The following is a 220,739-nucleotide window of genomic DNA, read 5'->3' as shown; positions in this document are numbered from 1 at the left end:
CCGGGCCGACGGGGGCCGAGGCGGTGCGCGGCGCGTTGGGCTGCGGTGTCTATCTCGCGCTGATGGCCCTGTTCGCGGCGGGACTCGCGGCCGTGCTGCGCAGTGGCGTGGCGACGCTGAGCATCCTGATCCCGTTCCTGCTGATCGTCTCCTTCGTGATCGGTGACCTGTCCGGCAACGTGGCCGACTTCCTGCCCGACCGGGCGGGCCAAGTCGTGCTCCACAGCGACTGGGACGGCACCCTGGGCCCGTGGACCGGCCTGGCGGTGACCGCGCTGTGGACGGCGGCGGCGCTGCTCGCGGGGGCGTGGAGCGTGCGCCGACGGGACGCCTGACATCCCGCGACTTTGTCAGTGGTGCACGCTTTACTGGATCACATGGACATCGCGAAGGCCCTCGCCCTGATCGACCTGCTGTGCGCACGGGAGTTCCCGGCGGCGTACAGCAGGACGGAGCACGGTGAGAGCGGGCCCGGCTACCACATAGCCGCCTTACAGACGAGCGGCGAGTTCTGGGAGGGCGACGGCACCGAGCGGGAGGAGACGGCGGCGCAGTACGAGGCGGACCGCGACGGCCTGGGCGAACGGCTCACCGAACGGTGGGGGCCGCCGCAGTACTTCAGCCTCGCCGGCGTCTTCGACCGGACGACGGAGGGCGAGGACATCGACGAGCCGTGGGCGAGGCTCAGCGGGCACGTGCCGGACCTTCAGCTGTGGTCGGAGCCCGCCTCGGGCCGGTGGGTCGCCCTCGGGGTGTCACAGTGGGACAAGGAGCTGCCCTTCCAGTTCCTCGGCGTCGTCACGGAGATCGACCCGCCGTGACCGCCTATCGCCCTGCGGTCACCCGCAGCCGGGTGAACTCCTCCGCCATCGTCGCCGCCGTCCAATGCGCGTTCAGCCCACTGGGGTTGGGCAGCACCCATACGCGCGTGTCCCCGATCACCCGCTCCTGCGGCCCCACTTGGGCCTTGCGGTCTCCGAACGCGGCCCGATAGGCGGTCACCCCGACCACGGCCAGCCAACTCGGCCGCAGTCGCGTCACCTTGGCGGCCAGCAGCCGCCCACCCTCGACGTACTCCGCGGAAGACAACTCGTCGGCCCGTGCCGTCGGCCGTGCGACCACGTTCGTGATGCCGAGCCCGTACGACAGCAACTCGCCCTGTTCCACGGGCTTCATGAGCCTCGGTGTGAACCCGGACAGATGCAGCACCGGCCAGAAGCGGTTGCCCGGCCGGGCGAAGTGATGGCCCGTCGCCGCCGTCATCAGGCCGGGGTTGATACCGCAGAACAGCACACGAAGGCCGTCCGCGATCACGTCCGGGACGAGACGGTCGCGGGCGGCCTCGAGGTCCGCCTGGGTGAAGCGGGTCAGAGGATCGCTCCCGGGGTGTAACCCGCGGCTTCCGGGTGCTGCTTGACGATGTCCTCGATCCGGCCGACGACCACGCGGACCTGGTCGGCCGCGGCGCCGGTGAAGGACAGCTTGTCGGCCATCAGCTCGGCCAGCTGCGCACGGTCGAGCGGGAGACGCTCGTCGGCGGCGAGCTTGTCGAGGAGGTCGTTGCGCTCGGCGCCCTGTTCGCGCATCGCGAGCGCGGTGGCGACGGCGTTCTCCTTGATGGCCTCGTGGGCGACCTCGCGGCCGACACCGGCCCGCACCGCGCCCATCAGCACCTTGGTCGTGGCGAGGAACGGCAGGTAGCGGTCCAGCTCGCGCGCGATGACCGCGGGGAACGCGCCGAACTCGTCGAGGACGGTCAGGAACGTCTCCAGCAGTCCGTCGAGGGCGAAGAACGCGTCGGGGAGAGCGACCCGGCGCACCACGGAGCAGGACACGTCGCCCTCGTTCCACTGGTCGCCCGCCAGCTCACCGGTCATCGAGGCGTAACCGCGCAGGATCACCATCAGGCCGTTGACGCGCTCGCAGGAGCGCGTGTTCATCTTGTGCGGCATCGCCGAGGAGCCGACCTGGCCGGGCTTGAACCCCTCGGTGACCAGCTCGTGCCCGGCCATCAGCCGGATCGTCTTGGCCAGCGAGGACGGCGCCGCCGCCAGCTGCACCAGCGCGGTCACCACCTCATAGTCCAGCGAGCGCGGGTAGACCTGGCCGACCGAGGTGAACGCCTGCGAGAAGCCGAGGTGCCGCGCGATCCGGTGCTCCAGTTCGGCGAGCTTCGCGGCGTCGCCGCCGAGCAGGTCCAGCATGTCCTGCGCCGTACCGACCGGGCCCTTGATGCCGCGCAGCGGGTAGTGGCCGAGCAGGTCCTCGAGACGGCCGTACGCCACGAGAAGCTCGTCGGCGGCGGTCGCGAAGCGCTTGCCGAGGGTGGTGGCCTGCGCGGCGACGTTGTGGGAGCGGCCGGCCATGACGAGCTCGGCGTACTCACCGGCCAGCTTGCCCAGCCGGGCCAGAACCGCCACCGTACGGTCGCGCATCAGCTCCAGCGAGAGCCGGATCTGCAGCTGCTCGACGTTCTCGGTCAGGTCGCGCGAGGTCATGCCCTTGTGCACCTGCTCATGCCCGGCGAGGGCGTTGAACTCCTCGATCCGCGCCTTCACATCGTGCCGCGTGACCTTCTCGCGTTCGGCGATGGAGGCCAGGTCGACCTGGTCGACGACACGCTCGTAATCGGCGATCGCCGCGTCCGGCACCTCGATACCGAGGTCCTTCTGGGCCCGCAGCACGGCGAGCCAGAGCTGCCGCTCCAGCTTCACCTTCTGCTCGGGCGACCAGAGCGTGGCGAGCTCGGCGGAGGCGTAGCGTCCGGCGAGGACGTTCGGGATGCGGGGCTTGGCGGGCGCAGAAGTCACGTAGACGGATTCTACTGGCGATTCGTGCAGGCCAGCGCCACGGGCGCATTCGGCGGAACCTACGAGACGTGCGTCACGCCGTCGTCGGCGGCCAGTACGGCGGCCGTGGACCGCTCGCTACGCCGCCGGGCCTTCGTAGGGCAGCAGCTCCGGGCGCTTGGACGGACGGCCGTCCCCGGACGAGCGGCCGGTCAGCCGACGTCCGATCCAGGGCAGCAGGTGCTCCTTGGCGAACCGCGCGTCCGCCACCCGCTGCGTCAGCCAGCCGGGCGGCACGGTGGCGGGCATGGGCGTGCGCCATTCCGGGTCCTCGGCCTCATAGCCGAGCGTCTGCCAGACCGCCTCGGCGACCCGGCGATGGCCCTCCGCCGTCAGGTGCAGCCGGTCCACGTCCCACAGGCGCGGGTCGCCGAGGGACGGCGCCCCGTACAGGTCGACCACGACTGCCCCGTGCCGCTCGGCCAGCTCGTCGACGCAGGTGAACAGCTCCTCCATGCGCGGCCGGAACCGCTCCAGGACCGGGCCCTGACGACCGGGGCTGCGCATCAGCACCAACTGCTTGCAGGACGGGGCCAGGCGCTCCACCGCCTCGGTGAGCAGTCCCCGTACCCGCCCCATGTCGCACTTGGGCCGCAGGGTGTCGTTCAGCCCGCCCACCAGCGTGATCACGTCGGGGTTCATGGCGGCCGCCACGTCGACCTGCTCGTCGACGATCTGCTGGATGAGCTTGCCGCGCACTGCGAGGTTGGCGTACCGGAACCCGGGCGTGCGGGCGGCCATCCGCGCCGCGAGGAGATCGGCCCAGCCCCGGTAGGAACCGTCGGGCAACAGGTCCGACATGCCTTCGGTGAAAGAGTCGCCTACCGCGACCAGGCTGGTGTGTATGGGATTCGTCTGCATGGCGACAGAGATGGTATCCCGCGTCCATACCCGCCGGTCGGTCGGCCTCTGTTGCGGAGCGAGGGGGCACCCCGGGTCGCGCCGCGGCCCGGGGTGAGGGACGTTGGCTGGTCGCGTCTGTCCTGGTGCGAGGATGCTTGGCGGGTTGCCGGCCCGCCCCGGAGCGGAGGAACACAGCCGGTCGCCCCCGCCCGGCAGCGGGCGCGGCCGGCCAGTCGCCTCACCCTCGTCGGACGCCGCTCACGCGTGCTGGCCGAACAGCTCCCGTAGTACGTCCTCCATCGTCACCACCCCGGCCAGCCGCCCGTCGGCTCCGAGAACGGCTGCCAGATGCGTGCGGCTGCCCCGCATCGCGGTGAGGACGTCGTCCAGCGGTGTGCTCTCCCGCACGCGCGCGATGGGCCGCATGTCCCGCAGCCGGAACGGCATGTCCCGGGGCGAGGCGTCCAGCGCGTCCTTGACGTGCAGATAGCCGACGATCCGGAGGGACTCGTCGACCACCGGGAAGCGGGAGAACCCCGACTCCGCCGACAGCCGCTCCAACTGCTCCGGAGTGACGCCCACGCGCGCGTACACCGCCCGTTCCAACGGGACCACCACGTCCTGCACCGGCCGGCGGCCCAGCTCCAACGCATCGTGCAGCCGCTCCTGAGCCCGGTCGTCGATCAGGCCCGCCTTGCCGGCATCCCGCACGATCTGCGCCAGCTCCGCGTCCGAGAACGTCGCCGAGACCTCGCCCCTCACCTCGACCCGTAGCAGCTTGAGCAGCGCGTTCGCGAAGGCGTTGACCGTGAAGATCACCGGGCGCAGCGCCCGGGACAGCGCGACCAGAGGCGGTCCGAGCAGCAGCGCGCTGCGCACCGGCTCGGCGAGCGTGATGTTCTTCGGCACCATCTCGCCGAGCAGCATGTGCAGATAGGTGGCCAGCGCCAGCGCGATCACGAAGGACACGGCGTGACCCGCACTCGTGGACACGCCCACCGCGTGGAACACCGGCTCCAGCAGATGCGCGATCGCGGGTTCCGCGACCACACCCAGCACCAGCGTGCACAGCGTGATGCCGAGTTGGGCGGCAGCCAGCAGCGCGGACACGTGCTTGAGACCCCACAGCACGCTCTTCGCGCGCCGGTCGCCCTCTTCGGCGTACGGCTCGATCTGGGAGCGGCGCACCGAGATCAGGGCGAACTCCGCGCCGACGAAGAAGGCGTTGACGACCAGCGTCGCCAGGCCGATCAGCAGCTGTACGGCGGTCACTTCACGTCCTCCCCATGGCCGGCGGCCTCCTCGCGGTCGAGAGGCGCGTGCAGCAGCACACGCGCCGCCCGGCGTCCGGACGCGTCCACCACGTCGAGGCGCCAGCCGGCGACCTCGACGCTGTCCCCGACCGCGGGGATCCGGCCCAGCTCGGTCGCGACCAGCCCGGCCAGCGTCTCGTACGGCCCCTCGGGCGCCCTCAGCCCCACGCGCGCGAGCTGGTCCGTGCGGGCGGCGCCGTCCGCCGAGTACAGCGCCCGGCCCTCCTCGTCGGCGCCGGCCGGGGCGAGGTCGGGCGTCTCGTGAGGGTCGTGCTCGTCCCGTACCTCACCGACGACCTCCTCGACGATGTCCTCCAGGGTCGCGACGCCCGCCGTACCGCCGTACTCGTCGATGACGACGGCCATCGTGCGCTTGCCGCCGAGCCGGTCCAGCAGCCGGTCCACGGTCAGGGACTCGGGCACCAGCAGCGGCTCGCGCATCACCTGCGCGACGTTGGTGCGGGGCCGGTCCTCGGCGTGCACGGCCAGGATGTCCTTGATGTGGGCGATCCCGGCCACCGAGTCGAGGCTGCCGCGGTAGACCGGGAACCGGGACAGCCCGGTCGCCCGGGTCGCGTTGGCCACGTCCTCGCAGGTCGCCTGGACATCCAGGGCGACAACCTGGACGCGTGGCGTCATCACGTTCTCCGCGGTGAGGTCGGCGAGGTTCAGCGTCCGTACGAACAGTTCGGCGGTGTCCGCCTCCAGGGCGCCCTCCCGGGCGGAGTGGCGGGCCAGCGCCGCCAGCTCCTGCGGGCCGCGCGCGGAGGCCAGCTCCTCGGCGGGCTCCACTCCGAACCGTCGCACCACGCGGTTCGCGGTGTTGTTGAGGTGCGTGATGAAGGGCCGGAAGGCGGCGCTGAACCAACGCTGCGGACTGCCCACCCGTTTGGCCACGGCCAGGGGCGAGGAGATCGCCCAGTTCTTGGGCACCAGCTCGCCGACGACCATCAGGAACACCGTGGACAGGGCCGTGCCGATGACGAGCGCGATCGAACTCGCCGCGGAGGACGAGAGGCCGAGCGACGTCAGCGGGCCCGCGATGAGCCGGGCGATGGACGGCTCGGAGAGCATGCCGACCACCAGGTTGGTGACGGTGATGCCGAGCTGCGCCCCGGACAGCTGGAACGTCAGGCTCCGTACGGCCTTGAGGGCACCCGGCGCGCCGCGCTCGCCGCGTGCGGCGGCCCGCTCCAGCTCGCCGCGCTCCACCGTGGTCAGCGAGAACTCGGCGGCGACGAAGGCACCGCAGGTGATGGAGAGCAGGATCGCCACGAGCAGGAGGAGCACTTCGGTCATCGGGTCACCCCCGTTCCATGATCGGGCAGGGCAGGGAGGAACGCGCGATGTCGCGGACCGGGGGGCTCGCCCATGGGCGGACGCTCACACCTTTCATCGGGAGACCGAAGGAAATCGAACGCCTCCCATAGTAAAGGACAGGCAAAAACGTCTAGTCGGTGAGTGGCTTCACCCAGCGCCGCCAGTGCTCCTCGGGAACGTACCCGGCCGCCCGCCAGGCATGCTGCGCCCGCGCGTTGCGGACCAGCACCATCGCGTCGCCGCGCCGCCCGCCGAGGCGTACGAACCGTTCCTCGGCGGCGGCCAGCAGCACCGAGGCGATGCCCTGCCGCCGCCGCTGCGGGTGCACCGCGAGCCGGTACAGATGGCAGCGCCAGCCGTCGAAGCCCGCGATCACCGTGCCGGCCAGCTCCCCGTCCAGCTCGGCCAGGATCAGCGCCTCGGGATCGCGTGTGACCAGCCGCTCCACGCCGTCCCGGTCGTCGCTGATGCTGGTGCCCTCTGCGGCGGTCTTCCAGAAGTCCAAGACGGTGTCGAGATCCTCGGGCCCGGCGGGCCGTATGCGCAGTTCAGTCATGAGCGAGAGCCCATCACGGCCGCCGTGGCCTGGCCCGGAATTCCGGCATGCGGACGGCGAATACTTCAGTGCGACTTCGTGAGTACCGGCCGCGATTGCCTCACTCGTGCGCGATCGCCGCCAGCACATTCATGCGGGACGCACGCAGCGCCGGCAGCAGCGCCGCCACGATGCCCACGACCGCCGAGCCGATCACGACCGCGACGATCGTGCCCCACGGGATCGCGAGCGCCGTCATGCCCTGCAGCGCGAGCACCTGCTGGGTGCACACGCCCCACACCAGGCCCAGCGCCAGCCCCAGGACCGCGCCGAACACCGCGATCACCACCGACTCAAGCCGGATCATCCGCCGCAGTTGCCGCCGGGCGAGCCCGATCGCGCGCAGCAGCCCGATCTCGCGCGTGCGCTCCACAACCGACAGGGCAAGCGTGTTCACCACGCCGAGTACCGCGATGACGATCGCCAGCCCGAGCAGGGCGTACACGAGATAGAGCAGCACCGCGATCTGGTCGTGGACCAGTTTCTTGTAGTCGGCCTGGTCGCGCACCTGCACCTGTGGATACGCGTCGAGGGTCTTCTCCAGGCTCGAGCGCAGCTGGTCGGCGCCGGTGCCGGACGCCCTGTTGACGTACAGCGAGGAGTCCTGGCCGCCGGGGACGTACTTCTCGACCGTCGCGATCCCGAAGAAGAGCCCACCCTGCATGCCGAACCCGTCGCCGCCGCCCTGGTCGGCGAGGGCGCCGACCGTCATCTCGGCGCTCCGGCCGCCCGGGAACTCGACCGGGACCGTGCTGCCCAGGCGCACGCCGTGGTCCTTCGCGAAGCCCGCGTCCATGCCCAGGCGGCCGTCCGCGAGCGCCGCCGACGTGTCACCGGCCTTGTAGGTGATGTGGGCGACGTCGTCGACCTGCGGGTCGTACCCGGCGGCGGTCGTCTCGATCCGCTTGCCGTCGGGCAGCCGTACGGCCACGGGCGCGAACCGCTGCCGTACCACCAGGCCCACGCCGTCCGTGGCGCGCACCTTGTCGGTGATCTCCCGGGTGAACGGCAGGAAGTTGCCGTTCTGGATCACGAAGTCGGCACCCAGTGTCTTGTCGATCTGCTGGTCGAAGGACTTGGACATGGAGGCGCTCGCCACCGACATCCCGCCGACCAGGGCCAGGCCCACCATGAGTGCGGCCGCGGTGGCGCCCGTGCGGCGCGGGTTGCGCAGGGCGTTGCGCTGGCTCATCCGGCCGATCGAGCCGAACAGCGCGGGGAAGGCTCCGCCGAGGACGCGGATGACGGGCCGGACCAGCAGCGGGCCGGCGATCACCGTGGCGATGAGTGTGAGCACGACGCCGAGGCCCAGCAGCGAGGCCGCCGAGGATGTCTTCGTCGCCAGCGCGCAGCCGGCCAGCGCGGCCGCGCCCGCCGCGCCCACGATCGATCCGACGATCGCCCGTCCCCTGAGGGGCCGCCCCACACCGGCGATCTCGGCGTCCGCGAGCGCCGCCATGGGGGAGACGGTCGCCGCGCGCCGGGCCGGGAGGTACGCCGCGACGAAGGTGACGCCCACGCCCACGACGTACGACGCGACGGGCGTCGGCCACCCGATGACCATCTCGGTGGCCTTGAGGTTCATGCCGAACGAGCTCATCAGCCGGATCAGCCCGAACGCCAGCCCGATCCCGGCCGCCAGGCCGAGCGTCGAGCCGACCACGCCGAGCAGCACGGCTTCCGTCAGCACGGATCGCCGCACCTGCCGCCGGTCCGCGCCCAGGGCGCGCAGCAGACCCAGTTCACGCGTGCGCTGCGCGATCAGCATGGAGAACGTGTTGACGATCAGGAACACACCGACCAGCACCGCGATGCCGGCGAAACCGAGCATCACGTACTTGATGACGTCGAGGAAGCCGCCGAGGTCCGCGGCGTCCGACTTGGCCTGCTCGTCGGCGGTCTTGAGGTCGTACGGGCCGGTGCCGATCGCCTCGCCGACACGGGCCTTCAGCGCCGCGTCGCTCACACCCGGCGCGGCGTCCACCGAGATGCTGGTGGCCCGGTCCGCGGAGCCGAGCAGCTTCTCGGCGGCGACGGCGGGGTCCAGGAAGACGAGGGCCGCGCCCGGGTTGGTGGTGGTGAACGTGGCGATGCCGACGATCTCCACCCGGAACGTGCCGGGCTGCGCCTGCACCGTCAGCGTGTCGCCGATCCGGATGTGCTTCTTGTCGGCGGTGTCGGCGTCCAGCAGCGCCTCGCCCGCGCCGTGCGGGGCGTGGCCGGAGGTCAGCTTCACCGGGCTGCGGTCGGTGACGTACCAGGAGGTGGCGATGGTCGGGGCGCCGGTCGTCGGGCCGACGGACTTGTTGTCGCTGTCGACGACCACGATGTTCTCGACGGACACGTCCGCGTGGGTCTCCGCGACCCCGTCGACCCGGGCGGCCTGGTCCCTGAGCGAGGCGGGGACCGTCTGGACCGCGCCCGTCGGCACGGACGACTTGAGGTCCTGCTTCGCCTCCACCGTCACATCGGCGGCGGTGGAGGCGAAGAGCCGGTCGAAGGTGCGGCTGACCGTGTCGGAGAAGATCAGGCTGCCCGCGACGAACGCCACGGACAGGACGACGGCCAGCGCGGACAGCATCAGCCGCCCCTTGTGGGCGAGGAAGCTCCGCAGAGTCGCCTTCAGCACGGGCTCACGCCTCCTCGGCGGCGCTCGCGCCGTCGGTCCCTGCCAGATCGGCGTCGAACGCCCCGCGCACCACGTCGAATCCGGGGGTCTGGGGGTTCGCCCCAGAAAAAAGGCGCATGCGCTCCAGCACGGCCTCCGCCGTCGGCCGTTCCATCCGGTCCACGATCCGCCCGTCGGCGAGGAAGAGGACCAGGTCGGAGTGGGCGGCGGCGCCCGGGTCGTGGGTCACCATGACGACGGTCTGTCCGAGTTGGTCCACCGCGTCCCGCAGGAACCCGAGCACTTCGAGCCCCGCGCGCGAGTCGAGGTTGCCCGTAGGCTCGTCGGCGAAGATCAGCTCCGGCCGGGAGGCCAGCGCACGCGCGCACGCCACGCGCTGCTGCTGGCCGCCGGACAACTGCGCCGGCCGGTGCTTCAACCGGTCCCGCAGCCCGAGCGTGTCGATGACCTGGTCCAGCCACTTCTCGTCGGGCTTCTTGCCCGCGATGTCCATGGGCAGCGTGATGTTCTCGGCCGCGTTCAGCGTCGGGATGAGGTTGAACGACTGGAACATGAAACCGATCCGGTCCCGCCGCAGCCGAGTCAGCTCACGGTCCTTCAGCCCTGTGATCTCCGTGTCGCCGAGCCACACCTGACCGGCCGAAACGGTGTCGAGCCCCGCCAGACAGTGCATCAGCGTCGACTTCCCGGAACCCGAGGGCCCCATGACCGCGGTGAAGCGGCCGCGCGCGATGTCCACGTCCACCGAGTCCAGCGCGAGCACCGCCGTCTCGCCCGCGCCGTACGCCTTGGTCAGCCCGCGCGCGCGGGCTGCGATCCCGTTGGCCTGCGCCGCCCCCGGCGCGTGCTCCGCAGCAGTTGTGGACAAGGCCCCTCCCCAGTCGGCTTCACGTCCTGACTCCCCCGTCCCGGCCGAGCGTAGTGTGACCCGCCGCACAGCTGGTATCCCCCTTGGGGCCGAGGTGGTCTCCACCGCAGGTCGGGCCCCTGATACGCGTGTAAGGGGCACGCTCCACCCATGGGCGGAGGCCTTGCCGTTGCTAGCGTCCCGGCGCTAGCTTCGAGGTATGGCGAAGACCCAGCTGAACGTGCGCGTCGACGAGGGCACGGCCAAAGCCGCCCGCGAACGCGCCCTGGCCCGCGGCATGAGCGTCAACCGCTACATAGAAGAGCTGGTCAGACAGGACACCGGAGAAGCGGGCCGCACCTTCGTGGAAGCCGCCGCCGACTTCATGAAACAGTACGAGTCCGTGTTCGCCGACGAGTTCGGCGAAGGCCGCGTGACGCCTTCGCGCGATGCCGGCGCAACGACTTCGCACGAAGCCCCGATGACGTCTTCGGACGAAGGCCGGCACTGATCCGTTGAACAACCTCAGCATCGATCTCGCCTGGCTGCTGATGCTGGCCGAGGACAAGACGCCCGGAGATCCCCAGATCGCCGACTGGGGCGCCCTGGTCGCCGCCGTGGCCCGCCATCAGGCCGAGATATTCGACGTCCCCGTGTACGACACCCCGCACGCCCGCGCTGCCTCGCTGCTCCAACTGCTGATCCACGTACCGGCGCTGGAACGCTCCAACGCCCTGTTCGCCTCCGCGGTCGCCTACGCCTATCTGGTCGCGAGCGGCGCCAAGGTCGTCACCTCGCCGGAACAGGTCCGCGATCTGGCCCGGCTCGTCAAGACCGGCCAGGCCTCGGTGCACGACATCGCGCGCGAACTGCGGCAGTGGACCACCCTGTGATCACAGCTCCGCCGCCGGATCCTCGGGCCTCGGCCGCCACGCCGTGCCCAGCACGCAGTACGAGGTGGGCAGCGCCGGGCCCTTGTCCGGCATCAACACCCGCCGGTACGGCCCGAGTTCGAAGCCGGCCTCCCGAAGCTCCTCGATCGGTTCGCGGGCCACGTGGCAGCCGCCGGTCAGGAGGGGCCAGAAGGTCCGGTCCAGGGCGCGCTGGGTGAATGCCATCGCCGGTCCGCCGCCCCGGCCGTGCTCGAAGAACCGCACCTCACCGCCGGGCCGCAGCACACGCCGTACCTCGCCGAGCGCGCGCCGCACGTCCCGGACACTGCACAGCACCAGCGACAACACGACCGCGTCGAACGCCTCGCTCTTCACCGGCAGCGCCTCGGCCGCACCGGGCGCCACATCGACCGGCACCGCCGACCTTCGTGCCGCCTCGACGGCCAACTGCCGCAGCAGTGACTCCGGTTCGATCGCGACGACCTCCGACACCGTGCCCGGATAATGGGCGAAGTTCAGCCCGTTGCCCGCGCCGATCTCGATCACCCGCCCGGACAGTCCCGCGAGCAGCCGCTCGCGTATCCCGGCCATGCCCAGCTTGGTCTCCGCGCTCACACTGAAGCGGGCGTAGTAGCGGGCGAACAGTGGGTGGTGCACGGGATCCCGAGCCACCTTGTCGGAGCGTGCGGACAGCAGCCGCATGACGAACCTCCCGGACACGACGGGCCTACGGGGATTGTCCCCCCGCGAGCGCCCTTCGCACCCCCGGCATGCCGTTCCCGCTACGGTTCCGGGCTCCGGTGCGAGGATCGGGGCATGAAATACCTGGTGCTGATGTACGCCGATCCCGCGGCGACCGAAGCCATGACGGCACAGGAGCGGGCCGAGGTGTTCCAACGACACGACGCACTTCACCAGGCCCTGGCGGACTCGGGCGAGATGCTGAACGGAGCCGGGCTGGCCCACCCGAGGGACACCACGACCCTGCGGTGGCACGGCGATGGAGTCGCCACGGCGGACGGGCCGTTCATCGAGGCGACCGAACAGCTGACCGCCTACTACGTGATCGACTGCGCGAGTCCGGAACGGGCCCGTGAGATCGCCGAACGAATCCTCGATTTCCACGTCGTGGCCGTCGAAGTGCGGCCGGTCCACGACGCGTTCGGCATGGGCGGCACCTGACCGACGCGGCGTACCGCAGGCTCCGGCCCCGCCGCTCAGTCCAGGAACTCGCTCAGGAGCGGCAGCAGCAGGGACGTCCGCCGCATGAGGGCCATGTGCGTGGTGGCCGGCAGGACGGCCAGCCGCGCCCCTGGAATCAGCCGCTGCATCTCGGCGGCGTGCTCGACGCGTACGAAGTCGGTGTCGCCGACGACCAGCAGCGTCGGCGTCCGCAGCCCCCGCAGGTCGTCCGCGGTCCAGGGCAGCGGAGCGTTTGCCGCCGCCGTGCACTTGGCGAGGAGCTCCTGGAAGCGCTCGGGATGCGGGGCCGACGCCGCGTACGCGTCCGCCATCTCCTGGAAGTCGGCCCGGCTGGGCAGCCGCGGGGAGGTGAAGTCGGGGGTACGGACGTCGTCGTGGACGCCGTCCTGGGCGTACTGGGCAGCGGCGAGCACGAGCCGCCCGACCCGCTCGGGACAGCGGACCGCGATCTCCAGCGCGGTCAGCCCACCGAGGCTGTAGCCCAGGAAGTCGGCCTGCTCGATGCCCAGTTCGTCGAGCAGCGCCACCACGTCGGAGGCCAGGTTCGGCACCGTCATGTCACGGCCGGTGTCGGCGGTGTGTCCGTGGCCCTGGAGCTCGGGTGCGACGACGCGCCGGTCGGCGGCGAGGGCGGGCAGCACGGCGCCGAAGGCCAGGCCGACGGTGAGGACGCCACCGTGCAGCAGCACCAGCGGGCGCCGGCCCTCATGACCGGCGCCGTGGACCTCGTAGTACATCTCCAGGCCGTTGACCTTGGCGTAGGCGGAGTTGATCGACACGGTCATCACGTCCGTTCTGTGCAGGTCGTATGCCGGTCAGACCCGTCGGACGCACGGTTCTCATCGGTCCGGCCGGGCCCCGCCTCAGCGAACCCGCCTCACGGCGCCTCCCGTGCCCGGAACGACTCCGCGTCCCACGTCCCGTACAGCCGCGGCGCCAGCCAACTCGGCGCCGTCGTGCGGAAATCCGCGGGCGGCAGCGCCCCGGCTCCGGCAGGCAGCGCGCCGAGCAGGGGCGCGCACGCCACCTCCGGCAGATCCGCCACATTGCACCGCGAGGCCAGATCGGGCGAGCCCGGCCAGCTGCCGATCACCACGCCCAGCAACTCCAGGCCTCGCGCACGCAGTTCACGCGCCGTCAGCTCCGTGGTGTTCAACGTGCCCAGGCCCGCTGACGCGACCACCAGCACCGGCGCGTTCAGCAGCCGGGCCGCGTCCGCCAGCGTCCCGCCCGCCGCGTCGAACCGCACGAGCAGCCCGCCCGCGCCCTCCACCAGTACCAGATCGTGCTCGGTGGCCAGCTTGGCGGCGGCCTCGGCCACCTCCTGCGGACGCACCGGAGCCAGACCCGCCCGACGGGCCGCCGTACCCGGCGCCAACGGCTCCGGGAAACGCGCCACTTCGGCAGCCGCCACCGCGCCCGCGAGCCGCGCGACCTCGTCGGCGTCCCCGCGCTCGTCCGGGCCCACACCCGTCTGCGCGGCCTTCAGCACGGCCACCGACCGGCCGGCCGCGACCGCGGCGGCGGCCACCGCCGCCGTCGTGACCGTCTTGCCGACCTCCGTGCCCGTACCCGTGATCACCAGGACCGGCATCTCAACCCTCCCGCGCCGCCGCGCACACCGCGCGCGCGATCCGGGCCACGTCCGCGTCCCCGGTGACGTACGGCGGCATCGTGTAGACGAGGTCGCGGAACGGCCTCAGCCACACGCCCTCGCGCACCGCCGCCCCGGTGGCCGCCGCCATGTCCACCTCGTGGTCGAGTTGCACGACTCCGATGGCCCCGAGGACCCGAACGTCCTTCACGCCCGGCAGGCCGGCGGCCGGGGCGAGGCCGTCCCGCAGGCCCGACTCGATCCGCTTGACCTCGGCCGGCCAGTCCTGCCCGAGCAGCAACTCGACCGACGCGCAGGCCACGGCCGCCGCCAGCGGATTGCCCATGAACGTCGGGCCGTGGGCCAGCACCGGCACCTCGCCCCGCGAGATCCCGTCGGCCACCCGCGCAGTGCACAGCGTGGCCGCCATGGTCAGATAGCCGCCGGTCAGCGCCTTGCCCACGCACATCACGTCCGGCGTGACGGCCGCGTGGTCCGCCGCGAACAGCGCGCCGGTCCGCCCGAACCCGGTCGCGATCTCGTCGAACACCAGCAGCACGTCGTGCGCGTCGCACGCCTCGCGCAGCACCCGCAGATAGGCGGGGGAGTGGAACCGCATCCCGCCCGCGCCCTGCACCACCGGTTCGACGATCACGGCGGCCAGTTCGTCCGCGTGCCGCTCGATCAGCTCACGCAGGTGCTCGGCGTACGACTCCTCGAACTCGGCCGGTGGCGCGTCCGCGAACACCTGGCGCGGGAGCACCCCGGTCCACAGCTCGTGCATCCCGCCCTCGGGGTCGCACACGGACATCGGCTGCCAGGTGTCGCCGTGATAGCCGCCCCGCCAGGTCAGCAGGCGTTGTTTGCCCGGGCGGCCGAGCGAACGCCAGTACTGCAGACACATCTTGACCGCGACCTCGACCGAAACCGAGCCGGAGTCGGCGAGGAACACATGCTCGAGACCGTCGGGCGACATGTCGACAAGGTGCTTCACCAGGCGCACGGCGGGCTCGTGCGTGAGCCCGCCGAACATCACATGGCTCATCCGTGCCAACTGCCCCTGCGCGGCCTCGTTGAGCACCGGGTGGTTGTAGCCGTGGATCGCCGACCACCACGACGACATCCCGTCGACCAGTTCGCCCGAGCCGTCCGCGAGCCGCAGCCGGACCCCGCTCGCCGACTCCACGACGAGCGGTTCCACACGCCCGGGCATCGGGCCGTACGGATGCCACACGTGCCGCCGGTCGAGCTCGAGCAGCTCCGGCACGCTCAGGTCAGGCATTGGGCGCGAGGTCCGTCCCGGCACCCCGGCGGCGCACCGCGACGAGGTCCGTACGCGGCTCCTGGACCGGCTGCGCGGCGACGGAACCGCAGACCCCGCCACCCTCGTGGGAGCCGCAGCCCGCGCCCTCGTGCGACCCGCAGCCCGTCTCGGCGTGCGACCCGCACCCGCCCCCGACAGCTGCCCGGTGCTGCGGCAGCGTCACCTGGTCGGCGCCCTCCACCTCGAACCCGGCGTCGGCGATCATCTCCAGATCGGCCCTGCCCGCCTGGCCCTCGCTGGTGAGGTAGTCACCCAGGAAGATCGAGTTGGCGAGGTGCAGCGCGAGGGGCTGCATGGTGCGCAGATGCACCTCACGTCCGCCCGCGATGCGCACCTCGACGTCCGGACAGACGAACCGGACCATCGCCAGGATGCGCAGACAGCGCTGCGGGGTGAGGTTCCACTCCTTGGCGAGCGGGGTGCCCTCGAACGGGATCAGGAAGTTCACCGGCACCGAGTCCGGGTCGAGGCCGCGCAGCGAGAAGACCACGTCCACCAGGTCCTCGTCGCTCTCGCCCATGCCGGCGATGAGACCGGAGCACGCGGACAGACCGGCCGCGTGCGCCTTCTGGACCGTGTCCACCCGATCGGCGTACGTGTGCGTCGTCGTGATGTCCGCGTACGTTCCCTCGGAGGTGTTGAGATTGTGGTTGTACGCGTCCGCGCCCGCGTCGCGCAGCCGTTCGGCCTGACCGTCGGAGAGCAGCCCCAGACAGGCGCACACCTCGACGCCCTCGTTGCCCTCCTTGATCGCCCTGATCGTGTCCGAGACCCGGTCCACGTCACGGTCCGTCGGACCCCGCCCGCTGGCGACCAGACAGACCCGCTTGGCGCCACCGGCCAGGCCCGCGGCGGCCGCCTCGGAGGCCTGGTCGGGCTTGAGCCAGGTGTACTTCAGGATGTCGGCGTTGGAGCCCAGCCGCTGGGAGCAGTAGGAGCAGTCCTCGGGGCACAAGCCGGACTTGAGGTTCACCAGGTAGTTCAGTTTCACGCGCCGGCCGAACCAGTGCCGGCGCACCTTGCCGGCCGCGGCCACCACATCGAGCACGTCGTCGTCGGAGGTGGCCAGAACGGCGAGCGCTTCGTCGCGGGTCGGCAGCTCGCGCCGAAGCCCCTTGTCCACCAGCGTGTTCAGCAGGTCCATGAGGTCCGATCCTGTCCTACGGGACCGCCCCGGGCCAAGGAGAGTTTGCACAACGGAGACGGTTCACCGTGTGGGTATTGCCACACCCTGGGCGGCTGGTCGTCCGGCTAGTGTCTGTCCACTGCCTACAAATTCCCCGGAGGAGACATGGCGTTCGGCTGGATCGACGACCAGGCGGAGCAACGCCGCCGCGCCGGACTGGTACGGACCCTGCGCCCCCGCCCCGCCGCCTGGCCGCTCCTCGACCTGGCGAGCAACGACTACCTGGGCCTGTCCCACCATCCCGACGTCACGGAGGGCGCGGCCGGGGCGGCACGGACCTGGGGCGGCGGCTCGACGGGCTCCCGGCTGGTCACCGGCACCACCGAACTCCACACCGAGCTGGAGCGCGAGCTGGCCGAATTCTGCGGCTTCGAGGCGGCCCTGGTCTTCTCCTCCGGATACGCCGCCAACCTCGCCGCCGTCACCGCGCTCGGGCCGCACGGCTCGCTGATCGTCTCCGACGCCGGCAACCACGCCTCCCTGATCGACGGCTGCCGCCTTGCTCGCGGCACCACCCAGGTGGTCGGGCACGCCGATCCGGACGCCATCCGCAAGGCGCTCGGCACGCACGAGGGACCCGCGATCGCCGTCTCCGACACGGTGTTCTCCGTCGACGGGGACGCGGCCCCGCTGGCCGCGCTCGCCGCGGCCTGCCGCGAGCACGGCGCGGGGCTGGTCGTCGACGACGCCCACGGACTCGGCGTCCTGGGCGACGGCGGCCGGGGAGCGCCGTACGCGGCCGGGCTCGCGGGCGCCGACGACGTGGTCGTCACGGTCACGCTGTCCAAGTCGCTGGGCAGCCAGGGCGGTGCGGTGCTCGGCCCGGCCCGGGTGATCGACCACCTGGTCAACGCGGCACGAACGTTCATTTTCGACACGGGACTCGCGCCCGCCGCCGCTGGCGCGGCCCTGGCGGCGCTCAGGCTGCTGCGCCGTGAGCCGGAACGGGCGGCGCGCGCCCGCGATGTGGCCGGCGAACTGCACGCACGCCTGACCGCCGCGGGTCTTCAAGCCGTACGTCCGGACGCCGCGGTGGTCTCCGTGCGGGCGCCCTCCCCGGAGGGGGCCGTGCGCTGGGCGGCCGACTGCCGTAGGGCGGGCCTGGCCGTGGGCTGCTTCCGTCCTCCTTCCGTGCCCGACGGCATCTCACGGCTCAGGCTGACCGCCCGCGCGGACCTCTCCGGGTCCGAGATCGAGCGCGCTGTACGGGTGATCGGCGAGACGCGACCATGAGTCGGCGTGACACGGCCGTGCGTCGCCTGTGCGGAAACTGATCAATAAGGGGCGGTGGGTCGGTCCGGCAGAGGATCAGCGGAGCGTGTTGAGGAATCCCGCCCAGCTCTCGGGGGAGAAGAGCAGCGCGGGTCCGGCAGGTGCCTTGGAGTCGCGCACGGCGAGCAGCCCGGTCCACGGACCGGAGTGCGGCCGAGCCGTCTCCACGCAGTTGTTCGCTCCCGTGCTGTAGCTGCTGCGCAGCCACCGCACACCGTGCAGATCGGTACTGGAAGGTACGTTCCGAGGCAGTGCAGTCATGGTGCCTCCTTACGCGCCGTCACCTATCCCGGCGATGTAATCCAACGAGTCCTCGGGTGAAAGGGCGTGGATCTGAAGGGTGTTGAAGGCCTCTGAGTAGGCCTGGAGGTCTTCTTTCCGCTCCAGATAGAGGCTACTCGTCAAGTGGTCGAGAACAACCACATCCAGATCAGATGTGCTCGGAAATGAGAAGATAACGAAAGGTCCGGTGATTCCGATATGCGCACCGGCCGCGAACGGCAGCACCTGCAGCCGCACTTGAGGCAGGCGCGCCGCCTCCATCAGCCGCTTCAGCTGCCGCGCCATGACGTCCGGACCGCCGACATCCCTTCGCAACACCGCCTCGTCCAGTACGGCGCTCAGCTCCAGCGGCGGATTCGACCGCAGCACGTCCTGCCGGGCCAGCCGCACCTCCACCAGCGTGTCCAGCCGGTCGTCCGCAGCGCTGTCCGGCTCGCCCACGGCCGCCCGGGTCACCGCCCGCGCGTACTCAGGCGTCTGCAACAGCCCCGGTACCACCAGCGTCTCAAGCGTGCGCATCCCGCTGGCCTGCGACTCCAGGCTGATGAAGTCCCGGTAGGCGGGCGGCAGCACCCCGCGATAGGCGTGCCACCAGTGGTGACGGCCGTAGCCGTTCTCCGAGCCCGCCAACGCCAGCAGCAGCTCGCGCAGTTGACCGTCCGCCACACCATAGGCGTCCAGGAGTAACCGCACATCGGCCGCTTTCGCGCCGCTCGCACCCGTCTCGATACGGCTCACTTTCGACTGGTGCCACCCCACCATCCGGGCCGCCTCACCGCTCGTGAGACCCGCACCGGTGCGCAGGGAGCGCAGTTCGGCGCCCAGCTTCCGGCGGCGCACCGCGGGACCGTGCTGCATGCGCTACTCCTTACTCGGCATTACTCCTTACGTGCCGCCCAAATACGCTCTGCCGTCGCAGAGTTCACCGCTTTGAGCGACAGATATATGCATATCTTGGTGGATCGCCACCGTGACCGACGTGGTGATGGCAGTCTGACGACGAAGCACCAGTCCGGGACCGTACTCGAACCATCCGCTCCGTGTCGGACTGCGGTCCCGTGGGAAAGGGACAACGTCGCCATGGCAGACCATCTGGAAGCATCCGTAACTCTGCCGAGCGATCCCGCCTCGGTCTCCGCGGCCCGCTCCTACGTACTCGGCACCCTCGCGGAGTGGGGCCTGCCTGCGGACACGGAAGTCGCCGACACCATCCGGCTCATCGTCTCCGAACTCACCACCAACGCCGTACAGCACACCCTCGGTCAGTCACCCACCTTCACGGTGGACATGGTGCTCATCCGTGACGAACACCTCCGCATCGGCGTCACGGACAGTCATCCCCGCTTCCCCAAGAGACTGCCCGCCGCCGTCCAGCAGGACAATGGACGCGGCATGGTCATCATCCGCTGGCTCACCGCGGAATGCGGCGGCAAACTGCGCGTCCGTCCCACGCGCGAGGGCGGCAAGACCGTCTCCATCGAACTCCCCTGGACAGTCCCGGCCCAGCCCCTCACGACGGCGACCCAGCAGGAGCCGTGAGACTCTCCGGCTCCTGCTGGGTCGGTCGCCGAGGGCGGGGCCGCACGCCTGCGGCCGTCAGCCCTCGGGCAGTTCAGCTCACGCGGCCGTACCAGACGCTCCGCGTCCAGATCTTCTGCAGCCTCACCACGTCACCGGACTTCGGCGCGTGCCAGATCCTTCCCTTCCCGGCATAGATGCCGACGTGGTAGACGCTCGAGCCATAGTGGAAGAACACCAGGTCACCGGCCTTGCGGTTCCTGGCCGAGATATGACGCGTTCTGTTGTACTGCTGGGCGGCCGTCCGCGGCAGCCTCTTGCCCGCCTTCTTGAACGAGTAGAGCGTGAGCCCGGAACAGTCGAACCTGCGCGGCCCGGTGGCACCCCACTGGTACGGGGAGCCCTTCATCGAGGCCGCGATCCGGAGTGCCTTCGTCGCCGTCGCCCTCGTCGCGGCGGCGGCGTCCGTGGCCACGCCCGGAACCACGATCGAGCCGCCCATGGCGGCGATGGTGAGCGCCGAGGCCGTACCAGCCCGGACCATCAGCGACGGGACACGATTGAGCGCAGTCATGCGCAACCCTTCGTCAGCCGCCTGTGAAGGATGACCTGTCGGATTCGGACTGGCGAAGTAGCCCGGCCGCGTTGCCGCGGCTTCACCCCAAGGGCCGGTCGGAACGAACCTTCAGACGAACGAACGTCCGTTCCGGCGACCCGTCTTGCCTGGGTCCTCCACTCCTGCCGATCCACTGCCGTCGACCGGTCATCCGGGCGGCGGCAGGACTCGGCGTCCGCCCGGACCGCCCCGCCGCTGTGGCGGGGGCTTGTCGTCAGACAGGGATCCTCACTCACGCGTGTCCGAAAATCCCAAAGGAACCGGGGATTTGTGGTGTTACTCACCATTCGCCCGTTCGGGTCCACGGTGCCTTGTTCGCACCCTCGTCCAGGAGTTGACGAGCCCTCGGACCAGCGCGGGAGCACCTCGCCGAGCCCCTCGGCGGGCGCCCCGCGCATCCCGCGCGACGCCGAAAAAAAATGCTTTTCTACGCCGAACAGGGGTACGTCGTTTGGGTCGTTTCAACTCGGGCCGGGGTGTCCGGTCGTCGAGTGTGCGGCACCCCGGTCCCGGACGCCCGCGCCGGCCCATGCGTCAGGGCGGCGGCAAAGACACCCGCGCCGTGCGGCGCTCACCGTCCAGGACCCGCAATGCCCGTGCCAGCGTGGCCGCATGCAGCTCCGTCTCGCCCCGCTGATGCATCGTCGCCAGCGCGTCCTGCAGCTCCGCCGCCTTGCGCACCAGCGCCTGGGCCGCCCGCAGCCCGCGATACGTGTCCCCGTCCGACGCCGGATTGATCCGGCCCAGCAGGTCGACCACTTCCAGGTAACGGTCGATCAACTCGCCCTCGGCGCGGGTCAGGGCGGGCAGCGGCGGGAGTTCCGGTGGCAGCATCGGCCGCTCACCCCGCGTCGGGCGTGCGGCGGGAGGCCTTGCGGCTGGGGATGATGCCGTCCACCAGTCCATACGCCAGCGCGCCCGGGGCGTCCAGGATCAGATCCCGTTCGAGGTCCTCGTGGACCTGCTCCGCGCTACGACCGGTGTGCCGAACGAGCATTCCTTCCAGCAGCACCCGGACCCGACCCAACTCCTCCGCCTGGATGACGAGATCGCTCGGCTGCCCCTGCACCGGCTCGGGCAGCGACGGCTGCTGGACCACCATCCGTGCGCCCGGCAGCGCGAACCGCTTGCCCGGCGTACCGGCCGCGACCAGCAAGGCCGCCGACGAGCCGGCCTGCCCCAGGCAGATCGTCTCCACGTCGCAGCCGACGTAGCGCATCGTGTCGTAGATCGCCGCCATGGCGCTGAACGAGCCGCCGGGGGAGTTCACGTACAGCGAGATGTCCCGGTCCGGATCGTGGTGCTCGAGGTGCATGAACTGCGCCATCACGTCGTTGGCCGCCGTGTCGTCGATCGATGTGCCGAGGAAGACGATCCTCTCCTCCAGCAGCCTCGAGTACGGGTCGAGCGTCCGCTGGCCGGCGCTCGTGCGCTCGGTGAACTCCGGCAGGACATAGCGGGCGGACGGTCGGGTCATGGCATACCCCTCCTCGCGGCAGAGCCGTCTCCGGCAGAGAGCTCTCTGTAGAAAATGTACAGGACGTACAGAGTGGGGTCCTCCGGTCGCACAAGGAGAGTCTTCGGGTGGGCCCGTAAGCTGGGGTCATGGCCTACGAGATTCCGGTGACGCAAGCCAGGGCTGAGCTCGCCGACCTGATCAACCGGGTGGTGTACGGCGGTGAGCGCGTCGTCGTGACACGCCACGGCAAGCCTCTCGTCGCCCTCGTCTCCGCCGCCGACCTCGAGCGGCTCGAGGAACTGAAGCCCGCGGAGGAGCAGGTGATCAGCTCGGTCTCCGGCGTCCACGAGGCCAAGGCCGCTCCCCGCGAACACCGGCGCTTCGGCATCGCTGCGGAACACCGGGGCGCAAGCGGTTCGTAACCGGATGACCTTCCCGGCCGGGACCGGATCCCGAACGACGACAGGGCCGTGCGCCCCCGTCCGCCACAGCGGGGGCGCACGGCCGGTCCGGTGAGCCGCGCCGGTCAGCCCACGGGGGCGAGATCCCGGTCCCGCGCGGGCTCCCCGCTCCGGGCGCGTGCCTTCAGCGCGCCTCCGAGCGGCACGGCACCCAGGCCCAGGGCCGCCCACCACGTCAGGGTGAGTGCGGGAGTGGTCGCCGCGGCGCCGTCGAAGAACGAGACCTAGCGCAGCAGCGTCGTACCGGCACCCGGCGGCAGCCACTGTCCGATCGTGCCGACCGGCTTCGGAAGCATCTGCGGGGCGGACGCAGCGCCGGAGAACGAGTTGCCGAACAGCACCACCACACCCGACGCGGCCCGATCCTGGCGGGACCCAGCAGCGCCGCCGGCCCGGCCACGGCCGTGTCCACGGCCGGCGTCGACACCCCGAGCACCGCGGCCTCCGTCCACCAGCCGCCCGACAGCACCCCGAGCCAACTGGAAGGGGATCAGGCCGGGGCTGCTGGACACCGGGGACTGGGTCTTCCCGCGGCTGATGGTCCGGGTGTGGACGGAGATCCTGCGCAACGCGGAGCTGGAGGCCAGCGCGCGCGCCGGGTACGACAGCGTGCGCGCCGCCTGGGCGCGGGTCGTGGAGAGCTACAAGTCGGTGGGGCTGATCGCCCCCGAAGCGAACGCCGACGCCCTGGCCCGGGTGATGATCGCGCTCGCGCAGGGGCACGCCGCGCAGCCGGCCGTGATCGGCGAACTGCCCAAGGAGACACTCGACGACGGGCTGCGGGCGTTGATGAGCATGCGGGACCCGCGCCCGGCCGGGTGAGGTTCACAGCTTGGTTAACGTGTCCGAAACGCGGTCCAACTAGCCTGCCCATCCACGCCACCAGGGACTTTGCCCCGTGGCTGCGGCAACCGGGCCCCGCACGGTCCGGGTGAGGACGGTGAGGTGGGACGTGCAACTGACCCCGCACGAGCAAGAACGGCTGCTGATCCACGTGGCGGCCGACGTGGCCGAGAAGCGCCGGGCCCGCGGTCTCAGGCTCAACCACCCTGAGGCGGTCGCGCTCATCACGTCGCACATCCTCGAAGGCGCGCGAGACGGCCGTACCGTCGCCGAACTCATGTCCTCCGGACGCAAGTTGCTCACCAGGGACGACGTCATGCAGGGCATCCCCGAGATGATCCACGACGTCCAGGTCGAGGCGACGTTCCCGGACGGCACCAAGCTCGTCACCGTCCACGACCCGATCGTCTGAGGGGGCCGTCGATGATTCCTGGAGAGATCCTGTTCGCCGACGGTCCGATCGTCTGCAACGAGGGCCGCGAGGTCACGCGGCTGACCGTCCTCAACGCGGCCGACCGGCCCGTCCAGGTCGGTTCCCACTACCACTTCGCCGAGGCCAATCCCGGCCTGGAGTTCGACCGCGCCTCCGCACGCGGCAAGCGGCTGAACGTCGCCGCCGGGACCGCCGTGCGCTTCGAGCCCGGGATTCCCGTCGACGTCGAACTCGTACCGCTCGCCGGTGCCCGTGTCGTGCCGGGGCTGCGCGGGGAGACCGGAGGTGCCCTCGATGCCTGAGATCTCCCGCGCCGCCTATGCCGACCTGTTCGGGCCGACCGCCGGTGACCGGATCCGGCTCGCCGACACCGACCTGCTGATCGAGATCGAGGAGGACCGCTGCGGTGGCCCCGGACTTGCCGGTGACGAGGCGGTGTTCGGCGGTGGCAAGGTTATCCGGGAGTCCATGGGCCAGGCGCGTGCTACGCGCGCAGACGGCACCCCCGACACCGTGATCACCGGTGTCGTGATCGTCGACCACTGGGGGATCGTCAAGGCCGATGTCGGCATCCGCGACGGCCGGATCACCGGGATCGGCAAGGCCGGCAACCCGGACACGATGGACGGCGTCCACCCCGATCTGATCATCGGCCCCGAGACCGAGGTGATCGCGGGCAACGGGCGGATCCTGACGGCCGGTGCGATCGACGCGCATGTCCACTTCATCTGCCCACAGATCGCCGACGAGGCGCTGTGCGCCGGCATCACCACGCTGGTCGGCGGAGGCACCGGACCGGCCGAGGGCACCAAGGCGACCACCGTGACACCCGGACCCTGGCACCTGGCCCGGATGCTGGAGGCGATGGAATCGTACCCGCTCAACATCGGGTTCCTCGGCAAGGGCAACACCGTCTCGCACGAGGCGATGCTCTCGCAGATCCGCGGCGGAGCGCTCGGTCTGAAGCTGCACGAGGACTGGGGCTCCACCCCGGCCGTCATCGACGCCTCCCTGACCGTCGCCGACCGCACCGGCATCCAGGTCGCCATCCACACAGACACCCTCAACGAGGCCGGGTTCGTGGGCGACACGCTCGCCGCGATCGGGGGGCGCGGGATCCACGCGTACCACACGGAGGGCGCCGGCGGCGGGCACGCGCCGGACATCATGACCGTGGTGTCCGAGCCGCATGTGCTGCCGAGCTCGACGAACCCGACGCGGCCGTTCACCCTGAACACCGCCGAGGAACACCTCGACATGCTGATGGTGTGCCATCACCTCAACGCGGCGGTACCGGAGGATCTGGCGTTCGCCGAGTCGCGGATCAGGCCGTCCACCATCGGCGCGGAGGACATCCTGCACGACCTCGGCGCCATCTCCATCATCTCCTCCGACTCGCAGGCCATGGGTCGGGTCGGCGAGGTCGTCATGCGCACCTGGCAGACGGCGCACGTGATGAAGCGGCGGCGGGGCGCGCTGCCGGGGGACGGGCGCGCGGACAACCACCGGGTACGTCGTTATGTCGCCAAGTACACGATCAACCCGGCCCTCGCGCAGGGTCTTGCCGCGGAGATCGGCTCCGTGGAGACCGGAAAGCTCGCGGACCTGGTGCTGTGGGAGCCCGCGTTCTTCGGCGTCAAGCCACAACTCGTCATCAAGGGCGGGCAGATCGCCTACGCGCAGATGGGCGACGCGAACGCGTCGATCCCCACTCCTCAGCCGATCCTGCCGCGTCCGATGTACGGCGCCATCGGGCGGGCGCCCGCCGCGAACTCGCTCAACTTCGTCGCCCCGCTCGCCATCGAGGACGGGCTGCCCGAGCGCCTCCAGCTCGGCAAGCGCTTCGTCGCCATCGAGTCCACACGGGGGGTGACCAAGGCGGACATGAAGGAGAACGACGCCCGGCCCCGGGTCCAGGTCGACCCGGACAGCTTCGCCGTGCACATCGACGGGGAGCTGGTCGAGGCGACACCGGCCGTGGAACTGCCCATGGCCCAGCGGTACTTCCTCTTCTGATGGGGCTTTGATGACACGGGCCGCACTCCTCGTCCTGGCCGACGGTCGCTTCCCCGCCGGAGGGCACGCGCACTCCGGCGGGGCGGAAGCGGCCGTCAAGGCCGGACGGATCACCGGTGCCGCGAGCCTGGAGGACTTCTGCCGGGGGCGGTTGCACACGGCGGGACTGGTCGCGGCCTCGCTCGCGGCGGCGGCCGTACTGGGCGCGGACCCGGGGGAGTTGGACGCGGCGGCGGACGCCCGGACACCGTCACCCGCACTGCGCGGCGCCGCGCGCAGACTCGGACGCCAGCTGATGCGGGCCGCCCGCGCGACCTGGCCGTCCGCCGAACTGGACGCACTGGCACGGGAGTTCCCCAAGGGGGCGCACCAACCGGTGGTGCTGGGTCTCGCCGCCCGGGCCGCCGGACTGGGCCCGGACGACGCGGCGTACTGCGCGACGTACGAGAGCGTGAGCGGGCCCGCGACGGCCACGGTACGGCTGCTGAGCCTGGATCCCTTCGACGCGACCGGGGTCCTCGCCCGGCTGGTACCGGAGCTGGACCGCGTCGCGGACCGGGCCGTGGAGGCGGCTCGGCAGGTCCTGGACGACGGGGTCGACGCCCTGCCCGCGGCATCGGCGCCGCTGCTGGAGATCGGCGCGGAGGCACACGCCGCATGGCCCGTGCGCCTGTTCGCGTCCTGAACACACAAGCCCGGAACTTCTCAGGCCAGTCGAAACAGGAGCCGTACATGCATCTCGACCACCCCCACCACGGCCCCGCCGCCGTCAGCGCGGACGCCCGTCGCCCCGACGGCTCGCGGCGCGCCCTGCGTATCGGGCTCGGCGGCCCCGTCGGCTCGGGCAAGACGGCCACCGTCGCCGCGCTGTGCCGGGCGCTGCGTGACGAACTGTCGCTCGCCGTCGTCACGAACGACATCTACACGCGGGAGGACGCAGAGTTCCTGTTGCGTGAGGCCGTGCTGCCGCCCGAGCGGATCACGGCCGTGGAGACCGGAGCCTGTCCGCACACGGCGATCCGGGACGACATCTCCGCCAACCTCGAGGCGGTCGAGGACCTCGAGGACGAGGTCGGGCCGCTGGACCTCGTGCTCGTCGAGTCGGGCGGGGACAACCTCACCGCCACCTTCTCCAAGGGACTCGTCGACGCGCAGATCTTCGTGATCGACGTCGCCGGCGGGGACGACATCCCGCGCAAGGGCGGGCCCGGCGTGACCACTGCCGACCTGCTGGTCGTCAACAAGACCGACCTGGCGCCGTACGTCGGCTCCGATCTCGGACGTATGGGCGCCGACGCCAAGGCGCAGCGGGCCGAGCTCCCGGTGGTGTTCCAGTCGTTGAGGAGCGAGGACGGAGTCGCGGAGGTGGCTGCCTGGGTGCGCGCGCAGCTCGCCGCGTGGTCGGCATGAGCGCCACCGGCACGACCACCACGAGCCTGACCGCCACCGGTGTGCGCGCTCTCGCGCGGATCGTCGCCCGCGACGACGGGCGCGGCGGTACCGCGCTGCCGGTGCTGGAGAGCGAGGCACCGCTCGCGCTGCGGCGCACCCGGGCGAGCGGCGCCGAGGCGCGCGTGATGCTCGTCGGGGCGATGAGCGGACCGCACGGCGGTGACCGCTTCGCCGTGGAGGCGCACGTGGACAGGGGCGCCCGGCTGGACGTCCGATCCGCGGCCGCCACCATCGCGCTGCCCGGCCAGACGAAGGACGAGGCGCGCTACGACGTACGGCTCACCGTGGCCGACCACGGTGAACTTCGCTGGCTGCCAGAGCAGTTGATCTCCGCGGCCGCCAGCGGCCTGTGCGTCACCACTCGGGTGGACCTCGGCGCCTCCGCACGATTCGTGCTGCGCGAGGAGCAGGTGCTGGGCCGGGTCGGGGAGGAACCCGGGCAGCTCACCAGCCGGCTCACCGTGCGGGTGGCCGGGCGGACCGTTCTCGACCAGGAACTGGCCTGCGGGCCTGGAGCGCCGGGCGGTTGGGACGGGCCGGCCGTGCTCGGGGGACATCGCGCGGTCGGGCAACTTGTTGTCGCACGGCCAGAGTTCGTGCAGGAGACGCCAGACGCCCGGATGCTGGGGGAGAACGCGATGCTCGTTCCGCTGGCCGGACCCGCCGTACTGGTGAGTGCTGTGGCGGCCGACGGGCTGCGGCTCAGGCGGGTGCTGGACCGGGCGCTGGAGCTGCTCGGTTAGCGTTCCGCTCAGCGGGACGCGCCGGTCCGGTTATCGGATTGGCAAAGAAGGTCAACAACCCCTGTTCTCAGGCTGCTCACAGCCGCGAGGATCCCCCGTACATTCGCAACGATGTACGTGAGGGGCCCACTTGAGGGACATCAGACCGAAGAACCGTGTGCTGGCGCTCGGTTCGGCCGGTGCGCTCGTTACGGCGACACTGATAGCCGGTGCCGTGTCGGCGCCCGCGGCCAGCGCCGACAGCCGCCACGGCCAGGACCGTGAGGCCCGGGGCGCCGCGATCGCCGCCACGCGGGCCGCGAACGCGGGCATCGACTGGCAGGACTGCCCCGCCGACTGGGGGCTCGTGAAGCCGATCCAGTGCGGCTGGGTCAGCGTGCCGCTCGACTACGCGAAGCCGTACGGCAAGCAGATCAAGCTTGCCGTCGACCGCATCGGCAACACCGGCACCCAGCAGGAGCGCCAGGGCGCGCTCGTCTACAACCCCGGCGGTCCCGGCGGCTCCGGCCTCCGCTTCCCGACCCGGGTCACCAACAAGAACCCCGTCTGGGCCAACGTGGCGAAGGCCTACGACTTCGTGGGCTTCGACCCGCGCGGCGTCGGCCACTCCGCGCCGATCTCCTGCATCGACCCGCAGGAGTTCGTCAAGGCGCCCAAGGCGGACCCGGTGCCGGACAGCGAGGCCGACAAGCGGGCGCAGCGCAAGCTGGCCCGCGAGTACGCGGACGGCTGCTACGAGCGCAGCGGCGACATGCTGCCGCAGATGACCACGCCGAACACCGCCCGCGACCTGGACGTCATCCGGGCCGCGCTCGGCGAGAAGAAGATCAACTACCTGGGTGTCTCCTACGGCACCTACCTGGGCGCCGTCTACGGCACCCTCTTCCCGGGCCACATCCGGCGCCTGATCGTCGACAGCGTGGTCAATCCCGCGCGCGACAACATCTGGTACGAGGCCAACCTCAACCAGGACATCGCGTTCGAGGGCCGCTGGAAGGACTGGGAGGACTGGGTCGCCGCGAACGACGCGACCTTCCACCTCGGCACCACCCGTGACGCCGTCCAGGCCCAATGGCTCAAGCTGCGCGCCACCGCGAAGAAGAGCCCCCTCGGCGGGGTCGTCGGCCCGGCCGAACTGATCTCCTTCTTCCAGAGCGCGCCGTACTACGACTCGTCGTGGGTGCCGGTCGCCACGGTGTTCAGCAAGTACGTCGCCGGCGACACCCAGGCGCTCGTCGACGCGGCTTCGCCGGACCTCTCGGACACCGCGGGCAACATCGCCTCGGAGAACGGCAACGCCGTCTACACGGCCGTCGAGTGCACCGACGCCAAGTGGCCGACCAGCTGGCAGACGTGGGACCGGGACAACACCCGTCTCAACAAGGACTACCCGTTCATGACCTGGGCCAACGCCTGGATGAACCTTCCGTGCGCCACCTGGCCGGTCAAGCAGCAGACGCCGGTCGACGTCCGCACCGGCAAGGGCCTGCCGCCGGTGCTCATCGTGCAGTCCACCCGTGACGCCGCCACGCCGTACCCCGGCGCCGTCGAACTGCACAAGCGTTTCAAGGGCTCCCGTCTGATCACCGAGCGGGACGCCGGCTCCCACGGTGTGACCGGCCTGGTCAACCCGTGCATCAACGAGCGGGTCGACGCCTATCTGCTGACCGGAAAGCTGGACAGTGCGGACGTGACCTGCGCCCCGCACGCCACGCCCAAGCCGTAGCGGCACACAGGCATGACACAGAGGGGCGGCCGGGTTTCCCACCCGGCCGCCCCTTCACCGTCATCGTGAGGCGCGCAGCCAGGCGTCCTCCGCCGCGTAGTCAAAGAGGTCGGGGTAGACCTGGGCCAGCAGCGGGAAGCGTTCGCGCCAGTCCCGCCCGGCCAGTCGGGCGCACAGCCAGTCGACCGTCGCGGGCAGGCTCTCGGCGTACGACACCACCGGTCGGTACCCCAACTCCCGTGCGGCCGCGGTCATGTCGAGGACGACCGGCAGCGGCACCGACCACGGAGTGCTCCCGACGGAAGGGCTCGGTGGCGGGCCGTCAAGGAGCACGGTGTCCGGCCGCGCGCCCATCACCTCGTCGATCGCCGCCCCGATCTCCGCCACCGTCGGCGCCTGCGGATCACAGGCGTTGAGCACCCGCGACCCGGGGCGGATCGCTGCCAGCCGGATCAGCTCGGCGATGTTGCAGGCGTTCGCCGGATTGAACCGGCTCTCCCCGCCGTGCGCGAGCACCCGCGTCCCCCGTCCGTCGAGGTTCCGCTTGACGAAGTACAGCTCGCGCGGCAGCGGGCTGTGGCGGCCGTGGACGGCGCCCGCGCGCAGCAGCGTCGTCGGCAACCGGTCTCCGGCGGCGAGGAGTCCACGTTCGAGGGACGCCTTGCGGGTGCTGTACGACGCCTCGCCCGGGGCCACCGTCGGCTGGGTCTCCGGGACCGGCACCGGGTACTCGGGAAAGCCGTCCGGCTCTTCCTGGGTGTCGAAGCCGCGCCCCTTGCCGTCCTTGTACACCGAGGTGCTGGAGATCACCACGGCGGAGCCGATGCGGCCGGCGAGACTCGTCAACTGCCGTGCGTGCTCGGCCCCGTAGGCCACCATGTCGACAACGAGATCACAGCCGTCACCGATCACGGCGGCCAGCGCGGAGTCGTCCGCTCGGTCCAGCCGTACGGCACGGACGTCCTCGGGCCACCCCTCGTCCCGTCCGCCGCCCCGGGACGTGGCCGTGACCTCCCAGCCGTCGCGGGCCAGCGCGTCCACCGTCGCCCGGCCCAGCTGGCCCGTCGCTCCGATCACCACAGCACGTGTCATACGACGACCGTACGGTCCCCGGCCGCCGGGAGGGCCTCCGCTCTGCCGACAGCAGAGGTCAACTCAGGGGTGCTCGGGGGAACTTGCGCGCCTTGGCGTCGTTCGCCGCGTCCTCTGCCTTGACGACGGCCGCGTACTGGTCGACGTACTCCTGCTCGGACAGCGTCAGGATGGCGTACATGATCTCGTCGGTGACGGCGCGCAGGATGGCCTTCTCGTGCTCCATGCCGGCGTAGCGGGAGAAGTCGAGGGGCTTACCGAAGCGGATGACGACGGGGTGGATGTTCGGGATGACCTTGCCGGGCGGCTGGGCCTCGAAGGTGCCGATCATCGCGCACGGCACGACCGGGACGCCGGCCTTCAGCGCCATCACGGCGACGCCGACCTTGCCCTTGTAGAGGCGGCCGTCGTGCGAGCGTGTGCCCTCCGGATAGATGCCGAGCAACTCGCCCTTGCGCAGCACCCCGAGCCCCTCGCGGATCGCCGCCTGGCCCGCGTCCTTGCCGGAGCGGTCGACCGGGATCTGCCCGGCGCTGCGGAAGAAGAACGCCGTCAGCCGACCCTTGACCCCAGGACCGGTGAAGTACTCCGCCTTGGCGAGGAAGGTGATGCGGCGCTTGAGGATCGCCGGCATCAGGAAGTGGTCCGAGAAGGACAGATGGTTCCCGGCGACGATGGCCGCGCCCGACGCCGGCACGTTGTCCAGGCCCTCGATCCGGGGCCGGAAGACCAGTCGCAGCAAGGGCCCCAACAGCACGTATTTGAGCAGGTAGTAGAACAAGAGGGGTCGCTCCTCACTGCGGCGGATCGGCTCCACCGCCGCGTTCTCGCAGCTCAACCGGCGCATGGCGGGGTGCCAGTGTATGGCCAGGCGCGGTCGCGTGGAACCTGATCCGCCACCGGCCTCCGGCGCAGCCCTGGGCCTCCCGCCGGGCCACCCGGGCGGGCCACTACTGGCTTACCCCGGCGGGCCCTGCCGTGATCACCCGCCTAGGATGAGCGCGATGATCCGAGCCGAGCAGTCAGCAGCGCCGCCGCCCCCGCGGCGGTGGTCGACGCTGCTCGTGCTCGGGCTGCTGGTCGGGCTGCTCGGCATGCATGCCCTGGCCCCCGGCGGCGCTCCGGGCGGCCACCCGGAACGCTTGACCTCGCACGCGGCTGCCAAGGTCGCGGTCGGCGACTGTCCGGACGGCCACTGTGGCGGGCACCAGCTGCGGCATGCCGACGCGACCTGTGCGTCGGGTGCCGTGAGCGGGGGACCGGACCTGCCCGCACTCGTGCCCGACCCGGTGGGCGCTGCCGTACCGGCCGACTCCGTCGGCTCGCACCCGGTGACCGAACCGGACGGTGCCCGCGCGCCACCGTCCCTGGCGGAACTCCAACTCCTGCGGATCTAGAGGCCACGCCCACCGCACCCGGCCGTGTCACGCCGGTGCGGTCCTCGACGTGCCCAAGACCATTCCGTACAGCAGGAGTTGACCCATGACCACCCGTACTCCGACGCGCCGCGCAGCCCTCGTCGTGGCCACCGCGACCGCCGCGCTCGTCCTCACCGCCTGCGGTGGCGACAACACCGCCGACGGCGGCCACACGGGGCACGGCGCCTCGCCCTCCACGAGCGCCGCCGCCACCGGTACGCACAACGCCCAGGACGTCGCCTTCGCGCAGGGCATGATCCCGCACCACCAGCAGGCCGTGGAGATGGCGCGGCTGGCCGCAGACCGCGCCTCCTCCGCCCAGGTCAAGGACCTCGCCGCCCGCATCGAGAAGGCGCAGGGTCCGGAGATCACGACGATGACCGGCTGGCTGAAGTCGTGGGGCGAGGACGTGCCCATGGCCGGTATGGACCACTCCGGTCAGTCGTCCATGCCGGGTATGGACCACTCCGGCATGCCCGGCATGGACGACGCCGGCCGGTCCGGCACGGCCGGGATGATGTCCGCCGACGACATGGACGCCCTGCGGAAGGCCTCCGGCAAGGACTTCGACACGATGTTCCTGACCATGATGGTCGACCACCACAAGGGCGCCGTCGAGATGGCCGGCACGGAGAAGGCGAAGGGCGCCTACGGTCCCGCCACCAGCACGGCCGACGCCGTCGTCACCGGGCAGAACGCCGAGATCAAGGAGATGCAGGGGCTGCTCGGCAAGGGCTGACCTCCGGGCGCGGCCTCTCGTGGAGGTGACCCTCCAGTGGGAAGCCGGGTGGCGCCGCGGGCAGTACGGCGGTCAGGTCATAGCCGCACTTCTGTGCGACGCGACACGAGGCCGTGTTGTCGATCTGGTGCATCAGGCGGAGGCGGGCCGGCCCGTCACCGGCGAAGGCGGTGAACGCCCAGTCGGTGAGGGTCCGCAGCGCCCGCGGCGCCACCCCCCGCCCGCGCGCATGCGCGGCGGTCCAGTACCCCACTTCGGCCATGCCGGAGCCGTATCCACCGCGCTTGAGCACCACGTGCCCGGCGAGCCGGGGGCCGTCCGGTCCCGCGGGGGTCTCCACCACCGCGAACGCCAGACGGTCCCCGGACTCCCAGCCGCGCACCTGCTCCCGCAGCCACCGTTCCGCGTCGGCCAGGTCGGCCACGGCGGCACTCGTCCAGCGGCGTATCGCCTCGTCCCCACCCAGCTCGGCCAGGGCGGTGGCGTCGGACGTCCGCCATGGGCGCAGCAGCAGGGCGGGAGCGGTCGCCGTGGCGTCGGCTGTCAGTTCCACGTGCGGTGGGCCTCCGTCGGTTCAGTCGGTCTCGGTCAGCACCTTCTCCAACGCCCCGAGCGCCGACCGGAGTTCCTCGCCCGTGATCGTCAGCGGCGGAGCCAGCCGGATCGTGGACCCGTGGGTGTCCTTGACCAGGACGCCCTCCCGCATGAGGCGTTCGCTGACCTCGCGGCCGGTGCCGATCGCCGGGTCGACGTCGACGCCCGCCCACAGCCCGCGCGAGCGGAAGCCGAGCACGCCCTTGCCGACCAGCGCCTCGAGCCCGCCCCGCAGGACCACGCCCAGCTCGGCCGCCCGGCGCTGGAACTCGCCCGTCTCCAGCAGCTCGACGACCGCCGTGCCGACCGCCGCCGCCAGGGGATTGCCGCCGAACGTCGAGCCGTGCTCGCCCGGCCGCAGCACGCCCAGCACGTCACGGCCGGCCACCACCGCGGACACCGGCACGATGCCGCCGCCCAGCGCCTTGCCCAACAGCAGGACGTCCGGGACGACCCCCTCGTGCTCGACCGCGAGCGTGCGCCCCGTGCGGCCCAGGCCCGACTGGATCTCGTCCGCGATGAACAGGCAGTCCTTGCGCCGGGTCAGCTCGCGCACCCCGGTGAGATAGCCCTCGTCCGGGATGATCACGCCCGCCTCGCCCTGGATCGGCTCGATCAGGACCGCCGCCGTCGTCTCGTCGACCGCCTCCTCCAGCGCGGCCAGGTCGTTGTACGGGACGATCCGGAAGCCGGGCGTGAAGGGGCCGAAGCCCGCGCGGGCGGTCTCGTCCGTGGAGAAGCTGACGATCGTCGTCGTACGGCCGTGGAAGTTCTCCGCCGCCACCACGATCGTCGCCCGGTCGGCGGGGACGCCCTTCACCTCGTACGCCCACTTGCGGGCCACCTTGATGGCGCTCTCCACCGCCTCGGCGCCGGTGTTCATCGGCAGCACCATGTCCAGGCCCGTCAGGGCGGCCAGGCGCTCGGCGAACTCGGCGAGCCTGTCGTTGTGGAAGGCGCGCGAGGTGAGCGTCAGCTGGTCCAGCTGGCGGTGGGCGGCCTCGATCAGACCGGGGTGGCGGTGGCCGAAGTTGAGGGCCGAGTAGCCGGCCAGCATGTCGAGGTAGCGGCGGCCCTCGACGTCCTCCACCCAGGTGCCCTCGGCCCGGGCGACCACCACGGGCAGCGGGTGGTAGTTGTGCGCCAGGACCGGTTCCTCCGCCGTGATCAGCTCGGCGGACGTACGGGTGCGCGCAGGTGCGGTCATCAGCGGATCTCCTGGGTGCAGCACTTGATGCCCCCGCCGGCCTTGTGGAACTCCGACAGGTCGACGGGGACGGGGACATAGCCGTGGTCGGTGAGGCGGGCGGCGAGGGCCTCGGCCTGGGGCGCGATGAAGACGTGGCGTCCGTCGGAGACGGAGTTCAGGCCCCACGCCATCGCGTCGTCGCGGGTCGCGAGCACCGCGTCCGGGTACAGCCGCGCGAGCACCTCACGGCTGCCGGGCGAGAACGCCTCGGGGTAGTACACGATGTTGTGGTCGTCGAGGACGAACAGCGCCGTGTCCAGGTGGTAGAAGTACGGGTCCACCAGGGTCAGGCTGATCACCGGGTGGCCGAAGAACTCCTGCGCCTCGCGGTGGGCCTCGCGGGTGGTGCGAAAGCCGGTGCCGGCCAGCACGTACCGGCCGGTCCAGACGAGGTCGCCCTCGCCCTCGCTGACCGACGCGGGGCGGTGGACGTCGTAGCCCGCCGTCTTGAACCACACGTCGTAGTGGTTCGACTCGGGGCGTCGTTCCGGAGCGTGGAAGAGGGAGCCGAAGACGCGGCCGGCGACGACGAAGGCCGAGTTCGCGGCGAAGACCATGTCCGGGAGGCCGGGAACCGGCTCGACGTTCTCCACGGTGTGACCATGGGCCCGGTAGGCGCTGATCAGCGCCCGCCACTGCTCCTGGGCCAGGTCGACGTCGACACAGGTGTCGGGATGCATCCAGGGATTGATCGCGTACTGCACGGCGAAGTGTCTGGGTTCGCAGACGAGGAAGCGCCGGGAGCGCGGCACACGGCTGTCGGGCACAGAGGGGTTCCTCCGCTTTCCTGCGGCGTCACTAGGGGGTGTCACCACGGTAGAAAGCGACGGATACGGCCGACAAGCGATAAAAGTTGCGCGTGTGCGCAGGAACGCTGCGTTCTCGCCCGGCGTGACGCATGAGTGCTGCGCCCCGCACTGGTTACTCCGGTGCCGCGTGCGTGGCACCCGCCTCCGGACTCTCCGGCAGCAGGTGGGACAGCACCATCACGCTGATCGTCTTCCGGATGAACGGCTCCACACGGATCCGCTCCAGCACCTCCTCGAAGTGCCCTACATCCCGCGCCCGCACATGCAGCAGCGCGTCGGCGCCGCCCGTCACCGTCATGGCCGCAGTGATCTCCGGATGGTTGCGGACCACCTCCGCGAGCCGTCGCGGCGGAGCGGCGCCCTCGCAGTACACCTCGACATACGCCTCCGTGCGCCAGCCGAGCGCCGACGGCCGTACCGTGGCCGTGAACCCGGTGATCACACCCGTCTCCCGCAGCCGGTCCACCCGCCGCTTCACGGCGGTGGCCGACAGCCCGATCGCCGCGCCGATCTCGGCGAAGCTGGTCCTGGCGTTCGCCATCAGCGCGGTGACGATCTTCCGGTCGAGTTCGTCGAACGGGGCGGTCCTGCTGTTCATGTCGGCACTGTATCCAGCGGGAACGTCCATGCCTGGCACATGTCCAGCCGTACGGATTCCACCTACACTCCACGTTCATGCTGCGCGCCCTCGCCGTCGACGACGAACGCCCCTCGCTGGAGGAACTGCTGTACCTCCTGAACGCGGACCCGCGCGTCAGCAGCGTCGAGGGAGCGGGCGACGCGACCGAGGCGCTGCGCCGGATCACGCGCGCACTGGAATCCGGCCCCGACGGGCCCGAGGCCATCGACGTCGTCTTCCTCGATGTCCAGATGCCCGGCCTCGACGGCCTGGAGATGGCCCGGCTGCTCACCGGCTTCGCCCGGCCGCCGCTCGTCGTGTTCGTCACCGCCCACGAGGACTTCGCCGTCCGCGCCTTCGACCTCAAGGCCGTCGACTACATCCTCAAGCCGGTCCGCAAGGAACGCCTCGCCGAGGCCGTGCGCCGGGCCGCCGAACAGCGCGGCGCCGCCCCCCGGATACCCGTGCACGAACCCGATCCCGACCACATCGCCGTCGAACTCGGCGGCGTCACACGCTTCGTCGCCGTCGACGACATCACCCACGTCGAGGCCCAGGGCGACTACGCCCGCCTGCACACGGACCGAGGCAGCCACCTCGTCCGCATCCCGCTGTCCACCCTGGAGGACCGCTGGCGATCCCGCGGATTCGTCCGCATCCACCGCCGGCACCTCGTCGCCCTGCGCCACATAGGCGAACTCCGCCTGGACGCGGGCACGGTGAGCGTCCTCGTCGGCAAGGAGGAACTCCAGGTCAGCCGGCGCCACGCCCGCGAACTGCGGAACCTGCTGATGCGCCGGACCGCGGGTTAGGGGAGGCCGCAGTGGAACCCGCCGAGCGCCGAGTCGTCGTCACCGGACCGCCCCGCCGCACCCGGTTGACCTCCGGCTACTACCGGCCGCGCACCGAGATCGACGAGCAGACCACCCTCGGCCACACCTACGTCCGCTCCCTCATGCGCACCCAACTACGCGCCGCCCTCGCCGTGTTCGCGGTCCTCGTGCTCCTCGTCGGCCCGCTCCCGCTGGTCTTCGCCGCCGCCCCCACCGCCCGCCGCCTCGAATGGCTTGTGCTCGGTTTCTGCCTGTACCCGCCGATGATCCTGCTCGCCCGCTGGTACGTGCGCCGCGCCGAACGCAACGAACGCGACTTCGTCCGCCTCGTCGAGGACCGCTGACCACCGTGAACTCCAGCTACGCCGTCCCCGCCGTCGCCCTCGTGGTCGTCGCCACCGTCCTCGTCGGCGCCTTCGGCCTGCGCATCTCCCGCACCACCTCCGACTTCTACGTCGCCTCCCGCACCGTCGGCCCGCGTCTCAACGCGGCTGCCATCAGCGGCGAGTACCTCTCCGCCGCCTCCTTCCTCGGCATCGCGGGACTGGTCCTCGTCCAGGGCCCGGACATGCTGTGGTATCCGGTGGGCTACACCGCCGGATACCTGGTGCTGCTCCTGTTCGTCGCCGCCCCGCTGCGTCGCTCCGGCGCCTACACGCTGCCCGACTTCGCGGAGGCCCGCCTCGCCTCACAGGCCGTACGGCGGCTCGCCGGGGCCTTCGTCGTCGGCGTCGGCTGGCTCTACCTCCTGCCCCAACTCCAGGGCGCCGGGCTCACGTTGACGGTCCTCACCGGCGCTCCCGATGCGCTCGGCGGCATCATCGTGGCCGTCGTCGTGGTCGCCACCGTCGCCGCGGGCGGCATGCGCAGCATCACCTTCGTCCAGGCCTTCCAGTACTGGCTCAAACTCACCGCCCTCCTCGTCCCCGCCCTGTTCCTGGCCCTCGCCTGGCAGGGCGACGGCGCACCCCGGCACCCCTTCGACGAACCGGCCACCTTCCGCGAGCAGCGCAGCGTCCGCGTCGAGGACACCGTCGACCTCAGACTCGCCAGGCCCCTCACCGTCACCGTCAGCGGCACCGTCGACGGCCGCCCGCATGACGCCGCACGGCTCACGCTCCCCGCCGGCACCCACCACGTCCAGCGCGGCACGCGCCTCACCTTCGCCCCCCACACCCCCGTGCCCCTGGCCGACCGGGGCAGCAACGGCGGCATGTCCACCTCGCTCGCCGAGGGCCGCGAGGAACGCCCGCTGTACGCCACGTACGGACTGATCCTCGCCACCTTCCTCGGCACCATGGGCCTGCCGCACGTCGTCGTCCGCTTCTACACCAGCCCGCACGGCGTCGCCGCCCGCCGCACCACCGTCGCCGTCCTCGCCCTGATCGGCGGCTTCTATCTGCTGCCGCCCGTGTACGGCGCGCTGGGCCGCCTCTACGCACCCGAACTCACCCTCACCGGCGACGCGGACGCCGCCGTCCTGCTGCTGCCCGACCGCGTGATCGGCGGCCTCGGCGGCGACCTGCTGGGCGCGCTCGTCGCGGGCGGCGCCTTCGCCGCGTTCCTGTCCACGGCGTCCGGGCTGACCATGGCCGTGGCGGGCGTGCTCACCCAGGACGTCCTCCCGTCGCGCGGAGTACGGCACTTCAGACTCGGGACCGTGATCGCCATGGCCGTGCCGCTGGCGGCCAGCGTGCTCGTGGGCGGCCTTCCGGTCGCCGACGCGGTGGGGCTCGCCTTCGCCGTCTCGGCCTCCTCCTTCTGCCCGCTGCTCGTGCTCGGCATCTGGTGGCGCCGGCTGACCCCGCCCGGCGCCGCCGCGGGGATGCTGGTGGGCGGCGGCTCCGCGTTCGTCGCGGTGGCGGCGACCATGGCGGGCTTTCCCGGCGGCGGGCCCCTGCACGCCCTGCTCGCCTGGCCCGCGCTGTGGTCGGTGCCGCTCGGCTTTCTGACGATGATGCTGGTGTCCCTGGCCACGGCCGCACGGGTCCCGCCCGGTACAGCGGCGATCCTGGCCAGGTTCCATCTGCCGGAGGAACTGTGGGCGGAGGCGAAGGCATGAGCGGTTTCCTCGCGGGTCTCTCCGTCGCCGTACTCCCGCTGCTGGCCGCCGGATTCTGGCTCGGCCGGCGCACCACCCGCCCCGAGAACCTCGGCGGACTCGGCACGCCCGTCGAGCACGCCACCTTCCAGACCCTGCACACCGCCTCCCTCGCCGCACCCCCGCTGCGGGCCGGACTCACCGAGGAGACCGCGCGCAAGTCGGCCCGCAGACTGCGCTCACTGCTCGGCACGGACGCCCTGTGCCTCACCGACCAGAAGGAGGTCCTGGTCTGGGACGGCGTGGGCGGACACCATCGCACCGAGATCATGGAACGGCTGGCCGGACCGCTGGAGACCGCCCGCGGCGAGGCGTTCCGGCTGACCTGCGCGACCCCCGACTGCCCGGTCCGCTGGGCCGTGGTCGCTCCCCTCACCGTCGACGACCGGGTGCACGGCGCCCTCGTGGCCTGCGCCCCGCGGGAGTCCGCCGTCCTGGTCCGTGCGGCCGGCGAGGTGGCCCGCTGGGTAAGCGTCCAGCTCGAACTGGCCGACCTCGACCAGTCGCGCACGAAGCTGATCGAGGCGGAGATCAAGGCCCTGCGCGCCCAGATCTCCCCGCACTTCATCTTCAACTCGCTCGCGGTGATCGCGTCGTTCGTCCGCACGGACCCCGAGCGCGCCCGGGAACTGCTACTGGAGTTCGCCGACTTCACCCGCTACTCGTTCCGCAGGCACGGCGATTTCACCACGCTCGCCGACGAACTCCACGCCATCGACCACTACCTGGCCCTGGTCCGCGCCCGCTTCGGCGACCGCCTCGCCGTCACCCTGCAGATCGCGCCCGAGGTGCTGCCGGTCGCCCTGCCGTTCCTCTGCCTGCAGCCCCTCGTCGAGAACGCAGTCAAGCACGGCCTCGAGGGCAAGTCCGACGCCTGCCACATCCAGATCACCGCGCAGGACGCCGGCGCCGAGGCCCTGGTCGTCATCGAGGACGACGGCGTCGGCATGGACCCCGGACAACTGCGCCGCATCCTCGCGGGTGGCACCAGTCCCTCCGGAGGCATCGGCTTGTCCAACGTCGACGACCGGCTCCGCCAGGTGTACGGCGACGACCACGGGCTCGTCATCGAGACCGCCGTCGGTGCCGGCATGAAGATCACCGCCCGGCTGCCGAAGTACCAGCCGGGCGTGCACTCGGCCGGGCGCCTCACGGCCGAGTGAGCGTCACGAGCTCTGGGTCACCACCATGGCCAGAGTGAGCAGCCCCAGCACGACCCAGCCGAACCACAGCCAGCCGTTGCTGCCGAGCGCCACCGTGTAGGCCGTCACCACGACGAGTCCGCCGACGGTGAGCACCCCCATCGCCTTCGTGGAACCGTTCGTCGAACCGGGCATCGCAACACCCTCCTCGAGCTTCGTGTCCCTCCATGGTGCACGGTTCCGGGTCAGAACGGCACGCACGCGGAAGAACAGACGGGGAGGGGTACGGCCCTCAGGGCGCCGCAGATCAGTTCCCGCGCGCGTTCAGCGAGGCCAGGTAGGCGTTGTACGCCTCGAGCTCCTTGTCGCCGTCCCGGTCGGCCGCGCGGTCCTTGCGCTTGGCCTGCCGCTGCTCGGAGCTGTACCACTGGAACAGCAGCGCGATCAGCACCAGCACGGACGGGACCTCGCTGAACGCCCAGGCGATGCCGCCGGCCGCGTTCTGGTCCGACAGCGCGTCGATGCCCAGCGACGCGGGCGGGTGCTCGAACGTCTTCACCATCGGCGCGGACGCCATCATCAACGCGATGCCGAAGAACGCGTGGAACGGCATGCCGGCGAACAGCTCCAGCATGCGCATGAGGTGGCCGGGGCGGTGCGGACCGGGGTCGACGCCGATGATCGGCCAGAAGAACACCACACCCACGGCGAGGAAGTGCACCATCATCGCGATGTGCCCGGCCTTCGACCCCATCAGGAAGTCGAACAGCGGGGTGAAGTACAGCGCGTACAGGCTCGCGATGAACATCGGGATCGTGAACGCCGGATGCGTGACGAACCGCATGTACCGGCTGTGCAGCAGCATCAGCAGCAACTCGCGGGGACCCTTCCGGCCACGCCCCGCCGTCGGCAGCGCGCGCAGCGCCAGCGTGACGGGGGCGCCCAGCAGGAGCAGGATCGGCGACAGCATGCTGATCACCATGTGCTGCACCATGTGCACGCTGAACATGACCATGCCGTAGTCGTTCAGCCCGGTGCACATCACCAGCGCGACGGTCAGCACACCGACGACGTACGACACGGTCCGCGCGACGGGCCACGCGTCACCGCGCCGCCGCAGCCGTACGACACCCCACCCGTACAGACCGAGCCCCACCAGACAGGCGACGAGGAAGAACGGGTCAGGCGACCACTGGAGCCCCCGCCCGAGCGTGAACGGCGCCAGATCCATGGTCATGCCATGCCCGCTGTGATCCATTCCGCAGGCTCCTGATTCGTGGGGGTTGTGCGCTTTCTGTCCGCAGACAGAGTAGAACCGGCACCGGTCACCCTTGCGACTGGGGTCAGCACAAGCGCCCCTGAAAAGGGCGCGGGACTGTATCGATATGCGGCCCCGCCGCGTGGGCGCGAGCAACCCCCACGGTCCCGCACTCGCCGGACGGCTAAAGCACGCACTCCGCTTCGGCGTACCGATCCGCGGGCACCGTCTTCAGCGTCTCCACGGCCTCAGCCAACGACACCATCACGATGTCAGTACCCCGCAGCGCCGTCATGTGCCCGAACTCCCCCCGATGCACAGCCTCCACGGCATGCCACCCGAACCGCGTGGCCAGCACCCGGTCGTAGGCCGTCGGCGTCCCACCCCGCTGCACATGCCCGAGAATCACCGGCCGCGCCTCCTTGCCGAGCCGCTCCTCCAGCTCGATGGACAGCTGCCGCGCGATCCCCGCGAAGCGCTCGTGGCCGTAGACGTCCTTGCCGCCCTCGTCGAACTCCATGGTGCCGGCCCTCGGCTTGGCACCCTCCGCCGCGACGACGATCGCGAACCGCTTGCCCGCCTCGAAGCGCTCCCCGACCCGTGCCGCCAACTCCTCGATGTCGAAGGGCCGTTCCGGTACGACGATGGCGTGCGCGCCGGCCGCCATGCCGGAGTGCAGCGCGATCCAGCCGGTGTGGCGGCCCATGACCTCCACGATCAGTACCCGCTGGTGGGATTCGGCGGTGGTCTTCAGCCGGTCCAGGGCCTCGGTGGCGACCCCCACGGCCGTGTCGAAGCCGAAGGTCACGTCCGTGACAGCGATGTCGTTGTCGATGGTCTTCGGCACGCCCACGATGGGCAGGCCGTTGTCCGACAGCAGTCGGGCCGCCTTGAGCGTGCCCTCGCCGCCGATCGGGATGATCGCGTCCAGGCCGAGCTCCTCGACATGGCCGCGCGCCCGCTCCACACCGTCCCGCAGATGCTCGGGGCGGACCCGGGAGGAACCGAGGATGGTGCCGCCGCGCGCCAGGATGCCGCCCACGGCGTCGAGGTCGAGCTTGAGGTAGTCGCACTCCAGGAGGCCCTTCCAGCCGTCCCGGAAACCGATGACCTCGTCGCCGTGGTCGGCGACGGCACGGTGCACGACGGACCGGATGACGGCGTTCAGGCCGGGGCAGTCGCCGCCGGACGTGAGGACACCAATGCGCATAGCCCGAATACCTTCTCAACGTGGGCCGGGGACCGGACCGCGTTGTCCGGCTGGTTCCCGGCCACCCTACCGGCGTCAGGGGGTGGCTCCGTAGCAGGCGTCCGCCTGCTGGACTGGCCCGCCCATGTGAGCGGACAGGCCGTCAGGCGGGCCCGGGAACGACCATGCCGGAGTGTGCTTGAAGGATCCTTCAGTACCTCTGGACCCCCACTGTTCACGCAGGCTGCTGTGCCGCGGCGATGCGCTCGTTGCGGAGCGCCTCGTACCAGCGGTCGTCGATCGGCGGCAGCGCGTTGACGTCGAGCGCCAGCTTCAGCAGCAGATCGGCGATCAGCGGGTTGCGGGCGAGGACGGGCCCGTGCATGTACGTACCGAACACGGTGTCGTTGTACGCGCCCTCCGTGCCGTCGCCCGTGCCGTTGCCGCGGCCCAGGCGGACCTGGGCGAGGGGGCGGGCCGTGGGGCCGAGCTGGGTGATGCCCTGGTGGTTCTCGAAGCCGGTCAGCTGGGGCAGGCCCAGGCGCGGGTCGATGTCCGCGAGGACGTCGCCGACGCACCGCTCGCCCGTACCGCGCACCGTCGTCACGTCGAGCAGACCGAGGCCGGGCTCGCGCTGCCCGAGGTCGTTGATGAACTCGTGGCCGAGGATCTGGTAGCCGGCGCACACGGAGAAGACGATCGCGCCGTTCTCCACGGCCCGGTACAGGTGTCCGTCCCGGCGCAGCCGCTCGGCCGCGAGCCGCTGCGGACGGTCCTCACCGCCGCCGATCAGATAGATGTCGCCGGAGGTCGGGATCGGCTGGTCGCTGCGCACATCGAGCCGGGCCACGTCCAGACCGCGCTGCCGCGCCCGGCGCTCCACCACGAGGGCGTTGCCCTGGTCGCCGTACGTGCTCAGCAGGTCGGGGTAGATCCACACCAGCCGCAGTTGGTTGTCGCTCATGAAGTGATCGCCCTTCGTGGTCAGTTGCCGACGCGGCGGCGCAGGTCCTGGAACGCGGTGTAGTTCGCGATGACCTCGATACGGCCCGGCGGGGCCTGCTGGACGGCCTCGTCCAGGTTCTCGCAGACCTGGAAGTGCTGGTTCGCCACCTCCAGGCGCACCGCGAGGTCCAGCTTCCGGTCACCGATGACGAAGATCGGGTGGCCGGTCAGGCGCGTGTAGTCGACGTCCCACAGCCACGAGGTGTCGGTGCCGTCGGCGCCGCGCGCGTTCACGGAGAGGATCACCGGGGCCGGCGGCGGGTCGATCAGGGAGAACGTCTCGAGCCAGCCCGCCGGGTTCTTCGCGAGCAGCAGACGCAGGTCACGGCCCTGGAACTGGACGACGTCATAGCGCCCGGCGACCGCCTGCACCTGGTACATGCGCTCCAGGGCGACCTGCGGCGGCACCCCGAAGACGGCGGCGACGGCCGCGGAGCTGGTGGCGTTGGCCTTGTTGGCGCGGCCCGGCAGCTGGAGATGGATCGGCCAGGCGGACCCGTGCGGGTCCAGCACATGGTCCCCGGACAGTGCCCAGCTCGGCGTCGGGCGGCGGAAACCGCACTCGCCGCAGAACCAGTCCTCGCCCGGGCGCTGCATCACACCGCCGCAGGACGGGCAGGACCAGGCGTCGTCCTTCCACATCTGACCGGCGGCGACCCAGATCACATTGGGGGAGGAGGAAGCGGCCCACACCACCAGCGGGTCGTCGCAGTTGGCGACGACGACGGCCTTGGACCCGGCCAGGCCCTCGCGCCAGTTCTCCGCGAGCATGCGGGTCTCGGCGGCGCGGTCGAGCTGGTCACGGGAGAGGTTGAGCAGCGCGATGCACTTCGGGGAGGTGTCGCGGGCCACACCGGCGAGGTACTTCTCGTCGACCTCGATGACACCGAACTTGGCGTCCGAGCCGCCCGCCAGCGCGGAGGTGATGCCGGCGGGCATGTTGGCGCCGAGTGCGTTGGACACGACCGGGCCCGCGGCGCGCAGGGCCTCGGCGATGAGCCGGGTGGTCGTGGTCTTGCCGTTGGTCGCCGAGACGAGGGTCACGTCCAGGTTCTGGGCGAGCCGGGCGAGGAGGTCCGGGTCGAGTTTGAGGGCCACGCGGCCACCGATCACCGAACCGCTGCCACGCCCCGCGGCGCGCGACGCCGCCGCGACCGCCTTGCCCGCGGTCACGGCGAGCTTGGCCCGCGGCGTGAGCGGGTCCGAGTTGCCTGCCATCAGTTCTCGATCCTCCTTGCGTACGCGCCGCGCCTGAGCCATCCGGCAACGTGGTGTGGACCTCAGCCTATCGAGATCCATTCGCACACCCGAATTCCGGTCCGTGCCTGCGCGGCGGGCATGTGCCGATCGAACCGTACCCTTGCGGCCATGCGACAAGGTTCCATTCCGGGCGCCCGCGGGCGGGTTCGGCCCCTCACCCTGCTCGGCGACGCACCACTGCGCGAGCAATGCCGGGAAGTCACCGACTTCGGCCCCGATCTGGCGGCCCTCGTGGAGGACTTGTTCGCGACGATGTACGCGGCGCAGGGCGTGGGCCTCGCGGCCAACCAGATCGGCGAGTCCCTGCGCGTGTTCGTATACGACTGCCCCGACGACGAGGACGAACGCCACCTCGGCCATGTGGTGAACCCGCGCCTGGTGGAGGCGGACGGTGTGGTGATCCGGGGCCCGGAGGGCTGCCTTTCCCTGCCGAGGCTGGAGGCGGGGACGGAGCGGTACGACCACGCGGTGGTCGAGGGTTTCACGGTCACGGGGGAGCCGGTCACCATTCATGGCACGGGGTTCTTCGCGCGGTGTCTGCAGCATGAGTGCGATCACTTGGAAGGCAGGGTGTACGCCGACCACCTCACAGGCTGGCGTCACCGGCGACTCATGCGGCAGGTGACGCGAGCCTCTTGGCACCGCTGAGGGAGCCAACCCCAGGGGCGCGGGACTGTATCGATTTGCGGCTCCGCCGCGTGGGCGCGACCAGCCACGAACAACCCGCACCGAAACGCAATCGTCAGAACCCGGGCCCCCCGACCCGATCCCCCGCCGCAGCAAGCCGACCCCACAAAAGGTCGGCCAAACTCTTCACCAACTCCGCACGCGAGCACGGCCGTTCCCCCAGCCACCAGTCACCCGCGGCATGCATCATTCCGACGATCCCATGCCCCCACACCCGGGCCAGCTGCTGACTCCCCGGCCCGAGATCCAACCTGTCCTCGATCACCTGAGCCAACTCCTCGCCCATCCTGCGAAGCAGAGGCGCACTGTGCTTGCCGACGTCGAAGCCCTGGTCGCTCTGGGACCCCTCCGCCGGATGCATGAGGAACCGATACACCTGAGGCCGTGCCTCGATCGCGGCGAGGTACGTGTCCAAGGTGGACTCGACACGCTCCCGCCGATCCGCCGGAGCGTCCAGCGCCGCCCGCAGCGAATTGAGGAGCGCGTCCGTGTGCCGCTTGGCCAAGGCCGCGTAAAGCCCGCCCTTGTCGCCGAAGTGCCGGTAGAGGATCGGCTTCGTAATGCCCGCTTCCGCGGCGATCGCGTTCATCGAGGCCTGCGGACCGTCACGCAGCACGACTCTGTCCGCGGCCTCCAGCAGCTCGCGCCGTCGGCGGTCGGCGGACTGCTGTTGACCGGTCCGCTGCGTGGTGTTCATGATCTCTCCCCACCCGTGCTGGTTCGGTGACGCCTGCGCAAACTAACACTGACCGCACCCCTGACATCGAACGGGATGCCGACCGTTGCTCGGGAGTTGACATTTCCTACTGGTCAGTAACAGACTCGGGTTACCGCTAGTAACATGCACGTGCCGCCGCTGGAGGGGACATGGCCGAGTTCACCATGGAGCTCAACGACGAACAGAAGGAGGTCCGGGACTGGCTCCACGGCTTCGCAGCCGATGTGATCCGCCCCGCGGCCGCCGAATGGGACGAGCGTGAGGAGACTCCCTGGCCGGTCATCCAGGAGGCCGCCAAGGTCGGTATCTACTCGCTCGACTTCTACGCCCAGCAGTACTTCGACCCTACGGGTCTCGGCATACCGATGGCCATGGAAGAGCTGTTCTGGGGCGACGCGGGCATCGCCCTCTCCATCGTCGGCACCGGTCTCGCCGCCGTCGGCGTCCTCGCCAACGGCACCGAGGAGCAGATCGGCACCTGGATCCCGCAGATGTACGGCGACACCAACGACGTCAAGGTCGCCGCGTTCTGCTCCTCCGAGCCCGACGCCGGCTCCGACGTGGCCTCGATGCGCACGCGTGCCGTGTACGACGAGGCCAAGGACGAGTGGGTGATCAACGGCACAAAGACCTGGGCGACCAACGGCGGCATCGCCAACGTCCACGTCGTCGTCGCCGTGGTCGACCCGGAGCTCGGCTCCAAGGGCCACGCCTCCTTCATCGTCCCGCCGGGCACGCCCGGGCTCGCGCAGGGCCAGAAGTTCAAGAAGCACGGCATCCGCGCCTCGCACACCGCCGAGGTCGTCCTCGACAACGTTCGCGTCCCCGGCTCCTGCCTGCTCGGCGGCAAGGAGAAGCTCGACCAGCGCCTGGCCCGTGCCCGGGAGAAGGCCAGGGCGGGCGGCGAGCGCGTGAAGAACGCGGCGATGGCGACGTTCGAGGCGAGTCGGCCCGCCGTTGGAGCGATGGCGGTCGGCACCGCCAGGGCCGCCTACGAGGTCGCCCTCGACTACGCCAAGACCCGTGAGCAGTTCGGGCGGCCGATCATCGACAACCAGGGTGTGGCCTTTCAGCTTGCCGACATGCGGACGTCCATCGACGCGGCGCGGCTGCTGGTGTGGCGGGCGTCGTGGATGGCGATCAACGGGAAGCCCTTCACTGCGGCCGAGGGGTCCATGTCCAAGCTGTTCGCCAGTGAGACCGCGAAGAAGGTGACCGCGCAGGCCGTTCAGATCCTGGGCGGGAACGGGTACACGCGGGAGTACCCCGTGGAGCGGATGCACCGGGACTCCGCGATCTACACGATCTTCGAGGGTACGAGTGAGATTCAGCGGCTGGTGATCGCCCGTACGCTCGCGGGTATGCCGATTCGGTAGCGCCGCTCGGTGGGCGCGACTTGGACCACGAGTGCGTTGTGGTTGGTCGCGCCCACGCGGCGGAGCCGCATATTGTCACAGCCCCGCGCCCCTTCCGGGGCGCGGGTCCTCACCTGTGTTTCAGAGGCGTGAGTTGCTCGATGTCGTACCGCTTGCGCAGGTCTTCGATCGCTTCGTGGTCTGGCGGGCCCCCTGTTCCCAGGATCTCCAGCAGCTCCTCGAAGTAGCGTTCGTGGTCCGGGGGCGGGGACGCCTGGAAGAAAATCTTCGCCGGGGTGTCCGTCGGGTTCGCGAAGGCGTGGGGGCAGCCGGGGGGTACGGCGATCACCGTGCCCGGTGTCGCTCTTACCACCCTGCTGCCCGAACTCGACTCCCAGCGCTGCCAGTTGTCCGATGTGCGGATGCGCGGCTCGAAGGCGAGCACGTCGAGCTCGCCCTCTAGCACGTAGAACAACTCCTCGCTGCGTGTGTGCACATGGGCGCCGACGTCGAAGCCGGGCGGGACCTCCACCTCGAAGGTGGAGGCCGTCCGCGAGTGCATGCCGGTCACCTTGAACGTCACGCGCTGGGCCGGAGTCTGGACGACCCGGCCATGGCCCGGCGGTACGAGCAGTCCCTCCGTCGTCGTCATCGTGGCCTCACCACGCCACCGGCAGGGCCTCGGGCCCCCGGATCAACGCGCCCTTGCGGAACGCCACTTGGTCCGGCGGGACGGCGAGCCGCAGGCCCGGCATCCGGTCCACGAGGGCGTCCACGAGGAGTTCCGACTCCAGCCGGGCCAGCATGCCGCCGGGGCAGTAGTGCGGGCCGAAGCCAAACGCCACATGGGCGTTGGGGTTGCGGTCGAAGTCGATCCTCTCCGGGTCGGGGAAGACGTCCGGGTCACGGTTGGCCGCCAGGTACGACACATAGACCGCGTCGCCCGCGCGGATCCGTACGCCCCCGATCTCCACGTCCTCCATGGCGATCCGGGACAGTCCGACCGCGTTGCGGTGCGGGATGTAACGCAGCAGCTCGTCGATGGCCTTCGGCCTGATCTCCGGCTCGGCACGCAGCCGCCCGACCAGGTCCGGGCGGGTCAGCAGCAGGTAGAACAGCTGCCCGCTGTTGTTGGTGACCGCCTCGCCGCCGATCTGCAGCAGCACCGCGAGTCCCACGGCCTCCTCCAGGGTCACCTCGCCGCTGCCCACGGCGGCGCCGAGCAGCGAGGTGACGTCCTCGGCCGTGCTGCCTTCGCGCAGGCCGATGAGGTCGGAGAAGTACGCGCTCATCTCGTGCTTGGCCTTCTCGCTGGCCTGTTTGCCGTGCGAGGAGGACAGGATGAGCTGGGTCCAGTTGTGCATGCCCCGCCGGTCGGCCGCCGGGACGCCCATCAGCTCGCTGATCACCGCGATGGGGAACGGGCTGAGCACGGCACTGGTGAGGTCGGCGGGCGGACCGTCCTGGAGGAGTTCGTCGACCAGTTCGTCCAGCATGCCGCGGGCCTTGTCCCGGACCCGTTCCACACCCTTTGCGGTGAACGCGGCGGCGACCGAGCGGCGCAGCCGGGTGTGGTCGGGCGGGTCCAGGAAGCCGACCGCGCCGCGTTGCGGGATGAAGTGCGGGGCGAGCCGGGTGACCGGGTGGTCCATGACCGCCTCCCGGCTGAACCGGGGGTCGTTGGCCACCATCCGCACGTCGTCGTACCGGGTGACCAACCACGCCCAGCCCTCGCCGTTCGGCAGCTGGACGCGGGTGACCGGGCCCTCGCGCATCAGCTCGGTCAGCACCGGGTCGAAGTCGACCCCGGTCGGATCGAGCACCGGCCAGTGCCGGATGGGCGGCAGGGTCTCGGTGAGCGTCTTGTCGGTCATGCCGTCCTCAGCTTCCCTGCGTCCAGCTGCCGACGGTCATCTCGGCCGTGATACCGGGACCGAACCCGGCGAGCAGGCCGCGTGCCCGGTCCTCGGCGCCGCCCTCGTCGAAGAGCCGGCGCAGCGCGTCCAGCACGACGGCGCTGGCGATGTTCCCGTACTCGGTGAGCGTCGCCCGGCTGAACCGGAAGGCGTGCGGCTCGACCTTCAGGAACTTGCTGAGGTCGTCGAGTATTCGGGGACCACCCGCGTGGATGATGTAGAAGTCCAGGTCGGAGGCGTCCCAGCCGTGGGTGCCGGCGAGGTCCTGGAGCGCCGGAGCCAGCGGCTCCATCGTGGCGGGCACCCGCTTGTCCAGCAGGAAGTGGAAGCCTGTGGCCCGGACGTCGTACATGATCCACTCTTCGGTCTTGGGGATCAGATACGACCCGTTGCGCTCCAGCTCGACGCCCCTGCCGCCCCGGCCGCGCACCACGGCTGCGGCGATGCCGTCGCCGAACAGGCCGTTGGAGAGCAGCGAGCCGACGCCGAGGTCGGTGGGCTGGTAGCACAGCGAGCAGAACTCGCAGGCCACGATGAGGGCGTTGGCATCCGGGTAGGCCGTGCAGAAGTCGTGCGCCCGGTTGATGGCCGCCCCGCCGGCCGCACAGCCCAGCTGGGCGATGGGCAGCTGCCGGGTGGTACTGGCGAAGTCCATCTCGTTGATCAGCCACGCGGTGAGCGACGGCATCATGAAGCCCGTGCACGACACGTAGATGATGACATCGATGTCGGAGGTCAGGAGCTCCGCGTCGTCGAGCGCTCGCTGGATCACCTCGGGGACCCGGGCCTTGGCCTCCGTCTCGTAGAGCTTGTTGCGCTCCTCGAAGCCGGGGTGCTTCAGGGTCTCCTCGATGGGCTGCACGATGTGCCGGGTGCGTACACCGGTGTTCTCGATCAGCCGGAGGGCGAGTGGCAGGTGCGGATTGTCCACGTGGTGCGTACGCGCCAGCTCCAGCGTCTCCTCCATCGTGATCACGTGCTCCGGTACGGACACCGAGGGTCTGCACAAAGTAGCCATGAGCCGTCCCTGCTTTCTGCCTTCCGGCAGGCCTTCGCCGCCGGTCAGAAGGTGGTCCATTCAGAGTCACCCGACAGAGCGACGACTTCGCGCTGTGTTACTCCAAACCGGGGACGGCGGGTAAGGGGCGCTCCCCGGCCAAGGGCCCTGCAACGTGCCCCAAAGGGGCGCGGGGCAGTTTCGATATGCGGCTCCGCCGCGTGGGCGCGACAAGCCACGTACGGGCCGCGCCCGGCGACACGGAGAACCTGCTACGGCGCCCCACTGCTATGAGCAATGCACGCCACATCAATACGATCGGCCAGCTTCGCCAACTCGATGGTCAAAGCTGCCACCGTGTCCTCGTCGAGCCCACCCTCCCCGGCCTCGACAAGCGTCAGCCACCGACCCCCCACCGTGCGGAGCAGCTTGCTCACATCGGCCGCGGCCACCTGCAAGGTCCCGCGGTCGTCGACGATCAGAGGCAGAGTCACTTCGCGGTTCACAGACCGGATGTTAGCCGCGCAGTGCTCACGCACCGTGCCAAACCGTCGTGATGTTGCAGAACTCCCGGATCCCATGCCCGGACAGCTCACGCCCGTACCCCGAGCGCTTGACCCCGCCGAACGGGAACCCCGGATGCGACGCGGTCATCCCGTTGACGTACACCGCGCCCGCCTCCAGGTCCCGTACGAACCGGTCGACCTCGGCCTCGTCCCGCGTCCACACGTTCGAACTGAGCCCGAACGGCGAGTCGTTGGCGATGAGCACGGCCTCGTCGAGGTCACCGGCCCGGTACAGCGTGGCCACCGGACCGAACGCCTCCTCGCGGTGGATCCGCATCTCGCGGGTGATCCCGGAGAGGACGGTCGGCGGGTAGTACCAGCCGGGCGAGTCCGGGCGCTCGCCGCCGCACAGCACGTGCGCGCCGCTGCGCGTGGCGTCGTCGACCAGCTCCTCCAGGTCGGCACGCCCCCGCTCGCTGGCCAGCGGACCGACGTCCGTGTCCGCCAGCTGCGGGTCGCCGACCTTCAGCGCCTTCATGCTCTCCACGAAACGTTCGGCGAAGGCGTCGTACACGTCCGTGTGCACGATGAACCGCTTGGCGGCGATGCAGGACTGCCCGTTGTTCTGCACCCGCGCGGTCACCGCGATCCGCGCGGCCCGGTCCAGGTCGGCGGACGGCATGACGACGTACGGGTCGCTGCCGCCCAGCTCCAGCACCGTTTTCTTGATCATCTCCCCGGCGACGGAGGCGACCGCCCGTCCCGCGGGCTCGCTGCCGGTGAGGGTCGCCGCCCTGACTCGCTCGTCGCGCAGGATCTCCTCGACCGCGCCGGAGCCGATCAGCAGGGTCTGGAAGCAGCCCTCCGGGAAGCCCGCCCGGTGGAAGAGGTCCTCCAGGTACAGGGCGGTCTGCGGCACGTTGGAGGCGTGCTTGAGCAGGCCGACGTTGCCCGCCATCAGGGCCGGGGCGGCGAAGCGGACCACCTGCCACAGCGGGAAGTTCCACGGCATCACCGCGAGCACGGGACCGAGCGGCCGGTAGCGCACCTTGACGCGGGACGCCCCGGAGTCCTTCACGTCGGACTCCGCGGGCTCCTCGTCGGCCAGCAACTCCTCGGCATGCTGCGCGTACCAGCGCATCGCCTTGGCGCACTTCGCGGCCTCGGCACGGGCCTGCTTGAGGGGCTTGCCCATCTCGGTGGTCATGACCAGGCCGATGTCGTCGAGGTCCTCGTCCAGGAGGTCGGCGGCCCGGTTCAGGAGGCGGGCACGTTCGGCGAACGGCGTCGTCCGGTAGGTGCGGAATGTCGCCTCGGCGAGCTGGAGCCGGCGCTCGATCTCCTCGTCGCCCATGGCCTCGTATGTCTTGAGCGTCTCGCCGGTCGCCGGGTTCACCGTCGCGATGGGCATGGCCGACCTCCCTGTGAGCGGGCTTGATACGACCTTCGCGCGCGGCGCCGGGGACCGCAACGCGTGGCCGCCTGTGTTCAGCCGGAGTGCTCGGCCAGCCGGTCGAGGAAGGCGGTCTGGGCCTTGACGATCACGTCCGCCGCCCGGTCCAGATCGAACCACTCCACCCGGTCCAGCTCCGGGAACTCCTGGACCTTCCCGGACCTCGGCGGCCACTCCATCCGGAAGGTGCCGGGGTCGACCGCCCCCGGGTCCAGATCCGCCTCGACCGCCCACACCGTGACGATCTTGCCGCCCGTCTGCTTCACCTCGCCCAGTGGTACGGCCTCCCCGTCCGGCGGCGGCAGGCCCAGCTCCTCGCGGAACTCGCGCCGGGCCGCGTCCCAGGCCGTCTCGTCGGGGCCGTACTCGCCCTTGGGCACGGTCCACGCCCCGGCGTTCTTCCTGGCGAAGAAGGGGCCGCCCATGTGGCCGAGCAACACCTCCAGGCCGTCCTCGGTGTGCCGGAACAGGAGCAGTCCGGCGCTCCGCTTCTCCGTCACGGCCGTACCTCCGGGTGGGCGGCCAGCAGGGTCTCGACCGTGTCCGCCTCCTGCGGTGACTTGTCCTCGCGGTAGCGGACGACGCGGGCGAAGCGAAGGGTGACGCCGGCCGGGTAGCGGGAGGACTTCTGCAGACCGTCGTACGCGATCTCGACGACGAGTTCGGGCCGTACGGTGACCACCCAGCCGTCGTCCTCGACGGCCAGCTCCTGGAGCCGCTCGGTCTGCCAGCCCAGCATCGCGTCGGTCATGCCCTTGAAGGTCTTGCCCAGCATGGCGAAGGTGCCGTCCGGGTTGCGGGCGCCGAGGTGGAGGTTGGAGAGCTTGCCGGTGCGCCGGCCGTGGCCCCATTCGGCGGCCAGCACGACCAGGTCGAGGGTGTGGACGGGCTTGACCTTCAGCCAGGAGGCGCCGCGCCGGCCCGCGCTGTACGGGGCGCCCAGGGCCTTCACGACGACGCCCTCGTGACCGCGCGCGAGAGTGGCCGCGAGGAACCCCTCGGCCTCGGCGACGTCCTGCTCCCCGGACACCAGTGTCCGGCGGACCCGCATCGGCTCGGGCACCAGCCGGGCCAGCTCCGCGTGCCGCGCGTCGAAGGGCAGGTCGAGCAGGTCGCGGCCGTCGACGAAGAGCGCGTCGAAGAAGACGGGGGAGACCGGAACCTCCTGGGCGGCCTTCGCCACGTCCACGCGGGAGCCGACGCGCCCGGCGATCTCCTGGAACGAGCGGGGCCGGCCGTCCGCGTCGAAGGACAGCACCTCACCGTCCAGGACGAACCGCTCAACGGCCAACTCCATGGCCGCGGACGTTACTTCGGGCAGCCGGTCGGAGATGTCGTCGAGCGTGCGGGTGTGGATGCGCACCGAGTCGCCGTCCCGGTGGACCTGGACGCGGATGCCGTCCAGTTTCTCCTCGACCGCGCAGGCACCCAGCTTGGCGACCGCCTCCCCGACGGAGGAGGCGGTCTGCGCCAGCATCGGCAGGACCGGGCGGCCGACGGTGAGCCGGAACCGGTCGAGGGCGCCGGGACCGTCGGCCAGCAGAGCCTGGGCGACCGCCTGCAGCGAACCGGCGAGCATCACCGCCCGGCGTACGTCCCCCGCGTCCGCTCCGGTGGCCTGTGCGAGCCCCTCCACCGCCACCGCGTCCAGGGCGCCCTGACGCACCTCGCCGGTGATCAGCCCGAACAGGAAGCGCTGCTCGCCCTCGGTGGCCGCGCCCATCAGCTCGCCGACCAGGCGGGCCCGTTCGGTCTGCGAGCCCGGCCCGGACAGCTTGCCCAGCTCGGTGAGCCGGGCGTCGACCTCGCGTACGGTGAGGGAGGGTTCCACGGCCGGCGGGACGGGCCGGCTCAGCACCTTCCAGCCGACGCCGAGCCGTCCCTGTGGCAGCCGTCCGGCCAGGTACGGGATGACGATCGGCGCGTCGTCCGCCTCCGCCTCCCGGAACAGCTCGGCGAGCAGGGCGGTCTTGCGGGAGCGCGCCGCGGTGGCGGCGACCTCCCGGGACACGTCGGCGAGCCGGCTCAGCAGCATGCAGCCATCCTGCACCTCAGGCGCCGGGGCTACACCCGGATCGCCGCGTCGAGGTCGGCGAAGAGCAGTTCGCCGTTGATCGCGGCCCCGGCCCGGTAGCCGCGGCTGGCCGCGTTGACCACCTGCTCGGCGAATCCGCTCGCGTTGCCCGCCGCCCACAGTCCGGGCACGGTCGTCAGGCCCCGCTCGTCGATCACCGGGTAGGTGCCGAAGGGGGTCTCGCGCATCTCGGCGCCCAGCCGGACCAGGAGATCCGTCCGGGGCACGGCGCGCGGCGCCACGAACAGCACCTCGCGCTCGTACGCCGCCCCTCCCCCAGAGGGGGTACCCCCAGCGAGCCGCACGCCGGTGAGCCGGTCGCCGTCGACGTCCAGGCTCGCGACCTCGCCCGGCACCACCCGGACCCCGGCCGCCGCCAGCCGGCGCAGGTCGTCGTCGGCGAGGTCCGCCTCGGCGACCTGGTGCAGGAAGAGGGTCACGTCCTTGGACCACTGGGTGACCATGAGCGCCTGGTGCACGCTCAGCGGGGTCGTGGCGAGCACCCCGAACGCCCGGTCCCGCACCTCCCAGCCGTGGCAGTACGGGCAGTGCAGCACATCCCGGCCGAAGCGCTCCGCGAGGCCCGCGACCGGCGGCAACTCGTCCTTCAGCCCGGTCGCCACGACCAGTTGCCGGGCGTGTACTGCCCCTCCGCCGGCGAGGCGGACCGTGAAACCGTCGTCCCGGGTCACGTCCACCGCCCGGTCCCGGACCAGCTCGACGCCGTACCGCGCGATCTCCTCGCGCCCGACGGCGAGGAACTCGGCGGGCGGCATGCCGTCCCGGGACAGATAGCCCTGCATGTGCGCGGCGGGCGCGTTGCGCGGCTCGCCCGCGTCGACGACCAGGGTGCGGCGCCGGGCCCGGCCCAGCACCAGCGCGGCGGACAGCCCGGCCGCCCCGCCCCCGATCACGACGACTTCGTAGTTCCCTGTGTTGTCCGTCATGGTGACCACCTCCGGATGAGACGGTCGCTCGCAGCCTGCGGGATTGACAAATGTCTTTGCCGATCCTGCAATATCGGTATGAGTACAGACGACGTTCTCGCGGAGGTCGGCCCGAGGCTGCGTCGGATCCGCAAGGAGCGGGAGGTGACGCTGGCGGGGCTGTCCGAGGCGACCGGTATCTCGGTCAGTACCCTCTCGCGGCTGGAGTCCGGACTGCGCAAGCCCAGCCTGGAGCTGCTGCTGCCGATCGCGCAGGCCCACCAGGTGCCCCTCGACGAGCTGGTCGGCGCGCCGCCGGTGGGGGATCCGCGGGTGCGGGCCAAGCCGATCGTGCGGCACGGGCGGACGTATGTGCCGCTGACCCGCCAGCCCGGCGGACTCCAGGCCTTCAAGGTGCTCGAACCGAAGCGGCGCACGGAACCGGAGCCGCGTACGCATGAGGGGTACGAGTGGCTCTATGTGCTGTCCGGGCGGCTCCGGCTGGTGCTCGGGGAGCACGACGTCGTGCTGACGGCGGGGGAGGCGGTCGAGTTCGACACCCGGGTGCCGCACTGGTTCGGGTCGACGGGGGAGGGGCCGGCGGAGTTCCTGAGCCTCTTCGGGCCGCAGGGCGAGCGGATGCACGTGCGGGCGCGGCCCAGTCGTTCGTGACGCGCGTGACTGTTCCCTGATGGGCAAGCGACCGCTTAGTATGCGATCGACCCCGGTCAGACGAAGCAGTCCCGTGGAGGCACCGCATGCAGGCATGGCAAGTGCACGAGAACGGCGAGCCGAGCGAGGTGATGCGGCTCCAGGACGTGGAGCGGCCCACGCCCGGCGAGGGCCAGGTGCTGCTGAGGGTGCGTGCCGCGAACATCAACTTCCCGGACGTGCTGATGTGCCGTGGCCACTACCAGGTCCGGCCGCCGCTGCCGTTCACGCCTGGCGTGGAAATCTGCGGGGAGACGGAGGACGGCCGCCGCGTGATCGCCAACCCGGCGCTGCCGTACGGCGGATTCGCCGAGTACGCCGTCGCCGACGCCGCCGCTCTCCTCCCGGCGCCCGACTCCCTCGACGACGCCGAGGCCGCCGCGCTGCACATCGGCTACCAGACGGGCTGGTTCGGCCTGCACCGCCGCGCCCACCTGGAATCCGGCGAGACGCTGCTCGTGCACGCCGCCGCGGGCGGGGTCGGCAGCGCGGCCGTGCAGCTCGGCAAGGCGGCCGGTGCCACGGTCATCGGTGTCGTGGGCGGCGCCGAGAAGGCCGCCGTCGCCCGGGAACTGGGCTGCGACGTGGTGATCGACCGGCGTGCCGAGGACGTCGTCACCGCCGTGAAGGCGGCCACCGGCGGCCGCGGCGCCGATGTGATCTACGACCCGGTCGGCGGCGAGGCGTACACGCAGTCCGCCAAGACCGTCGCCTTCGAGGGCCGGATCGTCGTCGTCGGCTTCGCCAGCGGCACGATCCCCAGCCCGGGGCTCAACCACGCCCTGGTCAAGAACTACTCGATCCTCGGCCTGCACTGGGGCCTGTACAACACCAAGAACCCGAAGCTGGTCCAGCACTGCCACGAGCAGCTCACCGAACTGGCCGCCCGGGGTGCGATCAAGCCGCTGGTGAGCGAGCGGGTGCCGCTGAGCGAGGCTGCCGCGGCCGTCCAGCGGGTCGGCGACGGCGCCACCACCGGCCGCGTCGCCGTCGTACCGAACGGAGCCGCCGCATGACCGACGCAGCCGAACTCACCCACCGCACGGCCGAGTTGCTGGCCGCCCACCCGCCGGCCACGACGGACCGGGCGGACTTCCTGAAGGCACGCTTCGACGCGGGGCTCGCCTGGGTGCACTACCCGGAGGGCCTCGGCGGACTCGGTGCCCCGCGCACCCTCCAGGCCGTGGTGGACGCCGAGTTGGAGGCCGCCGGCGCCCCCGACAACGACCCGCGGCGCATCGGCATCGGGCTCGGCATGGCCGCGCCGACGATCCTGCGCTACGGCACCGAGGAACAGAAGCAGCGGTTCCTGCGGCCCCTGTGGACGGGCGACGAGGTCTGGTGCCAGCTGTTCAGCGAGCCCGGCGCCGGGTCCGACCTGGCCGCGCTCGGCACCCGGGCCGTGCGGGAGGGCGAGCACTGGGTGGTGAACGGGCAGAAGGTGTGGACCTCCAGTGCCCATCTCGCCCGCTGGGCCATCCTCATCGCCCGCACCGACCCCGACGTGCCCAAGCACGCCGGCATCACCTACTTCATCTGCGACATGACCGACCCCGGCGTCGAGGTGCGGCCGCTGCGCCAGATCACCGGCGAGGCCGAGTTCAACGAGGTTTTCCTCACGGACGTCCGCACCCCCGACTCCCGCCGCCTCGGCGAGGTCGGCGACGGCTGGCGGGTCGCGCAGACCACGCTGAACAACGAACGCGTCGCCATCGGCGGCATGCGGCTGCCCCGCGAGGGCGGCATGATCGGCCCGGTCTCGAAGACCTGGCGCGAGCGTCCGGAGCTGCGCACCCACGACCTGCACCAGCGCCTGCTCAAGCTGTGGGTCGAGGCCGAGGTCGCCCGGCTCACCGGCGAACGCCTGCGCCAGCAGCTCACGGTCGGCCAGCCCGGACCCGAGGGAGCCGGCATGAAGCTCGCGTTCGCCCGCCTCAACCAGGAGATCAGTGGCCTGGAGGTCGAACTCCTCGGCGAGGCGGGGCTGTTGTACGACGAATGGACCATGCGCCGCCCCGAACTGGTCGACTTCACCGGCCGCGAGGCCGGCTACCGCTACCTCCGTGCCAAGGGCAACAGCATCGAGGGCGGGACCAGCGAGGTCCTGCTGAACATCGTCGCCGAGCGCGTCCTGGGCCTGCCCGCCGAACCGCGCACCGACAAGGACGTCGCATGGAAGGACCTGGCCCGATGACGACGCAGCCCGATCTGCTCTACTCGGAGGAGGAAGAGGCGCTCCGCGCCGCGGTTCGCGATCTGCTCACGGATCACTGCGACGCGGCGGGGGTGATCGCCCGCACCGAGTCGGACGCGCCGCACGACCTCGCCCTGTGGAAGGCGCTCACCGACCAGATGGGCCTGGCCGGGCTGCTGGTCTCCGAGGAGCGAGGCGGCCAGGGTGCCACGCACCGCGAAGCCGCCGTCGTCCTGGAGGAGTTGGGGCGCGCGGTCGCGCCCGTGCCCTATCTGACCAGTGCGGTGGTGGCCACGCAGGCCCTGCTGGCCTGCGCTGACGACGAACTGCTCGGGCGGCTCGCCTCCGGGCGGACGATCGGCGTGCTCGCTGTCGGACTGCACGTGGGTCCCGGCGCCGGCTTCAGGACCGTACGCCTGGAAAACGGCATCCTGTCCGGCGAGTTGACCGGCATCGCCGACGCGGCCGTAGCCGACGTGCTGCTCGTACCGGCCGACGACGGCGACCTGTACGCCGTGGACGCCTCCGCCGTGACCGTCACTCCGCAGGTGTCCCTCGACCTCACCCGGCCGCTCGCCACCGTCACCCTCGACGGAGCCCCGGGGCGGCGCCTCGGCCCAGCTGAGCCCGCCGTACGCCGTGCCCTGCGCGCCGGTGCCGGGCTGCTCGCCTCCGAGCAACTGGGCCTCGCGGACTGGGCGTTGACCGAGACGGTTCGGTATCTGAAGGAGCGCAAGCAGTTCAACCGTCCCATCGGCGGCTTCCAGGCCCTCAAGCACCGGCTCGCCCAGCTGTGGCTGGAGGTGGTCAACCTCCGCGCCGCGGCCCGTGCCGCCGCCGACGCCCTGGCCACCGGTGAGGACGCCGACGTGACGGTGGCCGTCGCCCAGGCCTACGCGGCGACCGTGGCCGTGCGCGCCGCGGAGGAGGCGCTGCAACTGCACGCCGGTATCGGCATGACCTGGGAGCACCCGATCCACCTCTACCTCAAGCGGGCCAAGGCCGACTCGATCGCCTACGGCACCGCGGGCACCCACCGCGAAACCCTGGCCGAACTGGTCGACCTCCAGGCCCCCTGACGTACACCTGAAGGACGACAGGAGAAGCCCGCCCCACCTGGGGCGGGCTTCTCCATGCACTGCTCGGGTGAAGTGAACACACGGCGGCTGTCCGGCCAACTCCCCGCACGCACAGGCCTCTTGAGGCCCGATCGCACGCATACTCCCTTCGGTCCCGTACGGCCCTACAAGGGAGGCAGAGCATGGCCCTCACCACCCGTCGCAGAGCCCTCACCACCCTCGGCGCCGCCCTCTCGCGGGCGCGGTCGCACTGCCCGCCACGCACGCGTGGGCGGGCGGCGGCAACCACGGCCCGCGTCCACTGTGGCGCGCCCACGCACACAACGACTACGACCACCCGCGCCCCCTTTTCGACGCCCTCGACCATCGCTTCGGCAGCGTCGAGGCCGACATCTTCCTCGTCGGCGACCAGCTCCTCATCGCCCACGACGCCACCGACCTCGACCCGACCCGTACCCTGGAGTCCCTCTACCTCGACCCGCTGGCCGCCCGCGTCCGGGCCAACCACGGTTCGGTCTACCGGGGTTGGCGCAGGCCCCTGCAGCTCCTCATCGACATCAAGACCGAGGGCTCGTCGACGTACCTGGAACTCGACCGCCATCTCCAGCGCTACAAGCACCTGTTCACGACGTACGCGAACGGCCGCATCCACCCCGGTCCGGTCACGGCCGTGATCTCCGGCGACCGGGCCGCCCGTGTTCCCATGGAGGCACAGACCGTCCGACGGGCCTTCTACGACGGCCGGCTCAGCGATCTCGGCACCTCGGCGCCCGCCTCCTTCGTCCCGCTGATCAGTGACAACTGGACGCTCAACTTCACGTGGCTGGGCGTCGGCCCGTTCCCGGACGCCGAGCGGCAGAAGCTGCGCGGCATCATCGGGGCCGCGCACGAGCGCGGGCAGCAGGTCCGGTTCTGGGCCACCCCGGACGCGGCGGGCCCGGCGCGGGACGCGCTGTGGTCGGAGCTCCTCGCCGCCGGCATCGACTACTTCAACACGGACGACCTCGCGGGCCTGGAAGCGTTCCTGGACGCCCACCCGTCGGCCTAGCCGCAACCCGACACCACTCTATCGGGGGACGTGTCAGCCGCCCGGACGAACCCTCCGCTACGCCACACTTGCGGCCGAACGCCGCGAAGTGCGCGTGGCGGAGGAGGTTCGTTCGCGATGGCCGTTTCCATCTCTGTGGTGCTGTTGCTCCTGATCATTGTGGTGATCTACATGCGCAACGGCGCGTTGAAGATCTCCCACGCCCTGATCTGCATGCTGCTCGGGTTCTACCTGGCCGGTACGAACATGGCGCCCACCATTCAGAGCGGGCTGACCGCGACCGCCGGCCTCGTGGGCGGTTTGCGGCCCTGAGTCACGGCGCCGAGAACACCCCGATGCCGTTGGGCACCGGGCGCTCCGCGCCGCCGCTCGGATGGTTGCGCACGCTCACCGCAGTCGCCCCCGGCTTCCGGGCGACGAGCGTCGTCGAGCCGCCGCCGTCCAGGCTGAACGCGTCCTGCGACCCCAACGTCCGCATCTCGTCCGCCACTTCGGCGATGGTCAGACCGGTGTTGTAGGCGGGGGCACCGTCCACGGCGAGCAGCAGCACGCGGCGTCCGCCGTTCGCGATGCCCACGGCGGTACGCACGGCCGCCGTCTTCGCGTCGAGCCCGGACAGCGGCTGCCCGCCGCGCAGTACCGGGTAGCCGCCGAGGGCGAAGCGGTACGGGATCTTCGACGAGGACGCCACCATCCGGTGCCGTACCGTCACCTGCTCGCCCGTGGCCAGCTTGCGCAGTTGCCGCGCGCCCTCCTCACGGCCCACCAGGACCGTGGTGCCGTCGGCGATGCCACCGCTGCCGGGGGTGCCGGAGGCCGAGACGACCCGGCCGTTGCGGACCGTCACCTCGTAGGTGTCCGTGCTGCACGGCGCCGCCCGGATCGTGTCCGTGCCGCAGGTCGCGCGGACCCGCGAGACGGTGCCCCACCGTGAGGTGAACGCGCCGACCGAGTTCACGGGCAGCGCGTACTGGTTGAACCCGCCGAGCGCCAACTGCCCCTCGGGCGTGCGGACGGAGCCGAGCAGGGTGAGGTGGTCCAGGCGGGCCCGCCGGTCGACGCCCATACCGAAGACCTCACGGGTGTCCGTGCCGGGCGGCAGCGAGGGACCGAACCGCTGGCCCTTCGGCACCGCGTACTTGAGCGCGACGCCGTGCGCGATCGCCGGCCCCACTGTCGCGCCGGTCGCCTGGACGCCCGGGTGCTGGGTCTCGTCGATGTTGAAGAAGTCGCCGTTGACGCCCGCGACCGCGCCGGCCGCGTCGGCCAGGTGGGAGACGGGTGCGCGGGCCGCCACCGCGCCCGGATACAGCAGGTCGAGACGGACGTGCGGATCGTTCAGGTCGACGGTCAGCAGATGGGCGTGGGTGAGGCCCTTGGCCGCCTGGATGTCGAACTCCTCGTAGCTGACGCCCGGCGCGACGGCGGTGTCGGCCTGGACGGCGCCGGCCGGTGCCGCCCCCGCCAGGGCCGCACCGGCCAGCACGCCGAGCGCCGTGAGAAACGTCATTGTCGATCTGCCCGCCGGGAACCGTGCATGGCGATGCGTCACTTCGCTCCCTGAAGTCTCGTCAAGTGTCGTAGGACTCAGGGGAAGTGCATCAGACGGGAGTGTCCGCGGCGGTGGCTAGCCGTCGACCACACGAGAACGGGTGAGGAAACGCACCCCTTCGGGTGCCTCGAGCGAGAAGCCGCTGCCGCGTCCCGGTACGACATCCACGATCAGCCGGGTGTGGCTCCAGACCTCGTACTGACTGCGCGACATCCAGAACGTCACCGGCTCCTCGACGTCCTCCACCTCAAGCTCGGCCAGCAGCACGTCCGAATCACCGGTCCGGAACTCACCAACCGGGTAGCGCATGGGCGCACTGCCGTCGCAGCACCCTCCGGACTGATGGAACATCAACGTGCCGTGTGAGTACCGCAGTTGTCGCACCAGCTCGCGGCCTTCGGGGTGAGCTCGACACGCGGAACCACCTGCTCCATGGTCACCGTCCTGGACCTCCGCATCGGGTGGAACCAGTGTCACGGGTCGTCAGGATGGCGTCGAGTGCGCGGCGTTGGTCAAGGACTCGTCCCGTCAATTGTGGCTGAGCACGTTGACGACGTGGCCGTCGGGGTCGCGGACGAAGAAGCGGCGTACTCCCCATTCCTCGTCCGTGAGCGGGTGCACGATCTCCGCGCCGCGCCGCCGCATCGCCTTGTACACCGCGTCGACGTCCTCGACCTCGATGCTCAGGTCGGGTGTGACGGGGGCCGTCCAGTCGTCGGTCATGAGGCTCAACTGCGCGGTGGGGTTCTCGGCGGCGGCCAGGGTCACGATCCAGCCGTGGTTCATGACCTCCTCGAGGCCGAGCAGCCCGTAGAACTCCGTGCTCCGGCGCAGCGCGGTCGACTGGAGGTTGGGGACGACACGGCGAACGTACATCTCGCGGCTCCGCTGGTCGGGTCGGATGCGGTGGACGGACGCGTCCAACCTAGCCTTTCGCGTGCTCCGCCACCGCGATCGTGCCCTGGGCCACCGCGCACAGCTTCTCCGTGCCGGCGGTGTCGACCGTGGACAGGTCGCAGCGGCAGACGGCGAGCGTGCGGCCCGCCCGGACGACGTGGGCGCAGGCGCACAGGACCGCGCCGCTCGCTGGGCGCAGGTAGTCGATGCTGTACCCCGCGGTGATCAGACGCGGGCCGAGGACGGACCCCGCGGCGAAGGTCAGGGTGTTGTCCGCCGCGTAGCCGAGCACACCGCCGTGCAGGAAGCCGTAGTGCTGGAGCAGTTCTTCGCGGATGTCCAGTTCGAGGGCGGCCTCGCCGTCGCCGAAGGCCGTCAGACGGGCGCCCAGCAGCACGCTGAAGGGCTGCGCCGCCAGGGTCTTCCGGGCGAGTTCCAGGTCCAGGACGTCAGTCATACGAGACCTCACTTCACTAGTGAAGCGAGGGTGGCGCCGGACCCGGCCGTCTGTCAAGATCGGCCCATGCCCGAGCCCTCCGACCAGCGCCTGTTCTTCCTGCTGCAGCGCGCTGCACACCAGCTGCGCACCTCCGCCGACCGGCGCTGCCTGGCCGCCGCGGGGGTCACCACGCCACAGCTCGGCGCGCTGTACGCGATACGCGACCGGCCCGGCCTCACCCAGGCGGAGCTGGCCGGCACCCTCGGTCTGCGTGAGTCGGCGATCACCGGGCTGGTCCGGCGGCTGACGGTGGCCGGGCTGCTCGCCAAGGCGCCACACCCCCGTGAACACCGGGCCGTGGTCCTGGAGTTGACCGACGCCGGGCAGGCCGCCCTGAACGCCGCCCAGCCCGAGGTGGACCGGTTCAACGCCGAACTGCGGGCCCTGCTCGGAGAGGACGGGTTCCTCCGCACCGCCGAGGCGATGCGACGGCTGGCCTTTTGGGAGGCGTGAGGAACGGCGGGGCGGCGGGGTGGCTCTGGGTGTGTGGCCGTCCCGGCGTGCGTACCCAGGGGTGCGTGGCCGTCCCCGCGTGCGTACCCAGGGATGCGTGCGCATTCCGGCGTGTGTGGCCACGGGTGCGTGGCCGGGCCCGGCGGAGGGACCATGGAGACACGTGCACGGCGTGCGCCGTCCGCTGCCCGCCCGATGCACGGCGTCCGGGCACCGCCCGGTCCCGGGAGCCGCCTGCAGGGCGGCGGTACCCGCCGACGGACGGAGGGAGGAGCGGCATGGCGACCGACCCCTTCCGGGCCGACGGCGTGATGCGGTACCCCGGGTCGTACGACCGGTACGGACTGCTGGACATCCTCGGCGTCGCCGCCGTGGTGCTGGACTCCGACGGCCGCATCGTGTTCTGGAGCTCGCAGGCGGAGGATCTGTTCGGCTACAGCGCGGGTGAGGCGCTCGGCAAGTACGCGGCCCGGCTCTTCGTCCACGAGGAAGACCTCGACGTGGTGCGGAACCTGTTCGCCGAGGTGATGATGAGCGGCGCGAGCTGGGCCGGCGCCTTCCCCATCCGGCACAAGGACGGCAGCACCCGGCTCCTGGAGTTCCGGAACATGCGCCTGCTGGACAACCTCGGAGAGGTCTACGCCCTCGGCATCGCCGCGGACCACGACACCCTCCAGCGGGTCGAGACCGACCTGGCGCTGTCCGAGCGCCTGGTCTCCCAGTCGCCCATCGGCCTGTCGATCAAGGACACCGAGCTGCGGTACCTCACCGTCAACCCGGCGCTGGAGCGGATCAACGGCATTCCGGCCCGTGCCTGCCTCGGGCACACCCTCCGCGAGATCCTGCCTGGTCTCGACGCCGACGCCATCGAGGGCGCCCTGCGCCGCGTCCTCGACACCGGCTGTCCCCTGCTCGACCGGTACACCGAGGGCCGTACCCCCGCCGATCCCGACCACGACCACGCCTGGTCGATGTCGTACTTCCGGCTGGAGGACGCAGGCGGACGCGTGCTCGGCGTGGCCGACTCGGTCGTGGACGTCACCGAACGCCACCGCGCGGCCCTGGAGCTGGCGCGAGCGAGCAAGCGGCTCGAGCTCATCGCCGAGGCGTCCGCCCGGGTCGGCACCACCCTGGACGTGAAGCAGACCGCCCAGGAACTCGCCGAGGTCGCCGTCCCCGAGCTCGCCGACGTAGCCGCGGTGGACGTGCTCGACACCGTGCTGTCCCTCCAGTGCGCCACACAGACCGACGGACCGGCGCTCTTCCGCGCCCTCGCCCTGGTCGCCGACCGGCCCACCGAGGCCGTCCGGGCCGCCGACCCGCCCGGTGAGCTGGCCACCTACGCCGCCGACCGGCTGGTCACTCAGTGCGTCCACACCGGGCAGCCCGTCCTGGTCCAGCACGTGACCGAGCGCGACCTGCCGCGCATCGCCCGCGCCCCCGGCGCCGCCGCCCTGCTCGCCCGGGCCGGTGTGCACTCCTATCTCGCGGTCCCCCTGATCGCGCGCGGCGAAGTGATCGGCGTGCTCGACCTCAAGCGCGCACGCAATCCGCTGCCCTTCGGACAGGACGACGTCGTGCTCGCCGGTGAGCTGGCCGCCCGGGCCGCCGTCGGCATCGACAACGCTCGCTGGTTCCAGAGCGTGCGCAACACCGCGGTCACCCTCCAGCGCAGCCTGCTGCCCGACGACCCGCCGCGGCTGACGGGCCTGGAGGTCGCCTTCCGCTACCGGCCCGCGTACGCCGCGAGCGAGGTCGGCGGCGACTGGTTCGACACCATCGCCCTCGGCGACGGCAGCACCGTCCTGGTCGTGGGGGACGTCATGGGCAGCGGCATCGACGCCGCCGCGACCATGGGACGGCTGCGCACCGCCGCCCGCACCCTCTCCGACCTGGACTTCGACCCCGCGCAGGTGCTCCAGCACCTCGACCAGACCGTCAGCGGCCTCGAGCAGTACATCGCGACCTGCCTCTACGCCGTGTACGACCCCCACCGCGGCGAGTGTCACCTGTCCAACGCCGGACATCTGCCGCCCGCCCTGGTGCGCTCCGGCCGGCCCCCGGAGCTGCTCAGCCTGCCTACCGGCGCACCGCTCGGCGTCGGCGGTGTCACGTTCCTCAGCACCACCGTCGACCTCGACCCCGGTGACCTGCTCGTCCTCTACACCGACGGTCTGATCGAAACCCGCCACGACCCGATCGACGACCGCCTCGACGCCCTCCTCGGTCTGCTCAGGTGCCCCGACCGGTCCCTGGAGGAGACCTGCGACCGGCTCCTCGGCGCGCTGCGCGCCCCCGACTGCCATGACGACGCCACCCTGCTCCTCGCCCGCACGCGCGCCACCGACTAGCCGGCCGGCCGCTCGGACCGGTCACGTCGGACGGGTGGGCGGGAAACTATTGTGGGGTACAGGATGGGTTCGATGGCTTCTGGGGCTTTTGGGCGACATGGTACCGACGCGCCTCCCACCGAGGGACCGCGCGCGCACTTCGACGCGTCCAACGACGCGGTGGCGGTGGTCCGCGCGGACGGCACGGTGATCGGCTGGACCCTCGGCGCCGAGGCGCTGCTCGGCTACACCGCCGCGGAGGTCGTCGGCAGCTCCGCCTCCCGCCTGCTGGCGATGCCCGGGGACCCCAGGCGGGTGGCCGCCATCGCGGAGCGGTGCCGTACGGGCGTGGGCTGGAACGGTGTGATCCCGGTACGGCACCGCGACGGCCGGCGCATCGAGGCCGACCTGCGCGTCTCACCGGCCTTTCGCATCGGCGAGGACGAATGCTTCCTCGGCTCCATGCGGGAACAGCGGCCGCAGTGGACCGTCGGCCAGTCCATCCTGGAGGGCTTCCTGACCCGCTCACCGGTCGGCATGGCGGTGATGGACCGCGAGCTGCGCTACGTGTGGCTGAACGACACCCTGGAGAACTTCGGCGGGGTACCCCGCGAGCAGCGGCTCGGACGCCGGATCAGCGAGCTGCTGCCCGGGCTCCAGGGGGAGACCCTCGAAGTCCTGATGCGCAAGGTCATGGCCACCGGCATCCCGGTCGTCGACCACGAGTACGCGGGCTGGAGCTGGTCCGATCCGCACCGCGAGCACGCCTACGCCGGCTCGTTCTTCCCGCTCCTGGACGGCGCCGACGCCGTCACGGGGGTCTGCTACATGGTCACCGATGTCACCGAGCGGTGGCACGCCCGGCAGCTGCTGGCACTGGTCAACGAGGCGGGGAGCTTCGTCGGCAGAACCCTGGACGTGATGCGGACGGCACAGGAACTCGCCGACTTCGCCGTGCCCCGCTTCGCGGATTTCGTGGCTGTCGACCTGCTGGAGACCGTGCTCAGCTCGGAGGGACACGGGACCTGGCTCACGGACGCCGGCCCCCCGACCGCCCGGCCCACGTTGCGCCGGGCCGGCCTGAACTCGGTGCGCGAGGGCTCCCCGGAGGCGATCGCTCAGGTCGGGGACCCGGTGGCCTTCGTTCCGCCGCCCCACGACGTGATCAGACTCACCGACGCGGACCCGATCTTCACCCCGGTGCTCGACCCGGACGATCCCGTGTGGGAGGACGAGGCGCCCCTCCGCGCCGCCAGCATCCGCGAGTTCGGGCTGCACTCCCTCATCTCCGTGCCGATGCTGGCACGGAACACCGTCCTCGGACTGACCACGTTCATCCGCTCGGTCAACCCCGTCTCCTTCCAGCAGGAGGACGTCCTCCTTGCCCGGGAACTGGTGGCCCGCGCCGCGCTCTGCGTCGACAACGCCCGCCGCTACACCCGCGAGCACGCGGCGGCGGTCACCCTGCAGCGCAGTCTGCTGCCCCACGCCCTGACGGGCGGCACGGCGCTGGAGGTGGCCTCCTCCTACCTGCCGGCGGACCCGACGGGCGGCGTCGGCGGCGACTGGTTCGACGTGATCCCGCTGTCCGCGGCCCGCGTGGGCCTGGTCGTCGGTGACGTGGTCGGACACGGCATCGCCGCCGCCGCGACCATGGGCCGGCTGCGTACGGCGGTACAGACCCTCGCCGACATGGAGATGCCGCCCGACGAACTGCTGGCCCACCTCGACGACCTCGTGCTGCGGCTGAGCGAGGGGCAGTCGGGCAACTCGGTGGCCGACGAGTCCGTCACGCCGTTCCTCGGGGCGACGTGCCTGTACGCCGTCTACGACCCGGTGACCAGACGCTGCACGATGGCCCGGGCCGGACATCCACCCCCCGTCGTCGTCGACCCCGAGGGCCGCGTCTCCTTCCCCGAACTGCCCGCCGGGCCTCCGCTGGGCCTGGGCGGCGTGCCGTTCGAGTCCGCCGAGCTCGAACTCGACGAGAACAGCTTGATCGGCCTCTACACCAACGGCCTCGTCGAGGGACCCGACCACGACGTGGACCAGGGGCTGACCCGGCTCGGCGAGGTGCTGTCCCGGCCCGCCACGGACCTGGAGGAACGGTGCGCCGACGCCGTACGGGAACTCATGCCCGTGCCGCAGCCCGACGACATCGCCCTCCTGCTGGTGCGGACGCACGCCCTGGGCGCCGACCGCGTCGTCTCGTGGGACGTGCCCGTGGACCCCGCAGCCGTCGCTGACCTGCGGGCCCGGGCAACCGACCAGGTGGCCGAGTGGGGCTGCGCGGACCTGGCGATGACGACGGAACTCATCGTGAGCGAGCTGGTCACCAACGCCATCCGCTACGCCACCCCGCCCATCCGGCTGCGGCTGATCCGTGACACCCGCCTGACCTGCGAGGTCTCCGACGCCAGCAGCACCGCTCCACGACTGCGGCACGCCCGCAGCACGGACGAGGGAGGCCGGGGCCTCTTCCTGGTGGCCCAGCTCGCCCATCGCTGGGGCGCCCGCTACGAGGGCGGCGGAAAGGTCATCTGGGCCGAACAGGAGATCCCGGAGGGGTACTGAGCCACTGGGCCCGGCGGATCAGGAGTTGAGGTCCTCGGCGGACGCGGCGAGCGCCTTGAAGGCGCTTCACTCCCCCGGGGCCGGGGCGGTCCGTGTCGCTCCAGGTAGCCGGGTGTGGCGCAGGAGCCGTATTGCGTCGCTCGGACGTCCCGAGCCCATCGGCTCCACCACCCTGGCGGGCACCAGGGCGTAGTGCATATATGGTTCAGGCGCTCGTCGTGCCGGTGCACCAGCAGCGACGCCGGACCCGGCACCGCCGCGTAGTCCCTACACGGCGTAGGACACGGCGGCCCACGTGCGGCGGCCCTGCTCCCACCCCGCCATGGACGCCCGTCGGGGCCCGCGGCGGAATTGTCCGCCGCCCGCGCCGGAAGGCGGACCTGCACGGGGTGCCGGACGTCGGCCCGCACCACGTGCGTCGGCCCTGCTCCGCCCCCGCGCGCCTTGCCCGTTCGAGGTCCGCGGAGCACCCTGGTTGTTATGGGTGCGGACGGCGGCCCCACGCTCATCGCCTCCGTGCAGCGGGCGTTCCGCCTGCTGGAGGCGGTAAGTGCGCACGTGAACGGCGCGCCGGCGAAGCAGTTGGCGCGCGAGACGGGCCTGCCCCTGGCCACCGCCTACCACCTGCTGCGCACCCTGGTGCACGACGGCTACGTACGGAAGCTGGGCGACGGCGGGTTCGTCCTCGGCGACAAGGTGCAGCTGCTGCAGACGACCGGCCGAGCGCAGGCGCTGCTCAGCCGGGTCCGGCCTACGCTCGCCGCGCTGCGGGACGAGCTCGCGACCGCGGCCTACCTGACCTTCTACGAGGATGGCGAGATCCGGGTCGCCGAGATCGTCGACGGTCCCCGGGCACCCCGGGTCGACCTCTGGGTGGGATTCGAGGACGCGGCGCACGCCACCGCGCTGGGCAAGTCCGTGCTGCGCGAAATGGATGAGGACGCCCGCAAGGACTACCTCTCCCGGCACCACCTCGCCGACCTCACCCCGCAGACCATCACCAGCCCTCCCGAGCTGCTCCGGCGGATCGACTCCTCGCCCGTGGCCCCGGCGGTGACGGACCTGGAGGAGTACACCCTCGGCACCGTCTGCGTCGCCGTGCCCGTCTACAGCGGCGACACGCTCGGCTCACTCGGCGTGTCGCTCCCGGTGGACCGGGTGTCCCGGGTCGAGGAGATACGGGCGCGGCTGATCCCGACCGCGAGCCGCGTGACCAGGAGCCTGTCGCTCACTATCTGAAATCCCCGTCCTTGTGACATCCGACTCGAACGTATTTCCTGGATAAAAGGGACATCTCGGGAGTTGTGCTCCCGTGCATGGATCCCGCGTACGAATCCGGCCCACAGATGAGGACTGCGGTAGAGACATGCGTCAGGCTCGAGACCTTCGTGGCGGCCACCGGCCGAGGCTGCCGATCAGGAACCCTGCCGACTGTCCCGGAGCGCAGGCGCACCGGCGGGCCGTCGCACAGCTCGCCACCGGCGCGCCCGTGGTGCCCGTCCTGGTCATCGCCGTGATCGCGCTCCTCGACCTTGCCGACGGGCCGGGGACGAACTGGACGCCCCTCCTCGCGGCCGGACCCGCGCTGGCGACCACCACCAACGGGCCGCGCGGAGTCCTTTGCATCGGTCTTCTCGCCGGCGTGCTGGGCGCGCTGCTCGGCATCCAGGACGGTGTGCACGGCCGCGAGCTGGCCGCGGTGCTCTCCGCCTTGCTCGCCGTCACCTTGGCCGGCGCCCTGGCGAGCGCGCTGCGCGGCCGGCGCGAACGGGTGCTGGCGGCCGTGCGCTCGGTCGCGGAGGCCGCCCAGCACGCGCTGCTCAAGCCCGTACCGGAGCGGGTCGGTCCGTTCCGGGTGGCCGTCCGCTACAGCGCCGCGGCCGCGGAGGCCCGCATCGGCGGAGATCTCTACGCCCTGGTGCCCACGCCGTACGGGATCAGGCTGATCGTCGGCGATGTGCGCGGCAAGGGCCTGGCGGCCGTGGAGACCGCCGCCCTCGTGCTGGGCGTGTTCCGTGAGGCCGCGTACGACGAACCCGATCTGCTGGCCGTCGTCGGCCGGATCGAGCGGAGCCTGGCCCGCAACCTGGGCCACGACGACTTCGTCACCGCCGTGGTCGCCGGATACCCGTGGCTTGGCCGGCTCGAAGTGGTGAACTGCGGACACGCGCCGCCGCTGCTGGTCCGTGGGTCCGGCACCGTCGCGGCGGTGGAGCCCGCCGATCCCGCCCCGCCGCTCGGACTGAGCGTGCTGTCGGGCGGCGCCCCCAGTCTGCAGGTGCTGCCCTTCGACGACGGGGACCAGCTGCTGCTGTACACCGACGGGGTCACCGAGGCCCGCAATCACGACCGCGAATTCTATCCGCTCGCCGAAGGGCTGCGCCGCCATCTGTCCGACGACCCGGGCCGTACCCTCACCGCACTCCACGACGACCTGCTGACGCACGTCGGCGGCCGGCTGCACGACGACGCGGCGCTGCTCCTGCTGCAGAAGCCGGCCGAACCGGCGTTCCCCGCGCAGGCCGCCCCCGAATCGGAGTCCGACGCCGTCCGCCCCGCCGCGTCCCTCTCCGTCGTCGAGGGCGGCGCCTGGCGCAGCGACCGCGCCGAGCACCCGTGCTTCCCTCGTGCCGCTTTCACCCCCATGGAGCCCTCCATAGGGCCCTCCGTAGGCCCCTGCACCCTCATGCCGAGACGAGATCCGCCCATCGCGTGACTCCGCCGGAGTGGACACGGATGCCGTGCTGTGTCGCCAGTGCATGCACGATCTGCTCGCCCCGGCCGTGCTCGTCCGGGTCGATCCCGGCGGGCGTCTGACCCACCGCGAGGGCGCGTCCCGCGTCGGTGACCTCGACACGCAGGATGCCGAGTCCGTCGTTGCCCTCCCAGGACAGCCGCAGCTCCGCCGGGGGCAGAGCGTGGATGATCGCGTTGGTGAGCAGCTCCGACACCACCAGAAGCGCGTCGTAGGTGATCTCCCGGCAGACGTCCCACTCGGCGAGGACCGTCCGCACGCGCCTGCGTACGGCCGAGACGGCCTCCTCGATGTGCGGCAGCGGCCAGACCTGCTCCACCGCCACCAGAGGCGTCGTATTGAGCTGTAGCGCCATCTCGTCTCCTCGGGTGAGCGCAGTCGGCCCATCGCCGCTTCGCAGGGCACGGTGCCGGGCCGTAAAGGACGGTAAGGAGCCGGGCGAATCGGGTCAATGAACCCGGGTCGGCATTACCGAACGGCGGCTCGCCACCCCGTGTGACCTGCCGACCTGCACGTACGGCGGACGTGCCGCGGCGGAACTACGCTCGTTCTATGGCCGGACCGGTCCAGTCGATCGAGCGTGCGGCGGCGATCCTGAGGCTCCTCGCCGGCGGGCCCCGCCGACTCGGGCTCGGTGAGGTGGCGGCTTCGCTCGGGCTGGCGAAGGGCACCGCCCACGGCATTCTGCGCACCCTCCAGCACGTGGACTTCGTGGAGCAGGACGCGGCGACCGGCAAGTACCAGCTGGGCGCCGCCCTGCTGCATCTCGGCACCAGCTACCTGGACGTCAACGAACTGCGCTCGCGCTCCATCAACTGGGCAGACGCCCTCGCCGCCCGCAGCGAGGAGGCCGTCCGCCTGGGCACCCCGCTGGAGGGACAGGTCCTCGTCGTGCACCACGTCTTCCGGCCGGACGACACGCTCCAGACGTTGGACGTGGGCGCACTGCTCCCGCTGCACGCCTCTTCGCTCGGCAAGGTTCTGCTCGCCTTCGGAGCCGCGCCCGTGGAAGCCGTTCCGGAAGCCGGCCTCGACGCCTACACCCGGCACACCCTGACCACCGCGGTGCAGCTCACCCGGGCGCTCGCCGAGATCAGGGAGCTGGGCTGGGGGGCCGAGGTCCAGGAGATGAGCATGGGCGAGGCCGGTATCGCCGCGCCGATCCGCGGACAGGGCGGTCTGGTGGTGGGCGCCATCTGCGTGTCGGGCCCGGTGGAGAGGATCTGCGACAGCCAGGGCCGCCCCCGGCCGAGCCTCCTCACCCTGCTCCGGGAGGCCGCGCGGGCGATCTCCAGAGACCTGGGTGCGGCCCGCTGGTGATCGCGCCGCCCAGTCGAGACATCGGAAGGCAGAATCCGATCATGGTTGAACGGTATGTACTGTCCATCGATCAGGGCACCAACTCCACCCGCTGCATCCTGTTCGACCATCAGGGGCGACTGGTGTCCGTCGCCCAGCGGGAGCACCAGCAGCACTTCCCCAAACCCGGCTGGGTCGAGCACGACGCCCTGGAGATCTGGCGCAGCCTGCGGCGCGTGGTGCCCGAGGCGCTGTCCGACGGCGATGTCGGCTCCGCCGAGGTCGCGGCCATCGGCATCGCGAACCAGCGCGAGACGACCGTGCTCTGGGACCGGCTCACCGGTACCCCGGTGAGCCGGGCGATCGTCTGGCAGGACACCCGTACGGCGACGCTCGTCGACGAGCTGAGACGGCGGCCCGGTGACGAGTACTTCCTCGAGCGGTGCGGCCTGCCTCCCTCCACCTATTTCTCCGCGCTGCGCATCCGCTGGCTGTTCGACCACGATGAGGGGATACGCCGGCGCGCCGAGGACGGCGAGGTGCTGTTCGGCACGATGGAGAGCTGGCTGATCTGGAACCTCACCGGCGGCGCGGACGGCGGTCTGCACATCACCGACCCCACCAATGCCAGCCGCACCATGCTGATGAACCTCCGCACGCTCACCTGGGACGAGGAGCTGCTGGAGTTCTTCGGGGTGCCCCGCCCGATGCTCCCCGAGATCCGCTCCTCAGCCGAGACCTACGGCGAGGCCCGCACGGTCCTGCCCGGCGTCCGCATCACGGCCGCCCTCGGCGACCAGCAGGCCGCCCTGTTCGGCCAGACCTGCTTCTCCCCGGGCGAGGCGAAGTGCACGTACGGGACGGGCAGCTTTCTCCTGCTCAACACCGGCAGCGATGTCGTGCGCTCACGGCACGGACTGCTCACCACCGTGGCCTACAAGATCGACGACCAGCCGCCGGTCTACGCCCTGGAGGGCTCGATCGCCGTCACGGGCTCGCTGGTGCAGTGGTTTCGCGACCGGCTGGGACTGATCAACAGCGCACCGGAGATCGAGACCCTCGCGCGGACGGTCGAGGACAACGGCGGCTGCTACATCGTCCCCGCGTTCTCCGGCCTGTTCGCGCCGCGCTGGCGCAGCGACGCGCGCGGCGTCATCGTCGGTCTCACCTCGTACATCACCAGTGGACACCTGGCCCGGGCCGTCCTGGAGGCCACCGGCTGGCAGACGCGGGAGGTCGTCGACGCCATGAACGCCGACTCCTCGGTGCCGCTGAAACAGCTCAAGGTGGACGGCGGCATGACGGCGGACAACCTGCTCATGCAGTTCGTGGCCGACGTGCTCGACGTACCCGTCGTACGGCCCATGGTCGCCGAGACGGTCTCCCTCGGCGCCGCCTACGCCGCCGGCCTCGCCGCGGGCTACTGGCCGGACCTGGAGGTCCTGCGCCGCAACTGGCACCGGGCCGCCCAGTGGCTGCCCGACATGGACCCCGCACACAGGGAAGCGGAGTACGACAACTGGCAGCGGGCCGTCGAGCGCTCCCTGGGCTGGATCAGACCAGCGGGATCCCCCTGAACATCGCGCAGCAGGCCCTGGTCACCGCCTGCTGGTCTCTGCTTCAGCCGGCTGGTCAACCGGGGGCGTGGCCTGGTCTCCAGGCCGTCGGTCCACCGGACTCCCGGAGGGGCCACCGGCGTCGTTCTGCTCCTGCTGGGTGTGACGGTGGCGACAGGCGTCCGACCACGACGGCGAGCGGTTGAGCCCGTCCTTGATCGGAGCGAGCGTCGGAATGCCGCCCCACTCAGGTCAGGAATGGAGAAGCGCCCGTGCCCGTGCCGCACGTACCGTGACCCTGGACCTCACCATCGGATGGAGACAGGATGAGCATGGCCACGGAGACGGACACACTGTCGCCCGCTACGCACGTCGCCGACAGTCACGAGCTGATCCGTGTGGTCGGCGCGCGCGAGAACAACCTCAAGGACGTCAGCATCGAGATCCCGAAGCGACGGCTCACGGTGTTCACCGGCGTCTCCGGCTCGGGCAAGAGCTCCCTCGTGTTCAACACCATCGCGGCGGAGTCGCAGCGGCTGATCAACGAGACCTACAGCGCCTTCGTCCAGGGCTTCATGCCGACGCTGGCGCGGCCCGAGGTCGACGTACTCGAAGGACTGACGACCGCAATCATCGTCGACCAGCAGCGGATGGGCAGCGACCCCCGCTCCACCGTCGGCACCGCCACCGACGCCAACGCGATGCTGCGCATCCTCTTCAGCCGCCTCGGGCAGCCGCACATCGGCTCGCCCAAGGCGTTCTCCTTCAACGTCGCCTCGATCAGCGGCGCGGGCGCGGTCACCCTGGAGCGCGCCGGACAGACCGTGAAGGAGCGGCGCAGCTTCAGCATCACCGGCGGGATGTGCCCGGGCTGCGAAGGCCGGGGCACCGTCACCGCCCTCGACCCCGCCCAGCTCTACGACGACTCCAAGTCGCTCTCCGAGGGCGCGCTCACCATCCCCGGCTACAAGCCGGGCGGCTGGAACTACCGCCTCTACACCGAGTCCGGCTTCTTCGACCCGGACAAACCGATCCGCGAGTACACCAAGAAGGAGCTGAACGACTTCCTCCACCGCGAGCCGACCCGGATGAAGATCGCGGGCATCAACATGACCTACGAAGGTCTGATCCCGCGTATCCAGAAGTCGATGCTCTCCAAGGACCGGGAGGGTATGCAGCCGCACATCCGGGAATTCGTGGACCGCGCGGTCACCTTCACGACCTGCCCCGAGTGCGACGGCACCCGGCTCAGCGTCGGCGCCCGCTCGTCGAAGATCGACGGGATCAGCATCGCCGACGCCTGTGCGATGCAGATCAGCGACCTGGCCGACTGGGTGCGCGGCCTCGACGAGCCGTCGGTGGCGCCGCTGCTCGCCGCGCTGCAGCACAGCCTCGACTCGTTCGTGGAGATCGGCCTCGGCTATCTCTCGCTGGACCGGCCCGCGGGCACCCTGTCGGGCGGCGAGGCGCAGCGCGTCAAGATGATCCGCCATCTCGGCTCCTCGCTCACCGACGTCACGTACGTCTTCGACGAGCCCACCACCGGTCTGCACCCCCATGACATCCAGCGGATGAACGGCCTGCTGCTGCGCCTGCGGGACAAGGGCAACACGGTGCTCGTCGTGGAGCACAAGCCCGAGGTGATCGCCATCGCCGACCATGTCGTCGACCTCGGCCCCGGCGCCGGAAGCGCGGGCGGCACCGTCTGCTTCGAGGGCACCGTCGAGGATCTGCGGGCCGGCGGCACCATCACCGGCCGCCACCTCGACGACCGGGCCGGCCTCAAGGACACGGTGCGCAAGCACACCGGCACCCTGGAGATCCGCGGCGCGACGACGCACAACCTGCAAGGCGTCGACGTCGACATCCCGCTCGGGGTGCTGGCCGTCGTCACCGGCGTCGCCGGCTCCGGCAAGAGCTCGCTCGTGCACGGGTCGGTCCCGGCCGGGGAGGGCGTCGTGTCGGTCGACCAGGGCGCGATCCGTGGCTCGCGACGCAGCAACCCGGCGACGTACACCGGACTGCTCGAACCGATCCGCAAGGCGTTCGCGAAGGCGAACGGCGTGAAGCCGGCGCTGTTCAGCGCCAACTCGGAGGGCGCCTGCCCCGCCTGCAACGGTGCCGGGGTCGTCTACACCGACCTGGCGATGATGGCCGGCGTCGCCACCACCTGCGAGGACTGTGAGGGGAAGCGGTTCGACGCCTCGGTCCTCGAGTACCACTTCGGAGGCCGCGACATCAGTGAGGTGCTCGCGATGTCGGTGACCGAGGCCGAGGAATTCTTCCGCGCCGGCGAGGCACGTACGCCGGCCGCGCACAAGATCCTGGAGCGGCTCGCCGACGTCGGGCTCGGCTACCTCAGGATCGGTCAGCCGCTCACCACGCTGTCCGGCGGCGAGCGGCAGCGCCTCAAGCTGGCGACCCACATGGCCGACAAGGGCGGCGTCTACGTCCTCGACGAGCCGACCGCCGGCCTCCACCTGGCCGACGTGGAGCAACTGCTCGGTCTGCTCGACCGGCTGGTCGACTCCGGCAAGTCGGTCATCGTCGTCGAGCACCACCAGGCGGTCATGGCGCACGCCGACTGGATCATCGACCTCGGCCCCGGCGCCGGTCACGACGGCGGCCGGATCGTCTTCGAGGGCACGCCCGCCGACCTGGTCGCCGCCCGCTCCACCCTCACCGGTGAGCACCTCGCGGAGTACGTCACCGCCTGACGGGGGCGCCCCGCGTCCTCCCGATTCGCCGGGGCCGCGCCGCGGCCCCGGCGAATCGCGTCCGGATGCCGCCTGACTCCGCGAAGACCTGGATGAAATCCATTTCAGCGGCGGGTAGGGTGGGGGCCACAACATGGTGAAAGGACGCGGATGCAGGTGGTGACGATCCAGGACGTGGCGCGAGCCGCAGGAGTTTCCCCGGCAACCGTCTCGCGTGTCTTCAACGGCGGCAACGTCACGCCGGCACGGGCCCTGTCGGTGCAACAGGCGGCGGCAGCCCTCGGCTTCGCGCCCAACCGGCTGGCGCGCTCGCTGCGCACCCGGCGGTCCAGCGTCATCGCCCTGATCATCCCGGACATCGAGAACCCGTTCTTCACCTCGCTCGCCCGCGGTGTCGAGGACGCCGCGCTGCGCACCAGCCTCTCTGTCGTCCTGTGCAACTCCGACGAGGACACCGACAAGGAGCGCCGCTATCTTGAGGTGGCGCTCGGTGAGCAGATGGCGGGCGTGATCGTGGCGGCGGCGTCCCAGGACGAGACGGACCTGAGGCCCCTGATCGCCCGCGGCGTGCCCGTGGTCGCAGTCGACCGCCGGCCGGGGGACGCCGAGGTGGACGCAGTCTCGGTCGACGACCGGCACGGCGCTGAGGTCGCCACCCGCCATCTGCTGCGGGCCGGCTACCGCAGGATCGCCTGCATCACCGGACCCGAGGGCGCCTCCACGTCGGAGGAACGCCTGGCCGGCTACCGGGCGGCGCTGAGAGCGGCACGGGACGAGGCGGCCACGACAGGCGACATGTGTGTACGGCACGCCGACTTCCGGGTCGAGGGTGGCCGGTCGGCGATGCGCGAACTCCTGGCGATGCCCGAGCCGCCCGATGCCGTCTTCGTCACCAACAACCTCATGACCATCGGTGTCCTCGACGCCCTCGAAGAGGTCGGCCGCACACCGCCCGGCGTCGGTGTGCTCTCCTTCGGCGACGTGCCCTGGGCGTCGCTCGTGCGGCCCTCGCTGACGGCTGTCGAACTGCCCTCGTACGATCTGGGACGCACCGCCGCCGAGTTGCTGCTGCAGCGCATCGACGGCACCACGTCGCCGCTGCAGACCGTGGTGCTGCGCACGCAGCTCCAAGTCCGCGAGAGCACGGCCGGGCCCACCGCGGCCTGAACCGCCGGCGACAGCGGACGACGGAAGGGGCGCCGCACTCGCGCGGCGCCCCTTCCGTCAGGGCTGTGCCACTTGATGCCGGACGTCTTGACCGACTCCACGAGCTGGCGCTGGAAGACGAAAAAGAGCACCAGCATGGGCAGCGCGGCCACGGTCGCGCCGCCAGGATGCAGTTCCAGTTGGAGGTGTACTGCGTCTGGAACGAGGCGATACCGAGCTGGATCACCGTCAGGTGCTGGTCGTTGGTGGCCACCAGCGGCCAGACGAAGGCGTTCCAGTTGGCGAGGAAGAAGAAGATCGCCAGGGCCGAGAGGATCGGCCGGGAAATCGGCAGGACGATGTTCCAGTAGACCCGCCAGTGGCCGCAGCCGTCGACGATCGCCGCCTCCGCCGGCTCCTTGAGCAGGCCCAGGTAGAACTGGCGCAGCAGGAAGATGCCGAACGCGTTGAAGATCCCCGGGATGATCAGGCCTGCGTAGCTGTCGAGCAGGCCCAGTTGGCGGGCCACCAGGAACAGCGGGATCAACACGACTGGGATGGTGACCAGGAGGGTCGCGAAGAGGTGAGGTGAAACACCTGTGAAATCCATTTCACCGGAAGCTAGGGGCGGCCGCAGGGTGTGTCAGGAGGTGAGACCGGCAGGTGCTTCCGGGGTGGTGACGCACAGGTCAGATGCGGCGATTCACTGGGAAAACGGTACCTTGTGCGCGCTCTCTTGACGCTGAAATCGATTTCTGCCAGCGTGCTCGCCATGCCTCTCAATGCAGTCATCGGTGTGGACATCGGCACCTCGAGCAGCAAGGGAGTCCTCGTCGGCCTCGACGGCGCCCTGATCCGCTCGGCCGTACGGGATCACACCCCCGCACGGCCCGGCCCCGGCCGCTTCGAGATGGACGCCTCCGTGTGGTGGCGTGAGTTCACCGAATTGGCCCGGGAGTTGACCGCCGCGGGCGACGCCGATGTCGTCGCCGTCGGAGTCAGCGGCATGGGCCCCTGCGTCCTGCTGACCGACGAGGACGACACCCCGCTGCGGCCCGCCGTCCTCTACGGCGTGGACACCCGCTCGGTCCGCCAGATCGAGCGCATCGAGGCGCGACTCGGCGCCGACGACATCATCCGCCGCGGCGGCTCCGCACTCACCACCCAGGCCGCCGGGCCGAAGATCGCCTGGATCGCGGACGAGGAACCCGAGCTCTACGCCCGCGCCCGCCGTCTCTACATGCCGAGCTCCTGGCTGGTCAGAAAGCTGACGGGAAACTACGTCCTGGACCACCACTCGGCCAGCCAGTGCACCCCGCTGTACGACAGGCTCGCCGGCTCTTGGTACGCCCCCTGGGCTGCCGAGGTGGCCCCCGGCATCGACCTGCCGCCGCTGCGGTGGTCCGGCGAGGCGGCCGGCACCCTCACCGCCGAGGCCGCCCGGGAGACCGGACTGCCCGTCGGCATCCCGGTCACCACCGGCACCATCGACGCCTGGGCCGAGGCCCTGAGCGTGGGCGCGCAGCACACCGGCGACCTGATGCTCATGTATGGCACGACCATGTTCCTGATCCACACCGTGCCCACACCGCTCACCAGCACGTCCCTGTGGGGCACGGTCGGCGCGCTGCCCGGCACCCGCAACCTGGCGGGCGGCATGGCCACCTCGGGCGCGGTCACCAACTGGCTGCGCGACCTGTTCGCCGGCGCCGACCACTCCGAACTCACCCGCCTCGCGGCCGAGTCGGGCCCCGGAGCCAACGGCCTGCTGATGCTGCCGTACTTCTCCGGCGAGCGCACCCCGATCATGGATCCCGACGCGCGCGGGGTGATCGCCGGGCTGACCCTGTCCCACACCCGCGGCGATCTCTACCGGGCCGCGCTCGAGGCCACCGGGTTCGGCGTACGGCACAACATCGAGGTCATCGAGGCGGCCGGCGGCGACATCCGCCGCGTGGTCGCCGTCGGCGGCGGCACCCAGGGCGCCCTGTGGACGCGCATCGTCTCCGACATCACCGGCCGCCCGCAGGAACTGCGCACCATCACCATCGGCGCCAGTTACGGCGGCGCGCTGCTGGCCGCGCAACTCGTCGGTGACGCGTCCGTCGACGACTGGAACCCGGTGCGTGAGACGGTACGGCCTTGCGCCGAACACACCGCACGCTACGACGAGTTGTACGCCCTCTACCGGCGGCTGTACCCGCAGACCTCCACGACCGTCCACGCCCTGGCCGCATTGCAGGAGCGCTGACGACCGTCCGCCCCGACGACAGCGCAGAAGCAGAAGAGCTGACAGCCGCCTGCCGCACAGGACGTCCTTCCCGCCGCACAAGCCATCCGTCCCGTCACGCAGGATCCTGTTCCGCCCAAAGCCGTCCGCCCCGGTGCACGTCATCGGCGCCCACGCCCGCAGCCGCCCTCGCGACCGGCGGACTCGCATTGCCGGTCATGCGCAGTTCATGGACCGCCACCGCGCCAACCACCTCAATGTGGTCTACGCCCCCGACGCGGCGACCGCCGACAAGGCGCTGCGCGCCAAGGCCGCCTTCTTCGCCGAACTGGGCGTCGAGGTGCACCTGTGCGGGGACGTGACGCTGGAGCCGTGACGGAACCGGCCGGCCCGCAGGCCGTCGACGGCGCCCGGGGCCGGCTACGGGGGCGGCGCGCACGAGTGCCGTCCCTGACGGCGTCGCCGGGGTCGGATGGCGTACGGGATCAACGGTCCGAGCGCCTGGGCGAGTTCTCCGTCCGGGCCCACCTCGATCGCCGGAGCGGCGGCTCACTCCCCCCGAGTCGTCGGCGCCGGACCGGTGGAGGCCCGTACCACCAGCGCGCACCCGAGCAGCAACGACCGTGGCGGGCCCGGCTCGGCGATGCACGTCAGCAGCATGCGCGCCGCCTCGGCGCCGATCTCCTGCTGGGGCACGTGCACGGTCGTCAGCGGCGGGGTCATCCGGGTCAGGAACGGCATGTCGTTGAACCCCGCCACGGACATGTCCTCGGGGCAGCGCAGCCCGGAGGCCGCGAGCGCGTCCAGCGCGCCGAGTGCCAGCAGGTCGTTCGCGGCGAACACGGCGGTGGGACGTTCGGGGCCGCGGTGGGTGGACAGAAGCCTGTCCATGGCCGCGGTCCCCGCGGCCTCGCTGAATCCCGTGGCGTCGACGACGGGGGTGTGCCGGGGGTCGAGACCGGCCTGCTCGCACGAGTCCAGGAACGTACGGCGCCGGATCAGGCCGGTCGACAGCTCCTGCGGGCCCGCGAGGTGGGCGATTCGCCGGTGACCGAGACCCGTGAGGTGCCGGACGACGGCGTCGACACCGGCCGCCTCGTCCGCGGTGACCGACGGCGTGAGCCCGCTGTCCAGGACCCGGTTGACGAGCACCATCGGCACGCCTTCCGCAGCAGCGCGCTCCAGCAGGGGGTGGTCGCGGCGCGCGGTCGCGACCACGAAGCCGTCGCACTGACGGCCGCGCAGCTCGGCGAAGAGCCGTGCCTCCTTGTCCTCGTCGTTGTCCGTGCTGACCAGCAGCGCCGAGTAGCCCGCGACGGCGAGCGCCTCCTCAACGCCTCGGACGATGGGCGGGAAGAGGGGGTTGGTCAGATCGGGGATGAGGATCGCGACCATCCGGGAGCGCCGGGTGCGCAGCGCACGCGCGACGGAGTTCGGCTGGTAGCCCAGGCTCTCGGCCACGGCCAGCACCCGCCGCACCGTCTCCGCCGACACCCGGTGGCGGGTCTCGGGATTCAGGGCTCTCGACGCCGTACCGGGGTGGACGCCGGCCGCTTGCGCCACGTCGCTCAACCTCGTCACGAGGCACACCGTATGCCGGGGAGCGGTCCGATGACAATGGATTGCATCAGGGCTTGCCGCAGATCTTGACACCCATGAGCGGCGAGCCTAACTTCGCGGCAACCGATTGCGGAGCGGTGCGCACGACACCGAACGGTGCCCTGCCGCATCGCCCTGAATGGCCATGAATTTTCCCCCTCTTTGAGCGTAGGGACGGCTCGCCGTGGAAGACAATCGATTGCCACTGATGGTCAGAGGACACCGAAGCCGCCGCCGTGGGGTCCTGGCGGTGCTGGCGGCCACGACCGCGGCGGCACTGGCCGCCTGCGGGCCCGCGACCGGCGGGGCCGCCCAGGGGGCCGGTGGGAGTTCCGACAAGGACACGCTGACGATCGGCGTCTCGCTCTCCCTGACGGGGGACTTCGCCGATCCCGGCAAGGCCGCCAAGCGCGGTTACGACCTGTGGGTGTCCGACGTCAACGCCCGCGGCGGTGTGCTCGGGCGCAAGGTCTCCCTCAAGCTCGTCGACGACACCTCCAACCCGAACCAGGTCACGACGAACTACACCAACCTCATCACCAAGGACAAGGTCGACCTGGTCGTCGGCCCCTACTCCAGCCTGCTGACCATCCCGGCCTCCCAGGTCGCCAAGCGCTACGGATACGCCTTCCTGGAGCCCGCCGGCGGCGGACCGAAGGTCTTCGAACAGCACATGGACAACCTGTTCTTCGTCCAGCCCGCCGCCATCGTCGAACAGGGCGACATCTTCGTCGACTACCTGCTCTCCCTGCCGGCCGCCAAGCGTCCGAAGACTGCCGCGTATGCCTCGCTTGACGACCCGTTCGCCGCCCCGCTCGCCGACAACGTCCGCAAGCGCCTGGAAGCGGCGGGCGTCAAGACCGTGTACGCCCAGACCTACCCCGACAACCTCACCGACCTGACCCCCGTGATCACCAAGGTGGCGTCGGCCAAGCCCGACCTGCTCGTCTCCGGCACGCAGTCCGAGGACGCCTACGGCCAGGTCAAGGCGATGATCCAGCTGGGCTTCAACCCCCACTGGCTGTTCGTCTCCAACGGCGCCAACAACCCGGTGGAGTTCCCCGACAAGGTCGGCAAGGACAACACCGAGGGCATCTTCACCACGGGCGACTGGTTCGCCGGCTCGGAGCAGCCCGGTGCCGCAGAGTTCGTCAAGGCGTACCTCAAGAAGTACGGGGGCGCGGAGACGGACATCGACACCACCAGCGCCGAGGCGTACTCGGTCGGCACACTGATCGAGCAGGTCGCGAAGAAGACCGGGAAGCTCGACAACAAGAGCATCATCTCGGCGCTGCACTCCGGCACTTGGCAGACACCGGTGGGCGAGCTCTCCTGGGACGCCAACGGGCAGCCGAAGGGCCACTACACCCTCGTCCAGTGGCAGAAGCAGCGGCTGACCCCGGTGTACCCGGCCGACGTTGCGGCCGCGAGTCCGGTCACCGCGAAGCCGGCCTGGGGGGAGTGAGCGGACGTGCACACCCTCCTCCAGGCGATCCTCCTCGGCATCCTCACCGGCGGCGTCTACGCCCTGATGGCCAGCGGCCAGACCCTCGTCTTCGGCATCATGCGGGTGATCAACCTGGCCCAGGGCGCGCTGGTGGTCCTCAGCGCCTATCTGTCGTACACCCTGTTCACCTGGGCCGGCATCGACCCCTTCGTCGGCATCCTGATCGTCACCCCCCTGATGTTCGCGCTCGGCGTCGCCGTGCAGTGGGTTTTCCTGAGGCCGCTCAGGAGCACGGACGGCGAGCTCAGCCTGCTCGTCATGTTCGCCGTCGCCCTGGCCGTCGAAGGCGTCCTCGCGTCGGTCTACAAGACGACCTTCCGCTCCATCAACACCGGCTACCGCGACACCGCCTGGCACCTGGGCGACTACCGACTGCCCGTGACCCGGCTGGCGGCCTTCGGGCTGTCCCTCGCGGTCCTGGGCGGACTGTGGCTGCTGCTGCACCGCACGCGCTTCGGCGCCTCGGTGCGGGCCACCGTGCAGAACCCGACCGCGGCACGGCTGCTCGGCGTCAACCCCGAACGCGTCGCTGCGCTCGGCTTCGGCCTGGGCACGGCGACCGCCGGCGCCGCGGGCGCGGTGTTCGGCCTGGTCTACCCCTTCAACTCGGGCAGCCACTACGACCTCATCGCGCGCCTGCTGGCCATCGTCGTCCTCGGCGGACTCGGCAGCCTCGGCGGAGCCGTCGTGGCCGGTGTGCTGATGGGCGTGGCCGAGGCGGTGGTGGCCGCGACCTGGTCACCGTCCTGGGCCGGATTCACCTTCTTCGCGGCGCTCCTCCTCGTCCTGCTGCTGCGCCCGCAGGGGCTGTTCGGAGCCCGGCTTCGGGGGGCGCTGTGACCTCCACCCTCTCCGCCACGCCCGTGACCGCCGCCCCCCGCCCCGGACTCGTGCGCCACCCCAGGCTGTGGCGTATCGCCGTGCCGGTCGTCGTCTTCGCCGTCCTGCTGGCCGCGCCCTGGACGGTGGGCCAGCCGTGGATCGTCAACCTGCTCATCTTCACGCTCATGTACGCCACGATGGCGAGTGCCTGGAACCTGGTCGGCGGCCTCGCCGGCTATCCCTCGCTCGGCCACGCCGCGTTCTTCGGCATCGGCGCCTACGCCGAGGCGATCTGGTTCCACCACCATCCGCCCGTCTCCGGCTGGGAACCGTTCATCGCGCTGCCGGCCGTGGCCGTCGGTACGGCGCTGGTGGGGCTGCCGGTCGCCTGGATCGCCATGCGCACCCGGGCCGCGACCTTCGCGATCGTCACGATCACCCTGGTCTTCGTCGTCCAGACCCTCGCGTTCAACGCCCGCGGACTCACCGGCGGAGCGCAGGGCATCGGGATCGGCCCGGCCCCCTTCGACGTCGCCTACTTCGCCTTCCCCTTCTACTACGTGCTGGTGGCCCTGCTCGCCGTAGCCGTCGCACTGACCGCACTCGTGATGCAGTCCCGGCTCGGCCTGGTCCTGGCGACCGTCCGCGACGACGAGGACAAGGCCCGCGGCATCGGCGCCCCCACGGGAGTCGCCAAACTCGCGGCGTTCGCACTGTCGGTCGGCCTCACCGGTGCCGTGGGCGCGGTGTGGGCGTACTACGTGTCCTTCGTCTATCCCCCGTTCGCGGTGGACCCCCTGGTGACCATCGGCATGGTGCTCATGGTGTACCTCGGCGGGCGGGGCACGCTGTGGGGTCCGGTGCTCGGCGCCTTCCTCGTCGTACCCGTGCAGCAGTACCTCGCCTACCGGCTCGGGGCCAACTCGCTGCACCTGCTGGGATACGCGGCCCTGTTCCTCGTCGTGATGCTCGTCCTGCCCCGCGGCATCCTCCCCTCGCTCGCGGACCGGCTCGGGAAGCGGGTGGGCCGACGATGACGGCACTCCTAGAAGTGCGCGGTCTCACCAAGACCTTCGGCGGCGTACGGGCGGTGGACGACTGCTCGTTCGACGTCGAGGAAGGCTCCGTGACGGCGCTCATCGGTCCCAACGGGTCCGGCAAGACGACCGCGTTCAACATGATCACCGGCTATCTGCCTGCCGACTCCGGCTCGCTCCGGTTCGCGGGCACCACCTACCGGCGGCCCGACCCGGCGGTGCTGTACCACCGCGGACTCACCCGTACCTTCCAACAGGCCAGAATCTTCGGCTCGTTGAGCGTACGGGAGAATCTGATCGCCGCCGCGGGCCACCGTTGGACCGCACTGCTCGCCCCGCGTGCCGCCCGCGCCGACCGGGCCCGCGCCGACGAACTGCTCGAGGACTTCGGGCTGTCCGCCAAGGCCAATTTGAAGGCGGCCGAACTCTCCTACGGCCAGCGTAAGTTGTGCGAGTTCGCCGCCGTGCTGATGGCGGACCCGCGGCTGGTGCTGCTCGACGAACCCACCGCCGGCGTCAACCCGGTGATGATCGAGACGATGGAGCGCCATATGCGCGCCAGGAACGAACAGGGAGTGACCTTCCTGATCGTCGAGCACGACATGCCCCTGGTGATGCGGCTGTGCGACCCCGTCGTCGTCCTCGACCGCGGCCGGCCCATCGCGGCCGGTGTACCCGCCGACATCCAGGCCGATCCCCGGGTCCTCGACGCCTATCTGGGGGAATGATGACCGACACCACCTCCGACCCCGCGAAGTCCCTGCTCACCCTGGACGGCGTCACCGCCGGATACGGCGCGGGCCTCATCCTGAAGGGCGTCGACCTGACCGTCACCGCCGGACGGGTCACCTGCCTCATCGGGCCCAACGGCTCGGGCAAGTCCACCACCCTGAAGACGATCTCGGGGCTGCTGAAGCCGGCCTCCGGCACCGTCACCTTCCAGGGCGAGGACATCTCACGCCTCAGCTCCCGGGAACGGCTCCTGCGCGGCATCGTCCACGTACCCCAGGACCGCAGCCTCTTCCCGGCGATGACCGTGCGCGAGAACGTCGAGATGGGCGGCTACGTCCTGCGCGACCGGCGCCTGATCGCCGAGCGCTGGGAGCGGATCGCCGACTCCTTCCCGCTGGTCGCCGACCGGGCGGGCGCCCACGCCGGCTCCCTGTCCGGCGGCGAGCAGAAGACCGTGGAGATCGCGCGGACCCTGATGCTCGACCCGGTCCTCATCCTCCTGGACGAGCCCTCCATCGGGCTCGACCCCAAGTCCCGCACCGCCGTCTTCCGTAACGTCGCGGACCTCGCCGCCGCCGGACGCTCCGTGCTCCTGGTCGAGCAGAACGCCCGCTCCGGCCTGGCCGTCTCGCACACCGGCGTCGTCCTCGAAGGCGGCCGGATCGCCCTGACGGGCTCCGGCGCCGATCTGCTCTCCGATCCGGAGGTCGGCCGGCTCTATCTCGGGGCCGGCGCCCGGACCGCCACACCTCTCGCCTCCTCCGTCCCGTCGCCCGCCGGCGACCGCACCCCACAGGACTGACACATGACCGAATCCACGACCCCTCCCACCATCGGCTGGGCCGGCACCGGCCGCATGGGCTACGCCATGGTGTCCCGGCTCCTGCGCGCGGGCCACGACGTCACCGTCTACAACCGCACCCGCAGCAAGTGCGAGCCGCTCACCGAACTGGGCGCCACCATCGTGGACAGCGCCGCCGAACTGGCCGACCGCGACATCGTGTTCACCATGGTCAGCGCGAGCAAGGACTTCGCCGAGGTCACCCTCGGCGAGCAGGGCATCCTGCGGCAGTCCGCCAAGCCCCGCATCCTCGTCGACTGCTCGACCGTCTCCGAGGACGTCTCGGCACAGGTACGCAAGGAAGCGGAACAGGCCGGCACCGCACTGCTGGTGGCCCCCGTCTCGGGCAACGCCAAGGTCGTCAAGGCGGGCCGGCTCTCCATGGTCGCCTCCGGCCCCCGCGAGGTCTTCGACGAGGCCGAGCCGCTGCTCACCACCGTGGCCGCCTCGGTCACCTACGCCGGAGGGGACGACGTGGCCCGGCTGGTGAAGCTCGCGCACAACATCTTCCTCGGCGTGGTCACCCAGTCGATGGCCGAGATCACCGTGCTCGCCGAGAAGGGAGGCGTGAGCCGGGCCGCGTTCCTCGACTTCCTCAACGGCTCCGTCCTCGGCTCGGTCTTCACCCGCTACAAGACCCCCGCCTTCGTAAACCTCGACTTCACGCCCACCTTCACACCCGAGCTGCTGCGCAAGGACTTCGATCTCGGCCTCGCCGCCGCCCGCGAGCTGGAGGTCCCCATGCCGGTCGCGGCGCTGACCCACCACATCGTCCAGCAGTCCCTCGGCCGCGGACACCACGACACCGACTTCGCCGTACTGCTTTCGGAGGAGGCCCGCTCGGCCGGGCTGACCCTCGTGCCCGAGGACGCGGACGTCTCCGACGGCCTGAGCGCCGCCTCGTGAACCACCCTCACACGGACAGGAGAAGAAGGTGACCACCACCCCGCTGCTCGCGGCCCCCGGACACACCGCCGTCGACTTCGAGACCCGCGTCGACTTCGACCGGCTGCGCGCCTACCGGCTCTCCCGCGCCCGAGCCGCCCTGGACGCCTCGGAGTTGGGCGCGGTCCTGCTCTTCGACGTCAACAACATCCGCTATGTCACCGGCACGATGATCGGCGAGTGGTCGCGGGACAAGATGACCCGCTACGCGCTGCTGACCCGCGACCACGAGCCGATGGTCTGGGACTTCGGCTCCGCCGCCCGCCACCACCAGTTGTACGCGCCCTGGTTGCGACCGGAGAACTCCCGCGCCGGAATGCTGGGCCTGCGCGGCGCCGTCGCACCCGAAGTCGGCCTGATGCACAGGGCGGTTGCCGAGCTCAAGGGCATCCTGGCAGACCACGGCGTCGCCGACGCGCCCGTCGGCATCGACATCGTCGAGCCGCCATTCCTGTTCGAGATGCAGCGCGCCGGACTCACGGTCGTCGACGCCCAGCAGGTCATGCTGGACGCCCGCGCTGTGAAGAACCCCGACGAGATCATGCTCCTTTCGCAGTCCGCCGCCATGGTCGACGGCGCCTACCAGCAGATCTCCGAGGCCCTCAAGCCCGGTGTGCGCGAGAACGACATCGTCGCGCTGGCCAACAAGTACCTCTACGAGCAGGGTTCGGACGACGTCGAGGCCATCAACGCCGTGTCGGGTGAGCGGTGCAACCCCCATCCGCACAATTTCACCGACCGGCTGATCCGCCCCGGCGACACCTGTTTCTTCGACATCATCCAGTCCTACCAGGGCTACCGGACCTGCTACTACCGCACCCTGAACGTCGGCTCCTCCACCCCGGCGCAGCGCGACGCGTACACCCGGGCCCGCGAGTGGATCGACGCCGCCATCGAACTGGTTCGCCCCGGACAGACCACCGACGTCATCGCCAAGGCCTGGCCCAAGGCCACCGATTTCGGATTCGCCACCGAAATGGACTGCTTCGGCCTGCAGTTCGGCCACGGACTCGGCCTCGGCCTGCACGAGCGGCCCATCATCAGCCGCCTCAACTCCCTCGAACACCCTGCCGAGATCGAGGAGGGCATGGTCTTCGCGCTGGAGACCTACTGCCCGGCCGTCGACGGCTACTCCGCCGCGCGCATCGAGGAGGAAGTCGTGGTCACCGCCGACGGCGCGCGCGTCCTCACCCTCTTCCCCGCGCAGGAACTGTTCGTCGCCAACCCCTACTAGACACAAGGGAGGTACGGATCGTGACCACACTCCAGGCCCGGCAAGTCGCGCCGGCTCTCGACGAGCCCACCCGGCTCGCGCTCTACCGGCAGATGGTGCAGATGCGCGGCATGGAGAAGCGCGCCTACGACCTGTTCCTGCAGAACCTCGTCAAGGGCACCAGCCACCTCTCCCTCGGCCAGGAGGCCGTCGCCGCCGGCTTCGGCGTCGCCATGCGCGACGACGACTACACCTTCGCCACCTACCGCGGCCACGCCCACACCCTCGCCCGCGGCGTGCCGATGACCGGCATCCTGGCCGAGCTCATGGGCCGGGCCAACGGACTGATGGCAGGCAAGGGCGGCAGCATGCATCTGACGTCCGTCGAGCACGGGATGATGGGCTCGTACGCCATCATCGGCGCCCATCTCCCGATCGCCACCGGAGCCGCCTGGTCGGCCCAGTACCGGGGCACCGAGCAGGTCGCCGTCTGCTTCTTCGGCGACGGCACCACCAACATCGGCGCCTTCCACGAGGCGCTGAACCTCGCGGCCGTATGGAAGCTGCCCGTGGTGTTCGTGTGCGAGAACAACCTGTACATGGAGTACACGCCGATCGGCTCCGTGACCGCCGTACCGAACCCGGCCGCCGACCGGGCCGCGGCGTACGGTCTCGAGCCGGTCGTCGTGGACGGCAACGACCCCGAGGCCGTCCATGAGGCCGCGCTCGCGGCCCTGACCCGCGCCCGGTCGGGCGAGGGCCCCTCCCTCATCGAGGCCAAGACCTACCGGCACGGCGGCCACTCCCGCGCCGATCCGGCCAAGTACCGCCCCGCGGCGGAGGTCGAGGAGTGGCTGAAGCGCGACCCGCTCCCCGTCTACCGGCAGCGGCTGCTCGAACTGGGCGTCGCCGAGGCCACTTTGGAGGACATCGAGACCGAATCGGCGTGCCTCGTGGACGAGGCGACCGAGGCGGCGAAGGCAGGAGTGCAGCCGGGCGAGGACCTGGTGCTCAAGGACGTATGGGCCGGCGGAGGTGCATCATGGCGCAACTGACCTATCGGGACGCGGTCGCCCGTGGTATCGCGCAGGAGATGCGGCGGGACGAGTCGATCGTCTTCCTCGGCGAGGACGTCGCCGCGGCCGGGGGCGTGTTCAAGACGACGGCCGGCCTGCTCGACGAGTTCGGCCCGGCCCGGGTGCGCGACACCCCCATCTCGGAGCAGGCCATCCTCGGTGCCGCCATGGGCGCGGCCATGACGGGCCTGCGGCCCATCGCCGAGATCATGTTCTCCGACTTCTTCGCGGTCTGCTGGGACCTCGTCGTCAACCAGATCGCCAAGTCCCGCTACATGACGAACGGTCAGATGACCTTCCCCCTCGTCATCAAGTCCGGCAACGGAGGGGGCCTGCGCTTCGGCGCGCAGCACTCCCAGGACATCGCCAACTGGGCCATGGCCGTACCCGGATTGAAGGTGGTCGCCCCCTCGAACCCCGCCGACGTCGTCGGTCTGATGGCCGCCGCCGTACGCGACCCCGATCCCGTGGTCTTCCTGGAGGCGAAGGGGCTGTACCCCACCAAGGCCGACGTGCCCGAGGGCGACATCGTCGACCAGCTCGGCACGGCGAGCGTGCTGCGCCACGGCGGCGACGTCACGCTCGTGTCGCTCGGGCTGATGGTTCCGCGCACCCTGGCTGCCGCCGAGCAACTCCAGCAGCAGTACGGCATCGACGCCACGGTCATCGATCTGCGCAGCCTCGTCCCGCTCGATGTGAGCACGGTGCTGGGCTCCCTCGCACAGACCGGCCGGCTGTTCACCGTCGAGGAGAACCCCCGACTGTGCGGCTGGGGCGCGGAGTTGGTCTCCATCGTCGCCGAGGAAGGATTCACGTCCCTCGACGGGCCGCTGGTGCGGATCACCACCCCGCATGTGCCGCTGCCGGCCGCGGACGTCCTGGAGGACGCGACGCTCCCCAGCACCGCCCGCATCGTCGAGACCGTCGCCAAGAGCGTCGACTGACCGGCCATGGGAGGCTCTGCATGATCACTGGTATGGACACGCCCACCCGGCTGTTCATCGGCGGCGGGTGGACGACGGCGGCCGACGGCGGAACCCTGGAAGTGATCGACCCGGCCCTCGCCGAGCCCCTCGCGGAGGTGGCGAACGCCACCGTCGAGGACGCGCAACGGGCCGTGGACGCCGCCCACGCCGCGCTGGACGGCTGGCGGACCACCGCACCGCGCGAGCGCGGCGAGATCCTGCGGCGGGCGTTCGAGCTGATGACGGCGCGCGCCGAGGCGTTCGCCGAGCTCATCGTCCGCGAGAACGGCAAAGCCCTGGCCGACGCGCGTGCCGAGGTCGCCTACGCCGCGGAGTTCTTCCGCTGGTACGCCGAGGAGGCGGTGCGCGCGGCCGGCTCCGTCCAGACGGCACCGGCCGGCACCAACAAGATCATGGTGCTACGACAGCCCGTGGGCGTGGCGCTCCTCATCACGCCGTGGAACTTCCCGGCCGCCATGGCGACCCGCAAGATCGGCCCTGCTTTGGCGGCGGGCTGCACCGTCGTCCTCAAGCCCGCTTCCGACACCCCGCTCACGGCGCTCGCGCTCGGGGCGCTGCTCGCGGAGGCGGGTGTGCCGGACGGCGTGGTCAACGTCGTCCCGTCACGCCGCAGCGCCCGGATCGCGGAAGTCCTGCTCGCCGACCCCCGGGTCCGCAAGGTGTCGTTCACCGGTTCCACCGAGGTCGGCCGGGAACTGCTGCGCCAGGCCGCCGGATCGGTGGTGAACGCCTCCATGGAACTCGGGGGCAACGCCCCCTTCCTCGTCCTGGCAGGCGCCGATCTCGACCGGGCGGTCGCCGGGGCGATGGTCGCCAAGATGCGCAACGGCGGAGAGGCGTGCACGGCCGCCAACCGCTTCTACGTCCACGCCTCGATCGCCGAGGAGTTCGGCCGCCGCCTGGCCTCGGCCATGACGGCGCTCACGGTCGGGCCCGGACTCGAGGCGGGTGTGGACGTGGGGCCTCTGGTCAACGAGTCGGCGCGCAAGAAGGTCGGTGAACTCGTCTCGGGGACCGTCGATGTCGGCGCCCGGCTCCTCGCCGGAGGTACGGCCCCCGACCGCGCCGGATACTTCTACCTGCCGACCGTGCTGGGCGAGGTCCCCCCAGACGCGCCCATCCTGACGGAGGAGATCTTCGGCCCGGTCGCACCCGTCGTCCCCTTCGACCACGTCGACGACGCGATTCGGCTGGCCAACGACACGGAGTACGGCCTCGTGTCGTACGTCTACACCGGCGACCTGGCCGAGGGCCTCAAGGTGTCCGAGGCGCTGGAGTCCGGCATGGTCGGCCTCAACCGCCCTGTGGTGTCGGACCCGGCGGCCCCGTTCGGCGGAGTCAAACAGTCCGGCCTTGGCCGCGAGGGCGGCCACGACGGCCTGCTGGAGTTCACGGAGAGCAAGTACATCGCCGTGGACTGGTAGGACGGCAGGGCGCCTGACCGGAAGCACGCAGGTCGGGCGCCCGCACCGTCACTCACTGACGTGGACGCGCTCCCCGGCGAACCGCGTCTCGACGGCGACGGTGGCCTTGAGGGGCTCCGCGGGGACGGCGCTGACCATGACGTCGGAGGACTTCGGCTACCTGGCCGCACACATTCCCGCGACGATGTTCTGGCTCGGCGTCGGCGGCGACGAGCCCCAGCACTCGGATCGCTTCGCCCCGGACGAGTCGGTGATCGTCCTGGCGGTGGAGCTGGTGACGGAGTTCCTGACCCGGCGTTGACCCCGAGACTCTCGGCTTGCCGGCCGGCCCGCTCACCGTGTGATCCGGTCCCGCGCGGTGGGGGCCCGGTCCGGGACGGTCCGCCTGCTCTCCCGCCGGTGGGCGTGGGCCATCAGTCCGAGCAGGACGGCCAGCAGTACGGCCGAGGAGCCCACCGTGCCGAGACCGAGGCCGCCCTTGGTGACCGGCTTCGTGAGGAAGTCGCCGGCTGTGGCGCCGAGCGGGCGGGTCAGCACGAAGGCGCTCCAGAACACCAGCACGTTCGGCACCCACGGCACGCGCGTGAGCAGGAGCAGCACCAGGAGCGCCCCGGAGACGAGGAGGGCGCCTCCGGCATAGCCGAGTCCAGAGCTGTCGGAGAGGAAGTCGCCCATGGAGGTGCCGAGCGTGTTGGACACGAGGATCGCCGACCAGAACAGGGCCTCCCCACGGAAACTGACGATGTCGCGGATCGCGAAGGTCATCCCGGTCAGCTTCCACGCGATGAAGATCGCGGTCAGGATCGAGATGAGGATCGCGGCACCGGTGGGGTAGCCGAGGCCCAGCCCCTGGGGTCCCCAGCCGAGCGAAGTGGCGCCGTCGGACAGGTACTTGGCGCCGGCGTCGCGGTTCATGAAGTCGGACATCGTCGTGCCGGCCATGCTCGTCGACAGGATGACCGTCCAGTAGAAGAAGGGGTTGTACCGCCGGGACCGCAGCTGGACGACCAGGGTCACGACGAAGACGAGGAACAGGGCGATGGTGGTGAGGAAGTAGCCGATCTTGAGGGTCTGGGCGAACAGATCGCCCGCGGTCTCACCGAGAGTGGTCGCCGCGATCTTCATGATCCAGAAGACGAGGGTGACTTCGGGCAGCTTCCGCACGACGCTTTTCCGGGCCTCGGCGGCCTCGAGGTCGGTGCGGGCTTCGGGCTTGTCCACGTTCGGACACTCCTGTAGGGCCTGGCCACAGGGCGCTCGTCCGAGGCGAGTGCCGTTGCGTGGACGGTGGGGGGACGGCCGCGCACTCACGACCGCGTCGTGGCCGAGCCTCTCAGCAGCGATCTGAACGCATCCTGAAGGCGTGACGGATCGGTCACTCAGCGTGTCGCGCGCCCCGGCCCGGTCCGGTGACGTCATGACGCCTCACCGACAGATGGATGACCAGGCCGGGGATGGCCGTGAGGAGGCGCGCGCCGGTCACCACGGCGCCCGGACCGGGGCCGCCGTCGCCGGGCGGCCGGGAGAGGTATTCACCCGTCGGGCGGCGAGCGGACGGGTGATCCGCAATGGCCGCACCGCGTGCGGGACGACCGGCCCGGGCCTTCGGAGCGCGGCGTCACGTCTCCAGCCGGTAGCCGTGGCCTCGGAGAGTGGTGATCCGGGGGAGCCGGACGGGCGCGGGCGCAGTGGTCTCGGCCTCGGTGAGGCGGCGGCGCAGGGAGGCCATGGTGACGTCGAGGGTCTTGGTGGGACCGAACCAGTTCTCGTCCCATACCTGGGCCATCAGCGTCTCCCGGCTGACCGCCGTGTCCGCGTTCCGCGCGAGCACCACGAGCAGGTCGAACTCCTTGGGGCGCAGGGTCAGTTCCCGCTCACCCAGCAGACAGCGCCGGGCGGCCGGGTCGACGGTGAGGTCGCCGAGGCGCAGGGGATTTTCCTGGGGCGAGGCGGGCGGGCGGCGGCGCAGATGCGCGCGGAGGCGGGCCAGCAGGACGGTGAGGCTGAAGGGTTTGACCAGGTAGTCGTCGGCACCCGCGTCCAGACCGGCGATCACGTCGATCTCCGCGCCGCGGGCGGTGAGGATGATGATCAGCAGCTCGGAGAAGCGGGCGCGCAACCGGCGGGCGACGTCGAGCCCGTCGGCGTCGGGCAGGCCGAGGTCGAGCAGGATCACGTCGTAACGTGTCCGCTCGGCCTCGGCCAGTGCGCCGCTCCCCGTGCGGGACCAGGTGGGTGCGTATCCGCCGCCGGTCAGGCCGGTCTCCAGATGGCGTCCGATGGTGTCGTCGTCCTCGACGACGAGCACGCGGATGCGGCCACGGTCGCGGTCGGGGCCACGGCGGGGGTGCGGCGGCGGGGAGGCGGGAGTGCGCATGGCAGGCAGCGTAGGCGGCCCGCCCGGGCCGCGGGGGGTCACAGCTCCCGCAGCTCCTCGATGGCCGGCCGGTGCGAGCGCCGTACCCCGTTGAGGGCGGCGGCCGCCACCGCGGCCAGGGCCACCAGCACGGTGGCCGTCACGTACACCCAGGGCACGGCGATGGTCTCGGGCGGTGGGTCGAAGACGCCGGTGAGCACCTTGACCAGCATCTGGGACAGAGCCCAGCCGCTGAGGGCGCCGCCTGCCAGCCCGGCCGCCGTGAGCACGGCCGCCTCGCTGAGGACCAGGCCGCGCAGTTGCCTGCGGGTGGCGCCCAGGACGGTCGCGATGGCGAAGGTACGGCGCCGCTCGGCGAGCCCGAGCGCGAGGACGATGCCGCCGGCTCCGGCGGCCAGCACGATGGCGTAGCCGAGTTCGATGCGGGTCAGTCCGGACAGATCCACGGAGGTGAGGCTGGAGCCGACCTGGGAGCGGGTCCCGGTGAGATCGGTGACCGTGGCCGTGGTGCCCAGGCGCCGGCGCAGCTGGTCGGCGACCTGCTTCTGGTGCGTGCCGCCGGTGTCCACGAGGAAGGCGCCGACGGCGTCGCTGCCGGTGGCCCGGGCGATGTAGGAGGCGTTGGCGACGAAGAAGCTGTCCTTCGGGGCGGTGGGGAACTCCTTCACGATGCCCGCGTAATGGAAGGGCACGGTGCGCGGAGCCTTGGTGCGGCTGTCCTGGATGCGCAGCCGTACGGTGTCGCCGGGGGAGAGCTGGAAGTCGTTGACGGTCTCGGCGCTGACCAGGAGGGCGTCGGGCCGCTGGGCGAGGGTGTTCATGAGCTGCGCGGCGGTGCCGCCGGCGAAGTAGGCGTCCTGCAGTGAGGTGGCGGCGGCGATGGTCCCGGGCCGTACGCCGTAGAGGTCCTGCAGGTCCGAGCCGACGTAGGCGAAGCGGTGCTGGACCGGTTCGACGTGCCGGACTCCGGCCACGGCGAGGGCGCTTGCGGCGCCCGGGCCGGTGCGTGTGCCGGGCGGTTCGGTGACCGTGACGTCGGCGCCGTTGGTGAGGCGGGCGTCGACCTCGGCCTGCTGCTTGTAGGTGGCGTTGAAGGTGGCCGTGGACAGGGCGAAGGACAGGGCGAGCGCGAGCAGCACCACGGAGCGGGCCAGAGGGCGTCGGCGTCGGGTCATGGTGGCCGCGGTCATACCGGCCAGCGAGCCGGTGAGCGGGCGGGACAGCAGGCTCAGGCCGCCGCGCCCGTGGGCGAGGGCCAGGGTGGCCAGTCGCCACAGCAGCAGGGCGCTGCCGGCCCACAGCAGGCCGGGGCCGAGGAAGGCCCAGTAGGAGACGGAGATGCTGGGCACGCCCTCAGGGGCGAGGACGAGCGCGTACTGGTTGCCGCTGGAGGCGCGGAAGACCAGCAGCGAGGCGGCGAGGAGCAGGAAGTCCAGGCCGCAGCGCATCCACCACGGCGAGCGGGTGCCGCGGCCGACCTGCCGACGGACCCGGGCGACAGTGACGACCCGCAGATCGCGCAGGGTGGGGGCGAGGACCGCTGCCGCCGCGATGGCGAGGCCGAACACGAGGGCGGCCGCGGACCACACGACGGCGGAGCCGGAACGTGCCCCGAACGAGGCCGTCCCGAAGGCGAGTCGGCCCACGAGAGCGGCCACCCCGATGCCGAGCAGCCCGCCCGCGAGACCGGTCAGGCCCGCCTCGACCCCGGCCAGCGCGGCGATCTGCCGGCCGCGCAGCCCGCGGACGCGCAGCAGGGCCTGCTCGCGACGGCGCCGCTCGGCGCCCGCTCCGGCCACGGCGGCGGTCAGCGCGGCGGCGAGCACCGCACCGGGAACACCCAGGAACAGGAAGAGGATCTGCGCGTACAGGGCGTCCTGCCGGGCGGCGTCGAGGGTGGCGCCGAGATTGTCGCCGACGAGTGCGCCGCCCGAGGTGGCCGCCTCCAGGTGGTGGGCGGCGCGGGTGACGGCGGTGAACGCGGCGGCCGGGTCGGCGGGCAGCCGGGCGTCGCGGGCCACGTGGATCTGCGTGGTGACGGCCGCGGGGTCGGCCGCGGCGACCGGTGCGGTCAGCGTCTCGAACAGCCCGGCGGGCAGCAGGATCACGTTGTCCGGCGGGGCGGTGGGCTGCGACTGGGGCGGGGCGCCCACCTTCTGGAACAGGGAGTCGGCCTGCGGCAGGTCGATGACCCCAGCCACCCGGACGTCGGCGTGCGGGGCGCCGGGCAGGGCGACGGTGACCGTGTCGCCGGGTGCGACGTGGAGGTTGGCCGCGGTCTGCTGGGCCAGCAGCACCCCGAAGGAGGCGCCGGTCAGATGGCGGATCGTGTGCGGGAACAACTCCTCGTAGCCGCTGGGGAGTCCGAGCACCACACCGGGACCGGTGGTCTGGACGCTGCCGCCGGCACGGGCCTTGAAGCCGTTGCTGCGGGCGAAGCCGACCGAGGCGGCGGCCCGTACCCCGGGCGTCGTGCGCACCGCGCCCAGGACCGAGGAGGCGTCGGCGCCCGGCTGCACCTCCACCTGCCAGTCCACGGCCACCGAGCGCACCGCCCGCTGGGTCATCGTCGACTTCGACGCGGTGAGGAAGGAGCCGAGCGCGGCCACCAGGGAGACGGCGAGCGCGATCCCGGTGACAGTGGCCAGCAGCCGGCCCGTACGGCGGCGGACGAGGCCGCGGGTCCAGAAGGCGAGGGTCCCCGACCACGCCGTGGCCGTGGCGAGCCGTGCGGTTACGGGGCGGGACTGGTGGATGGTCATGACCTCTCCTCGGCCGGGTCGAGCAGGCGTCCGTTGTGCATGGCCCGGCGCAGGGACAGGCGTTCGGCGATGGCCGGGTCGTGGGTGGTGACGACAAGTGCGGCGCCGGTCTCGTCGGCCACCGTCGTCAGGACGTCCAGGACGCGCTGTCCCGTGGCGCGGTCGAGCTGTCCGGTGGGCTCGTCGGCCAGGATCAGCCGGGGCGCGCGCGCCAGGACCCGGGCGACGGCCACACGCTGGCTCTGCCCGCCGGAGAGCTCCTCCGGCAGCCGGTCGGCCAGGTCCGCCGCGCCGACCGTGGCGAGCGCGGCGAGCGCGGTGAGGCGGACCCGCTCCTCGGGCACTCCCGCGAGCACCAGGGGCAGGGCCGTGTTCTCCACGACGTTCAGGGCCGGGATCAGGCTCGGACCCTGGAAGACCAGGCCGATCTCGCGCGGCCCGGCCAGGGCGGGCCAGAACACCTCGCCGCTGGTGGGCCGTTCGAGCCCGGCCAGCAGATGCAGCAGGGTCGATTTGCCCGACCCGGACGGACCGGTGATCGCGATCCGGTCGCCGGCCCGCACCCGGAAGGTGGTCCCGTGCACGGCCACCACGGCGGTCTCACCGCGGCCGAAGGTCCGCGCCGCGTCCCGGCAGTCGACGAGCGCGTCGTCCGAGCCCTGCCGTGGGGCGTGGTTCATGGAGGTTGCGCTCATGACGCCTCGATCCTTCCGTCGCGCAGGGCGATCACCCGGTCGGCGATCCGGACGGCCTCCGCGCTGTGCGTCACGACCAGCACCCCGTGCCCGGACTCGGCCCGCTTGCGCAGCAGTTCCAGTACGCGCTGCTCGGTGCCGCCGTCGAGTTCACCGGTCGGCTCGTCGGCGAGCAGCACCTCGGGGTCGTTGGCGAGGGCGACGGCCAGTCCCGCGCGGGCCAGTTCGCCGCCGGACAGTTCCTGCGGCAGGGCGTGGGCGCGGTGCGCGAGCCCGACCTGGTCGAGCAGCGCGGCGAGGTCCTCGCTGCGCCGGCCGTCGCCCGCCGCCGCGGCCCGGGCCAGCCGGACGTTGTCGCGGACGCTGAGGTGCGGGACGAGGTTGCCGGACTGGAGCAGGACGCCGATGCGCCGGGCCCGCAGCCGGGCCCGGTCGGCTTCCGGGCGGTGGCTGATGCGGACGCCGCCGACATGGACGGCGCCGCCGGAGGGCTCGTCGAGACCGGCCAGGCAGGCCAGCAGCGTGGACTTCCCCGAGCCGGAGGGGCCGGTGACGGCGACGGTCTCACCGCGCCGTATCCGCAGCGAGACCCCGCGCAGGGCGAGTGTCTCCTCCTCCCCGGCTCGGTAGAACCGATACAGCTCGTGCGCGTCGAGGACGACGTCGTGGACGTCGCCCCGCGGTCCGCCGCCGGCGGCCGGCCCGGCCATGTCCCGCATTTCTTCCCTGTCTTCCATGGCGCTCACTGCCAGGTGAAGGAGTCGGTGACGATGCGCCACGGGTCCACGTTGTCGGCGTTCACCGGCCCGGACAGGGTCACGTCCACCTCGTGTCCCTGGCGGTAGAAGGCGTACCGCTCGAAGGAGTCGCGTACGACCTTGCCCGTCACCGGGTCGGGGGCGGAGTCCCCCTGGTAGGTCAGCAGCACGGCCTGGCCGGCGTGCCGGGCTACGACGGAGACCTTTCCCGGCGCGAAGTTCGGCACGGTGCGCCGCAGTCGGGGAACCGTCTGCGCGGTGACCGACCCGGTGGTGGGGGCGGACGCGGCCGTCACGGGCGCGAGTTCAACGCGGTTCAGCTTGTCGGTGAAGGAGGTGACGGTGCCCTTGCCGGTGCGGGCCCAGCCCTCGGGCACCTTCACCGAGAAGCCGCCGCCGGATGGAGCGAAGGCGACGTACGCCTGGTTGTCGGGGATGTCGCCCGGGGGGTTGGACTCGGTCGCGGGCGCGGCGGGCGAGGACGGGGCCGTACGACTGCTCCCGGCCGGACCGCCGGACCCACCGGAGCCCGTTGATCCGCCGCAGGCGGTGATCGCCACCGACGCCAGGACGACGCCGGTGACAGGGAGGACGAGACGTGTTCGGTTCATCGTCATGCTGCCCTTCTGATGAGGAAGGCGCCCGGAACCTGCACCCGGGCCGGGCGCCCGCAGGCCGACGGCCATGTCCGTGACGCTAGGCAGCGCGTGGTTAACGTCCTGACCACCGAGGGTTAGACGACGGAAAAACCCGCGTCGGACCTGCTCAGGGGCGCGGATCGGTCCCGATGATGAAGGCATGAGACAACGCGTGCTCCGCGTCGCCCTGGTGGCGGTCCTGGTCGCCCTCGTCCTGCTGGCCGTGCCGCTGGCCGCGGCCCTGCAGGCGTACTTCTTCGCCAACGAGCGCGACGCGCTGGAACGCGCGGCGCTGGTGGCCGCGGTCCGGGTGGGCCCGGACTTCGCCGCCGGCGACCCGGTGGAGCTGCCGAAGGCGGGTGCGGACGTACACCTGGGCGTGTACGACACGCGGATGCGGCTGCGCGCGGGCGAAGGCCCGGCCCGTGCGGACCCGGACACCCGCCGAGCGAGCACGGGAACCGTGGTGCGCGGACACGCCGCCGGTGACCTCGTGATCGCGGTCCCCGTCTCCCAGAACGAGAAGGTCATCGGCGTCGTCCGCGCCGCGTCCCCGGCACGGGACGTATGGGGGCGCGTCCTGCTCGGATGGCTCGCCCTCCTGGGCGCGGTCCTGGTCGCGCTGGCCGTGGCCGTCCTGGTCGCCCGCCGCCAGGCCCGCGCTCTGACGGCGCCGCTGGAAGCTCTGTCCCGCCAGTCCCGGGCCGTCACCGAAGGAGACCTGGCGGCCCGGGCCGTACCCTCCGCCATCCCCGAGATCGACCAGGTCGCCCGGACGCACAACACCATGGTCGAGAGGCTGGCCCAACTGCTCCAGCGCGAGCGGGACTTCACCGCCAACGCCTCCCACCAGCTGCGCACCCCACTGACCGGCCTGCAACTGGGCCTGGAAGCCGCCCTGGCCGATCCGCACGCGGATCCGCGCACGGCCCTGCGGGAGGCGCTGGAGAGCACCGGACATCTGCACCACACCATCGACGAAGTGCTGCGTCTCGTCGCCTCCGCGCAGGCGCCCGCCGCCGTTCAGCCCCTGGGCGGCGTACTGGACTTCGCCGAGCAGCGCTGGCACGGCCTGTTCGCCGACGCGGGCCGCCGGCTCATCGTCGCCGCCGAGCCCGGAACCCGCGTGACTTCCGTACCGGGCCGGACCGTCGGCCAGATCCTCGACGTGCTCCTGGACAACGCCCGCCGGCACGGGCGGGGTACGGCAGAGGTGACGGTACGGTCCCTGGGCGACACCACCGCGCTCGACGTACGGGACGAGGGAAGCCTCCGCACCGACGCTGCCGCGCTCTTCGACCGCGGGCACACCACCGGCCCCGGCGCGGGCATCGGACTCGCCCTTGCCAGGGACCTGGCGGAAACGGCGGGCGGCCGACTGGTCCTGGCGGGTACCGGCCCGACGACCTTCACCTTGCTGCTGCCGCCCAGCAGGCCGGAGACGAACGGCTGAAAGGTCAGCCCGGGCTGCCCGGTCGGGCCAGTCCCGGGTCGTAGGAGGGGATCACGGCGTGGACCCGGTCCGTGGCGCCGATCTTCGCCAGGACCCCGTCCGACGTGGGTCTTCACCGTGGACTCGGACGGGCCGCTCGGCGATCTCGCCGTTGGTCCGGCCCCGGCAGAGGGTTGTGCTGCCGTGGTACTCGACGGCGTCGCTGGTGAGCTCCATGAACTCTTGTGCCAGGGACAGGGCCAGGGGAGTGAGCTCGAACAGGGCGATCCCGTCCCTCGTACCGACATGACGTCGTCCAGACCTGTGACGGCGAGGTCATCGAGCAAGCCGCGATGATCGCCTGGCACGGCTGGGGAACCTCGTACCACGTCTTCGGGGTGCTCTCCATGGTGATGGCAGCACCCCTGTTCCTGCTGCTGCGCAAGGAACCGGCGGCCGCAGCCGGGCGACCGCTGTCCCGGGGAGCGACGGACACGGCGGCCGGCTCCGCACCCCGACGCGCGCGCGGATGGCTCGACTTCGGTGGCATCGCCCGCAACCGCGACTACGTGCTCGTCTGTGTGACCGGCTTCTGTGCCTTCTGGGGTCTGTACGGCTTCATCACCTGGGCAAACGCACTCATGATGAAAGGCCATGACGTGTCCCCGGGCACGGCGGGGCTCGTCGTCTCGGTCTTCGCCATCAGCGCGGTTGCGGTGAAACCGGTCGTCGGCTTCATCACCGACCGGTTCTGGGGCGGCGCCCGAAAAGTACCGAGCATCGCCATCTTCGGCATCTTCGCGCTCGCCCTCATCTGGTTCGGCCACCTCCACGCCGACCGGGTTCATCCTGCTCTCGCCGCTGCTCGGCGCCGCGGCCTGCAGCTGGACACCACTGCTCGTCGCGCTGGTGCCACGGCTCGTCCCGTCATCCGTCACCGGCACAGCATCCGGACTCGCCAACGCCATCTGGCAACTCGGCAGCGTCCTGGTCCCGCTCGCGGTCGGCGCCGTCTTCTCGGCGACCGGCTCCTTCGACGCGGCCTTCATCACCCTGGCCGCCGGTCCCGTCCTCGCGATGCTGGTCACCCTCCCCGTACGCGACAACGCCAGACGCCGAAACGGTGTCCACACCCTCCCGCAGAAGAAACCGAGCCAACGTCCCCCGGTCGTCTGACAGCCGGCCAGGTGTAACCCGGGAAGGGCGCCTGCCGGCCATCAGCCCCGGTCAGGCACCCTTTCTCTCTGTCTAGTGCCCTGACCGCGAAGGTTCACCGGCTCGGAAGAGCGCGGTCTGGCGCGGGTCGGTGCTTCGCTACTCGCCGGTTGTGCCGTCGGCGAGTTCGCGGACCACGTCGAGCTGGCCGACATGTCGGGCGTACTCCTGCAGCATGTGGAACAGGATCCAGCTCAAGGCGGGGTGGTGGTCCGGGGGATTGAAGCCGCCGCCGCTGCGTGCTGATTCATGGAGTTCGGCACCGGCCACGATCGTGCGGGAGCGTGCGCATTCGTCCAGGAAGAGGGCCCTGATCTCCTCCGTCGATTCCTCAGCAGCGACGGACCATGTCCCTGTGTCAGGGTCGCTCTCGCCCCAGATGGGATCCACATGTTCGGCGGCGAACCCCCAGCGCAGCCACCGTCGCTCCACGAACGCGAGGTGTTTGAGCAGGGCGAGCGGGGTCCAGCCGGATGGGAGTCTGCTGGTGCGCAGGTCGTGCTCGGACATACCGTCGAGCTTGCGCAGCAGCGCGTCACGGTAGTAGTCGAGGTAGGCGAGCAGCAGCTCGCGGGGGTCGGTCAAAGTGTCTGGGGGCTCGGGTGAATCGACCATGGGCCGGACCGTAGTGCCGAGCGGGCACGGCGAACCACTTGATATTTCCGGTGCGGCGGGCTGCCTCCTCGCCGCGTTCGGTGCCGGGGTTGTCGGTCATACTGCCTCTTTGAGGGGCCGTCCGCCCCGGCGCATGCCCTTCTCGCTGCGGATGCGGGCGCGTTCCTTGCGTTGGGCGGCCAGGACGTCCGGGTGGCGGGCGTTGGCGTTGCGCCGGCGCAGGTAACGCTGAAGCTCACGGGTCTGGACGGTGTGATTGGGGTGCTCGGAGTTGGCGAGGGTCAACTGCCGCAGGGGCCCGACGTGCGCCTCGATAGGGTTGGCCCAGGAGGCGTTGGTCGGGGTGAAGCACAGCTCGACCCCGTGCTTCTTCGCCCAGGTTCGGATCTTGGCGCCTTTGTGGGCCGAGAGGTTGTCCAGGATGACGTAGATCGGTGCGCCGCCCGGGCGTGTGGCGCGGATCGGTTTCAGCGCGGCGAGCCGTGTGCGTCGCACACCGCGAGCAGATGCTCGCCGTCGGCCGCGAACGTGCCCATCAGCTCCCGGAACAGCGGCATCACCCGGGGCCAGTGGATGCTCCGCCCGGTAGGCGCCGAGGTCGCCGTCCGAGAGCTCCATGCTGGCCGAGCCGTCCGGACCCACGCCCGCCCGCGCGGACCGCCGCCACGAGTCCGCCCCCACCGACCGCACCGGCCGCGGCACGGTGCCGGCCGTGGTGAACGCCTCGTGCGCCCGGCGCAGGACCCGTACGCGCTCGGCAGGGTGGGCCCCTGGCTCAAGGGCCACCCACGGATCGGACAACTCGGCCTCCCCGGAAGGCGATGCGGCTGGGGACATCGTCACCCGGGGTGTTCGCGCGGACAACTTTTTCGACCGGACCTGACTCGAGCGACGGGCGGCGCCGGGCAATGACCAGCCGTGTCGGGCGACGATCAGCCGTATCGGGCAACGACCGACCGCGGAGGGCGACGACCGACGGCGTCACGCAACGAGTTGCGTCACGCGAAGTTGACGAGTCTGATGTAGCGGCCCCAGTCCCAGTTCGGCCCCGGATCGGTGTGATCGGTCCCGGGCACCTGGTAGTGCCCGAGGATGTGCGCCCGGTCCTTCGGGATGCCGTACCTGGTGCAGATCGCCGCCGTCAGCCTCGCCGACTGTTCGTACAGGGCGTCGGTGAAGTACGACGGCTGGTCCACCCAGCCTTCGTGCTCGATGCCGATGCTGCGGGTGTTGTAGTCCCAGTTCCCCGCGTGCCAGGCGACGTCGGCCTCATGCACGCACTGCGCGACGTGTCCGTCGGCGGAGCGGACCAGATAGTGCGCCGACACGTTCTTCTGCGGGTTCTGAAAGATGGACAGAGTGGTGGCGTAGGACTCCTGGGTGACGTGGATGATCACTCGGTCGACGGAATACTCCATGGGGCGGTCGGAAGCCGTGTAGTTGGAGGAACTCGCGGACTGCCACTCGGCGACGGGGTAGTCGACGGCCTGGGACTGCGCACCCGCCCGTGAGTCGGGAAGCGCGTACGGCAAGGCGGCGAGGGCCGCGCCCTTCAGGATCCGCCGCCTGCTGGGAAGCGGTCTTGCCCGGTCCATGGGGATGCCTTTCGGGAGTGGGGGAGGGGGCGAGCACCGACGTCAGGAGCGCCGCGTCTCGACGTCGGCAGCGCAGCGTCCGGACGTCAGGAGCGCAGCATCGCCGCCGTCTCGCGCAGCTGTGCGTGCAGTCCGCGATACGTCTCGCGCCGGGGCAGCCATTCCTTGCGCAGCTTGGCCACGCACGTGTAGTTGGTGTCGCACACGTTGGCCAACGGCGATTCCACCGCTTGGGTTGCGAACTGGTACGCGTCCAGCTCACCGAATCCGTAGTCGCGCACCAGCCACTGCACCAGGTCCAGCTGCGAGATCCGGAACGCGTCCTCCAAGGGGCGCGCCGAACCGGTGGAGATGATGTGCGTGTCCGACTCCAACCGGGGCCACGGTGTGGCGACCCCCTTGAGGAGTTCGACGAGCACCACGGTGTTCATCGCGCACTCGACGGCCACTCCGCAGGTCTCGCCCTCGCCCTGCCGGGCGTGCCCGTCACCGAGGCTGAGCAGCGCCCCCTCGACGTTCACCCCCAGGTAGCAGGTGACGCCGGCGCGCATCTCGGGTGTGTCCATGTTCCCGCCGTGTGCGTCCGGCACGAGGGCCGAGCGCACCTCCAGGTTGGCGGGTGCCACGCCCACGGTCCCGTGCATCGGGTCGAGGGGCAGCTCGGCCTCGAAGTCGCTGTCGTGCGCCCGGAACAGCGCGGTGCGCCGGGTCCGGTCCAGCTGCCAGATCCACACGGTCTCCGGCAGCGGGGGCTGCAGTGTGGCCGTGGTGTGCGTCGAGGTCAGCGCCCCGAACAGGGGGACGGTGGTCGACGCGGCCCAGTCCCGGGCCGGTTCGACCGACACGAAGTGCACGGCGAGCGTGTCGCCCGGCTCGGCGCCCTCGACATGGAAGGGCCCGGTCTGCGGGTTCAGGAACGGGAACTCGCACACCTCGGACACCAGGTCCTTCTCGGACCGGACCCGTCCGGCGAAGCAGTCCTCCGTGTACAGGTCGAGCACCGTGCCGGGGGCGATCCGCGCCACCGGTGGGGCTCCGCCGAACGTCCAGGCGTAGTCGTCCGGTTCCGGGCGCACCGTCAGGATTCGCGGGTCGGTCATCGCTGTACAGCTCCGTTCTGCCGAGGGCCGGCGGTGGCGGGTTCGTCGAGGTGGACACGGGCGGTGTCGGTCATGCGCTCGGGTGACGCCGTATCAGCACCGGCAGCAGCAGATGCTGTACCGGTTCGAGTGAGTCGCGTTCATTCCGTCGGGCTGCGCAGGAAGCGGTGAACAGGCATGCGACCAGCGCGATCAGTACGGACAGGGGCAGGCTGCCGCCCACGAATGCGGCGCCCGACGGAATGGACGCGGCGACCGCGGCGGCGGGCGCCATGACCGTGATGCTCTGGAACTGGACCTCACGCAGACCGATGGCGTCACGCCGCAGTCCGCCGACCGTCTCCCCCGACATGTGTGAACCTCCCCCTCGTCCAACTCGAAGCATCCACCGCCCGGACGTCCGATGGCTGCGCCTCGCGTGAATCACGGTATGGCGCCTGCGGGTTGGACAGAAGGGCGCAGCGTGGTTCCGTGGACAACATCGGAACTGTGGACAACTTCGCCACCCGATCGAGTGAAGTCGGCCCGGAACCAAGGGAATTGCAGGGTGTGGGCGAAACTGGGAACGGCACCGGTCATGGTGACACTGGAGCTGAACCCTGGCACGACGGGCGAGCTGGCGTCGGCCCGTGGAGGAGGGACACATCACCGGAGTCGCACGGGTGGTCGGCGACATCGGAGATCCGCCACCCCCCGCGCCCGGCAAACCGGTTGCCGTGCCCCAGCCCGCTTGCCAAGGTCGTCGCCATGCCCAACTTCACCGCGCACGACGGCACTCGACTGGCCTACCACGTCATCGGAGACGGCGATCCGTTGATCTGCCTGCCCGGCGGGCCGATGCAGGCCTCCGCCTACCTCGGGGACCTCGGCGGCCTGTCCCGGCACCGGCAGCTGATCAAGCTGGATCTGCGGGGGACCGGTGAGTCGGCCGTGCCGGACGATCCCGCCACGTACCGCTGCGACCGGCTCGTGGCGGACGTGGAGGCGCTGCGCGAGCATCTGGGCCTCGACCGGATAAATCTGCTCGGGCACTCGGGCGGCACGAATCTCACCGTGCGCTATGTGGAGCGCCATCCGGAGCACGTCGGCAGACTCGCGCTCATCACCCCGAGCGCCATGGCCGTCGGCATCACCGTCTCCGGAGACCTCCGGCGCGAGACGGCCCTGCTCCGCCGCGACGAGCCATGGTTCCCGGCGGCCTACGAGGCGCTGGAGTCGATCGTCGCCGGCCGCGCGACCACCGACGCGTGGCAGGCCATCGCCCCGTTCGCCTACGGCCGCTGGGACGAGGCGACGCGGCGCCACCAGGCCCTGGAGAACGTGCAGCGCAACGACGAGGCGGCGGCCGTCTACGGCTCCGAGGGCGCCTTCGACCCGGACGAAACCCGCAGGGGCCTCGCGACGTTCCGGCGGCCGGTGCTCCTGCTCGCCGGTGAGTGCGACCTGAACTCGCCTCCGCGCGCGGTGCGCGAGTTTGCCGAGCTCTTCCCGGACGTGCGGTTCGACATCCAGCCCGGCAGCGGCCACTATCCGTGGCTCCACGACGCCGAGCGCTTCGTGAAGACGGTGCGGGCCTTCCTGGGCTGAGGGCGCGGCGCGGTGGGTCAGGCGCGTTCGGCCACCGATGCCGGATCGTCCAGGACGGCGCGTATCACCGAGTGCGCCGCGCCCAGCAGCGGACCCTCGGGGCCGAGCTTCGACACCGACACCGGGCAGGCCGGCCCCGCTGTCCGGCCCGCCAACTCGCTCTTCAGCGACGGCAGAAGCCAGGGCGAGAGCCCGGCCAGCGCGCCGCCCAGTACGACGGACTCGGGGTCGAGCAGATTGACGGCCCCGGTCAGGGCGATGCCGAGCGCCGTACCGGCGTCCTGCAGTGCCCGCCGTACCTCCTCGTCGCCCTCGTCCGCGCGCCGGGCCAACAGCCCGACGAGGTCCTCGCCCGGTTCCAGGCCGGCGGCGCGCAGCACCGCCTCCTCACCGGCGTACTGCTCGAGGCAGCCGCGCCCGCCACAGGCGCACCGCGGCCCGTCCGGCCACACGGGCATGTGACCCAGCTCGCCCGCGAACCCGCGTATGCCGCGCAGCAGTTGTCCGTCGACGACGACCGCGGCACCGATGCCGATCTCGGCGGACACGTGCAGGAAGTCCTGTGGGGCGCCGTCGCCGAGCCACAGCTCCGCGAGCGCACCGAAGTTGGCCTCGTTGTCCACGGTCAGCGGCAGGCCGGAGGGCAGCAGAGCGCCCAGGTCCGTGTCGTGCCAGTCCAGGTTCGGGGCACGTACGACCGTACGCGCGTCCCGTGCGATCAGGCCGGGCACGGCGACCGCGAGCCCGGCCGGCCACAGGCCCTCGCGCTCCGCCGCCCCGACGACACGCCGGACCAGCGAGGTGAGCTCCGCCAGCACCGGCTCCGGGGCGCGGTCCCGGTTGGGTGCGTGCCGTACGGCACGCGCACGTACCTCGCCGCGCAGATCGACCGCGCACACGGCCAGGTGGTCGACGCCGACCTCCGCACCGATCCCGGCCGGTCCGCGCCCGCTGACGGCCAGCGCCGATCCCGGTCTGCCCACCCGGCCGGGTCGCTCCGGACCCAGCTCCTCCAGGAGTCCCCAGCGGATCAGATCGTCGACGAGGGTCGACACCGCCGCCCTGGTCAGGCCGATGCGGGAGGCGACCGCGGCGCGCGAGAGCGGTCCCTCGCCGCTGACGGCGTGCATCACGCGTGCGAGGTTGCGGCGGCGCATGCCCTGCTGGGTGTTGGGCAGAGCGCGGCCGGGTCCGGCCGGGCTCTCGTGCAGCGGTGCGGTCATGCCTCCGTCGATCCTCGGTCCGTGGCCCTGAAGGGCCGTCCCTCGTGGGTGTCGGTCAGCGGGCGTCCGTCCTGCGCTCCAGCAGCGGGGCCGCGTCGGAGAGTACCTCGGACATACGGGCGAATGCCGCCTCGTCCCGCTCCACGGCGTCGAGAACCGGACCCGCGGCCGTGTTCCACCTGCGGGCCACGGCGGCCGGGTCCTCGCCGGTCAGCAGCCCGGCCGCCTGCGCGGCGGCGCCGAGCGCGACCAGTTCCTTGGCCTCGGGCACCTGGACCGGCCGCCCCGACAGCCGCAGTACGGTCTGCTGCCAGGCCGCGCCGCGGGCCCCGCCGCCGATCAGCAGTAGCGGAGTTGTGCGGTCCGCGTCCTCGTCGAGCACCAGGTCCAGGGCGCCGAGCAGTGCGTGGACGGCGCCGTCGTACGCGGCCTGGAGGAGCTGCCCGCCGGTGGTGTCGTGGCGCAGCCCGTGCAGCAGGCCGGAGGCGTTCGGCAGGTTCGGGGTGCGTTCCCCGTCCAGGTACGGCAGGAAGGTCACCGCGCCGCCGGGCTCGACGGACTCGCGGTCCAGGCCCAGCAGAGCGGCGATGCGGTCGACGGCGAGGGTGCAGTTCAGCGTGCAGGCCAGCGGCAGCCAGTCGCCGTGCGCGTCGGCGAAACCGGCGACCGTGCCGGTCGGGTCGGCCGGGCGGTGCTTGGACACCGCGTAGACCGTGCCCGACGTGCCCAGACTCAGCACCGGGGTGCCCGGGCGCAGGCCCAGGCCCAGGGCGGCGGCCGCGTTGTCGCCGGTGCCCGCCGCTACCAGGGTGCCCTTGGAGAAGGGCAGGTCATGGCTGTCGCGCACGGTGCCGGCGATCTCGCCGGGGCGGACCATGCGGGGCAGGAACGCCGGGTCGAGCCCGATGTGGGCCAGGGTCTCCTCGTCGTACGCCTCGGTGCCGGCCGCCCACCAACCGGTGCCGGAGGCGTCGCCGCGGTCGGTCGTGCCCTGACCGGTGAGGCGCTCGGTGAGGTAGTCGTGAGGGAGTCGCACCGCCCTGGTCGCACGGACCGCCTCCGGCTCGTGCTCGGCCAGCCAGGCCCACTTCGTGACCGTGAAGGACGTGCTGGGCACGCTGCCGGTGCGCTCCGCCCAGGCCTTCGAACCGCCCAGTTCCTCGATCAGGCGGCGGGTCTGCGGAGCGGAACGCACGTCGTTCCACAGCAGGGCCGGACGCACCGGCTCGCCGTCGGCGTCCAGAGTGACAAGTCCGTGCTGCTGGCCGCCGATCGACACGGCGGCCGCCTCGTGGGCCGCGTCGCCGCACTGGCGCAGGGCCTCGCTCAGGGCGTCCCACCACTGGCGAGGGTCGCTCTCCCGGCCGGCGCCGGTCGTGACGGTGTGCGGCGCCTGTCCGCTCGCGACGACCTGACCGGTTGCCGCGTCGACTACCAGCGCCTTTGTGGACTGGGTGGACGTGTCCACGCCGACGACGAGCGGACCCTCGGCTGCTGACATCGTGCTCTCCCTTTTTCGCGGCTCGCGGGGTCTGACCTGGTGTTTTCTGGTGTGTCCAGGCAGTGGCGACCGGTCTGTCACCCCTTCGAGGACATCTTGTCTCTTCCCAGAGACGCGAACGCATACTAATTTGTAAACGGCCATGACGAAATAGTCGGAGCAAGCAAGGAGCCGCGGCATGAGCTACCAGCCCACCCCTGAGGACAGGTTCACCTTCGGCCTGTGGACCGTCGGCTGGCAGGGAAGGGACCCGTTCGGCGACGCCACGCGCCGCGCCCTCGACCCGGTCGAGTCGGTGCAGCGCCTGGCGGAACTCGGCGCGTACGGAGTGACCTTCCACGACGACGACCTGATCCCCTTCGGGTCCTCGGACACCGAGCGCGAATCGCACATCAAGCGCTTCCGCCAGGCCCTGGACGCCACCGGCCTGACCGTGCCGATGGCCACCACCAACCTCTTCACACACCCCGTCTTCAAGGACGGCGCGTTCACCGCCAACGACCGCGACGTGCGCCGCTACGCGCTGCGCAAGACGATCCGCAACATCGACCTGGCGGCCGAGCTGGGCGCGAAGACGTACGTCGCCTGGGGCGGCCGCGAGGGCGCAGAGTCCGGCGCCGCCAAGGATGTTCGCGTCGCCCTGGACCGCATGAAGGAGGCCTTCGACCTCCTGGGCGAGTACGTCACCTCGCAGGGCTACGACCTGCGCTTCGCTATCGAGCCCAAGCCGAACGAGCCGCGCGGCGACATCCTGCTGCCCACCGTCGGCCACGCCCTCGCGTTCATCGAGCGCCTGGAGCGTCCGGAGCTGTACGGCGTCAACCCCGAGGTCGGCCACGAGCAGATGGCCGGGCTGAACTTCCCGCACGGCATCGCGCAGGCCCTGTGGGCGGGCAAGCTCTTCCACATCGACCTCAACGGCCAGTCCGGCATCAAGTACGACCAGGACCTCCGCTTCGGCGCCGGTGACCTGCGCTCCGCGTTCTGGCTGGTCGACCTCCTGGAGACCGCCGGTTACGACGGCCCCCGCCACTTCGACTTCAAGCCGCCGCGGACCGAGGACTTCGACGGCGTGTGGGCGTCGGCGGCCGGCTGCATGCGCAACTACCTGATCCTGAAGGAGCGTTCGGCCGCCTTCCGTGCCGACCCGGAGGTCCAGGAGGCGCTGCGCGCCTCGCGCCTCGACGAGCTGGCGCAGCCCACGGCGGCCGACGGCCTTCAGGCGCTGCTCGCCGATCGCACGGCCTTCGAGGACTTCGACGTCGAGTCGGCCGCCGCGCGCGGCATGGCCTTCGAGCAGCTGGACCAGCTCGCCATGGACCACCTGCTGGGCGCCCGGGGCTGACACCCTCACGCGCGCGTGAGGCGACCATTCCTGCCGTCGCTCCACGCGCGCGTGTTGCACCGGCCGACCCCCGCGCGGAAGGCCTCGGAATCATGCCGTCCATGACATGGGTCCGTATCAGCTTCCGTGCGGGGGTCGCGTCATGACCGGTCCGCGGCGAATCTGGACCGCATGGCCATTCCGCCCGTACCGCCCCACCCGCCCGGCCCTCCGGCAAGGCGCCGGGGGCCGCTGTTCGCCGCGCTCGTCGTGCTCGTGGCGGCGGTAGCCGTCGCCACCGTCATGCTGATGGCCTCCGGAGGCGACGGCTCACCGGACGACGAACAGCCCGCACGGAGCAGTGCGAGCACGAGCGGCTCGTCCCGGCCGTCCCTCGGCATCCCCACCGAACTGCCGAGCGGGCTGCCGTCGGAGTTCCCCAGCGAGTTTCCGAGCGACCTGGCGTCGCTCCTCCCCTCCCTCACCGGGGAACTGCCCTAGGGACGACTCCCGTCAGATGCCGTGGGGCAGCCGGACGTAGACCACGGTCGTCTCGATGCCGCTGTCGATGAGGCGGCCCTGCGCGTCGAAGGCACCGGTGCCGTCCGTCATCCCGAAGTCGTTGTCGTTGATGAGTGCCAGGGTGTCGCGGTCCACGCGCGCGACGCCCTCGATCTTCCCCGGCACCCCGCTCACCTTGCCCAGGTCGACCACGAGTCGCTTGGCCAGGACCGGAACGCCTGCGGCGGCAGGGTCGTCCAGCTGTTCCACCGAGGGAGACGTCGTGTCGTCGTCCCAGGAGCTGCCCAGGATGTTCGCCTGGTGCCCGAGCTTCACCAACTGCAGCCGGGCCGCCTTGTCGGTGCGCTCCTCGACGAGCAGCCGGTCGCCGCCGACGGCGACCACCGACGAGATCTTCAGCTCGGAGGTGTCGTCCTCGCTCGGGTCGACGACGTTCACCGGGTCGAACCGGTAGGCGTACTCCGCGGTGACCGCCTTCTTCTTCGGCGAGAACCGCAGCAGACGCGTGTTGAGCGAGGCGTTGCCGGCGTCCCCGTCCGGCAGCGATAGCGGGCTCTGAACGGCTATCACCAGGTCACCGCCGGGCAGTTGGGCCAGTCCCTCGAAGCCGCGGTTGATCTTCCGGTGCAGCAGCACGGACGGCAGCGCCTCCACCACCGGGTAGTCGGCACCGGTGAGGTTCAGCCCCTTGGGCACGTAGCGGGTGAGCACCTTGCCGCGCGCGGAGAGGTGGATCAGCGACGGGCCGTACTCGTCGACGAGCCAGAAGGTTCCGTCCGCGGCCCGCACGATGCCCTCGGTGTCCACGCCGTTGGGGTTGTACGGCAGCAGCGTCTTCGCGTCGTAGGTGTACGGCGCCTCGTCGCGGCTCTGTTGGTTGGACAGTCCGGTGACGGGCTTGCCGGACGACGTGGTGAGGGGGATCGCGTCGATCACCTTGACGCTGTCGCCCGACATCCGGATCTTGACGATGGCCGGGTCGAAGCCCGGAACCGGGAACGTGCGGCGCTTCTGGCCGTCCACCTTGATCTGGCCGTTGGGCCCGCGGTCGGTCACCGTCCAGTACTCGCCGCTGCGGCCCGTCGGGTAGATGTCGCTGCCGATGCCGCCGAGGTCCACGCCCCGGTCGTTGTCGACGGTCCCGGGCAGCAGGGCGTTGCTGAACGCGCCGAGCGGGATGTCCCCGAGCGTGGCCGTACGGACGACATGCGCCTCCCCGGAGGGCGACGCCGTGGCTGTGCCGGCCGCCACGAGGGCGGCCGCCAGGGCGAGGGGCAGGCCCCTCGCGACGGAACGGTGGATGTGGCGCCGGCCGGTGGCGTGCGGGGACATCGGGGCCTCCTGGGAACAAGTTCGTTGACAGTGGCCAGAGTTGGTTCTCCGGCGGAACGCCGCACACGCACCCGGTTAATGAAGAACGTCGTGCGTTCGTCGGATTGTGGAGGAACTGCGCAGGCGTGCCGTCTGGCACAGCCGGAAGGCTCGGCCTCGTCCCGGGCGCCTCCGGTGCCGCACGCGCGCGTGCGAGCGCTTCGCCCTCCATGTACTGATGACTGCCTGGATCGGAGTCGCCGTGGGCGGGTACAGCCCATCGATGGGTCGGTCCGGAATGGCTAGGCTGTGTGCTGAGCCACTTCACCAGGTGTTCGATTTGGCGGGCAGGTGAGGGTCCTCAGGGGCGCGTCAGGGGCGCGCCTCAGGGATGTCTCAGGGTCGCCGTCCGGAACCGCGGGAAGCGCGGGCCCGTTTTCAGAACAGAGAGCGGCAGTGGCCGCGAAGGAGGCGACGCTCATGTCGAAGAACGCGAAGATCGCCGCAGGGGGTGTGGCGGTCGGGCTCATCCTGTTGATCTGGCTGCCCTGGTGGGTGGCGTTCCTGATCGTGGTGGGAGTGCCGGCGGCCGCGTACCTCACGCTGGATCCCTCGCAGCGGCGCAGGCTGCGCAGGGCCGCGCGAAAGGAACTCGGCCGCTGAGGCGCTAGCGTCCGGCTTCGTGCCCGTCCAGGGCGCAGGAGTCGACCACATCGCCGCTCGCGGGCCTGCCGACGGTACGGTCCGCGGGCGGCGTGGTGCCTCGCTCCACCCAGGCGACGAGTGTGTCGAACGCCGACCGGTAGCACGGCAGGATCGGGCGCAACCGGTCCGGGAAGGTGTCGTACAGCCCGTCGACGTGCGTGCCTCCCTGGACCGTGTAGTAGCGGTGGAGTGCTCCACGACCGTGTGCGTCGATCATGCGCGCGTACACGTCGGAGTCCGAGGCCTTGGGCAGCAGGGCGTCCAGATCGCCGTGGAGCGTGATCAGCGGCTTGCCGATCCGGCCGGACAACGCCACCCCGGCCACGGCGTGCCGGACGGTCCCGGGGCGCTCGGCGTAGGAATAGGCGGCGTCCGAGGCGCAGGGTGCCAGGATCTCCTCGGTGGTCGTCCCGGCGGAGGGACCGGGGCAGCCGGTGTCGTAGGCGGGGTCGAATTCGGCGCGGTAGATCTTCTGGGTCACTCCCCAGTAGGCCTTCGCGTAGTACGGCCACAGGAACTCGGAACCGTGGCCGAAGCCCGCCCGGTACAGATCCTCGTCCCGGGCCGATCCGAGCGCCCACGCGACGGCCGTGGGGAGCGTGGTGAAGAGGTTGGGGCCCCGCGTCGTCCACAGGGTGCCCTCCCAGTCCACGCCGCCGTCGTAGAGCTCGGGATGGTTTTCCAGCTGCCAGCGCGTCAGATAGCCCCCGTTGGACATGCCGGTCATGTACGTCCGCCGTGGCGCCTTGCCGTAGCGCTGGGCCACTGCGCGCTTCGCCGCCCGGGTGAGCTGCGTGGTCCGCGCGTTCCACTCCGCGACCGCGTCACCCGGCCGGGCTCCGTCGCGGTAGAAGTCCGTGCCGCTGTTGCCCTTGTCGGTCGCCGCGTACGCGTACCCCTGGGCCAGCACCCGGTCCGAGATCGCCGTGTCCGTGGAGTACTGCCGGCGCGTGCCCGGTGCGCCGGTGACGACGAGACCGCCGTTCCAATGGTCCGGCAGCCGGATCACGAACTGTGCGTCGTGCTGCCAGCCGTGCGTGGCGTTGAAGTGCGAGGTGTCCGGGAAATACCCGTCGATCTGTACCCCGGGCACCGCGGACGGAGTGCGGGTCCCTCTGGCCGTCAGGCCTGCCTGGTCCGCCATGTCCGTGTACGGCGTACCGGCCAGACCTGTGGTCGTCAGGTCCGCGAGACAGGCGCTCCGCTGGAAGTCCGCGCCCGGCACCCGGACGACGTCCTGACGGGCACAGTGGCCGCCGTCGGCGGCCGTGGCCGGAGCGGGCCACGAGAGGGCCGCCGCCATGACGGAGGCGGCGATGAAGGGGGCGGTTCGGGACAGGCGCATGAGGCCTCCGGGTCTTCGGCACAAGGCGGTTGGGCTGCCTCATGGTGCTGTCCGGGGCCGACGCCATCCATGGGTTGGGACCACACGGAGCCGTGCGCGGTCATAGGGGCAGAGCACAGGGCCCGAGCAGTGAACTCCCGTGCCGGTCAAGGGAGTCCGACCAGTTGGCGGTGAGCGCCACTGGCCGGACACGGGACGTCGCCGGCCTCGGCCTGCTGCCCTTGCCGCCCGTCCGCGTCAGCTGGGCCGTACGGCCATCTTGTCGAGTGCCTCCAGGAGGCCGGGCAGTTCAGGGCCCCGGCCCACCGGGAGCACCTCGCCGGGCTCTTCGTCCAGCAGGACGAACGCGATGTCGTCGGTGCGAGCCACCATCGACCAGCCCGGGCCGTCGGCACGCAGGGTTCTCGCGTCACCTGGCGCGAACGACGAGCGGACCCGGCCGAGCGGCGGCGGCGCGCTCACGTACGCGCGGGCCTCCGCCAGTACGCGCTGGATACCACGGTGACCCTTGGGGGCTTCCGACTCGCCATCGGGCGTCGCGTCCCCGGTCTCCTGCTCCTGCGGATCGCCGCCCGGCACCGGGAAGTCGGCGTCGTCGATCTGCTCCCGCCAGACCGCCCACTGCAACGCGATCTCGTCCGCACCCAGCCGCCGCTGGGCCGGGCCCCAGGTGCTGGTGTCCGGCGGCGCCAGCGGCGGCCCGTCCGCGACATCAGGGCCGGGATCGTGGGGCGCGGGCACCCCAGGAGCTGCCACGGCGACCGCCAGGGGCCAGCCGGGCAGTGCGGCGACGACCGTGCGCTCGTCCGGCGACAGGTCGTACTCCATGCCGCAGTCCCAGGACGCGATCGCCACGGCGACCAGCGAGACGTCGTCGATGACGACCGTCCAGCGCGAGCCGTCGCCGTCCTGGCCGAGCACCAGGCCGTAGCCGTCGGCCAGCGGCGCGAGGCCGAGCGCCGCGCAGGCCTCCGGATAGTCGTCGCCCAGCACGCTCGGAAACTGCGCCGGCGTCAGCAGCACCGCCGTGAGCACATAGAGCGCATCGTCCGCGGCGACGGCCTCCTCGTCCGTCCCGGCCATCCCAGCCTCCCCAGTCGTTCGTCCAACGGCGCGCACCCTAGTGCGAGCGGAAGGTGGTTGTCACGACACCTCATCACGCCCGGAGCTGCAGTTTTCCACCCTGGAGGGGGCGAATCGACCGCAGATCGACGGCCGGGAGCCCGTCACGGGTCAGCTCACGGGCAGTCCGAGCAGATCCCGGGCCACCGTACGCGGAGACTCGTCGCGCTCGCGGGCCAGCGCGATCACGGCCCGGCATGCCAGCTCGCTCACCCCGAACGACAGCGCCTCCGGCGACACCCAGGCAGCGGCCTCGTCCATCCGGTCCTGGTCGTCCTCCGCGCTGGCGGAGACGTAGGCGGCGGCAGCATCGAACAAGTTGTGTGTGCGCCTTTCACGAACACCGGTCGACGTCATGTCGGTGGAAGTGCGAAATCTGGCGAAGTATGCGCGGATCCTGTCGAACATGCGGTGCACCTTCCCCTTGCGTGGTGTCGTGCCTGATCGTTCATCTGCTCCTGTTCAACGTAGAGTTGGAGTCCGGGCCACAGAAGAGGGGCGCCGCGGTGAAGTGTGTGCGGCGCCCGCCTCAGGGGCCGGTGGCGTCCAGTGAGGCGATGGTGTCGCGCAGCCAGGTGAGTTCGGCCCGGCTCGTGGCCCGGGCGATGGTGAGGATGCCCCGACGGAAGGGATCGTCCAGCTCTTCGGCGCGCAGCGGCCGGTCGCCGTCGTAGAAGAAGCTGGCCGGCTCCTCCAGGAAGGCGAGTCGGCGCCGTAGCACCGCCGCCTGGGCGCCGAAGTCGTCGAGGTGCCGGAGGAACGCGAGCACCGTGAACCAGCGGTTCTCGTCCGTGACGTCGCGCTGCGTCGGTTCGGCCAGCCTGCGGCGCAACTCGCGCCGGCCCTCCTCGGTGAGCGTGAGTACGTGGCGCGGGGCGGCCACGGAGCCCGGTTCGGTGGCCCGGGCCAGCAGGCCCGCCTTCTCCAGACGCTTGATCGCGGGATACAGCGTGCTCTCGGCGACGGGCCGGACATGCCCGGTCAGGGCCGCGATCTGCTTGCGCAGGACATAGCCGTGCAGCGGTGTGTCGTACAGGAATCCGAGGATGGCGAGTTCCAGCATGACCGCATTCTCCCTCAGGCTCTCTGTACATCGTGAGGTGTATACATCGGTTTACTGATACCTCGTGACTGAGGTATCGTCCTCGACGACACCGGCGCCACCCAGGAGGACGTCATGAAGCAGGCCGAGTTCGACGGCAAGGGGAACTGCATCCGATGGACGGAGACGCCCGGCGCGGAACCCGCGCGCGTGTACGTGCATGGACTGGGCTCGGTCTCCGCCGTGTACCACGCGCACGTGGCGGCCCGCCCCGAACTCGCGGGCCGGCACAGCCTGTTCGTCGATCTGCCCGGTCACGGCATCAGTGACCGGCCCGAACACTTCGGCTACACGCTGGAGGAGAACGCCGACGCCCTGGCGGTGGCGCTGGACGCGGCGGGTCTCGGCGGCGCCGAGCTGATCGCCCACAGCATGGGCGGTGCGGTCGCCCTCGTGCTCGCCCACAGGCGGCCCGAGCTTGTATCCCGGCTCGTCCTCACGGAGGCCAACCTCGACGCCTTCCCGCCTCCGGCCGCCGGAAGCAGCGGTATCGCCTCCTACGAGGAGGACGAGTTCGTCGAGAGTGCCCACGCGCGCGTGCTGGACAAGGTCGGCCCACTCTGGGCGGCGACGATGCGGCTGGCGGACCCGCGCGCGCTGCACCGCACCGCCGTCGGACTGGTGCGCGGCTCGGACCCTGTCATGCGCACCATCCTGGAGGAGTTGACGATCGACAGGGTGTATCTGCAGGGCGAGCTCAGCGGCGAACTCGCCGGCAGGGAGCGTCTGGAAGCGGCCGGAGTGCGGGTGGTGACCGTGTCGGCCGCCGGGCACAACGTCATGTTCGACAACCCGGACACCTTCGTCGCCGAGGTCGCCGGACGGGCCTGACGGTGTCGCGGTCAGCCCTCCCGGACCGCCAGCGCGAGGAAGCGGGCGTCCTCGTCGGCGTACGACGTCATGCGCCACCCGGAACCGGCCAGCAGAGGACGCAGGTTGGCTTCCGCGCGCAGATCGTCCGGCGTGATCCTGCGGCCCTGCCGCGCTGCCAGAGCGGCCCGTCCGATCGGATGGAACAGCGCCAGAGCGCCGCCCGGCCGCACCACACGCGCCAACTCCCGCAGGTTCTCCACGGGATGGGGCAGATGTGCGACGAGGCCCGCAGCGAAGACGGCGTCCAGGCACTCCGAGCGCAGCGGCAGCGCGGCGACATCGGCGAGCAGCAGCCGACCGTCACGATCCCTCCCGGCCCGTACGGCGGCCTGGAGCATCGCCGGGGTCAGGTCGACGCCCACGACCACCCCCGACGGGCCCACGGCGGCCCGCAGCGGTGGCAGGGCGCGCCCCGTGCCGCATCCCGCGTCGAGCACACGGTCTCCCGCGCGCACCCCGAGGTCCGCGACGGCGGCCGCGTAGGCGGGACCGTCGTCGGGAAAGCGGCTGTCCCAGTCGGCCGCGCGCGCGGTGAAGAACTCCTGGACGTGTGTGTGGTCGTCGCTCATGTTCGGCATGATCCCTCACCGGCACGGAGGATGCCCGGGCGCGCATGTTCGAACGTGACGCGATCGTTCCAGCGCATCTCTCCGCCACATTCCGGCACCTTTCGAAATGCGCCCCCATCGTGCGTCTCTGCCCCGGCTAGGTTCCCGGCCCATGGGACACCTGGACCATGCCACCTTCGGCTGGCTGACCCCTGTGCTGTCGTACGCGATGGCGTGCATCGGCGCCGCACTGGGACTGCGTTGCACCGTCCGTGCGCTCGGCAGTACGGGCCGCTCGCGGCGCAACTGGCTGGTGACCGCGGCCTCCGCGCTCGGCACCGGCATCTGGACCATGCACTTCGTGGCCATGCTCGGCTTCGGCGTCAGCGGCACCGGCATCCGCTACGACGTGCCGCTGACCATCCTCAGCCTCCTCGTCGCCATGGCCGTCGTCTGCGCGGGCGTCTTCGCCGCCGGCTACAGCCGTGACCGCACCCGTGCGCTGATCCTGGGCGGTCTCACCACGGGTCTGGGCGTCGCGAGCATGCACTACCTCGGCATGGCGGCCGTACGGCTGCACGGCGACGTGAGGTACGACCCGTTGCTCGTCGCTCTGTCCGTGCTCATCGCCGTGGTCGCCGCCACCGCGGCCCTGTGGGCGGGACTCAACATCAAGTCGCCCGCCGCGGTCACTGTCGTCTCCCTCGTCATGGGAGCGGCCGTCAGCAGCATGCACTACACCGGGATGTTCGCGGTGAGCGTGCGGGTCACCCCCTCCGGCTCTCTCCTGCCCGGGGCCACGGCGATGCAGTTCATCTTCCCCCTCGCCGTCGGCCTCGGGTCCTTTCTGTTCCTCACCTCGGCCTTCGTCGCCCTGTCGCCCACCGCCGGGGAGCGCGAGGCATCCGCCTCCGCCCAGCGGCCGGTCGAGAGCGCCGCCGCCCGCTAGCGGAGCCACCTGAGGACGCCCCGAACCACGACCGAGCGAGGAGGCCATGCGTACCCCCAGGAGGACCCCCGCAGCAGGCGGCGAGGCGGTGTCGTCGCGCCCCAGGCAGCGGTACCGCACCGGACCCGGCAGCGGGCCGTGACAGCAGCGAAGGAGACCCTGCATGATCCAGGACCCGAGCACGAGGGCCGCACAGCGATCCCGTGAACTCGACTGGCTGCTGGACGACCTGGTGGCACGCGTGGGCGAGGTACGGCACGCCGTCGTGCTCTCCAACGACGGACTCGCGGTCGGCGCCTCGAGCGACCTCGAACGGGAGGACTCGGAGCACCTCGCCGCCGTGGCCTCGGGCTTCAACAGCCTCGCCAAGGGCGTGGGGCGGCACTTCGGCGCAGGCGGCGTACGCCAGACCATGGTGGAGATGGACGACGCCTTCCTCTTCGTGGCCGCCGCCGGAGACGGTTCGTGTCTCGCCGTTCTCAGCGCCGTGACCGCCGACATCGGCCTGGTCGCTTATGAGATGGCACGACTGGTCAAGCGTGTCGGCGAGCACCTTGGCACGCCCCCGCGTGTCGAGGCCCGGCCGCCCGCCGCCGGATGAGCCGAGAGGGGGGTCCGCCACCGATGACCCAGGACACGACGGCCGCCCGGCGGGAGCCGGGCAGCCAGTGGTACGACAACGAGGCCGGGCCACTGGTGCGCCCGTACGCCATGACGGGCGGCCGTACGAGACCCGGACCTACCGGGATCCGCTTCGACCTGATCGCGCTCGTCACGCTCATTCCCGGAGCTGAGGTCGTCGACGGCGGCACCCTGCTCGGCCCCGAGCACCGGGTGCTCCTCGACCTGTGCCGCCCCGAAACGCAGTCCGTCGCCGAACTCGCCACGGGTGCCGACCTCCCCGTGGGCGTGGTCAGGGTGCTCCTGGGCGACCTGCTGGAGACCGGCTGCGTGACGGTCAGCCGCCCTGTGCCCCCGGCCCAACTGCCCGACGAACGGATTCTGCGCGAGGTCATCGAAGGGTTGCGGGCACTTTAGATGAAGGTTCAGAACCAAACGGACGCGAGTCGATCACATCGCGCGGATTGCGGTCCGATCGCGCGCGGCGGAGCCACAGTTGTCATGGTGCCGACTTCGCACACAGACATCGATCGCGGCCGGAACTCCCGAGAGAAGTGATCATGGTCTCCGCGCACTCCGACGATACGGGCGACACGACTCCCCTGGCGCTGAAGATACTGGTCGCCGGCGGATTCGGCGTCGGCAAGACGACGTTGGTCGGCGCCGTCAGCGAGATCCGGCCCCTGCGCACCGAGGAACTGCTCAGCGAAGCGGGCGAGTCGGTGGACGACACCGGGGGCGTGGACCACAAGGTCACGACGACCGTCGCCATGGACTTCGGGCGCATAACCATCCGGTCCGGACTCTCCCTGTACCTGTTCGGCACCCCCGGCCAGGACCGCTTCTGGTTCCTCTGGGACGAACTCTCACAAGGGGCCCTCGGCGCCGTGGTCCTCGCGGACACCCGGCGGCTGGAGGAATGCTTCCCGGCCGTCGACTACTTCGAGCACCGGCACATCCCGTTCGTCGTGGCCGTCAACTGCTTCGCCGGCGCCCGCACCTACGGCGCCCACGACGTGTCGCGCGCTCTCGACCTCGACCGGGGAACACCGGTGGTCCTGTGCGACGCCCGTGACCGCGACTCGGGCAAGGAGGTGCTGATCCGGCTGGTCGAGTACGCCGGGCGGGCGCACTCCGCGCGGCTCCTCGACTCCGTCGGCTGACCGGTTGTCAGCCCGTGAGGTCCTTCAGTGCTGTGACCTTGACGACGGGGACACGGACGAGGAGTTCGCCCGGAACGCCGTTTCGGGCACCGAACTCCTCGGCACGCTCCTCACCCATGTACCGGGCCGCGATCCTGGTCGCCCAGTGCCGCACCTCGTCGAGGTCATCCGAAAGCCGGGCGCGGCCGTTCAGCACGACGAAGTGGAACGGCGGGCGGTCGTCGTCCACGCACAGGGCGACACGCCCGTCACGGGCCAGATTGCGCCCTTTCAGGGTCTCCTTCCCGGTGTTGAAGACCACCTCGTCCCCGTCGAGCAGAAACCAGACCGGGGCCACATGAGGGCTCCCGTCGGCCCTTACGGTCGACAGCTTGCCTGTGCGGGTGCCGTGCGACACGAACGCCCGCCATTCCTCGTCGGTCATCTTCTGTGCCATGCCTCCCATCCTCCTTGCCGCGACGGCGGTCGTGGGGAAGGCTGGCGGAGACATCCTCCGGTCAGGGGGCGACGTCACACGGGGAGATGGAACATGGCGCAGAACCAGGGACTCGGCTGGCTGCTCGACGACCTGACCGAGCGCGTGGAACACGTACGGCACGCGCTGGTCCTGTCCAATGACGGACTGGTGACAGGCGCGAGCACGGGGCTTCGCCGCGAGGACGCGGAGCATCTCGCCGCCGTCGCCTCCGGACTGCACAGCCTGGCCAAGGGATCGGGACGCCACTTCGGCGCGGGCAGAGTCCGCCAGACGATGATCGAGTACGACGACGCCGTCCTGTTCGTCACCGCGGCCGGCGCCGGCAGCTGTCTGTGTGTGCTTAGCGGCGCGGAATCCGACATCGGCCAGATCGCCTACGAGATGACACTGCTCGTCAACCGGGTCGGCGAGCACCTCGGCGTGGACGCCCGACAGCCCGAGCGCACTCCTGCATCAGATCTCTGACGCGTAAATAGCAGCAGGTCAGGATGGGTGTGGGCAGGGCTGGCTACCCGGTGGCCATGGCAGTCGCCGGGTGTCCGGGCTCGGGTTGGTCAGGCCGCCCCTTCCAGCGGGTTGAGGGTGACGGTGTAACCGAGCTGGTTGAGCGCGCTGATCGCGCGGCGGGTGGCGCGTTCAGGGTCGCGCTGGGCGAAGTAGGTGCCGCCGAGCTCGTGGTAGGGCTTGTGGTCGGTCAGCATGTGCCAGATCGCGGTGATGATCGAGTGTTCGACGGCGACCAGAGCCCTGAGCGGGCCGCGGCGGGCGGTGAGCCGCTTGTAACGGGCCTGCAGGTAGGTGTCCTTGGTTCTCACCGCGCCGAACGCGGCCAGGCCAAGGGCGCCTTTGAGATACGGATTGCCGGGGCGGACCTTGGCGCTCTTGGTGCGGCCGGCGGACTCGTGGTGGCCGGGGCAGACTCCGGCCCAGGAGGCGAGGTGCCTGGCGGAGGCGAACCGGCTCATGTCGCCGCCGGTCTCCGCGATGATCACCTCGGCGACGGCGCGGTTGATCCCGGGGATGGTGTCCAGGAGGTCGAGCGCGGGACGAAAGGGGGCCATCGCCTCCTCGATCCGCTCGTCCAACTGCCGGATCGCGTGGGTGAGCTGGTCGTAGTGGTCCAGGTGCAGGCGGGTCAGGAACGCATGGTGCACGCGGAAGCGTCCGGTCAGTGCCTCGGTAAGCTCGGGGATCTTCTTGCGGAGGCTGCGCTTGGCCAGCTCCGCGAGGACCTGCGGGTCGCGTTCCCCGGAGGTCAACGCCTCCAGCATGGCCCGGCCGGAGACCCCCATGATGTCGGAGGCGACCGCGGCCAGTTTGATCCCGGTGTCCTCCAGCAGTTTCTCCAGCCGCTGCACGATCTGGCCGCGCTCGCGGGTCATCTGGGTGCGAGCCCGGGTCAGGTCCCGCAACTCGCGCACGGGCTGGGGCGGCACGAAGGAGGGGCGCACCAGGCCGTGCGCGCCGAGCTGGGCCAGCCAGGCCGCGTCCGAGACGTCCGTCTTGCGGCCGGGCAGGTTCTTGACCTGCCGCGCGTTGACCAGGATCACGTTCAACTCCCCGGCCAGCAGGTAGTAGAAGGGCTTCCAGTAGTCCGACGTCGCTTCGATCACCACCAGGGTGACCTCGGCGGCGAGCAGGTGCTCTCGCAGGGCGAGCACCGCGTTCGTCGTCGAACCCCAGGTCGTGGTCTCGGTCGTGAACGACCCCCGCCGTTTCGTACTCGGGGTGCGGACGCACGCCTTGGCGTCCTTCTTGCTGATGTCCACACCGGCGCAGCGTTCGTGCAGCACGTCCACGTCCCGATCCACTCCCTCACTCAACGGCCGAGCGGTACGCCGTTCCGGGAGGACCAAGGTGAATCAGGAATTCTGACGCACGTGCTCGCAGCAACACTCCACGGTTCCCGTGGACGGCCCCCAGCACCACGCTGACCTGCGAGCTCACCGGCATCACAGAGCAATCGGTTTCGGCCGGAACGAACCCCACCAGCGTCCCGTAGCGGTATCAGCCCACGTCAGAGGCAGACGGAAGCACCCCAGCGCGCGCCACAGGATTTACCACGCCCCCGGCGCGCACCGAAGGTGCGCTGGACCGCTGACCTGCACGTTTTTCGGCCCCGTGGAGTTATCCACAGGCTCGCCACGAAATCCGTCCGAGCGGCTACGGTTTTTGTCACGGCGAGCGCACACAGCGTGAGCAGCGACTCCACGGGGGAGTACGACCATGTCGGGCCACACCATCACCCAGCCGCACCATCTCACCTGCGCGCCGAGCCGCGCCGCACGTGAACTGGAGCTCAAACGAAGCGAGTTCGACCTCGCCGTGCACCTCGGACGCATCCGCACCGTGCCCGACGAAGCGGGTGGAGGCCGCCGCGTCGAACGCGCCGAGATCGACCGGCTGCGCTCGGCGGCCGGCTTCCCCGAAGCACTCCGCGAGAGCGTCAGGGCCGTGGGCACCACGGAGGCCGCGACCCTCATGGACTTGTCGCCGGGCCGGTTCACCCGCCTCGCGCGGCTGGGCCTGGTCGTACCGGTGAAGTTCTATCTGAACCGCTATCGAGCCGTGGTCTGGCTCTATCTCGCCGAAGAGCTGCGGCAGTTTGCCGGTGACGAGAAGAACGCGCCGCTGCTGACGGGCCGGACGCCCGAGCGGCTGCGCGGCCAACTCGGAGCGGGAGCGGACCTGCGCGCCCGCAACTGGCGCGGACGGCACCTGGGGTTCCTGCTGCGGCAGGCCCATGATCCATGGGAGCACGCCGGGGCGGTGGCCGCGTTCCTCGACGCCGCCCATGTCGCGGACGTCGTCAAGGACCCCTACGAACGCGCCCATCTCAACCGGTTCCGGCCGGGGCCGCCCGCCCACGGTGCGCCGGGATCACCCTCCGCGCACCTCGCCGAGAAGATCATGACGGCGGACGGCCCGGAGGAGGTCGGCTGGCTGCGCAGCGACCTGGGACGAGCGGTGCAGGAGGCACGCGCGTACCGGCCCGCGCCGCGACCCGCGGCGCGCCAGGTCCCACCACGGCGAACGCCAGGAGTCCCGAATGAGGCCGCGCCTCCACCCGACGACCTGGCTCCCGACCCGGCGGAGCCGTCCCGTGGCCTGTTGGGCCGGCTGCTGCGCAGAACGCCCCGGCCCACAGGGCACTGACACCCTGCTCTACAGGGCCCTGAACAGACCTTCTTGGACGACCGAGACGAGCAGGCGCCCCTCCAGGTCGTAGATGCGCCCGCGTGCCAGACCGCGGCCGCCGGTCGCGATCGGTGACTCCTGGTCGTACAGGAACCACTCGTCCGCGCGGAACGGCCGGTGGAACCACATGGCGTGGTCCAGCGAGGCCATGTCGAAGTTCCGCTGGCCCCACAGGGGTTCTATGGGAAGACGGACCGCGTCGAGCAGGGTCATGTCACTCGCGTAGGTGAGCGCGCACGTGTGCACCAGCGGGTCGTCGCCCAACGGACCCACCGCGCGCATCCACACGGCGCTGCGCGGCTCAGCGCCCTCGATCTCCTCGGCGTTCCACCGCAGCCGGTCGACGTAACGGATGTCGAAGGGCTGGCGGCGCGCCATCCGCTCCCACTGCTCGGGCAGTGCGCACAGGTGTTTGCGGATCTCCTCGGTGACCGTCGGCAGGGACTCCGGGTCCGGCACCTCGCGGGCCGGCGGCAGTTGGTGCTCGAACGGTCCTTCCTCAGGCTTGTGAAAGGAGGCGGTCAGATTGAATATCGTGCGGCCGTGCTGCACGGCGGTGACCCGGCGTGTGGTGAACGAACGTCCGTCCCGGATCCGCTCCACCTGGTACACGATCGGCACGCCCGGCCGGCCGGGGCGCAGGAAGTACGCGTGCAGCGAGTGCACCGGGCGGTCGCCGTCCGTGGTACGCCCGGCGGCCACCAGCGCCTGGCCCGCCACCTGGCCGCCGAAGACCCGCTGCAGGGACTCCTGCGGGCTGCGGCCACGGAATATGTTGACCTCGATCTGCTCCAGGTCGAGCAGGTCCACGAGCCTGTCGGCCGGGTTCGTCATGGGTGGGATTCTCCGGATTCTCCTGCGGTCACAGCTGGCCGACGTCGGTGATACGGACGACCGCGCGGCCCTCCGCGTCGGAGGCCGTGAGGTCGACCTCCGCGCTGATGCCCCAGTCGTGGTCGTCGTTCGGGTCGTCGAAGATCTGCCGCACGCGCCACAAGCCGTTCCGCGGCTCCTCCTGGATCACGAGCAGCTTCGGGCCACGGGCGTCGGGGCCGGTGCCGAGGTCCTCGTACTCGTCCCAGTACTTGTCCATCGCCTCGCCCCACGCCTGCGCGTCCCAGCCGCTCTCGGCATCCATCTCGCCCAGCTCCTCGACCTGGTCGAGGGCGGCGAGCTCCACGCGGCGGAACATCGCGTTGCGGACCAGGACGCGGAAGGCCCGGGCGTTGGTGGTGACCGGCTTCACCTCGTCAGCCTTCTCCTGGGCCTCCTCGGCGGTCATCTCCTCCGGGTTGGCCAACTGCTCCCACTCGTCCAGGAGGCTGGAGTCGACCTGGCGCACCATCTCACCGAGCCACTCGATGAGGTCCTGGAGGTCCTCGGACTTGATGTCGTCCGGGACGGTGTGGTCCAGGGTCTTGTAGGCGCCGGCGAGGTAGCGCAGCACGATGCCCTCGATGCGGGCCAGTTCGTAGAAGGACACCACCTCCGTGAAGGACATCGCCCGTTCGTACATGTCACGGATGACCGACTTCGGCGACAGCGGATGATCCCCGACCCACGGGTGACTCTTGCGGTAGGTGTTGTAGGCGTGGAAGAGCAGCTCTTCCAGCGGCTTCGGGTACGTCACGTCCTGGAGGCGTTCCATGCGCTCCTCGTACTCGACGCCGTCCGCCTTCATCGCGGCCACGGCCTCGCCGCGCGCCTTGTTCTGCTGGGCGACCAGGATCTGCCGCGGGTCGTCCAGCGTGGACTCCACGACGGACACCATGTCCAGGGCGTACGACGGCGACTCCGGGTCAAGAAGCTCGAACGCGGCCAGTGCGAACGTGGACAGCGGCTGGTTGAGTGCGAAGTCCTGCTGCAGATCGACCGTGAGGCGCACGATCCGGCCCTCGGCGTCCGGCTTGTCCAGCTTCTCGACGATGCCGCCGTCGAGGAGCGAGCGGTAGATGGCGATCGCCCGCCGGATGTGCCTGAGCTGCTGCTTGCGTGGCTCGTGGTTGTCCTCCAGCAGATGCCGCATGGCGTCGAAGGCGTTGCCGGGACGGGCGATCACCGACAGCAGCATCGTGTGCGTCACACGGAAACGGGACGTCAGCGGCTCCGGCTCGGAGGCGATCAGCTTCTCGAAGGTGTTCTCCGTCCAGCCGACGAAGCCCTCTGGTGCCTTCTTGCGCACCACCTTGCGGCGCTTCTTCGGGTCATCGCCCGCCTTGGCCAGCGCCTTCTCGTTCTCGATGACGTGCTCGGGAGCCTGCGCCACGACAAGTCCGGCCGTGTCGAAACCGGCCCGGCCGGCCCGGCCCGCGATCTGGTGGAACTCACGGGCGCGCAAGGTACGGACACGGCTGCCGTCGTACTTGGTCAGCGCTGTGAACAGCACGGTACGGATGGGCACGTTGACGCCCACGCCGAGCGTGTCGGTGCCGCAGATGACCTTCAGCAGACCGGCCTGCGCGAGCTTCTCCACCAGCCGCCGGTACTTGGGCAGCATGCCGGCGTGATGCACACCGATGCCGTGCCGCACGTAACGGGACAGGTTGCGGCCGAACTTGGTGGTGAAGCGGAAGTTGCCGATCAGCTCGGCGATCTGCTCCTTCTCCTCCCGCGAGGACATGTTGATGCTCATCAGTGCCTGCGCCCGCTCCACGGCCTGCGCCTGCGTGAAGTGCACGATGTAGACCGGCGCCTGCCGGCTCTCGAGCAGTTCGGTCAGCGTCTCCGTGAGCGGGGTGAGCTTGTACTCGTAGGAGAGCGGCACCGGGCGGGTGGCCGAGCGGACCACCGAGGTGGGGCGGCCGGTGCGGCGGGAGAGGTCCTCCTCGAAGAAGGACACGTCGCCGAGCGTGGCCGACATCAGGATGAACTGGGCCTGCGGAAGTTCCAGCAGCGGGATCTGCCAGGCCCAACCGCGGTCGCCCTCCGCGTAGAAGTGGAACTCGTCCATGACGACCTGGCCGACGTCCGCGTCCTTGCCGTCGCGCAGGGCGATCGAGGCGAGCACCTCGGCGGTGCAGCAGATCACGGGGGCATCGGCGTTGACGGAGGCGTCGCCGGTCAGCATGCCCACGTTCTCGGTGCCGAAGAGCTTGCACAGCTCGAAGAACTTCTCCGACACCAGCGCCTTGATCGGGGCCGTGTAGAAGGTGACCTCGTCACGGGCCAGCGCGGCGAAGTGGGCGCCCGCGGCGATCATGCTCTTGCCGGAGCCGGTGGGCGTCGACACGATCACGTTCGCGCCGGAGACCACCTCGATCAGCGCCTCCTCCTGGTGGGGGTAGAGCGTGAGACCGCGCTCCTGGGCCCACGACTCGAAGGCTTCGTAGAGGGCGTCGGGGTCGGCGGTCGGCGGCAGCTGATCGATGAGGGTCACGGACCCATCTTGCCTGGCGTCCGGTCTGATGGGGGAATCGGCTGCGGGGACGAAGATCGCGACCGCTACGCTGTGTCGCCGACAGAGCGTCAGCGCACCGGGTCAACTGGACAGCGGGATACGAGGAATGGGGCGGGCAGCGGCCATGATGGGACCAGCACACTCACTGTCGGGGGCCGCGGCCTGGCTCGGCGTCGGAGCGGCCGCCGCCGCGGCCGGGCACACGATGCCCTGGCCGGTCCTTCTGGTCGGCGCCCTGATCTGCGCGGGTGCGGCGCTCGCCCCGGACCTCGATCACAAGGCGGCCACCATCTCGCGCGCCTTCGGGCCGCTGTCGCGCGGGCTGTGCGAGATCGTGGACACGCTCTCCTACGCCGTCTACAAGGGGACCAGGAAGAAGGGCGACCCGCGGCGCTCGGGCGGGCACCGCACCCTGACGCACACCTGGCTGTGGGCGGTCCTGATCGGCGCGGGCACATCGGCCCTGGCGATCGCCGGAGGCCGCTGGGCGGTGCTGGCGATCCTGTTCGTGCACATGGTGCTGGCGATCGAGGGCCTGCTGTGGCGGGCCGCCCGCGGCTCCAGCAGCGACGTACTGGTCTGGCTGCTGGCCGCGACGAGCGCGTGGATCCTCGCGGACGTCCTGGACAAGCCGGGCAACGGCGCAGACTGGCTCTTCACCCAGCCCGGCCAGGAGTACCTGTGGCTGGGGCTGCCGATCGTGCTCGGAGCGCTGGTGCACGACATCGGGGACGCCCTGACCGTCTCCGGCTGCCCGATCCTGTGGCCGATCCCGGTGGGCCGCAAGCGCTGGTACCCGCTGGGGCCACCGCGGGCGATACGGTTCCGGGCGGGCAGCTGGGTCGAGCTGAAGATACTGATGCCGGCATTCATGCTGCTCGGCGGGGTGGGCTGCGCGGCGGCGCTCAACGTGATCTGACGGACGGGCCCGCCTGTCCGGCGGGCCCGTCCGTGCCAGATTCGGACTTCGTGGGAGGCTTCGCCGCCTCAGGCGGAGTCCTGCCCGGTCTTGCCGTAGCGCCGCTCGAACTGGGCGATCCGGCCCTCCGAGTCGACCGTGCGGGCCTTGCCCGTGTAGAAGGGGTGGCTCTCCGAGGAGATCTCCACGTCGACCACTGGGTAGGTCTCGCCGTCGTCCCACTCGATGGTCTTGTCGCTGGACGCCGTGGACCGGGTCAGGAAGGCGTAACCGGCGGCACGGTCGCGGAAGACGACGGGGTGGTAGTCGGGGTGCTTGTCCTGCTGCATGGCGGCTCCTCGCGCGGCGCGGTCGGCGGGCAGGTGATGTCGGGGTCAGCTGAAGAGGGAGTCGTCGTCCACGGTGTGCATGGCGGCCTCCTCGGCGGAGGCACCCGCGCCGTCGATGCCCACGTCCGTGGCGAGCAGCGCGCTCTCCTCGTCCTCGTGCGCCCCCTCGTCGGGCGCGACCAGGCGGCCGGAGCGGAGGTCGCCGACCTCGTTGTCCAGCGCCTCGCCGTCGGTGTCCTGGGCGTCGCCGATACCGTCGTCGTCGGGGACGCCGACATCGGGCAGCTCCTCGGCGAGGCGCTGCTCCAGGGTCTCGCCCCGGTGACGCTCGGCCGCCGTCACACCGGTGTGCTCCACCGCCCAAGGCCGCTCGGGCGGGGACCAGCCGCGGTCTAGCGGATCACCGACGCCGTCGTTGACGAGCGTGTCCTCGACGTCGAGCAGTCCTGCATCGTCCTGGACCTCGGATCCATCCGGCTGGTAGACGTCGTCTCCCCATCCGTCGGGGCTGCTCACTGGTACCTCCAGGTGGTGGGGACGGCCCGGTCTCACCACGGTCGGCAGCGGACCGCCGACACGCGGGGCACAGGTTTCACCCGGCTTGAACCGGACATTTGCCGGGCATCCCCGGAACCGGTGCCGCTCTCCAGCCTTCCACTCCAGATCGGGACCGCGCAACGCCACCTGATGGCGACGTGCTCCGATCCCGTGCCCCGGCCCGTGCGGGGCGACCCGCGCTCCGGCGGTCGCAGGGGGCGCGAACAATACGCCGGACCGGCGGCGGACGACCCGCGCACCGGCCGTCGCACAGAGCGCGAACGGCACGCCGGCCCGCTGGCGCCGACCTCACGGACCGGCGCCGGGACCCGTGCCTTCCGCCCGTGGGCCGTCAGCGCCTTCGGCCCATGTGTGGTCAGCCGGCCAGGTCGGCTGTCGACCAGACCCGTCCGTCGTCCTGCACCAGCTCGACACGGTCGATCGACGAGACGGAACCGTAGGCGATCCAGGTGGCACGCCCGGAGGTCGGCGTCCACCACTGGCCGACGTCGCGGGCGGAACCGTCCTTGAACACGAGCCGGCAGGTGTAGTGCGTGCCGGGTCGGCCCGCGGTGACCTCCATGACCACGACGCGCTCGGAGCCGGCGCGGCTCGGAGCCACGGTGCCGACCGTCGACCCGGACGGCGTCACCAGCGCGGCTCCTCCGTCGCTCACGGTGACCCCCGCAGGGGTGGTGTCGTGACCGAGCAGCGCCGCCCCGGCCGCGCCCAGGCAGATCCCGGCGGCCGCGGCCCCGGCGACGAGCAGCGGGATCCGGTACCGCCGGCGCCGCGCGGTGGGACGCCGCAGCTCCAGCCCGTCCAGGACACGCGCGTCGAACCCTGTCGGGGCCGCGACCCTCGGTGCCGCCGGGAGGACCGCGTCGACGGCCCCCGAGACGTCGTCGTAGGCGGTGCGGCAGGCCGGGCAGATCGCGAGGTGGCGCAGCACTTCGGTGGGCTCGCACGGGAGGGTGCCGAGGGCCAGGGCGATGAGTTCGTCCTCGTCAGGGTGTCGCATCGCGGTTCTCCTCCTTCAGCGCGTCGCGCAGCCTCCTCAGACCGGTGCGGATACGGGTCTTGGCGGTGCCGAGAGGAATGTTCTCGTGCCGGCCCACCTCGGCGGCGGTGCAGCCGCCGATCACCGCGAGGGCGACAGCACGGGCCTGCTCCGCCGGAAGCCCGCTCAGGCGCTCCAGGGCCCGCTCGCTCTCCAGGGCGGCCAGTGCCTGCCGCTCCGTACCGTCGCCGTCGGCTTGGAAGGTCACCTGCAACAGCCGCTCCAGCGTCTCGGCCAGCACGGGTGTGGACCGCCGTGCCCGGACGGCGTCGACGGCGGCGTTGCGGGTGATGGTCAGCAACCAGGTGAGCGCCGAGGCGCGTCGGGCGTCGTAGCTGCCCGCGGCCCGCCAGGCTCGCACGAACACCTCCTGACTCACGTCCTCGGCCAGTGCCGGCTCACGGGTGACGGACAGCGCCAGGCCGTACACCGCGTCCTGGAAGCGGCGGACGAAGGCGACGGCCGCCTGCTCGTCGCCCAGGGCGAAGCCGGAGACGAGCGAGGCGTCGTCGACCCGGTCCGTACGTGAGAAGAGTTCCACGCCCATGTCTACGTACGAACGCGGCGAAGGGATTGAACGAACGCCACCGCAATCCCTCGGCACCGCTCGCCCGTACAACCTCGGCGACAAGGGACGGAGAGATCATGAAGACAGGAAGGATCGCCGTGGCTGTGACCGCGGTCGCGCTCGCATCCCTGGGACTGGCAGGTTGCGGGAGCGGCGGTGGTGACAGCAGCAGCGGAAGTCAGGAGAGTGGCAAGGCGACGACGGCCATGGACCCGTCCACGGTCAAGGTGAGCCAGTCGTCGCTCGGAAGCATCCTGGTCGACGGCAGCGGACGCACCCTGTATCTGTTCACCGGGGACGACACGAACACCAACTCCATGAAGTGCGACGCGGATTGCCTCAAGCTATGGCCGCCCGTGAAGAGCACGCCGAAGGCGGGGGCCGGTGCCGACGCGCATCTGATCGGCAGTACGAAGAACGGCTCCGAAGGCCAGGCGACGTACGCCGGACACCCGTTGTACTACTACGCCGACGACCAGGCCGCCGGTGATCTCAAGGGACAGGGGGTGGACAAGATCTGGTTCGTGCTCGACCCGCACGGCAAGGCGATCACGAAGTCGGGTGCGTCGACGCAGGACACGGGCGGCAGCGGCGGCTACGGCTACTGAGAGCGGTTGCCGCCGCACCGGCCGCATCGAGGCGCGGGACGGGACGGGCGCCGCCGCGAGACGGCTCCCGTCCCGGAACCGCAGCCCCGTCGGACTCCGGCTTCGCCTCGGCCCTCCCCAGGACGCGCACCGGTCACCCGTGCCAGGAGCGCCACAGCGCCGCGTACGGGCCGTTCGCCGAGACCAGGGTGGCATGGCTGCCCAGTTCGCTGATGCGGCCGTTCTCGACGACGGCGATGACATCGGCGTCGTGGGCGGTGTGGAGGCGGTGGGCGATGGCGACCACCGTGCGGCCGTCGAGGACACGGGCCAGGGAGCGTTCCAGATGGCGGGCGGCGCGCGGGTCCAGCAGCGAGGTCGCCTCGTCCAGGACCAGCGTGTGCGGGTCGGCCAGCACCAGCCGGGCCAGCGCGATCTGCTGGGCCTGGGCCGGGGTGAGCGTCAGCCCGCCCGAGCCGACCTCGGTGTCCAGGCCGTCGTCCAGCACCCGCGCCCAGCCGTCCGCGTCGACCGCGCCCAGCGCCGCCCACAACTCGTCGTCGACGGCGTCGACGGGGGTCCCCCCGCTCGAGCGAAGCCGAGAGTGGGGGAGGGCCAGCAGCAGGTTGTCGCGCAGGGAGCCCACGAACACGTGGTGCTCCTGGTTGACGAGCGCGACGTGGGAGCGGACGCGCTCGGCGGTCATCCGGGACAGTTCGGCGCCGCCCAAAGTGATCCGGCCCTCCCGGGGCGCGTAGATGCCGGCGAGCAGTCTGCCGAGCGTGGACTTGCCCGCGCCGGACGGGCCGACCAGGGCCACCCGGGTGCCTGGCGCGACCTCCAGGGACACCTGCCGCAGCACGTCGACGCCCTCGCGGTAGCCGAAGTGCACCCGGTCCGCGTGCACGTCACGTCCGTCGGGGGCCAGCCCGGCGTCACCGGCGTCCGGCTCGATGTCCCGCACACCGACCAGGCGGGCCAGCGATACCTGGGCCACCTGTACCTCGTCGTACCAACGCAGGATCAGGTTCACGGGGTCGACGAGCATCTGGGCGATGAGCGCGCCCGTCGTCAGCTGGCCGACGTCGATCCAGCCGCGCAGGACCATGACCCCGCCGACCATCAGGACCGAGCCGAGGACCAGCAGATGGGTGATGTTGATCACCGGGAAGAGCACGGACCGCAGCCAGAGGGTGTAGCGCTCCCAGGCCGTCCACTCCTTGATCCGGCGCTCCGACAGGGCGATGCGCCGGTCGCCGAGGCGATGGGCCTCGACGGTGCGGCCGGCGTCCACGGTCTCCGCGAGCGCGGCGGCCACGGCGGAGTACCCGGCGGCCTCCGAACGGTAGCCGGACGGCGCCCGCTTGAAGTACCAGCGGCAGCCGACCACCAGCAGTGGCACGGCGAGGAGCACGGCGGCGGCGAGCGGCGGCGCGGTGATCACAAGCCCGCCGAGCAGCAGCGCGACCCATACGACGCCGATGGACAGCTGCGGCACGGCCTCGCGCATGGCGTTGGCGAGCCGGTCGATGTCCGTGGTGATGCGGGACAGCAGGTCGCCCGTGCCGGCCCGCTCCAGGACGCCCGGGGGCAGGCCGACCGACCGGACGAGGAAGTCCTCGCGGAGGTCGGCCAGCATCCGTTCGCCGAGGATCGCCCCGCGCAGCCGTACCTCGCGCACGAACACCGCCTGTACGACCAGCGCGAGTGCGAACAGTCCCACGGTCAGGCCGAGATGGACCTCCCGCGCCCCGTCGGACACCCGCTCGACGAGCCCGCCCAGCAGATAGGGGCCGGCCATGGAGGCCACCACCGCCACCGTGTTGACGCCGATGAGCAGCAGGAAGGCACGCCGGTGGCGGCGGAACAGTTCGGCCACGTAGGCGCGGACGGTCGCGTTGGCGCCGACGGGCAGGGTGGTGGCGGTCGTCGGGGCCGCCGGGTCGTAAGCCGGTGGCGCAACGCCGATCATGCGCTCTCCTCGATCTCTTCCAACGCGCCCCGAAGGACAGCCTCGCGGTCCTGTTCCAACGGGTCCCCTGGGGCGGCCTCGTGGGTCTGCTCCGACGGGCCCCGCGGAGGGGCCCCGTCGCCCGGTTCACTCCGCACGGCCTCGTCCTCGTGCCGTTCCTTCTCCTGCTCGCGGGTGACGACCGCCCGGTACCGGGGCTCCGTGTGCACCAGTTCGCGGTGCACGCCGACCGCCACGACCTCGCCCTCGTGGACCAGGACGACACGGTCGGCGCGGTCCAGGAGCAGTGGTGAGGAGGTGAAGACCACTGTCGTCCGCCCCGACCGCAGCTCCCGTACCCCCTCCGCGACCCGCGCCTCGGTGTGCGAGTCGACAGCGGAGGTCGGCTCGTCCAGGACGAGTACCTCGGGGTCGGTGATCAACGACCGCGCCAGCGCGAGCCGCTGGCGCTGGCCGCCGGACAGCGAGCGCCCCCGCTCCGTGATGCGGGCGTCCATCGGATCCGCCGCGTCCAGAGAGCCCTGGACGAGCGCGTCCAGGACGTCCCCGCACTGCGCGGCAGCCAGCGCCTGCGACGGCCGGACGTCACCGGACGCGGGCACGTCGAGCAGTTCGCGCAGCGAGCCGGACAGCAGGACCGGGTCCTTGTCCTGGACCAGGACGGCGGTGCGCGCGGAGCCGAGGGGCAGTTCGTCGAGCGGTACGCCGCCGAGCAGGACCGAGGGGCTCGCCTCGGCGGGGTGCCCGCCCAGACGCTCGGCGAGCCGTCCCGCCGCGTCCGGGTCGCCGCACACCACGGCGGTGAGGCGGCCGGCGGGCGCGAGCAGTCCGGTGGCCGGGTCGTACAGGTCGCCGCCCGGCACACCGGCCTCGCGTGAGCCGTCGGCGTCCGTCGCCCGCTCCAGGGACAGCACACGGGCAGTGCGTTTGGCCGCGGGGCGCGAGAAGGAGTAGGCCATGGCGATCTCCTCGAAGTGCCGTAGCGGATATGTGACGACCATGACCGCGCTGTAGACCGTGACCAGCTCACCGACGGTGATCCGGCCCTGGCGGGCGAGTTCGACGCCGTGCCAGACCACCGCGATGAGCAGCAGGCCCGGCAGCAGTACCTGGATCGCGGAGATCAGGGACCACATCCGGGCGCTGCGCACGGCGGCCCGCCGTACCTCCTGGGAGGCGCTGCGGTAGCGGTCGAGGAAGAGTTCCTCGCCGCCGATGCCGCGCAGCACCCGCAGTCCGGCGACGGTGTCCGAGGCCAGCTCGGTGGCCCGGCCGGCCTTCTCGCGCTGGAAGTCGGCGCGCCGGGTCGCCCGAGGCAGCAGTGGCAGCACCGCGAGGGCGACCACGGGCAGGCCGACCGCGACGATCACACCGAGCGCCGGCTGGTAGACGAGCAGGCCCACGCAGACCACGACGACCGTCACCGCGGCCGCGGTGAAGCGTGAGACCGCCTCGACGAACCAGCCGATCCTCTCCACGTCGCCGGTCGACACGGCCACCACCTCGCCGGCCGCGACCCGCCGGGTCAGCGCCGAGCCCAGCTGCGAGGCCTTGCGGGCCAGCAGTTGCTGGACCCGGGCGGCCGCGGTGATCCAGTTGGTCACGGCGGTGCGGTGCAGGAAGGTGTCGCCCACCGCGATGCCGGCCCCGCACAGCACCATCAGCAGACCCGTCAGGGCCAGCCGGGTGCCGGAGCGGTCGACGACGGCCTGGACGGCGAGGCCGACGCAGAACGGCAGCGCGGAGACGGACACGAAGTGCAGCAGGCCCCAGGCCAGTGCCTTGAGCTGCCCGCCCAGCTGGTTCCGCCCGAGCCACCACAGGAATCGGGGACCCGAACGTGCGTCGGGCACACCCGGGTCGGGATACGGAAGGTCTTGAATCTGCATGACGTCCCAGCGGCTCGGGTCAGGGGGTGAGAGGGCAACAAGCCGTGAAAGGGTCGCGTCGGAGCGTGGTCAAAATCAAACGGTTTTCCTGGATGGAGCACAGAAGCGGCAACGGGTCGGACGCGGCGTCCCCCGCTCGGTTCCCCTGTCCGGAACATCGCGTGATCTCCCGGTGCGCGATGCCACGATGGCCGGATGCGGAACGATGGTGTATGGCGCGTGGCGCTCGCGGCGGCGGCCCTCGGAACCTTCCTGGCGGCACTGACCGCGTGCGACACGACAGCCCCCGACGGCGGGAGAGCGGGAGCGACCGGCAGCCCCGGCCACGCCGACCCCGCGCTCACCCCCCGCACGGCCGAGCCCACCCGCATCCCGGGCGTCGGCGACCGGCTCCAGCGCCTGATCCCGGCCGACTCGGAGCAGGTCGTCGCGGTCTACGGCGAGGGCAAGGACTCGGCGGACGCGACGGTCGTCCTGTACACGCGGCACGGCGGCGGCTGGGAGCGGACCCGCCGCTGGGCGGCGCACAACGGCAAGAAGGGCTGGACCGCCGACCACCGCTCCGGCGACAACCGCAGCCCCGTCGGCGTGTTCACCCTCACGGACGCGGGCGGCGTGCTGGCGGATCCGGGTGCCCGGCTGCCGTACACCCGCGACGCCTCCTTCGCGGCGCCGCGCTGGTGGGCCGCGTCGCACTGGCACGACTTCGACTACGTCATCGCCATCGACTACAACCGCGTCAAGGGCACCCCGCCGAACGACCCGACGCGCCCCGAAGGAGAGGAGAACGGCGGGAGCATCTGGCTCCACATGGACCACGGCAGCGGTACGTCGGGCTGCGTCAGCATGTCCCGGGCGGCGATGGAATACCTCCTGCGCGCGCTCGACCCGGACCGGCACCCCGTGCTGGTGATGGGTGACAGGGCGGAACTGGAAGCCTGATCGTCGCCGAGGCCTCATTGCGGGGAAGCCCAACTCCCCGTAGAAACCGGCCATGAGAAGACGGATCGTCATGTCCATGTTCGCCTCCGTGCTGCTCCTCGTGGCGAGCACCCTCCTAGGAACCGGCGCCGCCTCGGCCCAACCCGCCGAGGTTCCCGCCGAGTTCGGCACCGACTGGCACGACCCGCTGACAGCCACCCCGCCGATTTCGAAGCCGGACGGCAGGTCCTGCCAAGTCACCCTCGCCGAGGCCCAGTTCCGCGACTTCACGCCGTACAAGGGTACCTACACACCACCCACCGGCTGCGGTGACCACTGGAGCAAGGTCGTGCTGCGCCTCGACGGGAAGGTGAAGGGCCGGCAGTACGACCGGCTCGGCTATCTGCACGTCGGCGGTGTCGAGGTGCTGCGCACATCGACACCGGAGCCGTCTCCGGACGGCATCGAGTGGTCCGTCGAGAAGGACGTCACACGCTACAGCGAGACCCTCCGCGCCGCGCAGGACGTCGAGATGCTCATCGGCAACGTTGTCGACGACACCTACACCGGCGTCATCGACGTCAAGGTCACCCTGACCTTCTACCAGGGCCGGTCCGCCAACGCCCCCGACCGTGTCCTCACCCTCGCCGACACGGCGGACGGCACGACCCTCACCACCCCGCGCAACAGCGAACGCATCGTGGCCGAGGTGTACGCCACCGGATCCGGTGGTGGCTGCGAGGAGTTCTGGTATCTGACCGTGGCCGACCCGGCGTCGTACTCCTGCAAGGCCGACCGGGGACCGTACCGCGAGGTGCAGATCAAGGTGGACGGCCAACTCGCCGGTATCGCCGCGCCGTTCCCCAACGTGTGGACCGGAGGCTGGTCCAACCCCTTCCTCTGGTACGTCATTCCGGCCCCGCGCGCCTTCGACGTCAAGCCGATCGAGTACGACCTGACCCCATTCGCCGGGATCCTCGACGACGGCCGCCCGCACCGCGTCGAGGTCTCCGTCGCCGGTGTCCCCGAGGGCCAGTCCGGCTGGAGCGCCCCTGTGAACGTACTGGTCTGGCAGGACGCGCACCGCGCCCACGTCACCGGCGGGCTCACCGCGCACCAGGCTACCGACCTCGCCAACTCCTCGACGTACACGCCCGGTTCCGACGCGTACCGGGTCGACACCGAGGCCGGTCACCGGCTGACCGTCGCCGGTTACCTCGACACCTCGCACGGTCGGGTGACGACCACCGTCAGCCGGACGCTGGCCAACACCTCCGCCCATCGCTGGACCGAAGGCGAGACGACGGACGGACTCGACGCCACCTGGACGGACGACGAGTCCGTGACGGTCGGCGGACGCGGACCGGCCCGGACGACGCACACCGTCCGGACGTACACGATGAACGGCGTCGTCGCCGTCGGAACGGACGACCGCCTGCGCACGACGCTGACCCTGGGCGACCGCGCGGCGGTCGTGGAGACGCGTGACGGGCGGCGCACCGCGTGGTCCCGGCTCGACGACACCTACACCGGCGACGCGACGTACACCCTGAACGTGCCCCGCGACCAGCGGCACGCGGTCGGCACGACGAGCGAGCGCTACCGGCTGTACGGCTCGGACGGCTGCTACGACCGCTCGCTGACCACGGTTCAAGGGGTGCTCACCGAGGACGACAGGGGCTGCTGACCCCCCTCAAGCCGACAGACCAAGGCGCCCCCTCCGCATAGCGGAGGGGGCGCCTTCACGTCGGTGGGTGTCAGCAGCGCTTTGCCGTCGCCCCGTCGACCAGCGTGTCCAGCAGTCCGCCCAGCTGCTCCCGCTGCTCGGCCGTCAGCGGCGCGAGGATCTCCTCCGCGGCCGAGCGGCGCGCGGCGCGCAGTTCGCCGAGGGTCCTGCGGCCGTCGTCGGTCAGCTCGATCCGCGTCACCCGGCGGTTCGTCGGATCGGGCACCCGGCACACCTTGCCGCTCGCCTCCAGCCCGTCGACCAGCGTCGTCACCGCGCGCGGCACCACCTCGAGGAACGCGGCGAGGTCCGCCATGCGCGGCGGCGAGCCGAAGTGCGCGAGGGTGCGCAGCAGACGGGACTGGGCCGGGGTGATGCCCAGGTCACGCTGCTCCAGATGGCGTTTCTGGATGCGATGCACCCGGCGGGTGAGCCGCAGCAACTGCTCGGCGAGCTGCGCCTCGGAGTCGGGGGAGGTCATGCGGGAACAATATCAGGACCTGGTTCATTGTGAGCATAGGTAACAATGAGCTAAGATCCGTGAGTCATCGTCGGCAGCTGTCCGCGCCGACCTCCGCACCCCTCCGTAGGAGCCCATGCACCCCGACCGTCAAGCACCCTGGACCCCGCCTGCCGATGCCAAGGAACATCCCCGGCAGGTGCGCCGCATCCTGAAGCTCTTCCGTCCCTATCGCGGCCGGCTCGCGATCGTCGGCCTGCTGGTCGGCGCGTCGTCGCTGGTCTCGGTCGCCACGCCGTTCCTCCTCAAGGAGACCCTCGACGTCGCGATCCCCGACGGCCGCACCGGCCTGCTGAGCCTGCTCGCACTCGGCATGATCCTGAGCGCCGTCCTGAACAGCGTCTTCGGGGTCCTGCAGACGCTGATCTCGACGACCGTCGGCCAGCGCGTCATGCACGACCTGCGCACCGCCGTCTACGGCCGGCTGCAGCGTATGTCGCTCGCCTTCTTCACCCGCACCCGGACCGGCGAGGTGCAGTCCCGCATCGCCAACGACATCGGCGGCATGCAGGCCACCGTCACCTCGACCGCCACCTCCCTGGTCTCCAACCTGACCAGCGTCGTCGCCACGATCGTCGCGATGATCGCCCTCGACTGGCGGCTCACCGTCGTCTCGCTCGTTCTGCTGCCGGTGTTCGTGTGGATCGGCCGCCGCGTCGGCAACGAACGCAGGAAGATCACCACCCAGCGCCAGAAGCAGATGGCCGCGATGGCCGCCACGGTCACCGAGTCGCTGTCGGTCAGCGGCATCCTGCTCGGGCGCACGATGGGCCGCTCCGATTCACTCACGCGGTCCTTCGCCGACGAGTCCGAGCGACTGGTGGACCTCGAGGTGAGGTCGAACATGGCCGGGCGCTGGCGGATGGCCGTGATCACCATCGTCATGGCCGCGATGCCCGCCGTCATCTACTGGGCCGCGGGAATGACCCTCCAACTGGGCGGCCCCCAGGCCTCCATCGGCACCATCGTCGCGTTCGTCTCGCTGCAGCAGGGTTTGTTCCGCCCGGCCGTCAGCCTCTTGGCGACCGGCGTCCAGATCCAGACCTCGCTCGCGCTGTTCCAGCGCATCTTCGAGTACCTGGACCTGCCCATCGACATCACCGAGCGGAAGAACCCCGTCCACCTCGACCAGGTCAAGGGCGAGGTCAGTTTCGAGGACGTCGAGTTCCGGTATGACGACAAGGGAGATCCGGTCCTCGACGGCATCGACGTCACTGTCCCCGCGGGTGGCAGCCTGGCGATCGTCGGTCCGACCGGAGCGGGCAAGTCCACGCTCGGCTATCTGGTGCCACGGCTGTACGACGTCACGGGCGGCCGCGTCGCCCTCGACGGCGTCGACGTCCGCGACCTGGACTTCGACACCCTCGCCCGGGCGGTCGGCGTCGTCTCGCAGGAGACCTACCTCTTCCACGCCTCGGTCGCCGACAACCTCCGCTTCGCCAAGCCGGACGCCACCGACGAGGAGCTCCACGCCGCGGCGAAGGCGGCCCAGATCCACGAGCACATCGCCGGCCTGCCCGACGGCTACGACACCGTCGTCGGCGAACGCGGCCACCGCTTCTCCGGCGGTGAGAAGCAGCGCCTCGCCATCGCCCGCACCATCCTGCGCGACCCGCCGGTTCTCATCCTCGACGAGGCGACCAGCGCCCTGGACACCCGCACCGAACACGCCGTCCAGGACGCCATCGACGCCCTGTCGGCCAACCGGACGACGCTCACGATCGCGCACCGTCTGTCCACCATCCGCAGTGCCGACCAGATTGTGGTCCTCGACTCCGGGCAGGTCGCCGAACGCGGCACGCACGAGGAGCTGCTGGAGCTCCGCGGGCGATATGCGGCGTTGGTCCGCAGGGATGCGCAACTGGAGCCGACAAGCTGAAGATATGCCGGGTTTGCGGCGATATGCGGGATAACGTGCCCGCATGCAGATGAACACTCCGTCACGGAGAACGATCCGACTGACGCGCCGGGGCAAGATCGCCCTGGTCGCGATCGGCGCCGTCGTCGCCGGCACCGCCGTGGCGGTGCCGCTGCTGACCCTGCACGACGAAGTGCAGGCCAAGCCCGCAAGCCTGGTCATCCCGGAGGGCTGGCGCGCCGGCCAGGTCTACGACGCCATCGACAAGGCGCTCACCCTGCCCGCCGGCTCCACCAGGAAGTCCCTCGCCAAGGCCGGACTCAAGCTGCCGAGCGACGCCGAGGGCAACCCGGAGGGCTATCTCTTCCCGGCAACGTATCCGGTCGACAAGAAGGCGACCCCCCAGTCGCTGCTGCAGTTCATGGTCGACACCGCCGACAGGAAGTTCAACGTCGCACCCGTCGCGGCCGGCGCGCAGCGCAACGCGATGAACGTCTATCAGGCGGTCACCATCGCGAGCATCGTGCAGGCCGAGGCCGCAACGAAGGCCGACATGGGGAAGGTCGCCCGGGTCGTTTTCAACCGGCTGGCGGCTGGGATGCCGCTGCAGATGGACTCGACCATCAACTACGCGATGAACCGCAACACGCTCCGGACCAGCTCGGACGACACCCGGATCGACAGCCCCTACAACTCTTACCAGCGCATGGGTCTGCCGCCCACGCCGATCGACAACCCGGGCGAGGACGCGATGCGCGCGGCCCTCAACCCATGGCCGGGCGACTGGCTGTACTTCGTCACGGTCAAGCCCGGCGACACCCGCTTCACCGCCGACTACGCGCAGCACCAGCGCAACGTGGCCGAGTTCAACGCCGAGCAGCAGAAGAGCAAGGCAGCGAAGCAGAGCCCGAGCGCAGCCCCGGAAACCCCGCAGCCGTCCGCCACGTGAGCCGACGGGACGTCACGCGGCGACGGGCTCCGTGCCCAGCAGCCGTTTGATGTCCCGTACGGCCGCCCGTCCCGCCCGGTTGGCGCCGATAGTGCTCGCCGAGGGGCCGTAGCCGACCAGATGGATGCGCGGGTCGGCGACCGCGCGGGTTCCCTCCACGCGGATTCCGCCGCCCGGCTCGCGCAGCCGCAGCGGCGTCAGATGATCGAGGGCGGCCCGGAACCCGGTCGCCCACAGGATGACGTCGGCCTCGACGTGCCGGCCGTCCTTCCACTCCACCCCGTCCGGGGTGATCCGGTCGAACATCGGCTGCCGGTCGAGGACACCGTCCCGCAGACCCTGCCGGATGGCGTCGTTGAGCGGCAGACCCGTGACCGAGACCACACTGCGCGGCGGCAGCCCCTGCCGTACGCGCTCCTCCACCAGCGCCACCGCGGTCCGCCCCAGGTTCTCGTCGAACGGCCCCTCGCGGAAGACCGGCGGCCGCCGGGTGACCCAGGTGGTTGCGGCCGCATACGGGGCGAGCTCCATGAGGTGCTGGGTGCCGGACGCGCCGCCGCCCACCACGATCACCCGCTGCCCGGCGAACTCCTCGGGCCCGGCGTACTGCGCGGTGTGCAACTGCCGTCCGCGGAAGGTCTCCTGGCCGGGGTAGCGCGGCCAGAACGGCCGGTCCCAGGTGCCCGTGGCGTTGATCAGCGCCCGCGTCGACCACGTACCGTCCGAGGACTCGACGAGGAGCCGCCCGCCCTCGCCCTCCCGCACGGCCGTGGCATCGACCGGCCGCCGTACCCGCAGGTCGAAGGTCCGCTCGTAGCGGTCGAAGTACTCGCCGATCACCTCGGCCGACGGCCGCGCCGGATCGGCGTCCGTCAGCTCCATGCCCGGCAGCGCGTGCATCCCGTGAACCTTGCCGTACGTCAGCGACGGCCACCGGAACTGCCAGGCGCCGCCCGGCGCGGGGGAGTGGTCCAGGACGACGAAGTCGCGGTCCGGCTCGAAGCCGGTGCGCCGCAGGTGATAGGCGCTGGACAGACCAGCCTGTCCAGCGCCTATGACGACTACCTCGACCTCGCGCACATCGTTCACGCATGGACCAACAGCGCCAGGACCGAGGATCTTCCCCTTCCGCACGGTCAGCGGCCGCCCGCGACGAGGACCGGCGCCCCGCTCCCGGTCTCCGCGCGCTCCAGCAGCCCGCGCGCGGCCAGTTCGGCGATCACGCCCTCCCCGAGCCAGTACGCCGCCTCCGGATGCGGATACCCGGAGAGCACGAAGTGCTCGACGCCCCGCGCGTGGTACGCCTCGATCAGGTCGGCCACCTCGGCATGGCTGCCAACGAGCGTGGTGCCCGCGCCGCCCCGGACCAGACCGACGCCCGCCCACAGATTCGGATGGATCTCCCGCTTTCCAGGAGCCGCCGTGCAGGTCCGGCATCCGCTGCTGCCCCACCGATTCGCTGCTGCTGTGCGTGCGCGGCGCCACCGTGCCGGGATCGAGGTCGTCGAGCAGCCGGTCCGGCGTCGCCCATGCCTCGGCGGACGAGTCACGGGAGATGGTGTGCGGCCGGACCCAGAACCGGACCGTGCGCCGCTCCCGCTCGGCCGGCGGACGAAAGCAACCAGTCTGCGTGGCCGCGGTCAACGGTGTCTCGGCAAATGGACCTCGCGTTTCACGACGCCGTCCGCCGAGGGCCGGTGGAACCCGGCTCATGGGTCAGGATGGGCTCATGTCAGATGCCTTCACCACGCGCGTCCTGAACGTCGCCACCGGATCCCGCGAGCGGGTCGTCGACCTCACCGGCGACTGCGAGGCCTTCCTGCGCGAGACGGCGGCCGGCCGTGACGGACTCCTGAACATCTTCGTGCCGCACGCCACGGCCGGCATCGCCGTCATCGAGACCGGCGCGGGCAGCGACGACGACCTTCTGGCCGCCCTGCACACCTTGCTGCCCGCAGACGACCGCTGGCAGCACCGCCATGGCAGCCCCGGCCACGGCCGCGACCACGTCCTGCCGGCGTTCGTCCCCCCGCACGCGACCCTGCCGGTCCTGAACGGGCGCCTGGAGCTGGGGACTTGGCAGTCGGTGTGCCTGGTGGATCCGAACCGGGACAACCCCAACCGTCAGGTGCGGTTGAGTTTCCTCGCATAGGGAGCCGCTACGGAGAGCGGCCGCCCCCGGGGGTCCAACGCGTCGGTCAGTGCGGGCAGTTCGCTCAGCAGGTCACGGGAGCGAGGCCGCCAGGCACCGTCCAGGAGTTCACGGGAGGTGCGTCGGCCTTCAGGGCGAGACGCGCGGCGGTAGCTGCGACGGGCTCGTGGTGTGGCAGGGGCGGGTGCAAGGTCGCCGACATGGTGCGGACCCGATTCCGGGCCGCCTCTGCGGCGGCCCGGGTTTCGTCTCTCGCCGAGAACGACCCGGCGTGGAAGCCGGTGTGCGAAATGCCCTCGGTACTCTTCACGCTGCTCCGCAACTCCGCCGCAACGCGGACCTTCGGCCGCCTAGAGCTGGAGCAGCCGTTGGGTGATCTCCCGGTACTGCCTCAGCGCGTGCCGGAGTTCTTCGGACTGCGTTTCGGTGTCCTGGTCCTGCCAGCCGGCGCGGAGGAGACGCCGTCGTTCCGCGAGGGCGTTCACGAGCTGGGCGGTGGCTTCGTCGTAGGCGCTCTCGGCCTCTTCCAGTGCTTCGAGGGGGGTGTCGGCGAAGGTGTTGAGGGCGTGCCGGAGGCGCTGGACGATCTTGTCCCGCTCGGCCGACGGAAGCAGCGGCTCCGGGCCCCGGGTGCGGTATTCGGCGGGGCTCGGGGATTGCCCCGCGGGCTGCTGGGCGCGTGTCTGGTCGTACATCATCGGGTGCCGCTTCCGTTCCGCCCGAAGGCGTTGTTGGTCTTCTCGACGGCCTCCTCGAGGTTTCCGGAGACCGGTCGGTCGGGCCTCGGTGCGCAGTCGCCTGTTCGGGGCGGCCCGGCCGAGGTCTTCCGAGATCCTGCCCTTCGTCGTCCGCTCTTGGTCCTGCCTGGCTGTGCAACGGCCTTGGTCGGCCTCGATGTTGTCCGGCAGTCGTGTTCCCGCACGGATAGGGGCGAGGCGGGAAGGCGGAACACCTCGCCGTGTGCGGCGGAGCGGTGTGGGCCTGCACCGTGCCGCCAGTCAACGTCCGGCGGCCGTCCGTGTCAACGCGGCGGTCGCGCGCGGCCACCTCGTTTCGGAGTGTGTGGGAGTAGGGTGGCTGGAGCGAGGGCATTTGGTGTGCCGGCGTCCGGACCGGCCTCGTCCTCGCGGGTCCCGTCACAGGGGCAGCCTCTGACCCCGGCCGCGCCACCCGCACCGAGGCCGAGGAGCCCCGCATGCCGCTCGTTTCCCTCACGTCCACGACGGCAGTTCCGCCGGACAGCGCCTTATCGCCCCAGGGATACGCCGGCACCTCGCCCTTCCCGCCGGACGGCCCGGCGCCCGCATACAGCGGCGGGGAGCGGCTGTACGCCACGGTCACGGGCCTCGGCGTCACGATCGGGTTCCACCGGGTCTCACCCACCGGAGTTACCGGGCCGTGCGTATCACGCTCGCGATGGCTGGGTCGATGAGTTTCCAGGGCGACGTCATCGGCCGGGTCGCCACACACCGCTGCCATCACGCCTTCACCGAAGAGCCCGGCGACATCCTCGCGGTCGACCGCGTGTTCCCGGTGTTGTGCGTCCTCTCGCTCGTGCTGCCGTTCGGGCTGGGCCGGGGCATCGGCGGTACTCGGATTGATGGCGTAACTGCCTTGCTGTGGGCGGTATTTGTACGTATCACCCTGCTCCACCATGTGACGTGGAGCGTGAACTCGCCGTCGGCCGCGGTCATCCGCCTCCTCGAACGTCCTGGCTGGGTGTACGACGTGCGCCGGTCGACTCCGGCCCGCGTCGCCGCCCGTTGCGCCTGACGCCAACCATTCGCTCGCGTACGACCGTTGACAGGAGCTCCTCATGACCACCGCACTGCAACCCCCGCTTCCCTCCCACCCCGTCCTGCGCCTGCGCCTGGCACCCAGCAGAGGCACGCCCCGGCCCATCGACGGAGCGTGGTGGCCGCGCTCGTACGACCTGCTCGCCGAACTTCCCCGGCTGCTCGCCGGGTTGCCCCGCGCGTGGGGCAACATCAACAGCGTCACGGTCAACGGGCCGATGTGGTCCGCGCCGCCCGGCCGAATGCTCGTCGCCAACCAGGTCGTACGACTGCATCGGAGCCCGAAGGCATCAGGCCCGCACACCATCGTCCTGCTCGCTCCCGGCCGGGGGCGCTGGGACCTGCTGGTCGTGCCTCCGGATACCACTGTGGAGGCCGCCGAACCGCTCATGGCAGCCGCCGCGGACGGTCGTGTCTGATTCGGCCCGGCACGCACTGTCCGGCTATTCACCAGGGCGCTGACGGCAGGGCGGTGAAGACGGCCGTCAAATCCCCGCGATCAGTCGCCGAGGCGACCGGTGCCGGGCCCGTACGACGACGATGCGTCGGCGGCCTGTTCCGCCGTCATGAGAGCGGTCGCGGTCAGCTGTGAGCCGGCGCCGGCGCTCGCGGAGGCCAGCAGCCGGGCCGCCGAGGGGGCGCCGGTCTCCGGGGGTATCACCAGGAGGTCCCAGCGGCCTGCGGTGTAGGACAGCAGCAGGATCCGGTGCGGATCCAGTTCGCTGGTGAACCAACCCGCATTCACCACATGGCCGTTGACGATGACCTTGCGTGGGATGACGGGCCAGTGGAGGGGGTTGACGGCGATGCGCGTGATGCGTCCCCACAGCGGATCCAGCACGTCTGCCAGAGCGGAGAGCTCGCTCGCCAGGTCACGTGAACGAGGCCACCAGGCGCCGTCCAGCTCACCGGGCCTGCGGGAACGGCTCTCGGGTTTCAGCGCGAGGCGCGCGGTCGGAGCCCTGAAGGGCACGGCCCGTAGCGGAGGACGGTCGGTGGTCGCGGACATCGCGCAAACCCGTCTCCGGACCCTGCGTGTGGGCAGTTGCCCGGTGTCGTCGCTCACCGGGAACGACACCGGCATCGGGGCCGGCGTGCGAAATACTCCCGATGAGTTCACGCTACTCCCCGGAGAGGCCGAAGGGACCGCTCCTGGATGTCGGCTCAGTTCCGCCGACGGCCGTCCCCTGAGGAGCGGCTGGTCTCCAGCCAGGACTGGACGGGTTCTGCCGTGCGGCTGGTGTCCACGGTGAGCTGGAGGCGGGTTCCTCCCCCGGCGCCGGCGGGATAGCTGCGCTGCTCGGTGGCGGAGAAACAGCGACGGAGAACTTCCGCGACGCGGCGGGCGACCTCGGGGGAGGCGGCGACAATGCGCACCTCGGCGTGCTCGTCCGAGGGTGTTTCCGTGGGGTGCATGACGACCTCGTTGTGTAGGCACGAATGAACGCACTGTCTCTTTCACCCTACGCCGGCATGCCCCGTGACCTCCTCCCATGACCAGCGAGGGTCCCGGTCGCCGTGAGCCGCGGAGTACCGTGACAATCGGAACAACCCCGTGTGCTTCTCGCTGGCAGACAGGCAGGCGAGTGCGATGCCCGACTCCGACTCCCCGCATGTGACCAGGCTTCTGCCGAACACCGTCCACCAGGCGGTGAAACCCGGGACGGCTGTCGTACGGCTGGAGACGACACACGACCGGCGGGGAGTTCTCGACGGGGCATGGTGGCCGCGGTCCCGTGACATCGCCGCCGAGCTTCCCACTCTGATCGCCGCACTGACCGAGTACCTCGGGCCGGTCACGCGCGTCGGCCTGGATGCCGCCGCTTGGGCAGCGCTGCCGACGCGCCTGATCATCGACGACCGCGTCGTGCACATCGACTCCTTCCCGGTCGGCGACGACACCGTCCTCATCACCCGAGGTGAGCAGGACTACTTCTCCCTCCTCGTGATCCCCCCGCACGCGCCGCCCGACGCGGCGCGCACCGCGATGGCCGAAGCCGTCCGCGCCGGCAACGTGACGCAGGCCGAACAGATCCTCATCGAAACCGGCACCGGCCGGGCACATCCGAGTCCCGCGGAAGACCGCCGTGCCGGCCGTGGATAGCCCGGGAAGCGAGGGTGCCCAGCCGCGGTGGTTCCCGGGCCGGCCCGGCGCCGGGATGTTCGCGGTGTCGAAGCCGCCGGAGATGGATCCACGCGGCAGGCTGCGACAGGCGCTCGGGCAGCACGCTCGACCGCATCGGCAAGTTCCTCGCCCGGAGGGGCGAACGGATCGCCTGGCTCACCCTGGCGGTCACCGACCTTGACCGGACCCGTACCCGACTCGTCGAGCGGAGCATTCCGTTCACCCAATGGGGCACGCAGTCCCTGTTCCTGGAGGAGGACACCATGTGCGGCGGACCCATCGAGCTGAGCACGCCTTGATCCTTTGCCGGACGGCTTCGTGAGGTGTCCCGCCTTCGGCTCTCGAAGAGAGGCGTACGGCCCGGAGTAGGGTGGAGGCACCGAGAGCCCGTCGCGCACCGCCCCGACGCCGGTGCCGCTCCCGGCGAGCGACGACGCCGGGCCGGTTGTCCCGCGCCCGGGGCAGGGCTTGCCTCATGACCGTGAACGCGCCGGTTCGGCCGACCACCTCAGACCTGATCGGGCGCCATGCCGGGCGCGACCGGCCCGGCCCGCTGAAGCCACTTCCGACCGAGCGGGAACGAGGCTCCTCGCCCCGCACGGGTGAACGCGTCCGCCCGCTGACCCGACGTCAGATCGAGGACCGCCTGCAGGAACTGGGCGACCTGTACGCGGAGACTTCCGGCGGTGGCCCATGGGCGTGGAACCAGGCTCGCGGTGCCTTCCTGCGGCGACTCGCGGTCGACGTACGGCGACCGGGATTCGAGTTGCTCATCGCCGAGACCACTGTGCTGACCGGATGTGCCCACGGCTTCCCCATACGCGGAGACGGTCCCCGGTGGGAGGGCTTCGACGGGTACATTCCGGGGAGCCTGCTCCGCCTCGCCGCCGCCGAACGCCTCTTCGTGGTCTCCGGGATCCTCGTGCCGCCCCGCGTGCGCAGGCAGTACCAGAACCGCGCCTGGAACCTCGCCCGGCGCCTGCAGCGACGGCTGCTCGCCGACCACGGTGTCGCTGCCGGTGTCACGCTGGTGGACCGTTTCGACGACCGGACCGCGGAGGCGCTGCGGTCCTGGGGGTGGCGGTACGTCGACGGCGATACTCCCCGGGCGCCTCCGCTCGGCCCGTTCCGAGTGCTGGTCCTCGGGAGCTGAGCACCGCGTCCCGGTGTCACGGCGTCGGCAGGCGCAGGGCGAGGAGGGCCACGTCGTCGGTGCTGCCCGGCGGCATACGGGCGAGCAGTTGGTCGCACAGCGTGTCGAGTGTTTCGTCGACGAGGGCCAGGGCGTGGCGGCGCAGACGGCCGAGGCCGGTGTCGAGGTCGCTGCCGGGGATCTCGACCAGGCCGTCGGTGTAGAGCAGCAGGGTGGAACCCGGTGGCAGGGGCTCCGTGGCGTTCGGCCGACCCCCACCCGTGCCCAGGCCGGCACCGAGGAGTAGTCCCTGCCCGGCTTCGAGGTAGCGTGCCTGCCCGTCGTGGGTCAGCAGGAGGGGCGGCGGATGTCCGGCGCTGGTCCAGCGCAGCGTCCACGGGCCGGTGTGCGGGTGGCCCTCGACCTGGGCGAGGACCAGGGTGGCCATGGGGACGGTGGTGATGGCGGCCATGGCGTCGTCGAGCCGGTCGACGACGGCACCGGGCGGTCCGGTGTGGTCCCAGGCCAGTGAGCGCAGGACGCCGTGCATCTGGGCCATGCCGGCCGCGGCGGCCAGATCGTGGCCCAGGACGTCACCGATGACCAGTGCGGTCGTGCCGTCCTTCAGCTCGAACGCGTCGTACCAGTCGCCGCCGACCTGGGAACCGACCGGAGCGGGCTGGTAGCGGGCGGCCAGCCGAAGCCTGCCGGGCTGGGGCAGCGGGGCCAGCAGATTGCGCTGCATGGCCTCGGCGACTGCGCGCTGGCGGCCGAACCGGCGAGCGTTGTCGATGACCAGCCCGACGCGTTGGCCGATGTCGGTCACCACCTCCAGGTCGCCGGTGTCGAAGGGGTGCGCCGGGTCGGTGCGGATCAGCGTCAGGGCGCCGGCGAGCTGCCGCTGGGAGCCCAGCGGCACCGTGACGGCGGACGTCGCGCCCACGGCCTGCAGGAAGCAGCTGTGGACGGCGGTCAGGGGGGAGTCGGGCGCTGCGGCAATCTCCACCCGCTCCTGCAGGACCGGATCGCCTCCGTTCAGTACCTGGATCAAAGGGGAGCGGGGCGCCTCTCTGGCCGGCGGAAGGCGCCCGCGCCAGTCCTCCTGCTCGGCGTCCCGGCCCTCGGGACCCGTCACCGCCACCCGATGTACCTGGCCGGGACCGACACGGAGGTCCACCGTCGCCCAGTCGGCCAGCCGGGGAACGAGCAGGCGGCCCAGCCGGGCGAGGGCCTCGTCGATCTCCAGGGTCTGACCGAGCACGTCTGTGATCTCCGCGACCAGCGTCAGCCGCCCGGTGAGGTCCTCCAGAGCACTCGTATAGGCCGCGCGCTCCCGGCGCGCACCGCGATCGCTCGTGGCGTCGGTGAGCAGCACAGCCATGCCCAGTATGGAGCCGCCGTCCGTCACGGGAGAAGCGGACCAGGCGACCGGGAGCAGTCGGCCGTCGCCGCGCAGATGGCTCTCGCCTTCCACGCCGGCCGCCGTCCCCAGGGCCAGCGCCTGGAGCAGACGGCACTGCTCCCGCGGGATGGTGGCGCCGTCCGCCGCCCTGTGCAGCAGATCATGCACGTCTGCTCCGCACATCGCCGCGGCGGCGCGCCCCAGCAGCCGCTCGGCGGCCGGGTTGGCCGTGACGATGTGACCGGCCGGATCCACCACGATCAGCGCCGTGCCCAGCTGCTCGACGACCTGCCGCCAGAAACCCGGCTCCGCCGCCGATCCGCACCGCCGTTCATCTCCCTCGCCGGGCACCACACTCTCCACCAAGCCGCCTCCAGTCGTGCAACGCCGTCGCCCGGGACTGCGGGCGCCACCGGTAACCGGGGATCACCAGTGGATCGATGGTCCCGCGGCAGGAAGTGGGCCGCATGCTCGACACAACCAATCCTTCCCGGCTTTCCCGTACGACGCGCCGACAACGGAACCCGCCCACCCGGCCACGGCGTTCGGCCTGGCCGCCAGGACGGGACTCGTGCGACCCGCCGTGGGACTGCTCAGCTCGCGCGGCACAACTGACCGAGCGTGCTCTTACGGGGATTGCAAGCCGGGACCACCGCGAGATCGCCACCGCACGCCGCCCGGAAACGCTGGCCGATCTCCCCGTCGACCAGCGCCTGCGCCTTGACGTCACGGATCAGGCAAGCGTCGATCGGGTCATCCAGGACGCCGGCGACATCGATGTCCTGGTCAGCAACGCCGGCGAAACGGTGCGCGCGCCTTTGGAGAGCGTCCCGCTGGCGGAGGTCGAACGGCTCTTCCAGCTCAACACCTTGGGCGCGCTGAGGGTGGCACAGAGCGTGCTCCCTGCCATGCGCGCAAGAGGAGCGGGCCGCCTCATCTTCATCTCCAGCATTCAGGGGCGGATGGTGCTGCCGATGATCGGTCCCTACGGCGCCAGCAAGTGGGCGCTGGAGGCGCTCGCCGAAACGCTCGCCATCGAGACGGGGCACTTCGGCGTCACGGTGAGCGTCGTGCAGCCCGGTGCGGTCTCCTCGGGTGGCGGTGAGCGCGCGAAGGTGTTCCTGAAAGAGAACGATCCCTACATGCCGCTGTACGAGCAACTCGGCGCCCTGCGCGGTGAATCCGTAACTCCGGAGAGCGTGGCCACTGCGGTGGCCGACACGATCGAACAGCCCGAACCTCCACTGCGCGTACCGGTCGGGGCATCGGCCATTCGGGCCGTGCGGGCCCGCAAAGAGGCTCCCGAGGCCAAGCCCTTCCTGATGACCGAGATCGATTGGTAGTCGTTGAGTAGCGAGGTCGTCCCGGGGAGGCCGTGGTCGTCACCAGAGAATTGCCCAGGATCCGCACGCTGGAGTGGGGAGTCCCCGCGCGTTATCGGCGGTGACGAAAGGCCCGGACGCCGAGGCGGCCCAGGACGAGATGGCCGCCCACGAAGACGAGCGTCAGAGCGACAACCGCCAGGAGAGCGTTGACGCCCCAACTCGTCCACGGCGACGCCGCCAGTGCGGCTCCCCCCAGCCCGAGATGCACGGCGACGATCACGACGCCCACCGCGCCGAGGCCCACGATCCCGCCGGGCCCGAGGCGCTTCCGGGCGCCCGCCTCGGGTACGGCGGCCGGGTCGGCAGCCTCGCCGGCCGGAGCCGTAGCCCCCTGCAGGCGTTGCCAGTTCACCTTCAGCCGGTCGCGGCGGCCGATCTTCTCGATGCGTCCGGCGATGCCGTCCTGGAGCCGCTGCAGGGTGTCCTCGTCGTCGGCCTCGACGCGGAGTGTCAGCGTGTCCGACCTGGCCTGAAGGGTGCACCGGCCTTCGGCGAAGCGGATGATCCCGTCCGTGTCGCTGTACTCGACGTGCCGTATCTCCGGTGGCATCTCGCCGCCGCCGTGGCCGACGGGCGAGCGGTGTCGCATCCGGCCCATCTGGCCGAGGTGACGGCAGAGTTGGGTGAGGTACCGGCTTGCCCGGTCGGTCCGGACGCGGGCTTCCGCGGTTGGCATGGCATTCCTTTCGGGGGTGCGGGGCGGGGTGCCTTCGGCGTGCGGGCATCGACGGGTTGCACGGCCGGTGCGGGGCGCGCCCCGCTGATGTTCAGATCCTGGTGGCGGCGACGAACCAGGCCCGGACGCCCTCCGGGTCGCTGGTGATGTCGATCGTGGTCGGTTCGATGGAGTCGACGTACCAGCCGGCGGCGAACGCGGACTCGATCTCGTCGCGCGTCACTCGCCGTGGCCCCTGATCGCCCGGCTGCCGGTCGCTGAAGCACAGCATGAAGTAGCGCCCCGCCGGCCGGACCACCGACCTCAGACTCTCGACGAACGAGGAGCGGTCCTCGTCGTTGAAGATGTGGAAGAGCCCGCAGTCCAGGACGGTGTCGAAGGACTCGCCGAGATCGGCCAGTTCCCTGGCGTCATGGAGGAGGAACCGCGCGGTGAGATTGCGCTCGTCGGCCTTCCTCCTGGCGGAGTCGAGCGCCCGGGCGGCGAGGTCCAAGCCGGTGGCGTCCAGGCCGAGACCGGCTGCCATCAGCACGTGCTCGCCCGTGCCGCAGCCGACGTCCAGCACGCGGCCCCGGATCTCGCCCTGTTCGGCGAGGGCGAGGAAGGCCTGCTGCGGGCGGCCGATGTCCCACGGTGGCCGACTGGCGTACAGGTCGTCGGGCCTGTGCCATGGATTCCCGGCGCCGGAGTGGCGAAAGTCGGGTGTGTCGGACATGGGGTGCCTTCCCGTCGGGGCCGGTGACGCGGGATATCAGTGCTCGGGGCGCCGCTTACGCAGCTTTATCGATACACGGTGTCTCTGTCAATCCATAGTGTCACGCATAGGGCGCCGCGTATCCTAGGGGTGTGCCGAAGCTGTGGAACGAGACCATCGAGGAGCATCGCCGTACGGTGCGCGAGGCGATCCTGGATACGACGTGGCGGCTCGTGGCCGAGCACGGGCTGCTGTCGGTGACCATGTCGCAGATCGCGGAGAAGGTCGGCATCGGACGCGCGACGCTGTACAAGTACTTCCCGGACGTCGAGGCGATCCTGGTGGCCCACCACGACCGGCACGTCACCGGCCACCTGGCGCAGCTCGCCGAACTCCGCAGCCGACCCGGTGACGCCGGTGAACGTCTGGCGGCGATGCTGGAGCAGTACGCGTTCATCTGCTATCGCCGCGGGCGCCACGGCACCGAGGAGCTCGCGGCGCTCGTGCACCGTCCCCAGCACATCGCGCATGCGGAGCAGCAACTCGTCGACGTGTTCCAGGACCTGCTGGCCGAGGCCGCGAAGGCCGGCGCGCTCCGTGACGACGTCGCCCCCGAGGAACTGGCCCGCTACTGTCTGCACGCCCTGGCCGCTGCCGGAGGGCTGCCGTCCGAGGCGGCGGTCCGGCGACTGGTCGCCGTCACGCTGGCCGGGTTGCGGCCTGCGAGCTGAGTTTGGGGCGGCTCAGTGGACGCTGGGCTCGACCGCGTCCCTGGCGGACTGTTCCTGCCGGTCCGGCGTGGGGGAGGGGGTCCCGTCGGGCAGTCGAAGTCCCTTCAGGGACAGGGCGTTGACCGCGACGATGAAGCTCGAGCCGGACATGGACAGCGCGGCGATCTCGGGCGGGAGGATCAGGGCGAAGGCCGGCTCGAAGACGCCCGCGGCGATGGGCAGGGCAATGGCGTTGTAGCCGATCGCCCAGCCGAGGTTCTGACGCATCTTGCGCAGGGTGCCGCGGCCGATGCGCAGGGCGGTGGGCACGTCCAGCGGGTCGGAACGCATCAGCACCAGGTCGGCGGTCTCGATCGCGACGTCGGTACCGGCGCCAATGGCGATGCCGAGGTCGGCCTGCGCGAGCGCGGGCGCGTCATTGACGCCGTCGCCGACCATCGCCACCTTGCGGCCGGCGGCCTGGAGTTCGGCGACCTTGGCCGCCTTGTCGCCGGGGAGGACCTCGGCGATGACGGTGTCGATGCCGAGCTGCTCGGCGATACGGTCGGCGGTGGCCTGGTTGTCGCCGGTGAGCATGACGACTTCGATGCCGAGCGCGTGCAACTCCCGTACGGCGGTGGCGGACGTCTCGCGAGGGGCGTCGGCGATGCCGATCAGTCCGGCCGCGCGTCCGTCGATCGCGGCGATCACAACCGTACGGCCGGTGGCGGCCAACTTGTCCCGCTCGTCGGCCAGTTCCGCCAGATCGACGCCCTCGCGTTCGGCCAGGCGGCGGTTGCCGACCGCGACCCGGTGGCCGGAGACCCGGGCGATCGCCCCGTGACCCGGTACGTTCTCGAAGCCGTCCGCGGGTTCGGTGGCGAGCCGCTTGGCCTCCGCATATCGTACGACGGCTTCCGCGAGGGGGTGTTCGGACTCCCGCTCGACGGCCACGACCAGCCGCAGCAGGTCGTCCTCGCCGACGCCGTCGGCCGTGACGACATCGGTGACTTCGGGCTCGCCCTTGGTGAGGGTGCCGGTCTTGTCCATCACGACGGTCCCGATGCGGGCGGAGGTCTCCAGGCCCACGGCGTTCTTGAACAGCACGCCCCGCTTGGCGCCGAGCCCGGTACCGACCATGATCGCGGTGGGGGTGGCCAGGCCGAGCGCGTCCGGGCAGGTGATGACCACGACGGTGATGGCGAACAGCATCGCCTCGCCGAACGACCGCCCGACCAGCAGCCAGACGGCCAGCGTCGCGGCGCCACCGATCAGGGCGACGAAGACCAGCCAGAACGCCGCCCGGTCGGCCAGTCGCTGTCCGGGCGCCTTGGAGTTCTGGGCCTCCTGAACGAGTTTGACGATCTGAGCCAGGGCCGTGTCGGTGCCGACCTTCGTGGCGCGCACCCGCAGAGTGCCGTTGGCGTTGATGGTCGCACCGACCACCTCCGAACCGGGCTCTTTGTGCACCGGCAGACTCTCACCGGTGACCATCGACTCGTCGACCTCGCTGGAGCCCTCTTCGACCACACCGTCGACCGCGATCTTCGCACCGGGACGCACGAGCAGCAGGTCACCGACCACGACCTCGGCGGTGGGCACTTCGACAGGCTCACCGTCGCGCAGGACGAGCGCCTTGGGCGGGGCCAGGTCCAGCAGCGTACGGATGGCGTCGTTGGCACCGCCGCGGGCACGCATCTCGAACCAGTGGCCCAGCAGCACGAAGGAGGCGAGCACGGTGGCCGCCTCGTAGAACACGTCGCCGCCGCCGGTGAGCGTGACGACCAGCGAGTACAGCCAGCCCGCACCCACGGCGACCGCGACCAGCACCATCATGTCCAGGGTGCGGGCACGCAGGGCCCGCCAGGCCCCGTCGAAGAAGATCGTGCACGAGTAGAAGATCACGGGCAGGCTCAGCAGCAGCGCCCACACGTCCTCGCGCAGCCCGAACGGGACGGGTACGAACCGGTTGAAGACGTCCTTCCCGATCGGCGACCAGATCACGATCGGGATCGAGAAGAGCGCGGCGACGAGGAAGCGGTTGCGCATATCGGCGACCATGCCCGCCATCGACATGCCGTCGTGCCCGCCATGGCCCATCGCGTCGTGCGGTGAGGCCAGGTCTTCACCGTGCTCAGCGTGAGCGCTCGGTTGCTGCGCCTGCGTCTCATGCACGTGTGCTTCGGCAACGTGCTGGTGCGGGGTCGTTGCCGGGGCGGGTGGATCGGGCTCGGTCATCGGGTCGCAGACACGGGCCGGTACGGACTGGCCCGCGCAGTGGTAGCCGCACTCCTCCACCCAGCGCCGCAACTCCGCCAGCGACGTCTGCCGAGGGTCGAAGACCACGGTCGCCGTCTGTGCCACCGGGTTGACCGCCACCTCGATGACGCCCGGCCGTCGGCCCAGCACGGCGGCAACGGTGCTCTGCTGGGAGGCCCAGCGCAGACCGCGCACGTCGAGCACGGCGGTGCTGCGTTCCTTGGGTGTGAGCGCGTGGCCCGAGCGCGCCTCGTGCGGTATGTGGTCGTGCACCGTCATGTCTCCTTGGGCGAGGAGGCGTGTCCGCTCGGTTCAATGCTTGACCGGGGCGGCTCCGCTGGAGCGCAGGACGCGCAGTCGGCGCTGGTATTCATCCTCGTCGATCTCTCCCCGCGCGAACCGCTCGGCAAGCAGTTCTTCGGCGGAAGGAGTCGTCCGGGAGGCGACGTCCCGCGAGCCGCCGGGCATGGATCGGCCGAGGCCGCGGAAGAGCAGGACGAGGACCGTGATGATCACGGCCCAGAAGACGATCATGCCGAGGGAGGCACCGAACCAGCCCCAGCCGCTCATGTCGTGGCCGTACCAGAACATCATGGCGATCACTTCCCGGATCGAGCACCGGACGTGGACTGCGGCCGCGCATCGAGGAGCGGCCTCACAGCCACTGTGCTACCAGTAAGGGCATTGGTGCATGGGCCGGGTGGCCCTGTGCCCGGGGCGGCGGGCCCCCTGGGCGCGGAAGGTCGGCTTGATGGATTACATACCCCTGCTGGGTATAGTGGACCCGTCGTGTCGGATGAAACCCGGGTGCGGAAAGTGATGACGACAGCCATGAGCCTGCGGGCCCGTCACCGTAGCGGTGCCGTGCGCTGCGTGTGGAGTGTGGTCGTCGCCCTGTTCGCCGTATTGGCCGTGCTCGTCCATCACGACATGACGCCCGCCGCCATGCCGGCCGGCACCATGAACGCGATGGCCGGCATGGACCACACCGCCTCGGCCTCGGCGGGGCACAGCTCGGCGCAGCAGGTCACGTATCCGGACATGGGCGATGACAGCGGTGCCTGCTCCGGCGCCGGGGCGCAGCACTGCTCGTCCGGCGATGTGGGTACGGCGACATTCGTGGTGCCGCCCACCGCCGTGCTCATCGACCGATGGGACGCCGCGAGCAGCGTGTACGTCAGACGTGGTCTGCCAGGTACGGCACACCGCGCTCCTCCCGATCTTTCCGCCCTCTCCCGACTGCTGATCTAGGCCGACTCCGGGCGGGCCGCCGTCATGTTGCCCAAGTGCACGACGGCGGGAGTTCCCGCACGCGCCCGATCATCAGCACGTCGAGAAGAGGACGTTCACCGTGAACAGCATCAACCGCCGCTCCGCCCTGCTGGCGGGGCTCGGGATCGCGGGCGCGGGTGCGCTCGCCGCATGCGCCACCGGCTCCGGCGGCCCCGTCTCGCTCGGCCTCGTGAGCCCCTCCGGCTCCGCGGTCGCCGCTGTCGAGAACAAGCGCAAGGGCACCGGCCGGACGCGGCAGGTGACCCTCACCGCCGCACGCGCCGTGCTCGATCTCGGTGCCGGGATCAAGGCGGACAGCTGGGCCTTCAACGGCAGGACCCCCGGCAAGGAACTGCGGCTCTCCGTGGGCGACACACTCGCCGCCGAGCTGTCCAACCAGCTCCCGGACAGGACGACGACGTCCATCCACTGGCACGGGATCGCCCTGCGCGGCGACATGGACGGCGTGCCCGCGGTCACCCAGGCGGCCGTGCGCGCCGGCAGGAACTTCACCTACAGGTTCATCACCGACACCCCCGGCACCTACTTCTTCCACCCGCACGTCGGCGTCCAGCTGGACCGGGGGCTGTACGCACCGCTCATCGTCGAGGACCCGAAGGAGCCACTGTCGTACGACGACGAATGGGTCGTCGTCCTCGACGACTGGGTCGACGGGGTCACCGGTACCCCCGACGAGGTCTTCGCCGAGGTCAAGCAAGGCATGAACATGAACATGGGCGACATGTCGATGCGGTTCATGCTCATGGGCGCTCGGAGCACGTTGCTGGGTGGGGACGCCGGGGACGTGAAGTACCCGTATCACCTGATCAACGGCCGCGTCCCGGCCGACCCGGACGCCTACACCGGCAAACCGGGCAGGCGGGTGCGGCTGCGTGTCATCAATGCCGGCAGCGATACCGCGTACCGGGTGGCACTGAGCGGCCACAAGATGACCGTCACCCACACCGACGGGTTCCCGATTCGGCACCAGGAGGTCGACGCGCTGCTGGTCGGCATGGGGGAGCGGTACGACGTCCTGGTCACCCTCGGCGACGGTGTCTTCCCGCTGGTCGCCCTGGCCGAAGGCAAGGACATGACCGGCATGGCGCTGGTGCGTACGGGCTCGGGCGCCGCACCCGCCCCCACGGTCCGCCCGAGGGAACTGGACGGCATGATCATGTCCGCGTCACAGTTGAAGGCCGCGGACGACGTCCGGCTGCCGTCCAGGAAGACCGACCAGGTGCACCGCATCGAGCTGACCGGCGGGATGACCAAGTACGACTGGGCCATCAACGGCAAGCGGTTCGACATGAACGATCCGACCGCGACACCGATTCTCGTCGAGCAGGGTCAGCGGGTCCGGCTGGACTTCGTCAACACGACCACCATGTGGCACCCGATGCACCTGCACGGTCACACCTACCAACTCGGCAGCGGCGGGGCGCGCAAGGACACCACCATCGTGCCGCCGAAGAAGACGGTGTCGGTCTTCTTCGACGCGGACAACCCGGGCCAGTGGATGCTGCACTGCCACAACGCCTACCACGGCGAAGCCGGGATGATCGGGCTGGTGGCCTACCGGGCCTGACGGCTGTCGCCGACCCACTTCGGTATCAGGCGTCCGTGCGCTTGTCCGCGTCCGGTTGACGTCGGCCAACTCGCGCACGGTCGCCTCCACCTCCACAGGCGATCCATGATCTCCACCTCTAGATCGCTCAGCGCGGTCGCGGCCGGGGGACGCCTCAGGCCGGCTTGCGCCACACTGAGATGTGTTTCGCGGAGTCCTGGGTGAAGGGCGTGCCGTCCCAGTCCGCGACGCGTCGTTCCAGTTCGAGCCCGGCGATCCGGGCCATCAGGTCGAGCTCCGCCGGCCACGCGTACCGGTGCCGGGAGTTGCCGCGACGGTAGCGGCCGTCCTCGCCGTCGCGCGTGAAGTGGTTCGAGACGAGGATCTGCTCGACCAGGTCGAAGGTGTCGAAGCCGAGATGCCGCTCGGAGACGTCGAACGGCACCGCGACCTGCCCGGGCGGCAGCAACCGCAGGGGCGGCACGCCCAGTTCGACGACGAACCGGCCGCCGGGCGCCAGGTGACGTGCGGCGTTGCGGAAGCACTCGACCTGCTCGTCCTGGGTGAGCAGGTTCGAGATGGTGTTGTAGACGAGATAGACCAGCGTGAAGTCGCCGGGGACGGTGGTCGTGGCCATGTCGCCGATGGTGACCGGGAGCGTGTCCTCGTCGACCTTGCGCCGCAGGACCGCTGTCATGTGCTCGGACAGCTCGATGCCGGCCACGGGCACGCCGCGTTCCCGGAGAGGAACCCCCACGCGTCCGGTTCCGATGGCGAACTCCAGCGCCCGGCCCTCCCCGGCGAGGTCGGCGAGGAAGTCGAGAGTCGGCCCGAGAACAGCGGCCGAGGACATCTCGGTCTCCTCGGCGTCGTAGCGGTCGGCCATCGGACGGTTCCACAGCTCACTGCTCGTCATGGGCGCCCACTTTGCCGGGCGTGACGGACCCTGTCGACGGGATTTACCTGCCCACGCGTCCGTGACCTGCCGACTGCTACGGTCCGTCACATGCCCCCTCTCGACCGCAGCCTCCTCGACGACCTCCGGCGGACTCCTCGGCTGGCCGAACTCGCCGCTCACCCGTTCGACTTCGACCTGCGCCGGGCCGAGCACGGAGAAGCCGTCCGGCTGGCGTCCGGTGCGTCGCTGGAGGGGATCGCTGGTGACGACAGCGGCGGGACCTACTTCCTCTGCGGCGGTGGAGGGGTGTTGTACGCCGATTCGGAGGGGCAAGCCGGGCTGATCGCCGAAAGCCTTGCCGACGCCATGGAGTTGGTGGCCGGTCTTCCCGGATGGCGGGATCACCTGTACCTCCCGCCGGCACTCGGCGCGGATCAGCTCCGTGCCGCGGCTCTCGAGGTCGAGGACGGCATGCGTGCCTCCTACGCACCGGAGCTCGACGCCCGCCGCGACGAACTGCTCGCGGGTCTCGGGCTGGCCGTGCGCTCGCGCGCCGAGCTGTTCGCCCGGATGCACCGTGCCCTACTGCGCTCCGAGCCCGATCATCTGTTGCTGCTCGCCGACGAGGGGCACGCCTACGCCTTGTTGGACCCGCACCCTCGACCGCCGCTGATGGAGACCGTGCTCGCGCAATGCCGGGCGGACCTGGCCCGCCTGCGCGCCGACCCCTCCGCCTGGCCCGAGTCGGCGTTCTCCACGGTGTCCGGCGGAAGCGACCCGGAGCATGACGCCAACTCGGGCCGTCGCGCCGGTGTGCTGCGCGCGCTCCAGTACGACCGGCACGACGCCGACCTGCCGCTCCTGCGCCATCTGCTCGAGCAGGAGACCCTGTGCCGCCGCGCGGCCGCCTTCGGTGGCATGGGCGAGGAGTTGCACCTCGCCGTGTTCCTCGTGGCCCGCCACCTCCGTGAGGAGGATCTTCCCCGGCTGCATGCCGCCCGGTGCGCCAACTTCGACACCTGGTGCGCCCTGTCGGACCTGCCGCTCGGCGGGCCGGGACAGAGTGAGGAAGATCTTCGCTTGGAGCCCGAGGCCCTGCGCGCTTGGGCCGACACCCACGACACGTCGGAGTGCTTCGGCGACGACCCGAGGTCCGAGCCGCCCGAGACCTGGGTGACTCTCGCCCGTCGCCAGGGCCGCACGGAACTCGCCCGCACTGCCCTGATCCGTCTGCTCGACGACGTCCGGCCCTCCGACACGGCCGAACTTCCCTGGATCGCCGCCGAGTTCGTTGCGCTGGCGGACTTTCAGCAGGCTTCGCGCGCCCAGCGGTTGTACGCCAAGCTCCAGGACACCGGTCTCGCCCGTGCCTCGGCGTACAGCCGCCTGTCCGCCCTGGAGCGGCAGGCCGGCGACCTGGACGGAGCGTGGACGTCTCTGGAGCACGCGCTCACCGTTCTCGACGGCCCGCGGGACGTGGAGCCGGGCCCGTCGCAGCCCGTGCTCTTCGAAGTCGAGCCGGCCCCAGTCGTCGACGACTGGCGCGACAAGGGCGTGGCACTCGCCCTCACCGAGGAGCACTTCCTGCTCGCGCGGTCGGCCGCGGACTCCGGCCGGCCCGACCTCGCACACCGGGCCCTCCTCGCCGGGATGGCTCTCCTCGACACACTCGACCGCGCTTCCCCGGCCCTGTACGGCGCGGCCCACGCCGCGGCGCGGGCCTGTGGTGACGGAGAACTGTCCGCGCGCTACGAGTACCTGCTGGCCGAGGAGGAGCAGCGCCTCGCGGAGTTTCCCTACGACTTGGACGACAACGACTGACCCGGTCAGCGGGCGCCCGGTGACGAACCGATCGTCACCACCCGCGCCCACTCGGGCGGTGCGTCCGGCACGTAGTCGGGGTCGTTCCAGGAGTCGGTCGCGCGCTTGGGGAACAGGCCCACCACCGTACGGCACGGTGGGCGTGTGCTCGGCCACGGTGTCTGGCCGTCGGTCAGGGCCACGATGACGTCCGGCTGCGGTTGGGATCGGAGTGCCTGGGCGAAGCCTGTGCGCAGGTCCGTGCCGCCGCCACCCACCAGCGGTATGCCCTCCGCCCGGCACAGCGGGTGCGCCACTCGGGCCGCCGCGTCGCACGACAGGACCGTGACCAGGTCGCGTCGGCCGCCCACGGCACGGCCGATCGCGGCAACCTCCAGGAGCGCGCTGCCCAGTTCGGCGTCGCTGACCGAGCCTGACGTGTCGATGACGACCGAGACGCGCGGCGGCCTGCGTCTGAGGCTCGGAAGTACGACGCCGGGCAGTCCCGCCGACCGCCGCGCAGGGCGCCCGTAGCTGTAGTCCTCGCCCGCACCGCTGCCCGAGGCCGCCGAGCGCACTGCCGCGCCCAGCAACTCCCGCCACGGCTGCGGCGGATGGAACGCCTCCTCCGCCCATCGCCGCCAGCCCTTCGGGGTGCTTCCCGGGCGGGCGGTGATGCCCTGTGCCACGCGGAACCGGACCGCGTCCTGCTCCTGCTCGCTCAGTCCGTGCGCGCCGTCCGGGCACAGGTCCCACTCCCGGTCAAGGCCATCGGCACCACTGCCACAGTCCAGCCAGGACAGCAGCTGGGTGCGCGGACCGAGGCGGAACTGGCGGAGGTAGTCCTCCATCAGTTCGCCCTCGGGCAGTTGGAGAGACTGCGGGTATACGGCGTCCTCGGGGCGGGCCAGTCCGTCGCCGTACACGTCGTCGTTGATCTCGCAGTCCGCGGCGATGTTCATCCGCAGCCGTTCCGCCGGGCCGGTCAACCCCCGCTGGCGCGCGACGCGTTCACTGCGCCCGTGGTGGTCGCGCAGCAGGTGCGACACCTCGTGCACCCACACCCCGGCCAGCTCCTCGACCGGCGTGCGGGCCACGAACGCCGGGGAGACGTAGCACCGCCAGTGCCGGTCGACGCCCATCGTGGGGACCAGCCGCGACTCCACGACGTGCAGGGCGAACAGGGCCGTGGCCAGGTAGGGCCGGACCCGGGCTGCGTGCAGGCGGGCGGCGTACAGCTTGTCCAGGTCCAGAGTCCCTCCGGTGCCCGTGCTTCCGGTGTCCGTGCTTCCGGTGTCCGTGGTCATCGGCCCGCCTTGGCGGTCACCGCGGTCCGGTCCGCCGCGCGGTCCGCCCGCTGGGACAGGGACACCACTCCGGCGAGGCGCTCGATCGATGCCGGGACGTTCCAGTCCTCCTGGCGCAGAGCGGCGAGTGTCGTCGCGGGGACGACCACCAGGTCCGGGGCGCCGGTCTCCACGGCTCGGACCAGGAGCGCCCATGCCGCGTCCCAGCGGGACCTGTCTGGACGCTTGCGGACCGCCGACACCACGCCGTCCAGGACGGCCTGGCGCAGATCCCCGCGTTCGGGCAGGTCGGCACCCGCCGGGTCGGCGAGGAGCGTCTCGGGGTCGGGGAGGTCCATCCGGTCGATGCTCGCCACCAGCTCCAGCCCCGGACCGTCTCCCACCGTGCCCCTGACCAGCTGGGAGAGCACCTCGCGGGAGGAGCCGGCCGCGGTCGCGAAGGCGATGAGGCGCAGGGTCATCTCCCAGCTCCGGGGCGAGGGCCAGGCGCCGCCGCGGCGGGTCTCGCCGCTGGGCAGCCGGTGGACGAGGGTGGGGCGGGCGGCGAGGAGCTCGCACACGGCGCGGCGGGCGAAGGCGACGGCCGCCGGCAGCCGGTCCGGGGCGAGTGCGGGCAGCGTGGCCCGGGGCCAGGTCCCGCCGAGGCCGCGTACGACGACGTCGTGGTCGTGGGTCCACTGGAGATGCACGAACCGGTTCGCCAGCGGCGGGCTCAGCTCCCAGCCGTCGGCCGCCGACGAGCGTGGGTTCGCCGCAGCCACGATCCGGACATCCGGAGGCAGTTGGAGCGCGCCGATCCGCCGTTCGAGCACGAGACGCAGCAGCGCGGCCTGAACCGCCGGCGGCGCGGTGGACAACTCGTCCAGGAACAGCAGCCCCCGGCCGGCCCGGACCAGGCGTACCGCCCAGTCCGGCGGGGCCATCGGGACACCCTGTGCCGCGGGGTCGTCCCCGATCACGGGCAGCCCCGAGAAGTCGGACGGCTCGTGCACACTGGCGATCACCGTGGTCAGTGGCAGGTCCAGGGCCCCGGCGAGCTGGGTCAGCGCCGCGCTCTTGCCGATCCCCGGCTCACCCCACAGGAGGACGGGAAGGTCGGCGGCCACGGCCAGGGTCAGGGCCTCCAGTTGGGTGTCGGGGCGTGGTTCGGTAGTGGTGTCGCGGAGCATCGTCAACAGCTCGGAGGCTACGTCGAGTTGAGAAACGGAAGTGGTGTTCGGCATGGTGATCACCTTTGGGGTCGTGGCGAGTTGGGCAGCAAAGAGCACGGTGGTCCGAGTCGGGCCGTGCGGCGACGGACGTACGCGGTTCAGCGAGCGGTGGCGAGGCGTGGACGCGGGCGATGATCGCGGGGACGGCGAACACCTGGGCGGTCGTGCCCGGTTGGCGGTTCGGCCAGGCCGGCCCTGAACAGCCCGTACGCGATCCGCCGTTGGGCCGCCGCCTCCAACTCGTCGCGCAGGGCGCCGTTGCGGAGCGTCGCGTCGGTGCCCAGCAGCCCTTCCACGACAGCCAGCGCGCCGGCGGTGTCGCCGTGAACCAGGCGTTCACGGACGCCGGAGAGACAGTCCGGACGACGGTGCGCCTCGTCGATGGCCTGGAGGCAGGGAAGCGGGGTGCCGGTCAGCGCGACCAGCAGTTCCTCCCGCCGGATCTCGGCCGGATCATGGTCCAGCGGTACGAGTACGCCGTCGACCAGCCCGATCCGGTGCCGCGCTCCCCGGCACTCCACGAAGCGTGGCCGGCCCGCCGTATCAGGAGGCTCGGCGGGACCGGTCGGCACATGACCCGGTACGAGCGCCGAGGCCACGAGCGGATGCAGCCGGTCGGCGTCGATCGACCCCGTGCGGAGCAGCTCCATGTCGGGCAGCACCCAGGTCGCCGCGTCGGGCAGCACCGGCACCGCGCCGGCGTCGCCGTTCGCGGGCGGTGGCGCGACGCGCAGAGCGATGTCATCGAGCAGGTCCAGGAACAGGTGCCGACGCGCTCCGAACCGTACGGCGACGGTCCCGCCGCCGCGTCCCTCGGCGCGCAACAGAATGCCCGCCTCGGCCGCCCACCGGGCCATGGCACAGCGGAATCCCCGCGGCACCGACTCGCGCAGTTCAGGGTCCGCCCCCGCAGGATCGGGCAGGTCGGCGCCGGACCGGATCCGCAACTCACCGGCCCGGCGCGCGTCCCAGAGGTGGCGGTGCAGGTCGAGCCGGAACCGCCGGTCGGGGCGGGGATGCGGATGCGGACCGGTGTCGGTTCCGTCCCACAGCGCGAGACTGATCCGCTGGCCGGCGTCCGCCCAGGCCGGTGGCGTACGTGCCACGAGATGGACGGGACCGCGGGGCCGTGATGTGTCGTACCGGGCCAGCGTGAGCGTCACACCGGGGCGCAGCAGTCCGTCCGGAGCGATCCTCGGCATGTGCCAGCGCAACAGGTCGGGTGCGAGATTGCGGAGATCGGAGCGGATCCGGTCCGCTAGTTCCCGGCCGTGTGCACGTGCGACGGAACGCGGATGGACGTCCACGTCGACGCGCGCGGCGGCACACGCCCCTGCCCAGTCCCCGGCACTGCGGCGGGCGGTCGCGGTCTCGATCATGGAGGGCGGCACGGCGAACTCGCGCACGCGCAGCCAGAAGGAAAGACGGGAATTCCCGTTCGCGGCTTGAGTGGGCATCAGCACTCACCTTGCGCGGACGGGACCCCCAATCTGCGATCGGAAGAGGTCTGAGTCGTCATCGCGGGCGAGCGTAACCCCCAACCCCTCGGTCTGTCAGGCGAATTAATCGTCAGGCCGTGTGCTGATAGGCGGGGTAGGTGAGGTAACCGGCGTCGCCGCCCTGGTAGTACGTGCTCTCGTCGACCGGCGCGATCGGCAGTCCGGTGCGCAGCCGCTCGACCAGATCGGGGTTGGCGACGAAGGCACGGCCGAAACTATGAGGTCGGCCCCGAGCCCGAGCCAGTGGTCGGCGTCGGCCCGGCCGGTCTGCTTGGGGCCCATCGGCACCACCGGGTTCATGACGAGGGTGCCCGGCCAGGCCCGGCGCAAGTCGAGCAGTACGTCCTCGGAGACCGTCGCCTCCAGGTGGACGTACGCCAGGTGCAGACGGGACAGCCCCGCACTGGAGCGGATGGCCGAGGAACGCGACCGCCTCTCCGAGCACATCGCCGACCTCATCCGCACCCGGGAGGCCCTGGACGGGCTGATGATCACGGCCCGGGCTCATCGCGAGCGTCTGCGCACCGCCGCGACCGGGTGAGCAGGACGCGACGTACGCTCCTCGGCAGGAACGGTCCCGGCACCCCACAGGAGCTTCACGTTGACGTACGACATCACGGCCCTCCGCTCCCAGTTCCCCGCCCTGAGCGCCAATACCGCCCACTTCGACGGTCCCGGCGGCACCCAGACCCCGCAACCCGTCATCCAGGCCATCGCCGACGCGCTGGCCCACCCCCTGTCGAACCGCGGCCAAGGGGTGGTGGGGGAGCGCAACGCCGAGAACATCGTGGTCGAGGCGCGCCGGGCCCTGGCCGACCTGCTGGGCGCGGACGCGGCGGGAATCGTCTTCGGCCGCAGCGCCACCCAGCTCACCTACGATTTTTCGCGCACCCTCGCCAGGACCTGGGCGCTCGGTGACGAGGTAGTCGTCACCCGCCTCGACCACGACGCCAACATCCGCCCCTGGGTGCAGGCCGCGGAGCGGGCCGGAGCCGTCGTGCGCTGGGCCGACTTCGATCCCACCACCGGTGAGCTCACGGTCGACGACATCCGCGCGGTCCTATCCGAGCGCACCCGGCTCGTCGCCGTCACCGCCGCCTCCAACCTGATCGGCACACGCCCCGCGATCACGGAGATCTCCCGGCTGGCGCACGACGTGGGCGCGCTCAGCTACGTCGACGGTGTCCACCACACCGCCCACGCGCTCGTCGACCTGGAGCGGCTCGGCGCGGACTTCTACGTCTGCTCGCCGTACAAGTTCCTCGGCCCGCACCACGGAGTCCTCGCCGCCCGCCCGGAGTTGCTGGAGACCCTGCGCCCGGACAAACTGCTGCCGTCCACCGACGCGGTGCCCGAGCGCTTCGAACTGGGCACTCTCCCCTACGAGTTCCTCGCGGGCACCCGGGCGGCGGTCGACTTCCTCGCCGGCCTCGACACTGGTGCCACCGGGACGCGACGACAGCGTCTGACCGCCGCCTTCGCGGCGCTCGAGGACCACGAACACATCCTGCGCACGCGGATCGACAAGGGCCTGGCGTCGCTCCCCGGCGTCCGGATCCACTCCAGGGCGGCCGACCGCACGCCCACCGTCCTGCTGACGTTCGAGAACGCCGCGACGACGGACGCCTACCGCTTTCTCGCGGAGCGTGGTGTGCACGCGCCCTCGGGGTCCTTCTACGCGATCGAGGCCTCTCGCCGGCTGGGCCTCGGTGACACCGGCGGCCTCCGTATCGGCCTCGCCCCCTACAACGACACGGGGGACGTGGACCGGCTCCTGGCCGGGCTGACCGACTTCCTGGCGGGCTGAGGCCGTCCTACGCCTCGCTCGCGTGACCCGGCCGAGGGAGCAGGCCGAGCCGCTGGGCGCGCAGCACCGTGCTGACCCGGTCGCGGGTGCCGAGCTTGCGGTAGATGTTCTCGATGTGCTTGTGCACCGTACGGGCCGAGATGCCGAGGCGGCGGCCGATGGCCGCGGCGGTGAGGGCGTCGGTGAGCAGGAGCAGTACGGCCGTCTCACGGGGCGTCAGGGCGCAGTCCGCCGCCCGCTCCTGAGGAACCTCGGGCGGCGGCAGCAACCGGCGCCACTGCTCCAGGAGTTGCCGCTGCTGGTCGACGGCGGCCAGCAGCGGCTGCACGCGCTCCGCGAGTCCCATCTGGTCGTCGGTGAAGTCCGTGCCGGAGCGGTAGACGAGGCAGCCGGTGATCGGCTCGGCCGTCCCCGGCAAGGGGATCGCCAGCACCTGGTCCACGTCCAGGAAATCGCCCAGCAGACGCGCGGTCCGGCTCGCCGACCAGGCCCGGCCGCCCACCGTCCGCCGTGCCGTGAGCGGTGCCCGGTCCAGACCGGCCGTGTAGAGCCGCGCGAAGGGGTAGCCCGAGCGCAGGACGCCCAGCGCCTCGTCCCCGAGCCGGGCGAACTCGGGCGCGACGCCCGGTGACATGCCGAGCGTGCCCGCGCTCGCGCTCCAGTCGTCCAGCTTGTAGATCAGTGCCTCACCGCCGCACACTCCGGGCAGGGCGTCGGCCAGCATCGGCCACAGCCGCTCGGGATCACGTTCGTGGAGCGCCGCCACGGCCGCCGACATCATGCGTTCCCAGGCCCGTTCCACCGTCGGTGCCACGCCTTCCTCTCCGCCGGTCCGCATACGCAGTTGTACCCATACCCGAGCAGTGTCCACTGTCCCAGACTTCAACCGGGCAACATCACATTCCTGGATGTACCCGGTCCGTGCGGGCCGCCGGAACGGGGGAGCGGCGGCCCGCACGCCACGCCGCCGCGCACAGCGCCCGGTCGAACTCCTCGGTGCAGCGGGCGGCGGCCGGCCGGCCAGGCGCGGGCGAAGCGGCCCGTGTCGGCGGGCAGAAGTCGGCCGAAGGGGCCGCGGGCCCGGTCCGCCGTGGCGGCGAGCAGATCGTCCAACAGGTGGGCCGCGGTGGCGAGTCCGTTCTCGCGCAGCCGCCGGTCGTCGGCCGCTCCGGCGCCGGGGAGGGCCGGGACGCGACGGCCGCCGGAAGCGGCCGGCTGGACGCGCCTGCGCAGCAGGTGCAGCGGGGCCTCGTCCGGGGAGGGCGAGGGCACGGCCGCCGCGGCGACGGGGGGCGCCGCGGCGGCCGGCAGGTCCGCAAGCCGGAGCCGGTCCAGGCCCAGGTCCAGTCGCACCCTGGGATCCATGGGGTAAGCGCAGGCGAGCAGCAGCGCCCGGGGCCGGACGGCCGGGATGAGGCGGACGACGACGCGCAGCCGGCAGCCCGGGGCGGCGGCCAGGAGCCGGAGGCTGTCGCTGTGGGGGAGCGCCGGACGGTTGTGGGCCGCGGCCGGCCGCAGCGTCAGGCCGTCGCACTCGGCGAGCAGCGCGTCGCCCGCCGCCTCACGGGACCGTACCGGCGAGTGTGACGTCCAGGAAGAGCAGACCGTGACCGCCGTCCAGCGCGTGGGAGACCTGCTCGGCGACGGGTACGGCCCACAGCCCACCGAGCGGCTCCTCGCTCCACCCGGCACCGGACGCCCGTAAGCGTCCCGGGGACACGGCCCGCGCGGGGCACCCCCGCGGAACCGGCCACCGCGGATTGTGTACGACCCGAGAAAGACTGGAGCGCGCGCGATGGGCCGGGCGGAGGGGGCGCCGCGCAGTCGCCGGGGGCTGGGACCGCAGCGCCTTACCGCGCCGATCCGGCTGTGGAGGAGGCGTGCAGCAGCTGTCGTGGGCGCGCGGGCCTGATGTGTGAATGCCGGGAGTTGACCTTCATGAAACCTTTTCGCGGAGTGGCCAGAAGCCGCCTTGTTCGGTCAACTGCCAACGCTTCAAGGTGGGTTGAGCACGTGAGCATCAGGAGTCACAAGCGCGTTGCTTGACCCGGAAACAACCGTCCGGGTACTGACGGGGGAACTGATGCGGTGCGCTCGGCCGCCGCCGCCCAGTCGCGCGGCGCCGTGTGGCGCGCCGGTACGGAACATGTCCCTCCGCTGTCTTCTCCTGGTGCCTTCGCCCGGTGCCGGCACCCCGGTACCTCGGTACCTCGGTACCCCGAGACAGCGACCAGGAGGGGGAAAGCCGATGAGCGCGGTGAGCGCCGCCAAGCCGACGTATCCCGGCGTCTACGTCGAAGAGCTTCCCAGCAGTACCCGCACCATCTCGACCCTGACCACTTCGGTGACCGCCTTCGTGGGCCACACCCGGCGCGGTCCGCTGAACGAGCCGGTACGCGTCACGAGCTTCGCGGAGTTCGAGCGCCGTTTCGGCGGCCTGAGCGCACGCAGCGCCGTTGGCTACGCGGTGCACCAGTTCTTCGGAAACGGCGGCACCGTCGCCGTGATCGTCCGCGTCACCAAGGCCGGGAGCGGCAAGGCCGCGTGCATCACCCTGAAGTCTACCGAGGGCCACAGCGGGACCAAGGTCCTCGAGGTGCACGCCAAGGAACCCGGCGTCTGGGGCAATGGCCTGCGCGTCGCCGTCGACCAGGACACGCCCTGCCCCGACGACACCTTCAACCTCCGCGTGTACGACGCCCGGGGCGAGGCCCGCGAGAGCTTCACCGGCCTGTCCATGGACCCGGACAGCGGCAGTTACGCGCAGACCGTGATCAACGCCGGCTCCCGGCTGATCCGCGTAGAGGTCGTCGGCGAGGGCCGCCCCGACCCGTCCGGCACCGTCTCCAAGCCGTTCGGGCACGAGCTGCCCGACCTGGCCGTCGACCTCACCGTCAAGATCGGTGACGTGGAACGGGAGTTCACGCTCTACGACCCCGACTCCGACGGCGAGGCCCCGACTTCCGTGGCCGAACTCGCCCTGCTGCTCGAACGCAGGCTGCGCGCCCTGCCCGACGCCCCCGGCAAGCACGCCTTCGCCGGCGTCGAGGTCACCGCCTTCGGACGGCGCGTCCAGGTCGTCGCGGGCTCCACCGACCCCGAGGACGTCGTCCGCTTCGTCGGCGAGTGCGCCAACGACCTCGGCCTGGAAGCGTCCGTCAACCCGCCCGTCTTCCCGCTGGTGGGCGGCGAGGACGGCGAAGCACCTGGACCGCGCGACCTCATCGGCTCCGAGGCCGGCAAGACCGGCATCCAGGCACTGCGCGGCGTTGCCGACGTCAACCTCCTCGTCCTGCCCGAACTCGCCGCGTACGAGAAGACCGAGGACGCGATCACCGTCGTCTCGGCGGCCCAACGCCTGTGCCAGGAGCGGCGGATCTTCCTGCTCGTCGACGCGCCCGCCGGCTGGGTCAGCGTCGACACGGCACGCGCGGGCCTCGCCGCCTTCGACGCCGTACGCGGCAACCACGCGGGCCTCTACTTCCCGCACCTCCAGCTCACCGACCCGCTCACCGGGCGGCTGCGCTCCTTCCCGCCGTCCGGCGCGGTCGCGGGCGTCATCGCGCGCACCGACTCCGAACGCGGCGTGTGGAAGGCACCGGCCGGCACCGAGGCACGGCTCGCCGGCGTGCACTCGCTCATGGTCGACCTGACCGACCGCGAGACCGGACTGCTCAACCCGCTCGGCGTCAACTGCCTGCGTACCTTCCCGCTCACCGGTCCCACGGTGTGGGGCGCCCGCACCCTCGAAGGCTCCGACGCCCTCGACAGCGAGTGGAAGTACGTGCCCGTGCGGCGGCTCGCGCTGCACGTCGAGGAAAGTCTCCAACGCGGCCTGCAATGGGTGGTGTTCGAGCCCAACGACGAGAACCTGTGGCAGCAGATCCGCCTCAGCGCCTCCTCGTTCCTGCACACCCTGTTCCGGCAGGGCGCGTTCAAGGGCCGCACCCCGCGCGAGGCCTACTTCGTCAAGTGCGACAGCGACACCACCACCGACGAGGACATCGCGAACGGCGTCGTCAACGTCCTGGTCGGCATCGCACCCGTGCGCCCGGCGGAGTTCGTGATCGTCAAAATCCAGCAGACGTCCGGCCAGTTCGAACTGTAGGCCCCGGGAATCTTGGAGAGCTGAAGGAATCCGATGGCAGAGTTCACCGTCAACGCCCATCGTTTCGACCCCTACAAGAACTTCAAGTTCCTGGTCCTGTGGGACGGTCGAACGGTCGCCGGCATCAGCAAGATCAGCCCGCTCAAGCGGACCACCGAAGTCGTCAAGCACCGGCACGGCGGCGACCCCTCCTCGCCGCGCAAGTCGCCCGGCCGCTCCGAGTTCGAGGGCATCACGCTGGAGCGCGGCGTCACCCACGACCCCGAGTTCGACCGCTGGGCCAACAAGGTCTGGCAGGTCGGCGCCGGGCTCGGCTCCGAGGTGTCCCTCGCCGACTTCCGCAAGGACATCGTCATCCAGGTCCTCAACGAGGCCGGCCAGGTCGCCGTCTCGCACAAGCTGTACCGGACCTGGCCCAGCGAGTACCAGGTGCTCGGCGAACTCGACGCCAACGCCAACGCGGTGGCCATCCAGTCGCTGAAACTCGAGTGCGAGGGCTGGGAGCGGGACTACGAGGTACCCGAACCCGAGGAGCCCTCCTTCCTCAACCCGGCCTGAACCGACATCAGTTGAGGAAAGCGGGGGGACACATGGCGAACACCGGGGCGGCCGGGCTGCTGGCCACCTGGGAGGCGGGGCTCGTCGAGGCATCCGCCGGGCGCGCCCGGCTGCTGCACCGCACGGCACGCCCGGACCTCGATGCAGGGGCGCTGCCGCAGCGGCCCCTGGGCGAGCGCGAGGCCGACCTGTTCGACCTGCGTCGCGCCCTGTTCGGGGAGCGGATGCAGGTGCGCCTCGAGTGCCACGCGTGCGGGGCGGACATGGAGTTCGACCTGGACGCCGGGGCATTCGCCCGGTCGCTCGGCGGGCCGGACACGAGCGTCGTGGGGCTGGCGGAGGGCGGCTGGGACGTCGAGTTCCGGCTGCCCGCCCCAGCCGACCTCGCGGCCGCCGCCCGCGCCGCCGACCCGCGCGCCGCGCTGCTTGCGCGGTGCCTGGTCTCGGCGGTGCGGGACGGAACGGCCGTGCCGGCCGACGCCCTGCCCGCCCCGGTGCAGCGCCGGATCGCCGACGCCGTCGAGGCGGCCGACCCCGGCGCCGATGTCACCCTCAACGTGAACTGCCCCGAGTGCGGCGCGGCCACCCGGGCCGAGCTGGACATCGCCTCCTATTTGTGGACCGAACTGGACGCCTGGGCAAGGGACGTACTGCTCGACGTCCATCTGCTCGCCACCGCCTACGGCTGGAGCGAGCCGGAGATCCTGGCGCTCAGCCCGCTGCGCCGCCGCTACTACCTGGAGCTGTGCGCGGATGTCTGACACCCCCTCCCGGGCGCCCTCGGCCGAGCCCGACTTCCTCGACCGGTTGCTCGCCCGGCACACCGCCCCACGACCGGACGCGGTCCGCGTACGGCCCCGGCTGCCGGGCCCGTTCGAACGGGTCGAGGCCGTACGGTCCCGCACACCCGAGCCCGACGCCGACCCGGTGGCGTGGCCTACCGCCGCGCCGACGGCCGTACCCGAGCGGGAGTCGCCGCGCCCGGCCCCTGCCGACGTGCGGCGGCACACGGAACGGGAGCGGACCGTCGTACACATGGAGCGGGAGCCCGCCGACGCGGTGGCACACTCGGCTCCGCCCGCCCTGCCCGAGGCACCGCTGCTGCGTCCCGTCGCGCCCCTCGCGACGCCGCGGCCGGTGCCCCCGTCCGGATCGCGTACGGCCGGGGCCGGGCGCCCGGAACCGGGCGCGGACCGGGCCGCGGCGTCCCTGCCCGTCCCCCCGGGCACGGACGCCGCCCCCGCCGCTCTCCTGGCCGCGGCGCGCCCGAGCGCCGCGGACACCACAGCGGCCCGTGAGGCCGTACGGCAGGCCGCCGCCCGCCGCCCCGCACGGTCGCCGGAACAGGTGGTGCGGGTGCAGATCGGGCGGCTCGAAGTAACGGCGGGATCGACGCCGCCGCGGAACGGCACACGGCCGCCGACGCGGTCCGGCGAACGGCCGGGAGCGGCCCTGAGCCTGGCCGAATACCTGGCACGGGGGCGCGAGTGAGCCGCACAGCAGCACGAGAACGACGGGGACGAACGGCACGAGAGGAACCGGGGAACTGACGCCATGAGCAACGCACTCGCCATCGCCCATGTCAGCCAGGCCCTCGCCCTGCTGATCGAGTCCCATCTGCGACCCGAGATCGACATGGCCGTCAAGGTGGAGCCGCGCAAGCCGCCCGCCGAGCCGCCCGCCGAGCCCACCATCTCCGTGTTCCTGTACCAGGTCACGCCCAACGTCTCGCAGCGCAACCAGGACCTGCCGACCCGTGCGTCCGACGGCAGACTGGTGCGCCGGGCCGCCGCCGCGCTCGACCTGAACTACGTGATCAGCGCGTACGGCGACGAGACCGAGCTGGTCGGCCAGCGGCTCATCGGCTCGGTGGTGCGCACGCTGCACGAGATCCCGATCCTGCCCACGGACGTCATCGAACTCGCCGGTGAGCGGCCGTACTTGACGGGCAGCAACCTCGCGGAGGCGGCGCAGCGGGTGCGGTTCACGCCGATGGTGATGGACGTCGACGAGACGTCGAAGCTGTGGGGGATGCTCTACCAGACCCCGTACGCGCTGTCGGTGGTCTACCAGGCGTCCCTCGTCCTCATCGACGGCCGTGAGACGCCGGTCGCCGGCAGGCCGGTCGAGCGGACCGACGTCCGGGTCCTGCCGTTCGGAGCACCGGGCGCGCCGGTCCCATCGGGAGCGACGCCGGCCACTTCCGGCGAGTCGCCGGCCGAGGGGCGCGAGCCGGAACCGGCGAAGGCTGACGCCGCCGAGACCGTGAAGCCTCCGAAGACGCCCGCGAAAACCGTCGCCAAGTCCGCGCCCAAGACACCGGCCCGCACCCGCAAGGCGCCCGGGGCCAGGACCACCAAGAGGGCCGTCAAGAGCCCCCGGCCGGACGGCGACGCGGACACGGAGAGCTGAGGAGACGTGGGAGCGACGGGGGTGGGTGAGGACGTGGGACCCATGGAGGCAGGCGAGGACATGGGAGCGCACGCGACGCAGGGACCGGCAGCCATCGCGGCGTTCGGCGACGGCGCAACGCTGACCGGCGAGATCCGCCGAGTCCTGACCCGCATCGACACCCACGCGGCGCGTGCCCACGCGACCCACGCGGCACGGCCCGCACCGGATTCGGCAGCTGCCGGCGATACGCCCGCCGCGCCGGGCGGCAGCGCCACCGCTCCGGTCGTGGCCGACGCGGCCGGTGGCGCGGGAGCCTCGCACGGCGACGCCTCGGCCGCGTCCGGCCCCGCTGGTGTTTCGTCCGACCCGCACTCGGCGCGTGCCGCCGCAGCCCCGACCGACGACGCCTCCTCCCCGGCCACCGCTGCCCTCATCCCTGTCGCCCCCGACCTCGCCCCCCTCGACACCCTGGTCGCCTGCCTGGGCCTCACCCCCTTCGAGCGGGACCTGGTCCTCCTCGCCGCCGCCGATGAGCTGGACCCCACCGCCGCCGCCCGGTGCGCCGCGGCCGCCGGGGATCCGCGGCGGGCGTACCCGACCTTCTCGCTCGCGCTGGCCGCCCTGGACGCTGCCCACTGGAGCGCGCTCACGCCCGTGGCCCCGCTGCGGCGTTGGCGGATCATCGAGTTGGAGGACGAGTCGCGGCTGACGACCTCCCGGCTCCGACTGGACGAGCGCATCCTGCACTTCCTGCTCGGCTCGCCCTACCTCGACGCCCGCCTGCACGGCCAGTTGCGCCGCACCCCGGTGCCGGACGCGCTGCCGCCGTCGTACGACCTGGCCGCGAGCCTGCTGGCCGAGGGCTGGACGGAAGGCGGCCGCAGCCCCGGCGCACCGCTGCTCGTCGAGGTCACCGGCGGCGATCTGCGCAGCCGCGCCGATATCGCCGCCGCCGCTGCCGCCCGCTCGGGTCTCGGGCTGTACGCGATGGGCGCCGAGGACATTCCCGCCGACCCCGCCGAACGCGACCGGCTCGCCCGGCTGTGGCAACGCGAGGCGATCCTGCTGCCCGCCGCGCTGCTCGTCGAGGTGGGCGAGCTCGACCGTGACCAGCGGGCGGCGACCGAGGCGTTCCTGGCGGGGGCCGCCGTACCCGTCGTCGTGGCCGGCGAGGATCCGCTGCGCAGCGAGCGCCCGCACGGCACTCGAGTGGCCGTGCCCCGTCTGGACGACGAGGAACAACTCGGCCTGTGGGCCGACGCGTTCGACGAGGTCGCCGAGCTGGGCGACACCGAACTCCGGTCGCTGATCGCCCAGTTCCAGCTGCCGCCGCACGTCGTACGGTCCGCCGCCGCCACCGTACGGCGCCGGCTGCCGCACGAGGACGAACTGGACGCCGCCGAACTCGCCTGGCGGGCCGGGCTCGACGAGGCGCGCATCGGCATGGACGAGCTGGGCCGCCGGATCGAGCCGCAGGCCCGCTGGGACGACCTCGTGCTGCACGAGCGGCAGACGGGTGTGCTGCGGGAGATCGTCGCGCACGTACGGCAGCGGGCGATCGTCCACCAGGAGTGGGGATTCGCCGCGACCCTGCGCCGCGGCCTGGGCGTCACCGCGCTGTTCGCGGGCGGCTCCGGCACCGGCAAGACCCTCGCCGCCGAGGTCATGGCGAACGAACTGGGCCTCGACCTGTTCGTCGTGGACCTCTCCCAGGTGGTCAGCAAGTACATCGGCGAAACCGAGAAGAACCTCCGCCGGGTCTTCGACGCGGCCGAACGCGGCGGAGCCCTCCTGCTGTTTGACGAGGCCGACGCCCTCTTCGGCAAGCGCAGCGAGGTCAAGGACAGCCACGACCGCTACGCCAACCTCGAAGTGAGCTACCTGCTCATGCGGATGGAGGCCTACCGCGGCCTGGCCGTCCTCACCACCAACATGAAGCAGGCCCTCGACACCGCCTTCCTGCGCCGCATCCGCTTCGTCGTCGACTTCCCCTTCCCTGCCGAGCAGGAGCGCGCCGAGATCTGGCGCCGCGTGCTGCCGCCGCAGGCACCGCTGAAGGACATCGACCCGGAACTCCTCGCCCAACTCACCGTCGCGGGCGGCTCGATCCGCAACATCGCCCTGTCCGGGGCGTTCCTCGCCGCCGAGGAGGGTGACCGGCTGCAGATGCGGCACATGCTCGCGGCCGCCCGCACCGAGTACCTCAAGCTGGAGCGCTCGCTGACACCCCCGGAGGTCCGCGGATGGGTGTGAGCAGGCGGCCGGCCGCGATACACGTGGAGATCGGCGAACTCGTCCTCGACGGCTTCCGGGCCGACCCCGAGCGGGTCACGGCCGCGTTCGAGCGCGAACTCACCCGGCTGGTACGGCTGCACGGCGTGCCCCTCGCGGCACAGGGCGCGGTCGGCGTCGACGCGCTCACCGGGCTCCCGCCGCTGTCCGCCGGGCTGTCCGCGCGGCGGCTCGGCCAGGAACTGGCACGCGCGGTGCACGAGGGACTCAGCGGGCACGGGGAGGTGACGCGATGAGCTCCCAGGCCCAGGACGCCCGAGCGGAACAGACCGCCGAACAGCGCCGGCGCAAACGCAGGGAGCGGGCCGCCAAGTCGCGTGCCCCCGAGCCGAAGAACATCGTCAGCGGCGCCGGACAGCCCCTCGACCCCGGCGTACGGCGGGAGTTGGAGGAGCAGCTAGGGCACGACCTCGGCCGCGTACGGCTGCACACCGGACGCGACGCCGCACAGCTCACGGGGCTGCTCGGCGCGGACGCCGTCGCCGTCGGCCAGGACGTCCTTTTCCGCGAGGGCGCCTTCAGACCCGGTACGGACGAGGGCCGCCGCCTCCTCGCCCACGAGCTGCTGCACACCGTGCAGAACCCGCACGGCCTCGGCGCGCTGCGGGCGGGCCGCGAGCTCGGTGCCGTGAGCCTGCCGCAGCAGGCCATTGAGCGAGAGGCGGAAGCGGCCGCACAGGCGGTCGTACAGCCGGATGCCTCGGAGCTTGCCCCGCAGGTCGAGGAGGGACAGGCCACACCCGGCTGGCTGCGCTACGCCACCGTCGACGCCGACCGGATGCGCGCCGAGGCCGTCGACCCGGCGACCCTCGTGGACCGGCTCGCGGGCAATGTGCTGCGCTGCCTGCGTGGCGACCCGACCGATGCGTCCGGCCGCGTACGGCTCCAACTGGCGAGGATGTCCGAGGAGTTGGAGGACGCGGTCGTCGAGCGCCTGGAGAACCGGCTGCTCACACCCGAGTACGACCGGCTCCTGGAGATCGCCGACCAGGCCCGCCCCGGTCCCGTCGAACTCCAGCCCGCCGACGCGCCGTTGCCCGAGATCGACCTCTTCGAAGAGCTCGGTGTCGAACGAACCCGGTGGAAGAAGAAGCAGGAGTCCGATCGCGGATCCACCGACAGGCGTGCCGCCGACGCCCGCGAGGAACAGCAGGACGCCAAGGCCCGCGACGAGAAGAGCGGCAGCGACCGCAGCCGGGCGAGCGCGGACGCCGCCACCGAGGAGCAGGACGCCGCCCGGCGCACGGAGCAGGAGGACGAGCGCAACGCCTCCCGGCAGCGGGCCAAGGAGGAGCAGCAGCAGGAGGACGAGCAGGGCGCCGCCGACCGCGAGCGCACCGACCAGGCCGCCGACGAGCGCACCCAGGGCCGGCAGGAGGGCGCCGAACAGGCCAAGGAGGACCGCAAGGAACAGCGCGAGCGCGAGGAGGCCGACCCGCAGCAGGCGAGCGCGCCCGGCGCCGACAAGCGCAAGCGCCGCGACGACCAGACGCAGCCGGCCCCCGGGTCCAAGCGCGAGGAACCGGATCCGAAGCAGAAGGCCCAGTCCGGTCCCATACGCCCCGAGAAGGTCGACGAGCGGGCTGAGCAGCCCGACTCCGCGCTGTCCGAGCATGGGCTGAACAAGCAGGACGAGGACGGCGGCGCCGAGGCCGAGCCGCGGGAAGAGGAACGGCCGCTCGGCCTCGAAGCGGGCGCCGACCAGGAGGTCGCGGGCGGCGAGGACGAGGGCGGCCGGGCGCCGGGCAGCGAGCCCGAGCCCGCACTCAAGCCCGAGGACTACCTGCCCGAGGCCGACCTGGACCTGTCCGCCGTACCGACCGCGGACAAGCTCGAGCCGGGCGCGGCCGAACCGTCGCTGCCCTCCTTCCCCACCCCGCCGCCGACGAAGGCCGAGAAGACCGAGCAGGAGCGGGAGAAGAACGAACAGGGGCGGGCCGAGGAGGACGCCGACGACGCCGGGCCCGAGCCGAAGGCCCCTGGCCAGGACGAGGGGCCCGTCGAGGGCGAGGCCCCGCAGCCCGAGAACGGGCCCGCCGCACAGGCTCAGGACCGCGGCACCAAGGACCTGCAGGAGACCGAGAAGCCGCTCGACCAGGAGGTCGGTCCGGACCTCGCGACCCAGGACAAGGACCGGCCCGAGCCCGAGGCCGAGAAGCCCGACCCGGAACAGCAGCAGGAGAAGGAGCAGACCAAGGAGGCCGACGGCTCCGGCGCGGCGGGCGCGGACGGTGACGACGAACAGCCGGACGCCAAGGACGCGCAGGAGGAGAAGAGGGAACAGCAGGACCGTACGTCTGCGGAGTCCCGGTCGGCTGCGGGCCCGGCGCCCTCCGTGGTGAGTCCGGTGGCAGCGGCCGTGTCCCGGCCCGCCGGTGCGCAGACTCCCAAGACCCCGGTCGAGGACCGTGACCCCTCGCCCGCCGCCCGGCGCGGTGCCGAACCGCCCCGGCCCGAGCGCGAGGCGCCCCAGGCCAAGAGCCGGGTGCCCAAGGAGACCGGGCCCGGCGCCGCGCCGCGCGGACCCGTGGGCGCCGCCGAGAAGACCGGCCCGACGACCGCTGCCGGACCTGGTGCCGCGCCGTCCGTCGCGCAGGCGGCGGTGAGCCCGGCCGCTGAGCAGACCGACGGGCCCGGCCAGACCGCGGAGTCCGCTGCGCCCCGGCCCGAGGCGTCCCTCGAGAAGGACGGCGGCGGCTGCGCGCCGCCCGCGCCCGCGCCCGAGAAGGACGAGGGCGGGCAGGGCAGTTGCGGAGGGGGCGGTGGTGAGGCCGCGCCCGAGCAGAAGCAGGAGGAGCCGCCGGACGTCTCGGGGCAGGACCCCAAGGCCGCCGTACAGACCGTGAGCAAGCTGGCGCCCGACCAGGCGGCCGCCGCCATGCCCGGGGTCGACAAGGCCGCGGACAAGAAGATCGGCGAGGAGCAGCAGCGGCTCGACGCGGCCCCGCCGACGCGGGAACGTCCCTCGGGGGCACCACAGACGCGTTCGGCGCCACCCGCGGCCGCTCCGGCGGCAGCCCAGGTCACCGGCAAGGTGGATCGGGTCGGCCCGGAGGACCAGGGAGAGAAGCAGAAGGCCAAGGGCGGCGAGAAGGCCGAGGGCAAGCAGCCAACGGCCGACGTGGCGCCGCCGCCGGCCCCCGCGGTGTCCGACAAGGGGCTCAGCGAGGCCGAGGCGAAGAACGTCGAGGCCGCGGCCGACGCCGTCCCGACCACCGACCCGGAACTCGAGAACAAGACGGTCGGCCCGGCCCCCAAGATCCGGCTCGAGGGCGCCAGCGACCCCAAGCGCACCGACGACCAGGCCAAGGCGCTCAAGGACAAGCAGTCCGACCTGCAGACGACCGGCCGCGAGGACGCGGCCAAGCCCATGGGCGAGGACCAGATCTTCCCCAATGCGCCCCGGGAACAGCTCAGCGGCAAGGCGTCCGGCGGTTCTGGGGGCAGCAAGGGTGGCGCACTCGAGGCCACGCCCGCGCCGAAGGCCGGGGTCGGCGCCGTGGCCAAGCAGGAGAAGGGCACCGAGATCACCGGTGCCGCCGGCACGGCGCAGGGCGACCTCGGCACCAAGGAGAAGGAACACCAGCAGGGCGAGCAGCAGGCCAAGCAGGACAAGCAGGCCGAGATCGACCGTGAGGTCGATCGGAACACCTCGCAGCAGACGGCCGAGCGCGGCCGGGTCGCCCGGGAGACGCAGAAACAGCGCGAGGACTGGCGGAACGAGCAGGACAAGAAGGTCGAGGACGCGGACAAGCAGTCCGACGACGAGCACGGCAAGAAGAACAAGGAGATCGTCAAGGCGCGCGACGACAAGGACAAGGAGGTCGGAGCGCGCAAGGACAAGGACAACGCGCAGATCGACACTGAGCGCGAGAACGCTGAGAAGGAGGCGGAGAAGAAGAAGGAGGAGCAGAAGCCCTCCGGAGGCCTGCTCGGCTGGATCGCCGACAAGGTCGCCGACTTCTTCAAGGGCCTGCTCGCGGCGGTCATCGCGGTCTTCGACGCCGCCCGCAAGGCCGTCAACGGGATCATCGACACGTTCAAGGAGTGGGCCAACCAGGCCATCGACTTCGTACGCGACCTGGCGATCAAGGCGATCAACGCGCTCGCCGACGTCCTGATCGCGATCGGTGACACGCTCCTGGCCGCCTTCCCCGAACTGCGGGACCGCTTCCGCAAGGCGATCGAGGGACTGCGGGACGCGGCCATCGCGACGGTCAACCAACTGGCGGACGGCCTGAAGAAGGCGGTCAATTCACTTCTGGACGCGCTCGCGGCCGGTCTGAACAAGTTGCTGGACGTCCTGGAAGCGGGCGTCAAGGCGGTCATCAAGGCGTACCAGGCCGTCATCGTCGGAGCGATCAAGTTCGCGCAGGCGGCCATCGAGGCGCTCGGGAAGTTCGCGGCGCTGGTCGCCGACATCGCGCCCGACCCGGGCGGCTGGATCTCCAAGGCGGGCAGCTCGGCCAAGACCGGGATCACCGACCACCTCTGGGGCGCCATCAAGGTGGCGGTCAAGCAGTGGTTCGACACGAAGGTCGAGGGCGTCCTCGGACTGGGCAAGGCCGTGATCGACGTCCTGGTCAAGGGCTGCGTGTCGATCAAACAGATAGGCAAGATGGCGTGGGATGCAATCATCGCGTCCCTGCCGATGATGATCGCGTCCCTGGTCATCGAGAAGGTCGTCTCGATGATCGTGCCGGCGGCGGGGGCGATCCTGACGATCGTCCAGGGCCTGATGGCGGCCTGGCAGACCGTCAGCTCGATCCTGTCGGCGTTCGGGAAGTTCTGGGCGTACCTGAAGGCGGTGAAGGCGGGGCCGGCGGCCTGCCTGTTCGCGGAGGCGGTCGCCGCGGGTGTCGTGGCCCTGCTGGACTTCATCACCAACTTCCTGCTCCAGCGCCTGTCTTCGGCGACGAAGGGCGTCGGCAAGCGGCTCAAGGGCATGGCGCAGAAGATCATGGATGGGCTGAAGAAGGTTGGAAAGGGAGCGAAGAAGGCGGCCGGCTCGGCGGTGAACTCGGCGCGGGGGGCGATGCGGAAGGCCCGCCAGGCCCTGGCCCGGCCCGGCACCGAGCGTAGGCCGAAGGGCGAGCCGTCACCGGAACCGAAGTCTCCCGTGAAGCCGAAGGACCACGCCACGCCCAAGGGGCCGGCGAAGAAGCCGGATGGGGCGGAAACGAAGCCGAAGGACGGGGAGACGAGGCCGAAGGACGGGGAGACGAGGCCTGGGAAGGAAGAGACGCCGGAGAAAGACGGGAGCCCCGACAAGAACAGGACGCCTGACAAAGAGCAGGGCCCGGCGAAGGACCGGACCCCGGACAAGGCGGAGTCTCCCGCCAAGGACAAGACTCCCGAGCCCGCTTCAAAGAAGAAGCAGAAGGAGATCGAGGGTCCCAAGCCGACCAAGCCCAGGAAGCCCAAGTCCTCTGCGGGCAAGGCCCTCGCCAAGGCCAAGGGCGCGGTCAAGTCCGCCCTGAAGAAGGTCGGCAACGCCGCGAAGACGCTCGGCAGGAAGCTGAAGAAGTCGAAGCTCGGCAAGGCGCTCAAGAACGGCGCGTCGAAGCTGCGTGACCGGTTCAAGAGGAAGAAGGACCGGCTGCGCGAGGACAAGCGTCGCCGACAGGAGCAGAAGAGGCAGCGGCAGGAGCAGCGGCGCAAGGACGAGAAATCGAAGGAATCGAAGGAGGCACGGCTGGCAAGGATCGTGGCACGCATCAAGCCTCGCCTGGACAAAATGCTCCGGCGCGGGACGAAAGAGCCCGTCATGCGAGCCACATTGAGCGGCCTGCGCATCTGGTACCGCTTGAGCCAGCTGAACCTGGAAGGTTCCTCCAAGTACGCGATCAACGCCCTGCTCAACCCGCGACGGCAGGTGAGCGAGGCCGAGCGGCAGCGCGTACAACTGGTCCTGGACGGAGAAGATTCCGAAGTCCTGAAGGAAATTCAGAAGAGAGTAGGTATCAGGGAGTTCGATGACTGGTTCCTGCTTCAGGGTGACGAATCGGAAACGGAGTTCGCCAAGGGTTTCCAGAAGCTGTACCAGGATTTGAAGCGCGAGATCGAAGCGGAGAACAAGATCAAGGGCGCCCGGGAGGCGAACCTCGCCGAGGTGGAGCTCCAGGAAATGATCGCCAAGATGCCCAACGGTCTGCAGGACATCAAGACGAGCGACTGGGCCAAGGGCAAGAGCGACAAACTGATCGATGCGCTCACCAAGACTGTCGGTACAGGCCGGGAGCAGGTAAAGCGCAAGAAGTCCAGGGGAATTGGCGACTCCCGTCCGTTGCCGGGTCAGCAGGACCGCGCCCCCATTCCCATCGAGTTCGAACAAGTCATGGACAAGATTGACTTCGTCACCAAGGTAGTCGAGCTCAAGCGGTGGGAATCTGAGGACCAGGAGGAACTCTCGCCCTTCAGGGGTGAGAAGGTCGACGGTACCGGCAGACGAAGCGGCACGGTTCAGGATTCGTATCGCGATGCCCTCGCGACCTACATCATGGACAAATTCAAGGAAGACCCGGATCTCGCCGAAGCCGCCAGAACGTATGCGATGAAGAAGCAGGCGGACCATCTTCGTGAGCTTCAGGGGGCGGGTGAAGACCATCCGGAGACCATGAGGCAACTGCACAACAAGACCAACTCGAAGGTTGGCCGCCAAATCCGAACCGGGATGCAAAAGTTGGAAGTTGGTCGACTGGTAAAGTTCGTCATTAAGGGATGGTGGAAGTAACGCGACAAATCGGCCCGCTTCATCACGAGCAAGTAGACACCACACCGGCGAGGAAATAATGGCAACGCAGCAGCAGCTCATCGACCTGTTTGGGGCGGGCAATATCACGTGCCTCGACTTCTCGGACCGCGAGGTTTTCAAATCGGCGGGAATCGAGGCGGAAGAGCTCTTTGACGTCGGCCTGCCCGACCGGCTCACCGGGATGTTCTCGGTGGAGGTCGTTGCCGACCCGGAGACCTTCGATGGTGTTTCCGCCGACATCGGCGGTACGCAGGTCACGCTCGTGACGCTGGGGGCACCGCACAGCGAGTCCGATCTTCGTTACTACCTGAACCCGTTGGACGGGCAGATCCTGCTCGCGCGACTGGTCGCTGAGAACGTCGAGATCGAGGTCGTCAACGAGTCGCTCGGAAACTTCATCGAATTCCTGTATCGCATCGGGAGGTACAAGGCCTTCAGTAGGGCAGCGAATGACAGTCAGCAAGCCGATTACAAGGATCTACTCACCGCGTATCTCACCACCCTTGACCCTGGCTCTCTGAAGGAGTTGGACAACTGGTGGTCCATGGTGATCCGGCAGCTCTGAATCCATGCACACCACCGACCGCGGCAGAGGCGAACCGTGACCCGTTACGCAGACATCCCCAAACCCATCCGCTCCGGCATAGTCGTGGTCGACCCCGACCGCGGCACCCCCCAGCGAGTCATCGTGCTGCAGTTCAACCCCGACACCCTGGAACGCAGCATCGCGCCCCAGTCCGCCGGAGACAGCGGAGATGGCGGCGGCGGGGGAAGTGGCGGCGGAGACAGAAACGAAGCTCTCCGGCTCAAGGGCCCCGCGCAGGAGACCTGGAAGTTCACCGCCGAGATCGACGCGACCGACCAGTTCGAGGTCGCCGCGCCCGACGGCATCCACCCGCAGCTCGCCACGCTCGAGATGCTCGTGCAGCCGACCACCGCGCAACTGCGCGCCGCGACCCGGCTGTCGCAGCAGGGTGCCATCGAGATCAGCCCGATCGAGATGCCCCTGACGCTGTTCACGTGGGGCAGCAAGCGGGTCATGCCGGTGCGGCTGACCGAGGTGTCCATCAACGAGTCCGCGTTCGACGTGAATCTCAATCCGATACGGGCCTCACTCGGCATCGGCATGAAGATCCTCACCGTCAGCGACCTGCCCGCCGGACACCGCGGCGCCGACCTCTACATGGCTCATCTCGCGCAGAAGGAGCGGCTCGCGGCGGCCGCGCGCGGCGGCAGCCTGGGCGTCCTCGGGCTCGGGGGCGCCGACCTCGTGACCGGAAGGGGTTGACCCGCAGACCATGGCCGAGACCGAGCCGTACGAGAGCGCCCTGGACTCCATACCCGGAGCCCATCCCTATCCGCGCACCAGCCGCTACCACGACGCGGAGATCGGTGTGCACCGGCTCGCCGACGGGAGTGAAGTCCGGTACACCAAGCGCCGGTTGCTGCCCCCGCTCGACGAGGAGACCGAGCCGCACACCGTCGGCGCGGGCGAGCGTCCCGATCTGCTCGCCCGGCGCTTCCTCGGCGACCCCGGCCAGTGGTGGCGGATCGCCGACGCCAACCCCGTTCTGGATCCACGGGAGTTGACGGACGAGGCCGGGCGGGTCATCGGAATCCCGCTCGCCGGCGGCTTGCCGCGTGGAGACCGGCGTGTCTGAACTGCCCGTGGGGCAGGGCCCCGTCCACATCACGCTCCTCATGGGCCCCACGCTCGCCCGCCCCGTGCCCGTCGAGGTCGCAGAGGCGCTGCTGTCCGCCCAGATCACCGCCACCGCGGGCGAACGCAGCGGCTTCCAGCTCGCCTTCGACCTGACGAAGAACGGGCTCATCAACCAACGGCTGCTGCCCGAGGGCTTCTTCGACCCGAAGACCCGCGTCATCGTCACCGTCAGCGTCCGTGGCACGCCTGACGTGCTCTTCGACGGCCTGATCGTCCGCCAGGAGGTCGGCGCCAGCAACAGCCCCGGCCACTCCACCCTCACCGTCACCGGCGAGGACCTGACGCTGCTGATGGACCTGGAGGAGCGGACGGCCCGCTACCCCAACCTGCCACCCTCCCAGCGTGTCCTGAGCATCCTGCGCCGCTACTCCGACTACGGCATCCGCCCCGACATCTACACCGAGAAGATCGCCCAGCCCCCACACCAGGACCTGCGCGTGCACTACCAGACCGGGACCGATCTCCAGTACGTCACGGAACTGGCCCGCGCCAACGGCTACACCTTCTACCTGGAGCCGGGGCCCAACCCCGGCCAGTCGTTGGCCCGTTGGGGTCCCGAGGTACGCCTCGGCATCCGCCAGCACGCCCTCAACGTCAACATGGACGCCCACTCGACCGTGGACCAGCTGACGTTCGCGTACGACGGCACCGCGCGGGAGGAGCCGCAGGCCCGCTGGCAGGACCCCGGCACCCGGCAGGCCACCCTGCTTCCGCAGCCGCCGATCAGTCCGTTGCGTCCGCCTCTCGGCCGACGGCCCACGCCGGCCCTCAAACGCAAGACCCTCTCCGGGACCGCCAAACAGCAACGGGAGCAGGCAGAGGCCGAGTTGCTGGCGCGTGCCGCCGTCTCCGCAGACGTCGTCTCGGGCTCCGGCTCGCTCGACGTCAACCGGCACGGCTATCTCCTCCAGCCGCGCCAACTCGTCGGCGTACGCGGCTCCGGCCGGGCCTACGACGGCGACTACTACGTCAAGTCCGTCACGCACGAGCTGCGCCCCGGCTCGTTCCAGCAGAACTTCACGCTTTCCCGCGAAGGCCTGGAAGCGCGCAGCGACCACGTCCGGCCCTGATCCGAACCACCCATCGAACAGGAGCAGTTCAGCATGGCGGCACCCAGCAATCGCTACCTCGGCAAGTTCCGCGGCCGGGTGGTGGACAACAACGACCCGCTGCGCATCGGCCGCATCACAGCCGAGGTGCCGGACGTGCTCGGCGACGAACCGTCCACCTGGGCGCTGCCCTGCCTGCCTTTCACCGGCCAGGAGGCGGGCCAGTTCGTGGTGCCGCCGCCCGGCTCGGGCGTCTGGGTGGAGTTCGAGCAGGGGGACCCGAGCTTCCCCGTCTGGACCGGGTGCTGGTACGGCGCCGCCGACGAGCTTCCGCCCGACGCGCGACGCGAGCTCCAGGCGAACTCGCCCAGCAAGCCCGTCGTCGTGCAGACACCGCAGGCCCACAAGCTCGTGCTCAACGACACCGCCGGAGCCGACCAGGGAATCCTGCTCCAGGCCCAGGGCGGCGCCTACATCCGCATCACCAGGGAAGCCGTGGTCATCGCCACCGGCGCGGGCGCCGAGGTCGTGCTGCGCGGACGTGAAGTGACCATCAACGAGGGCCAGTTGACCGTGCTCTCGAAGCGATAGGGAACGGGGGACGCAAGAAGAGATGTCCGGGAGTCTGCTCGACGCGGCGGCCGTGATCGGCTGCCCGCACGGCGGTCGTGTCACGCCCGCCACCACACCCTCAGGCGGTGCGCTCAGCCAGGGCGCCGCCGTCACCACGGCCGCCCACACCTACATCGTCACCGGCTGCCCGCACACCGTCACCGGTGTGCCCTCGCCGTGCGTCTCGGTCCGCTGGACCGCCGACGGCAGCGGCGTCACCGTCGACGGCGCGCACGTGCTGCTCGACACCTCCGCGGCCCAGTGCTTCAGCGCGGCCTTCGTCCCACAGGGGCCGCCCGTCGTCCAGGCCGCGCAGCGAAAGGTCACCGTCCGATGAGGCCGACCAGCGGGCGAGTCCGCACCGACATCGCCTTCCCCTTCCACGCCGACCGCCGGGGCCGCACCGCGCACGCCCGTCCCGCCGAGCACGTCCACGACCTCATTGAACAACTGCTGTTCACCAGCCCCGGTGAGCGCGTCATGCGCCCCGACTTCGGCTGCGGACTGCTCGACCTGGTCTTCGCGCCCAACAGCCCCGAACTGCTCAGCACCCTCGAACTCTCCGTCCAGGCCGCACTGCAGCGCTGGCTGGGCGACCTCGTCGAGGTCGTGGCCCTCGACATCGAGGGCGGCGACGCCGTCGTACGCGTGCATCTGTCGTACGTCGTCCGGTCCACCGGCACCGTGCGCGAGGACGTCTTCGAGGGGAGGGCGGCATGAGCACCGCGACCACCCGCCGGGCCAAGGCAAGGGCCGCTCAGCTCAATGGTGTCGACGCCGTCGAGGTCAGTGACGACGGGCTGCTGCTCACCGTCACCTTCCTCGGCAAGGCGCCGCACGGCCTCGGCCCCGAGAACGTCCGCGTCGACGGCGGCCGGCGGATCACCGGCATCACCGGCATCACCGCGGTGGACGTCAGCGTCGAACGCGAGGAGGACCCGGAGCTCGACGACCGGCTCCACGTCACCCTCGACCGGGCCGGAGACACCTCCCGCTACCGGCTCTCCCTGGTGGAGACCGACCCGTACGGGCGACCCGGCACCGAACCGTTCCGCGGCTTCGACCAGCGCTACCACGGCGCCGACTTCAGCTTCCGGCCCGACTGCCCCACACCCTTCGACTGCAAGGACGAAGGCGGGGAAACCTCGGTTTGGCCGGCCGCGCCCGTCGTCGACTACACCGCCCGCGACTACGACACCCTCCGCAAGCTCCTCCTGGACCGGCTCGCGCTCACCACCCCCGACTGGATCGAGCGCAACCCCGCCGACCTGGGCGTCACACTGGTGGAACTGCTCGCCCACACCGGCGACCGGATCAGCTACCAGCAGGACGCGGTCGCCACCGAGGCCTACCTCGGCACCGCGCGCCGGCGCGTCTCCGTCCGCCGGCACGTGCGGCTGATCGACTACGCGATGCACGACGGCTGCAACGCCCGCACGTACGTCACCGTCGAGACCGCAGGCGACCACACCCTCGCGGCCGGGACGTACCGCTTCGCCTCGGTCGACGTACGCACCCTCGACCCGCACGACCGCCCCGAACCCGGCACCGTCCTCGACGAGAACGACCTCGGCGACCTCGACGAGCGCGGCTCGGTGGAGGTCTTCGAACCGGTCGTCGTCGCCGACCCGCTGGAGCTGCGCGTCGCGCACAACGCGATCCGGCTGTGGACCTGGGGCGGCGAGGTGTGCGCCCTGCCGAAGGGAACCTCCGCGGCCACGCTGCGCGACGCCTGGGTGGACGCCGAGACCTGCCGGAAGCGCCAACTCGCCCTGAAATCCGGCGACATCCTGGTCCTGGAGGAGGTCAGGGGCCCGCGCACCGGCACCCCCGGCGACGCCGACCCCGCCCACCGTCAGGCCGTGCGCCTCACCTCGGTCACGCCCGGCCTGGACCGGATCGAGGACCAGCCGGTCCTGGAGGTCACCTGGGCCGCCGAGGACGCGCTGCGCTTCCCCCTCACCCTCACCACCCGCGGTGGCCCCGACTGCCTGCCCGTCGAGGATGTGACCCTGGCCCGCGGCAACACGGTCCTCGTCGACCACGGCCGCTCCGGGTTCGCCGAGACGGTCACCGTGCCTTTGGTACCGGCCGTCGTCGCCCCCTGCGGCCCGCCGGACTTCGGCTGCGACGACCGTACGGAGGGCAACGCGCCCGCACGTCTGATCAACTCCCTGACCGACCGGGCGGAGAGCGGGCAGGCACTCACCCCCGACGACGTCCGTGAACTGCTCGAGGTCGTGGGGGAGCGGGCCGCCGTACGCGCCGGGCTCGGTCTCGAGCGTGCCGGGCAGCGCCACGAACACGTGGTGCCGGGCACGTCGTACGCCCAGGCAGCCGCCCTGCGCACGCTGCTCGCGCAGTCCGTGTACCCGGGCCTCGCACCCCGCTTCCGCCCGGTCCTCGGCCGCGCTCCCGTCGCCCAGGCCGTCCCCTTCCCCGATCCCGGCACGGTCGCCGCCGGACAGGCCGAGCGGATCGCTGCCATCCCGGGCCGGGTACGGCAACGGCTCGTCGACCTGTGGCGCAGCGCCCGCGACCGCGACGGGCTCGGCGAGGCGGAGACCGCCGAACTCGCCGTCGTCTACGGTCTGAAGACACTGGAGCACCTGGAACTCCAGCGGCATCCGGTCCGCGCCCTGCGTGAACTCCTGTACCGTAGCGACGAGTTGCTCGACACCAAGCTGCGACGCGTCGAGATCCTCACGGCGCGGGCCCGCGCGGGTACGGTTCTCGACGGGCACATCGCCTGGGAGATCGCGCACAGTTGGGGACCGGCGTACGCGGCGGGACTCCACCCCGACGAGCCGGTGCTGCGCGGCTCCGCTGCCGCTGCCCTGACCCAGGACGGGCGCCGCGCCCTGCCCGCCGTACGCCCGTACGACGGTGAAGAGGCCTGGGAGCCGCGCCGCGACCTGCTCGACAGCGGCCCCCGCGAGCGGCATTTCGTCGGCGAGCTGGAGGACGATGGCCGCCTCGCCCTGCGCTTCGGTGACGGCCGGCATGGAGCGAGGCCGTCGCCCGGGACACGGCTCGCCATCCGGTACCGGCTCGGCGGCGGATTGGCGGGCAACGTCGGCGCGGAGGCCATCAACCACCTGGTTGTGGCGGCCGACTGCGCGACCACGGTCGCCACGGTCCGTAACCCGCTCCCCGCCACCGGCGGCACTGAACCCGAACCCATCGACCAGGTACGTCAGTTGGCGCCGCTCGACCTGCGCCGCACCCGGCTCCGCGCCGTCACCGCCGAGGACTACGCGGTCCTCGCCTCCGCCCTGCCCGGCGTCCAGCGGGCCGCCGCCGAACTCCGCTGGACCGGCAGCACGCAGGAGGCGCACGTCGCCGTCGACGCGTACGGCACCGGCGCCCCGACCGAGCAACTGCTCGCCTCGGTCACCCAGTCGCTCGAGACGTACCGGCGCATCGGACACGACCTGGTCGTCGGCCCCGCCCGCCCGGTGCCGCTCGACATCGCGCTCACCGTCTGCGCCCGGCCCGGCCACCAGCACGGGCAGATCCTGGCCGAGCTGTACCGCGTGCTCGGCAACGGGCGGCTGCCCGGGGGACGGCTCGGGTTCTTCCACCCGGACGCGCTGACCTTCGGCGAATCCGTCCGGCTCAGCCGTCTGGTCACCGTCGCCGCGGCCGTGACGGGCGTGGAGAGCGTGGAGGTCACGCGGTTGCGAAGGCTGTTCGAACCAGACCGAGGAGAGAGGGAGGACGGCGTGCTGCGGCTCGGCCCGCTGGAGATCGCCATCTGCGACAACGACCGGGACCGGCCGGAGAACGGGCGGTTCGCGATATCCCTGGGAGGTGCCCGATGAGCCAGGGCTGCTCCTGTGGGGGCGCGTGCGGAGGCCATGACGAGCGCCTCGCCCCCGCCCCGCTCCACAACCCTCCCGGCCGCACCGCCCTCGACTACCGCGTCGGCGAGTACGGCTCCTTCCTCGCCGCCCTCCTCGACCGGCTGGCCTCACCGGCGTACCCGGCCCTGAACAGTCTCACCGTCCGCACCCCCGACGACCCGGCGATCGGCCTGCTCGACGCCACCGCCGTCCTCGGCGACCTGCTCACCTTCCACTCCGAGCGCATCGCCGACGAGGCGTACATCCGTACAGCCAACGAGCATCGCTCGCTGGTGCTGCTCGGCCGGCTCGTCGGATACCGGCCGCGACCGGGTGTCGCAGCCGGCACCCATCTCGCGTACACCCTCGAACGCGACCCGCGCGCCGAGGCCCTGCCCGTACTGATCCCGCGCGGCGCGCGCAGCCACAGCGTGCCCGCCTCCGCCGACGAGCAGTCCCTGACGTTCGAGACGTCCCGGGAGCTCAGCGCCCGCTGGGACTGGAACGAGCTCAAGGTACGGCGCCGCCGCCCCTCCCTTGTCACGCCCGAGGACCTCGACCACCGCTCCTCCCTCTTCGTCGAGGGCACGGCGAACTCCCTCCAGACCGGCGACCAACTCCTCTTCGTCTTCGGCGAACAGGCGGGCGGGGAAAGGAAGTTGCTGCCCGTTGCGGGTGTCCGTATCGATCGCGAGGACGAGATCACCGCGATCTCCCTGCCCAGGTCGGCCCCGCCCACGCTCAAGGAACTCGTCGACGAGGTACGGCGCTGGACGGCCGAGCCCGCGACCCCGGGGGAACCGGGCGACGAGCCGCCGACGCCCGAGGTCCCTGATCCGCGCCCGGTCAGCCGCCTGATCGAGGACTTCGACGACCAGGTCCTGGCCCCGCTGCGGACCGACCTGGACGGCATCAAAACTCCGGAGAGCCTGGCGACCAGCCTCGCCGAACCGCTGGCCCGCCTGGCCGAGGCCCAGGTTCTGGCTGAACCCTACGAGGACGTGTCGGCGTGGTTCGAGCGGCTGGAGGCGGTGCTGGCGGAACTGGCGGAACGCGCACTGGAGTTGGCACCGGCACAGCCGACCGCACAGTCAGTCGCCCCGACCCCCGTACGCCGGCCCGCACAGGACCCCCGCCGCGCCGCCCTCCAAGCCCTGGCCACCGTCCTCCCCGCCCTGCGCACCGTCACCCCCGCACCCGGAACGGCGGGCGGCCGTACCCAACGCCCCGGCACCGACACCGCCCGCCTCCTGTCCGCCCTCAACCCCGGCCTCGGCAGCCTCTACCCGGCTTGGCGCACCGCCGCCGCACCCGGCACCGGCGAACCCCAACTCCTGCGCGAACTGCTCGCCCTGCGCGTCACCGGGGCCCCCTTCGGCGCCACCGCCCCGCTCAAGCCGGTCCAGGACGACCGGGGCCGGGTCATTCGTACCGCCGACTGGCCGCTGACCGGCGCCGTACTGGCGAGCCTGCGCGTCGTGTACGACCCCGCGGGCAAGGTCCCGGTCCGGGCGGAGTTCCAGTATGTCGAGGGCAGCGGCTCCGACCAGCGCGCCGAGAACCTGCCCGTCGCCCAGCAGGTCAGCTTCACGCTGGGCCCGGGGCAGGTCGACCTGTCCACCCGCTCCGGCCAGGACCGCGACCTGAACTGGCTCAGCCTCCCCCACTCTCGAACTCGCTCGAGCGGGGGGACCCCCATCCCGGCCGACGCCCAGGAACCCGGCGTCACCGCCCGCCTGCGCACCGGCCTGCCCGAGCGCACCCTGTTCGTGTCCCGCCCGGACGACGACGGCACCGTCCACGTCGGTGTGCACAACGGCACGGCCCACGAGGAGTCCCTGCGGCCTGGCGCGAGCGCGCGGTTCACCCACGGCGAGTACGAGGTGACCCTCAAGTACGCGGTGGGCAGCACCGAACCCAACGTCGAGATCGTCATCGCGAGCAAGCCGGAACCGGTCAACCGCCGCGTGCTGCAGCTCGACACGGTGCACGACGGCATCACCGTCGGTAGCTGGGTGGCGATCCAGCGCCCCGCCAAGGGAGCCGGTACACCCGGCGACGCCAAGCTTGCCTTCGTCACCACGCAGGTCGTGGCGGCGCGCACGGCGACCTACACCAACTACGGCATCACCGGACGCGGCACCGAACTCACCCTCGCCGATCCCTGGTTGGACGAGTTCGACGTCCTGCTCTCACACATCCGCGACACCACCGTGCATGCGGCGGGCCAGTCCCTGCGCCCTGCGGACGAGCCGCTCGGAGACGAGGTCCACGGCAACGAGATCGAACTCGCCGAGCTGTACGACGGATTGCGCCCCGGACGCACCCTGATCGTCACCGGCGAGCGCACCGATGTCCCCGGCGCGGCCGGCGTCACCGCCACCGAGGTGGTCACGATCGCCGCGGCCGATCCGGCCGTCGACCCGCAGTTGCCCGGCGACCATGTGCACACCCGGCTGACCCTCACCGCCGACCTCGTGCACCGCTATCGCCGCGTGAGCGTCCGCATCCTCGGCAACGTCGTCGAGGTCACACACGGCGAGAGCCGCGAGGAGGCCATCGGCAGTGGCGACTCCGACCGCGTCAACCAGACGTTCGCGCTGTGGCAGTCCCCGCTCACCTGGCTCGCCGACGACACCCCGCTCGGCGCCACACCCGTCCTGGAGATCCGCGTCGACGGTCTGCTCTGGCACGAGGTCGACAGCCTCGCCGGACGCGGCTCGACGGAACGCGTCTACATCACCGGCACCACCGCCGGCGGCCGCACGACCGTGACGTTCGGCGACGGCGTCCACGGCGCCCGTCTGCCGGGCGGGCACGAGAACGTCCGCGCCCGTTACCGCTCCGGCACGGGCAAGGCCGCCAACGTGCCCGCCGACCGCATCACCCAGCCCCTCACCCGCCCGCTCGGCGTCACCGCCGTCACCAACCCGCGCCCGGTCACGGGCGGCGCGGACGCGGACGGACCCGGCCTGACCCGCCGTACGATCCCGCTCGCCGTCTCCGCCCTGGACCGGCTCGTCTCGGCGGCCGACTACGAGGACTTCGCCCGCTCCCGCGCCGGCATCGGCCGCGCCGCCGCGCGCGAACTCTTCGACGGTCGGCGGCGCGTGCTGCACGTGACGGTCGCCGGCACCGACGACGTACCGCTCGGCGAGGAGACCCTGAGGCCCCTGCGTGCCGCGCTCACCGAGTACGGCGACCCCGGCCTCGCGGTCCGCGTGGACGTGCGCGAACCGGTCCTGCTGCTCGTCGCCGCCAAGGTGAAGTCGGCCCCGGATCACGCCTGGGAGCTCGTCGAACCCAGGCTGCGGCAGGCCCTGCTGCGGCGACTCGGCTACGAGGGGCGGGAGTTGGGGCAGCCCGCCCGGCTCTCCGAGGTACTGGCCACCGCCCAGTCGGTGCCCGGCGTCGACTACGTGGACGTCGACGTCTTCACCGGCGTACGCGCCTCCGCCGGCCCGGACGAGCTGACCGCGCTGCTCACCGACCCCGTCGTTCCGCGCGCGTCCGTACCCGCGCATCCGGCGACGTACGAGGAGAGGACCCACACGGTCCGCGACGCGAACGGCGAGACTCTCTCGTCCGTCTGCGTCCGCTACGGCCTCCCGCTCGCCGGACTCCTGCGCCTCAACCCCGACATCACCGACACCCGGCGCCTGGCGAAGGGCCGGACGGTGTTCGTCTTCCGCGGCATCCGCCCGGCCCAGCTCGCGCTGCTGTCGGCGAAGGCCGCGGACACCCTGATTCTGACGGAGGTCAAGTGATGTCCCCGGACGTCGAGTTGGAGACACCGGCCGAGGTGGCGCCCCGGGAGCCGGACGGACTCGCCGAGCTGCTGCCCCGCTGGCACCGGCTGCGCGACGCCGAGGAGGGCGAACCGCTGCGCGCCCTGCTCGCCGTGATCGCCGAGCAGCTCGACCGAGTTCGCGACGGCGTCCAGCAGGGCTACGAGGACCTCTTCGTGGAGACCGCGGCACCCTGGGTCCTGCCGTACCTCGGCGACATGGTCGGCTACCGCACCCTGCCGGGCTACGAACGCGTCCTCACCACCGGCCTGCACGGCGGCGGCCGGGAAGCCCTCTCCGAGGCGATCGCACCGCGCCGGGACGTGGCCGCCACCGTCGCCCACCGCCGCCGCAAGGGCAGCCTCCACCTTCTGGAGGAACTCGCCGAGCAGGTGGCCGAGTGGCCCGCCCGCGCCGTCGAACTGTCCCGGCAGGTGGCCCACACCCAGCCCGTGAAGCTGTACGGCACCGGGCGGCGCGGGGAGCGCGGCCGCCTCGTCGACCTGCGGGACGGATCCGAACTCGCCCTGGCGGGCGGCCCCTTCGGGCGCACGTCGCGGACCGTCGACGTACGGCGCGCCGACTCGGCTCGCAAACAAGGTGGTTGGAGCCCCGCCGGAGTCGGTCTCTTCGTCTGGCGGCTGAAGTCTCACTCCCTGACCGCGTCCCCGGCCTACTGCATCGACCGCGCCCGCAACCTGTACACCTTCTCCATCCTCGGCAACGACACCCCGCTCGTCACCAAGCCGGTCCCCGAGCCGTCGCCCGCGCACCTCGCCGCCGTCGACAACGTCCCGGCCTTCGTCACCCGCCGTCTGCTGCACGACCGGCTCGCCGACTACTACGGTCCCGGCAAGAGCCTCGTCATCCGCCGCGACGGCGAGGACCAGCCCGTACCGCTCACGGACATCGTGGTCGCCGACCTGTCCGACTGGCGCTACCGGCCCCGGCGCGGCCAGATCGCCGTCGACCCGGAGCTGGGTCGCATCGCGTTCGGGTCCCGCTCCGCGCCCCGGCAGGGAATCTGGGTCGACTACCACCACGCCTTCGGCGCCGACATGGGCGGCGGCGAGTACGACCGCGACCGCGACTCACGCCCCGACGCCGACTGCTACCGGGTCGGGCCCGGACAGCCGTACCGGAGGATCATGGACGCCTACCGGGCCTGGCAGGAGGCGCGCCGCCCGGACCGTACCGGCATCATCGAGATCACCCACAGTGGGGCGTACCAGGAACAGCTGGACTTCGACCTCGACCCGGGCGACCGCCTCGAACTGCGGGCGGCCGAGGGCACGCGGCCGGTGATCCGGCTGCTCGACTGGTACAGCAACCGGCCCGACGCCCTCAACATCCGCGCCGTGGACGGAGACTGCGCACCGCACGAGCGGCCGCGCCTCGTCCTGGACGGGCTCCTCGTCGCCGGACGCGGCATCAACGTCACCGGCCCGATGGGCGCCGTCGTCGTCCGGCACAGCACCCTCGTGCCCGGCTGGTCCCTGGAACCCGAGTGCGAGCCGCACTCGCCCGACGAGCCCAGCATCGTCCTCGACCGCACCACCGCCTGCCTGCAGATCGAGCACAGCATCCTCGGCACCATCGAGGTCATCGGCGACGAGGTGAGCGAGGACCCCCTCGACATCCACCTCCGCGACAGCGTCCTGGACGCCACCGGCGACGACCGCGAGGCCCTCTCCGCCCCCGACTGCCGCCACGCCCACGCCGTCCTGCACCTGCACCGCACCACCGTCATCGGCGAAGTCCACACGCACGCCGTGGAGATCGCCGAGAACTCGGTCTTCACCGGCAAGCTCCACGTGGCCCGGCGCGGGATCGGCTGCCTGCGCTTCTCGTACGTCCCGCCCGGCTCGCGCACGCCCCGCCGGTACCGCTGCCAGCCCGACCTGGCCGGTCCCGAACAGGCTGGACGCATACGACCGTTGTTCGCCGCCCAGTGGTACGGGACGCCCTGGTACGGGCAGTTGGCCGACCGGTGCGCCGAGGAGATCCGTCGCGGCGCCGACGACGGGGCCGAACTCGGTGCCTTCCACGACCTGTACCGGCCGCAGCGCGAGGACGGCCTGCGCGCCCGGCTCGCCGAGTACACACCCGCCGGCACGGACGCCGGGATCTTCTTCGTGACGTGAGCGGTGCCGCCGTACGACCCACCCGCAGAATTCCGAACCAGGGGGACCCCCTTCATGCACGCCGATCTCTCCCGCTCCACCTTCCGTCCGGAGCGGCACTACTCCGCGGTCGTCGCCCAGCAGGGCCGCGTCCAGCTCGACGCCGACCTCAACGAACAGGCCGCCATCCAGCTCCACCGCGAGCGCATCCTCGTCGCCGACCTGATCGGCCGGCACGGCGGCCCGCGCGACGCCACCGGTTTCCGCATCGAGTACGTGGGCGGCAAGCACGACATCGACACCCTGTACATCCATGGCGGCCGCTACTACGTCGACGGCATCCTGGTCGACGCCGACCGCCCCGCGCCCGGCACGCCGGTACCGGACGAGGGCGCCGAGGACGAGCAGCCGGCGCCCGCGAAGACGTACTGGGACTACTGGGACCAGCCCGACGGCTTCCGCGACCCGGAGAAGCCCGGCGACCGGCTGCCCTCGCCCACCCCGTCGCCGTTCCTCGTCTACCTCCAGGTCTGGGAACGCGCCGTGAACGCCGCCGAGGACCCGGCCCTGCGCGAGGTCGCCCTCGGCGCGGCGTTGCCCGACACCGCCGTCCGCGCCAAGGTCGTCTGGCAGGTGCTGCCCCTGTCCCTCGGCGAGCTGGAGATCGAGGATGCCGAGCCGTCCAAGGAGGTCGTCCGGGCCGCCTTCGACCGCTGGGCGCAGCGCCGATCCACCGCCACGGCACGGCTCGCCGCACGCAGCGAACGGCCCGAGCACGCCGACGACGACCCGTGCCTGGTCCGCCCCGACGCGCGCTACCGCGGCCCGGAGAACCAGCTGTACCGCGTCGAGGTCCACGCGGGCGGCGACGCGAAGAACGCCACGTTCAAGTGGTCCCGCGAGAACGGTTCAGTGGTCTTCCCGGTCGACGAACTCGACGGCACCTGGATGCAGCTGGCGTCCCTCGGCGTCGACGACAAACTCGACCTGGACGTCGGTGACTTCGTCGAGTTCACGGACACCGCGTACGCCTCCCGCCGCGAGGCGCTGCCCCTGCTGCGGGTCGAGGAACTGGACCTGCCCGGCCGCCGCGTCCGCCTGTCCGCCGAACCCGCCCCGGGCGTCGGACGGCTGCCGCACCTGCACCCGTTCCTGCGCCGCTGGGACCACCACGAGGGCGCGAGGCGCAAGGGCCGTACGACGGCGCTGAAGGGCGGCGCCGTTCCCGTCACCGAGGGGGAGTGGCTGCCCCTGGAGGACGGCGTGGAGATCTACTTCGCCCAGGGCGGCGGCTACCGCACCGGCGACCACTGGCTGATCCCCGCCCGCACCGCCACCGGCGGTGTCGAGTGGCCCACCGACCCGGCCCGTCGCCCCCTGCTGCGCGAACCGGCCGGCATCGCCTTGCACTACGCGCCGCTGGCCCTGGTCAAGGGCGAGGAGAGTGCCGTGGACCTGCGGCTCGCCTTCGGCCCGCTGGCCAGCAGCATCCCGGCCGCGGACGAGGCCACCCTGGCCGCCGAGGCCCGGGCCGCGCGGGAGGAACAGGCGGCCGAGGCCGACCCCTCCGGAGGCCGTTCGCAGACCACGGCGGCGGCGGAGGCCGCCGCGGAAGGAGACGAGTGATGGCCCAGCCGCTGAGCGCGTCGAAGCTGGTGGAGATCCTGCGCGCGGAGGGCGTGACCGTCCACGAGGTGCGCGACTGGCGCCACCACAACCGCAACACCAAGGGCCCCTGGGGCCCGGTGAACGGCGTGATGATCCACCACACCGTCACCTCGGGCACCGAGAACTCCGTCAACATCTGCTACAACGGCTACTCCGGGCTGCCCGGCCCGCTGTGCCACGGCGTCATCGACAAGCAGGGCCACGTCCATCTCGTCGGCAACGGCCGCGCCAACCACGCGGGACTCGGCGACAGCGACGTCCTGCGCGCCGTGGTCGACGAGACGACCCTGCCCCACGACAACGAGGCCGACACCGACGGCAACCGGCACTTCTACGGCTTCGAGTGCATCAACCTCGGCGACGGCAGGGACCCCTGGCCCGAGGCGCAGAAGGAGGCCATCGAGAGGGTCGCCGCCGCAATCTGCCGCCACCACGGCTGGTCCGAGCGCTCCGTCATCGGCCACAAGGAGTGGCAGCCGGGCAAGCAGGACCCGCGCGGCTTCACGATGGACGGCATGCGCAAGCGGATCGCCGACCGGCTGGCCGGAAAGGGCGGCGGCAAGGACCCGGGAGACCCGCACAAGCCCGCGCCCAAGCCGAAGTACGCGCCCTTCCCGGGCAGCGGCTTCTTCCACATCGGGCAGAAGTCACCCGTGATCACGGCCATGGGCCGCCGCCTGGTCGCGGAGGGCTGCAGCCACTACGAGAGCGGGCCGAGCCCCGAATGGACCGAGGCCGACCGCAAGTCCTACACCGCCTGGCAGCACAAGCTGGGCTTCAAGGGCAAGGACGCGGACGGCATCCCCGGCAAGGTCAGCTGGGACCGGCTGAAGGTGCCGTCGGACAGCTGAGACGGTGCGCCCGGCTTGGGCTCAGCCCTGCTGGGCGCCCTTCTCCTTCTTCAGGTCCTTGATCCGGTCCGCTTCCTTGCGGACCTCGGCCTGGGTGGCGCGCTCCTTCTCCAGCCACTCGGGCTGTTCCTGCCGCAGCGCCTCGATCTGCTCGGTGGTGAGCGGCTCGGTGACCCCGCCGCGCGCCAGGCCCGCGATGGAGACGCCCAGCCGCGCCGCGACCACCGGGCGGGGGTGCGGACCGTTGCGTCGCAGTTCCTGCAGCCACTCGGGCGGGTTGTTCTGAAGCTCGTTCAGCTCGGCACGCGAGACGACACCCTCCTGGAACTCGGCGGGGGTGGCGGGGAGGTACACGCCCAGCTTCTTCGCCGCGGTCGCGGGCTTCATCGTCTGGGTGCTCTGCTGCGACTTCATGAGGTCAAGGGTATCGGCCGCGTACGGGACGTCCGACCACGGCCGGTAACCTGGCCTGGTGACAGGCTCGCAGGAAACACCGTCGTTCCGGCTCGCGTACGTCCCCGGAGTGACGCCCGCCAAGTGGGTGCGGATCTGGCACGAGCGCCTGCCCGACATCCCGCTCACCCTCGTCCAGGTGACACCGGCGGAAGCGTCCGAGGTGCTGCGCGACGGCAGGGCGGACGCGGGTTTCGTACGGCTGCCGGTCGATCGTACGTTCTTCAGCGCGATCCCCCTCTACACCGAGACGACGGTGGTCGTCGTCCCCAAGGACCACCTGATCACCGCGGCGGACGAGGTGACGCTGGACGACCTCGCCGACGAGGTCGTCCTCCACCCCCTCGACGACGTCTTCGAGTGGGACGCCCCTCCGGGGGAGCCCGCCTTCGAGCGCCCGGCGACCACGGCGGACGCGATCGAGCTCGTCGCGGCCGGCGTGGGCCTCCTCCTTGTCCCGCAGTCGCTGGCCCGCCTCCACCACCGCCGGGACCTCACCTACCGCACGGTCGTGGACGCTCCCCAGTCGAGCGTGGCCCTGTCCTGGCCCGAGGAGGCCACCACCGACCTGGTCGAGGACTTCATCGGCATCGTGCGCGGACGCACGGTCAACAGCACGCGCGGCCGTACCACTCCGCAGGACCAGCCCAAGCGCCCGGAAGCACGTCAAAAGCCGGCGGCGGGCAGGTCGACGACGGGCCGCACTCCCCGCGGCCGCGCCGGCGCCCCGAAGCGCGGCAAGCCCCGACGCCGGTCCTAGGCCCTGTCGTCAAACTCCCGCCTGCCTCGAGACGCCATGCACGCTGCCCCACTGCCTGAAGGGCGTGGGAGGTGCCCCCACTCGCAGCACCGGGCCCCGGCCCACGTACATCCAGTACGAGGGCCAGAGCCCAGCACGCCGAGAGCACGCTCCCCCACTCTCGGCTTCGCTCGAGCGGGGGGGACCCCCACGACGCCGCAAGGCCCGACCTCCGGGCGGACGACGGGAGTTTGACGACAGGACCTGGGAACTAGCGCCGGATGACGTCCGACCTCTCTTGCATGTCCGCCACCGCCAGGCCCAACGCCGCCACCACGAACAGCAACGCCGTCGCGAGGCCCAGCTGGAGCGCGCCGGACGGGCGGCCGTGGTTGGCGATGTGCGCGAAGTACACCGCCCCGACCGCGGCGATCCCCGACGCCGACCCGATCCGCTGACCGGTCTGCAGCATCCCTCCGGCGGCCCCGGCGCGCCGCACCGGCACCCGTGCGAGCGTCAGTGTGGTGTTGGGGGAGACGGTCAGCCCGGAGCCGATCCCGGCGACGAGCAGCGGCAGCGCGGCGGCCCACCCCATGCCGTCACCCGGCACGAGCCGCACGGCGGCGATGGTGCCTAGCAGTCCCAGTCCCACCCCGCACAGTCCGAACACCGCGAGACCGCGGCCGTAGCGGACGACCAGCCGCCCGCCGACCAGCGCGGCGGCCGCCGAGCCGACCGCGAACGGCATCGCCGCGACACCGGCCGCCAGCGCGCTGTAGCCCATGCTGTTCTGCAGGAACAGCGAGTACAGGAAGAAGACCGAGGTGAATCCGGCGAAATACACCATGCTCAGCAGCGCGCCGAGCGTGAACGACCGCAGGGCGAACAGCCGCAGATCCACCAGTGGCCCCTTCCGGAGCCGCCCCTGCCGCCGCTCCCACACCCAGAACGCCACGAGGAGTGCGACGGCGACGGGGATCAGCAGCCACTTGCGCCGCCCGGGCCACGCCTGTTCCTGCACCAGGGGCAGCATCAGGGCCAGCGCCCCGGCGCCGAGCAGCAGCACGCCCGGCACGTCGAACCCCTCGCGCGAGTCCTTCCGGGGCGCGGACGCGGGCACCACCCGCAGCGCCGCGGCGAACACCGCGAGGCCGACCGGCAGGTTGACGAAGAACACCCAGCGCCAGCTGCCGGACGCCTGGATCAGCAGACCGCCGGCCAGCGGGCCGACGGCGGTGGAAACGGCGACGACACTGGCGAACGCGGCAAAGGCGCGGGCGCGCTCGGAGCCCTGGAACATCTGCTGGATCAGCCCCGAGCTCTGTGGCGCGATCAGGCCGCCCGCCATGCCCTGCAGCAGCCGGAACACCACCAGCCATGTACCGGTCGGCGCCAGTCCGCACGCCGCCGACGCCAGGGTGAACAGCGCGATCCCGGTCAGGAGGGTCTCCCGGCGCCCGCGCAGGTCGCCGAGCCGGCCCGCGGGCACTAGGGCCAGGCCGTACGTGAGTGAGTACCCGGAGATCACCAATGACAGGTCCGCCTGGGCGGCGTGCAGTCCCCGCTCCATCGACGGCAGCGCCACGTTCACGATCGACGTGTCGAGCAGGGTCATGAAGCCCGCTGTCAGACAGACCGCGAGCGCCTTCCAGCGCCGGTCGTCCGCGACGGGATCGGACTGCGGCGCCTGGACCGTCGTCATGCGGCCTCGGGGTTCACGAACTCGGTCATGCGGGAGGTGGGCATGCGGCTCGCCTTCTCGTGCAGTGGTGAGCTCACCGTAAGAACGGACGCCGTCACCGCGCTCGTCGTGACCGGGCCACTCGACCGCGGCTTCGGGCACGTGGACCGGGCGTGCGGCGGCCGGGCGCCCGGTCGGGGACGGGCGGGCCGGACTGGTTCGTACGGGTGGCGGCGGTGACGTACGGGAGCACGACGCGGCGCATGCCGACGTCCGGCAGAGCACTACGGGCCGCCCGGCCGACCGATTCGACCAGCGGCAGCAGCCGGTGCGGGACGCGCTCACGCAGCGCGACCTCCGTGCGGGTGCACACCACGCCCGGGTTCGTGCTGCCCGTCACCACCCGCACCACCACCGATGCCTGGATCCAGCGCGCCCTGCGCTGTGTCCACGCCTGCACGGCCGAGGCGGCCGCGCGCCGCCGGATCGCCGACCGCCGAGGCCGCCGCGCTGTGTCCACGCCTGCACGGCCGAGGCGGCCGCGCGCCGCCGGATCGCCGACCGCCGATCCGGCGCCGCGCGTGGCCGAACTCGAGCAGTTGCTGGGCCGGGTACGGTTCTCCGTCGCCCCGCTAGTGCACCCCCCGAACCCGATGCTCGGCCGCAAGCGCCGCGCCCGTCGGGTCCTCGCCCTGCTTGACCACTGCGCCCGTGAGATCCGCGGTCTGGTCGCGGTCGCCGCCGGACCCGGAGGCCTCCCACGGCGCGCGTCTCGCCGCCACCTGCTGGCGCGTCGAAGCGGCCGTCGCGGCGCTCACCGAGGGCTCCGAACACATCTCCTGGGCCGGTGAAGCGCCCGTCGAGCCCGCGCTCGCCCACCTCCACCGACTCGAGCGCGCCCTGGCCGACCTCGCCGAGCCCCTGCGCGCTTCCTCGGGCTCGCGGCTCGTCGGCGCCTGAGTACGCGTTCCCCGGCTCCCGGCGGGACTTCACCCACTTGGTCTAGACCGCAGGAGATCGACTGCTACCGTCGGCCCCGGAACCGCACGGACCGAGAGGGGACACCGATGGCAGACGTCGGCAGGCGCCGTAGGGCGTTCATCGGGTCGTTCACGGCGGCGGGCGGCCTCGGTGTCGTGACGGCCGCCGTCCACGCGGAAAGCGGCGGCCTGGCCCTGCGCGACAGCGTCGACGGCCTTCCCGACCCGTCCTACCTGGCGCTCTCGCCCGACGGGGGCACCCTCTACACGGTCAGCGAGACGGCCGACGGGGCGGTGGCCGCGTACCGCGTTCATGGCGACCGGCCGGAGCTCGCCGGGCCGCCGGTGCCGATCGGCGCCAGCGGGCCCACGCACCTCAGCCTGTACGACGGGCACGTACTCACGGCCAACTACGGCTCGGGCAGCGTCACCGCGGTGCCCGTCCGCGCCGACGGCACCCTCGACGGAGCCCCTTCCGGGCTGCTCCAGCACAGCGGTTCCGGCCCGCACGAGCGCCGCCAGCGCGGCCCGCACGCCCACCAGGTGCAGCCCGACCCCAGCGGCCGCTGGGCGGTCAGCGTCGACCTCGGCACCGACTCGGTACGGGTGTGCACCCTGGACCGCGGCACGCCCGCGCTGCACCGCGAGATCGCCCTACGCCCCGGCTCCGGCCCCCGCCACCTCGCCTTTCACCCGGACGGCGGATACGCCTACGTCCTCAACGAACTCACCCCCACCGTCACCGTGTGCCGCTGGGACGCCACGAGTGGCTCCCTGAAACCGCTGACCGAGACACCCGTCCTGCGGGACGCGCCGGCCGGTGACGCCTACCCGTCCGGCGTCGTCGTGTCGCCCGACGGCCGCTTCGTATGGACCGCGACCCGCGGTGAGGACGTCCTGTCCGCGTTCGCCGTCGAGGGCGAGGCGCTCCGCCTGACCGGCACGGTGCCCTGCGGCGGCGAGTGGCCGCGCGCGCTCGCCGAGAGCGGCGGCTTCCTCTACTCGGCCAACGAGCGCTCCGGGAACGTGACCTGGTTCGCGATCGACACCGAGACGGGCATGCCGCGCTACGACGGCTCGGTGGAGGTTCCCGCGGCCTCCTGCGTCGTCTTCGGCTGAGCCCCGCCAACACGTGGGCCAAGGGCCCGCTCCCATGCGAGGAGCGGGCCCTGAGTCGTGCGGGTGGTGCCGTGGCGCGTCAGCGCACCGGGGTGCTCTGCTGCTGCGGCGGGGCGATGCCCAGCGCCGTCGTGTACTTGGCCAGGGCGAGCTTGCCGATCGCGGGGTACGCGCCCAGCGCCTCCGCGGTGGCGCAGCCCACCTCGGCGGCGGCCGCCTCCAGCAGGGCCGGCTCGATCTCGGGGCCGATCAGGTACGGCGCCAGCGCCAGCTGCTGCGAGCCCGAGGCACGCAGCTGCTCGGCGACGGAGGCGATCGCACCGTCCTGGTCGAGGGCGGCGGCCATCACCGGCACGGCGAGGCGGGCGGCGAGCAGCATGCCGGTGATCCCGGCGGCCTGCACGGCCTCGTCCCCGCCGACGGAGGCCAGGATGATGCCGTCCGCGGCGGTCGCGACGGTGAACAGGCGGGCGCGGTCCGCGCGGGCCAGGCTCGCCTCGGACAGGCGCACGTGCAGCGCCTCCGCCAGCAGCGGGTGCGGGCCGAGGACGTCGGTCAGCTCGGCGGCGATCCGGCTGTCCATGACGGCCTGGCGGACCCGGCGCAGCAGTGCGCTGTCCGGACCGGCGAGCAGCGGCACGACGACGGCGACGGGGCCGTCCGGCTCCTTGGCCTCGGCACCGGCGGCCACGGCCTGCTCGTAGCGGGCGGTGCGCTCGCCGGCGGCGTGCGCGAGGACGGCCTGGAGCGTGGGGTACTCCGCGTCGTCCCCGTCCAGGTACCCGATCCGGGCGTCCAGGCCGGGCAGCTCGGAGCGCGCGATGCTCACGACCTCCTCGGCGAGGCTGCGCGTCGCGGCGCTGGGCGTGCCCGGCACCGCGAGGACGAGCGCGGGCGCGCCCTCGGGAGCCACCAGCGGTTCGGGGCGGCGGTGCCGTCCGGACTGGCGGGGTCGCGGCATTCGTACTGGCAGGCCGGACGCGGGCCCAGTGGGGGAGCTCATGGCGCCGCATGTTACTGGCTCACTGGGCTCCCCTGTTCGGGGAGGGTGCAGGCGAGCGGTATCCGTCCGGTTTTGTCCGATGAGTTACGTACGGATCGCAAGCGGGAGGCTTGCCATTCCGTAGCAGTTCACGCCAAAGGCAGGACAGGGAGGACTATTTGCCGGTCCCTTCGCGGTCGAGAATGTCAATCCCGCTTTATGGTCATCAGGTAGGGCACTTCTTCCTCACCTGGCAGGGTGAACCGTCCGGCCACGACCGGGTCGTCCGGGCGCGGCCGGCCACCTGAGAAACCTGTCACGGCAGGCGCCAGTCCACCGGCTGTCCCCCCTGTTGGATCAGCAGGTCGTTGGCGCGGCTGAACGGGCGGGAGCCGAAGAAGCCGCGGTCGGCCGACATGGGTGAGGGATGGGCGGACTCGACGGCCGGCAGGTTGCCCAGGAGCGGACGGAGGTTGCGGGCGTCGCGGCCCCACAGGATCGACACGAGCGGTTTGCCGCGCCCGGCCAGGGCCCGTATCGCCTGCTCGGTGACCTCCTCCCAGCCCTTGCCGCGGTGCGCGGCCGGACTGCGCGGGGCCGTGGTGAGCGCCCTGTTGAGCAGCAGCACGCCCTGCTGCGACCACGGCGTCAGATCACCGTTGGACGGCTGGGGCAGGCCCAGGTCGGTGTTCAGCTCCTGGAAGATGTTGATCAGGCTGGGCGGCAGCGGGCGTACCTCCGGCGGGACCGAGAACGACAGGCCCACCGCGTGCCCCGGAGTCGGATACGGGTCCTGACCGACGATCAGGACCCGTACCTCGTCGAAGGGCTGCTGGAAGGCCCGCAGGACGTTCGGCCCGGCCGGCAGGTAGGTGCGTCCCGCGGCGATCTCCGTGCGCAGGAAGTCGCCCATCGAGGCGATCTGTCCGGCCACGGGTTCCAGGGCCTTCGCCCAGCCCGGTTCGACGATTTCATGCAAGGGTCGTGGTGCCACGGGCGTCACCCTACTGCCGTACGCGGGGCGTTGATCAACCCGTGACCGGAGCCTGCCCTCATGCGACGACCGCTGCCCGTACGCAGAGCACGTCCGGCAGATGGGAGGCCAACTGCCGCCAGCTGTCGCCGTCGTCGGCCGACGCGAACACCTCGCCGTTGCGGTTGCCGAAGTACACGCCCGCGGAGTCCGCGTCGTCGGTACACAGCGCGTCGCGCAGCACCGTGCCGTAGTGGTCCTCCGCCGGCAGGCCGGCCGTCAACGGCTCCCAGGTCTTGCCCGCGTCCGCCGTGCGGAAGACCCGGCAGCGACGGTCGGCGGGCACCCGGTCGGCGTCGGCGTTGATCGGGAAGACGTACGCCGTGTCGCCACGCCGCGGATGGGCCGCCACCGCGAAGCCGAACGTGGACGGCAGGCCGTCGCCGATGTCCGTCCAGTGCGCGCCCGTGTCGTCGCTGCGGTACACACCCCAGTGGTTCTGCAGGTACAGCCGGTCCGGGCTGCTCGCGTCCTGTGCGATCTTGTGCACGCACTGGCCGAACTCGGGGTTCGGATCGGGGAGGAACACCGCGGACACGCCGGAGTTGGACGGGGTCCAGCTCGTACCGCCGTCCGTCGTGCGGAACACGCCGGCCGTCGAGACGGCGACGGTCACCGCCTTGGGGTCGCGCCGGTCGGTGACGACGGTGTGCAGCCCCTCGCCACCGCCGCCCGGCACCCACTGCGAGCGCGTGGGGTGCTCCCACAGGGGCCGGACCAGCTCGAAGCTCTCCCCGCGGTCCACCGAGCGGTACAGGGCCGCCGGTTCCGTGCCCGCGTAGATCACGTCCGGTTCGGCCGCCGCCGGGTGCAGCTGCCAGACCCGCTCCAGTGAAGCGCCGGTGTTCTTGGGGAACTTGACGGCGGCCTGGGCCGGTTCGGTCCAGGTGCGGCCCAGGTCGTCGGAGTGGAACACGGACGGGCCCCAGTGGGAGCTGTCGCCGCCGGCCAGCAGCCGCGGGGTGGCGCCGCGGGTGTCGATGGCGATCGAGTAGATCGCCTGTGCGTTGAAGTAGGGAGTCTCGTCGAACTCCCAGGCGCCACCTCGCCGTCGCCCGATGAACAGACCCTTTCGGGTGCCCACGGCGAGCAGTACCTCGGTCATGCCGATCACCTCCGGGACGTCTTCGTCACAGGTTGTCCTCAGACACGGGCCAGTCTGCACCCCACCACTGACAGTCACCCCCGGCACCGCATTAATTGCAGGTCAGGCCGGTGCCGCCGGCCTGTCGCGCTCAGCCCGGCGGGCGGAGGCGGTCCGCCCGCCCCGGCATAAGCCTGCGCGGGCGGGTCCGCTGGTGCGACCGTCGAATACCGGACTCGCCGTGGCAAGGACGTGAGCGAGGACGTGAGCAGGGAGGCGACTTCTCCCGTATGGGAGTGCGGTTCGGCCTGTCGATGTGCGCGTGAGGAGGAAGCCGTTGAAGGCGTTCCGTGGTCCGAAGGTGTGGCTGTGGTGCTGGCGGCGCAACCCGCTCAAGCGCCGTGCCGACACGGTGGAGGCCTGGGTGCTGCTCGGCGCCTGGCTGCTCACCGTCCTCGCCGGGGTGGTGGCGGGTCTTGCGGCGACGCGGACCGTGGAGCACGGGCTGGCCCGGCAACGCGCCGAGTGGCACCCGGTCGTGGCCCGGGTCACCGAGCGGGCGCCGGGTGCGTCCGCCCCGGACGCCAACACCCCGAGCGGTGACCGGGTGTGGGCGAAGGTGCGCTGGAGCGTGCCCGGCGGCTCCACCCGCACCGGCCAGGCCCGCGTCCTGCCCGGCAGCGCGGCCGGCACCCCGGTCACCGTCTGGACGGACTCCCGGGGCCGTCTGGTGACGCGAACGACCGCCGCGGACCAGGCCCGCTTCCGCTCCGCCTTCGTAGGTGCCCTGGTGGGCGTGAGCGCGGCGACCGTCCCCTTCGTCGCCGGCCTCGCCCTGCGCGGCCGACTGGAACGACGGCGGATGGACCGCTGGGACGCGGAGTGGGCACGTCTCGGACCGCAGTGGGGGCGGACGACGTGAGGGCCGTGCCCCCCGCACCCCGCCCGCCACATCTGGCCCTCATCGTCTCACCAGCACCTCCCGGCACACCCGCAACAGCCCTTCGTCCTCCGGGATGTCATGGCTCCCGAACCCGCCCCGCCGTGCCATGTGCCGCCGTACGGAGGCGACTTCCGTCTTCAGCAGGTCCCACAGGGGCGCGCCCGCCGGCCCCATGTCGGCGAGGCAGCGGGCGATCGGGCCGCGCGTGTGTGGGCTCGTCGTCCAAGCGGCGCGGAACACCGGCAGGACGGGGACCGGGTCGCCGCCGATCCGCCACAGCGCACATGCGGCCGAGACCCGCTCCCGCACCCGGTCCGAGCCGGTCATCCGGTGCAGGCCGGGCAGCGCCGACCGAGCCGCGGGGCCCAGCCGGGCCAGCGCGTCGGCGGCCGCGCGGTGCCCCGACCGTGCGCCCGCCAACTCCCGCAGCAGCACGGGAAGTACGACCGTCCCGTCTCCTTCGAGCGACCACAGCGCGTCCGCCGCCGCAATCGCGTGCTGCGAGTCCAGCAGGTCCCGTACCAGCGGGGCGACCGGTCGTACAGCGGTCCCCAGAGAACCCAGCGTCCGGAGCGCCTGCCCCACCACCGGCTCCCGTGTGCCGCGCAGCAGTCGCAGCACCTCCGGCGCAGCCTCCGTGTCACCCAGGGCGGCGAGTGCGGCCAGCAGCGGCAGGGCACGGTCGGCGGCATCGGGGTCGTCGGGCGCGACCCGTCCCAGCCGGCGGCGCAGTGCGGGCGCGAGCGGGGCCGCGGCGGGGCCCAGGTGGACGACGGCATGCCCCAGGTCGTCGGGGACGACCGCTCCGGCCAGCACGTCGGCCAGTGCCGGTACGGCCCGTGGATCGCCGCTCCTGGCCAGGGCCTTTAGCACGCCGCCCAGTGTCGGCGTCCCACGCTCCCACCGGTGCACCTGCAGCCCGGGCCGGGCGGTGAGCAGTGCGTCGAGCGCGTCGGCGGCGGGAGCGGCCAGTTCGAACAGTTCCGCGAGAACGGAGACCGCCGCGTCCCGCAACTGGTCCTCCTCGGCGCCCAGTTGCGCACCGATCAGCGCTACGGGTCCGGCATGATCGCCGCGCCAGCCGCGGAACAGGCCCGCGGACATCCACGCGGCGTTGCACCGGTCGATCGGGTCCGGGCTGGTCAACTGCCCGGTGAGCAGGGCGATCCGGTCGCCCACCCGGTCGCCGAGCGCGTTGTGGAGGGTGCGCAGCAGGTGCGAGCCCTCCTCGTCCGAGGGTCGCAACCGCCGTATCCGCCCCACGAGGGTGTCCGTTTCGGGGTGAACCGGCACGTCCGGCCGGTGCGCGGAGCGGTCCCTGAGCAGCCGGACCGCCGTCGGCACCAGGTCGTCCGGCAGCCGCTCGGGTGCGCTCAGCGCGAGCTGGCCCAGCGCGGCCAGCCGGAGCCCCGGGCCGTACGGCGGGCCGCTGTGCTCGGTCAGGAGACCGATCGCCGGGGCGGCGTCCGCGGGATGCTGCCGGACGAGCAGGCCGAGGGCCTCGGTCAGCGCGAGCAGGACCCGGTCGTCCCGCTCCACCGTGACGCGCTGCCACAACAAGGCCAGCACGCGCGCGGGTTGGTCGAGGAACCGGACCAGCGCGCCCGGCACCGCGCGCCGCACCCCGGGATCCGGGTCCCCGGCGAGCGAGGCGAAGACCTCGGCCCGGGCGTGCACCGCGGCACCGGCCAGCGTACTGCCGCCGTCCGCGCCCACCGTGCCGATGCTGGCCAGCAGTTCGACCAGGCCGCCCCGGTCCGGCACCTCCTCGCGGGCCACGAGTGAGAACAGGAAGGGGACACAGGCGAGCGTCGAGTCGTACACGTTCCCCTGGTGGTGCACCGAGCCGTACAACTCGTCGAGCGCGACCTCCCGTTCGGCCCGGTCGGCGGAGGCGAGGCACCTCAATAACGCGGGCACGTCCTCCGCACTGCCGTACGCATGCCGAAGCGAGGCCCAGTCGACCTCGTCGATCCCCGTGAACACGTTGTCCTCCCAGGTGAGTACCCCCTCATCGCGAGTGTGCACCACGCCACCGACAACGAAGTGGAATCGAGTGGGCACTGTGTGCGATCCGTCGGCCGACATCGGCCACGTACGGCGTGCCGGACCGACGGAGACGACCCTGACCTCGGGTTCCCCAGGCAGAGGGATCAGTTCGCGCCAGGCAGCGCCCGCTCCAGGATCGCGTCGATGCCGGCCCCGCCCGGCAGGGTGCCGAACGAGTGGCCCCAGTCGCCGCCGAGCCGGGACGCGCAGAACGCGTCCGCCACCGCGGGCGGGGCGTACCGGACCAGCAGGGAGGCCTGGAGCGCCAGGGCCATCAGCTCCACCAGGCGGCGTGCGCCCACCTGGTCGGCCTCGGTCAGCCGCTCCTTCAGCCGGGCCACCGTCGCGTCCAGCCGGGCGTCCGCCCCGCGTGCGAGGGCGAGTTCGGCGAACAGCGCCTGAGCGGTGGCGGAGTCACGGCCGAGCGCCCGCAGCACGTCGAGCGCGTTGACGTTCCCCGAGCCCTCCCAGATCGACAGCAGAGGGGCCTCCCGGTAGTGGCGCGGCATGCCCGACTCCTCCACGTACCCGTTGCCGCCCAGGCACTCCAGGGCCTCCGCGGTGAAGGCCGGGCCTCGCTTGGTGACCCAGTACTTGCCGACGGCGGTGGCGATCCGCCGGAAGGCCTGCTCGCCGGCGTCCCCGCGCACCGCCCGGTCCGCCGCTCCGGCCAGCCGCAGGGTGAGCGTAGTGGCGGCCTCGGACTCCAGCGCCAGATCGGCCAGGACGTTGCGCATCAGCGGCTGGTCGATCAATCGGGCACCGAACGCGCTGCGGTGGCGCACATGGTGGCCCGCCTCGACGAGGGTCTTGCGCATCAGGGTCGCCGAGGACATCACACAGTCCAGCCGGGTGCAGTTGACCATCTCGATGATCGTCTTCACACCCCGGCCCTCGGGACCGACCAGCCAGGCCACGGTCCCGTCGAACTCCGGCTCGGAGGACGCGTTCGAGCGGTTGCCGAGCTTGTCCTTCAGCCGCTGGATGCGGAACGTGTTGCGGCTGCCGTCCGGCAGAACCCGCGGCACCAGGAAGCAGGACAGCCCGCCCGGAGCCTGCGCCAGCACCAGGAAGACGTCGCACATGGGCGCCGAGGTGAACCACTTGTGCCCGCGCAGCGTGTACACGCCGGGCTCGGCGGTGGGCGTGGCCGCGGTGGTGTTCGTCCGGACGTCGGAGCCGCCCTGCTTCTCGGTCATGCCCATGCCGGCCAGAAGACCGGGCTTCTCCGTGGGCACCCGCAGCTCCGGGTCGTACTCCCGGCTCGTCAGCAGCGGCTCGTAGACCTTCGCGAGCTCCGGCTGGGCGCGCAGCGCGGGCACGGCGGCGTACGTCATCGACGTCGGACAGCCGTGCCCCGACTCCGTGTGCCCCCACACCAACCCGCCCGCCGTACGCGCCACATGGGCGCCGGGACGGTCGTCCGCCCACGGCGCGCCCGCCAGGCCCTCGGCGACCGCGGTCCGCATCAGATGGTGCCAGCTCGGGTGGAACTCCACCTCGTCGACCCGGTTGCCGTACCGGTCGTGCGTGCGCAGCTCCGGCTCGTGGCGGTTGGCCTGCTCGCCCCATTCTTGCGCCTGGGCGCTGCCGGCCCGCAGGCCGAGCCGCCGGACACTGTCCTCGGCCCAGCCCGCGCCCTCCCGGCGCAGGCCCTCGAGGAGGGCGGCGTCCTCGGATGCGTCGTAGGGGGCCAGCGGCGGGGCCTGGTTGGTGACGTCGTGGGTGGCGGACGGCGGCTGCACGGGTGTGGGTGTCATACCGCTATGTTGCATGATTCATACGGTCGTAGCAATGATGCAACAAGAAGGCGCACGTAGAGTACGGGCTCATGCGGATGAACGTCTCTGTGCAGCCCGGCGAGGTCGACCTGCGGCCGCTGTCCGCCCGGTCGGTCGTGCTGAGCCTGCTGCTCGGCACGCATCCGCCCGAGTTGCCGGTGAAGGATCTGGTGCGGCTGGTCGAGCCCTTCGGCGTCGGCGGCTCCACCCTGCGGGCCGCGCTCAGCCGCATGGTGGCCGCCGGTGACCTGCGGCGCACGGACGCCGTCTACGGGCTCAGCGAACGGCTGCTGGCCCGGCAGCGCCGCCAGGACGACGCGGTGCACCCGCGCACGCGCGCGTGGGACGGCGACTGGGAGATGGTGGTGATCACGGCGACGGGCCGCGGCCCCGCCGAACGCGCAGAGCTGCGCGCCAGGTTGACCGCTCTGCGGCTGGCCGAACTGAGGGAGGGTGTCTGGCTGCGGCCGGCCAACCTGAGCCGCACGCTGCCGGACGACCTGGAGCCCGTCGCCCAGACCTACACGGCCCGGCCGGGCCTGCCCCCGCGTGACCTGGTCGCGGGACTGTGGCCGCTCGACGCCTGGGCCGGTACATCCCGGGCCCTGCTGGCCCATGTGGCCGGCGCCGACCGCCCGGCCGACCGGCTCACCGCCTTCGCCGCGGTCGTCCGCCATCTGCTCACCGATCCCGTCCTGCCCGCCGAGCTCCTGCCTGCCGACTGGCCGGGCACACACCTGCGCGCCGCGTACGCGGACTACCAGCGCGAGCTCACCGGATCGGTCGGGCGGCGGGAGGGGCGGGACTGACGCGGTGACCATGCGGAGCGCCGTGCGGGGACGCTCAGTATGGCCGGGCTCCGGCAGGGCTCACTTGTACGGCGAGCGTGGCGTTCGCGACCTACCTCGCGACGGCCGCCGGCCCAGCTCATGCCTGGAACCGAGGACCTCCTTACGAGGCTGATCCGCAGCGGTTGGAGCCATTGCGTGCCGTCACTGAGCGCCCACACTGGACTCGAAGCACGTGGCGATGCTGCGCCGGACCACAGGGGACCTCGACGGCATCACGCATTCAGGGTCGGTGACCTTCCTTCGGCAGCTCTTGTTCGGCCCGGACCACCTTGCCGGTCATTGTCCCGGAGCGCCTGTCATGTGCCCGGCTGCTGGGCGCCGGGGAGCAGGCCCGTGTGTCGTACTCATGGCCCGCCCCTTCCTGCTGCCGGACTCCCTCCAGGTGGATGAGAACGACGCCAGGAGGAGTGAGCCACAAGGCCACTGGCCGCACGACACGATAATAGGGTGAAAATTGGTACTAAAGGGATAACTAGCTCGATGGTGCCGACATGCCAGCCTCGACGGAGGGTGGAGGCAAGCGACGCCCCGGCCCCCACTCCTGCATCCAGGTCTTCGTGTGAAGGAAGTCACCGCCATGTTCGACGCGAGCACCTACGACCCGATCTCGCCGCACGTGACTGCGGAGGAAATCGGCAGGCACACCCAGGAGTCCCGACAGCAGGCAGAGGAGGTGGGCAGCCGGGTCGGCAACCGGGCAGAATTCACGCTGGTCGGGCCGGTGATCCAGCCGACCGGTCCGTCCGTCTTCCGTGAACGGGCGAAGAAGGCACAGATCGAGGCGCCCTATTGGGAGGGACGGCTCGGCACCGTGCACGATCTGCGCGTATGTCTGATCAACAACGATCAGCAGTTGCTCTTCGCTGCCGCCTACAGCGATGAATTCATGCCTTACGTGCGGGATGTCATTCGTTGGCGCAGCGGTGCGCCGCTCGCCCTGTCGCCCGACAAGGAGGATCCCGACCTGGCGGCCGACCCGACGCGCAACAACGACTTCCTCTACGACGACGATCCGCACGGACAACACGTGCCACACGGCGCCCACATCCGGCGCGTCAACCCTCGGGACAGCCTCAAGGACAGTGTGGTCGCCGTCAACACGCACCGGCTGATCCGGCGCGGCGCGGCCTACGGACCAGGACGCCGGAGACCGCGAGTTGACCGAGCGAGCGAGGCCCTTAGGAGGCATGATGACTTGGCGGACGTCACAGCAGGTCGAGATCTGGCCACGGCTGCGGGTCGTGGACTGGGTCGAGACCCGAGACACCCTGCACATGTGGACCCAGATCGTCGGCAAGATCCGACTGGCCCACGCACCCATGGTCAACCACTGGTGGCAGGTCACCTTTTACGTCACCCCGCGGGGGTTGACCACTTCCGCGATCCCGTACCGAACTGGTGCGTTCGATATCGAGTTCGACTTCGTGGACCACCGGCTACTCATTCGTGTCAACAACGGAAGCCGGCGTGTGCTGACGCTGGAGCCCAAACCGGTAGCCCGGTTCTACGCCGAGACCATGGGCGCGCTGGGCGAGCTGGGCATCCAGACGCGCATACACCCGCGGCCGAACGAGGTGGACCCGGCCATCCCGTTCGCGGATGACTACCGGCACGCCTCCTACGACCCGCACGCGGCGCGGCTGTTCTGGGGCCAACTGCTGTGGGCGAGTCGGGCGTTCGAGGAGTTCCGGTCCCGTTTCGTCGGCAAGGCCAGCCCAGTGCACGTTTTCTGGGGGTCGATGGACCTGGCCTGCACCCGTTTCTCCGGACGGCCCGCTCCGCCGCATCCCCCGGGCGGTGTCCCCAACTTGCCGAACAGGGTGACGAGGGAGGCCTACTCAGCTGAGATGTCCAGCTGCGGGTTCTGGCCGGGCGGCGGTAAGGAGGGCGCGTTCTATGCCTACGCCTATCCCGAACCAGCCGGGTTCGCCGACTGTCCGGTCCGCCCCGCAGAGGCGTCGTACCAGCGGGAGAGCGGTGAGTTCGTGCTGCCCTATGAGGCGGTTGCCACCGCCGCCGATCCGGACCGGGTGCTGAGCGAATTTCTGCATTGCACCTACGAGGCGACCGCCGAGTTGGGCGGCTGGAACCGTGCAGCATTGGAGGCCGACTCAAACCTCTGGGAACACCACTGACAGCAGACATATGGCCTGGCCGGCACCGCGCTTGGGGATCTCGGTTCCGGCGGGAGCTGTTCCGTGCCCGGCCGGGGCTGCGGCTGCAGGCATGCGCTCGGCCTGGGCCCGGGATTCCACGCGCGTGGTCCTGGAGTTCAGGCATTTCGGAGCGGCGGTGGCCGTCCTCGGTGACTCCCTGACCGACGGCCGCGGCTCCACGACCAACGGCAACGACCGCCGGCCCGACCAGCTCTTCGACCGCCTCCGGTCCCACCCCGCCACCGCGGACGTCGCGATCCTCAACCAGGCCGCGGACGGCAACCGCGTCCTCAACGACGGCCTCGGCCCCAACGTCCTGGCCCGTCTGGACCGCGACGTTTTTTCCCGCAGCGGCGTCACCTACCTGATCGTCTTCGAGGGCGTCAACGACATCGGCACCGCCGACGCCACCCCCCGAGGCGCAGCGCCGCACCACCGACGACCTGACCGGGGCCTATGAACAGATCGTGGTCCGTGCCCACGCCCTGGGCATCCGCGTCCACGGCGCGACGCTGCTGTCCTTCGGCGGCAACACCATGTACGACGACCCGGCGGGGGAGCGCGAGGCGTCCCGGCAGCGGGTGAACGACTGGATCCGCGCGCGGCCACTTCGACGCGGTGATCGACTTCGACCGCGCGGTACGGGACCCGGCCGACCCGCACCGGCTGCAGCCCGACCTCACGGACGGCGACTGGCTGCACCTCGATCCGCGCGGCTACGGCGTGTCGGCCGAGTTGTTCCGCCGCTGACGGACCGAACGCTCAGCCGGCCCGGCCGTACTGGTCCGGCACCGGCACCCCCACGTCCGCGCCCAGCTCCCGCGCCGCGTGCCGTGCCCAGGACGGGTTGCGCAGCAGCTCACGGCCCAGCAGCACCGCGTCGGCCTCGCCGTTGGCCACGATCTTCGCCGCCTGTCCGGCGTCGGTGATCAGGCCGACGGCGGCCACCGGCATCGGCGTCTCGGCCTTGACCCGGGCGGCGAACGGGACCTGATAGCCGGGGCCGACCTCGATGCGGGCGCCGGAGACGTTGCCGCCGGTGGAGACGTCGAGGAGGTCGATGCCGTGCGCGTGCAGTTCGGCCGCGAAGCGCACGGTGTCGTCCCCCGTCCAGCCGCCCTCGTCCAGCCAGTCGGTCGCGGAGATCCGGAAGAACAGCGGCTTGTCGTCCGGCCACACCTCCCGTACGGCGTCCACGACGTCGAGGGCGAAGCGTGTGCGGTTCTCGTACGAGCCGCCGTAGGCGTCGGTGCGGTGGTTGGAGTGCGGGGAGAGGAACTCGTTGACCAGATAGCCGTGGGCGCCGTGGATCTCGGCGACTTCGAAGCCCGCGGCGAGCGCGCGGCGGGCAGCGTCCGCGAACTGGCCGACAATCTCGCGAATTTGATCCACCGTCAGCTCGTCCGGCACCGGGTGGCCGTCGGCGTGGGCGAGCGGGCTCGGGGCCAGCGGCTGCCAGCCGTGGGCCTCGGGTCCGACCGGGGCGCCGCCCATCCAGGGGCGCTCGGTCGAGGCCTTGCGGCCGGCGTGCCCGAGCTGGATTCCCGGCACCGTGCCGTGCGCGGCCAGGAAGCCGGTGATCCGGCGGAAGGCCTCGACCTGGGTGTCGTTCCAGATGCCCAGGTCGTACGGCGAGATCCGGCCCTCGGGCGAGACGGCGGTAGCCTCCATGATGATCAGGCCGGTGCCGCCCGTCGCCCGTGCCGCGTAGTGGGCGACGTGCCAGTCGCGCGGCACTCCCGCCTGTGCGCCCTCCGGCTCGGCCGAGTACTGGCACATCGGGGGCATCCACACCCGGTTGGGGATGGTCAGTTCGCGCAGAGTGTAGGGCTCGAAGAGTGCGCTCACTGCGGACTCCATTCGTCGTCACGAGGCCGGTGGTCTCTCGTACGATAGACATCGTAGTACGGCGGGTGTCAAACTACGATGTGTTTCGTACAATAGGCGCTCCAGGACGAAGGCGAGCCGCCGTGACCAGTACCGCCGCGACAGGCCGCGAGCTTCCGCACCCCGGGCGCGACGAGATCCGGCTCGAGGCTGTGCTGCACGCGCTCTCCGACCCGGTGCGACTGCGGATCGTAAGAGAGCTCGCCGCCGACGGTGACGAGCTCTCCTGTTCGTACTTCGACCTGCCGGTCACCAAGTCGACGACCACCCACCACTTCCGGGTGCTGCGCGAGAGCGGCGTCATCCGGCAGGTCTACCGGGGCACGGCCAAGATGAACGGCCTGCGCAGGGACGACCTGGACGACCTTTTCCCGGGGCTGCTCGACGGCATCCTCGCCGCCGTCGACCGGCAGACTGCCCGGCTGGGCGCCGGCGGCTGAACCGGCCTTCGAGGGAAGGTGGTTGAAGAGCAGGTTCAGCACGATGGCCGTCGGACAGCCCGCGCTGATACCGCTGGCGGGGTTCCGGCTCTGCTAAGGCTCCCAGTCGAAATGCAGGCCGTGCTCGACCGCCTCGACGTGTGCTGCATTGTGCAGCGCCTCGTCTTGGGAGCTGTCGGTCAGGCCCCGTACGCCGAAGTAGCCGATGACGGCCGCCACGGCGATGCCGATCCGGGGGGCGATACGAAGACCTCTGCGGGATGAGGCTCCGGTCGGCGGCGAAACACGTGGCGAACGACCTGGCAAAGCCCGGGACACCACATGACGGGCGCGCCAGGCGCAGAGGCGGACAACGCTTCCGGCGCGTCCCGTTGCCGGGGCTGCTCTCCACCGGATTGAGCCGACTCGCAGGGCCCCTGCATCCGCTGTCTGGTTGCGACGAGACGGCGGTGCGGGCCTCACACCCGCGCACGGATTGCAGCGCCTCACGACGCGACCGAGCCTTCGACAGAGCCATTGATCGTGCGGGACAGGAGCCCGCGCTGGCGTGCGGCGTCGGTAAGCATCCCCTGCAGACACCGTCGCCCGTAGTGCAACCGGGATTTCGCGGTGCTGGGTGGGATGCTCAGGATCTCCGCGATCTCCACGGGGGAGAAGTCTTCAACGTAGGCCAGGTATACAACGATCGCGAGCTTCCGCGGGAGTCGCTGCAGCGCGACTTTCACCGCATGGTCCGACAGCCGGCCCAAAGCCTGCGCCTCGGCGGTCTGGGGAACATGCAACGTCGGGCGTCCGGTGTCCGGCAACCGGCCGATGGGGCGTCGCGTCGGAGAGCTTGAGCGCACCGGGCGCTGTCGCTCGCCACGGACATCGAGCGCGGTGTCGGCCAGGACCCGGAACAGCCACATCCTAGGATCTGTCTGCCAGGCCAACGACCCGAAGGCGTCGAAAGCCCTGAGGTAGGTCTGCTGAATCAGGTCCTCGGCATCGCGGCGGTCGCGGGTCATCTGTACCGCGGCCGCGTACAACCGGTCGATGAACGGCATGGCCACACGCTGGAAGAGCACGATGAGTTCGGCTGGATCCGCCGCGGCGGTGGGAGGGCCGTTCAACGTGCCGGCGTTCAGCCGAGCAGCGGTCTCGTAGTCAGTGCCATCAGTGACAGGGATGCGTCGATCCTGATGCAGCAAGACGTCTCGTTGTATGCGACGACTGCTCACGCGCGTCTCTTTCTCGTGCGGTGTCGGGAGGGAAGCCAGGCCCGGGACGGTGCTCGGGCTCACTGCTGCCTTCCTGAGCCATTGGGAACTGCAGGACGGCGATGCTGTCCTCGGCCGGGACGCCAGAGGTCCGGCAGACCGGCCGCCGCTGCTCGCCCACGGTGCTGGCCGTTGGGGAGAAACACGCCGGGCACGTGGAGGACGATCACGCTGCTCAGTACGTCGGTGCAGTGAACTCGGCCGGCTCGGAACGTTCCGCCGCCGGCGGCGTTGATCAGGGAGAAGCCGAGACGCCCGGCTTCTGCGGTCGCGGCCTGGATGGCTCTTTCAACTTCAACCCTGGAGTCGTCGGTGACGCCGGCGGCTTCCCGCGGTCGGGATGATCCCTTCCGGGTCACGGCCGTACGGCCGCTGACCGTCACCGGGGCTCCCTCGGCGGCCAGGGCGTATACCGGCGCCCGGCCGATGCTGCTGCCGCCTGCGTGGACGAGGGTTGTCTCGCCTGCGAACTGCTGGGTCATTTCCTTGTGCTGTCTTTCCTGTCGAGGCCGTGTGGGGCGGGGGCCGGGACGCAACCGTTTGGCCGGCGTCACCGCGCGCGATGCGCGGGCACGTGTCGCGTCGCTGAGCTCGGTTCGGGCCTCGTCGATGTTGCTCACGACCAGGTACAGGCCCTGGGCAGAGCCCGGTGCTGCGGAGCTGACACCGGTGCCGAAGATGATCGAGCACGAGGAGCCGGGCGGGGTGAACTGCACCACGCGAAAGTCCTCATCGACGACGAAGTCGCCGTCCGGCCGCCACCCCAGGGCCCCGTGGAAGGTCTTGGCCCGGTCGACGTCGGCGACCGGCATCACGGCAACCCCCTAGTTTCATTTCCATGATCGCTACTCCTGTTCTGCTGCTGTCAACAGCCTCTGTTCCTGCCGCTGAGGGGTGGATCGTGGTGTCCACGGTGTCGACCTGCATCGGCAGACACCGCGTCACCTTGCGTCTGTTCTCAAGCGAGGGTCGTAACGACACCGGCTCGCGCCGGCCGGGTGCGAGCCCGGCGCCGTCCGGTGCGTGACTGCCGCTGTCCCGAGCCGGGCTCAGTCGCCCGCGCGCGCTTCATGGGGCACTGAGACAAGGCCCCGATTCGGATCGCTCAGCCGGTCGCCTCGGCAGGGGACGACTCAGCGCGGCCGCCGGTCTTCGGCCCGGGCGGTCCCTCCCCCGGTGGTGGGTGCTGCGGGTTGCCGCAGGAACAGGGTGAGCACGGCGGAGAGGAAGGCGATGCCGCCGGCCAGGTAGTACGCGCCGCTGTAGCCCCAGGCG

Annotated in this window: 206 protein-coding genes, 15 pseudogenes and 1 riboswitch (1 of these 222 running past the window's edge); of the genes and pseudogenes, 112 read left to right on the top strand and 109 right to left on the bottom strand. The window is 71.3% G+C overall.

Going from position 1 to position 220,739, the window contains the following annotated elements:
- A protein-coding gene (locus tag ACFYXB_RS10360) for an ABC transporter permease (RefSeq protein WP_351357717.1) crosses the window boundary here: on the top strand, window positions 1–335 show its end. The gene continues 376 nt to the left of window position 1, outside the view; the window shows 335 of its 711 coding nt (coding positions 377–711); its start codon lies off the left edge, out of view; the stop codon is at window positions 333–335.
- A gap of 42 nt (window positions 336–377) precedes the next feature.
- A complete protein-coding gene (locus ACFYXB_RS10355) occupies window positions 378–821 on the top strand; it encodes a hypothetical protein (protein WP_388502186.1) in 444 nt (147 codons plus the stop codon).
- A gap of 4 nt (window positions 822–825) precedes the next feature.
- Here the strand turns inward: ACFYXB_RS10355 and mug are convergent, their stop codons facing one another.
- The 8 genes from mug to ACFYXB_RS10315 all read right to left on the bottom strand — a co-directional run bounded on the left by mug (window position 826) and on the right by ACFYXB_RS10315 (window position 10,417).
- Window positions 826–1,371: a G/U mismatch-specific DNA glycosylase gene (gene mug / locus ACFYXB_RS10350; protein ID WP_389580263.1), complete on the bottom strand. Its 546-nt coding sequence runs from the start codon at window positions 1,369–1,371 to the stop codon at window positions 826–828.
- Entirely contained in the window at window positions 1,368–2,810 is a 1,443-nt protein-coding gene (gene purB, locus ACFYXB_RS10345; protein ID WP_389579957.1) for an adenylosuccinate lyase, read from the bottom strand. The genes mug and purB overlap by 4 nt, the downstream gene beginning before the upstream one ends.
- 117 nt (window positions 2,811–2,927) lie before the next feature.
- Window positions 2,928–3,710: an SGNH/GDSL hydrolase family protein gene (locus tag ACFYXB_RS10340; RefSeq protein ID WP_351352411.1), complete on the bottom strand. Its 783-nt coding sequence runs from the start codon at window positions 3,708–3,710 to the stop codon at window positions 2,928–2,930.
- Between the two features lie 240 nt (window positions 3,711–3,950).
- A complete protein-coding gene (locus ACFYXB_RS10335) occupies window positions 3,951–4,964 on the bottom strand; it encodes a hemolysin family protein (RefSeq protein ID WP_389579953.1) in 1,014 nt (337 codons plus the stop codon).
- Complete coding sequence (locus ACFYXB_RS10330) at window positions 4,961–6,304, bottom strand: hemolysin family protein (protein ID WP_389579951.1); 1,344 nt, start codon at window positions 6,302–6,304, stop codon at window positions 4,961–4,963. The genes ACFYXB_RS10335 and ACFYXB_RS10330 overlap by 4 nt, the downstream gene beginning before the upstream one ends.
- Window positions 6,305–6,455: 151 nt before the next feature.
- Window positions 6,456–6,881 (bottom strand): GNAT family N-acetyltransferase, encoded by a 426-nt coding sequence (locus ACFYXB_RS10325; protein ID WP_351352420.1) that lies wholly within the window; start codon window positions 6,879–6,881, stop codon window positions 6,456–6,458.
- 100 nt (window positions 6,882–6,981) lie between these two features.
- Window positions 6,982–9,549, bottom strand: a complete 2,568-nt coding sequence (locus ACFYXB_RS10320; protein WP_389579947.1) for an ABC transporter permease — start codon at window positions 9,547–9,549, stop codon at window positions 6,982–6,984.
- A 4-nt stretch (window positions 9,550–9,553) separates the two neighbouring features.
- Window positions 9,554–10,417 carry an ABC transporter ATP-binding protein gene (locus tag ACFYXB_RS10315; protein WP_389579944.1) on the bottom strand — a complete coding sequence of 288 codons (864 nt, stop codon included), beginning with the start codon at window positions 10,415–10,417 and terminating at the stop codon, window positions 9,554–9,556.
- A gap of 199 nt (window positions 10,418–10,616) precedes the next feature.
- Here ACFYXB_RS10315 and ACFYXB_RS10310 point away from each other — a divergent pair, with 199 nt between their 5' ends.
- Both ACFYXB_RS10310 and ACFYXB_RS10305 read left to right on the top strand, forming a co-directional pair.
- On the top strand, window positions 10,617–10,907 hold the full coding sequence (locus ACFYXB_RS10310) for a toxin-antitoxin system HicB family antitoxin (protein ID WP_351352429.1): 291 nt from the start codon (window positions 10,617–10,619) through the stop codon (window positions 10,905–10,907).
- Window positions 10,908–10,911: 4 nt separating this feature from the next.
- Window positions 10,912–11,289, top strand: a complete 378-nt coding sequence (locus tag ACFYXB_RS10305; protein ID WP_389579940.1) for a fic family toxin-antitoxin system, toxin component — start codon at window positions 10,912–10,914, stop codon at window positions 11,287–11,289.
- Here ACFYXB_RS10305 and ACFYXB_RS10300 read toward each other — a convergent pair whose 3' ends face one another.
- Window positions 11,290–11,991, bottom strand: a complete 702-nt coding sequence (locus ACFYXB_RS10300; protein ID WP_389579937.1) for a class I SAM-dependent methyltransferase — start codon at window positions 11,989–11,991, stop codon at window positions 11,290–11,292.
- 114 nt (window positions 11,992–12,105) lie between these two features.
- On the opposite strand from ACFYXB_RS10300, the gene ACFYXB_RS10295 reads away from it, so the two are divergent.
- Window positions 12,106–12,471: a YciI family protein gene (locus tag ACFYXB_RS10295; RefSeq protein WP_389579934.1), complete on the top strand. Its 366-nt coding sequence runs from the start codon at window positions 12,106–12,108 to the stop codon at window positions 12,469–12,471.
- Between the two features lie 35 nt (window positions 12,472–12,506).
- Here ACFYXB_RS10295 and ACFYXB_RS10290 read toward each other — a convergent pair whose 3' ends face one another.
- The 4 genes from ACFYXB_RS10290 to bioB all read right to left on the bottom strand — a co-directional run bounded on the left by ACFYXB_RS10290 (window position 12,507) and on the right by bioB (window position 16,554).
- Window positions 12,507–13,277 (bottom strand): alpha/beta fold hydrolase, encoded by a 771-nt coding sequence (locus tag ACFYXB_RS10290; protein WP_389579931.1) that lies wholly within the window; start codon window positions 13,275–13,277, stop codon window positions 12,507–12,509.
- A 92-nt stretch (window positions 13,278–13,369) separates the two neighbouring features.
- Complete coding sequence (gene bioD / locus ACFYXB_RS10285; protein ID WP_389579929.1) at window positions 13,370–14,086, bottom strand: dethiobiotin synthase; 717 nt, start codon at window positions 14,084–14,086, stop codon at window positions 13,370–13,372.
- A gap of 1 nt (window position 14,087) precedes the next feature.
- Entirely contained in the window at window positions 14,088–15,368 is a 1,281-nt protein-coding gene (locus ACFYXB_RS10280; protein WP_389579927.1) for an adenosylmethionine--8-amino-7-oxononanoate transaminase, read from the bottom strand.
- Window positions 15,361–16,554 carry a biotin synthase BioB gene (gene bioB / locus ACFYXB_RS10275; protein ID WP_389579924.1) on the bottom strand — a complete coding sequence of 398 codons (1,194 nt, stop codon included), beginning with the start codon at window positions 16,552–16,554 and terminating at the stop codon, window positions 15,361–15,363. The genes ACFYXB_RS10280 and bioB overlap by 8 nt, the downstream gene beginning before the upstream one ends.
- Before the next feature lie 147 nt (window positions 16,555–16,701).
- On the opposite strand from bioB, the gene ACFYXB_RS10270 reads away from it, so the two are divergent.
- A complete protein-coding gene (locus ACFYXB_RS10270; RefSeq protein ID WP_389579922.1) occupies window positions 16,702–17,829 on the top strand; it encodes an 8-amino-7-oxononanoate synthase in 1,128 nt (375 codons plus the stop codon).
- A gap of 75 nt (window positions 17,830–17,904) precedes the next feature.
- Here ACFYXB_RS10270 and ACFYXB_RS10265 read toward each other — a convergent pair whose 3' ends face one another.
- A complete protein-coding gene (locus ACFYXB_RS10265) occupies window positions 17,905–18,129 on the bottom strand; it encodes a DUF397 domain-containing protein (protein ID WP_351352456.1) in 225 nt (74 codons plus the stop codon).
- Between the two features lie 9 nt (window positions 18,130–18,138).
- A complete protein-coding gene (locus tag ACFYXB_RS10260) occupies window positions 18,139–19,008 on the bottom strand; it encodes a helix-turn-helix transcriptional regulator (RefSeq protein WP_351352459.1) in 870 nt (289 codons plus the stop codon).
- Window positions 19,009–19,230: 222 nt separating this feature from the next.
- Here ACFYXB_RS10260 and ACFYXB_RS10255 point away from each other — a divergent pair, with 222 nt between their 5' ends.
- Window positions 19,231–19,689, top strand: coding sequence for an ATP-binding protein (locus tag ACFYXB_RS10255; protein ID WP_389579917.1), 459 nt, complete (start codon window positions 19,231–19,233; stop codon window positions 19,687–19,689).
- A 73-nt stretch (window positions 19,690–19,762) separates the two neighbouring features.
- On the opposite strand, the gene ACFYXB_RS10250 is transcribed toward ACFYXB_RS10255, so the two are convergent.
- The 3 genes from ACFYXB_RS10250 to ACFYXB_RS10240 form a co-directional block, all read right to left on the bottom strand.
- Window positions 19,763–20,242, bottom strand: coding sequence for a C40 family peptidase (locus tag ACFYXB_RS10250; RefSeq protein WP_351352465.1), 480 nt, complete (start codon window positions 20,240–20,242; stop codon window positions 19,763–19,765).
- 2 nt (window positions 20,243–20,244) lie between these two features.
- A riboswitch (cyclic di-AMP (ydaO/yuaA leader) is annotated at window positions 20,245–20,439 on the bottom strand.
- Between the two features lie 379 nt (window positions 20,440–20,818).
- A complete protein-coding gene (locus tag ACFYXB_RS10245; RefSeq protein ID WP_351352468.1) occupies window positions 20,819–21,118 on the bottom strand; it encodes a hypothetical protein in 300 nt (99 codons plus the stop codon).
- 7 nt (window positions 21,119–21,125) lie between these two features.
- Window positions 21,126–21,761, bottom strand: coding sequence for an ATP-dependent Clp protease proteolytic subunit (locus ACFYXB_RS10240; RefSeq protein WP_389579914.1), 636 nt, complete (start codon window positions 21,759–21,761; stop codon window positions 21,126–21,128).
- Window positions 21,762–21,889: 128 nt separating this feature from the next.
- Between ACFYXB_RS10240 and ACFYXB_RS10235 the strand changes: the two genes are divergently transcribed.
- Window positions 21,890–22,165, top strand: coding sequence for a type II toxin-antitoxin system Phd/YefM family antitoxin (locus ACFYXB_RS10235; protein ID WP_389579911.1), 276 nt, complete (start codon window positions 21,890–21,892; stop codon window positions 22,163–22,165).
- Between the two features lie 104 nt (window positions 22,166–22,269).
- Here ACFYXB_RS10235 and ACFYXB_RS10230 read toward each other — a convergent pair.
- Window positions 22,270–22,685: pseudogene (locus ACFYXB_RS10230) on the bottom strand (ABC transporter permease); the annotation flags it as partial.
- Between the two features lie 65 nt (window positions 22,686–22,750).
- On the opposite strand from ACFYXB_RS10230, the gene ACFYXB_RS10225 reads away from it, so the two are divergent.
- The 8 genes from ACFYXB_RS10225 to ACFYXB_RS10190 all read left to right on the top strand — a co-directional run bounded on the left by ACFYXB_RS10225 (window position 22,751) and on the right by ACFYXB_RS10190 (window position 29,417).
- Window positions 22,751–23,026: a hypothetical protein gene (locus ACFYXB_RS10225; protein ID WP_389579908.1), complete on the top strand. Its 276-nt coding sequence runs from the start codon at window positions 22,751–22,753 to the stop codon at window positions 23,024–23,026.
- Between the two features lie 130 nt (window positions 23,027–23,156).
- Window positions 23,157–23,459, top strand: coding sequence for an urease subunit gamma (locus tag ACFYXB_RS10220; protein ID WP_351352480.1), 303 nt, complete (start codon window positions 23,157–23,159; stop codon window positions 23,457–23,459).
- Between the two features lie 11 nt (window positions 23,460–23,470).
- Entirely contained in the window at window positions 23,471–23,782 is a 312-nt protein-coding gene (locus ACFYXB_RS10215; RefSeq protein WP_388502144.1) for an urease subunit beta, read from the top strand.
- Window positions 23,775–25,496: an urease subunit alpha gene (locus tag ACFYXB_RS10210; RefSeq protein WP_389579905.1), complete on the top strand. Its 1,722-nt coding sequence runs from the start codon at window positions 23,775–23,777 to the stop codon at window positions 25,494–25,496. The genes ACFYXB_RS10215 and ACFYXB_RS10210 overlap by 8 nt, the downstream gene beginning before the upstream one ends.
- Window positions 25,497–25,506: 10 nt before the next feature.
- Window positions 25,507–26,181 (top strand): urease accessory UreF family protein, encoded by a 675-nt coding sequence (locus tag ACFYXB_RS10205; protein ID WP_351352489.1) that lies wholly within the window; start codon window positions 25,507–25,509, stop codon window positions 26,179–26,181.
- A gap of 47 nt (window positions 26,182–26,228) precedes the next feature.
- Window positions 26,229–26,906, top strand: coding sequence for an urease accessory protein UreG (gene ureG / locus ACFYXB_RS10200; protein ID WP_389579902.1), 678 nt, complete (start codon window positions 26,229–26,231; stop codon window positions 26,904–26,906).
- Window positions 26,903–27,691, top strand: a complete 789-nt coding sequence (locus tag ACFYXB_RS10195) for an urease accessory protein UreD (protein ID WP_389579899.1) — start codon at window positions 26,903–26,905, stop codon at window positions 27,689–27,691. Before ureG ends, ACFYXB_RS10195 begins: the two co-directional genes overlap by 4 nt.
- A 130-nt stretch (window positions 27,692–27,821) precedes the next feature.
- On the top strand, window positions 27,822–29,417 hold the full coding sequence (locus tag ACFYXB_RS10190; protein WP_389579897.1) for an alpha/beta hydrolase: 1,596 nt from the start codon (window positions 27,822–27,824) through the stop codon (window positions 29,415–29,417).
- A gap of 60 nt (window positions 29,418–29,477) precedes the next feature.
- Here the strand turns inward: ACFYXB_RS10190 and ACFYXB_RS10185 are convergent, their stop codons facing one another.
- The gene (locus tag ACFYXB_RS10185) at window positions 29,478–30,497 is read right to left on the bottom strand and encodes an NAD-dependent epimerase/dehydratase family protein (RefSeq protein WP_389580260.1); all 1,020 of its coding nucleotides are present in this window, start codon (window positions 30,495–30,497) and stop codon (window positions 29,478–29,480) included.
- Between the two features lie 70 nt (window positions 30,498–30,567).
- Window positions 30,568–31,290 (bottom strand): lysophospholipid acyltransferase family protein, encoded by a 723-nt coding sequence (locus ACFYXB_RS10180; RefSeq protein ID WP_351352593.1) that lies wholly within the window; start codon window positions 31,288–31,290, stop codon window positions 30,568–30,570.
- Window positions 31,291–31,513: 223 nt separating this feature from the next.
- On the opposite strand from ACFYXB_RS10180, the gene ACFYXB_RS10175 reads away from it, so the two are divergent.
- Both ACFYXB_RS10175 and ACFYXB_RS10170 read left to right on the top strand, forming a co-directional pair.
- Window positions 31,514–31,906, top strand: coding sequence for a DUF6153 family protein (locus ACFYXB_RS10175; RefSeq protein WP_351352501.1), 393 nt, complete (start codon window positions 31,514–31,516; stop codon window positions 31,904–31,906).
- Between the two features lie 85 nt (window positions 31,907–31,991).
- The gene (locus tag ACFYXB_RS10170) at window positions 31,992–32,666 is read left to right on the top strand and encodes a DUF305 domain-containing protein (protein ID WP_389579894.1); all 675 of its coding nucleotides are present in this window, start codon (window positions 31,992–31,994) and stop codon (window positions 32,664–32,666) included.
- Here ACFYXB_RS10170 and ACFYXB_RS10165 read toward each other — a convergent pair.
- The 4 genes from ACFYXB_RS10165 to ACFYXB_RS10150 form a co-directional block, all read right to left on the bottom strand.
- The gene (locus tag ACFYXB_RS10165; RefSeq protein WP_389580256.1) at window positions 32,632–33,213 is read right to left on the bottom strand and encodes a GNAT family N-acetyltransferase; all 582 of its coding nucleotides are present in this window, start codon (window positions 33,211–33,213) and stop codon (window positions 32,632–32,634) included. The genes ACFYXB_RS10170 and ACFYXB_RS10165 overlap by 35 nt on opposite strands.
- 27 nt (window positions 33,214–33,240) lie before the next feature.
- The gene (rocD, locus tag ACFYXB_RS10160) at window positions 33,241–34,467 is read right to left on the bottom strand and encodes an ornithine--oxo-acid transaminase (protein WP_351352510.1); all 1,227 of its coding nucleotides are present in this window, start codon (window positions 34,465–34,467) and stop codon (window positions 33,241–33,243) included.
- Complete coding sequence (ddaH, locus tag ACFYXB_RS10155) at window positions 34,467–35,276, bottom strand: dimethylargininase (RefSeq protein WP_389579891.1); 810 nt, start codon at window positions 35,274–35,276, stop codon at window positions 34,467–34,469. The genes rocD and ddaH overlap by 1 nt, the downstream gene beginning before the upstream one ends.
- A gap of 154 nt (window positions 35,277–35,430) precedes the next feature.
- Window positions 35,431–35,916 carry an Lrp/AsnC family transcriptional regulator gene (locus ACFYXB_RS10150; RefSeq protein ID WP_351352516.1) on the bottom strand — a complete coding sequence of 162 codons (486 nt, stop codon included), beginning with the start codon at window positions 35,914–35,916 and terminating at the stop codon, window positions 35,431–35,433.
- Between the two features lie 77 nt (window positions 35,917–35,993).
- On the opposite strand from ACFYXB_RS10150, the gene ACFYXB_RS10145 reads away from it, so the two are divergent.
- The 4 genes from ACFYXB_RS10145 to ACFYXB_RS10130 are packed head-to-tail and all read left to right on the top strand — an operon-like array spanning window position 35,994 to window position 40,034.
- Window positions 35,994–36,749 carry a LytR/AlgR family response regulator transcription factor gene (locus ACFYXB_RS10145; RefSeq protein ID WP_389579888.1) on the top strand — a complete coding sequence of 252 codons (756 nt, stop codon included), beginning with the start codon at window positions 35,994–35,996 and terminating at the stop codon, window positions 36,747–36,749.
- Window positions 36,750–36,760: 11 nt separating this feature from the next.
- Window positions 36,761–37,114 (top strand): hypothetical protein, encoded by a 354-nt coding sequence (locus ACFYXB_RS10140; RefSeq protein WP_351352522.1) that lies wholly within the window; start codon window positions 36,761–36,763, stop codon window positions 37,112–37,114.
- A 5-nt stretch (window positions 37,115–37,119) separates the two neighbouring features.
- Entirely contained in the window at window positions 37,120–38,832 is a 1,713-nt protein-coding gene (locus ACFYXB_RS10135) for a cation acetate symporter (RefSeq protein WP_389579885.1), read from the top strand.
- Window positions 38,829–40,034 (top strand): sensor histidine kinase, encoded by a 1,206-nt coding sequence (locus ACFYXB_RS10130; protein ID WP_389579882.1) that lies wholly within the window; start codon window positions 38,829–38,831, stop codon window positions 40,032–40,034. Before ACFYXB_RS10135 ends, ACFYXB_RS10130 begins: the two co-directional genes overlap by 4 nt.
- A 3-nt stretch (window positions 40,035–40,037) precedes the next feature.
- Here the strand turns inward: ACFYXB_RS10130 and ACFYXB_RS10125 are convergent, their stop codons facing one another.
- From ACFYXB_RS10125 to ACFYXB_RS10105, 5 genes are all read right to left on the bottom strand, one after another.
- A complete protein-coding gene (locus ACFYXB_RS10125; protein ID WP_351352531.1) occupies window positions 40,038–40,208 on the bottom strand; it encodes a hypothetical protein in 171 nt (56 codons plus the stop codon).
- A gap of 112 nt (window positions 40,209–40,320) precedes the next feature.
- Window positions 40,321–41,271 (bottom strand): cytochrome c oxidase assembly protein, encoded by a 951-nt coding sequence (locus tag ACFYXB_RS10120; RefSeq protein ID WP_389579878.1) that lies wholly within the window; start codon window positions 41,269–41,271, stop codon window positions 40,321–40,323.
- 184 nt (window positions 41,272–41,455) lie between these two features.
- Window positions 41,456–42,481, bottom strand: a complete 1,026-nt coding sequence (locus tag ACFYXB_RS10115; protein WP_351352537.1) for a 6-phosphofructokinase — start codon at window positions 42,479–42,481, stop codon at window positions 41,456–41,458.
- Window positions 42,482–42,695: 214 nt separating this feature from the next.
- Window positions 42,696–43,424 carry a glutamine amidotransferase gene (locus ACFYXB_RS10110; protein WP_351352540.1) on the bottom strand — a complete coding sequence of 243 codons (729 nt, stop codon included), beginning with the start codon at window positions 43,422–43,424 and terminating at the stop codon, window positions 42,696–42,698.
- A gap of 20 nt (window positions 43,425–43,444) precedes the next feature.
- A complete protein-coding gene (locus ACFYXB_RS10105) occupies window positions 43,445–44,683 on the bottom strand; it encodes a MurT ligase domain-containing protein (RefSeq protein ID WP_351352543.1) in 1,239 nt (412 codons plus the stop codon).
- Between the two features lie 150 nt (window positions 44,684–44,833).
- Here ACFYXB_RS10105 and def point away from each other — a divergent pair, with 150 nt between their 5' ends.
- Window positions 44,834–45,373: a peptide deformylase gene (gene def, locus ACFYXB_RS10100; RefSeq protein ID WP_351352546.1), complete on the top strand. Its 540-nt coding sequence runs from the start codon at window positions 44,834–44,836 to the stop codon at window positions 45,371–45,373.
- A gap of 94 nt (window positions 45,374–45,467) precedes the next feature.
- Here def and ACFYXB_RS10095 read toward each other — a convergent pair whose 3' ends face one another.
- Entirely contained in the window at window positions 45,468–46,109 is a 642-nt protein-coding gene (locus tag ACFYXB_RS10095; RefSeq protein ID WP_389579874.1) for a TetR family transcriptional regulator, read from the bottom strand.
- Window positions 46,110–46,279: 170 nt separating this feature from the next.
- Between ACFYXB_RS10095 and ACFYXB_RS10090 the strand changes: the two genes are divergently transcribed.
- Window positions 46,280–47,506 (top strand): acyl-CoA dehydrogenase family protein, encoded by a 1,227-nt coding sequence (locus ACFYXB_RS10090; RefSeq protein ID WP_351352552.1) that lies wholly within the window; start codon window positions 46,280–46,282, stop codon window positions 47,504–47,506.
- Window positions 47,507–47,615: 109 nt separating this feature from the next.
- Here ACFYXB_RS10090 and ACFYXB_RS10085 read toward each other — a convergent pair whose 3' ends face one another.
- From ACFYXB_RS10085 to ACFYXB_RS10050, 8 genes are all read right to left on the bottom strand, one after another.
- Window positions 47,616–48,137, bottom strand: coding sequence for a cupin domain-containing protein (locus tag ACFYXB_RS10085; RefSeq protein ID WP_351352555.1), 522 nt, complete (start codon window positions 48,135–48,137; stop codon window positions 47,616–47,618).
- A 7-nt stretch (window positions 48,138–48,144) separates the two neighbouring features.
- Complete coding sequence (locus ACFYXB_RS10080) at window positions 48,145–49,359, bottom strand: cytochrome P450 (protein WP_389579871.1); 1,215 nt, start codon at window positions 49,357–49,359, stop codon at window positions 48,145–48,147.
- 7 nt (window positions 49,360–49,366) lie between these two features.
- Entirely contained in the window at window positions 49,367–50,419 is a 1,053-nt protein-coding gene (locus tag ACFYXB_RS10075; RefSeq protein WP_389579868.1) for a type III polyketide synthase, read from the bottom strand.
- 251 nt (window positions 50,420–50,670) lie between these two features.
- On the bottom strand, window positions 50,671–50,904 hold the full coding sequence (locus ACFYXB_RS10070; protein ID WP_351352564.1) for a DUF6213 family protein: 234 nt from the start codon (window positions 50,902–50,904) through the stop codon (window positions 50,671–50,673).
- A 25-nt stretch (window positions 50,905–50,929) separates the two neighbouring features.
- On the bottom strand, window positions 50,930–52,315 hold the full coding sequence (locus tag ACFYXB_RS10065) for an NADP-dependent succinic semialdehyde dehydrogenase (protein ID WP_351352567.1): 1,386 nt from the start codon (window positions 52,313–52,315) through the stop codon (window positions 50,930–50,932).
- Window positions 52,316–52,392: 77 nt separating this feature from the next.
- Window positions 52,393–52,857: an NUDIX domain-containing protein gene (locus ACFYXB_RS10060; RefSeq protein WP_351352570.1), complete on the bottom strand. Its 465-nt coding sequence runs from the start codon at window positions 52,855–52,857 to the stop codon at window positions 52,393–52,395.
- Window positions 52,854–54,392, bottom strand: a complete 1,539-nt coding sequence (locus tag ACFYXB_RS10055; RefSeq protein WP_389579863.1) for an ATP-dependent DNA ligase — start codon at window positions 54,390–54,392, stop codon at window positions 52,854–52,856. Before ACFYXB_RS10055 ends, ACFYXB_RS10060 begins: the two co-directional genes overlap by 4 nt.
- Window positions 54,393–54,421: 29 nt before the next feature.
- A complete protein-coding gene (locus tag ACFYXB_RS10050; RefSeq protein WP_389579860.1) occupies window positions 54,422–55,378 on the bottom strand; it encodes an NAD(P)/FAD-dependent oxidoreductase in 957 nt (318 codons plus the stop codon).
- 78 nt (window positions 55,379–55,456) lie between these two features.
- On the opposite strand from ACFYXB_RS10050, the gene ACFYXB_RS10045 reads away from it, so the two are divergent.
- From ACFYXB_RS10045 to ACFYXB_RS10020, 6 genes and pseudogenes are all read left to right on the top strand, one after another.
- On the top strand, window positions 55,457–56,029 hold the full coding sequence (locus ACFYXB_RS10045) for an XRE family transcriptional regulator (RefSeq protein WP_351352579.1): 573 nt from the start codon (window positions 55,457–55,459) through the stop codon (window positions 56,027–56,029).
- Between the two features lie 86 nt (window positions 56,030–56,115).
- Window positions 56,116–57,084 (top strand): NADPH:quinone oxidoreductase family protein, encoded by a 969-nt coding sequence (locus ACFYXB_RS10040; RefSeq protein ID WP_389579857.1) that lies wholly within the window; start codon window positions 56,116–56,118, stop codon window positions 57,082–57,084.
- Complete coding sequence (locus ACFYXB_RS10035; protein ID WP_389579855.1) at window positions 57,081–58,262, top strand: acyl-CoA dehydrogenase family protein; 1,182 nt, start codon at window positions 57,081–57,083, stop codon at window positions 58,260–58,262. Before ACFYXB_RS10040 ends, ACFYXB_RS10035 begins: the two co-directional genes overlap by 4 nt.
- Window positions 58,259–59,341: an acyl-CoA dehydrogenase family protein gene (locus ACFYXB_RS10030; RefSeq protein WP_389579853.1), complete on the top strand. Its 1,083-nt coding sequence runs from the start codon at window positions 58,259–58,261 to the stop codon at window positions 59,339–59,341. Before ACFYXB_RS10035 ends, ACFYXB_RS10030 begins: the two co-directional genes overlap by 4 nt.
- A 182-nt stretch (window positions 59,342–59,523) precedes the next feature.
- Window positions 59,524–60,389 (top strand): annotated as a pseudogene (locus tag ACFYXB_RS10025) (phosphatidylinositol-specific phospholipase C/glycerophosphodiester phosphodiesterase family protein).
- Window positions 60,390–60,506: 117 nt separating this feature from the next.
- Window positions 60,507–60,701 carry a hypothetical protein gene (locus tag ACFYXB_RS10020; RefSeq protein WP_351367021.1) on the top strand — a complete coding sequence of 65 codons (195 nt, stop codon included), beginning with the start codon at window positions 60,507–60,509 and terminating at the stop codon, window positions 60,699–60,701.
- A 1-nt stretch (window position 60,702) separates the two neighbouring features.
- Here ACFYXB_RS10020 and ACFYXB_RS10015 read toward each other — a convergent pair whose 3' ends face one another.
- From ACFYXB_RS10015 to ACFYXB_RS10000, 4 genes and pseudogenes are all read right to left on the bottom strand, one after another.
- Window positions 60,703–61,899: a phosphodiester glycosidase family protein gene (locus ACFYXB_RS10015; protein WP_389579850.1), complete on the bottom strand. Its 1,197-nt coding sequence runs from the start codon at window positions 61,897–61,899 to the stop codon at window positions 60,703–60,705.
- A gap of 117 nt (window positions 61,900–62,016) precedes the next feature.
- A pseudogene (locus ACFYXB_RS10010) lies at window positions 62,017–62,375 on the bottom strand (DUF779 domain-containing protein).
- A 94-nt stretch (window positions 62,376–62,469) separates the two neighbouring features.
- Window positions 62,470–62,817: a VOC family protein gene (locus tag ACFYXB_RS10005; protein ID WP_351367027.1), complete on the bottom strand. Its 348-nt coding sequence runs from the start codon at window positions 62,815–62,817 to the stop codon at window positions 62,470–62,472.
- A gap of 49 nt (window positions 62,818–62,866) precedes the next feature.
- Window positions 62,867–63,295, bottom strand: a complete 429-nt coding sequence (locus tag ACFYXB_RS10000; protein WP_389579846.1) for a PaaI family thioesterase — start codon at window positions 63,293–63,295, stop codon at window positions 62,867–62,869.
- Between the two features lie 66 nt (window positions 63,296–63,361).
- Here ACFYXB_RS10000 and ACFYXB_RS09995 point away from each other — a divergent pair, with 66 nt between their 5' ends.
- The 5 genes from ACFYXB_RS09995 to ACFYXB_RS09975 all read left to right on the top strand — a co-directional run bounded on the left by ACFYXB_RS09995 (window position 63,362) and on the right by ACFYXB_RS09975 (window position 71,410).
- Entirely contained in the window at window positions 63,362–63,790 is a 429-nt protein-coding gene (locus ACFYXB_RS09995) for a MarR family winged helix-turn-helix transcriptional regulator (protein WP_388505735.1), read from the top strand.
- A 278-nt stretch (window positions 63,791–64,068) separates the two neighbouring features.
- Window positions 64,069–66,141 (top strand): SpoIIE family protein phosphatase, encoded by a 2,073-nt coding sequence (locus ACFYXB_RS09990; protein WP_389579843.1) that lies wholly within the window; start codon window positions 64,069–64,071, stop codon window positions 66,139–66,141.
- Window positions 66,142–66,213: 72 nt separating this feature from the next.
- Complete coding sequence (locus ACFYXB_RS09985; RefSeq protein WP_389579840.1) at window positions 66,214–68,694, top strand: SpoIIE family protein phosphatase; 2,481 nt, start codon at window positions 66,214–66,216, stop codon at window positions 68,692–68,694.
- A gap of 480 nt (window positions 68,695–69,174) precedes the next feature.
- A complete protein-coding gene (locus ACFYXB_RS09980) occupies window positions 69,175–69,933 on the top strand; it encodes an IclR family transcriptional regulator (RefSeq protein ID WP_389579838.1) in 759 nt (252 codons plus the stop codon).
- A 127-nt stretch (window positions 69,934–70,060) separates the two neighbouring features.
- Window positions 70,061–71,410 carry a PP2C family protein-serine/threonine phosphatase gene (locus ACFYXB_RS09975; RefSeq protein WP_389579836.1) on the top strand — a complete coding sequence of 450 codons (1,350 nt, stop codon included), beginning with the start codon at window positions 70,061–70,063 and terminating at the stop codon, window positions 71,408–71,410.
- Here the strand turns inward: ACFYXB_RS09975 and ACFYXB_RS09970 are convergent.
- Entirely contained in the window at window positions 71,379–71,804 is a 426-nt protein-coding gene (locus ACFYXB_RS09970) for an ATP-binding protein (RefSeq protein WP_389579834.1), read from the bottom strand. The genes ACFYXB_RS09975 and ACFYXB_RS09970 overlap by 32 nt on opposite strands.
- A gap of 197 nt (window positions 71,805–72,001) precedes the next feature.
- Between ACFYXB_RS09970 and ACFYXB_RS09965 the strand changes: the two genes are divergently transcribed.
- The 4 genes from ACFYXB_RS09965 (at window position 72,002) to ACFYXB_RS09950 (ending at window position 78,188) form a co-directional block, all read left to right on the top strand.
- Entirely contained in the window at window positions 72,002–72,769 is a 768-nt protein-coding gene (locus ACFYXB_RS09965) for an IclR family transcriptional regulator (RefSeq protein WP_389579831.1), read from the top strand.
- Window positions 72,770–72,810: 41 nt separating this feature from the next.
- Window positions 72,811–74,325 carry a glycerol kinase GlpK gene (gene glpK, locus ACFYXB_RS09960; protein WP_389579829.1) on the top strand — a complete coding sequence of 505 codons (1,515 nt, stop codon included), beginning with the start codon at window positions 72,811–72,813 and terminating at the stop codon, window positions 74,323–74,325.
- Window positions 74,326–74,630: 305 nt separating this feature from the next.
- Window positions 74,631–77,021: an ATP-binding cassette domain-containing protein gene (locus ACFYXB_RS09955; protein WP_389579827.1), complete on the top strand. Its 2,391-nt coding sequence runs from the start codon at window positions 74,631–74,633 to the stop codon at window positions 77,019–77,021.
- Window positions 77,022–77,177: 156 nt separating this feature from the next.
- Window positions 77,178–78,188: a LacI family DNA-binding transcriptional regulator gene (locus ACFYXB_RS09950; protein ID WP_389580253.1), complete on the top strand. Its 1,011-nt coding sequence runs from the start codon at window positions 77,178–77,180 to the stop codon at window positions 78,186–78,188.
- Window positions 78,189–78,426: 238 nt separating this feature from the next.
- On the opposite strand, the pseudogene ACFYXB_RS09945 reads toward ACFYXB_RS09950, so the two are convergent.
- Window positions 78,427–78,777 (bottom strand): annotated as a pseudogene (locus ACFYXB_RS09945) (carbohydrate ABC transporter permease); the annotation flags it as partial.
- A 162-nt stretch (window positions 78,778–78,939) separates the two neighbouring features.
- On the opposite strand from ACFYXB_RS09945, the gene ACFYXB_RS09940 reads away from it, so the two are divergent.
- Entirely contained in the window at window positions 78,940–80,418 is a 1,479-nt protein-coding gene (locus ACFYXB_RS09940) for an FGGY-family carbohydrate kinase (protein ID WP_389579824.1), read from the top strand.
- 208 nt (window positions 80,419–80,626) lie between these two features.
- Entirely contained in the window at window positions 80,627–80,773 is a 147-nt protein-coding gene (locus ACFYXB_RS09935; RefSeq protein ID WP_389579821.1) for a hypothetical protein, read from the top strand.
- A gap of 173 nt (window positions 80,774–80,946) precedes the next feature.
- Here ACFYXB_RS09935 and ACFYXB_RS09930 read toward each other — a convergent pair whose 3' ends face one another.
- Window positions 80,947–81,978 carry a LacI family DNA-binding transcriptional regulator gene (locus tag ACFYXB_RS09930; RefSeq protein ID WP_389579818.1) on the bottom strand — a complete coding sequence of 344 codons (1,032 nt, stop codon included), beginning with the start codon at window positions 81,976–81,978 and terminating at the stop codon, window positions 80,947–80,949.
- Window positions 81,979–82,246: 268 nt separating this feature from the next.
- Between ACFYXB_RS09930 and ACFYXB_RS09925 the strand changes: the two genes are divergently transcribed.
- The 11 genes from ACFYXB_RS09925 to ACFYXB_RS09875 all read left to right on the top strand — a co-directional run bounded on the left by ACFYXB_RS09925 (window position 82,247) and on the right by ACFYXB_RS09875 (window position 92,880).
- Window positions 82,247–83,461, top strand: a complete 1,215-nt coding sequence (locus ACFYXB_RS09925) for an amino acid ABC transporter substrate-binding protein (protein WP_389579815.1) — start codon at window positions 82,247–82,249, stop codon at window positions 83,459–83,461.
- Window positions 83,462–83,467: 6 nt separating this feature from the next.
- Complete coding sequence (locus ACFYXB_RS09920) at window positions 83,468–84,343, top strand: branched-chain amino acid ABC transporter permease (protein WP_351353886.1); 876 nt, start codon at window positions 83,468–83,470, stop codon at window positions 84,341–84,343.
- Complete coding sequence (locus tag ACFYXB_RS09915) at window positions 84,340–85,362, top strand: branched-chain amino acid ABC transporter permease (RefSeq protein WP_389579811.1); 1,023 nt, start codon at window positions 84,340–84,342, stop codon at window positions 85,360–85,362. Before ACFYXB_RS09920 ends, ACFYXB_RS09915 begins: the two co-directional genes overlap by 4 nt.
- A complete protein-coding gene (locus ACFYXB_RS09910) occupies window positions 85,359–86,090 on the top strand; it encodes an ABC transporter ATP-binding protein (RefSeq protein WP_389579808.1) in 732 nt (243 codons plus the stop codon). Before ACFYXB_RS09915 ends, ACFYXB_RS09910 begins: the two co-directional genes overlap by 4 nt.
- Window positions 86,090–86,896 (top strand): ABC transporter ATP-binding protein, encoded by an 807-nt coding sequence (locus tag ACFYXB_RS09905; RefSeq protein ID WP_389579805.1) that lies wholly within the window; start codon window positions 86,090–86,092, stop codon window positions 86,894–86,896. Before ACFYXB_RS09910 ends, ACFYXB_RS09905 begins: the two co-directional genes overlap by 1 nt.
- A 3-nt stretch (window positions 86,897–86,899) precedes the next feature.
- On the top strand, window positions 86,900–87,841 hold the full coding sequence (locus ACFYXB_RS09900) for an NAD(P)-dependent oxidoreductase (protein WP_388505751.1): 942 nt from the start codon (window positions 86,900–86,902) through the stop codon (window positions 87,839–87,841).
- A 28-nt stretch (window positions 87,842–87,869) separates the two neighbouring features.
- On the top strand, window positions 87,870–89,114 hold the full coding sequence (locus ACFYXB_RS09895; protein WP_389579802.1) for a M24 family metallopeptidase: 1,245 nt from the start codon (window positions 87,870–87,872) through the stop codon (window positions 89,112–89,114).
- A 20-nt stretch (window positions 89,115–89,134) separates the two neighbouring features.
- The gene (locus tag ACFYXB_RS09890) at window positions 89,135–90,148 is read left to right on the top strand and encodes a thiamine pyrophosphate-dependent dehydrogenase E1 component subunit alpha (protein WP_389579799.1); all 1,014 of its coding nucleotides are present in this window, start codon (window positions 89,135–89,137) and stop codon (window positions 90,146–90,148) included.
- Window positions 90,136–91,113 carry an alpha-ketoacid dehydrogenase subunit beta gene (locus ACFYXB_RS09885; protein ID WP_389579796.1) on the top strand — a complete coding sequence of 326 codons (978 nt, stop codon included), beginning with the start codon at window positions 90,136–90,138 and terminating at the stop codon, window positions 91,111–91,113. The genes ACFYXB_RS09890 and ACFYXB_RS09885 overlap by 13 nt, the downstream gene beginning before the upstream one ends.
- 32 nt (window positions 91,114–91,145) lie before the next feature.
- Window positions 91,146–92,579, top strand: coding sequence for an NAD-dependent succinate-semialdehyde dehydrogenase (locus ACFYXB_RS09880; protein ID WP_389579794.1), 1,434 nt, complete (start codon window positions 91,146–91,148; stop codon window positions 92,577–92,579).
- A gap of 136 nt (window positions 92,580–92,715) precedes the next feature.
- Window positions 92,716–92,880 (top strand): hypothetical protein, encoded by a 165-nt coding sequence (locus tag ACFYXB_RS09875; RefSeq protein ID WP_389579792.1) that lies wholly within the window; start codon window positions 92,716–92,718, stop codon window positions 92,878–92,880.
- 32 nt (window positions 92,881–92,912) lie between these two features.
- Here the strand turns inward: ACFYXB_RS09875 and ACFYXB_RS09870 are convergent, their stop codons facing one another.
- The 6 genes from ACFYXB_RS09870 to ACFYXB_RS09845 form a co-directional block, all read right to left on the bottom strand.
- Window positions 92,913–93,800, bottom strand: a complete 888-nt coding sequence (locus ACFYXB_RS09870) for a hypothetical protein (RefSeq protein ID WP_389579790.1) — start codon at window positions 93,798–93,800, stop codon at window positions 92,913–92,915.
- Window positions 93,801–94,197: 397 nt separating this feature from the next.
- Window positions 94,198–94,956 carry a response regulator transcription factor gene (locus ACFYXB_RS09865; RefSeq protein WP_389579787.1) on the bottom strand — a complete coding sequence of 253 codons (759 nt, stop codon included), beginning with the start codon at window positions 94,954–94,956 and terminating at the stop codon, window positions 94,198–94,200.
- A gap of 38 nt (window positions 94,957–94,994) precedes the next feature.
- Window positions 94,995–97,718, bottom strand: a complete 2,724-nt coding sequence (locus tag ACFYXB_RS09860) for an FtsX-like permease family protein (RefSeq protein ID WP_389579784.1) — start codon at window positions 97,716–97,718, stop codon at window positions 94,995–94,997.
- Complete coding sequence (locus ACFYXB_RS09855; RefSeq protein ID WP_389579781.1) at window positions 97,715–98,413, bottom strand: ABC transporter ATP-binding protein; 699 nt, start codon at window positions 98,411–98,413, stop codon at window positions 97,715–97,717. The genes ACFYXB_RS09860 and ACFYXB_RS09855 overlap by 4 nt, the downstream gene beginning before the upstream one ends.
- Entirely contained in the window at window positions 98,410–99,123 is a 714-nt protein-coding gene (locus ACFYXB_RS09850) for an ABC transporter ATP-binding protein (RefSeq protein WP_389580250.1), read from the bottom strand. The genes ACFYXB_RS09855 and ACFYXB_RS09850 overlap by 4 nt, the downstream gene beginning before the upstream one ends.
- A gap of 32 nt (window positions 99,124–99,155) precedes the next feature.
- Window positions 99,156–99,788 (bottom strand): hypothetical protein, encoded by a 633-nt coding sequence (locus tag ACFYXB_RS09845; RefSeq protein ID WP_389579780.1) that lies wholly within the window; start codon window positions 99,786–99,788, stop codon window positions 99,156–99,158.
- 181 nt (window positions 99,789–99,969) lie between these two features.
- On the opposite strand from ACFYXB_RS09845, the gene ACFYXB_RS09840 reads away from it, so the two are divergent.
- Entirely contained in the window at window positions 99,970–101,262 is a 1,293-nt protein-coding gene (locus tag ACFYXB_RS09840; protein ID WP_389579777.1) for a sensor histidine kinase, read from the top strand.
- Between the two features lie 4 nt (window positions 101,263–101,266).
- Here the strand turns inward: ACFYXB_RS09840 and ACFYXB_RS09835 are convergent.
- Window positions 101,267–101,427, bottom strand: a pseudogene (locus ACFYXB_RS09835) (response regulator transcription factor); the annotation flags it as partial.
- A gap of 167 nt (window positions 101,428–101,594) precedes the next feature.
- Between ACFYXB_RS09835 and ACFYXB_RS09830 the strand changes: the two are divergent.
- Both ACFYXB_RS09830 and ACFYXB_RS09825 read left to right on the top strand, forming a co-directional pair.
- Window positions 101,595–102,011: pseudogene (locus ACFYXB_RS09830) on the top strand (MFS transporter); the annotation flags it as partial.
- 76 nt (window positions 102,012–102,087) lie between these two features.
- Window positions 102,088–102,417, top strand: coding sequence for an MFS transporter (locus ACFYXB_RS09825; protein WP_389580247.1), 330 nt, complete (start codon window positions 102,088–102,090; stop codon window positions 102,415–102,417).
- Window positions 102,418–102,555: 138 nt separating this feature from the next.
- Here the strand turns inward: ACFYXB_RS09825 and ACFYXB_RS09820 are convergent, their stop codons facing one another.
- The 6 genes and pseudogenes from ACFYXB_RS09820 to ACFYXB_RS09795 form a co-directional block, all read right to left on the bottom strand.
- Entirely contained in the window at window positions 102,556–103,071 is a 516-nt protein-coding gene (locus tag ACFYXB_RS09820; protein ID WP_389579775.1) for a DinB family protein, read from the bottom strand.
- A gap of 96 nt (window positions 103,072–103,167) precedes the next feature.
- Window positions 103,168–103,551 (bottom strand): annotated as a pseudogene (locus ACFYXB_RS09815) (transposase); the annotation flags it as partial.
- Window positions 103,551–103,872 (bottom strand): annotated as a pseudogene (locus tag ACFYXB_RS09810) (transcriptional regulator); the annotation flags it as partial. The pseudogenes ACFYXB_RS09810 and ACFYXB_RS09815, both read right to left, overlap by 1 nt.
- Before the next feature lie 197 nt (window positions 103,873–104,069).
- Window positions 104,070–104,666, bottom strand: a complete 597-nt coding sequence (locus ACFYXB_RS09805) for an N-acetylmuramoyl-L-alanine amidase (protein WP_389579773.1) — start codon at window positions 104,664–104,666, stop codon at window positions 104,070–104,072.
- An 86-nt stretch (window positions 104,667–104,752) separates the two neighbouring features.
- Window positions 104,753–105,766 carry an acetamidase/formamidase family protein gene (locus tag ACFYXB_RS09800; protein ID WP_389579771.1) on the bottom strand — a complete coding sequence of 338 codons (1,014 nt, stop codon included), beginning with the start codon at window positions 105,764–105,766 and terminating at the stop codon, window positions 104,753–104,755.
- Between the two features lie 70 nt (window positions 105,767–105,836).
- Window positions 105,837–106,118: a hypothetical protein gene (locus tag ACFYXB_RS09795; protein ID WP_389579769.1), complete on the bottom strand. Its 282-nt coding sequence runs from the start codon at window positions 106,116–106,118 to the stop codon at window positions 105,837–105,839.
- A 395-nt stretch (window positions 106,119–106,513) separates the two neighbouring features.
- Here ACFYXB_RS09795 and ACFYXB_RS09790 point away from each other — a divergent pair, with 395 nt between their 5' ends.
- Window positions 106,514–107,353, top strand: a complete 840-nt coding sequence (locus tag ACFYXB_RS09790; RefSeq protein WP_389579766.1) for an alpha/beta fold hydrolase — start codon at window positions 106,514–106,516, stop codon at window positions 107,351–107,353.
- A gap of 17 nt (window positions 107,354–107,370) precedes the next feature.
- Here ACFYXB_RS09790 and ACFYXB_RS09785 read toward each other — a convergent pair whose 3' ends face one another.
- On the bottom strand, window positions 107,371–108,576 hold the full coding sequence (locus ACFYXB_RS09785) for an ROK family protein (RefSeq protein WP_389579763.1): 1,206 nt from the start codon (window positions 108,574–108,576) through the stop codon (window positions 107,371–107,373).
- A 55-nt stretch (window positions 108,577–108,631) separates the two neighbouring features.
- A complete protein-coding gene (xylB, locus tag ACFYXB_RS09780) occupies window positions 108,632–110,077 on the bottom strand; it encodes a xylulokinase (protein ID WP_389579760.1) in 1,446 nt (481 codons plus the stop codon).
- A 178-nt stretch (window positions 110,078–110,255) separates the two neighbouring features.
- Between xylB and xylA the strand changes: the two genes are divergently transcribed.
- Together xylA and ACFYXB_RS09770 are read left to right on the top strand one after the other, a co-directional pair.
- On the top strand, window positions 110,256–111,422 hold the full coding sequence (xylA, locus tag ACFYXB_RS09775) for a xylose isomerase (protein ID WP_351353943.1): 1,167 nt from the start codon (window positions 110,256–110,258) through the stop codon (window positions 111,420–111,422).
- 171 nt (window positions 111,423–111,593) lie between these two features.
- Complete coding sequence (locus ACFYXB_RS09770; RefSeq protein ID WP_389579757.1) at window positions 111,594–111,902, top strand: hypothetical protein; 309 nt, start codon at window positions 111,594–111,596, stop codon at window positions 111,900–111,902.
- Between the two features lie 12 nt (window positions 111,903–111,914).
- Here the strand turns inward: ACFYXB_RS09770 and ACFYXB_RS09765 are convergent, their stop codons facing one another.
- Window positions 111,915–113,255 carry an esterase-like activity of phytase family protein gene (locus ACFYXB_RS09765; protein WP_389579755.1) on the bottom strand — a complete coding sequence of 447 codons (1,341 nt, stop codon included), beginning with the start codon at window positions 113,253–113,255 and terminating at the stop codon, window positions 111,915–111,917.
- A gap of 459 nt (window positions 113,256–113,714) precedes the next feature.
- On the opposite strand from ACFYXB_RS09765, the gene ACFYXB_RS09760 reads away from it, so the two are divergent.
- Window positions 113,715–113,897, top strand: coding sequence for a hypothetical protein (locus tag ACFYXB_RS09760; RefSeq protein ID WP_351353952.1), 183 nt, complete (start codon window positions 113,715–113,717; stop codon window positions 113,895–113,897).
- A gap of 4 nt (window positions 113,898–113,901) precedes the next feature.
- On the opposite strand, the gene ACFYXB_RS09755 is transcribed toward ACFYXB_RS09760, so the two are convergent.
- The 4 genes from ACFYXB_RS09755 to ACFYXB_RS09740 form a co-directional block, all read right to left on the bottom strand.
- Complete coding sequence (locus ACFYXB_RS09755) at window positions 113,902–115,284, bottom strand: tannase/feruloyl esterase family alpha/beta hydrolase (RefSeq protein WP_351353955.1); 1,383 nt, start codon at window positions 115,282–115,284, stop codon at window positions 113,902–113,904.
- A 237-nt stretch (window positions 115,285–115,521) separates the two neighbouring features.
- Window positions 115,522–116,367, bottom strand: coding sequence for a hypothetical protein (locus tag ACFYXB_RS09750; protein WP_351353958.1), 846 nt, complete (start codon window positions 116,365–116,367; stop codon window positions 115,522–115,524).
- A 150-nt stretch (window positions 116,368–116,517) separates the two neighbouring features.
- Complete coding sequence (locus tag ACFYXB_RS09745; protein WP_389579751.1) at window positions 116,518–116,814, bottom strand: hypothetical protein; 297 nt, start codon at window positions 116,812–116,814, stop codon at window positions 116,518–116,520.
- Between the two features lie 121 nt (window positions 116,815–116,935).
- Complete coding sequence (locus tag ACFYXB_RS09740) at window positions 116,936–117,469, bottom strand: PadR family transcriptional regulator (RefSeq protein ID WP_389579748.1); 534 nt, start codon at window positions 117,467–117,469, stop codon at window positions 116,936–116,938.
- A gap of 114 nt (window positions 117,470–117,583) precedes the next feature.
- Here ACFYXB_RS09740 and ACFYXB_RS09735 point away from each other — a divergent pair, with 114 nt between their 5' ends.
- Window positions 117,584–118,339 (top strand): alpha/beta fold hydrolase, encoded by a 756-nt coding sequence (locus ACFYXB_RS09735; protein ID WP_389579745.1) that lies wholly within the window; start codon window positions 117,584–117,586, stop codon window positions 118,337–118,339.
- 11 nt (window positions 118,340–118,350) lie between these two features.
- On the opposite strand, the gene ACFYXB_RS09730 is transcribed toward ACFYXB_RS09735, so the two are convergent.
- Window positions 118,351–118,950, bottom strand: a complete 600-nt coding sequence (locus tag ACFYXB_RS09730; RefSeq protein WP_389579742.1) for a class I SAM-dependent methyltransferase — start codon at window positions 118,948–118,950, stop codon at window positions 118,351–118,353.
- A gap of 151 nt (window positions 118,951–119,101) precedes the next feature.
- Between ACFYXB_RS09730 and ACFYXB_RS09725 the strand changes: the two genes are divergently transcribed.
- From ACFYXB_RS09725 to ACFYXB_RS09710, 4 genes are all read left to right on the top strand, one after another.
- On the top strand, window positions 119,102–119,878 hold the full coding sequence (locus ACFYXB_RS09725) for an MHYT domain-containing protein (protein WP_389579739.1): 777 nt from the start codon (window positions 119,102–119,104) through the stop codon (window positions 119,876–119,878).
- Between the two features lie 163 nt (window positions 119,879–120,041).
- Window positions 120,042–120,479 (top strand): roadblock/LC7 domain-containing protein, encoded by a 438-nt coding sequence (locus ACFYXB_RS09720; RefSeq protein WP_389579736.1) that lies wholly within the window; start codon window positions 120,042–120,044, stop codon window positions 120,477–120,479.
- 23 nt (window positions 120,480–120,502) lie between these two features.
- Window positions 120,503–120,916: a DUF742 domain-containing protein gene (locus ACFYXB_RS09715; RefSeq protein WP_363290393.1), complete on the top strand. Its 414-nt coding sequence runs from the start codon at window positions 120,503–120,505 to the stop codon at window positions 120,914–120,916.
- Window positions 120,917–121,059: 143 nt separating this feature from the next.
- Window positions 121,060–121,662 (top strand): ATP/GTP-binding protein, encoded by a 603-nt coding sequence (locus tag ACFYXB_RS09710; protein ID WP_389579733.1) that lies wholly within the window; start codon window positions 121,060–121,062, stop codon window positions 121,660–121,662.
- A gap of 7 nt (window positions 121,663–121,669) precedes the next feature.
- Here the strand turns inward: ACFYXB_RS09710 and ACFYXB_RS09705 are convergent, their stop codons facing one another.
- Complete coding sequence (locus tag ACFYXB_RS09705; protein ID WP_389579731.1) at window positions 121,670–122,098, bottom strand: PPOX class F420-dependent oxidoreductase; 429 nt, start codon at window positions 122,096–122,098, stop codon at window positions 121,670–121,672.
- Window positions 122,099–122,191: 93 nt separating this feature from the next.
- Between ACFYXB_RS09705 and ACFYXB_RS09700 the strand changes: the two genes are divergently transcribed.
- Complete coding sequence (locus tag ACFYXB_RS09700; RefSeq protein ID WP_189317448.1) at window positions 122,192–122,605, top strand: roadblock/LC7 domain-containing protein; 414 nt, start codon at window positions 122,192–122,194, stop codon at window positions 122,603–122,605.
- 89 nt (window positions 122,606–122,694) lie between these two features.
- Here the strand turns inward: ACFYXB_RS09700 and ACFYXB_RS09695 are convergent, their stop codons facing one another.
- Entirely contained in the window at window positions 122,695–123,939 is a 1,245-nt protein-coding gene (locus ACFYXB_RS09695) for an IS110 family transposase (RefSeq protein WP_389580244.1), read from the bottom strand.
- Between the two features lie 427 nt (window positions 123,940–124,366).
- On the opposite strand from ACFYXB_RS09695, the gene ACFYXB_RS09690 reads away from it, so the two are divergent.
- Complete coding sequence (locus ACFYXB_RS09690; RefSeq protein WP_389579729.1) at window positions 124,367–125,296, top strand: DUF6397 family protein; 930 nt, start codon at window positions 124,367–124,369, stop codon at window positions 125,294–125,296.
- A 9-nt stretch (window positions 125,297–125,305) separates the two neighbouring features.
- On the opposite strand, the gene ACFYXB_RS09685 is transcribed toward ACFYXB_RS09690, so the two are convergent.
- Together ACFYXB_RS09685 and ACFYXB_RS09680 are read right to left on the bottom strand one after the other, a co-directional pair.
- The gene (locus ACFYXB_RS09685) at window positions 125,306–126,172 is read right to left on the bottom strand and encodes an acyl-CoA thioesterase (protein ID WP_389579727.1); all 867 of its coding nucleotides are present in this window, start codon (window positions 126,170–126,172) and stop codon (window positions 125,306–125,308) included.
- A 28-nt stretch (window positions 126,173–126,200) separates the two neighbouring features.
- The gene (locus ACFYXB_RS09680; protein ID WP_389579725.1) at window positions 126,201–128,714 is read right to left on the bottom strand and encodes a DUF3516 domain-containing protein; all 2,514 of its coding nucleotides are present in this window, start codon (window positions 128,712–128,714) and stop codon (window positions 126,201–126,203) included.
- 145 nt (window positions 128,715–128,859) lie between these two features.
- Here ACFYXB_RS09680 and ACFYXB_RS09675 point away from each other — a divergent pair, with 145 nt between their 5' ends.
- Window positions 128,860–129,654, top strand: coding sequence for a metal-dependent hydrolase (locus ACFYXB_RS09675; RefSeq protein ID WP_351349513.1), 795 nt, complete (start codon window positions 128,860–128,862; stop codon window positions 129,652–129,654).
- A 68-nt stretch (window positions 129,655–129,722) separates the two neighbouring features.
- Here the strand turns inward: ACFYXB_RS09675 and ACFYXB_RS09670 are convergent, their stop codons facing one another.
- From ACFYXB_RS09670 to ACFYXB_RS09655, 4 genes are all read right to left on the bottom strand, one after another.
- Entirely contained in the window at window positions 129,723–129,983 is a 261-nt protein-coding gene (locus tag ACFYXB_RS09670) for a type B 50S ribosomal protein L31 (protein ID WP_351349511.1), read from the bottom strand.
- 45 nt (window positions 129,984–130,028) lie between these two features.
- Window positions 130,029–130,499 (bottom strand): DUF5709 domain-containing protein, encoded by a 471-nt coding sequence (locus tag ACFYXB_RS09665; protein WP_351349509.1) that lies wholly within the window; start codon window positions 130,497–130,499, stop codon window positions 130,029–130,031.
- A gap of 397 nt (window positions 130,500–130,896) precedes the next feature.
- Window positions 130,897–131,541, bottom strand: coding sequence for a hypothetical protein (locus ACFYXB_RS09660; protein ID WP_389579722.1), 645 nt, complete (start codon window positions 131,539–131,541; stop codon window positions 130,897–130,899).
- Window positions 131,528–132,127, bottom strand: a complete 600-nt coding sequence (locus ACFYXB_RS09655) for an RNA polymerase sigma factor (RefSeq protein ID WP_389579720.1) — start codon at window positions 132,125–132,127, stop codon at window positions 131,528–131,530. Before ACFYXB_RS09655 ends, ACFYXB_RS09660 begins: the two co-directional genes overlap by 14 nt.
- 98 nt (window positions 132,128–132,225) lie before the next feature.
- Between ACFYXB_RS09655 and ACFYXB_RS09650 the strand changes: the two genes are divergently transcribed.
- A complete protein-coding gene (locus ACFYXB_RS09650) occupies window positions 132,226–132,756 on the top strand; it encodes a hypothetical protein (protein ID WP_389579718.1) in 531 nt (176 codons plus the stop codon).
- A gap of 133 nt (window positions 132,757–132,889) precedes the next feature.
- On the opposite strand, the gene ACFYXB_RS09645 is transcribed toward ACFYXB_RS09650, so the two are convergent.
- Window positions 132,890–134,707, bottom strand: a complete 1,818-nt coding sequence (locus ACFYXB_RS09645; protein ID WP_389579716.1) for an ABC transporter ATP-binding protein — start codon at window positions 134,705–134,707, stop codon at window positions 132,890–132,892.
- Window positions 134,704–136,596 (bottom strand): ABC transporter ATP-binding protein, encoded by a 1,893-nt coding sequence (locus ACFYXB_RS09640; protein WP_389579714.1) that lies wholly within the window; start codon window positions 136,594–136,596, stop codon window positions 134,704–134,706. The genes ACFYXB_RS09645 and ACFYXB_RS09640 overlap by 4 nt, the downstream gene beginning before the upstream one ends.
- A gap of 195 nt (window positions 136,597–136,791) precedes the next feature.
- On the opposite strand from ACFYXB_RS09640, the gene ACFYXB_RS09635 reads away from it, so the two are divergent.
- Together ACFYXB_RS09635 and ACFYXB_RS09630 are read left to right on the top strand one after the other, a co-directional pair.
- Entirely contained in the window at window positions 136,792–137,538 is a 747-nt protein-coding gene (locus tag ACFYXB_RS09635) for a L,D-transpeptidase family protein (protein WP_389579712.1), read from the top strand.
- 52 nt (window positions 137,539–137,590) lie between these two features.
- Window positions 137,591–139,204 carry a peptide-N4-asparagine amidase gene (locus ACFYXB_RS09630; protein ID WP_389579709.1) on the top strand — a complete coding sequence of 538 codons (1,614 nt, stop codon included), beginning with the start codon at window positions 137,591–137,593 and terminating at the stop codon, window positions 139,202–139,204.
- 70 nt (window positions 139,205–139,274) lie between these two features.
- Here ACFYXB_RS09630 and ACFYXB_RS09625 read toward each other — a convergent pair whose 3' ends face one another.
- Window positions 139,275–139,724, bottom strand: a complete 450-nt coding sequence (locus ACFYXB_RS09625; protein ID WP_351349493.1) for a MarR family transcriptional regulator — start codon at window positions 139,722–139,724, stop codon at window positions 139,275–139,277.
- A gap of 115 nt (window positions 139,725–139,839) precedes the next feature.
- Between ACFYXB_RS09625 and ACFYXB_RS09620 the strand changes: the two genes are divergently transcribed.
- Both ACFYXB_RS09620 and mltG read left to right on the top strand, forming a co-directional pair.
- Window positions 139,840–141,642, top strand: a complete 1,803-nt coding sequence (locus ACFYXB_RS09620) for an ABC transporter ATP-binding protein (protein ID WP_389579705.1) — start codon at window positions 139,840–139,842, stop codon at window positions 141,640–141,642.
- Between the two features lie 43 nt (window positions 141,643–141,685).
- A complete protein-coding gene (gene mltG / locus ACFYXB_RS09615) occupies window positions 141,686–142,570 on the top strand; it encodes an endolytic transglycosylase MltG (RefSeq protein ID WP_389579702.1) in 885 nt (294 codons plus the stop codon).
- Between the two features lie 12 nt (window positions 142,571–142,582).
- On the opposite strand, the gene ACFYXB_RS09610 is transcribed toward mltG, so the two are convergent.
- Together ACFYXB_RS09610 and ACFYXB_RS09605 are read right to left on the bottom strand one after the other, a co-directional pair.
- A complete protein-coding gene (locus tag ACFYXB_RS09610; protein WP_389579699.1) occupies window positions 142,583–143,659 on the bottom strand; it encodes an NAD(P)-binding domain-containing protein in 1,077 nt (358 codons plus the stop codon).
- A gap of 47 nt (window positions 143,660–143,706) precedes the next feature.
- A pseudogene (locus ACFYXB_RS09605) lies at window positions 143,707–144,184 on the bottom strand (LLM class flavin-dependent oxidoreductase); the annotation flags it as partial.
- Window positions 144,185–144,299: 115 nt separating this feature from the next.
- Here ACFYXB_RS09605 and ACFYXB_RS09600 point away from each other — a divergent pair.
- Window positions 144,300–144,722, top strand: a complete 423-nt coding sequence (locus tag ACFYXB_RS09600) for a secondary thiamine-phosphate synthase enzyme YjbQ (RefSeq protein WP_351349485.1) — start codon at window positions 144,300–144,302, stop codon at window positions 144,720–144,722.
- A gap of 29 nt (window positions 144,723–144,751) precedes the next feature.
- Here the strand turns inward: ACFYXB_RS09600 and ACFYXB_RS09595 are convergent.
- A pseudogene (locus ACFYXB_RS09595) lies at window positions 144,752–145,032 on the bottom strand (DUF5994 family protein); the annotation flags it as partial.
- 40 nt (window positions 145,033–145,072) lie between these two features.
- Window positions 145,073–145,420: a hypothetical protein gene (locus ACFYXB_RS09590; RefSeq protein ID WP_389579696.1), complete on the bottom strand. Its 348-nt coding sequence runs from the start codon at window positions 145,418–145,420 to the stop codon at window positions 145,073–145,075.
- A gap of 718 nt (window positions 145,421–146,138) precedes the next feature.
- Here ACFYXB_RS09590 and ACFYXB_RS09585 point away from each other — a divergent pair.
- Window positions 146,139–146,495, top strand: coding sequence for a hypothetical protein (locus ACFYXB_RS09585; RefSeq protein ID WP_389579693.1), 357 nt, complete (start codon window positions 146,139–146,141; stop codon window positions 146,493–146,495).
- Between the two features lie 43 nt (window positions 146,496–146,538).
- Window positions 146,539–146,937 (top strand): DUF5994 family protein, encoded by a 399-nt coding sequence (locus ACFYXB_RS09580; RefSeq protein WP_351349479.1) that lies wholly within the window; start codon window positions 146,539–146,541, stop codon window positions 146,935–146,937.
- 80 nt (window positions 146,938–147,017) lie between these two features.
- Here the strand turns inward: ACFYXB_RS09580 and ACFYXB_RS09575 are convergent, their stop codons facing one another.
- Together ACFYXB_RS09575 and ACFYXB_RS09570 are read right to left on the bottom strand one after the other, a co-directional pair.
- Window positions 147,018–147,527, bottom strand: a complete 510-nt coding sequence (locus tag ACFYXB_RS09575; protein WP_389579690.1) for a DUF5994 family protein — start codon at window positions 147,525–147,527, stop codon at window positions 147,018–147,020.
- A gap of 155 nt (window positions 147,528–147,682) precedes the next feature.
- A complete protein-coding gene (locus ACFYXB_RS09570; RefSeq protein WP_389579687.1) occupies window positions 147,683–147,934 on the bottom strand; it encodes a hypothetical protein in 252 nt (83 codons plus the stop codon).
- A gap of 175 nt (window positions 147,935–148,109) precedes the next feature.
- On the opposite strand from ACFYXB_RS09570, the gene ACFYXB_RS09565 reads away from it, so the two are divergent.
- Entirely contained in the window at window positions 148,110–148,622 is a 513-nt protein-coding gene (locus ACFYXB_RS09565) for a DUF5994 family protein (protein ID WP_389579684.1), read from the top strand.
- 496 nt (window positions 148,623–149,118) lie between these two features.
- Complete coding sequence (locus tag ACFYXB_RS09560; RefSeq protein WP_389579681.1) at window positions 149,119–149,796, top strand: hypothetical protein; 678 nt, start codon at window positions 149,119–149,121, stop codon at window positions 149,794–149,796.
- A 16-nt stretch (window positions 149,797–149,812) separates the two neighbouring features.
- On the opposite strand, the gene ACFYXB_RS09555 is transcribed toward ACFYXB_RS09560, so the two are convergent.
- Complete coding sequence (locus ACFYXB_RS09555; protein WP_389580243.1) at window positions 149,813–151,540, bottom strand: SpoIIE family protein phosphatase; 1,728 nt, start codon at window positions 151,538–151,540, stop codon at window positions 149,813–149,815.
- A 104-nt stretch (window positions 151,541–151,644) separates the two neighbouring features.
- Between ACFYXB_RS09555 and ACFYXB_RS09550 the strand changes: the two genes are divergently transcribed.
- Entirely contained in the window at window positions 151,645–152,520 is an 876-nt protein-coding gene (locus tag ACFYXB_RS09550) for an SDR family NAD(P)-dependent oxidoreductase (protein WP_389579678.1), read from the top strand.
- Window positions 152,521–152,611: 91 nt separating this feature from the next.
- On the opposite strand, the gene ACFYXB_RS09545 is transcribed toward ACFYXB_RS09550, so the two are convergent.
- Window positions 152,612–153,238, bottom strand: a complete 627-nt coding sequence (locus ACFYXB_RS09545) for a DUF2218 domain-containing protein (protein WP_389579675.1) — start codon at window positions 153,236–153,238, stop codon at window positions 152,612–152,614.
- Between the two features lie 91 nt (window positions 153,239–153,329).
- Entirely contained in the window at window positions 153,330–153,953 is a 624-nt protein-coding gene (locus ACFYXB_RS09540; RefSeq protein WP_389579672.1) for a class I SAM-dependent methyltransferase, read from the bottom strand.
- A gap of 131 nt (window positions 153,954–154,084) precedes the next feature.
- Here ACFYXB_RS09540 and ACFYXB_RS09535 point away from each other — a divergent pair, with 131 nt between their 5' ends.
- Window positions 154,085–154,663 (top strand): TetR/AcrR family transcriptional regulator, encoded by a 579-nt coding sequence (locus ACFYXB_RS09535; protein WP_389579669.1) that lies wholly within the window; start codon window positions 154,085–154,087, stop codon window positions 154,661–154,663.
- 12 nt (window positions 154,664–154,675) lie between these two features.
- Here ACFYXB_RS09535 and ACFYXB_RS09530 read toward each other — a convergent pair whose 3' ends face one another.
- A complete protein-coding gene (locus ACFYXB_RS09530) occupies window positions 154,676–157,180 on the bottom strand; it encodes a heavy metal translocating P-type ATPase (protein WP_389579667.1) in 2,505 nt (834 codons plus the stop codon).
- 33 nt (window positions 157,181–157,213) lie between these two features.
- Window positions 157,214–157,495: an SHOCT domain-containing protein gene (locus ACFYXB_RS09525; protein ID WP_389580240.1), complete on the bottom strand. Its 282-nt coding sequence runs from the start codon at window positions 157,493–157,495 to the stop codon at window positions 157,214–157,216.
- Between the two features lie 225 nt (window positions 157,496–157,720).
- Here ACFYXB_RS09525 and ACFYXB_RS09520 point away from each other — a divergent pair, with 225 nt between their 5' ends.
- Both ACFYXB_RS09520 and ACFYXB_RS09515 read left to right on the top strand, forming a co-directional pair.
- Window positions 157,721–158,152: a DUF6153 family protein gene (locus tag ACFYXB_RS09520; protein ID WP_389579664.1), complete on the top strand. Its 432-nt coding sequence runs from the start codon at window positions 157,721–157,723 to the stop codon at window positions 158,150–158,152.
- 100 nt (window positions 158,153–158,252) lie between these two features.
- Complete coding sequence (locus ACFYXB_RS09515; protein ID WP_389579661.1) at window positions 158,253–159,761, top strand: multicopper oxidase family protein; 1,509 nt, start codon at window positions 158,253–158,255, stop codon at window positions 159,759–159,761.
- Window positions 159,762–159,915: 154 nt separating this feature from the next.
- Here the strand turns inward: ACFYXB_RS09515 and ACFYXB_RS09510 are convergent, their stop codons facing one another.
- Window positions 159,916–160,656, bottom strand: coding sequence for a class I SAM-dependent DNA methyltransferase (locus ACFYXB_RS09510; RefSeq protein WP_389579659.1), 741 nt, complete (start codon window positions 160,654–160,656; stop codon window positions 159,916–159,918).
- A 90-nt stretch (window positions 160,657–160,746) separates the two neighbouring features.
- Here ACFYXB_RS09510 and ACFYXB_RS09505 point away from each other — a divergent pair, with 90 nt between their 5' ends.
- A complete protein-coding gene (locus tag ACFYXB_RS09505; RefSeq protein ID WP_389579657.1) occupies window positions 160,747–162,459 on the top strand; it encodes a hypothetical protein in 1,713 nt (570 codons plus the stop codon).
- Between the two features lie 5 nt (window positions 162,460–162,464).
- On the opposite strand, the gene ACFYXB_RS09500 is transcribed toward ACFYXB_RS09505, so the two are convergent.
- The 4 genes and pseudogenes from ACFYXB_RS09500 to ACFYXB_RS09485 all read right to left on the bottom strand — a co-directional run.
- Entirely contained in the window at window positions 162,465–163,745 is a 1,281-nt protein-coding gene (locus ACFYXB_RS09500; RefSeq protein WP_389579655.1) for a VWA-like domain-containing protein, read from the bottom strand.
- Window positions 163,742–164,968, bottom strand: a complete 1,227-nt coding sequence (locus ACFYXB_RS09495) for an AAA family ATPase (protein WP_389579653.1) — start codon at window positions 164,966–164,968, stop codon at window positions 163,742–163,744. The genes ACFYXB_RS09500 and ACFYXB_RS09495 overlap by 4 nt, the downstream gene beginning before the upstream one ends.
- A gap of 86 nt (window positions 164,969–165,054) precedes the next feature.
- Window positions 165,055–166,413 carry a hypothetical protein gene (locus ACFYXB_RS09490; RefSeq protein ID WP_389579651.1) on the bottom strand — a complete coding sequence of 453 codons (1,359 nt, stop codon included), beginning with the start codon at window positions 166,411–166,413 and terminating at the stop codon, window positions 165,055–165,057.
- Window positions 166,414–166,525: 112 nt separating this feature from the next.
- Window positions 166,526–166,851, bottom strand: a pseudogene (locus ACFYXB_RS09485) (alkene reductase); the annotation flags it as partial.
- Window positions 166,852–166,855: 4 nt separating this feature from the next.
- Between ACFYXB_RS09485 and ACFYXB_RS09480 the strand changes: the two are divergent.
- Window positions 166,856–166,996, top strand: a pseudogene (locus ACFYXB_RS09480) (MerR family transcriptional regulator); the annotation flags it as partial.
- 60 nt (window positions 166,997–167,056) lie between these two features.
- Window positions 167,057–168,262 (top strand): cysteine desulfurase-like protein, encoded by a 1,206-nt coding sequence (locus ACFYXB_RS09475; protein WP_389579649.1) that lies wholly within the window; start codon window positions 167,057–167,059, stop codon window positions 168,260–168,262.
- A gap of 7 nt (window positions 168,263–168,269) precedes the next feature.
- Here ACFYXB_RS09475 and ACFYXB_RS09470 read toward each other — a convergent pair whose 3' ends face one another.
- Window positions 168,270–169,043 carry a LuxR C-terminal-related transcriptional regulator gene (locus tag ACFYXB_RS09470; RefSeq protein WP_389580237.1) on the bottom strand — a complete coding sequence of 258 codons (774 nt, stop codon included), beginning with the start codon at window positions 169,041–169,043 and terminating at the stop codon, window positions 168,270–168,272.
- A gap of 101 nt (window positions 169,044–169,144) precedes the next feature.
- Window positions 169,145–169,927 (bottom strand): hypothetical protein, encoded by a 783-nt coding sequence (locus tag ACFYXB_RS09465; RefSeq protein WP_389579646.1) that lies wholly within the window; start codon window positions 169,925–169,927, stop codon window positions 169,145–169,147.
- Between the two features lie 583 nt (window positions 169,928–170,510).
- Between ACFYXB_RS09465 and ACFYXB_RS09460 the strand changes: the two genes are divergently transcribed.
- The 20 genes from ACFYXB_RS09460 (at window position 170,511) to ACFYXB_RS09365 (ending at window position 200,027) form a co-directional block, all read left to right on the top strand.
- Complete coding sequence (locus ACFYXB_RS09460; RefSeq protein ID WP_389579643.1) at window positions 170,511–172,370, top strand: phage tail sheath family protein; 1,860 nt, start codon at window positions 170,511–170,513, stop codon at window positions 172,368–172,370.
- A gap of 33 nt (window positions 172,371–172,403) precedes the next feature.
- The gene (locus ACFYXB_RS09455; protein ID WP_004003113.1) at window positions 172,404–172,928 is read left to right on the top strand and encodes a phage tail protein; all 525 of its coding nucleotides are present in this window, start codon (window positions 172,404–172,406) and stop codon (window positions 172,926–172,928) included.
- Window positions 172,929–172,960: 32 nt separating this feature from the next.
- Complete coding sequence (locus ACFYXB_RS09450) at window positions 172,961–173,689, top strand: hypothetical protein (RefSeq protein ID WP_389579640.1); 729 nt, start codon at window positions 172,961–172,963, stop codon at window positions 173,687–173,689.
- Window positions 173,682–174,419, top strand: coding sequence for a hypothetical protein (locus tag ACFYXB_RS09445; protein WP_389579638.1), 738 nt, complete (start codon window positions 173,682–173,684; stop codon window positions 174,417–174,419). Before ACFYXB_RS09450 ends, ACFYXB_RS09445 begins: the two co-directional genes overlap by 8 nt.
- A gap of 63 nt (window positions 174,420–174,482) precedes the next feature.
- Window positions 174,483–175,340 (top strand): Pvc16 family protein, encoded by an 858-nt coding sequence (locus ACFYXB_RS09440; protein ID WP_389579636.1) that lies wholly within the window; start codon window positions 174,483–174,485, stop codon window positions 175,338–175,340.
- A 60-nt stretch (window positions 175,341–175,400) separates the two neighbouring features.
- Window positions 175,401–177,575, top strand: coding sequence for an ATP-binding protein (locus ACFYXB_RS09435; RefSeq protein ID WP_389580234.1), 2,175 nt, complete (start codon window positions 175,401–175,403; stop codon window positions 177,573–177,575).
- Complete coding sequence (locus ACFYXB_RS09430; protein ID WP_351349420.1) at window positions 177,566–177,850, top strand: hypothetical protein; 285 nt, start codon at window positions 177,566–177,568, stop codon at window positions 177,848–177,850. The genes ACFYXB_RS09435 and ACFYXB_RS09430 overlap by 10 nt, the downstream gene beginning before the upstream one ends.
- Window positions 177,847–184,347 (top strand): DUF4157 domain-containing protein, encoded by a 6,501-nt coding sequence (locus tag ACFYXB_RS09425; protein WP_389579633.1) that lies wholly within the window; start codon window positions 177,847–177,849, stop codon window positions 184,345–184,347. Before ACFYXB_RS09430 ends, ACFYXB_RS09425 begins: the two co-directional genes overlap by 4 nt.
- A 58-nt stretch (window positions 184,348–184,405) precedes the next feature.
- Complete coding sequence (locus ACFYXB_RS09420; protein WP_389579630.1) at window positions 184,406–184,933, top strand: SUKH-4 family immunity protein; 528 nt, start codon at window positions 184,406–184,408, stop codon at window positions 184,931–184,933.
- A 36-nt stretch (window positions 184,934–184,969) separates the two neighbouring features.
- Window positions 184,970–185,656, top strand: a complete 687-nt coding sequence (locus ACFYXB_RS09415) for a hypothetical protein (RefSeq protein WP_389579627.1) — start codon at window positions 184,970–184,972, stop codon at window positions 185,654–185,656.
- Between the two features lie 10 nt (window positions 185,657–185,666).
- A complete protein-coding gene (locus ACFYXB_RS09410; protein WP_389579625.1) occupies window positions 185,667–186,029 on the top strand; it encodes a hypothetical protein in 363 nt (120 codons plus the stop codon).
- Window positions 186,022–187,161: a hypothetical protein gene (locus ACFYXB_RS09405; protein ID WP_389579622.1), complete on the top strand. Its 1,140-nt coding sequence runs from the start codon at window positions 186,022–186,024 to the stop codon at window positions 187,159–187,161. The genes ACFYXB_RS09410 and ACFYXB_RS09405 overlap by 8 nt, the downstream gene beginning before the upstream one ends.
- A 33-nt stretch (window positions 187,162–187,194) precedes the next feature.
- A complete protein-coding gene (locus tag ACFYXB_RS09400) occupies window positions 187,195–187,731 on the top strand; it encodes a phage baseplate assembly protein V (protein WP_351349402.1) in 537 nt (178 codons plus the stop codon).
- 22 nt (window positions 187,732–187,753) lie between these two features.
- Window positions 187,754–188,089, top strand: a complete 336-nt coding sequence (locus ACFYXB_RS09395; protein ID WP_389579619.1) for a hypothetical protein — start codon at window positions 187,754–187,756, stop codon at window positions 188,087–188,089.
- Entirely contained in the window at window positions 188,086–188,472 is a 387-nt protein-coding gene (locus ACFYXB_RS09390) for a GPW/gp25 family protein (RefSeq protein WP_388500150.1), read from the top strand. The genes ACFYXB_RS09395 and ACFYXB_RS09390 overlap by 4 nt, the downstream gene beginning before the upstream one ends.
- Window positions 188,469–191,576: a putative baseplate assembly protein gene (locus ACFYXB_RS09385; protein WP_389579616.1), complete on the top strand. Its 3,108-nt coding sequence runs from the start codon at window positions 188,469–188,471 to the stop codon at window positions 191,574–191,576. Before ACFYXB_RS09390 ends, ACFYXB_RS09385 begins: the two co-directional genes overlap by 4 nt.
- Window positions 191,573–195,364: a putative baseplate assembly protein gene (locus tag ACFYXB_RS09380; RefSeq protein ID WP_389579614.1), complete on the top strand. Its 3,792-nt coding sequence runs from the start codon at window positions 191,573–191,575 to the stop codon at window positions 195,362–195,364. Before ACFYXB_RS09385 ends, ACFYXB_RS09380 begins: the two co-directional genes overlap by 4 nt.
- Entirely contained in the window at window positions 195,364–197,529 is a 2,166-nt protein-coding gene (locus tag ACFYXB_RS09375) for a hypothetical protein (RefSeq protein ID WP_389579612.1), read from the top strand. Before ACFYXB_RS09380 ends, ACFYXB_RS09375 begins: the two co-directional genes overlap by 1 nt.
- Before the next feature lie 54 nt (window positions 197,530–197,583).
- Window positions 197,584–199,134, top strand: a complete 1,551-nt coding sequence (locus ACFYXB_RS09370) for a DUF6519 domain-containing protein (RefSeq protein ID WP_389579609.1) — start codon at window positions 197,584–197,586, stop codon at window positions 199,132–199,134.
- Window positions 199,134–200,027, top strand: a complete 894-nt coding sequence (locus tag ACFYXB_RS09365; protein WP_389579606.1) for a peptidoglycan-binding protein — start codon at window positions 199,134–199,136, stop codon at window positions 200,025–200,027. The genes ACFYXB_RS09370 and ACFYXB_RS09365 overlap by 1 nt, the downstream gene beginning before the upstream one ends.
- A 21-nt stretch (window positions 200,028–200,048) precedes the next feature.
- Here ACFYXB_RS09365 and ACFYXB_RS09360 read toward each other — a convergent pair whose 3' ends face one another.
- The gene (locus ACFYXB_RS09360; protein WP_351349378.1) at window positions 200,049–200,441 is read right to left on the bottom strand and encodes a DUF5997 family protein; all 393 of its coding nucleotides are present in this window, start codon (window positions 200,439–200,441) and stop codon (window positions 200,049–200,051) included.
- Between the two features lie 58 nt (window positions 200,442–200,499).
- On the opposite strand from ACFYXB_RS09360, the gene ACFYXB_RS09355 reads away from it, so the two are divergent.
- Window positions 200,500–201,240, top strand: a complete 741-nt coding sequence (locus tag ACFYXB_RS09355; RefSeq protein WP_389579603.1) for a LysR family substrate-binding domain-containing protein — start codon at window positions 200,500–200,502, stop codon at window positions 201,238–201,240.
- Window positions 201,241–201,490: 250 nt separating this feature from the next.
- Here ACFYXB_RS09355 and ACFYXB_RS09350 read toward each other — a convergent pair whose 3' ends face one another.
- Together ACFYXB_RS09350 and ACFYXB_RS09345 are read right to left on the bottom strand one after the other, a co-directional pair.
- Complete coding sequence (locus ACFYXB_RS09350) at window positions 201,491–202,921, bottom strand: MFS transporter (RefSeq protein WP_389579601.1); 1,431 nt, start codon at window positions 202,919–202,921, stop codon at window positions 201,491–201,493.
- 265 nt (window positions 202,922–203,186) lie between these two features.
- Window positions 203,187–203,282: pseudogene (locus tag ACFYXB_RS09345) on the bottom strand (Lrp/AsnC family transcriptional regulator); the annotation flags it as partial.
- A gap of 1 nt (window position 203,283) precedes the next feature.
- Between ACFYXB_RS09345 and ACFYXB_RS09340 the strand changes: the two are divergent.
- A pseudogene (locus ACFYXB_RS09340) lies at window positions 203,284–203,860 on the top strand (hypothetical protein); the annotation flags it as partial.
- 107 nt (window positions 203,861–203,967) lie between these two features.
- Window positions 203,968–204,999 (top strand): lactonase family protein, encoded by a 1,032-nt coding sequence (locus ACFYXB_RS09335; RefSeq protein ID WP_351349370.1) that lies wholly within the window; start codon window positions 203,968–203,970, stop codon window positions 204,997–204,999.
- A 79-nt stretch (window positions 205,000–205,078) separates the two neighbouring features.
- Here ACFYXB_RS09335 and ACFYXB_RS09330 read toward each other — a convergent pair whose 3' ends face one another.
- The 3 genes from ACFYXB_RS09330 to ACFYXB_RS09320 form a co-directional block, all read right to left on the bottom strand.
- Window positions 205,079–206,002, bottom strand: coding sequence for a sirohydrochlorin chelatase (locus tag ACFYXB_RS09330; protein WP_388501848.1), 924 nt, complete (start codon window positions 206,000–206,002; stop codon window positions 205,079–205,081).
- A 295-nt stretch (window positions 206,003–206,297) separates the two neighbouring features.
- Window positions 206,298–206,975: a uracil-DNA glycosylase gene (locus tag ACFYXB_RS09325; protein WP_389579597.1), complete on the bottom strand. Its 678-nt coding sequence runs from the start codon at window positions 206,973–206,975 to the stop codon at window positions 206,298–206,300.
- A 58-nt stretch (window positions 206,976–207,033) separates the two neighbouring features.
- Window positions 207,034–208,119 (bottom strand): WD40/YVTN/BNR-like repeat-containing protein, encoded by a 1,086-nt coding sequence (locus tag ACFYXB_RS09320; RefSeq protein WP_389579594.1) that lies wholly within the window; start codon window positions 208,117–208,119, stop codon window positions 207,034–207,036.
- A 316-nt stretch (window positions 208,120–208,435) separates the two neighbouring features.
- On the opposite strand from ACFYXB_RS09320, the gene ACFYXB_RS09315 reads away from it, so the two are divergent.
- Complete coding sequence (locus ACFYXB_RS09315) at window positions 208,436–209,020, top strand: hypothetical protein (protein ID WP_389579591.1); 585 nt, start codon at window positions 208,436–208,438, stop codon at window positions 209,018–209,020.
- A gap of 39 nt (window positions 209,021–209,059) precedes the next feature.
- Here the strand turns inward: ACFYXB_RS09315 and ACFYXB_RS09310 are convergent, their stop codons facing one another.
- Together ACFYXB_RS09310 and ACFYXB_RS09305 are read right to left on the bottom strand one after the other, a co-directional pair.
- Complete coding sequence (locus tag ACFYXB_RS09310; protein ID WP_389580232.1) at window positions 209,060–211,027, bottom strand: HEAT repeat domain-containing protein; 1,968 nt, start codon at window positions 211,025–211,027, stop codon at window positions 209,060–209,062.
- A 167-nt stretch (window positions 211,028–211,194) separates the two neighbouring features.
- Window positions 211,195–212,850: an acyl-CoA dehydrogenase family protein gene (locus tag ACFYXB_RS09305; protein WP_389579588.1), complete on the bottom strand. Its 1,656-nt coding sequence runs from the start codon at window positions 212,848–212,850 to the stop codon at window positions 211,195–211,197.
- 71 nt (window positions 212,851–212,921) lie between these two features.
- On the opposite strand from ACFYXB_RS09305, the gene ACFYXB_RS09300 reads away from it, so the two are divergent.
- Window positions 212,922–213,680 carry a PaaX family transcriptional regulator C-terminal domain-containing protein gene (locus ACFYXB_RS09300; protein ID WP_351349355.1) on the top strand — a complete coding sequence of 253 codons (759 nt, stop codon included), beginning with the start codon at window positions 212,922–212,924 and terminating at the stop codon, window positions 213,678–213,680.
- Window positions 213,681–214,194: 514 nt separating this feature from the next.
- Here ACFYXB_RS09300 and ACFYXB_RS09295 read toward each other — a convergent pair.
- On the bottom strand, window positions 214,195–214,740 hold the full coding sequence (locus ACFYXB_RS09295) for a hypothetical protein (RefSeq protein WP_389579585.1): 546 nt from the start codon (window positions 214,738–214,740) through the stop codon (window positions 214,195–214,197).
- Between the two features lie 172 nt (window positions 214,741–214,912).
- Here ACFYXB_RS09295 and ACFYXB_RS09290 point away from each other — a divergent pair, with 172 nt between their 5' ends.
- Window positions 214,913–215,857 carry a DUF5996 family protein gene (locus ACFYXB_RS09290; RefSeq protein ID WP_389580230.1) on the top strand — a complete coding sequence of 315 codons (945 nt, stop codon included), beginning with the start codon at window positions 214,913–214,915 and terminating at the stop codon, window positions 215,855–215,857.
- Between the two features lie 154 nt (window positions 215,858–216,011).
- Window positions 216,012–216,628, top strand: a pseudogene (locus ACFYXB_RS09285) (SGNH/GDSL hydrolase family protein); the annotation flags it as partial.
- Between the two features lie 12 nt (window positions 216,629–216,640).
- Here the strand turns inward: ACFYXB_RS09285 and ACFYXB_RS09280 are convergent.
- A complete protein-coding gene (locus ACFYXB_RS09280; RefSeq protein WP_389579583.1) occupies window positions 216,641–217,726 on the bottom strand; it encodes an NADH:flavin oxidoreductase/NADH oxidase in 1,086 nt (361 codons plus the stop codon).
- Between the two features lie 122 nt (window positions 217,727–217,848).
- Between ACFYXB_RS09280 and ACFYXB_RS09275 the strand changes: the two genes are divergently transcribed.
- Window positions 217,849–218,205, top strand: coding sequence for an ArsR/SmtB family transcription factor (locus tag ACFYXB_RS09275; protein ID WP_389579581.1), 357 nt, complete (start codon window positions 217,849–217,851; stop codon window positions 218,203–218,205).
- 93 nt (window positions 218,206–218,298) lie between these two features.
- On the opposite strand, the gene ACFYXB_RS09270 is transcribed toward ACFYXB_RS09275, so the two are convergent.
- The 3 genes from ACFYXB_RS09270 to ACFYXB_RS09260 all read right to left on the bottom strand — a co-directional run bounded on the left by ACFYXB_RS09270 (window position 218,299) and on the right by ACFYXB_RS09260 (window position 220,276).
- Entirely contained in the window at window positions 218,299–218,424 is a 126-nt protein-coding gene (locus ACFYXB_RS09270; RefSeq protein ID WP_389579579.1) for a hypothetical protein, read from the bottom strand.
- 266 nt (window positions 218,425–218,690) lie between these two features.
- The gene (locus ACFYXB_RS09265) at window positions 218,691–219,395 is read right to left on the bottom strand and encodes a sigma-70 family RNA polymerase sigma factor (protein WP_389579576.1); all 705 of its coding nucleotides are present in this window, start codon (window positions 219,393–219,395) and stop codon (window positions 218,691–218,693) included.
- An 89-nt stretch (window positions 219,396–219,484) separates the two neighbouring features.
- Complete coding sequence (locus ACFYXB_RS09260; RefSeq protein ID WP_389579574.1) at window positions 219,485–220,276, bottom strand: hypothetical protein; 792 nt, start codon at window positions 220,274–220,276, stop codon at window positions 219,485–219,487.
- Window positions 220,277–220,739: the final 463 nt, after the last annotated feature.

Source organism: Streptomyces sp. NPDC002619 (genome assembly GCF_042889305.1).
GTDB lineage: Bacteria > Actinomycetota > Actinomycetes > Streptomycetales > Streptomycetaceae > Streptomyces.
The sequence above is the reverse complement of the archived record's forward strand: the minus strand, read 5'-3'. Positions and strand labels throughout refer to the sequence as shown.

What these genes read in the sequence shown, in the direction of transcription:
- ACFYXB_RS09630 (WP_389579709.1), top strand. Translation starts at nt 137,591, where the DNA reads ATGAGAAGACGGATCGTCATGTCCATGTTCGCCTCCGTGCTGCTCCTC.
- ACFYXB_RS09435 (WP_389580234.1), top strand. Translation starts at nt 175,401, where the DNA reads ATGGGAGCGCACGCGACGCAGGGACCGGCAGCCATCGCGGCGTTCGGC.
- ACFYXB_RS10325 (WP_351352420.1), bottom strand. Translation starts at nt 6,881, where the DNA reads ATGACTGAACTGCGCATACGGCCCGCCGGGCCCGAGGATCTCGACACC.
- ACFYXB_RS09385 (WP_389579616.1), top strand. Translation starts at nt 188,469, where the DNA reads ATGAGCACCGCGACCACCCGCCGGGCCAAGGCAAGGGCCGCTCAGCTC.
- ACFYXB_RS09745 (WP_389579751.1), bottom strand. Translation starts at nt 116,814, where the DNA reads ATGTTCGACAGGATCCGCGCATACTTCGCCAGATTTCGCACTTCCACC.
- ACFYXB_RS10000 (WP_389579846.1), bottom strand. Translation starts at nt 63,295, where the DNA reads ATGACTGACGTCCTGGACCTGGAACTCGCCCGGAAGACCCTGGCGGCG.
- ACFYXB_RS09650 (WP_389579718.1), top strand. Translation starts at nt 132,226, where the DNA reads ATGAAGACAGGAAGGATCGCCGTGGCTGTGACCGCGGTCGCGCTCGCA.
- ACFYXB_RS09735 (WP_389579745.1), top strand. Translation starts at nt 117,584, where the DNA reads ATGAAGCAGGCCGAGTTCGACGGCAAGGGGAACTGCATCCGATGGACG.
- bioB (WP_389579924.1), bottom strand. Translation starts at nt 16,554, where the DNA reads ATGGACCTGCTGAACACGCTGGTGGACAAGGGGCTTCGGCGCGAGCTG.
- ACFYXB_RS09660 (WP_389579722.1), bottom strand. Translation starts at nt 131,541, where the DNA reads ATGCGACACCCTGACGAGGACGAACTCATCGCCCTGGCCCTCGGCACC.
- ACFYXB_RS09520 (WP_389579664.1), top strand. Translation starts at nt 157,721, where the DNA reads ATGACGACAGCCATGAGCCTGCGGGCCCGTCACCGTAGCGGTGCCGTG.
- xylB (WP_389579760.1), bottom strand. Translation starts at nt 110,077, where the DNA reads ATGTCAGCAGCCGAGGGTCCGCTCGTCGTCGGCGTGGACACGTCCACC.
- ACFYXB_RS09785 (WP_389579763.1), bottom strand. Translation starts at nt 108,576, where the DNA reads ATGACCGCACCGCTGCACGAGAGCCCGGCCGGACCCGGCCGCGCTCTG.
- ACFYXB_RS09400 (WP_351349402.1), top strand. Translation starts at nt 187,195, where the DNA reads ATGGCGGCACCCAGCAATCGCTACCTCGGCAAGTTCCGCGGCCGGGTG.
- ACFYXB_RS10250 (WP_351352465.1), bottom strand. Translation starts at nt 20,242, where the DNA reads ATGACTGCGCTCAATCGTGTCCCGTCGCTGATGGTCCGGGCTGGTACG.
- ACFYXB_RS09470 (WP_389580237.1), bottom strand. Translation starts at nt 169,043, where the DNA reads ATGATGTCGGCGGCCGTGGCGGCGCTCCACGAACGTGATCCCGAGCGG.
- ACFYXB_RS09740 (WP_389579748.1), bottom strand. Translation starts at nt 117,469, where the DNA reads ATGCTGGAACTCGCCATCCTCGGATTCCTGTACGACACACCGCTGCAC.
- ACFYXB_RS10040 (WP_389579857.1), top strand. Translation starts at nt 56,116, where the DNA reads ATGCAGGCATGGCAAGTGCACGAGAACGGCGAGCCGAGCGAGGTGATG.
- ACFYXB_RS09560 (WP_389579681.1), top strand. Translation starts at nt 149,119, where the DNA reads ATGACCGTGAACGCGCCGGTTCGGCCGACCACCTCAGACCTGATCGGG.
- ACFYXB_RS09395 (WP_389579619.1), top strand. Translation starts at nt 187,754, where the DNA reads ATGTCCGGGAGTCTGCTCGACGCGGCGGCCGTGATCGGCTGCCCGCAC.
- ACFYXB_RS09420 (WP_389579630.1), top strand. Translation starts at nt 184,406, where the DNA reads ATGGCAACGCAGCAGCAGCTCATCGACCTGTTTGGGGCGGGCAATATC.
- ACFYXB_RS10355 (WP_388502186.1), top strand. Translation starts at nt 378, where the DNA reads ATGGACATCGCGAAGGCCCTCGCCCTGATCGACCTGCTGTGCGCACGG.
- ACFYXB_RS09565 (WP_389579684.1), top strand. Translation starts at nt 148,110, where the DNA reads ATGCCCGACTCCGACTCCCCGCATGTGACCAGGCTTCTGCCGAACACC.
- ACFYXB_RS10260 (WP_351352459.1), bottom strand. Translation starts at nt 19,008, where the DNA reads ATGCAGCACGGTCCCGCGGTGCGCCGCCGGAAGCTGGGCGCCGAACTG.
- ACFYXB_RS09530 (WP_389579667.1), bottom strand. Translation starts at nt 157,180, where the DNA reads ATGACGGTGCACGACCACATACCGCACGAGGCGCGCTCGGGCCACGCG.
- ACFYXB_RS09290 (WP_389580230.1), top strand. Translation starts at nt 214,913, where the DNA reads ATGACTTGGCGGACGTCACAGCAGGTCGAGATCTGGCCACGGCTGCGG.
- ACFYXB_RS09790 (WP_389579766.1), top strand. Translation starts at nt 106,514, where the DNA reads ATGCCCAACTTCACCGCGCACGACGGCACTCGACTGGCCTACCACGTC.
- ACFYXB_RS09510 (WP_389579659.1), bottom strand. Translation starts at nt 160,656, where the DNA reads ATGACGAGCAGTGAGCTGTGGAACCGTCCGATGGCCGACCGCTACGAC.
- ACFYXB_RS09590 (WP_389579696.1), bottom strand. Translation starts at nt 145,420, where the DNA reads ATGATGTACGACCAGACACGCGCCCAGCAGCCCGCGGGGCAATCCCCG.
- ACFYXB_RS09855 (WP_389579781.1), bottom strand. Translation starts at nt 98,413, where the DNA reads ATGAGCGCAACCTCCATGAACCACGCCCCACGGCAGGGCTCGGACGAC.
- ACFYXB_RS09580 (WP_351349479.1), top strand. Translation starts at nt 146,539, where the DNA reads ATGACCACCGCACTGCAACCCCCGCTTCCCTCCCACCCCGTCCTGCGC.
- ACFYXB_RS09300 (WP_351349355.1), top strand. Translation starts at nt 212,922, where the DNA reads ATGCGGATGAACGTCTCTGTGCAGCCCGGCGAGGTCGACCTGCGGCCG.
- ACFYXB_RS09320 (WP_389579594.1), bottom strand. Translation starts at nt 208,119, where the DNA reads ATGACCGAGGTACTGCTCGCCGTGGGCACCCGAAAGGGTCTGTTCATC.
- ACFYXB_RS09705 (WP_389579731.1), bottom strand. Translation starts at nt 122,098, where the DNA reads ATGGCACAGAAGATGACCGACGAGGAATGGCGGGCGTTCGTGTCGCAC.
- ACFYXB_RS09380 (WP_389579614.1), top strand. Translation starts at nt 191,573, where the DNA reads ATGAGCCAGGGCTGCTCCTGTGGGGGCGCGTGCGGAGGCCATGACGAG.
- ACFYXB_RS09720 (WP_389579736.1), top strand. Translation starts at nt 120,042, where the DNA reads ATGATCCAGGACCCGAGCACGAGGGCCGCACAGCGATCCCGTGAACTC.
- ACFYXB_RS09900 (WP_388505751.1), top strand. Translation starts at nt 86,900, where the DNA reads ATGACCGAATCCACGACCCCTCCCACCATCGGCTGGGCCGGCACCGGC.
- ACFYXB_RS09820 (WP_389579775.1), bottom strand. Translation starts at nt 103,071, where the DNA reads ATGGTCGATTCACCCGAGCCCCCAGACACTTTGACCGACCCCCGCGAG.
- ACFYXB_RS09425 (WP_389579633.1), top strand. Translation starts at nt 177,847, where the DNA reads ATGAGCTCCCAGGCCCAGGACGCCCGAGCGGAACAGACCGCCGAACAG.
- ACFYXB_RS10065 (WP_351352567.1), bottom strand. Translation starts at nt 52,315, where the DNA reads ATGCCCATCGCGACGGTGAACCCGGCGACCGGCGAGACGCTCAAGACA.
- ACFYXB_RS09860 (WP_389579784.1), bottom strand. Translation starts at nt 97,718, where the DNA reads ATGACCATCCACCAGTCCCGCCCCGTAACCGCACGGCTCGCCACGGCC.
- ACFYXB_RS09625 (WP_351349493.1), bottom strand. Translation starts at nt 139,724, where the DNA reads ATGACCTCCCCCGACTCCGAGGCGCAGCTCGCCGAGCAGTTGCTGCGG.
- ACFYXB_RS09335 (WP_351349370.1), top strand. Translation starts at nt 203,968, where the DNA reads ATGGCAGACGTCGGCAGGCGCCGTAGGGCGTTCATCGGGTCGTTCACG.
- ACFYXB_RS10280 (WP_389579927.1), bottom strand. Translation starts at nt 15,368, where the DNA reads ATGCCTGACCTGAGCGTGCCGGAGCTGCTCGAGCTCGACCGGCGGCAC.
- ACFYXB_RS09460 (WP_389579643.1), top strand. Translation starts at nt 170,511, where the DNA reads ATGAGCGCGGTGAGCGCCGCCAAGCCGACGTATCCCGGCGTCTACGTC.
- def (WP_351352546.1), top strand. Translation starts at nt 44,834, where the DNA reads ATGCGACAAGGTTCCATTCCGGGCGCCCGCGGGCGGGTTCGGCCCCTC.
- ACFYXB_RS09995 (WP_388505735.1), top strand. Translation starts at nt 63,362, where the DNA reads ATGCCCGAGCCCTCCGACCAGCGCCTGTTCTTCCTGCTGCAGCGCGCT.
- ACFYXB_RS10295 (WP_389579934.1), top strand. Translation starts at nt 12,106, where the DNA reads ATGAAATACCTGGTGCTGATGTACGCCGATCCCGCGGCGACCGAAGCC.
- ACFYXB_RS10125 (WP_351352531.1), bottom strand. Translation starts at nt 40,208, where the DNA reads ATGCCCGGTTCGACGAACGGTTCCACGAAGGCGATGGGGGTGCTCACC.
- ACFYXB_RS10030 (WP_389579853.1), top strand. Translation starts at nt 58,259, where the DNA reads ATGACGACGCAGCCCGATCTGCTCTACTCGGAGGAGGAAGAGGCGCTC.
- ACFYXB_RS09840 (WP_389579777.1), top strand. Translation starts at nt 99,970, where the DNA reads ATGAGACAACGCGTGCTCCGCGTCGCCCTGGTGGCGGTCCTGGTCGCC.
- ACFYXB_RS09645 (WP_389579716.1), bottom strand. Translation starts at nt 134,707, where the DNA reads ATGATCGGCGTTGCGCCACCGGCTTACGACCCGGCGGCCCCGACGACC.
- ACFYXB_RS09575 (WP_389579690.1), bottom strand. Translation starts at nt 147,527, where the DNA reads ATGTCCGCGACCACCGACCGTCCTCCGCTACGGGCCGTGCCCTTCAGG.
- ACFYXB_RS09330 (WP_388501848.1), bottom strand. Translation starts at nt 206,002, where the DNA reads ATGAGCTCCCCCACTGGGCCCGCGTCCGGCCTGCCAGTACGAATGCCG.
- ACFYXB_RS10145 (WP_389579888.1), top strand. Translation starts at nt 35,994, where the DNA reads ATGCTGCGCGCCCTCGCCGTCGACGACGAACGCCCCTCGCTGGAGGAA.
- ACFYXB_RS10090 (WP_351352552.1), top strand. Translation starts at nt 46,280, where the DNA reads ATGGCCGAGTTCACCATGGAGCTCAACGACGAACAGAAGGAGGTCCGG.
- ACFYXB_RS10045 (WP_351352579.1), top strand. Translation starts at nt 55,457, where the DNA reads ATGAGTACAGACGACGTTCTCGCGGAGGTCGGCCCGAGGCTGCGTCGG.
- ACFYXB_RS09635 (WP_389579712.1), top strand. Translation starts at nt 136,792, where the DNA reads ATGCGGAACGATGGTGTATGGCGCGTGGCGCTCGCGGCGGCGGCCCTC.
- ACFYXB_RS10080 (WP_389579871.1), bottom strand. Translation starts at nt 49,359, where the DNA reads ATGACCGACAAGACGCTCACCGAGACCCTGCCGCCCATCCGGCACTGG.
- ACFYXB_RS09585 (WP_389579693.1), top strand. Translation starts at nt 146,139, where the DNA reads ATGGCTGGGTCGATGAGTTTCCAGGGCGACGTCATCGGCCGGGTCGCC.
- ACFYXB_RS09500 (WP_389579655.1), bottom strand. Translation starts at nt 163,745, where the DNA reads ATGACCACGGACACCGGAAGCACGGACACCGGAAGCACGGGCACCGGA.
- ACFYXB_RS09875 (WP_389579792.1), top strand. Translation starts at nt 92,716, where the DNA reads ATGACGTCGGAGGACTTCGGCTACCTGGCCGCACACATTCCCGCGACG.
- ACFYXB_RS09985 (WP_389579840.1), top strand. Translation starts at nt 66,214, where the DNA reads ATGGCTTCTGGGGCTTTTGGGCGACATGGTACCGACGCGCCTCCCACC.
- ACFYXB_RS09260 (WP_389579574.1), bottom strand. Translation starts at nt 220,276, where the DNA reads ATGCCGGTCGCCGACGTCGACCGGGCCAAGACCTTCCACGGGGCCCTG.
- ACFYXB_RS09440 (WP_389579636.1), top strand. Translation starts at nt 174,483, where the DNA reads ATGAGCAACGCACTCGCCATCGCCCATGTCAGCCAGGCCCTCGCCCTG.
- ACFYXB_RS09975 (WP_389579836.1), top strand. Translation starts at nt 70,061, where the DNA reads ATGCGTCAGGCTCGAGACCTTCGTGGCGGCCACCGGCCGAGGCTGCCG.
- ACFYXB_RS10095 (WP_389579874.1), bottom strand. Translation starts at nt 46,109, where the DNA reads ATGAACACCACGCAGCGGACCGGTCAACAGCAGTCCGCCGACCGCCGA.
- ACFYXB_RS09800 (WP_389579771.1), bottom strand. Translation starts at nt 105,766, where the DNA reads ATGACCGACCCGCGAATCCTGACGGTGCGCCCGGAACCGGACGACTAC.
- ACFYXB_RS10105 (WP_351352543.1), bottom strand. Translation starts at nt 44,683, where the DNA reads ATGGCAGGCAACTCGGACCCGCTCACGCCGCGGGCCAAGCTCGCCGTG.
- ACFYXB_RS09495 (WP_389579653.1), bottom strand. Translation starts at nt 164,968, where the DNA reads ATGCCGAACACCACTTCCGTTTCTCAACTCGACGTAGCCTCCGAGCTG.
- ACFYXB_RS09935 (WP_389579821.1), top strand. Translation starts at nt 80,627, where the DNA reads ATGGACCGCCACCGCGCCAACCACCTCAATGTGGTCTACGCCCCCGAC.
- ACFYXB_RS09525 (WP_389580240.1), bottom strand. Translation starts at nt 157,495, where the DNA reads ATGATGTTCTGGTACGGCCACGACATGAGCGGCTGGGGCTGGTTCGGT.
- rocD (WP_351352510.1), bottom strand. Translation starts at nt 34,467, where the DNA reads ATGACCGCACCTGCGCGCACCCGTACGTCCGCCGAGCTGATCACGGCG.
- ACFYXB_RS10120 (WP_389579878.1), bottom strand. Translation starts at nt 41,271, where the DNA reads ATGGATCACAGCGGGCATGGCATGACCATGGATCTGGCGCCGTTCACG.
- ACFYXB_RS10330 (WP_389579951.1), bottom strand. Translation starts at nt 6,304, where the DNA reads ATGACCGAAGTGCTCCTCCTGCTCGTGGCGATCCTGCTCTCCATCACC.
- ACFYXB_RS09600 (WP_351349485.1), top strand. Translation starts at nt 144,300, where the DNA reads ATGTCAGATGCCTTCACCACGCGCGTCCTGAACGTCGCCACCGGATCC.
- ACFYXB_RS09350 (WP_389579601.1), bottom strand. Translation starts at nt 202,921, where the DNA reads ATGACGACGGTCCAGGCGCCGCAGTCCGATCCCGTCGCGGACGACCGG.
- ACFYXB_RS09955 (WP_389579827.1), top strand. Translation starts at nt 74,631, where the DNA reads ATGAGCATGGCCACGGAGACGGACACACTGTCGCCCGCTACGCACGTC.
- ACFYXB_RS09795 (WP_389579769.1), bottom strand. Translation starts at nt 106,118, where the DNA reads ATGTCGGGGGAGACGGTCGGCGGACTGCGGCGTGACGCCATCGGTCTG.
- ACFYXB_RS09370 (WP_389579609.1), top strand. Translation starts at nt 197,584, where the DNA reads ATGCACGCCGATCTCTCCCGCTCCACCTTCCGTCCGGAGCGGCACTAC.
- ACFYXB_RS09905 (WP_389579805.1), top strand. Translation starts at nt 86,090, where the DNA reads ATGACCGACACCACCTCCGACCCCGCGAAGTCCCTGCTCACCCTGGAC.
- ACFYXB_RS10265 (WP_351352456.1), bottom strand. Translation starts at nt 18,129, where the DNA reads ATGACTGCACTGCCTCGGAACGTACCTTCCAGTACCGATCTGCACGGT.
- ACFYXB_RS09865 (WP_389579787.1), bottom strand. Translation starts at nt 94,956, where the DNA reads ATGCGCACTCCCGCCTCCCCGCCGCCGCACCCCCGCCGTGGCCCCGAC.
- ACFYXB_RS09970 (WP_389579834.1), bottom strand. Translation starts at nt 71,804, where the DNA reads ATGGCGCTACAGCTCAATACGACGCCTCTGGTGGCGGTGGAGCAGGTC.
- ACFYXB_RS09750 (WP_351353958.1), bottom strand. Translation starts at nt 116,367, where the DNA reads ATGGCCGGGACGGACGAGGAGGCCGTCGCCGCGGACGATGCGCTCTAT.
- ACFYXB_RS10270 (WP_389579922.1), top strand. Translation starts at nt 16,702, where the DNA reads ATGGCGTTCGGCTGGATCGACGACCAGGCGGAGCAACGCCGCCGCGCC.
- ACFYXB_RS09755 (WP_351353955.1), bottom strand. Translation starts at nt 115,284, where the DNA reads ATGCGCCTGTCCCGAACCGCCCCCTTCATCGCCGCCTCCGTCATGGCG.
- ACFYXB_RS09305 (WP_389579588.1), bottom strand. Translation starts at nt 212,850, where the DNA reads ATGACACCCACACCCGTGCAGCCGCCGTCCGCCACCCACGACGTCACC.
- ACFYXB_RS10055 (WP_389579863.1), bottom strand. Translation starts at nt 54,392, where the DNA reads ATGCTGCTGAGCCGGCTCGCCGACGTGTCCCGGGAGGTCGCCGCCACC.
- ACFYXB_RS09980 (WP_389579838.1), top strand. Translation starts at nt 69,175, where the DNA reads ATGGGTGCGGACGGCGGCCCCACGCTCATCGCCTCCGTGCAGCGGGCG.
- ACFYXB_RS09765 (WP_389579755.1), bottom strand. Translation starts at nt 113,255, where the DNA reads ATGTCCCCGCACGCCACCGGCCGGCGCCACATCCACCGTTCCGTCGCG.
- glpK (WP_389579829.1), top strand. Translation starts at nt 72,811, where the DNA reads ATGGTTGAACGGTATGTACTGTCCATCGATCAGGGCACCAACTCCACC.
- ACFYXB_RS10310 (WP_351352429.1), top strand. Translation starts at nt 10,617, where the DNA reads ATGGCGAAGACCCAGCTGAACGTGCGCGTCGACGAGGGCACGGCCAAA.
- ACFYXB_RS10150 (WP_351352516.1), bottom strand. Translation starts at nt 35,916, where the DNA reads ATGAACAGCAGGACCGCCCCGTTCGACGAACTCGACCGGAAGATCGTC.
- ACFYXB_RS09685 (WP_389579727.1), bottom strand. Translation starts at nt 126,172, where the DNA reads ATGACGAACCCGGCCGACAGGCTCGTGGACCTGCTCGACCTGGAGCAG.
- ACFYXB_RS09430 (WP_351349420.1), top strand. Translation starts at nt 177,566, where the DNA reads ATGGGTGTGAGCAGGCGGCCGGCCGCGATACACGTGGAGATCGGCGAA.
- ACFYXB_RS09490 (WP_389579651.1), bottom strand. Translation starts at nt 166,413, where the DNA reads ATGCCCACTCAAGCCGCGAACGGGAATTCCCGTCTTTCCTTCTGGCTG.
- ACFYXB_RS09700 (WP_189317448.1), top strand. Translation starts at nt 122,192, where the DNA reads ATGGCGCAGAACCAGGGACTCGGCTGGCTGCTCGACGACCTGACCGAG.
- ACFYXB_RS10300 (WP_389579937.1), bottom strand. Translation starts at nt 11,991, where the DNA reads ATGCGGCTGCTGTCCGCACGCTCCGACAAGGTGGCTCGGGATCCCGTG.
- ACFYXB_RS09805 (WP_389579773.1), bottom strand. Translation starts at nt 104,666, where the DNA reads ATGGACCGGGCAAGACCGCTTCCCAGCAGGCGGCGGATCCTGAAGGGC.
- ACFYXB_RS10110 (WP_351352540.1), bottom strand. Translation starts at nt 43,424, where the DNA reads ATGAGCGACAACCAACTGCGGCTGGTGTGGATCTACCCCGACCTGCTG.
- ACFYXB_RS09655 (WP_389579720.1), bottom strand. Translation starts at nt 132,127, where the DNA reads ATGGGCGTGGAACTCTTCTCACGTACGGACCGGGTCGACGACGCCTCG.
- ACFYXB_RS09885 (WP_389579796.1), top strand. Translation starts at nt 90,136, where the DNA reads ATGGCGCAACTGACCTATCGGGACGCGGTCGCCCGTGGTATCGCGCAG.
- xylA (WP_351353943.1), top strand. Translation starts at nt 110,256, where the DNA reads ATGAGCTACCAGCCCACCCCTGAGGACAGGTTCACCTTCGGCCTGTGG.
- ACFYXB_RS09545 (WP_389579675.1), bottom strand. Translation starts at nt 153,238, where the DNA reads ATGCCAACCGCGGAAGCCCGCGTCCGGACCGACCGGGCAAGCCGGTAC.
- ACFYXB_RS10085 (WP_351352555.1), bottom strand. Translation starts at nt 48,137, where the DNA reads ATGACGACGACGGAGGGACTGCTCGTACCGCCGGGCCATGGCCGGGTC.
- ACFYXB_RS09990 (WP_389579843.1), top strand. Translation starts at nt 64,069, where the DNA reads ATGGCGACCGACCCCTTCCGGGCCGACGGCGTGATGCGGTACCCCGGG.
- ACFYXB_RS09390 (WP_388500150.1), top strand. Translation starts at nt 188,086, where the DNA reads ATGAGGCCGACCAGCGGGCGAGTCCGCACCGACATCGCCTTCCCCTTC.
- ACFYXB_RS10015 (WP_389579850.1), bottom strand. Translation starts at nt 61,899, where the DNA reads ATGACGTTTCTCACGGCGCTCGGCGTGCTGGCCGGTGCGGCCCTGGCG.
- ACFYXB_RS09850 (WP_389580250.1), bottom strand. Translation starts at nt 99,123, where the DNA reads ATGGCCGGGCCGGCCGCCGGCGGCGGACCGCGGGGCGACGTCCACGAC.
- ACFYXB_RS10130 (WP_389579882.1), top strand. Translation starts at nt 38,829, where the DNA reads ATGAGCGGTTTCCTCGCGGGTCTCTCCGTCGCCGTACTCCCGCTGCTG.
- bioD (WP_389579929.1), bottom strand. Translation starts at nt 14,086, where the DNA reads ATGCCGGTCCTGGTGATCACGGGTACGGGCACGGAGGTCGGCAAGACG.
- ACFYXB_RS10340 (WP_351352411.1), bottom strand. Translation starts at nt 3,710, where the DNA reads ATGCAGACGAATCCCATACACACCAGCCTGGTCGCGGTAGGCGACTCT.
- ACFYXB_RS10075 (WP_389579868.1), bottom strand. Translation starts at nt 50,419, where the DNA reads ATGGCTACTTTGTGCAGACCCTCGGTGTCCGTACCGGAGCACGTGATC.
- ACFYXB_RS09690 (WP_389579729.1), top strand. Translation starts at nt 124,367, where the DNA reads ATGTCGGGCCACACCATCACCCAGCCGCACCATCTCACCTGCGCGCCG.
- mltG (WP_389579702.1), top strand. Translation starts at nt 141,686, where the DNA reads ATGCAGATGAACACTCCGTCACGGAGAACGATCCGACTGACGCGCCGG.
- ACFYXB_RS10245 (WP_351352468.1), bottom strand. Translation starts at nt 21,118, where the DNA reads ATGCTGCCACCGGAACTCCCGCCGCTGCCCGCCCTGACCCGCGCCGAG.
- ACFYXB_RS10175 (WP_351352501.1), top strand. Translation starts at nt 31,514, where the DNA reads ATGATCCGAGCCGAGCAGTCAGCAGCGCCGCCGCCCCCGCGGCGGTGG.
- ACFYXB_RS09675 (WP_351349513.1), top strand. Translation starts at nt 128,860, where the DNA reads ATGATGGGACCAGCACACTCACTGTCGGGGGCCGCGGCCTGGCTCGGC.
- ACFYXB_RS09940 (WP_389579824.1), top strand. Translation starts at nt 78,940, where the DNA reads ATGCCTCTCAATGCAGTCATCGGTGTGGACATCGGCACCTCGAGCAGC.
- ureG (WP_389579902.1), top strand. Translation starts at nt 26,229, where the DNA reads ATGCATCTCGACCACCCCCACCACGGCCCCGCCGCCGTCAGCGCGGAC.
- ACFYXB_RS09880 (WP_389579794.1), top strand. Translation starts at nt 91,146, where the DNA reads ATGGACACGCCCACCCGGCTGTTCATCGGCGGCGGGTGGACGACGGCG.
- ACFYXB_RS09410 (WP_389579625.1), top strand. Translation starts at nt 185,667, where the DNA reads ATGGCCGAGACCGAGCCGTACGAGAGCGCCCTGGACTCCATACCCGGA.
- ACFYXB_RS09640 (WP_389579714.1), bottom strand. Translation starts at nt 136,596, where the DNA reads ATGCAGATTCAAGACCTTCCGTATCCCGACCCGGGTGTGCCCGACGCA.
- ACFYXB_RS09365 (WP_389579606.1), top strand. Translation starts at nt 199,134, where the DNA reads ATGGCCCAGCCGCTGAGCGCGTCGAAGCTGGTGGAGATCCTGCGCGCG.
- ACFYXB_RS09550 (WP_389579678.1), top strand. Translation starts at nt 151,645, where the DNA reads ATGCTCGACACAACCAATCCTTCCCGGCTTTCCCGTACGACGCGCCGA.
- ACFYXB_RS10210 (WP_389579905.1), top strand. Translation starts at nt 23,775, where the DNA reads ATGCCTGAGATCTCCCGCGCCGCCTATGCCGACCTGTTCGGGCCGACC.
- ACFYXB_RS10005 (WP_351367027.1), bottom strand. Translation starts at nt 62,817, where the DNA reads ATGTACGTTCGCCGTGTCGTCCCCAACCTCCAGTCGACCGCGCTGCGC.
- ACFYXB_RS09715 (WP_363290393.1), top strand. Translation starts at nt 120,503, where the DNA reads ATGACCCAGGACACGACGGCCGCCCGGCGGGAGCCGGGCAGCCAGTGG.
- ACFYXB_RS09570 (WP_389579687.1), bottom strand. Translation starts at nt 147,934, where the DNA reads ATGCACCCCACGGAAACACCCTCGGACGAGCACGCCGAGGTGCGCATT.
- ACFYXB_RS09540 (WP_389579672.1), bottom strand. Translation starts at nt 153,953, where the DNA reads ATGTCCGACACACCCGACTTTCGCCACTCCGGCGCCGGGAATCCATGG.
- ACFYXB_RS10050 (WP_389579860.1), bottom strand. Translation starts at nt 55,378, where the DNA reads ATGACGGACAACACAGGGAACTACGAAGTCGTCGTGATCGGGGGCGGG.
- ACFYXB_RS10035 (WP_389579855.1), top strand. Translation starts at nt 57,081, where the DNA reads ATGACCGACGCAGCCGAACTCACCCACCGCACGGCCGAGTTGCTGGCC.
- ACFYXB_RS09670 (WP_351349511.1), bottom strand. Translation starts at nt 129,983, where the DNA reads ATGCAGCAGGACAAGCACCCCGACTACCACCCCGTCGTCTTCCGCGAC.
- ACFYXB_RS09505 (WP_389579657.1), top strand. Translation starts at nt 160,747, where the DNA reads ATGCCCCCTCTCGACCGCAGCCTCCTCGACGACCTCCGGCGGACTCCT.
- ACFYXB_RS09730 (WP_389579742.1), bottom strand. Translation starts at nt 118,950, where the DNA reads ATGAGCGACGACCACACACACGTCCAGGAGTTCTTCACCGCGCGCGCG.
- ACFYXB_RS10020 (WP_351367021.1), top strand. Translation starts at nt 60,507, where the DNA reads ATGGCCGTTTCCATCTCTGTGGTGCTGTTGCTCCTGATCATTGTGGTG.
- ACFYXB_RS09760 (WP_351353952.1), top strand. Translation starts at nt 113,715, where the DNA reads ATGTCGAAGAACGCGAAGATCGCCGCAGGGGGTGTGGCGGTCGGGCTC.
- ACFYXB_RS09375 (WP_389579612.1), top strand. Translation starts at nt 195,364, where the DNA reads ATGTCCCCGGACGTCGAGTTGGAGACACCGGCCGAGGTGGCGCCCCGG.
- ACFYXB_RS10255 (WP_389579917.1), top strand. Translation starts at nt 19,231, where the DNA reads ATGGCAGACCATCTGGAAGCATCCGTAACTCTGCCGAGCGATCCCGCC.
- ACFYXB_RS10240 (WP_389579914.1), bottom strand. Translation starts at nt 21,761, where the DNA reads ATGACCCGACCGTCCGCCCGCTATGTCCTGCCGGAGTTCACCGAGCGC.
- ACFYXB_RS10170 (WP_389579894.1), top strand. Translation starts at nt 31,992, where the DNA reads ATGACCACCCGTACTCCGACGCGCCGCGCAGCCCTCGTCGTGGCCACC.
- ACFYXB_RS09620 (WP_389579705.1), top strand. Translation starts at nt 139,840, where the DNA reads ATGCACCCCGACCGTCAAGCACCCTGGACCCCGCCTGCCGATGCCAAG.
- ACFYXB_RS09450 (WP_389579640.1), top strand. Translation starts at nt 172,961, where the DNA reads ATGGCGAACACCGGGGCGGCCGGGCTGCTGGCCACCTGGGAGGCGGGG.
- ACFYXB_RS09770 (WP_389579757.1), top strand. Translation starts at nt 111,594, where the DNA reads ATGGCCATTCCGCCCGTACCGCCCCACCCGCCCGGCCCTCCGGCAAGG.
- ACFYXB_RS10290 (WP_389579931.1), bottom strand. Translation starts at nt 13,277, where the DNA reads ATGACCGTGTCGATCAACTCCGCCTACGCCAAGGTCAACGGCCTGGAG.
- ACFYXB_RS10115 (WP_351352537.1), bottom strand. Translation starts at nt 42,481, where the DNA reads ATGCGCATTGGTGTCCTCACGTCCGGCGGCGACTGCCCCGGCCTGAAC.
- ACFYXB_RS09455 (WP_004003113.1), top strand. Translation starts at nt 172,404, where the DNA reads ATGGCAGAGTTCACCGTCAACGCCCATCGTTTCGACCCCTACAAGAAC.
- ACFYXB_RS09725 (WP_389579739.1), top strand. Translation starts at nt 119,102, where the DNA reads ATGGGACACCTGGACCATGCCACCTTCGGCTGGCTGACCCCTGTGCTG.
- ACFYXB_RS09965 (WP_389579831.1), top strand. Translation starts at nt 72,002, where the DNA reads ATGGCCGGACCGGTCCAGTCGATCGAGCGTGCGGCGGCGATCCTGAGG.
- ACFYXB_RS10205 (WP_351352489.1), top strand. Translation starts at nt 25,507, where the DNA reads ATGACACGGGCCGCACTCCTCGTCCTGGCCGACGGTCGCTTCCCCGCC.
- ACFYXB_RS09910 (WP_389579808.1), top strand. Translation starts at nt 85,359, where the DNA reads ATGACGGCACTCCTAGAAGTGCGCGGTCTCACCAAGACCTTCGGCGGC.
- ACFYXB_RS10235 (WP_389579911.1), top strand. Translation starts at nt 21,890, where the DNA reads ATGGCCTACGAGATTCCGGTGACGCAAGCCAGGGCTGAGCTCGCCGAC.
- ACFYXB_RS09710 (WP_389579733.1), top strand. Translation starts at nt 121,060, where the DNA reads ATGGTCTCCGCGCACTCCGACGATACGGGCGACACGACTCCCCTGGCG.
- ACFYXB_RS10215 (WP_388502144.1), top strand. Translation starts at nt 23,471, where the DNA reads ATGATTCCTGGAGAGATCCTGTTCGCCGACGGTCCGATCGTCTGCAAC.
- ACFYXB_RS09445 (WP_389579638.1), top strand. Translation starts at nt 173,682, where the DNA reads ATGTCTGACACCCCCTCCCGGGCGCCCTCGGCCGAGCCCGACTTCCTC.
- ACFYXB_RS10195 (WP_389579899.1), top strand. Translation starts at nt 26,903, where the DNA reads ATGAGCGCCACCGGCACGACCACCACGAGCCTGACCGCCACCGGTGTG.
- ACFYXB_RS09360 (WP_351349378.1), bottom strand. Translation starts at nt 200,441, where the DNA reads ATGAAGTCGCAGCAGAGCACCCAGACGATGAAGCCCGCGACCGCGGCG.
- ACFYXB_RS09845 (WP_389579780.1), bottom strand. Translation starts at nt 99,788, where the DNA reads ATGACGATGAACCGAACACGTCTCGTCCTCCCTGTCACCGGCGTCGTC.